Annotated in this window: 152 protein-coding genes, 2 pseudogenes and 1 riboswitch (1 of these 155 running past the window's edge); of the genes and pseudogenes, 98 read left to right on the forward strand and 56 right to left on the reverse strand. The window is 67.1% G+C overall.

Annotation, left to right across the window (positions count from 1 at the left end; all coding sequences use genetic code 11):
* The 3 genes from ACIIOY_RS11560 to ACIIOY_RS11570 form a co-directional block, all read right to left on the reverse strand.
* Positions 1–542: the 5' portion of an ABC transporter permease gene (locus ACIIOY_RS11560; protein WP_411034817.1), read on the reverse strand. It extends 484 nt beyond the left edge of the window; 542 of the gene's 1,026 nt are visible here — the first part of the coding sequence; the start codon lies at positions 540–542; the stop codon falls past the left edge of the window.
* A gap of 116 nt (positions 543–658) precedes the next feature.
* Positions 659–2,245, reverse strand: a complete 1,587-nt coding sequence (locus tag ACIIOY_RS11565; protein ID WP_411034818.1) for an ABC transporter substrate-binding protein — start codon at positions 2,243–2,245, stop codon at positions 659–661.
* A 13-nt stretch (positions 2,246–2,258) separates the two neighbouring features.
* A complete protein-coding gene (locus tag ACIIOY_RS11570; protein ID WP_411034819.1) occupies positions 2,259–2,951 on the reverse strand; it encodes a helix-turn-helix domain-containing protein in 693 nt (230 codons plus the stop codon).
* Positions 2,952–3,229: 278 nt separating this feature from the next.
* Between ACIIOY_RS11570 and ACIIOY_RS11575 the strand changes: the two genes are divergently transcribed.
* The 14 genes from ACIIOY_RS11575 (at position 3,230) to ACIIOY_RS11640 (ending at position 17,385) form a co-directional block, all read left to right on the forward strand.
* Complete coding sequence (locus ACIIOY_RS11575) at positions 3,230–3,817, forward strand: thioredoxin family protein (RefSeq protein ID WP_411034820.1); 588 nt, start codon at positions 3,230–3,232, stop codon at positions 3,815–3,817.
* 61 nt (positions 3,818–3,878) lie between these two features.
* A complete protein-coding gene (locus tag ACIIOY_RS11580; protein WP_411034821.1) occupies positions 3,879–5,507 on the forward strand; it encodes an FAD-dependent oxidoreductase in 1,629 nt (542 codons plus the stop codon).
* 3 nt (positions 5,508–5,510) lie between these two features.
* Positions 5,511–5,840 (forward strand): 4Fe-4S binding protein, encoded by a 330-nt coding sequence (locus tag ACIIOY_RS11585; protein ID WP_411034822.1) that lies wholly within the window; start codon positions 5,511–5,513, stop codon positions 5,838–5,840.
* Positions 5,841–5,853: 13 nt separating this feature from the next.
* On the forward strand, positions 5,854–6,690 hold the full coding sequence (locus ACIIOY_RS11590) for an ABC transporter ATP-binding protein (RefSeq protein WP_411034823.1): 837 nt from the start codon (positions 5,854–5,856) through the stop codon (positions 6,688–6,690).
* An 11-nt stretch (positions 6,691–6,701) separates the two neighbouring features.
* Entirely contained in the window at positions 6,702–7,565 is an 864-nt protein-coding gene (locus ACIIOY_RS11595) for an ABC transporter permease (protein WP_411034824.1), read from the forward strand.
* A 58-nt stretch (positions 7,566–7,623) separates the two neighbouring features.
* On the forward strand, positions 7,624–8,658 hold the full coding sequence (locus ACIIOY_RS11600) for an aliphatic sulfonate ABC transporter substrate-binding protein (RefSeq protein WP_411034825.1): 1,035 nt from the start codon (positions 7,624–7,626) through the stop codon (positions 8,656–8,658).
* A gap of 56 nt (positions 8,659–8,714) precedes the next feature.
* Entirely contained in the window at positions 8,715–10,142 is a 1,428-nt protein-coding gene (locus ACIIOY_RS11605) for an MFS transporter (protein ID WP_411034826.1), read from the forward strand.
* 118 nt (positions 10,143–10,260) lie between these two features.
* Entirely contained in the window at positions 10,261–11,871 is a 1,611-nt protein-coding gene (locus ACIIOY_RS11610) for an ABC transporter substrate-binding protein (RefSeq protein ID WP_411034827.1), read from the forward strand.
* A 43-nt stretch (positions 11,872–11,914) separates the two neighbouring features.
* Positions 11,915–12,904 (forward strand): ABC transporter permease, encoded by a 990-nt coding sequence (locus ACIIOY_RS11615; RefSeq protein WP_411034828.1) that lies wholly within the window; start codon positions 11,915–11,917, stop codon positions 12,902–12,904.
* Complete coding sequence (locus ACIIOY_RS11620) at positions 12,901–13,731, forward strand: ABC transporter permease (protein WP_411034829.1); 831 nt, start codon at positions 12,901–12,903, stop codon at positions 13,729–13,731. Before ACIIOY_RS11615 ends, ACIIOY_RS11620 begins: the two co-directional genes overlap by 4 nt.
* The gene (locus ACIIOY_RS11625) at positions 13,728–14,513 is read left to right on the forward strand and encodes an ABC transporter ATP-binding protein (RefSeq protein WP_411034830.1); all 786 of its coding nucleotides are present in this window, start codon (positions 13,728–13,730) and stop codon (positions 14,511–14,513) included. The genes ACIIOY_RS11620 and ACIIOY_RS11625 overlap by 4 nt, the downstream gene beginning before the upstream one ends.
* A complete protein-coding gene (locus ACIIOY_RS11630; protein ID WP_411034831.1) occupies positions 14,510–15,301 on the forward strand; it encodes an ABC transporter ATP-binding protein in 792 nt (263 codons plus the stop codon). The genes ACIIOY_RS11625 and ACIIOY_RS11630 overlap by 4 nt, the downstream gene beginning before the upstream one ends.
* A complete protein-coding gene (locus tag ACIIOY_RS11635; protein WP_411034832.1) occupies positions 15,291–16,385 on the forward strand; it encodes a pyridoxal-phosphate-dependent aminotransferase family protein in 1,095 nt (364 codons plus the stop codon). Before ACIIOY_RS11630 ends, ACIIOY_RS11635 begins: the two co-directional genes overlap by 11 nt.
* 91 nt (positions 16,386–16,476) lie before the next feature.
* A complete protein-coding gene (locus tag ACIIOY_RS11640) occupies positions 16,477–17,385 on the forward strand; it encodes an SMP-30/gluconolactonase/LRE family protein (protein WP_411034833.1) in 909 nt (302 codons plus the stop codon).
* Between the two features lie 45 nt (positions 17,386–17,430).
* On the opposite strand, the gene ACIIOY_RS11645 is transcribed toward ACIIOY_RS11640, so the two are convergent.
* The 7 genes from ACIIOY_RS11645 to ACIIOY_RS11675 form a co-directional block, all read right to left on the reverse strand.
* Positions 17,431–19,191: a sulfite reductase subunit alpha gene (locus ACIIOY_RS11645; RefSeq protein ID WP_411034834.1), complete on the reverse strand. Its 1,761-nt coding sequence runs from the start codon at positions 19,189–19,191 to the stop codon at positions 17,431–17,433.
* Between the two features lie 10 nt (positions 19,192–19,201).
* A complete protein-coding gene (locus tag ACIIOY_RS11650; RefSeq protein ID WP_411034835.1) occupies positions 19,202–24,697 on the reverse strand; it encodes a glutamate synthase-related protein in 5,496 nt (1,831 codons plus the stop codon).
* A 166-nt stretch (positions 24,698–24,863) separates the two neighbouring features.
* Positions 24,864–25,943, reverse strand: a complete 1,080-nt coding sequence (locus ACIIOY_RS11655) for a DUF2218 domain-containing protein (protein ID WP_411034836.1) — start codon at positions 25,941–25,943, stop codon at positions 24,864–24,866.
* On the reverse strand, positions 25,940–26,803 hold the full coding sequence (locus tag ACIIOY_RS11660) for an ABC transporter ATP-binding protein (protein ID WP_411034837.1): 864 nt from the start codon (positions 26,801–26,803) through the stop codon (positions 25,940–25,942). Before ACIIOY_RS11660 ends, ACIIOY_RS11655 begins: the two co-directional genes overlap by 4 nt.
* Complete coding sequence (locus ACIIOY_RS11665) at positions 26,800–27,834, reverse strand: FecCD family ABC transporter permease (protein WP_411034838.1); 1,035 nt, start codon at positions 27,832–27,834, stop codon at positions 26,800–26,802. Before ACIIOY_RS11665 ends, ACIIOY_RS11660 begins: the two co-directional genes overlap by 4 nt.
* A gap of 2 nt (positions 27,835–27,836) precedes the next feature.
* A complete protein-coding gene (locus ACIIOY_RS11670) occupies positions 27,837–28,880 on the reverse strand; it encodes a FecCD family ABC transporter permease (protein ID WP_411034839.1) in 1,044 nt (347 codons plus the stop codon).
* Positions 28,877–29,875, reverse strand: coding sequence for an iron-siderophore ABC transporter substrate-binding protein (locus ACIIOY_RS11675; RefSeq protein WP_411034840.1), 999 nt, complete (start codon positions 29,873–29,875; stop codon positions 28,877–28,879). The genes ACIIOY_RS11670 and ACIIOY_RS11675 overlap by 4 nt, the downstream gene beginning before the upstream one ends.
* Positions 29,876–30,190: 315 nt before the next feature.
* Here ACIIOY_RS11675 and ACIIOY_RS11680 point away from each other — a divergent pair, with 315 nt between their 5' ends.
* A complete protein-coding gene (locus tag ACIIOY_RS11680; protein WP_411034841.1) occupies positions 30,191–32,323 on the forward strand; it encodes a TonB-dependent siderophore receptor in 2,133 nt (710 codons plus the stop codon).
* Between the two features lie 43 nt (positions 32,324–32,366).
* Here the strand turns inward: ACIIOY_RS11680 and ACIIOY_RS11685 are convergent, their stop codons facing one another.
* The 3 genes from ACIIOY_RS11685 to yghU form a co-directional block, all read right to left on the reverse strand.
* The gene (locus tag ACIIOY_RS11685; RefSeq protein ID WP_411034842.1) at positions 32,367–33,260 is read right to left on the reverse strand and encodes a helix-turn-helix domain-containing protein; all 894 of its coding nucleotides are present in this window, start codon (positions 33,258–33,260) and stop codon (positions 32,367–32,369) included.
* 218 nt (positions 33,261–33,478) lie between these two features.
* The gene (locus ACIIOY_RS11690; protein WP_411034843.1) at positions 33,479–33,856 is read right to left on the reverse strand and encodes a hypothetical protein; all 378 of its coding nucleotides are present in this window, start codon (positions 33,854–33,856) and stop codon (positions 33,479–33,481) included.
* A gap of 9 nt (positions 33,857–33,865) precedes the next feature.
* Positions 33,866–34,780: a glutathione-dependent disulfide-bond oxidoreductase gene (yghU, locus tag ACIIOY_RS11695; RefSeq protein ID WP_411034844.1), complete on the reverse strand. Its 915-nt coding sequence runs from the start codon at positions 34,778–34,780 to the stop codon at positions 33,866–33,868.
* Between the two features lie 329 nt (positions 34,781–35,109).
* Between yghU and ACIIOY_RS11700 the strand changes: the two genes are divergently transcribed.
* Positions 35,110–38,937, forward strand: a complete 3,828-nt coding sequence (locus ACIIOY_RS11700) for an AAA domain-containing protein (RefSeq protein ID WP_411034845.1) — start codon at positions 35,110–35,112, stop codon at positions 38,935–38,937.
* A 69-nt stretch (positions 38,938–39,006) separates the two neighbouring features.
* On the opposite strand, the gene ACIIOY_RS11705 is transcribed toward ACIIOY_RS11700, so the two are convergent.
* Positions 39,007–39,882: a LysR family transcriptional regulator gene (locus ACIIOY_RS11705; protein WP_411034846.1), complete on the reverse strand. Its 876-nt coding sequence runs from the start codon at positions 39,880–39,882 to the stop codon at positions 39,007–39,009.
* A gap of 11 nt (positions 39,883–39,893) precedes the next feature.
* Complete coding sequence (locus ACIIOY_RS11710; RefSeq protein WP_502226619.1) at positions 39,894–41,360, reverse strand: SLC13 family permease; 1,467 nt, start codon at positions 41,358–41,360, stop codon at positions 39,894–39,896.
* 547 nt (positions 41,361–41,907) lie between these two features.
* On the opposite strand from ACIIOY_RS11710, the gene ACIIOY_RS26810 reads away from it, so the two are divergent.
* From ACIIOY_RS26810 to ACIIOY_RS11765, 11 genes are all read left to right on the forward strand, one after another.
* Positions 41,908–43,005, forward strand: a complete 1,098-nt coding sequence (locus tag ACIIOY_RS26810; protein WP_502226620.1) for a metal-dependent hydrolase family protein — start codon at positions 41,908–41,910, stop codon at positions 43,003–43,005.
* Between the two features lie 13 nt (positions 43,006–43,018).
* On the forward strand, positions 43,019–43,837 hold the full coding sequence (locus ACIIOY_RS11720) for a porin family protein (RefSeq protein ID WP_411034849.1): 819 nt from the start codon (positions 43,019–43,021) through the stop codon (positions 43,835–43,837).
* Between the two features lie 154 nt (positions 43,838–43,991).
* Complete coding sequence (locus ACIIOY_RS11725) at positions 43,992–44,894, forward strand: DnaJ C-terminal domain-containing protein (RefSeq protein WP_411034850.1); 903 nt, start codon at positions 43,992–43,994, stop codon at positions 44,892–44,894.
* Positions 44,895–44,896: 2 nt separating this feature from the next.
* Positions 44,897–45,175: a chaperone modulator CbpM gene (locus ACIIOY_RS11730; RefSeq protein ID WP_411034851.1), complete on the forward strand. Its 279-nt coding sequence runs from the start codon at positions 44,897–44,899 to the stop codon at positions 45,173–45,175.
* A gap of 118 nt (positions 45,176–45,293) precedes the next feature.
* Positions 45,294–46,349, forward strand: coding sequence for a Dyp-type peroxidase (locus ACIIOY_RS11735; protein WP_411034852.1), 1,056 nt, complete (start codon positions 45,294–45,296; stop codon positions 46,347–46,349).
* Complete coding sequence (locus ACIIOY_RS11740; protein ID WP_411034853.1) at positions 46,342–47,178, forward strand: family 1 encapsulin nanocompartment shell protein; 837 nt, start codon at positions 46,342–46,344, stop codon at positions 47,176–47,178. Before ACIIOY_RS11735 ends, ACIIOY_RS11740 begins: the two co-directional genes overlap by 8 nt.
* Positions 47,171–48,499 carry an NAD(P)/FAD-dependent oxidoreductase gene (locus ACIIOY_RS11745; RefSeq protein ID WP_411034854.1) on the forward strand — a complete coding sequence of 443 codons (1,329 nt, stop codon included), beginning with the start codon at positions 47,171–47,173 and terminating at the stop codon, positions 48,497–48,499. Before ACIIOY_RS11740 ends, ACIIOY_RS11745 begins: the two co-directional genes overlap by 8 nt.
* Positions 48,500–48,531: 32 nt before the next feature.
* Entirely contained in the window at positions 48,532–48,762 is a 231-nt protein-coding gene (locus ACIIOY_RS11750; protein WP_411034855.1) for a hypervirulence associated TUDOR domain-containing protein, read from the forward strand.
* A 139-nt stretch (positions 48,763–48,901) separates the two neighbouring features.
* Positions 48,902–49,261, forward strand: a complete 360-nt coding sequence (locus ACIIOY_RS11755; protein WP_411034856.1) for a hypothetical protein — start codon at positions 48,902–48,904, stop codon at positions 49,259–49,261.
* A gap of 243 nt (positions 49,262–49,504) precedes the next feature.
* The gene (locus ACIIOY_RS11760; protein ID WP_411034857.1) at positions 49,505–50,035 is read left to right on the forward strand and encodes a YcnI family copper-binding membrane protein; all 531 of its coding nucleotides are present in this window, start codon (positions 49,505–49,507) and stop codon (positions 50,033–50,035) included.
* A gap of 55 nt (positions 50,036–50,090) precedes the next feature.
* Positions 50,091–51,695, forward strand: coding sequence for a copper resistance CopC/CopD family protein (locus tag ACIIOY_RS11765; protein WP_411034858.1), 1,605 nt, complete (start codon positions 50,091–50,093; stop codon positions 51,693–51,695).
* Positions 51,696–51,746: 51 nt separating this feature from the next.
* Here the strand turns inward: ACIIOY_RS11765 and ACIIOY_RS11770 are convergent, their stop codons facing one another.
* A complete protein-coding gene (locus ACIIOY_RS11770; protein WP_411034859.1) occupies positions 51,747–54,491 on the reverse strand; it encodes an HAD-IC family P-type ATPase in 2,745 nt (914 codons plus the stop codon).
* Between the two features lie 188 nt (positions 54,492–54,679).
* On the opposite strand from ACIIOY_RS11770, the gene ACIIOY_RS11775 reads away from it, so the two are divergent.
* Positions 54,680–57,052 (forward strand): phosphoketolase family protein, encoded by a 2,373-nt coding sequence (locus ACIIOY_RS11775; RefSeq protein WP_502226621.1) that lies wholly within the window; start codon positions 54,680–54,682, stop codon positions 57,050–57,052.
* A gap of 19 nt (positions 57,053–57,071) precedes the next feature.
* Here ACIIOY_RS11775 and ACIIOY_RS11780 read toward each other — a convergent pair whose 3' ends face one another.
* The 5 genes from ACIIOY_RS11780 to ACIIOY_RS11800 form a co-directional block, all read right to left on the reverse strand.
* Entirely contained in the window at positions 57,072–58,190 is a 1,119-nt protein-coding gene (locus ACIIOY_RS11780; RefSeq protein ID WP_411034861.1) for an acetate/propionate family kinase, read from the reverse strand.
* Positions 58,187–59,116 carry a bifunctional enoyl-CoA hydratase/phosphate acetyltransferase gene (locus ACIIOY_RS11785; RefSeq protein ID WP_411034862.1) on the reverse strand — a complete coding sequence of 310 codons (930 nt, stop codon included), beginning with the start codon at positions 59,114–59,116 and terminating at the stop codon, positions 58,187–58,189. The genes ACIIOY_RS11780 and ACIIOY_RS11785 overlap by 4 nt, the downstream gene beginning before the upstream one ends.
* Positions 59,117–59,280: 164 nt before the next feature.
* Positions 59,281–59,928, reverse strand: a complete 648-nt coding sequence (gene otnC / locus ACIIOY_RS11790) for a 3-oxo-tetronate 4-phosphate decarboxylase (RefSeq protein WP_411034863.1) — start codon at positions 59,926–59,928, stop codon at positions 59,281–59,283.
* Positions 59,925–61,181 (reverse strand): 3-oxo-tetronate kinase, encoded by a 1,257-nt coding sequence (gene otnK, locus ACIIOY_RS11795; protein WP_411034864.1) that lies wholly within the window; start codon positions 61,179–61,181, stop codon positions 59,925–59,927. The genes otnC and otnK overlap by 4 nt, the downstream gene beginning before the upstream one ends.
* 19 nt (positions 61,182–61,200) lie before the next feature.
* Positions 61,201–62,202, reverse strand: a complete 1,002-nt coding sequence (locus tag ACIIOY_RS11800) for a LacI family DNA-binding transcriptional regulator (protein WP_411034865.1) — start codon at positions 62,200–62,202, stop codon at positions 61,201–61,203.
* Positions 62,203–62,342: 140 nt separating this feature from the next.
* On the opposite strand from ACIIOY_RS11800, the gene ltnD reads away from it, so the two are divergent.
* From ltnD to ACIIOY_RS11860, 12 genes are all read left to right on the forward strand, one after another.
* On the forward strand, positions 62,343–63,266 hold the full coding sequence (gene ltnD, locus ACIIOY_RS11805) for an L-threonate dehydrogenase (protein WP_411034866.1): 924 nt from the start codon (positions 62,343–62,345) through the stop codon (positions 63,264–63,266).
* A gap of 2 nt (positions 63,267–63,268) precedes the next feature.
* Positions 63,269–64,087: a 2-oxo-tetronate isomerase gene (gene otnI, locus ACIIOY_RS11810; protein WP_411034867.1), complete on the forward strand. Its 819-nt coding sequence runs from the start codon at positions 63,269–63,271 to the stop codon at positions 64,085–64,087.
* Between the two features lie 104 nt (positions 64,088–64,191).
* Complete coding sequence (locus tag ACIIOY_RS11815) at positions 64,192–64,950, forward strand: FadR/GntR family transcriptional regulator (RefSeq protein ID WP_411034868.1); 759 nt, start codon at positions 64,192–64,194, stop codon at positions 64,948–64,950.
* Positions 64,951–65,005: 55 nt separating this feature from the next.
* Entirely contained in the window at positions 65,006–65,989 is a 984-nt protein-coding gene (gene denD, locus ACIIOY_RS11820; RefSeq protein ID WP_411034869.1) for a D-erythronate dehydrogenase, read from the forward strand.
* Position 65,990: 1 nt separating this feature from the next.
* Complete coding sequence (locus ACIIOY_RS11825; RefSeq protein WP_411034870.1) at positions 65,991–66,767, forward strand: SDR family oxidoreductase; 777 nt, start codon at positions 65,991–65,993, stop codon at positions 66,765–66,767.
* 94 nt (positions 66,768–66,861) lie between these two features.
* Positions 66,862–67,929, forward strand: coding sequence for an ABC transporter ATP-binding protein (locus ACIIOY_RS11830; protein ID WP_411034871.1), 1,068 nt, complete (start codon positions 66,862–66,864; stop codon positions 67,927–67,929).
* A 146-nt stretch (positions 67,930–68,075) separates the two neighbouring features.
* Complete coding sequence (locus ACIIOY_RS11835; RefSeq protein ID WP_411034872.1) at positions 68,076–69,383, forward strand: ABC transporter substrate-binding protein; 1,308 nt, start codon at positions 68,076–68,078, stop codon at positions 69,381–69,383.
* A gap of 77 nt (positions 69,384–69,460) precedes the next feature.
* Entirely contained in the window at positions 69,461–70,393 is a 933-nt protein-coding gene (locus ACIIOY_RS11840; RefSeq protein ID WP_411034873.1) for a carbohydrate ABC transporter permease, read from the forward strand.
* Positions 70,394–70,409: 16 nt separating this feature from the next.
* On the forward strand, positions 70,410–71,312 hold the full coding sequence (locus ACIIOY_RS11845; protein ID WP_411034874.1) for a carbohydrate ABC transporter permease: 903 nt from the start codon (positions 70,410–70,412) through the stop codon (positions 71,310–71,312).
* A gap of 25 nt (positions 71,313–71,337) precedes the next feature.
* A complete protein-coding gene (locus ACIIOY_RS11850) occupies positions 71,338–72,084 on the forward strand; it encodes an SDR family NAD(P)-dependent oxidoreductase (protein ID WP_411034875.1) in 747 nt (248 codons plus the stop codon).
* Between the two features lie 156 nt (positions 72,085–72,240).
* A complete protein-coding gene (locus tag ACIIOY_RS11855; RefSeq protein ID WP_411034876.1) occupies positions 72,241–73,257 on the forward strand; it encodes a GlxA family transcriptional regulator in 1,017 nt (338 codons plus the stop codon).
* A gap of 76 nt (positions 73,258–73,333) precedes the next feature.
* The gene (locus ACIIOY_RS11860) at positions 73,334–73,657 is read left to right on the forward strand and encodes a hypothetical protein (protein WP_411034877.1); all 324 of its coding nucleotides are present in this window, start codon (positions 73,334–73,336) and stop codon (positions 73,655–73,657) included.
* A gap of 234 nt (positions 73,658–73,891) precedes the next feature.
* Here ACIIOY_RS11860 and ACIIOY_RS11865 read toward each other — a convergent pair whose 3' ends face one another.
* Positions 73,892–74,197 carry a hypothetical protein gene (locus ACIIOY_RS11865; protein ID WP_411034878.1) on the reverse strand — a complete coding sequence of 102 codons (306 nt, stop codon included), beginning with the start codon at positions 74,195–74,197 and terminating at the stop codon, positions 73,892–73,894.
* A 173-nt stretch (positions 74,198–74,370) separates the two neighbouring features.
* Here ACIIOY_RS11865 and ACIIOY_RS11870 point away from each other — a divergent pair, with 173 nt between their 5' ends.
* Genes ACIIOY_RS11870 through ACIIOY_RS11880 form a run of 3 tightly spaced genes read left to right on the forward strand, consistent with a single transcriptional unit; the run spans position 74,371 to position 79,737 of the window.
* Entirely contained in the window at positions 74,371–75,129 is a 759-nt protein-coding gene (locus tag ACIIOY_RS11870; protein ID WP_411034879.1) for an ImuA family protein, read from the forward strand.
* A complete protein-coding gene (locus tag ACIIOY_RS11875; RefSeq protein ID WP_411034880.1) occupies positions 75,044–76,567 on the forward strand; it encodes a DUF6504 family protein in 1,524 nt (507 codons plus the stop codon). Before ACIIOY_RS11870 ends, ACIIOY_RS11875 begins: the two co-directional genes overlap by 86 nt.
* Entirely contained in the window at positions 76,564–79,737 is a 3,174-nt protein-coding gene (locus ACIIOY_RS11880) for an error-prone DNA polymerase (protein ID WP_411034881.1), read from the forward strand. The genes ACIIOY_RS11875 and ACIIOY_RS11880 overlap by 4 nt, the downstream gene beginning before the upstream one ends.
* 10 nt (positions 79,738–79,747) lie before the next feature.
* Here the strand turns inward: ACIIOY_RS11880 and ACIIOY_RS11885 are convergent, their stop codons facing one another.
* Together ACIIOY_RS11885 and ACIIOY_RS11890 are read right to left on the reverse strand one after the other, a co-directional pair.
* A complete protein-coding gene (locus ACIIOY_RS11885; RefSeq protein WP_411034882.1) occupies positions 79,748–81,748 on the reverse strand; it encodes a CocE/NonD family hydrolase in 2,001 nt (666 codons plus the stop codon).
* 87 nt (positions 81,749–81,835) lie between these two features.
* A complete protein-coding gene (locus tag ACIIOY_RS11890; RefSeq protein ID WP_411034883.1) occupies positions 81,836–83,419 on the reverse strand; it encodes an ABC transporter substrate-binding protein in 1,584 nt (527 codons plus the stop codon).
* 142 nt (positions 83,420–83,561) lie between these two features.
* On the opposite strand from ACIIOY_RS11890, the gene ACIIOY_RS11895 reads away from it, so the two are divergent.
* The 3 genes and pseudogenes from ACIIOY_RS11895 (at position 83,562) to ACIIOY_RS11905 (ending at position 86,313) form a co-directional block, all read left to right on the forward strand.
* Positions 83,562–84,356, forward strand: coding sequence for a helix-turn-helix domain-containing protein (locus ACIIOY_RS11895; protein ID WP_411034884.1), 795 nt, complete (start codon positions 83,562–83,564; stop codon positions 84,354–84,356).
* 95 nt (positions 84,357–84,451) lie between these two features.
* A pseudogene (locus ACIIOY_RS11900) lies at positions 84,452–85,652 on the forward strand (NAD(P)-dependent oxidoreductase); the annotation flags it as partial.
* Between the two features lie 283 nt (positions 85,653–85,935).
* Complete coding sequence (locus tag ACIIOY_RS11905) at positions 85,936–86,313, forward strand: hypothetical protein (protein WP_411034885.1); 378 nt, start codon at positions 85,936–85,938, stop codon at positions 86,311–86,313.
* A gap of 23 nt (positions 86,314–86,336) precedes the next feature.
* Here the strand turns inward: ACIIOY_RS11905 and ACIIOY_RS11910 are convergent, their stop codons facing one another.
* Genes ACIIOY_RS11910 through ACIIOY_RS11925 form a run of 4 tightly spaced genes read right to left on the reverse strand, consistent with a single transcriptional unit; the run spans position 86,337 to position 90,286 of the window.
* Positions 86,337–87,455: a DmpA family aminopeptidase gene (locus ACIIOY_RS11910; RefSeq protein ID WP_411034886.1), complete on the reverse strand. Its 1,119-nt coding sequence runs from the start codon at positions 87,453–87,455 to the stop codon at positions 86,337–86,339.
* A 2-nt stretch (positions 87,456–87,457) separates the two neighbouring features.
* The gene (locus tag ACIIOY_RS11915; protein WP_411034887.1) at positions 87,458–88,288 is read right to left on the reverse strand and encodes an ABC transporter permease; all 831 of its coding nucleotides are present in this window, start codon (positions 88,286–88,288) and stop codon (positions 87,458–87,460) included.
* A gap of 11 nt (positions 88,289–88,299) precedes the next feature.
* Positions 88,300–89,202 (reverse strand): ABC transporter permease, encoded by a 903-nt coding sequence (locus tag ACIIOY_RS11920; RefSeq protein WP_411034888.1) that lies wholly within the window; start codon positions 89,200–89,202, stop codon positions 88,300–88,302.
* Between the two features lies 1 nt (position 89,203).
* Complete coding sequence (locus ACIIOY_RS11925; protein WP_411034889.1) at positions 89,204–90,286, reverse strand: ABC transporter ATP-binding protein; 1,083 nt, start codon at positions 90,284–90,286, stop codon at positions 89,204–89,206.
* Positions 90,287–90,449: 163 nt separating this feature from the next.
* On the opposite strand from ACIIOY_RS11925, the gene ACIIOY_RS11930 reads away from it, so the two are divergent.
* The 7 genes and pseudogenes from ACIIOY_RS11930 (at position 90,450) to ACIIOY_RS11960 (ending at position 96,940) form a co-directional block, all read left to right on the forward strand.
* Positions 90,450–91,520 carry a polyamine ABC transporter substrate-binding protein gene (locus ACIIOY_RS11930; RefSeq protein WP_411034890.1) on the forward strand — a complete coding sequence of 357 codons (1,071 nt, stop codon included), beginning with the start codon at positions 90,450–90,452 and terminating at the stop codon, positions 91,518–91,520.
* Positions 91,521–91,573: 53 nt separating this feature from the next.
* Positions 91,574–92,428 (forward strand): MurR/RpiR family transcriptional regulator, encoded by an 855-nt coding sequence (locus tag ACIIOY_RS11935; RefSeq protein ID WP_411034891.1) that lies wholly within the window; start codon positions 91,574–91,576, stop codon positions 92,426–92,428.
* A 34-nt stretch (positions 92,429–92,462) separates the two neighbouring features.
* A riboswitch (cobalamin riboswitch) is annotated at positions 92,463–92,692 on the forward strand.
* Between the two features lie 154 nt (positions 92,693–92,846).
* Positions 92,847–93,890: an ABC transporter substrate-binding protein gene (locus ACIIOY_RS11940; RefSeq protein WP_411034892.1), complete on the forward strand. Its 1,044-nt coding sequence runs from the start codon at positions 92,847–92,849 to the stop codon at positions 93,888–93,890.
* On the forward strand, positions 93,887–94,915 hold the full coding sequence (locus tag ACIIOY_RS11945) for a FecCD family ABC transporter permease (RefSeq protein WP_411034893.1): 1,029 nt from the start codon (positions 93,887–93,889) through the stop codon (positions 94,913–94,915). Before ACIIOY_RS11940 ends, ACIIOY_RS11945 begins: the two co-directional genes overlap by 4 nt.
* Positions 94,912–95,715: an ABC transporter ATP-binding protein gene (locus tag ACIIOY_RS11950; RefSeq protein ID WP_411034894.1), complete on the forward strand. Its 804-nt coding sequence runs from the start codon at positions 94,912–94,914 to the stop codon at positions 95,713–95,715. Before ACIIOY_RS11945 ends, ACIIOY_RS11950 begins: the two co-directional genes overlap by 4 nt.
* Positions 95,712–96,164: a pseudoazurin gene (locus ACIIOY_RS11955; RefSeq protein ID WP_411034895.1), complete on the forward strand. Its 453-nt coding sequence runs from the start codon at positions 95,712–95,714 to the stop codon at positions 96,162–96,164. The genes ACIIOY_RS11950 and ACIIOY_RS11955 overlap by 4 nt, the downstream gene beginning before the upstream one ends.
* Positions 96,164–96,940: pseudogene (locus tag ACIIOY_RS11960) on the forward strand (class I SAM-dependent methyltransferase). Before ACIIOY_RS11955 ends, ACIIOY_RS11960 begins: the two are co-directional and overlap by 1 nt.
* Here the strand turns inward: ACIIOY_RS11960 and phnF are convergent.
* Entirely contained in the window at positions 96,918–97,670 is a 753-nt protein-coding gene (gene phnF, locus ACIIOY_RS11965) for a phosphonate metabolism transcriptional regulator PhnF (protein WP_411034896.1), read from the reverse strand. The pseudogene ACIIOY_RS11960 and the gene phnF sit on opposite strands and share 23 nt — an antisense overlap.
* Before the next feature lie 106 nt (positions 97,671–97,776).
* Here phnF and phnG point away from each other — a divergent pair, with 106 nt between their 5' ends.
* From phnG to phnN, 14 genes are all read left to right on the forward strand, one after another.
* On the forward strand, positions 97,777–98,256 hold the full coding sequence (phnG, locus tag ACIIOY_RS11970) for a phosphonate C-P lyase system protein PhnG (RefSeq protein ID WP_411034897.1): 480 nt from the start codon (positions 97,777–97,779) through the stop codon (positions 98,254–98,256).
* A 2-nt stretch (positions 98,257–98,258) separates the two neighbouring features.
* Entirely contained in the window at positions 98,259–98,864 is a 606-nt protein-coding gene (phnH, locus tag ACIIOY_RS11975) for a phosphonate C-P lyase system protein PhnH (RefSeq protein WP_411034898.1), read from the forward strand.
* A 3-nt stretch (positions 98,865–98,867) separates the two neighbouring features.
* Positions 98,868–99,968 carry a carbon-phosphorus lyase complex subunit gene (locus ACIIOY_RS11980; protein WP_411034899.1) on the forward strand — a complete coding sequence of 367 codons (1,101 nt, stop codon included), beginning with the start codon at positions 98,868–98,870 and terminating at the stop codon, positions 99,966–99,968.
* Positions 99,965–100,849, forward strand: a complete 885-nt coding sequence (locus tag ACIIOY_RS11985) for an alpha-D-ribose 1-methylphosphonate 5-phosphate C-P-lyase PhnJ (RefSeq protein WP_411034900.1) — start codon at positions 99,965–99,967, stop codon at positions 100,847–100,849. The genes ACIIOY_RS11980 and ACIIOY_RS11985 overlap by 4 nt, the downstream gene beginning before the upstream one ends.
* Positions 100,850–100,940: 91 nt before the next feature.
* The gene (phnK, locus tag ACIIOY_RS11990; protein ID WP_411034901.1) at positions 100,941–101,717 is read left to right on the forward strand and encodes a phosphonate C-P lyase system protein PhnK; all 777 of its coding nucleotides are present in this window, start codon (positions 100,941–100,943) and stop codon (positions 101,715–101,717) included.
* Between the two features lie 2 nt (positions 101,718–101,719).
* Positions 101,720–102,427: a phosphonate C-P lyase system protein PhnL gene (gene phnL, locus ACIIOY_RS11995; protein ID WP_411034902.1), complete on the forward strand. Its 708-nt coding sequence runs from the start codon at positions 101,720–101,722 to the stop codon at positions 102,425–102,427.
* Complete coding sequence (locus ACIIOY_RS12000; protein WP_411034903.1) at positions 102,424–103,038, forward strand: DapH/DapD/GlmU-related protein; 615 nt, start codon at positions 102,424–102,426, stop codon at positions 103,036–103,038. Before phnL ends, ACIIOY_RS12000 begins: the two co-directional genes overlap by 4 nt.
* A gap of 153 nt (positions 103,039–103,191) precedes the next feature.
* Positions 103,192–104,040: a phosphonate ABC transporter ATP-binding protein gene (phnC, locus tag ACIIOY_RS12005; RefSeq protein WP_411034904.1), complete on the forward strand. Its 849-nt coding sequence runs from the start codon at positions 103,192–103,194 to the stop codon at positions 104,038–104,040.
* A gap of 79 nt (positions 104,041–104,119) precedes the next feature.
* A complete protein-coding gene (phnD, locus tag ACIIOY_RS12010; protein ID WP_411034905.1) occupies positions 104,120–105,025 on the forward strand; it encodes a phosphonate ABC transporter substrate-binding protein in 906 nt (301 codons plus the stop codon).
* A gap of 204 nt (positions 105,026–105,229) precedes the next feature.
* Entirely contained in the window at positions 105,230–106,186 is a 957-nt protein-coding gene (phnE, locus tag ACIIOY_RS12015; protein ID WP_411034906.1) for a phosphonate ABC transporter, permease protein PhnE, read from the forward strand.
* A gap of 9 nt (positions 106,187–106,195) precedes the next feature.
* Complete coding sequence (phnE, locus tag ACIIOY_RS12020) at positions 106,196–107,695, forward strand: phosphonate ABC transporter, permease protein PhnE (RefSeq protein ID WP_411034907.1); 1,500 nt, start codon at positions 106,196–106,198, stop codon at positions 107,693–107,695.
* A gap of 94 nt (positions 107,696–107,789) precedes the next feature.
* Positions 107,790–108,497 carry a DUF1045 domain-containing protein gene (locus ACIIOY_RS12025; RefSeq protein WP_411034908.1) on the forward strand — a complete coding sequence of 236 codons (708 nt, stop codon included), beginning with the start codon at positions 107,790–107,792 and terminating at the stop codon, positions 108,495–108,497.
* A gap of 1 nt (position 108,498) precedes the next feature.
* Positions 108,499–109,638, forward strand: coding sequence for an alpha-D-ribose 1-methylphosphonate 5-triphosphate diphosphatase (locus ACIIOY_RS12030; RefSeq protein WP_411034909.1), 1,140 nt, complete (start codon positions 108,499–108,501; stop codon positions 109,636–109,638).
* A complete protein-coding gene (gene phnN / locus ACIIOY_RS12035; protein WP_411034910.1) occupies positions 109,635–110,240 on the forward strand; it encodes a phosphonate metabolism protein/1,5-bisphosphokinase (PRPP-forming) PhnN in 606 nt (201 codons plus the stop codon). Before ACIIOY_RS12030 ends, phnN begins: the two co-directional genes overlap by 4 nt.
* A 91-nt stretch (positions 110,241–110,331) precedes the next feature.
* Here the strand turns inward: phnN and ACIIOY_RS12040 are convergent, their stop codons facing one another.
* Positions 110,332–110,697: a YbaN family protein gene (locus ACIIOY_RS12040; protein ID WP_411034911.1), complete on the reverse strand. Its 366-nt coding sequence runs from the start codon at positions 110,695–110,697 to the stop codon at positions 110,332–110,334.
* 141 nt (positions 110,698–110,838) lie between these two features.
* On the opposite strand from ACIIOY_RS12040, the gene ACIIOY_RS12045 reads away from it, so the two are divergent.
* Genes ACIIOY_RS12045 through ACIIOY_RS12055 form a run of 3 tightly spaced genes read left to right on the forward strand, consistent with a single transcriptional unit; the run spans position 110,839 to position 114,601 of the window.
* A complete protein-coding gene (locus ACIIOY_RS12045; RefSeq protein ID WP_411034912.1) occupies positions 110,839–111,651 on the forward strand; it encodes an N-formylglutamate amidohydrolase in 813 nt (270 codons plus the stop codon).
* Complete coding sequence (locus ACIIOY_RS12050; protein ID WP_411034913.1) at positions 111,648–113,543, forward strand: flavohemoglobin expression-modulating QEGLA motif protein; 1,896 nt, start codon at positions 111,648–111,650, stop codon at positions 113,541–113,543. The genes ACIIOY_RS12045 and ACIIOY_RS12050 overlap by 4 nt, the downstream gene beginning before the upstream one ends.
* 11 nt (positions 113,544–113,554) lie before the next feature.
* Positions 113,555–114,601 (forward strand): glutathione synthetase, encoded by a 1,047-nt coding sequence (locus ACIIOY_RS12055; RefSeq protein ID WP_411034914.1) that lies wholly within the window; start codon positions 113,555–113,557, stop codon positions 114,599–114,601.
* 6 nt (positions 114,602–114,607) lie between these two features.
* Here the strand turns inward: ACIIOY_RS12055 and ACIIOY_RS12060 are convergent, their stop codons facing one another.
* Positions 114,608–114,922 (reverse strand): DUF2934 domain-containing protein, encoded by a 315-nt coding sequence (locus tag ACIIOY_RS12060; RefSeq protein ID WP_411034915.1) that lies wholly within the window; start codon positions 114,920–114,922, stop codon positions 114,608–114,610.
* 587 nt (positions 114,923–115,509) lie between these two features.
* Between ACIIOY_RS12060 and ACIIOY_RS12065 the strand changes: the two genes are divergently transcribed.
* The 11 genes from ACIIOY_RS12065 to ACIIOY_RS12115 all read left to right on the forward strand — a co-directional run bounded on the left by ACIIOY_RS12065 (position 115,510) and on the right by ACIIOY_RS12115 (position 127,289).
* Entirely contained in the window at positions 115,510–115,713 is a 204-nt protein-coding gene (locus ACIIOY_RS12065) for a hypothetical protein (protein ID WP_411034916.1), read from the forward strand.
* A 111-nt stretch (positions 115,714–115,824) separates the two neighbouring features.
* Entirely contained in the window at positions 115,825–118,731 is a 2,907-nt protein-coding gene (locus ACIIOY_RS12070) for a monovalent cation/H+ antiporter subunit A (protein WP_411034917.1), read from the forward strand.
* Positions 118,731–119,069 (forward strand): Na+/H+ antiporter subunit C, encoded by a 339-nt coding sequence (locus ACIIOY_RS12075; RefSeq protein ID WP_411034918.1) that lies wholly within the window; start codon positions 118,731–118,733, stop codon positions 119,067–119,069. Before ACIIOY_RS12070 ends, ACIIOY_RS12075 begins: the two co-directional genes overlap by 1 nt.
* On the forward strand, positions 119,066–120,703 hold the full coding sequence (locus ACIIOY_RS12080; protein WP_411034919.1) for a monovalent cation/H+ antiporter subunit D: 1,638 nt from the start codon (positions 119,066–119,068) through the stop codon (positions 120,701–120,703). Before ACIIOY_RS12075 ends, ACIIOY_RS12080 begins: the two co-directional genes overlap by 4 nt.
* Before the next feature lies 1 nt (position 120,704).
* Entirely contained in the window at positions 120,705–121,181 is a 477-nt protein-coding gene (locus tag ACIIOY_RS12085) for a Na+/H+ antiporter subunit E (RefSeq protein ID WP_411034920.1), read from the forward strand.
* Positions 121,178–121,459, forward strand: a complete 282-nt coding sequence (locus ACIIOY_RS12090; protein WP_411034921.1) for a K+/H+ antiporter subunit F — start codon at positions 121,178–121,180, stop codon at positions 121,457–121,459. Before ACIIOY_RS12085 ends, ACIIOY_RS12090 begins: the two co-directional genes overlap by 4 nt.
* Positions 121,456–121,854 carry a monovalent cation/H(+) antiporter subunit G gene (gene mnhG, locus ACIIOY_RS12095; protein WP_411034922.1) on the forward strand — a complete coding sequence of 133 codons (399 nt, stop codon included), beginning with the start codon at positions 121,456–121,458 and terminating at the stop codon, positions 121,852–121,854. Before ACIIOY_RS12090 ends, mnhG begins: the two co-directional genes overlap by 4 nt.
* Before the next feature lie 129 nt (positions 121,855–121,983).
* The gene (locus ACIIOY_RS12100; RefSeq protein ID WP_411034923.1) at positions 121,984–124,647 is read left to right on the forward strand and encodes a DNA translocase FtsK; all 2,664 of its coding nucleotides are present in this window, start codon (positions 121,984–121,986) and stop codon (positions 124,645–124,647) included.
* Between the two features lie 12 nt (positions 124,648–124,659).
* On the forward strand, positions 124,660–124,848 hold the full coding sequence (locus tag ACIIOY_RS12105; protein WP_411034924.1) for a hypothetical protein: 189 nt from the start codon (positions 124,660–124,662) through the stop codon (positions 124,846–124,848).
* Between the two features lie 46 nt (positions 124,849–124,894).
* The gene (gene fba, locus ACIIOY_RS12110; protein ID WP_411034925.1) at positions 124,895–125,938 is read left to right on the forward strand and encodes a class II fructose-bisphosphate aldolase; all 1,044 of its coding nucleotides are present in this window, start codon (positions 124,895–124,897) and stop codon (positions 125,936–125,938) included.
* A 202-nt stretch (positions 125,939–126,140) separates the two neighbouring features.
* Entirely contained in the window at positions 126,141–127,289 is a 1,149-nt protein-coding gene (locus ACIIOY_RS12115) for an alpha-hydroxy acid oxidase (RefSeq protein ID WP_411034926.1), read from the forward strand.
* 33 nt (positions 127,290–127,322) lie between these two features.
* Here the strand turns inward: ACIIOY_RS12115 and ACIIOY_RS12120 are convergent, their stop codons facing one another.
* The 3 genes from ACIIOY_RS12120 to ACIIOY_RS12130 form a co-directional block, all read right to left on the reverse strand.
* Complete coding sequence (locus tag ACIIOY_RS12120; RefSeq protein WP_411034927.1) at positions 127,323–128,711, reverse strand: glutamine synthetase family protein; 1,389 nt, start codon at positions 128,709–128,711, stop codon at positions 127,323–127,325.
* Positions 128,708–130,081, reverse strand: coding sequence for a transaminase (locus tag ACIIOY_RS12125; RefSeq protein WP_411034928.1), 1,374 nt, complete (start codon positions 130,079–130,081; stop codon positions 128,708–128,710). The genes ACIIOY_RS12120 and ACIIOY_RS12125 overlap by 4 nt, the downstream gene beginning before the upstream one ends.
* A gap of 77 nt (positions 130,082–130,158) precedes the next feature.
* A complete protein-coding gene (locus ACIIOY_RS12130; protein ID WP_411034929.1) occupies positions 130,159–131,208 on the reverse strand; it encodes a helix-turn-helix domain-containing protein in 1,050 nt (349 codons plus the stop codon).
* Positions 131,209–131,478: 270 nt separating this feature from the next.
* Between ACIIOY_RS12130 and ACIIOY_RS12135 the strand changes: the two genes are divergently transcribed.
* On the forward strand, positions 131,479–132,378 hold the full coding sequence (locus tag ACIIOY_RS12135) for a hypothetical protein (RefSeq protein WP_411034930.1): 900 nt from the start codon (positions 131,479–131,481) through the stop codon (positions 132,376–132,378).
* On the opposite strand, the gene ACIIOY_RS12140 is transcribed toward ACIIOY_RS12135, so the two are convergent.
* Positions 132,375–132,782 carry a DUF3307 domain-containing protein gene (locus tag ACIIOY_RS12140; RefSeq protein ID WP_411034931.1) on the reverse strand — a complete coding sequence of 136 codons (408 nt, stop codon included), beginning with the start codon at positions 132,780–132,782 and terminating at the stop codon, positions 132,375–132,377. The genes ACIIOY_RS12135 and ACIIOY_RS12140 overlap by 4 nt on opposite strands.
* A gap of 22 nt (positions 132,783–132,804) precedes the next feature.
* Positions 132,805–134,046, reverse strand: coding sequence for an AGE family epimerase/isomerase (locus ACIIOY_RS12145; protein WP_411034932.1), 1,242 nt, complete (start codon positions 134,044–134,046; stop codon positions 132,805–132,807).
* Positions 134,047–134,436: 390 nt separating this feature from the next.
* Between ACIIOY_RS12145 and ACIIOY_RS12150 the strand changes: the two genes are divergently transcribed.
* Positions 134,437–134,598, forward strand: coding sequence for a hypothetical protein (locus tag ACIIOY_RS12150; protein ID WP_411034933.1), 162 nt, complete (start codon positions 134,437–134,439; stop codon positions 134,596–134,598).
* 55 nt (positions 134,599–134,653) lie between these two features.
* On the opposite strand, the gene chrA is transcribed toward ACIIOY_RS12150, so the two are convergent.
* The 6 genes from chrA to nirK form a co-directional block, all read right to left on the reverse strand.
* Positions 134,654–135,838: a chromate efflux transporter gene (gene chrA / locus ACIIOY_RS12155; protein ID WP_411034934.1), complete on the reverse strand. Its 1,185-nt coding sequence runs from the start codon at positions 135,836–135,838 to the stop codon at positions 134,654–134,656.
* Between the two features lie 222 nt (positions 135,839–136,060).
* Positions 136,061–136,591: a dihydrofolate reductase family protein gene (locus tag ACIIOY_RS12160; protein WP_411034935.1), complete on the reverse strand. Its 531-nt coding sequence runs from the start codon at positions 136,589–136,591 to the stop codon at positions 136,061–136,063.
* A gap of 151 nt (positions 136,592–136,742) precedes the next feature.
* Positions 136,743–136,904, reverse strand: coding sequence for a hypothetical protein (locus ACIIOY_RS12165; RefSeq protein ID WP_411034936.1), 162 nt, complete (start codon positions 136,902–136,904; stop codon positions 136,743–136,745).
* A gap of 18 nt (positions 136,905–136,922) precedes the next feature.
* Positions 136,923–137,618 carry a Crp/Fnr family transcriptional regulator gene (locus ACIIOY_RS12170; protein WP_411034937.1) on the reverse strand — a complete coding sequence of 232 codons (696 nt, stop codon included), beginning with the start codon at positions 137,616–137,618 and terminating at the stop codon, positions 136,923–136,925.
* 62 nt (positions 137,619–137,680) lie between these two features.
* Positions 137,681–138,595 carry an SUMF1/EgtB/PvdO family nonheme iron enzyme gene (locus ACIIOY_RS12175; protein WP_411034938.1) on the reverse strand — a complete coding sequence of 305 codons (915 nt, stop codon included), beginning with the start codon at positions 138,593–138,595 and terminating at the stop codon, positions 137,681–137,683.
* 130 nt (positions 138,596–138,725) lie between these two features.
* Complete coding sequence (gene nirK, locus ACIIOY_RS12180; protein WP_411034939.1) at positions 138,726–139,868, reverse strand: copper-containing nitrite reductase; 1,143 nt, start codon at positions 139,866–139,868, stop codon at positions 138,726–138,728.
* A 214-nt stretch (positions 139,869–140,082) separates the two neighbouring features.
* Here nirK and ACIIOY_RS12185 point away from each other — a divergent pair, with 214 nt between their 5' ends.
* The gene (locus ACIIOY_RS12185; RefSeq protein ID WP_411034940.1) at positions 140,083–141,297 is read left to right on the forward strand and encodes an NnrS family protein; all 1,215 of its coding nucleotides are present in this window, start codon (positions 140,083–140,085) and stop codon (positions 141,295–141,297) included.
* A gap of 38 nt (positions 141,298–141,335) precedes the next feature.
* On the opposite strand, the gene ACIIOY_RS12190 is transcribed toward ACIIOY_RS12185, so the two are convergent.
* From ACIIOY_RS12190 to ACIIOY_RS12205, 4 genes are all read right to left on the reverse strand, one after another.
* Positions 141,336–141,641, reverse strand: coding sequence for a metal-sulfur cluster assembly factor (locus ACIIOY_RS12190; protein WP_411034941.1), 306 nt, complete (start codon positions 141,639–141,641; stop codon positions 141,336–141,338).
* A 4-nt stretch (positions 141,642–141,645) separates the two neighbouring features.
* Positions 141,646–142,179: a DUF2249 domain-containing protein gene (locus ACIIOY_RS12195; RefSeq protein WP_411034942.1), complete on the reverse strand. Its 534-nt coding sequence runs from the start codon at positions 142,177–142,179 to the stop codon at positions 141,646–141,648.
* A gap of 2 nt (positions 142,180–142,181) precedes the next feature.
* Entirely contained in the window at positions 142,182–143,534 is a 1,353-nt protein-coding gene (locus ACIIOY_RS12200; protein ID WP_411034943.1) for a hypothetical protein, read from the reverse strand.
* Between the two features lie 81 nt (positions 143,535–143,615).
* Positions 143,616–143,894, reverse strand: a complete 279-nt coding sequence (locus ACIIOY_RS12205) for a DUF2249 domain-containing protein (protein WP_411034944.1) — start codon at positions 143,892–143,894, stop codon at positions 143,616–143,618.
* 228 nt (positions 143,895–144,122) lie between these two features.
* Between ACIIOY_RS12205 and hemN the strand changes: the two genes are divergently transcribed.
* Positions 144,123–145,475, forward strand: a complete 1,353-nt coding sequence (gene hemN / locus ACIIOY_RS12210; protein ID WP_411034945.1) for an oxygen-independent coproporphyrinogen III oxidase — start codon at positions 144,123–144,125, stop codon at positions 145,473–145,475.
* A gap of 58 nt (positions 145,476–145,533) precedes the next feature.
* Here hemN and ACIIOY_RS12215 read toward each other — a convergent pair whose 3' ends face one another.
* The 6 genes from ACIIOY_RS12215 to ACIIOY_RS12240 form a co-directional block, all read right to left on the reverse strand.
* Complete coding sequence (locus ACIIOY_RS12215) at positions 145,534–147,432, reverse strand: nitric oxide reductase activation protein NorD (protein WP_411034946.1); 1,899 nt, start codon at positions 147,430–147,432, stop codon at positions 145,534–145,536.
* A gap of 9 nt (positions 147,433–147,441) precedes the next feature.
* The gene (locus ACIIOY_RS12220) at positions 147,442–148,245 is read right to left on the reverse strand and encodes a CbbQ/NirQ/NorQ/GpvN family protein (protein WP_411034947.1); all 804 of its coding nucleotides are present in this window, start codon (positions 148,243–148,245) and stop codon (positions 147,442–147,444) included.
* Positions 148,246–148,309: 64 nt separating this feature from the next.
* Positions 148,310–149,656 carry a cbb3-type cytochrome c oxidase subunit I gene (locus ACIIOY_RS12225; protein ID WP_411034948.1) on the reverse strand — a complete coding sequence of 449 codons (1,347 nt, stop codon included), beginning with the start codon at positions 149,654–149,656 and terminating at the stop codon, positions 148,310–148,312.
* A 24-nt stretch (positions 149,657–149,680) separates the two neighbouring features.
* A complete protein-coding gene (locus ACIIOY_RS12230; RefSeq protein ID WP_411034949.1) occupies positions 149,681–150,133 on the reverse strand; it encodes a c-type cytochrome in 453 nt (150 codons plus the stop codon).
* Positions 150,134–150,265: 132 nt separating this feature from the next.
* Entirely contained in the window at positions 150,266–150,541 is a 276-nt protein-coding gene (locus ACIIOY_RS12235; protein ID WP_411034950.1) for a cytochrome C oxidase subunit IV family protein, read from the reverse strand.
* A gap of 7 nt (positions 150,542–150,548) precedes the next feature.
* Positions 150,549–151,103, reverse strand: coding sequence for a cytochrome c oxidase subunit 3 (locus ACIIOY_RS12240; RefSeq protein WP_411034951.1), 555 nt, complete (start codon positions 151,101–151,103; stop codon positions 150,549–150,551).
* A 99-nt stretch (positions 151,104–151,202) separates the two neighbouring features.
* Between ACIIOY_RS12240 and ACIIOY_RS12245 the strand changes: the two genes are divergently transcribed.
* From ACIIOY_RS12245 to ACIIOY_RS12255, 3 genes are all read left to right on the forward strand, one after another.
* Complete coding sequence (locus ACIIOY_RS12245) at positions 151,203–151,358, forward strand: hypothetical protein (RefSeq protein WP_411034952.1); 156 nt, start codon at positions 151,203–151,205, stop codon at positions 151,356–151,358.
* A gap of 143 nt (positions 151,359–151,501) precedes the next feature.
* Positions 151,502–152,806, forward strand: a complete 1,305-nt coding sequence (gene pncB, locus ACIIOY_RS12250; RefSeq protein WP_411034953.1) for a nicotinate phosphoribosyltransferase — start codon at positions 151,502–151,504, stop codon at positions 152,804–152,806.
* Between the two features lie 55 nt (positions 152,807–152,861).
* Positions 152,862–153,569, forward strand: coding sequence for a glutathione S-transferase (locus ACIIOY_RS12255; protein ID WP_411034954.1), 708 nt, complete (start codon positions 152,862–152,864; stop codon positions 153,567–153,569).
* A gap of 4 nt (positions 153,570–153,573) precedes the next feature.
* On the opposite strand, the gene ACIIOY_RS12260 is transcribed toward ACIIOY_RS12255, so the two are convergent.
* Positions 153,574–154,038, reverse strand: a complete 465-nt coding sequence (locus tag ACIIOY_RS12260) for an RrF2 family transcriptional regulator (protein ID WP_411034955.1) — start codon at positions 154,036–154,038, stop codon at positions 153,574–153,576.
* Between the two features lie 467 nt (positions 154,039–154,505).
* On the opposite strand from ACIIOY_RS12260, the gene tauA reads away from it, so the two are divergent.
* From tauA to ACIIOY_RS12275, 3 genes are all read left to right on the forward strand, one after another.
* On the forward strand, positions 154,506–155,510 hold the full coding sequence (gene tauA / locus ACIIOY_RS12265) for a taurine ABC transporter substrate-binding protein (RefSeq protein ID WP_411034956.1): 1,005 nt from the start codon (positions 154,506–154,508) through the stop codon (positions 155,508–155,510).
* Positions 155,511–155,599: 89 nt separating this feature from the next.
* Positions 155,600–156,406, forward strand: a complete 807-nt coding sequence (locus ACIIOY_RS12270) for a taurine ABC transporter ATP-binding protein (protein WP_411034957.1) — start codon at positions 155,600–155,602, stop codon at positions 156,404–156,406.
* On the forward strand, positions 156,403–157,239 hold the full coding sequence (locus ACIIOY_RS12275) for an ABC transporter permease subunit (protein ID WP_411034958.1): 837 nt from the start codon (positions 156,403–156,405) through the stop codon (positions 157,237–157,239). The genes ACIIOY_RS12270 and ACIIOY_RS12275 overlap by 4 nt, the downstream gene beginning before the upstream one ends.
* 27 nt (positions 157,240–157,266) lie before the next feature.
* Here the strand turns inward: ACIIOY_RS12275 and ACIIOY_RS12280 are convergent, their stop codons facing one another.
* Complete coding sequence (locus ACIIOY_RS12280; RefSeq protein WP_411034959.1) at positions 157,267–158,130, reverse strand: MurR/RpiR family transcriptional regulator; 864 nt, start codon at positions 158,128–158,130, stop codon at positions 157,267–157,269.
* Positions 158,131–158,776: 646 nt separating this feature from the next.
* Here ACIIOY_RS12280 and ACIIOY_RS12285 point away from each other — a divergent pair.
* The 7 genes from ACIIOY_RS12285 to ACIIOY_RS12315 all read left to right on the forward strand — a co-directional run bounded on the left by ACIIOY_RS12285 (position 158,777) and on the right by ACIIOY_RS12315 (position 166,941).
* Positions 158,777–160,258, forward strand: a complete 1,482-nt coding sequence (locus ACIIOY_RS12285) for a M81 family metallopeptidase (protein ID WP_411034960.1) — start codon at positions 158,777–158,779, stop codon at positions 160,256–160,258.
* A gap of 54 nt (positions 160,259–160,312) precedes the next feature.
* A complete protein-coding gene (locus ACIIOY_RS12290) occupies positions 160,313–161,830 on the forward strand; it encodes an ABC transporter substrate-binding protein (RefSeq protein ID WP_411034961.1) in 1,518 nt (505 codons plus the stop codon).
* Positions 161,831–161,841: 11 nt separating this feature from the next.
* Positions 161,842–162,792, forward strand: a complete 951-nt coding sequence (locus tag ACIIOY_RS12295) for an ABC transporter permease (RefSeq protein WP_411034962.1) — start codon at positions 161,842–161,844, stop codon at positions 162,790–162,792.
* A complete protein-coding gene (locus ACIIOY_RS12300; protein WP_411034969.1) occupies positions 162,792–163,649 on the forward strand; it encodes an ABC transporter permease in 858 nt (285 codons plus the stop codon). The genes ACIIOY_RS12295 and ACIIOY_RS12300 overlap by 1 nt, the downstream gene beginning before the upstream one ends.
* A 2-nt stretch (positions 163,650–163,651) precedes the next feature.
* A complete protein-coding gene (locus ACIIOY_RS12305; RefSeq protein WP_411034963.1) occupies positions 163,652–165,469 on the forward strand; it encodes an ABC transporter ATP-binding protein in 1,818 nt (605 codons plus the stop codon).
* A gap of 177 nt (positions 165,470–165,646) precedes the next feature.
* Complete coding sequence (locus tag ACIIOY_RS12310) at positions 165,647–166,093, forward strand: VOC family protein (protein ID WP_411034964.1); 447 nt, start codon at positions 165,647–165,649, stop codon at positions 166,091–166,093.
* A gap of 131 nt (positions 166,094–166,224) precedes the next feature.
* Entirely contained in the window at positions 166,225–166,941 is a 717-nt protein-coding gene (locus ACIIOY_RS12315; protein WP_411034965.1) for a DUF6065 family protein, read from the forward strand.
* A 148-nt stretch (positions 166,942–167,089) separates the two neighbouring features.
* Here ACIIOY_RS12315 and ACIIOY_RS12320 read toward each other — a convergent pair whose 3' ends face one another.
* Complete coding sequence (locus ACIIOY_RS12320; RefSeq protein ID WP_411034966.1) at positions 167,090–167,419, reverse strand: hypothetical protein; 330 nt, start codon at positions 167,417–167,419, stop codon at positions 167,090–167,092.
* A 123-nt stretch (positions 167,420–167,542) separates the two neighbouring features.
* Positions 167,543–167,902 (reverse strand): VanZ family protein, encoded by a 360-nt coding sequence (locus tag ACIIOY_RS12325; protein WP_411034967.1) that lies wholly within the window; start codon positions 167,900–167,902, stop codon positions 167,543–167,545.
* Positions 167,903–168,025: the final 123 nt, after the last annotated feature.

Genomic DNA, 168,025 nt, shown 5'->3' on the forward strand with positions numbered 1-168,025 from the left:
GTGACGTTCGGCACCGTGATGCTGTCGGAGAGCCGGCCGGCGATGGGGAAGAGCTTTATGAAATAGGCGAAGATCAGCATCAGCACGACGGCCCAGACGAAGGCGGGGGCCGAGACGCCGAGCATCGTCACCAGCCGGATCGCATGATCCACCCAGCTGCCGCGATGGCGGGCCGAGAGGATGCCGAGCGGCAGGCCGATGGCGATCATCATCAGGCCGGACACAACGACGAGTTCCAGCGTCGCGGGCAGGAACTGCGCGATGTCGGCCATGACCGGGCGGTTCGTGTAGAGCGAGATGCCGAGGTCGCCGCGGGCAAGGTCGGCGAGGAAGTAGCCGTATTGCGCGAAAAAGGAGGCGTCGAGATGCAGCTTGTCGCGCAGCGCCGCGACGGCTTCGGGCGTCGCATTCGGCCCGAGCGCGATGCGCGCCGGATCGCCGGGGATGACCCGGGCGATGGCGAAGATCAGGAGCGATACCCCGATCAGCACGATCAAAGAGGTACCGAGCCGCTTCGCGAAGAGGCGGATGAACGGTGGCATGGCTGGCGTTCCTGTTGCGGAGCCGGGCCGCCACGGCGGTCCGGCACGGTTGCTGCCGAAGGCCCTTCATCCGGCTGTCGGCAGGCCGAAGGGACGGGCGAAGGGCCTCCGGACGGTTACTCCTTCATTTCCATCAGGCGGAAGGTGAAGCCGAAGCCGGCGAGCGCGAAGGCCTTGGACGGATCGGAGAGCGCAGGCACGGAGACCCGGTCGGTGGCGGCGAAGACGGCGGTCTGGTCCTGCGCGAAGATCGAGGGCGCGATGGCGAGGAGCCGCTTGTTGGCCTCCTCGTAGACCTTGGCGCGCTCGGCCTCGTCGAGCGTCGTGCGGCCCTTCTCGAGCAGCGCGTCGATCTCGGCGTCCTTCAGATGCTCGGGCGACATCCAGGTTCCCGCCGCGCTCGAATGATACATCGAGTAGAGCAGCGTATCCGGGTCGCCGGACATGGTGTTGACGAAGACCTGGCTGATGTTCGGCGTGTTCTCCGGCCTGGAGACTTGCTCGGAGAAGAGCGCCCACGGCAGCTTCTTCACCTCGGCCTGGATGCCGATCTCGGCGAAGTTCGCCTGCATCAGCAGGGCGAAGCGCTCTTCGAGCGGCACCTCGCCGATCCAGGTGAGCTCCACCTTCATCTCTTCCGGCTTGTACCTGCATTTGGCGAGATGTTCCTTCGCCTTCTCGACGTCGCGCTTCAGCGGATCGCCGGAGAGCGCGCCGAGCATGCCGACCGGCAGCGCGCCTGTCGCGGGGCTGCCCTGCGAGACCTGGTCGCTGACGGCGACCATGCGCACGCCGGATTCGTAGTCGAAGGCGTAGGAGACGGCGAGGCGGCATTCCACGTCGTCGAACGGCGGCTTCGTCGTGTTCATCTTGACGTAGAAGCCGGTCGTGCCCCTTTCGGTCAGCAGTTGCGCCCCCTCGGCCGCGAGCGACTTCAGCACCTCCGGCGGCAGCCATTGCGAGGAGATCTCGTGCTCGCCCTGGGCAATCAGCGTGCGCACGGTCGCCGCCTCGAGGCCGTAACGCAGGCGCACGGTGTCGGGCGCGGCCGCGGGAACGCCAAGGAAGAAGTCCGCGTTCTTCGCCATCACGGTCTCTTCCTGCGGATTGTGCGAGACGACCTTGTAGGCGCCCGAGCCGGCCGCGTGGGTGGAAAGATACGCCTGGCCCCAGTCCTTCATCTCGCCGTCCCCCTCGCTAAGGTTCTGCAGGACGAGCGCCTTGTCGACGATCGGCAGGCGGGTGAGGGCGGAGACGAAGGGCGCATAGACCTCCTTCAGGGTGAACGTCACCGTCGCGGGGTCGGTCGCCTCGGCCTTCTCGACATTCTCGAACAGGTAGGACAGGCCCTGGCCGAGCGCCTTCATGCGGTCGAAGGAGAAGACGACGTCGTCCGCCGTCAGCGGGTTGCCGCTCTGGAACTTCACGTCGGTGCGCAGCTTGAAGGTGTAGGTCTTGCCGTCCGCGGTCTCGAAAGAGGACGCCAGGAACGGATCGTAGCCCGGCTGGCCCTGCTTGGGGATTACCAGCGTGTCGTAGAGGTTGAACATCAGGATGCTGTCGGCATAGTCCGACGCCTTGGCCGGGTCGAGCTCGCCGACGGGCGATTCATCGAGGCGCAGCACGGTTTCGGCATTCGCATGGGCGCAGAAAGCCGTTGCGGCGAGCAGGGCTGCCGCGATTGTCTTCAGAACGGAGGTCATTGCTGTTCCCTTGTTATCCGGTTGTCTTGGGTTTGGCGGTCTTCAGCTGTTTCGGCGCGCTGCGGCGGGCCGCAGAGCGCTTGACGACCAGGCTCGGCCGAGCCTGGGCGGACGGTTCGCCGTCGCCGAAGACGTCCATCGTGCAGGTGTGGAAGATCGTCGTCGGTTCGGTCGTGTGGTTCCAGGTGACGTGCGTCAGCGTCGAGGGGAAGTGGGCCGAGTCGCCCGCCTCCAGGATCGTGCGCTCGCCGTCGATCTCGATCGTCAGCGAGCCTTCCACGATGAAGAAGATTTCCTCGCCCTCGTGCGACATCGGCTCGCTGCGAAAGCCCGGCGGCTCGTGGATCAGCGTCGAGCGCAGGACGTTGCCGGGAAAGGAGGCGGAAAGGCGCTCGTAGGTGACGGTGCTGCCGGGTGTGCCGCCGACCGCGTAGACCGGGCGCCCTTCGCGCCGGGTGATCGGCGCGTCGACGCGCGGGGTCTGGAAAAACGATCCGACATCGGCCTTCAGCGCGCGGCAGACGGCGACCAGGGAGGTCAGCGACGGCACGGTGATGCCGCGCTCGATCTGCGAGATGAAGCCCACCGAGAACCCGGCGGCATCCGCGACGTCCTGCAATGTCATCTTCAACTCCCGGCGCCGCTCGCGCAGGCGCTCGCCCACGGCAGGACCAGTCCCCGCCTCAGGCTCTTCGACACTTGCCACTCTGTTCACCCGATTTTTTAGTATTACTTCAATAGTGCGCGGATAGGCGGGATTGTCAAATCTTTTTTAGCCAGCCTAAAAAAATTGCGCCGTCACGCGCCTCTTCAAAGGGCGCGCGGCCTTTTCACGACATTGCCAGCGTGAGGACGGATTTTCCCCCGGCCATGCGGATCGGCGTGAATTTATCTCCGCCGTGCGATTCCGGCGAAAACCAATATCTATAAAATCTATGGATTATATTCTCTAATTGCCTCCCATCGGCCTGCCAGGAGGATACCATGCCCAAGACCGAATCCAACCCCATCACGCTCGGAACCCGCGCGCCGGATTTCATCCTGCCCGACGCGGACGGCAACCTGGTCACGCTTGCCGATTTCAAGGACAGCCCGGCGCTGCTCGTCGCCTTCATCTCGAACCGCTGCCCCTTCGTGGTGCTGATCCGCGAGGCGCTGGCCGAGTTCGCGCGCGACTACGCCGACAAGGGGCTCGCCGTCGTCGCGATCAACAGCAACGATGCCGAGGCGCATCCGGAAGAGACGCTGGAGCGGATCGGCGCGGAAGTGAAGACCTACGGCTATGGCTTCCCCTACCTCAAGGACGCCGCGCAGGGCGTCGCCAAGGCCTATGGCGCGGCCTGTACCCCCGACTTCTTCCTCTATGACCGCGAGCGCAGGCTCGCCTATCACGGCCAGTTCGACGATGCCCGACCCGGCAACGGCAAGGAGGTGACGGGCGCGGACCTGCGCGCCGCCGTCGACGCCGTGCTGAAGGGCGAGGCCGTCGGCGACCGGCAGGTCCCCTCGATCGGCTGCAACATCAAGTGGACGGCCGGCAACGAACCCTCCTGGTTCTCCACCGCCGCCTGACCGCGTTCCGGCGTCCGGCCCGTGCGGGCCGGCGCCTCCTCATCTCGCAAACCGGAACCTCATGGCATCGCGTCGCAAGGAACCGCCCGTGGAAGACGGGCGCCTCATCGAAACGGACGTGCTCGTCGTCGGCGGCGGGCCGGCGGCCGCCTGGGCGGCGCTGTCGGCCGCCGAGGCTGGCGCGCGCGTCGTGCTGGCCGACAAGGGCTATCACGGCACGAGCGGCGCGACGGCGCCCTCCAACACCGGCACCTGGTGCGTGCCGCCGGGCGAAGGCCGCGCGGCCTCCGTCGAGCAGCGCTTCAAGCGCACGGCCGGCCTTGCCGACCGCCGCTGGATGCTGCGCGCGGCGGACCGGGCCTACGAAAACCTCCTGAAGCTCGTCGAATGGGGCTATCCCTTCCCGAGCGAGGAGGACGGCAGCCTCTACATCGCCAACCTGCGCGGGCCGGACTACATGCGCTTCATGCGCCAGCGCGTGCAGAAGGCCGGCGTCACCATTCTCGACCATCATCCGATCCTCGAACTGCTGGGTGACGAGAACCATGTCGGCGGCGCGGCGGGGCTCGTGCGCCGCAACGGGGCGAGCTTCCGCGTTGCAGCCGGCGCGGTCGTGCTGGCGACGGGCGGCTGCGCCTTCTTCGAGCGCATCCTCGGCGGCACGGGGCTGACGGGCGACGGCTACCTCTTCGCCGCGGAGGCGGGCGCCGCGCTTTCCGGCATGGAGTTCACCGGCAAGTACACGCTGACACCCTACGGCTCGTCGCTGAACAAGGGCCTGCCCTTCCGCTGGGCGACCTTCTACCGCGAGGACGGCGAGGTGCTGCGCAATGCCTGCGGCGAGCCGGTGACGAACGGCATCGGCGGCGGCGAGCGGCAGGTGGCGGAAGCCCTGCTGTCCGGCCCGGTCTATGCCCGGCTCGACCTTGCCGAACCGGCCATGCGGGACTGGCTGCGCCGCGGCCAGCCGAACTGTTTCCAGCCCTATGACCGCATGGGCATCGATCCCTTCGAGGAGCGGTTCCGGGTCGAGCTGAAATACGAGGGCACGGTGCGCGGCACCGGCGGCATCCGCATCGTCTCGGCCGATTGCGGCACGGGCATTGCCGGCCTCTATGCCGCCGGCGACGCGGCGAGCCGCGAGAACGTGACCGGCGGCATTTCCGGCGGCGGCGCGATCAATGCCTCCTGGGCGATCGCCAGCGGCTGGTGGGCCGGCCACGGCGCGGCCCAGCACGCCCGCCGGCGGCAGGACCGCAACGCCGGCCGCTTGCAGCCGCTCGGCACGGCGGGCCTGCGCGGCACGGGCGAAGGCGGGGATGTCGACCTTGCCGCCGCTGCCCGCACGGTGCACGGCGAGATCGCCCCGCTCGACAGGAGCTACTGGCGCACGGCCGAGACGCTGGAGGCAAGCCGCCGGACGCTCGAAGACCTCTGGACGGCGCTCAACCGGGCGAAGCCCGCGGCCGGCATCGGGCGTCTTCGTTCGCGCGAGGTGGCGTCCGTCACCGCCAGCGCCCGCTGGACGGTCGCCGCGGCGCTCCTGCGCACCGAAAGCCGCGGCGTGCACCGCCGGCGCGATTTCCCGACGGAGAACGAGGGACAGGCGGGCCGCATCATCGTCTCCGGCCTCGACCGGGTGACGGCGGTGCGCGAGGACCTTTCGCTCGAAACGGCGCAGGAGGGCTGAGCGATGATCGAAGTCGTCTCCGCCGACCGCTGCATCCGCTGCGACATCTGCGAGCGCATCTGCCCGGCCTTCGTCTTCGACCGCGACGAGACGGGCCTGCCCGTCATCGCCCGGCAGGACGACTGCCAGACCTGCTTCCTCTGCGAGATCTACTGTCCGACGGATGCGCTCTACGTCGCCGAGGAGGCGCACGGACCGATCGGCATTTCCGAGGCCGAGGTTCTCGAGCGCGGCCTCTTCGGCACCTATGCCCGCGCACTCGGCTGGAACCGGGGGCGCGCCGGAGGAGCCCAGAACGACCCGACCCGCCACATCCGCGTGGCGCAGGTCTGAAAAGGAAACGACCATGGAACGCATAGAAGTCAACGCGCTGCGCAAGACCTTCACGCTGAAGCAGGGCCAGACGGTGACCGTCGACGGCGTCGCCTCCAACCGGATCCCGGTGCTGGACGGCGTCGACCTGACCATCAACCGCGGCGAGTTCATCACGCTGGTCGGCCCCTCGGGCAGCGGCAAGTCGGTGCTGCTCGACGTGATCGCGGGCCTCACCGAGGCCACCTCCGGCGTCGCCCGCATCGACGGCGTCGAGGTGTCGAAGCCGCACGCCCGTACGGCCTACGTCTTCCAGCAATATGCGCTCTTTCCCTGGCGCACCGCCCTGCAGAACGTCGAATATGCGCTGGAGGTGCGCGGCGTGCCCGCCGCCGAGCGCCGCGAGCGGGCGCGCCATTTCCTGCATCTCTTCGGCCTCAAGGGCTTCGAGGACCGTTTCCCCTCGCAGCTTTCCGGCGGCATGCAGCAGCGCGTGGCGATCGCCCGCGCCCTCTCCACCGATCCGCAGGTGCTGCTGATGGACGAGCCCTTCGCCGCGCTCGACGCCCAGACGCGCGACATCCTGCAAAGCGAGCTCCTGCGCATCTGGGAGCAGATCAAGACGACCGTCGTCTTCGTCACCCACTCGATCGACGAGGCGATCTACCTTGCCGACCGCGTCGTGGTGATGACCGCGCGCCCGGCGAGCGTCAAGGAGATCGTCGAGATCGACCTGCCGCGCCCGCGCGACCTCGACATCCGCAACAGCGAGGCGTTCAACGCCTATCGCGGCCGCGTGTGGGAAAGCCTGCGCGACGAAGTGGTGAAGGCCCAGCGCGACTGGGCCCTTGCTTCCAGCTACGCCAACTGAGGGAGGATCGGATGAGCCTGATCGCCGACCGCAACCCGCCGCTTCGCAACACCTTCTCGCTTCGCCGCAAGCGCGTGCCGGAAAAGGCGCCGACGGCGCTCGGCGAAACCTTTTCCACCATCACGCTCGGCCTGCCGGCGATGATCGCCTTCGCGCTTCTCTGGGAGGTCGCCCCGCGCCTCGGCTGGATCAATGCGCTCTTCTTCCCGCCGCTCAGCCAGGTTCTCTCGGTCCTGTGGGAGATGATCGTCTCCGGCCAGCTTGCCGAGCATATCGGCATCAGCCTGCAGCGCGCGGCGATCGGCTTCTCGCTCGCCGTCGTCACCGCCGTGCCGCTCGGCTTCCTGATGGGGCGCTACCCGCTGTTCGAGAAGACCTCCGACTTCCTCGTCCAGACGCTGCGCAACACCTCGCAGTTCGCGCTGCTGCCGGTCTTCATCCTGGTGCTCGGCATCGGCGAGGCCTCGAAGATCGCCATCACCTTCTACGCCGCCGTCTTCTTCCTGCTGATCAACACGATCGTCGGCGTGAAGTCGGTCGATCCCTTGCTCGTGAAGGCGGCGCGCTCCATGGGCACGTCGGACTGGGACCTCTTCAAGAAGGTCATCTTCCCCTCCGCCATCCCCTCGATCGTCGCGGGCGCTCGGCTCGGCGTGAAGACCTCGCTCTTCTCGGTCATCGCCGCGGAGATGCTCGCGGCCCAGTCCGGCATCGGTTACCTCATCCAGAACTCCTCGCTGATGCTGGAGACCGACCGCATGTACGCCGGCATCCTGACGCTGACGATCGTCGGGCTCCTGCTCAACTACCTGCTCGTCGCCGGCGAGCGGCGTGCCACGCACTGGCGCGGCAGCGGCGAAAGCGGCCCGAACTGAGCTTCGCATCGAACCATCCGCTTCATCCACGAACGACCGATCTCGAAAGGATCCGCCCATGACATCCCTCCCGATCCGTCCGCTGCGCCGGACGCTCCTGAAACTGGCGCTCGCGCTTTCCATCCTCCCGGCCGCCGGTGCCGCCCCGGCCTTCGCCGACGAGGCCAAGCCCGAGGTCATCCGCATCGGCTCCACGGCGCCGGGCCACCTGAAGTTCATCCTCTACCGCAACAAGAAGCTGCTGGAGGACGAGTTCGCCAAGGACGGCATCAAGATCGAGCTGACGACCTTCGACGGCGGTTCGGCCGCCACCGTGGCGCTCGGCTCCGGCGCGCTCGACTTCACCTATATCGGCAACAACCCCTCGCTTCGCCTGGCGGCGACCGGCGCGGACGTGAAGCTGATCGGCCTTTCGAGCTGGAACCGCTCGAACGAGACGCAGATCGTCGTCAAGCCGGATTCGCCGATCCAGAAGATCGAGGACCTGAAGGGCAAGAAGGTCGCCTATCTCTCCGGCACCGTGCGCCATTCGACCTTCGCCAAGGCGCTGAAGGCGGCCGGCCTTTCCCTCAACGACGTGGAGAGCCTCAACCTCGGCATCGAAAGCTCCGGCCCGGCGCTCGCCCGCGGCGACATCGACGCGATCGTCGAAAGCACCGGCCCGGTGCAGAAGCTGGTCGAGAAGGGCGGCGCCCGCGTGATCTTCGATGCGGGCGTCTCCGGCAGCCCGGAATGGGCCGTGCCGCACCTCGTCAGCGTCAACGGCGATTTCGCCCGCAAGTATCCCGACATCGTGACGCGCCTGCTCGCCGTCGACATCGCGGCCGCGCGCTGGGCCGACGCCAACCCGGAGGAGACGATCGCGATCTTCGTCAAGGAGACCGGCAACAGCGAAAACGCCGTGCGCGCGACCTATCCGGACGGCAAGTTCTTCCAGGATCCCGAGATCACCGAAGAGGCGGTGCGCGCGCTCCAGGGCGAGGAAGCCTTCATGGCCGATGCCGGCCTGCTGAAGGGCAAGGTCGACTACGAGGCCTGGATCGACCGGTCCTTCTACGAGGCGGCCCTCAAAAAGGTTGCCGCCAGCAACTGAAGCTGTAGGCTCGGGCATCGGCGGCTGTTCGCCGGTGCCCTTTTCATTGTCGCGTGATGTCTTCCATTCCCTCTCCATCGCTTCCGCTCCACCGCACCCGCATCGTCCCGGCCGTCGTCGCCGTGGCGTTCTTCATGCAGATGCTGGACAGCACGATCATCGCGACGTCCCTGCCGGCCATGGCGCGGGACTTCTCGACGGACGTGGTGACGCTCAACATCGGCTTTACCGCCTACCTCCTGGCGATGGCCGTGTTCATTCCGCCGGCCGGCTGGCTTGCCGATCGCCTCGGCGCGCGGGAGGTCTTTCTCGCCGCCATCGTGCTCTTCACGCTGTCTTCCGTGGCCTGCGGCTTTTCCGGCTCGCTGACGCAGTTCACCGCCGCGCGGCTTCTCCAGGGAGCGTCGGCGGCGCTGATGACGCCCGTCGGGCGCCAGCTCGTGCTGCGCGGGGCGCCGAAGGCCGAGCTGGTGCGCGCGATCGCCACCATCACCTGGCCGGCGCTGATCGCGCCGGTGGTCGGCCCGCTGATCGGCGCCTGGATCACCACCCATGCCGGTTGGCAGTGGAATTTCTTCATCAACCTGCCGCTCGGCCTTCTCGGCGTCGTGCTCGTCGCGTTCTTCGTGCCGCAGGCGCCGGCGGAGGAGGGCGCGCGCCCCTTCGACTTCAAGGGCTTCCTGCTGACCGGCGCCGCGCTCGCGCTGACGCTGGCCGGGCTGGAGCTCTCCAGCGCCTCGACGGGGGGATGGGGAGCGCTCGGCGTTCTGGCCGGCGGCGTCCTGATCGGATGGTTCGCGATCCGCCATCTCAGGCGTGCGCCGCACGCCCTTCTCGACATGGCGGTGCTGAAGGTGCCGACCTTCGCCTTCGCCACGCTTGCCGCCGGAACGGCCGGGCGGCTCGCGGTCAATGCCACGCCGTTCCTGCTGCCGCTCCTGTTCCAGGTCGGGCTCGGCCTCGACGCGGTGGAGACGGGCTCACTCGTCCTCGTCTACTTCCTCGGCAACCTCCTGATGAAGAGCGTGACGACGCCGGCGCTGCGGCTCTTCGGCTTCCGCTCGCTCCTCGTCGCCAACGGCGTGGTCGCCGCGCTGACGATCGGCGCCTTCGCCTTCATCGACGGGCAGACCCCGCGCCTCGTCCTCTTTGCGCTGCTGATCGCCTGCGGCCTCTCCCGCTCGATGCAGTTCACCTCGCTGACGACGATCGCCTTTGCCGATGTCACGCCGGCGCAGAGGAGTGCGGCGACCACCATCTCCGCCATGCTGCAGCAGCTCTCGCAGCTCCTCGGCGTCGCCGTCGCGGCGGCCGTCATCCGCCTGTCGTCCTATCTTCGCCCGGAGGCCATGGACGGCGGCATGCTGTCGGACATCCGCGCCGCCTTCCTCTGCATCGCCGCCATCGGCCTCGTGTCCGCCCTGCGCTTCCTCGCGCTTCCCGGCGACGCCGGTGCGGAGGTCTCGGGGCACCGCCGCCGCTGATCCGGACGGGAGTTGCAAGAATTTGTTGTTGCAAGGTGCAGCGTGAGAATTTCCTGTCTGTGCTGGCAGGCGATTCGCCGCCAATATCCGGACCGACACCTCAACGCAGGAGAGACCGATGCTGACCGCGACCCCAACCCGGCGAACCTTCTTGCAGGCGGGTGCAGCGCTGCTCGCCTCGACCGCCCTGCCGACCCTCGTCTTCGCGCAGGAGGCGCCTTCCGGCCGCCGGCTGATCGTTGCGGCCGACTCCGAGCCGAAGAACCTCAATCCGGCGATCGTCGCCTCGAACGGCGTGTTCTTCGTCGCAAGCAAGGTGGTGGAGCCGCTGGCCGAGGCCTCCTTCGACGGGAAGGACGGGCTGGCGCCGCGTCTTGCCACGGCCTGGGAGGGATCGCAGGACGGTCTTTCGGTGACGTTCCGCCTGCGCGAGGGCGTGACCTGGCATGACGGGAAACCCTTCACGTCCGCCGACGTCGCCTTTTCCGCGCTCAACGTCTGGAAGCCGCTGCAGAACCTCGGGCGCGTCGTCTTCGCCAACCTGGAGACGGTCGAGACGCCGGACGACGCCACCGCCGTCTTCCGCTTCTCCAGGCCGACGCCGCTCCAGCTCATCCGCAATGCGCTGCCCGTCGTCAGCAGCGTCATTCCCAAGCATCTCTACGAGGGCACGGACATCGCCGCGAACCCGGCGAACATCCGGCTCGTCGGCACCGGACCGTTCCGCTTTGCCGAATACAAGCCCGGCGAATATTACCGCCTGACGCGCAACGAGGCCTATTGGGACAAATCGCAGCCGAAGCTCGACGAGATCGTCTTCCGCGTGCTGCCGGACCGCGCCGCCGCGGGCTCCGCGCTCGAGGCGGAGGAAATCCACCTTGCGGCCTTCTCCGCCGTGCCGCTCACCGATCTCGATCGCATTTCCAAGGTGCCGGGCATCAAGGTGATCACCAAGGGCTACGAGGCGCTCACCTACCAGCTGGTCGTGGAGATCAACCACCGCCGCAAGGAGCTCGCCGACCTCAAGGTGCGCCAGGCGATCGCCCATGCCATCGACAGGAAATTCGTGGTCGACACGATCTTCCTCGGCTATGCAAGCGCCTCCACCGGCCCCGTGCCGAAGAACGCGCCGGAATTCTACGACGCCGACGTGCCGGCCTACGAGTTCGACGTCGACAAGGCCAATGCGCTGCTCGACGAGGCGGGCCATGCCAGGGGGCCGGACGGCAAGCGCTTCTCGCTGAAGCTGCGCCCGGCGCCCTATTTCAACGAGACGCGCCAGTTCGGCGATTACCTGCGCCAGGCGCTCGCGGCCATCGGCATCGACGCGGAACTGGTCAACGCCGATTCCGCGGCCCACCAGAAAGCAGTCTATACCGACCACGACTTCGACCTCGCCGTCGCCCCGCCGGTCTTCCGCGGCGACCCGGCGATCTCCACCACCATCCTCGTCCAGTCCGGCATCCCCGCCGGCGTCGGCTTCTCGAACCAGGGTGGCTACGCCAACGCGGAACTCGACGCGGTGATCGCCAAGGCGGCCGAGACGGTCGATACGGCGGCGCGCACGGACCTCTACCGGCAGTTCCAGAAGCTGGTCGTATCCGACCTGCCGCTGATCAACGTCGCCGAATGGGGGTTCATCACCGTCGCCCGCGACACGGTGCTGAACGTCGCCAGCAATCCGCGCTGGGCCGTCTCCAACTGGGCAGATACCGCGCTGCAGTCGTGATAGGCTCGGCCGCCCGAAAGAACATGGCGAGGCCTTCCGCAGCGTGAACCGTGCCCTTCGATTGCTGAGAAGCCGCGCGTCCAGCAGCATTCCCGTGCTGCTGATCGTCGTCGTCCTGACGTTCCTGCTGCTGGAAGCGGCCGCGGGCGATGCCGTCGACGCCTATCTCCTCTCGATCGGCGGGGGCGACGCGGCCATAGCGCGATCGCTGCGCGCGGCCTACGGCCTCGACCAGTCCATGCCGGCGCGGCTCTGGCTCTACCTCACCTCGCTCGCCCGCCTCGATCTCGGCTGGTCGGTCGCCTTCGACCGGCCGGTGCGCGACCTCATCCTCGAACGCCTTCCCAATACGCTCCTGCTCATGGGCAGCGCCACCGCGCTTTCCTTCGCGATCGGCTCGGCGCTCGGCATTCTCGCGGGGGCGAAGCCGGGAAGCGGCCGCGACCGGCTCCTTTCCACGCTCTCGCTCGTCCTCTACGCCATACCGGGCTTCTGGCTCGGCCTCGTCCTCAGCATCGTCTTTGCCGTGCAGTTGCGCTGGCTTCCGACATCCGGCATCGAGACGATCGCCTCCGGGCGCACGGGATTGTCCCGCGCCGCCGACATCGCGGCCCATCTGGTGCTGCCGGTCGGCACGCTGACGCTGGTCTACATGGCGCTCTTCCTGCGCGTGATGCGCGCCGGAATGGCCGAGGTCTGGGGGATGGACTTCGTGCTTTTCGCCCGGTCCAAGGGGCTTTCGCGGGCGCGGATCGTGCTGCGGCATGTGGCGCGCAACGCGCTGCTGCCGCTCGTCACCATGCTCGGCCTGCAATCGGCCGCCATGCTCGGCGGCAGCGTCGTCATCGAGAGCATCTTCGCCATACCCGGCTTCGGGCGCCTCGCGCAGGAGGCGGTGAGCGGCCGCGACACGGCGCTTCTTTCCGGCATCATCGTCGTGAGCGCGGTGCTGGTGATCCTCGTCAACCTCGCGGTCGACATCGTCTACGCCGCGCTCGATCCGCGCGTCGGCGCTGCGGAGCGCGGCGCATGAGCGTGCTGCGGAACGTGCTGCGCACGCCCGAGGGTGCGACGGGGCTCGCCCTTCTTGCCATCCTTGCGCTCGTCGCGCTCCTTGCGCCCGTGCTTTTCCCGGGCGATCCGCTGCGGATCGCCGGCCGCGCGCTGACGGCGCCGTTCACCGACCCGGCCTTTCCCCTCGGCACCGACAGGCTGGGGCGCGACGTGCTGGCGGGCATCGTGCACGGCGCCCGGACCTCGCTGCTCGTCGGGCTCGCGGCGGCTCTCGCGGCCCTTGCCGTCGGCCTTTGCGTGGGGCTTGCGGCCGGCTTTGCCGGCGGGATCGTCGACGAGGCGCTGATGCGCGTGGTCGATGCCTTCCAGATCGTGCCGAGCTTCCTTCTGGCGCTCGCCTTCGTCAGCGTCGTCGGCGCTTCCGTGCCGGTCGTGGTCATCGCCATCGCGCTCGGCGCCTGGGCCGACCCGGCGCGGCTCACGCGGGCGCAGGTGCTTTCCGTGCGCGAGCGCGACTATGTCGCGTCGGCGCGCGTTATCGGCATGCATCCGGCGGAGATCGCCTTCAGGGAAATCCTGCCGCACGTGCTGCCGCCGGTGCTGGCGCTCTCCGCCATCATCGTCGCGGCCGCGATCCTGACGGAGGCGGCGCTCTCCTTCCTCGGCCTCGGCGATCCGAACATCGTCACCTGGGGATCGATGATCGCCGAGGGGCGCAACGTCCTGCGCTCCTCGCCCTTCCTTTCGATCTTCCCCGGCATCGCGCTGGTCGTGGCGGTCATCGGCGTCTACCTCCTGAGCGAGGGACTGGGCAAGGCCCTCTCCGGCCGGGGAGGGGCGGCATGACGACGGTGCTTTGCGCGGTGAGGCGGCTCTCCGTCACCTATCGCGGGCAGCAGGCGCCCGCATTGACGGGCCTCGACCTCGATATCCGCGCCGGCGAACGGCTCGCGATCATCGGCGAGAGCGGATCGGGCAAGAGCACCTTCGCGCGCACGCTCGCCGGCCTCCTGCCGGCAGGGGCGACGGTCGCGGGGGACCTGCGCTGGGCCGGCGGGCATGCCCCCCGCGCGGGGCGTAACGTCGGTTTCGTCTTCCAGGATCCGTCCGCCAGCCTCAACCCGGTGCTGACGGTCGGCGAACAGGTGGCGGAAGGCGCCCGCCGCCATCTCGGCCTTTCCCGGAGGGAGGCGCTTTTCCGGGCGGTCGAGATGCTGGGGCGGGTCCATCTGCCGGATCCGGAAAGGACCGTGAAGGCGTTCCCGCACCAGCTCTCCGGCGGCCAGCGCCAGCGGGTGGCCATCGCCGCCGCGCTTGCCGCAAGACCGGGCCTCCTGATCGCCGACGAACCCACCAGCGCGTTGGACATGGTCGTGCAGGCGGAGATCGTTGCGCTGCTCGGCGAGCTCGTCCGCGGTGCCGGCATGACGCTCGTCTTCGTCACCCACGACATCGCGCTCGCCTCCGGCTTTGCCGACCGGGTGGCGATCTTCCGGGATGGCGCGCTCGTCGAAGCGGGGCCGACCCGCGCGGTCCTGGCCGCGCCGCAGGCCGCCTATACGGCCATGCTGATCGCCAGCCACCGCGGTCTCGCCACGCCGCCGCTGGTCCGCGGAGCGGACCGATGACGTTGCTCGACGTGGAGAACCTCAGCAAGCGCTATACCTCCGGCGGCCGCGCCGTGACGGCCCTCGACGGCGTCTCGCTGACCCTTTCCGCCGGCGAGACGCTCGGCCTTGCCGGTGCGTCGGGCAGCGGCAAGTCGACCCTCGCGCGCGTTCTCACCCGCCTCGTTCCGGCGGACGGCGGCGCCGTGCGCTTCGGCGGCGAGGACTGGCTTGCCCTTTCCGGCGGAAGGTTGCGCAGGCGGCGGGCGAAGATGCAGATGGTCTTCCAGGACGTGCTCGGCGCCTTCAACCCGCGTGCCACGGTGGCCTCCGTCATCGCGGACCCGCTGCGCATCCACGCCGTCGTGCCCAGGGCGGAGCGGGAAAGGGAGGTCGCGGCGCTGCTCGATCGCGTCGGCCTGCCGGCCTCCTACGGCGCGCGATCGATCCGCGACGTCTCCGGCGGCCAGCGCCAGCGCATCGCCATCGCGCGGGCGATCGCCTCGCGGCCGGCTCTGATCGTGCTCGACGAGGCGGTGTCCGCCCTCGACGTCTCGCTGCGTGAAAAAATCCTCGAACTGCTCGTCGCGTTGCAGGAGGAACGCGGTATCGCCTATCTCTTCGTGTCGCATGACCTTGCGGTGCTCGCCGCCGTCTCGCACCGTATCGCCGTCATGGAGGCGGGCCGGATCGTGGAGACCGGGCCGGCCGCACGCGTGATCGGCGACCCGCAATCGTCTGCTGCCCGCGCGCTGGTGCGGGCCGTGCCGCGCCTCCTCATCGAACAGGAAAACCGCAATGGCGTTTGACCGCTGGAATCCCCTCAACGACGCTCCCGCCTTCCCGCCCGAGCGCTTCGGCCGCCTCGCCGACCGGCTCGGCAGGATCCTGAAGACCCGGAACGACATCCTGCTCTTCCAGACGGAGGCGGTCGTCGCGCTGGAGGCCGTGGCGGCGAGCCTCGCCCGGCCGGGGCTGAAGGCGATCAACATCGTGACCAGCCCGTTCGGGGCATGGTTCGGCGGCTGGCTGCGCCGCGGCGGCGCGGCGGTCGTGACGCTCGAGGCGGAACCGGCCCGGCCGATCGAAGCCGACGCCGTGACCGCGGCCTTCGACGCCCATCCGGAGGCCAAGGTCGTCGTCTTTTGCCATGCGGAATCGGCGAACGGCGTGCTCAACCCGCTGGAGGACATCGTCGCGGCCGCCCATGCGCGCGGCATCGTGACGGTGGTGGACGCCGTGGCGTCGGTCGGCGGCCACGCGCTGGACGTCGATGCCCTCGGCGTCGACGTGGCGGTGATCGGCCCGCAGAAAGCGCTGGCCGGCCCGGCCGGCGTCTCGGCGCTTTCGGTGAGCCCCACCGCCTGGCGCCTGATAGGCGCGGAAGGCGGCCCGCGGGATTCGACGCTTTCCCTCATCGACCGCAGGGCCTGGCTCGAGGCCGGCCGCGGCGCGCTTCCCGGCACGTCGGCCCCGCTGGAATTCTTCGCGCTCGAGGCGGCACTCGACCGCTTCGAGGCGGAAGGGGCCGACGCCGTCCTCGCCCGCCACGCCCGGGCGGCAGAGGCGACGCGCGATGGTCTCGTCGCCCTCGGTGCCGATCCGTGGGCCCAGCCCGGCCGCGCCTCCCATCTCGTCACGACGGCGAAATTGCCTGATGGCGTGGACATGGACACGCTCCTCGCCGCCGCCGCGCATCTCGAAACGGACATGTCGGCGGGCATCGGCCCGGGTGCGGAAACCCTCGTGCGCTTCAACCATACCGGCCAGCGCGCCCGCTTCGAGGCCGTGCTCGGCAATGTCGTCGCCTATGGCATCGCCCTCCGCAGGCTCGGCGCCGGGGCGGATGTCGCCGCGGCAGCGGCGGCCGTCGCCGCGCGCTATACGGATTGAGGGCGGGATAGCGGTTCCTTGAAAGCTGAAACGCCCTGGTCGTGGGCCGTCGCAGCCGCTAAATGTGCTTTCATCGCAAGGGAGGTGCGGGATGTCGTTTTTTATAGCCGAGGAGCCTGAATTCTCCACGTTCGTCCTGGGCAATGCGCCGCTCAAGAAGCTTGCCGGCGGGTTCGACTGGGCCGAGGGACCGGTGTGGTTCGGCGATCACGACTGCCTGCTGTTCTCAGACATTCCGAGCAACCGCATGCTGCGCTGGAGCCCGGCGCTCGGCATCACGACCTTCCGCGAGCCGTCGAATTTTTCCAACGGCAACACGCGCGACCGGGAGGGCCGGCTGGTGACCTGCGAGCACGGCACGCGCCGCGTGACGCGCACCGAGCATGACGGCACGATCACCGTGATCGCCGACCGCTTCGAGGGCAAGCCGCTGAATTCGCCGAACGACGTGGTCGTCGCCTCGGACGGGGCGATCTGGTTCACCGATCCGCATTACGGGATCGCGTCCGACTATGAGGGCACGCGCTCGCCGCAGGAGCTGCCCTGCAACGTCTATCGGGTCGACCCGCATTCCGGCCGCCTGCATGCCGTGCTCACCGATTTCCGCTGCCCGAACGGACTTGCCTTCAGCCCGGACGAGACACGGCTTTACGTCGCCGATACGGGGCGCATCCACACCGACGATCCGCGCCATATCCGCGCCTTCGACGTCGGCGCGGACTGGACGCTTGGCGGCGGGGAGGTCTTCCATACGATCGCGCCCGGTTGCGCGGACGGCATGCGCGTGGACGAGAGGGGCAACCTCTGGTCTTCCGCCGGTGACGGGGTGCATTGCATTGCGCCGGACGGCCGCCTGCTCGGCAGGATCCTCGTGCCGGAGACCGTCTCCAATGTCTGCTTCGGCGGCAGGAACGGCCACCGCCTCTTCATCACGGCGACGACCTCCCTCTATGCCGTCTCGCTCGCCGTTCGCGGCGCCAAGACGCCGCCGCGCGCCTGAAGGACGAGGCTCGATCTGCCCGGGCCGTTGCCGCAAGGCGGCATGTCAATAAACGTCGCGCAGGTAACGCTTCTCGCGCTTCAGGCCGGCCACGTAGTCGGCGGCCCTGTCTTCCGTCATGCCGCCATGGACGGCGACGATCTCCGCCAGCGCGTCGTCCACGTCGCGCGCCATGCGGCTGGCATCGCCGCACACGTAGAAGGACGCGCCTTCCTCCAGCCAGGCATGGAGCGCCTTGCCGTTCTCGCGCATGCGGGTCTGCACGTAGATCTTCTCCTGCTGGTCGCGGGAGAAGGCGAGGTCGAGGCGCGTGAGCAGCCCGTCGCGGCTCATCCCGGCCAGTTCGTCCTCGTAGATGAAGTCGCTCTCGCGGTGCTGGTCGCCGAAGAACAGCCAGTTGCGGCCCCTGGCGCCGCGGGCGCGGCGCTCCTGCAGGAAGGCGCGGAAGGGGGCGATGCCGGTGCCCGGCCCGACCATGATCACCGGCACGTCGTTGTCGGCGGGCAGGCGGAAGGCCTTGTTCTGCGAAACGAAGATGCCCGCCGTTTGCCCTTCCGCCACCCGGTCGGCCAGGAAGGTCGAGCACACGCCGCCCCGGTCGCGGCCGTCGGCGTGATAGCGCACGCTCGCGACGGTCAGGTGGACCCTTCCGGCCGCAGCGTGCGGGCTCGACGAGATGGAGTAGGCGCGGTGCTGCAACGGCTTCAGCCATCCCAGCAGTTCCTCGGGGGAAAAGGCGGCCGGCGGCGCCAGTGCCAGCAGGTCGCAGATGTCCTTGCCCCAGAGGAAGGCGTCGAGCGCTTCCTTGTCGCCGTTGCGCAGGACATGCGTCAGCTCCTCGTTGCCGGCGCGGCGTTCCACTTCGGCGATGAGGTCGCGCGACGGGGTCGAGATCTCGTATTTCGAGGTCAGCACGGTTTCGAGCGTCACGTCCCCGGCCGGTGCCTGCGGATCGGCGCCGAGGCGGGAAAGGATGAGGCGCACAAGCGCCGGATCGTTGACCGGCATGACGCCGAGCGCGTCGCCGGCTTCGTATTCCAGCCCGCTGTCGCCGAGGTCGAATTCGTAATGGCGGATCTCCTTGCCCGAGGCGCTGCCGGAAAGCCGGCGATTGACGGCAAGGCGGGCGGGATAGGGGTTCTTGCGGCTCCAGCTGGATGCCTTCGCGGCGGCGGGGGACGGGAGCGGCCCTCCGGCCGCGATGCCCTCGGTGCCGGCCGCCGGGGCGGCAAGCGGCAGGGCCTCGCCGATCCAGGCGGCGGCCGGGTCCTCGTAGTCGATGTCGCAGTCGCGCCGGGCAAGGATGCGCGTCGCGCCGAGCTGTTCAAGGCGCATGTCGATGAGCTTGCCGGCTTGGCAGAACCCGTCGTAGCCGGTGTCGCCAAGCGCCAGCACGCCGAAGCGCAACCCCTCCAGCCTGGGGGCGGTGGAAGCGGACAGGGCTTCCCAGAAGAGCTGGGCATTGTCCGGCATCTCACCTTCGCCGTAGGTGGAGGTGACGACGATCAGCCGCTGCATGGCCGCAAGCTGATCCATCGTGACGTCGTCGAGGCCGGCGACCTGCGGTGCAAGCCCGAGGCCGCGCGCGGCGGCCGCCGCGTCCATCGCCACCCGCTCGGCATTGCCGGTCTGGGTGCCGTAGAGGATGTGCAGGCTTGCCGCCCTGTCCGGCGCCGCCGCGGCGGCGACCGCCGGCGTCCCGCCGCTGATGGCGAGGCGGGAATGGAGGCCGGCGAGGAAGCCCGCGAGCCAGGCGCGCTGGTCGGCGTTGAACGGCGCGTCCTCGGGGATGTAGGGGATCTTCATCGTCTCGGCCTCACTGTCCTGCCGGCGCGAGGCCGGACACCGCCTGCCGCGCGAACAATTCCTCGAAACTCGGGATGCGGCCGATCCGCTCGACGTTGCGGGCCGCCTGGTGGAGGATCCAGCCATAGGTGCCGGGGCTGTCGATGGAGCGCGTGTTGCGGCCCTTGAGCGCCTGCCGGTAGTCGTCGAGGCGCTTGGCCGCCACCATTACCGCGAGCGCTTCGTCGTCGTAGTCGGCAACCGCCTCGCGGGCGTAGCGGGCGAGCCTCTGCATGAGGGCGAAGTCCTCCGTCAGCAGGAGGTTGCGCACCGCCTTCTCGACGGCGGGATCGGACGGGCCGCGGGCACCCGGCACGCGGGCGAGCGCGATCGACTGGGCCATGTTGAGGACCGTGTAGTTGTTGAGCAGGGCGAACATGCCCTCCGTGTCGGTTTCGCCGTAGCCCGGCACGCTGCCGTTGAGGATCGCCCTGCGGTCGCGGTAGGCGAGCTTGAACTTGCGCACCTGGTGGGCGGCGAGCGCCGTCGCCAGTTCCTCGACGAGATCCTTGCGGCCCTTCGCCTTCAGGATGGCGTCCGAGTCCTGGTAGAGCAGCAGGGCGCGCGGCAGGCCGTAGACGAAGTTGTGCCGCTCGCTTTCCCAGTTGTCGAGCAGCCAGCGGGCCTTCGGCGAACCGGTGGCCGCCACGTGCCATTCCAGCATCAGGCGGATGGCGTCCGCATGCACGGCCGCCATCGCATCCGCCTCGTCGCCGACCGTGCCGAGAAGGATGGAATCGTGGCTCATCTTCTTCGGCAGGTCGCCATAGGGATCGTACTGGTAGACGAAGCCGCCGCTCATGCCGTTGCCGAAGCCCTTGCCGAACGACCCGAGGTTCAGCACCGCGCCGTTCGTCATGTATTCGCAGCAGAAGTCGCCGACCCCCTCGACCACGGCGGTCGCGCCGGAATTGCGCACGGCAAAGCGGTCGCCGGCCTGGCCCTCGACGAAGAGGCGCCCGCCCGTCGCGCCGAACAGGGCGAAATTGCCGACGAGCACGTTGCCGCCGGCCTCGTGCGAGCCGCCGCCCGGAGACCGCACGGCGATGACCCCGCCGCAGGCGCTCTTGCCGACCCCGTCGTTGCAGGTTCCCGTATGGGTCAAGGCCATGCCGTCGTTGCAGAAGGCGCCGAAGGACTGGCCGGCCGAGCCGGAGGTCGATATCCGCACGCTGCCGGCGTCGAGGAAGCGGCGGCCGCGGTCGTCCTGCCGCACGGCGGGAAGCCCGCGCGACTGCGCCTCTCCGAGCTCGTGGTTGAGCATGCGCTCGATGTCGATGGCGAGCTGCCCGCCGACGCTCTTGTTGCAATTGCCGAGGTGGCGGTTGCCGCCGAGCTCGACCGTCGCGCGCCTCCCCTCGATGAGGGCGGAGCGGACCAATTCGATGAAGCCGTCGTCGACGGCGTAGTCCTTCTCCATGTAGACGGGATCGGGGACCTTCACCTCCTCGACGACGGCAAGCATCGCGCGGAGGTCGAGTTGCCCGACGCTTGCGGGATGGTCGAGGAGGTGAAGGAGGTCGCTGCGGCCTCGCGCGTCACGCAGCGACTTCAGGCCGAGAGCGGCAAGGATTTCCCGCGTCTCGTGAGCGATGTTGAGGAGGTATTGCGCCAGCGCCCGCGGATCGCCGTCGAAGACCTCCGGATTGGTGGTGAGGCCCGCCGGGCACTTGACGTTGCAGTTCTTCGCCATCACGCATTTCAGCATCATCAGCGCGGTCGTGCCGAACTCGAAGCTGTCGCCGCCCAGCAGCGCCGACTTGACGAGGTCGCTCGCCGTCTGGTGCGCGCCCGAGCAGCGCAGCTGCACCTTCTGGCGCAGGCCGTTGGCGCAGAGCGCCTGGTGCACCTCGGCAATGCCGATCTCGGCGGCACGGCCGGTATATTTGAGGCTGGTGACGGCCGCCGCCCCGGTACCGCCGGTATTGCCCGCGACGTTGATGACGTCCGCGCCCGCCTTGGCGACGCCGACGGCGATCGTGCCGATGCCTTCGGAGGAGACGAGCTTGACGACGACGCGCACGCGCGCGGCCTTGCAGTCGTGGATGAGCTGGGCAAGGTCCTCGATGGAATAGGTGTCGTGGTGCGGGGGCGGGGAGACGAGCTCCACGCCCGGCGTGCCGCCGCGGGCGGCCGCGATCTCCACCGTCACCTTCTGGGCCGGCAGCTGGCCGCCTTCGCCGGGCTTGGCGCCCTGGCCGATCTTGATCTCCAGCTCCTCCAGCATCGGGTCGGCGAGATAGCCCGCCCAGATGCCGAAGCGGCCGGAGGCGAACTGCTTGATGCGCGAGGCGCGGATGGTGCCGTAGCGCGAGAGATGCTCGCCGCCTTCCCCTGAATTGGACATGCCGCCGACCATGTTGGTGCCGTGTGCGACGGCCTCGTGGGCGCTGGCGACCAGCGCGCCGTGGCTCATGGCGCCGGAGGCGAGCAGCGGCGTGATCTCGCTCGCCTTCTGCACCTGTTCCAGCGGAATGCTGTCGGGCGCCGTGCGCAGGAGCGAGAGATAGTCGCGCGCCTCCCCGCCGGCCTGCACCATCAGCGCGCCGCCTTCCAGCCAGTGGCCGAGGATGTCGCCGCCAAAGCGCATGACGAGCGACTGGCCGAGCGCGGAAAGCCGCGCCAGCTCGCCGCCCATCGGGCCGGTGAGGGCGAGGCGGAAGGTGTCGTCGGCAAGGCTTTCGCAGGACAGGCCGCGCACCATGAAGCTGTTGTTGCCCTTGCGCGAGAAACGGCCCATCTCCCTGCGGAAATCCTCCGCCGAGACGAGGTAGGTGACATCGGCCGGCAGCGCCAGCACGTCGCGCAGGGCCGCGGGCCGGCGCGTGCGCTCCTCCGTCATCTGCCGGATGAAGTTGCGGTAGCCGGGCGTGACGGCGAAGGCGTTGATCGCCTCCGGCGTCAGCTTCTCGAAGCCGTTGTTTCGGTAGGCGGCGTCATCGAGGCCGAAGGCGTCGTCCAGCCGGTTGAGCGTCAGCAGGCGCAGGAACGGGTCGTCCTCCGCCGGCGTGCCGCCGAGGGCGATCTTCTCCTCCGTCATGTCGACGAAGCCGCGCACGGCGGCCGTGCCGAAGGAATGGCCGGCGCCTTCGGCCCGCTCCTTGAAGAGGCCGAGCAGCGGGATGTCGTCCTCGCCACTCACCGTCAGCGCCCTGGCGTGCCAGTCGGCGACCGCCGCGGCGATCACCTTGAAGTTCACGCCGCCGACCGGCGTCTTCACGTTGGGGAAGTAGCGTTTCAGAACCGGGTCGTTGGTGTCGAGGAAGTTCGGCTCGAAGAATTCGCCGCCGATATAGCTCTCGGCGGTGCACAGGCCGACCTTGCCCATCGTCTTCATCAGCGCCTTTTCCGCCGCCTTGGCGAAGCGCTTGAAGGCCTTGTCGGCGTCGGCGCCGAACTTCTCCTCGGCGCGGAACTGCACGCCGAGCGGATAGACCGCCGAGGCGCCGAAGCCGAGCACGGCGGCGATATGATGCGAGGAGGCGATCTGGCCGCTTTCGACCACCAGCGACAGGCGCAGGCGCAAGCCCTCCTCGATGAGCTTCTGGTTGACCGCGGAGACGACGAGGATCATCGGCAGGGCGGCGCGCGTCCTCGCAACGTGCCTATCGGTGACGACGGCGATGCCGCCTTCCTCCCGCGCGAAGGCGGCGATGGCATCGCAGAGGCCGTCGATCGCCTGCTCCAGCGCGCGCTCGTTTCCCGCCGGGTCATCGAGGTCGGGCACATAAAGCATCTCGAAACGCCGGACCGGCGTTTCCCTCTGCTCGCGGATGCGCAGCATGTCGAGATGGGTGAGGATCGGCGAGGGCACGACGATCTGGCGGGCCGCCTTCGCGCCGATGTTCGGCTTGGCGCCGAGCGCCACGCGCAGCGTCATGCCGTCCGCCTCGCGGATCGAATCGAGCGGCGGGTTCGTCACCTGGGCGAAGCGCTGCGAGAAGTATTTCGCCACGCCTCCCTCCTGGTCGGAGAGCGCGTTGATGGCGTTGCCGTAGCCCATGGCGGAGATTTTCTCCGCCCCGGTCTGGAGCATCGGGTCCATCAGGAACTTGAAGCTCTCCTGGTTCAGCGAATAGGCGACGTAGCGCTGGTGGCGTTCGAGGTCGCCGTTGTAGCGCAGCGGCGAGCCCTGCGCGTCGGCGGGGATTTCCGGCAGTTCGGCAAGGGTCACGCGCGCCTCGCGCAGCAGCGTGCGGTAGGGGCGGCGGGCGGCCAGCATCTCCAGCGCCTCGCCGGTGCCGAAGGCGCGCCTGGCGGCGTGGTCGTAGCACAGCATGCCGCCGGCCTCGATGCGCCCGCGCCTGATGACGCTTTCCGGCGCGAACGCGATCTGCCCCGCCTCCGACATGACGCAGAGATAGTCCGCCGTCTCGACGGTGCGCAGCGGCCTCAGGCCCAGCCGGTCGAGCCGCGCGCCGATGATGTCGCCGTCGCCGAAGATCAGCGCGGCCGGCCCGTCGTTCTTCTCCTCGTAGAGCGAGAAATATTCGAGCATGGCGACCACGTCGGGCGAGAGCGTGTCGTCGTTCTCCCAGGCCGGCGGCATCATGGAGACGACGGCGGTGACGAGGTCGAGCCCGTCTTCGAGGACGCGCGTCTGCAGCGTCTGGTCGAGCCGGCAACTGTCCGACTGGCCCTTCGGCCGGATGATCGAGGCGTTCTTCGCCAGCGCGACCGCCGCTTCCGAGAGGCGGTTCTTGCGGTCGGTGTTGAGCTCGCCGTTGTGCGCCATCAGCCGGAAGGGCTGGGCCATGGAGGGATGCGGGTCGGTGTTGGTCGAGAAGCGCGTGTGGAAGTACATGGTGTGGACCGTGTGGTCCGGGTCGACGAGGTCGCGGAAGTAGGGCATGACCTCGTTCGAGTTCAGCCGGCCCTTGAGGACCTGCGTCCTGGCGCTCATCGAAAGCGGATAGAGCCCGGCAAGGCGCGGCTCGGTATAGGCGCGCGCCTCGATCGACAGCAGAGCCTTGTGGATGCGGAAATCGAATTCCGCCTGGCTGGCCGCCTCGTCGTGGCAGGAAAAGACCCATTGGCGGATCGGCAGCTGATGGCGCACCGCCGCCGGCCGGATCGCGCTTTCGTCGACCGGGACGTCGCGCTTCAGAAGCAGGGCAAATCCCTGCCCTGCGAGCGCGTCCTCGATGACGTCCTCCGCCTCCCGCTGGAAGGCCGGGTCGTTCGGCAGGAAGAAGTTCCCCACGCCGAAGCGGCGGGACTGAAGGTCGTGCCGCCCGGTCAGCTTGCGGAAGAAGCCGAGCGAAAGGTCGACCGACACGCCGGCGCCGTCCCCGACGCCTTCCGCCGACATGCCGCCGCGATGCGGCACGGCGCAGAGCGCTTCGTGGCCCTTGCGCAGCACGTCATGGGTCTGGATGCCGTCTTTTCGCGTGATGAAACCGACGCCGCAACTGCTCTTCTCTTGCGAGGGATCGTAAAGGCCGAAGGTTTCTCCGCGCAGGTCCAACGTGCTTCCTCCCGTCCATGATGTGTCAGCCTTGCTGACCTATATTAACAGGAGTAAGGGAGTCAAGTTTTTGTTCTAAAAATTCGCAGGAAGGAAGCCCGGCGCAAGAAACTGGCGCGGAGCGGGGCGCCGGGCTTCATTTCATAACAAAGTCCTGATCGCCTGGTCAGGCGGGCTCCTCCTGGACCCGGTCCCTTTCCCAGTACCAGGCGACATACATCCGCTTCCTGTCGTGCCGGCGATTCTTCAGGAAAGCGCGGACGATCCGCACGTCCTCCCTCTCGCAGGCCACCCAGACGAAGGTTTCGCCGTCGATGGAGGCAAGCGCGCTCGTCGCTGCCTCGGCAAGGACATTCGCCGCGCCGGGCGGATAGGCCTTGCGGTGCAGCCAGCGCAGGTCGAGGGCGCCTGCCGTGGGAAGCGGCTGCTCTTCTGCCGCCTCCTCCACCTCGATGATGGCCTGCATCCGCGTGCCCGCCGGCACTTCGGAGGCGATGCGGGCAATGGCGGGAAGGGCGCTTTCGTCCCCGGCGAGGAAGATCGAGCTCGCCTGGGGAAGGCCGCCGCCGCCGGGCCCGAGCAGCGCCAGCCGGTCTCCCGGCCGCGCATCCCGCGCGAAGTCGGCGCCGGGGGTCGCGATGCCGGGCGCGGGATGCTGGAGGAAGTCGATCCACAGCTCGCCGCGCTCCACGTCGACGGCGCGGATCGTATAGACGCGCACCAGAAGCCCGTCCTCGCCTTCCGGCCAGGCGATGCGCCCGTCCTCGCGCAATCCCGGCCAGACCGGTGGTCGGCCCTTGGGCGGAACGAGGATGCGGACATGCATGCCGCCGCTGAGGAAAGGCGTGACATCGGCGCAGGCCAACTTCACGCGCCGCATGTGCGGCGTCACATTCTCCGCCGAGACGACCGCGACCTCGTGGATGTTGGGCAGCCGCGCGCGCGGCGCGGGTTCGGACCAGGTCAGTTCGAGCGGTTCGCCGCCGGCAAAGTAGAACAGGTGCTCGGCGATGACCGTGCGGCTCATCTGCAGCGCCTCCTGCGTCGGGCAGGCGAGGTCGATCAGGAGCCGCCCGTCCTCCAGGCGCATGTGCGCGGTGCCGATCTCGCTCTTCAGCAGCGTGGCATTGTCCGAGCGCTGGACCTCCGCATGCTCGACGAAGTGCTCGCAGACCTCGTCGAGCATGCTTTCGGCGTCCTTCGGCAGCGCCACGCCAGAAAGCTTGAATTGCGCGGCTGCGTTCATGACGGGTCTCCTTTCTCCAAAGCCTCGATGCGGCCCGCATCGTCCTTTTCGGCGGCCTGCCCCGCGACCATCCGGTGCCGGCCGATCGGCAGCATGATCGGCCGGCCCGAGGTCGGGTCGGCGATGATACGGCTTTCGAGCCCGAAGACCTGCCGCACGTTCTCTTCCGTCAGCACGTCCTCCGGCCTGCCGGAGACATGCAGCCGCCCGTCCGCCATGACGACGAGGTGATCGGCATAGCGCCCCGCGAGGTTGAGGTCGTGCAGCACCATGACGATCGTGGTTCCGCGCATCTGGTTGAGATCGGTCAAAAGGTCCAGCACCTCGATCTGGTGGCTGATGTCGAGGAACGTCGTCGGCTCGTCGAGCAGCAGCAGCTCCGTCTGCTGCGCCAGGGCCATCGCGATCCAGACCCGCTGGCGCTGTCCGCCCGAAAGCTCGTCGACCGGCCTTTCCGCCAGCTCGACCGTCCGGGTCGCCGCGAGCGCGGCCGCGACGGCCTCGTCGTCCTGGCGCGTCCAGCGGGAGAACATGCCCTGGTGGGGATGCCTGCCGCGGCTGACGAGATCGGCGACCGTGATCCCCTCCGGGGCGATCGGCGACTGGGGAAGAAGGCCCAGCGTGCGCGCCAGCTCGCGCGAGGGAATGCGGTGGATCGACTTGCCGTCGAGCAGCACATGCCCCTGCTGCGGCGACAGGAGCCGGGACATCGTGCGCAGCAGCGTGGACTTGCCGCAGGCATTGGCGCCGACGATGACGGTGATCTTGCCGGGCGGGACCGCAAGGTCCAGGCCGTTCAGGATCATGGTGTCGCCGTAGCCGGCCGTCAGCCGGCTCGCGACGAGGGCATGGGACTTCATAGCGAACCTCCCGACCGGTTGACGCGCACAATCAGGAAAATCAGGTAGGGGGCACCCAATGCGCCGGTGACCACGCCCACGGGGTAGCGGCTCGCCAGCAGGAACTGGCCGCAATAATCGCCGATCAGCACGAGGGTCGCACCCACCAGCGCCGACGGGATCAGCAGCGATCCGCTGCTTCCGACAATGCGGGCGGCGATCGGGCCGGAGAGGAAGGCGACGAAGGCGATCGGCCCGGATATGGCCGTCGCGCTGGCGATCATGCCGACGGCGGCGACGATGATCAGCACCCGCGTTCCGGCGACCCGGACGCCGAGGGCGGCGGCGGTATCGTCTCCGAGCCTCAAGGCTTCGAGGTCGCGCGCGCGGCTCATCAGCAGGCCGCCGAAGACGACCAGGGCCACCAGGAGCGGCAGCGTCTGGCCGAGCTGCGCGCCGTTGACGCTGCCGGTCAGCCAGCGAAGGGCTTCCTGGAGGGTCCAGGCCGGGGCGTTCGACAGGATATAGGCGATGAAGCTTTCCAGCATGGCCGAAACGCCGATGCCGACGAGGATGAGGCGTGTGCCGGCAACGCCGTTGCGGAAGGACAGCGCATAGACGAGCAGCGCCACGCCGAGCCCGGCCGTCACGGCAAGGACCGAAACCATCGGTCCCTTCAGCGACAGCACGACGATCGCGAAGACCGCCGCGGCGCTCGCGCCCCAACTGATGCCGATGATGTCGGGGCTGGCGAGGGGATTGCGCAGCATGACCTGGAAGGCGACGCCGCCGAGGCCGAAGCTGAGGCCGGCGAGAACCGACAGGACCGCGCGCGGCAGCCGGAGCTGGCCGACCGTGAAAGCCACGCCCGGCACATCCTCGCCCATCAGCGCGCGCACGATGTCGCCGGGCGGCGTGAAGGATTGGCCGAGCAGCAATGTCAGCAGGAAGGACGCCGCCAGAAGGGTGAGGAGAACGGCTATGACCAGCGCGTGCCGGCGGGCGTGCCGACGGCGATTGTCAACGATGGAATCAATGATGGGCGCGAGCATCGTCACAGGTCCCGCACCCGCTGGCGGCGGACGATCCAGATGAAGAATGGCGCGCCGACGAAGGCCGTCACGATGCCGACGTCGAGTTCGGCCGGGCGGGCCACGATGCGCCCGACGATGTCGGCGGCAAGAAGCAGGCAGGCGCCGCCGAGGGCGGAGAAGGGCAGCAGCCAGCGATGGTCGCCGCCGACCAGCAGGCGGCACAGATGCGGCACGACGAGGCCCAGGAAGGCGATCGGCCCGCAGACCGCGGTCGTCGCCCCGCAGAGGAGGATCGCGCCGAACGCCGCGACGGCGCGCGTGACGGCGACGTGCTCGCCGAGGCCCGCGGCCATCTCGTCGCCAAGGGCAAGGGCGTTCAATTTGCGTGCGGAAAGCAGGCTGACGACGAAGCCCGCGGCGAGGAAGGGCAGCACGGGGTAGATGCGCTCCAGCGTCGCCCCGCCGATGCCGCCGATCTGCCAGGCCCGGATGCCGCCGGCAATGTCGTTCCGCGGCAGCACGACCGCGATGACCAGCGAGGAAAAGGCGACCGACGTGGCGGCTCCGGCAAGGGCGAGCTTCAGCGGCGTTGCCCCGCCGCGTCCGAGGGAGCCGATGACATAGACGCAGACCGCCGCCGCGCCGGCGCCGAGGATGGCGGTGAAGATATAGGCATAGGCGGAGGCGATGTCGAACCAGGCGACGCCAATCACCACCGCGAGCGACGCGCCCATGTTGACGCCGAGGATGCCGGGATCGGCAAGCGGATTGCGCGTCACGCCCTGCATGATCGCCCCGGCGAGACCGAGCGCCGCGCCCGCCAGCAGGCCGAGCAGCGTGCGCGGCATGCGCATGGCGACGGCGGCCTGGCCGATCGTCTCGACCTGCCCGCCAAGCGCGGCGGCGATGTCCGCGAAGCCGACGTCCCGCGTGCCGATCGCCACCGAGAGCGCCGAGAACAGGAGGAGCGCCGCTGCGGTCAGCAGCAGCCAGAGCGCGCGCAGGCGGCGGGAGCGCCCGGCGGGCGCCGGCAGGCCGCGCGCCGTGGCGGTCTGCGTCGTCATTGCGACTTCCCGGCGGCCCGGGCGAGAAGCGCGACATAGTCCTTCAGCACCCACGAGATCGAAAGCGGCGTCGGATTGGCGGCGGTGCCGACCGGGTTGCGCTCGAGCATGACGAGGGCGTCCTTGCCGACGGCGGGCATGCGAGACAGGAGCAGGTCGCCTTTCACGGCGTCGAGAAGCGGCATGCTGCCGTAGGTCACGACGATGTCGACATCGTCGAAGGCATCGACCCGTTCGGCGCTGACGCTCGCGGCGAACTGCCCCGGCTTCGTCGCCTCCAGCACGCTTTTCGGAGAGACGAGTCCGAGGTCGGCGAAGAATTTCACCCGGGTGTCGTTGGCGGTGTAGAAGTTGACGGTGCTGAGGTCGGTCACGTCGAGATGGGTGACGAAGATCGCCGACTTGCCCTTGAGGACGGGATAACCCGCGACCGTTTCGGCGATCTCCTTCTCGATGCGCTCGATCAGCGCGTCGCCCTCGGCCGCCATGCCCAGTCCCGCGCTGTTGAGGCGGATCATCTCGCGCCAGTCGGTCGCCCAGGCCGATTCCGGATAGGCGACGACCGGTGCGATCTGGCTCAAGGTATCGTAGTCGGATTGGCTCAGCCCGGAATAGGCGGCCAGGATGACGTCCGGCCGGGTGGCGGCGACCGCTTCGAAGTCGATGCCGTCGCCCTCGTCGAAGAGCACCGGCTTTTCGGCCCCGAGCGCCTTCAGCTTCTCGGCCACCCAGGGAAGCAGGCCGTCGCCGTCGTCGTCGCCGAAATTGGCCGCGGCGAACCCGACCGGCACGATGCCGAGCGCCAGCGGGACCTCGTGGTTGGCCCAAGCGACGGTTGCCACGCGTTCGGGCTTGCGGGCGATCGTCGTCGTGCCGAAGGCGTGCTTGATGACGATGGGATAGGAGGCATTGTCCGTGGCCCATGCGCCGCCCGATGCGATCATCCAGAGGCATGCGGCGACCAGTGTCAGAGCAAGGCGAAAAAGCCGCGGCATCGGCGAAACCCTCCATTGCGATTAAAGTGGAGTTTCCGTTTCAGGTTCATTGGGCGGCGTCAAGGCGCATGCCGGCATGCGTGCCGGGGAGCTGCGAAGTTTCCGCAGTTTCCTACAAAACAGCGGAAATCTACAATACTGGATAATTCATCTCAAGTTAATGAGGCGACGAGGGGACATCGTGCATCGCGACCGGCGGCCGGGCTGAGAGGGGCCTGGCGGCCCGGAGAGGCTTGATGTCCGGCCGGACTTTTCTGCGGGCGGGTCCTCCCGCCGGCAGCCGGCAGCAGCAACATCGGCTTCGGGAACGTGATTATGCACATGGAAAAGACAGGCAGCGACAACGGGCAATCCTTCATCCGCTACAGGAGCTTGCTCCTTCTGGGGTGCACGGCGCTCGTCGCCCTCACGCCGGCTGCCGCGCGCGCCCAGGAGGCGGGCGGGAACTCGACCACCGTTCTGGAGACGATCACCATCGACGGTGGAGACGCCGACGACGACGCGAGGACGATCGTGGCGAAGAAGACCACCGGCGTCGGCAAGATGCCGGCGGAGATTCTGGAAACGCCCGCCTCGGTCTCCGTCATCACGTCCAGGGAAATCCAGGAGCGCGGCGCGGCCAGCGTCGAGCAGGTGGTGCAATATACGGCGGGCGTGGTGACGGACTACTACGGCTCGGACGACCGCTACGACTATTTCAAGATCCGTGGCTTCACCCCCTTTACCTACCGCGATGGACTGGCCATCGGCCGAACCTGGAGCGGCATTCTCGAAGAGCCCTATGCCTTCGAGCGCGTCGAGGTGCTGAAGGGCGCCAACTCCACCGGCTTCGGGGTTTCCGATCCCGGCGGCTCGGTGAACTATGTGAGCAAGACTCCCAAAAGCGCGCGCTTTGGCGAGGTCTATGCCACCGGGGGATCGTTCGCGCACAAGGAGGCGGGGTTCGATTTCGGTGACAACATCACGGCGGACGACACGCTCTCGTATCGCTTGACCGGCAAGTTCCAGCGGTCCGACGCCGAATACGACTATTCCCGGGATGACGAAAACTTCATCATGGGCGGCCTGACCTGGCGCCCCACCGACGCGACCAGCCTGACGTTCGTCTTCGACCATCTGAACCGGGACGGCACGCCCAGCGGCGGCGGTCATCCGATCGGCACGGATCTGGACAGGGACCGCTTCTTCGGCGAGCCGGACTTCAACTACGATACGACGAACAGGAACACCTACAGCATCCTGTTCGACCACGATTTCGGCAACGGCCTGACCTTCAATACCAATGCCCGCTACAGCAAGTCCGACACCGGATTCGGCTATGTCTATCTGTGGGATGCGTTGGGTGCCTTCGACACGACGGACACCAGGGCTGGCCGCTATTTCTTCGCCAACGACAAGTCCACCGAACAGTTCATCGTCGATGCGCACCTGCTCTACGAGGCGAGCTTCGACAAGGTGGAGAGCCGCACGCTCCTCGGGGCCGAGTACAACAAGTTCGAGTCGGAAAGCGAAATGTACTACAGTGCCGCCCCCGACATAGACTGGGTGAATCCGGTCTATTCAGGCAGGCCCGCCTCGCTTTTCCTGTATAACAGCACGCAAAACGACCAGAAGACGAAGGCGATCTATCTCCAGCAGGACCTGACCTTCTTCGACAGGCTGACCGCGAGCGTCGGGCTGCGCAACGACTGGCTCGATCTTTCGGAAACGAACCTGCTCGCGAACACCACCGCCACGGGCGACTACAAGGAGTTCACCAAGCGCCTGGGCCTGAGCTACAAGCTCACGAGCGAACTGGCCGCCTATGTCAGCTATGCCGAATCCGTCGCGCCGCCGAGCACGGGGAACGAGCCGACGACCGGCACGCAGTACGAAGCCGGGATCAAGTACAGTCCGGACGCTTTCCCGGCCCTGTTCACCGCCTCCGTCTATGACCTGGCGATGGAGAACATCACGACATACGAGGCTCCGGTCTACCTGCCGGCGACGATCGAAAAGATCAGGCATCGCGGCCTCGACCTCGAGGCCAAGGTGGAGTTGCCCCACAACATCAATCTGATCGCCGCATACAGCTACATCAAGTCCAGGATCGAAGAGCCGGGCAACGTTAACGGTTTCAACGGCAACGCCTTCGCACAGGTCCCCAAGCACCTGGCTTCCCTGTGGGGAACCTACACGCTGGAAGGCGACGGAAGGCGCGGCGACATGACCTTCGGCCTCGGTGCCCGCTACACGGGTTCCTATTACTTCGACAACGCGAACACCCGGAAGTCGGACAGCGCCATCGTCTTCGACGCCGCGTTCACCTACAAGCTCCAGGAGAACACGACGTTCCAGCTGAACGTCAGCAATCTCTTCGACGAGAAGCATATCGCCAACGACGACGGCGGGGCATACTACTACAATCCCGGCCGCGCGATCTACGCGACGCTGCGCCAGACCTGGTGAAGCCCTCCATCCCGTCCGGAGCCGTTCCGGGCGGGATATTCCATCAGCGCGGCTGGCGCATCCGCCGCCAGGCGGCGGGCGTTTCCCCGGCGACCTGCCGGAAGGCCTTCGTCAGGTGGGCCTGATCGGAAAACCCGATCTGCGCAGCGATGTCCGCGATGGTCAGGTCGCTTTCCATCAGCAGCTTCTGCGCAAGGCCGATGCGTTTCGCGAGCTGCCACTGGAGGGGCGTCTCGCCCGTGGTCTGCTTGAAGACATGGGCAAACCAGCTCTCGGAAAGGCCGACCGTCTCGGCCATCTCGGCGACGGTCAGCCGGCAATCGCTGCGCGCGTTGACGCGCGAGATCAGCTTGTTCATCTGCGCCTGGGTGAGCCGGCCGTTGGGGGTCTCGCCGCCGTGGTCGGGAATATCGAGCAGGCCGCTGACGATGCTGCCGACGAGGCTTTCCGCGTAGACCGCATGTTTCGTCGGCTTCGACACCTCGTCGACCAGGAGGCCGGCCAGCGTTTCGGTCGCCCCCACGTCCTGTATTTCCACCGGGCGGCGCAGGGCGGCCAGCGCGGCCGACGTCCCGACCGACGGCGACAGGAACCGCAGCAGCCGATCCTTGTGCAGGTGCAGGTCGAGGTGCGAGAAGCGGTGCGCGGACGTGAAGCTGGTCCACAAAGGCACGCCGGCAGGCACATAGATGGCTCGCGTCATGGGACGGGAATGCGCGCCTATCCCGCCTTCGCGGTTCGTCATCTGGATATGCGGCGATACGTCGTTGAAGAAGATCACGATGCGCGGATCGGGCGAAAGATAGTAACCCTTGGCCCCCGGCTGGCCTTCCGCATCCCAGTAGACGCCCACCAGGCCATCGAGGCTGCGCCATTTGACCGGCGCAAGCGCCTTGATGCCTTCCGTATAGCAGGTCATGGAATGCAGAAAGCTCACGGTGTAACGCCCATGTTTGATCGTGGTGCCAGCATGCCCTTTTGACCGGCACCGCGATGGATGCCTGTCATCGCCATGGAGTGTTTCCGATAGCGATCATTTCCAGCCGGGCAAAGCCCTTTCGGCAAATTTAAGATGACAAAAATTATCATCTTTTTTCGTCGAGGCAAGGTCCAATGCGAATCCTGCTTTCCACACCGTCAGGCCGGTGCCCGCCGCTATACCTCGAACACGTCCTCGAAGGATTCCGGGAAGCTCTGGCGGGCGACCCTTTCGTCGATGACGAGCAGGGCCTCGTAGGATGCCGGGTCGAAGTCCTTTTCCGCCGGCACGACCTCGCGGCCGAAGAGCAGGCTGAGGCGGGCGGCATCGAGGTTGCCGCGCTCGAAGGGCTCGGCCCCGAAATGGTGCCAGAGCGCGTGCAGGAAGGCGGCGTCGATGCGGTGCTCCGCGGTGCCGGGACGCGCCCGGCGGGGCAGCGCCTTTATCGGCGTCACCCCGCGCGGATTGGCGCGGCGGATGGTGAACTGGACGCCGGTGCCCGGCATGCCGGACGGGAAGCCCCGGTGCTTGGTCATGTCGGGCAGGTTGGCCATCGAATGCTCCTATGCCGCCGTGGTCGGGCCGATCTTGTCCTGCGTCTTCGTCTCGAAGTCGGAGGCGTCGTGGCGCTCGTGCAGCTGCTCGGACGGTTCGCCGCTCAGCCGGTTGACCATGCGGCCGCGCCTGACCGCGGGCCGGCCGGCGATCTCGGCCGTCCAGCGCTGGACGTTCCGGTAGCTCTCGACCTCGAGGAAGGTGCCGGCATCGCCATACTGCTTGTTCTGGGCAAGGCTGCCGTACCAGGGCCAGATCGCCATATCGGCGATCGTATATTCGGAGCCGGCCATGAAGCGGTTGTCCGCCAGGTGGCGGTCCAACACGTCGAGCTGGCGCTTCACCTCCATGGCATAGCGATCGATGGCGTATTTGATGTGCACCGGCGCATAGGCATAGAAATGGCCGAAGCCGCCGCCGAGGAAGGGCGCGGAGCCCATCTGCCAGAACAGCCAGTTGAAGGTCTCGGTGCGGGCGCGCAGCTCGCCCGGCAGGAACGCACCGAACTTTTCCGCAAGATAGAGCAGGATGGACGCGGATTCGAAGACGCGGACCGGCGCGCCGCCGCCCTTGGGCGCATGGTCCATGAGCGCCGGGATCTTCGAGTTCGGATTCACCTCGACGAAGCCGGAACCGAACTGGTCCCCGTCGCCGATGCGGATCGGCCAGGCATCGTACTCGGCGCCGGAATGGCCGGCGGCCAGAAGCTCCTCCAGCATGATCGTCACCTTCACGCCGTTGGGCGTTGCAAGCGAGTAGAGCTGCAGCGGATGCTTGCCGACCGGCAGTTCCTTGTCGTGGGTCGGGCCGGCGATAGGGCGATTGATATTGGCGAACGCGCCGCCGTTGCCTTTGTCCCAGGTCCAGACCTTCGGGACTTCGTAGCCGGCGGGAAAATTGTCGGCAGGGGATTTCTCGGTCATGAAACAAGTCCTTGTCGTCGAAAGAGCATATGCGATTTCCAGGCGCGCCGTCACCGGAGGAAGGGCGGAGGCCGTCTGCTTCGCGCAGTTCTATACCGTCCTCGTGCCGCCTGCCAGAACCCGCCGGCCTTCGCCGGGCAGCCGCAAGGCCGATGGCGGCTTGCCCGGTTGATTCATCCGCATCGCATGCATAAAGTCCCGGACACGTCACGGGCGCGCTCCTGCGGTCTTGCTAACTGCGAGGTTGCAGCGCGCCCGCGATACCGGCGGCGGCATCCCTGGTGCCTACGCGGATGCTGCCCCGAGGGTACCGGGGCCAGAGGTAGGCAATGAACGAGGTCATTTCGACGGAAGCGTGCTTGCGTTACTGGCGCAATATGCTGGCCGACGAGGACATGGTGGGACTGCCCAGTGCCGAAAGCCCCGTGCGCACCAGTGCCGCAGCCATCGCGCAGGGCAAGCTCGATCCGCAATCCACGAGAAGCCTGCAGGCCGCCTGGTCCTCCCACCTGAAGCAGGTTTCCAGCGACAGGATGGCGACGGACGAAAGCGAGTTCGAGGCGACCTCGGTGCCGGTCCTGATCTTCGACAAGGGGCTGTCCAGGCGCCACGAGCACGGCGTCGCGTCCGGCGCGAGGCCTTCTTCCCAGAAGGCCTACTACACGTTCCACATCCCCGCCCACCTGAGCCCTGACGGCTCCCTTTCCTTCATGCCCGCAAGCCTGCCTTGGATCGGCAGGGATTTCCTGCTGCCCAACGAGGACGGGGATGACGACGTGCCCATCGTCGGGGACATCGCCGTCCTCGACGGCTGGCTCGACCGGCACCCGCTCGAAGCCGCTCCATGGCCGGAAGTGATGCGCTGGTGCGCGGAACTGTGGACGCATGTGACCGGGAACCAGACACCGAGCGGTTTCGTCGCGCTGGAGGACGTGCGGATCGACATCGCCAGGAAGACCAAGAATGCCGGGCGCAACCTGATCCGCCTCTACGATGCGCTGCTGGCCGAGAGCCGGATGCCCGACCTGCTGCAGCGGATGTGCACCGGCTGGCGCGACGCCGTGGTCGCCGGCGACGCGTTGCGGCGCGCGCAGCTTGCGGCGCCTCGCGGAACCATGAGCCCGGCCTATGGCCTTGCGGACAGCCAGGCCGACGCCATCGCCGCCTTCTCGAAGCTTGCCCGCGGCGAGGTGCTCGCCGTCAACGGGCCGCCCGGCACGGGCAAGACCACGCTCCTGCAGAGCATCATCGCGACGGAGGTGGTCGGCCGTGCCCTGGAGGGCGGCGATCCGGCCGTGATCGTCGGAACGTCGACGAACAATCTGGCCGTCTTGAACATCAACCGCAGCCTCAACGAGATATTGCAGGAAAACGCCGCCGGAACACCTCATTCCTGGGCCAGACGATGGGTTCCGGAGGCTGAGACCTACGGCCTTTACCTTCCGTCGAGCGAGGATCAGGCGAAGGAGGCCGCCGAGAAGGGATTCGCGTCCGCCCTGTTCAGGAACCGGGCCTATTCCGGCTTCACGGAACGGGAGAAGGATCCGGATTATGTCGACCGCGCCCGCGCGCGCTGGCTGGCGTCGTACGAGGCGACCTTCGGCGAAGCGCCGGAGACCTTGCAGGCGGGGCTGGAGAGGCTGCGCGCCGATCTCGCCGGCATTTCCCGCCACCTTGAGACGATACAGGCTTCCTTCATCCGCGCTGCCGAAATCGAGGCGTGGTGGAGCGGCAATGCCGGCGGCAGCGATGCGCAGGCCGTGGGCACGGCCATCGCGGCGGGGGAGCATGCCCGCACGATGGCCGATGCCGAGGCCTTGGAGGCGCAGGCCGCTCATGACGGGGTGCTTGAAACCGTCCGGGAAGAGCAGCGTCGAAACGAGGAGACCGTTTCGGCATGCCAGTCCTTGCTGAGGACGCTTGCCGCCACGAAGGCAGGGATGGCGGCGGCGACCGCTCCGCATGGGGTGATCGAATTTCTCGCCGGCTTCATCCCGCCCCTCGCGGATTTCGCGGCTCGCCGGCGGTTCGCCCGGCTTTGCGCGATCGTGGCGCGGCATCCGGACCTTGCCGACCTGTTCGCGCGGGAAATCCGCAGCAACGCCCCGACCGGCTGGCTGGAGCGGGCCGACAGCCTGTTGCGCGACGCCGACGACGAACTGGCGCGGTTGACCGGAGAGAAGGCCGGCGCCGAAGCGCAACGGGCGGCGCAGGTGCAGCGGACCGAAGCCGAATTGCGGAAGGCGCTGGCGCGCCAGCAGGATGCCTCGCGGTATCTCGAGGCGATGAGATCGAAAGCGGAAGAGCTTTCGGCATCGCGGGCGCAGCTTCGGTCGATCCTGGACGCCTTGAAGGGCGATGCCGTCGCGGCTTTCCGCCTCAAGCCCTCGTCGCTTCCCGACCTGCCTGCCGAATCCCTGCCCGTCTTGAGCCTCGATCAGGTTCTGGACATGACCTGGCGTCATAAGGCTTTCGAGCTGGCGATGCGCTACTGGGAGGGTCGATGGATCCTGGAAGCCGAAGGCATCCGCGACGGGGAGGTCAACACGAAGAGGGGGCGCAACGGCGTGGAGGCACAGTTCAGGCGCTGGTGCATGCTCACCCCCTGCCTGGTCATGACGCTGCATTCCCTGCCCAAGCATTTCCGCTATACGGTGAAGGCGAAGAACGATTGGCTTTCGAACTTCATGTTCGAATTCATCGACCTTCTCATCATGGACGAGTCGGGGCAGGTCGGCCCGCATATCGGCGCGGCCAGCTTTTCGCTGGCCAAGCGCGCGGTGGTGGTCGGCGATATCTACCAGATCGAGCCGATCGCCACCGTTTCGCGAAGCGCCGACTTCGCCAATGCGAAACGCTACGGTCTGGAGAGCTTCTGGCGCGATGGGGAGCCGGCGGCGCCGCACATCGTCAGCAAGCCGCGGGCGGGCGGGCCGCAAGGCAGCGTCATGCGCCTTGCCCAGCACGCCACGAGCGCGTGCTCCCAGGATACGGAAGACGAACGGGGCATTTTCCTCAGCGAGCACCGCCGGTGCCGTGCGCAGGTGATCGCGTATTGCAACCGCCTCGTCTACAAGGGGCGCTTGCAGGCCCTGAGCCCGCCGCGGCCCAAGGAGCCGCCGCTTCCGCCGCTGGCCTGGGCGCATGTGCGCGGCCTTGCCAGGAAGCACGGCGGCAGCAACAGCAACGAGCGGGAAGCCGCGGCCATCGTCGACTGGCTCGCTTCCAACGCACAGGGATGGCGCGACCATTATGGAAAGAGCCTCAAGGACATCGTCGCCGTCATCACGCCCTTTCGCCCGCAGGCCAACCTGATCAGGAAAGGCCTTGCGAAAGCCGGAAGCGATTTCGGCGCCCTTACCGTCGGAACGGTCCACAGCCTGCAAGGTGCCGAGAAGCCCATCGTCGTGTTCTCGCCGACCTATGACGCCGACACGTTGACGGGCAGCATGTTCTTCGACCTCAACCCCAACATGATGAACGTCGCCGTCTCCCGCGCCAAGGATTCCTTCGTGGTCATCGGCGACATGCGCCTTTTCCGGCGGAAGGACCGGACGCCCTCGTCCCTGCTGGGAACGATGCTGTTTGCCGACGAGGCCAACGAGCTTCCGGACGTGGAGGGCAACTACCGCTTCACCAACGAACTGCTCGCGCGGGCCGAACGCATATCGAGCCTCGACCGCCACCGGGAAGTCCTGCGGCAATCGCTGACGAATGCCGCAACGGGGCAGACCATCCTGATCGCCTCGCCATGGATCTCGCTGAAGGCGGTGGAGACCGACAGGCTGCCCGACCTTGTGCAGCGCGCCGTGCAGCAGGGAGGCCGGGTCATGGTGGTGGTCGACGGCGAGCTTGCGTTCAAGACGCCCGCGCACCGGGCAGGTGAAGCGCTGGAACGCGTGGCTGCCGCCGGCGCCAGCGTCTTTCTCGCCTCCAGCATGCACAACAAGACGCTGATCGTCGGCCGGTCGGAAATCGTGGAAGGTTCGTTCAACTGGCTGTCGGCGAACCGGCAGCCGAACGACGCCTATATCCGCCATGAGACGTCCTGGCGGATCCGAGGAGACGGGATCGGGCCTGTTATCGAAGCGGCGCTCAAGGAGTTCGCCGCGCTCGGCGTCCGTGGCGACGCGCAGGCCCCCCGGCCGCTGCCGTGACGGAACCGGTCTTCCTCGCAACGCGGCCCGATCCTGTGTCCCGGGCGGGCGCCGGTCCATCGGGCGCCCTCACGTCGCGGCCAGAATAGACTTCGCGACCGTTATCAGCGGGTCGCTTTCACGCGCGGCCAGGTTGGCGAACAGCACGCGCACGCCGTCGTGCGCCTTGTAGATGAGGTCCACCTCGCGGTTTTCTCGCGCGGTCGCGGCGGTGTCGGCGTGCAGCAGTCCCAGGCCGACACCGCCGGCGATGAGCGTCCGGGTGACGCTTTCGCGGTCTATGCCGATCGTGCGTTTGGGCCGGAACTGATAGCGCAGGAAAAGGCTTTCGGCGGCGGTCCGGCAGCACGACGGACCGCAGGTCGGATAAATCCAGGGCATCTCGCCGAGCGCCTGCCAATCGACCGGCTGTGAAATATCGACCGTTCCTGCGGGAGCGGCCAGGAAAATGGCAAAGCGCGCCACCTCCAGCGTGGCGAGATCGGGGCCGGGCTCGCCGGGCTCGTTGTAGAAGCCGACATCCAGGTCGCCGCTGCGTATGCCGTTCAGGACATCGAGAGAGCTGCCGTGCTTGAGCGCGATCTCGACCTCCGGGCACCGCTCGGAAAGCCCCGTCATGAGCCGGCCAAGCGGTTCGGAGTTGGAGTTGCTTCCGCCGCCGATCCTGAGCCTCCCCGTCAGGCTGCCCCTGATGCGGGCGGCTTCGCTGAGGAGGGCATGGTGGGCGCCCAGCGTCTCTTCCGCCTTGGCAAGCAGCCGTTGCCCGTCCCGCGTCAGGACCATGCCGCGGGCGGTCCGTTCGAAGAGGGTGATGCCGAAGGTCTCCTCGATCGCCTTGATATGCGCGCTCACCGCGGGCTGGCTGAGGTAGAGACGCTCCGAGGCGCGGGTGATGCTTCCCTCCCGGGCGACCGCCACGAATGTTCTGAGTTGGTGGATCTCCATTTTCTCTCCGTCTAGACGAGGCCCAGCACGGACCACCAGAGCAGATCCAGCGGCGTCAGCACGACCGCCGTTATCACGAACAGGCGGATGCAGAGCCCGGTGACGGCCTTCGCCGGCAGGGCGGCGAGCTGGATCGCCGTGACCAGCGGCGGCGCCTGATACGGCAACACTATGTTGGAAAAGGCAAGGACCTGTGTCATCAGGACCGTCGCAAGGGGAAGGCCCGTGCTGGCGGCAAGCGCGTCGGCGCCCGGCGTCATCACGGTCGGAACGCCGGGCAGGTTGGTCGCAACGCCCACCAAACCGGACATCGCCGTCAAGGCGAGGATGCTGCGGATCGGGCGATCCGCGGAGAGGCTGACCGTTTCGCCGATGATCCCGACGAGCGCCGCGCCAAGCCCCGTCGCCGCGATTACGCTTCCCAATCCAAGGATGCCGGCGACGAAGAACAGGGGCGCGTGATTGACGTCCTTGTTGAGGCAATCGGCCGATGTCAGGGCAAAGCCCGGCCAGAGGCAGTAGAGGGCGAAGGCCAGTCCGACCCAGCCGGGCGAGACATGGTGCAGGCCGTCCGTCAGCCAGAATGCGAGGCATGCCGCAAGAACGGCGAGCAGGTGCCATTCCCGGCCCGTCATCGGCCCGTCCCGCGGTGCGATCGGGCCGGCCGCGGGATCGTGGTCCGGAAACATGCGCAGGATGAGCAGCGTCAGGACCGCCGCCTTGGCTGCCCCGAGCACCGGGAAGTGCAGGACGAGATAGTCCCAGTAGCTTATGTGCAGGCCGTACAGGCTTTCCGCGCTGCCGGCGAGGATCATGTTGGGGGTGTTCGCCGGCAATATGGCATAGGCCGGAAGGCATGTCGCGAAGGCGGCTGCCATGAGGAACGCCGTCCGGCCGTTCGACCCCTTGCCGTAGCCCATGTGGTCGGCGAGCGACGTCACGATCGGGACGAGCAGGGCGATACGTCCCATGGAAGAGGGCATGACGAAGGCGAGCGCCACGCTGAAGGCGACGATGCCGGCGAGCACGGTGCCGTAGCGGCGCCCCAGGAACCCGGCAAGCACGGCCGCGCATCTCCGGCCGAGGCCCGTATGGCGGATCGCGCTTCCCATGACCATCCCCGACAGCAGCAGCCACAGGGTCGACGAGTGGAAGCCTGAAAGCACGACCTCGGCAGGCGCGACCTGCAGGATGATCGCGACGGCGAAAAAGGCCATCGCCGGCCAATATTCAGGCACGGCGCCGGTCGACCACAGGCTGATGCACATGGCCGCGAGCGTCGCCGCCGCTGCCATCTGCGCCGGCAGGAAACAGGCTGCAAGGGTTCCGGCAACCGCCGTCAGCGCAAGGCACAGGAAAACATCCTTCGTCCGCAGAGGGGGCCGCTCCGCTTGCGCCGCTTTCGATGGGGCGTTCTTTTCCGGCCGGTCTTGCGCCTTGGAGGGGGACAGGGGGGCTGTGCGGTTTCTGTCGGTCATGAAGCCGACATTGGCGTGCCGCCGCCCAGCATTCCAATCGTTTCTTCGGAGGGCTTTCCTCCGCCGTGCCGAGGGGCGGCACGGCCTGGCGCCGGCTGAGAATCCGGCCACGTCTTCCGTTCAATTCGCGGATTGCTTTTTGTGCATCCTGCATGAGACAATCTACGGGCGAGGAAGGGGGTGTGCCTTGTTGTTTCGTCTTGGCCGGAAGTATCGGCATCTGACCCACGGTGGGACCTGCGCTTGCCACAGCCCGCAAGCCCAGCAGCTGTTCTCCCGGATCGACAAGGGGCTGTCCCGTCGGTCGGTGTTGAAGGGGATCGCGGCGAGCCTTGCCGTTTCCGGCCTCGGCGGCGTCAGCCCTGCATTCGCGCAGGCCCCTGCGAAGCCGATCCTGCTCAGGAACGTCAATATCTTCGATGGAGCGAACGGCAGGCTTGTCGAAGGGCAGGGCGTGCTGGTCGAAGGTAGGCTTATCAAGGCTCTGGTCGCTTCCGCAGATACGGTCGCCGACGCGGACGTCATCGATTGCGGCGGGCGGACGCTCATGCCCGGCATGATCGACGCGCATTGGCATTCGATCCTCGCCGGTATCTCGCAGATGGCGGCCATGACCGCCGATATCCCCTATGTCCATCTGGTCGCGGCCCAGGAGGCCGAGCGCACGGTGCTGCGCGGCTTCACCACCGTGCGCGACGTCGGCGGCCCGGCCTTCGCATTGAAGCGCGCCATCGACGAGGGGCGCATTGCAGGCCCGCGCATCTATCCGTCCGGCGCGATGATCTCGCAAACCTCGGGGCATGGCGATTTCCGCATGCGCACGTCCCTGCCGCGCACGTCCCAGACGGGTCTCGACATAACCGAGACGGCGGGCATTGCCGCGATCGCCGACGGCGAGGCCGAGGTGCTGCGCCGGGTGCGCGAGCAGCTCATGCTCGGCGCGAGCCAGATCAAGATCATGGGCGGCGGCGGCGTTTCGTCCGCTTATGATCCGATAGATGTGCTGCAATATTCGGAAACCGAGATGAAGGCGGCGGTCTCCGCGGCATCGGACTGGGGAACTTATGTCTGCATCCATGCCTATACCTCGGCAGCCGTTCAGCGCGCGCTGAAGTGCGGTGTCAAATCGATCGAGCATGGCCAGCTTGTCGACGAGGAAACCGCTAAACGCATCGCGGATTCAGGTGCCTGGTGGAGCCTCCAGCCGTTTCTAAACGACGAGGACGCCAATGAGAAGCCTACGCCGGAGGGGCGCGCAAAACAGCAGCAGGTTGCCCAAGGTACCGTCAATGCCGTGGAATGGAGCCGCAAGTACAACGTCAAGGTGGCGCTCGGGACCGACATATTGTTCAGCCCGGCGGGCACCACGACGCAGGGCAAGCAGCTTGCCAAGTTCGCGCGGTGGTACGACAATGCCGACGTGCTGCGGCTTCTGACCAGCGGCAATGCGGAGCTTGCCGGCCTTTCCGGCGCCCGCAACCCCTATCCGGGAAAGCTCGGGCGTATCGAGGCCGGCGCTTATGCGGACATTCTCGTGATCGACGGCAATCCGCTGGAAGACATATCGCTGATCGCCGATCCGGAGCGGACGATGAAGCTCATCATGAAGGATGGGCGCATTCACAAGAACACGCTTTCAGCTTGAAGGGGACGGTCTCTTGAACAGATACGCTGTTATCCTTGCGCTCGCTGCCGCATGCGGCGCCCAGGCCGTTCGCGCCGCCGACCTTGCGGCCGGGCAGGCGGAGGAGCCGGTTCCGGTCGTGGACGAAAGCCCGGCCTGGGCATTGCAGATCACGCCCTATATGTGGGCCGCCGGCCTGAAGGGGGACATCTCGCCGTTCAGGCGCGGCCCGACGATCGGTATCGAGAAGCCGTTTTCCGACGTCATGGACGATCTCAATTTCGGCGGGTTCGTGAATGTCTGGGCGCGCCATGACCGGTTCGTCTTTTCGGGCGACATGATGTATGTGGACACGACGGACAGCCGTGCGTTCGGCCCCTTGCCCGCCCTGATCCCCCTGCCGCCGGGCACCGTCGTCGAGGGAAGCGTCGATACCAAGCAGTTCATGGCGACCCTGCAGGGCGGCTACCGCGTGATCGACACACAGGATTTCACGCTGGATGCCCTGGCGGGCGCGCGCTTCTGGCACATTTCCAACGATGTGACGGTCAGCGCCCTCGGGATATCGCGCAGCTATGGCGAAAGCTTCGGCTGGGTGGACCCGGTGGTCGGCGTGCGGGCATTCCTCCCCATCACGGACAAATTGTCCGTGCAGGCCCAGGCCGACATCGGCGGCTTCGGTGCCGGCTCCGACCTCACCTGGTCGGCGCTCGCGACGGTCAACTACACCATCACCGACCGCTTTTCCGTTTCGGCAGGCTACAAGGTGCTCGATGTCGACTACGACCGTGGCGGCCATGTCTACGACACGCGCCTGAGCGGTCCGGTTCTGGGCGTGACGCTGCGCTTCTGACGGCCTTAAGTCGTATCGGCCTATCATCTGCATAATGTCGGTGCATGGCCACGGGCGGTCCGGAAAAACCGGCTGCGGGGTGACGCCACCTCGTTGCGGGATGGAGGTCGCGTCCTCATATATGAACCAAGTTCAATGATTTACGGAGCCCGTCGTGAAAAATCCCTATGAGGTTCTCGGCGTATCGTCCACGGCATCGCCGGGCGAGATACAGAGCGCCTATCGCAAGCTTGCCAAGAAACTGCACCCGGACCTCAACCCCGGCGACAAGTCGGCCGAAAGCAAGTTCAAGGAGGTCGCCGCCGCCTATGATCTTCTCGGCGACGCGGACAAGCGCAAGCGGTTCGACGCCGGCGAGATCGACGCGTCCGGCGCCGAACGGCCGCCGCGCCAGCAATTCTATCGGGACTATGCCGGGGCGGAAGCGGACCATCCCTATGCCGATGCCTCGGGCTTTGCCGACTTCATGGACAGCGACGACATCTTCGCCGATCTTTTGCGGCGAAGCCAGAAAGCGCGGGCGAACCGGCGCGGCCAGGACATGCACTACAGGCTGGCGATCACCTTTGCGGAATCGATCGCAGGCGCGAGCAAGCGCATCACCCTGCCGGACGGCGGCACGCTCGACGTGAAGATCCCGCCGGGGCTCGTCAGCGGCCAGACGCTTCGGCTCAAGGGCAAGGGGGCGCCCGGCGCAGGCACCGGCGGGGCGGGCGATGCACTCATCGAGGTCGAGGTTCTGCCCGATGCGCGCTTCACCCGCGATGGCGACGACATAACGATCGAGGTGCCCGTTTCGCTGAGCGAGGCCGTCCTCGGCGGGCGCATCCGCGTTCCGACGGCGACCGGCGCCGTGACCATGGTGGTGCCGAAAGGCGCCAACACGGGCACGACCCTGCGGCTGAAGGGCAAGGGCGCGCCGCGCCGCGGCGGCGGATTCGGCGACCAGTTCGTCAAGCTCAAGGTCGTGCTGCCGGGCGCGCCGGATCCCGAACTCGAGGCCTTCGTCTCCGGCTGGGACAAGGGCAAGGCATTCAACCCGCGCGAGGAGGCCTGACCATGACGATGAGCAAAGAGCAGTTCCTCGAATCCTCCGGCCTCAAGGTGCAGGTCCTGGAACTGTGGATCGAGCAGGAATGGCTGATACCGGAACGGACTCCGTCCGGTATCCGCTTCAAGGAGATCGACATAGCGCGCGCCCGGCTGATCCGTGAACTGCAGTCCGAAATCGGCGCGAACGACGCCGGTATCGATGTTATCCTCCACCTGATGGACCAGTTGCACGGCATGCGCCAGGCCTTCGCGCAGCTGCGCCGGGAAATGCGCGGATCGCCCTGACGGTGGCCCAACGGGTTTTCGATGGCGCGGCGGAGAAAGACTCGCTACCTTCCGGCATCGTGAAGGCGGCCGGGGACGGCGCTGCCTTCCGCGGAATGGATTGAGCGGTACGGATCGCATGGATGCAGTTTCGCCCCCCGTGGTTTCCCAGCCGGTCGCGACGCGGCTGACGCGCGCGGCCATCTTTCTGGTCCTGACGCTCAATCCCGGCCGCGAGTGCGAAAGGGCCGTGCGCGCGCTTTGCGCCGATCTTTCCGGCCTGTTGCGCGCGGTCGGCTTCCGTGATCTGGAAGGCGGGCTCTCCTGCGTCCTCGGCATCGGCTCGGATGCCTGGGACCGGCTCTTCGGCGCGCCGCGCCCGAAGGACCTGCACCCCTTCCGCGAGATCCGCGGCGTCCATCATGCGGTCTCGACGCCCGGCGACCTCCTGTTCCACATCCGCGCCACGCGCATGGACCTCTGCTTCGAGCTGGCGACGCACATCATGGCACGGCTGGAGGGCGCGGTCTCGACGGCCGATGAGGTGCACGGCTTCGGCTATTTCGACGACCGGGACCTCATCGGCTTCGTCGACGGGACGGAAAACCCGGCCGGCGACGAGGCCGTCGCCGCGACGATCATCGGCGAGGAGGACCCGGGCTTTGCCGGCGGCAGCTACGTGGTCGTGCAGAAATACCTGCACGACCTTGCAGCCTGGAACCGGCTGCCGGTTGGCGAGCAGGAGAAGATCATCGGCCGCCGGAAGCTGTCCGACATCGAGCTCGACGACGCGGAAAAGCCGAGCTATGCCCACAACGCGCTCACGAGCATCACCGAGAACGGCGAGGAACTGCAAATCCTGCGCGACAACATGCCCTTCGGCGACGTCGGCAAGGGGGAATTCGGCACCTATTTCATCGGCTATGCGCGCTCGCCGCGCCGTATCGAATTGATGCTGGACAACATGTTCATCGGCCAGCCGCCCGGCAACTACGACCGACTGCTGGACTTCAGCCGTGCCGTCACCGGTTCCCTGTTCTTCGTTCCCTCCGCCTCCTTCCTCGATGCGGTGTCGCCCGATGCCGGGCCGTCACCTGATACTCGGCTACCGGAGGAGGAGCAGGCGCCGCGTCAGCCGCGCCGCGACGGATCGCTCGGCATAGGCTCTCTCAGGAAAGGGGTTACCCATGAATAACCTGCACCGCGAACTCGCCCCCATTTCCGAGGCCGCCTGGGCGGAAATCGAGGCGGAGGCGACGCGCACGCTGAAGCGGCATCTCGCCGCCCGCCGCGTCGTTGACATGGTCGGCCCGTCGGGGCCCGGCCTTTCGGCCGTCGGCACCGGCCATGTCGCGCCGATTGAACCGCCCGCCGAGGGTGTGCAGTCGGTGAAGCGCGAGGTCAAGGCGCTGGTCGAGCTGCGCGTTCCCTTCCGGCTTTCGCGCAGCGCGATCGACGACGTGGAGCGCGGCGCGCTCGATTCCGACTGGTCGCCGGTCAAGGAAGCGATGCAGAAGATCGCCTTCGCCGAGGACCGCGCCGTGTTCGACGGCTATGCCGCCGCCGGCATCGAGGGCATCCGTGCGGCGGCGAGCAACCCCGCCGTGCCGCTGCCGGCCGGCGTGAAGCGGTATTCCGATGCCGTGGCGCGGGCGGTGGGCGAGCTCCGGCTTGCCGGCGTCGAGGGCCCCTATGCGCTGGTTCTCGGGGCGGACGCCTATATGGCGGCGAGCGGCGGCAGCGACGACGGTTATCCGGTCTTCCATCATCTCGAACGGGTGGTGGACGGCGGCATCGTCTGGGCGCCGGCCATCGAGGGTGGCCTGGTGCTGTCGCTGCGCGGCGGGGATTTCGAGCTGACCGTCGGGCAGGATTTCTCCATCGGCTACCTTTCCCATTCTGCCTCCGCGGTCGAACTTTACGTGCAGGAGAGCTTTACCTTCCGCACGCTGACGAGCGAAGCGGCCGTGGCGCTCTCGCCCGAACAGCCGGCTTCGAACGACAAGAGGAGAGAACATGGCTGAGAGCGGCGACCATCACATCGTCATCGTCGGTGCGGGCTTCGGCGGCCTCGAGGCTGCGCGCCATCTGGCGAAGGGACCGTACCGCATCACGGTGCTCGACCGGCGCAACCACCACCTGTTCCAGCCGTTGCTCTACCAGGCCGCGACGGCCTCGCTGGCCCTGTCGGAGATCGCCTGGCCGATCCGCTCCCTGCTGCGGCGCCACGAGAACGTCACGACCCTGCTCGGAACCGTCACCGGCGTGGATGCCGCCGGAAAGGCGGTTCTGCTGGAGGACGGGCGGACGGTCTCCTACGATACGCTGATCCTCGCCACCGGCGCGCGCCATGCCTATTTCGGCCATGACGAATGGGAGCCCCATGCGCCCGGCCTGAAGACGCTGGACGACGCGACGACGATCCGCCGCCGCATCCTCTCCGCCTTCGAGCGGGCGGAGTGGCAGACGGACCCGGACGAGCGCCGACGCCTCCTGACCTTCGCCATCATCGGTGCCGGCCCGACCGGCGTGGAGCTCGCCGGCACCATCGCCGAGCTCGCCCACGAGACGCTGCGGCGCGATTTCCGCAACATCGATACGCGCGAGGCCCGCGTGGTGCTCGTCGAGGCCGGCCCGCGCATCCTGGCGGGCTTCACCGAGGATCTGTCCGCCTATGCCGAGCGGGCGCTCGTCCGCCTCGGCGTCGAGGTGAGGACGGGCCATGCCGTGTCGCAATGCAGCGCGGCGGGGATCGAGCTCGGCGGCGAGCTTCTGCCGGCCGCGACGATCCTCTGGGCGGCGGGCGTCGCCGCCTCGCCGGCCGCCGAATGGCTGCGCGTGCCCGCCGACCGGGCCGGCCGGGTGCTCGTCGCGCCGGACCTCACCGTTCCCGGCTTCGCGGACATCTTCGCGATCGGCGATACCGCCCATGTGCCGGCCGGGGAGGGCAGGACGGTGCCCGGCATCGCACCGGCCGCAAAGCAGGAGGGGCGCTACGTGGCCGGCGTGATCGAGGCCCGCCACGGCGCACGGCCCGCCCCCGGCCCCTTCGTCTACCGCAACGACGGCAACCTCGCGACCATCGGCAAGCGCGCGGCCATCGTCGACCTCGGCTGGATCCGGCTGAAGGGGCGGCTTGCCTGGTGGACCTGGGGCATCGCCCATGTCTACTTCCTGATCGGCCTCCGCAACCGCCTCGCCGTCGCGCTCAGCTGGCTGTGGATCTACTCGACCGGCCAGCGCAGCGCCCGCCTGATCACGCAGGCCGAGGCAGCGGCATCCCGCGGGCACGTGGACGTCGAAGCAGAAACGGAAGGCAGCGGGGTCGCCGGGCGATCCCGCTGACCGTCCATGCCGGAACGGCAGGAGGAGAAAGGATGCCCAAGAGGTTCAAGATCGGCGATCACGTGACCTGGAACTCCGAGGCCGGCCGGGTGTCGGGCACCATCATCGCCGTGCACACCAGCGATTTCGACTACAAGGGCCATAGGCGTCGCGCCTCGCAGGACGATCCCCAATACGAGATCAAGAGCGACAAGACCGATCACGTGGCGGCCCACAAGGGCTCCGCCCTCGATTATGCGCGAGGGCGCAAACCGGCAGGATGATCCCGCAAGGCCCTGGCCGTCACCCGGTGCGATGCGACAATTAGGCAGGACGCAAGGACTGTTCACTTCGCAGCATGATTGATAAGTCTTGCTGCGAGAGGGTTCGATGAAGAAGCGATTGCAACACGGCAGAATCGGCATGGCGGCGTTCGCCCTCGCCATCCTCTTGGCGTTGCAAAGCCTTCTCGGCTCCTTCGCCATGGCGGCCGGCACAGGCACGCCGATGGTCGATGCGTTCGGCAATCCGCTCTGCATCGGCGGCATGGAGGGGCACGAGCCCGCCTCCGCGCCGGACAAGGATCATTCGCGGCACCAGGAATGCTGCACGCTCGCTTGCGGCATGGCGCACGGCTTCGCGCCGACGGACAGGGCTGTCGCGATCCTCTTCAATCCGCTTGCCCAGCCGTCGCAGCGGATCCTCGAAGCCCGCTTCGACCAGGTCAGGCCCGCGCTGGACAACCTGCCGGGCAATCCGCGCGCACCGCCCTTCGCCGCCTGATCGCCGGGCCTGCGCCCGTTTCGGTTTCGCATGACATGGTGGGCCCCGCTGCGATGCGTTCGCAGGGGCGGGCAAGGGGAGTGCGCCGAGCGCCCTTCCGGCGGAACGCGCGACCCCGCGCCGCCGCCTTGCCTTCCCGCCGTCAGGCATGCCTTCGACCGCCTGGTCCGCGATCCCCCCTTGGAAATCCACTGCATCACCCAATCCGTGCCGGCGGATGACCGGCTTCATCGGAGAACGACAATGTTGAAAAGAACCCTCACCGCGCTCGCCGCTCTGGCGCTCGGCGCCGGGACCGCCTTCGCCCATGTTTCCCTTCAGGTGAAGGAGACGCCGGTCGGCGCGTCGTACCGGGCGGTCTTCCAGGTGCCGCACGGCTGCGAAGGAAAGCCCACGAACGTGGTGCGCGTGCAGATCCCCGAAGGCGTCATCGCGGTAAAGCCGCAGCCGAAGGCCGGCTGGACACTCGAGAAGGTCAAGGGCGCCTATGCGAAATCCTACGACTATTACGGCACGCCGACGAGCGAAGGCGTCAAGCAAATCATCTGGAGCGGCGGCAGCCTCGGCGACGACGAATACGATGAATTCGTTCTGCGGGTCTATCTGACGAAAGACCTGGAGGCGGGCGGCACGCTCTATTTCCCGGTCGTCCAGGAGTGCCCGGACGGACTTGCCGAGCGCTGGATCGAGCTTCCCGCGGAAGGACAGTCGGCGGACGACCTCGAAATGCCGGCGCCAGGCGTCAAGCTGCTCGAAGCTGCCGGCGGGCACTGATCCCGCAAAGGCCGGCGCCTTTCGGCGCCGGCCCAGTCGAACTCGGAGGTTGCTCGTGCGAAACCGCAGTCTTGGCCGGTCCGGTGTCCTGGCTCTCCTGGCAGGCGTCCTGTGGTGCTGTCTTGCCGTGGCGGCGATGGCGCATGCCTCGCTGACGGCGGCCGATCCGCCGGACGGCGCGGTGAGCGAAACGGCCCCGAAGACCCTGTCGCTGTCCTTCAGCGAACCGGTCTCGCCGCTCGTGCTGAAGCTCGTCCTGCCGGACGGGCGGGCGATACCGCTTGAAGAATTCGTCCTTCGCGACCGGACGTTGGACATCACGCCTCCCGGTGGCCTCGGTGACGGCACCTATGTGCTGACCTGGCGCGTCGTATCCGAAGACGGCCACCCCGTCGCGGGGTCGACCGTCTTCTCGATCGGCGCGCCCGGTGCATCGCCTCCGGTTGCCGGCGAAGCTGTCGACTGGCCGGTGAGGACCGCGATCTGGCTGTCCAAGGTCGCTCTCTATGCCGGCCTGTTCTTCGGCATCGGCGGCGTGTTCGCCATGCATTGGCTGATTCCGGGCGGAGACGGCGGGCGGCGGGCGATTTCCGCCGCACTCGTGACCGGCCTCCTCGCGACGACCGTTTCGGCGGGCCTGCAAGGCCTCGATGCGCTTGGCCTGCCGCTTGCGCGGCTGCTCGATCCGCCTGTCTGGGCGGCCGGGTTGAAGACGAGCTTCGGCGCGACCGTGGTGGTGCTGGCGGGGGCCTTTCTCCTGGCCATGGCCGCCGTCAGGCCGAATGCCCGCCCGACGGGACGCGCCGCTGCCGCGGCGGCGTTGGTCACGGGCAGTCTCGCATTGGCCCTGAGCGGTCACGCAAGCGCGGCCGCTCCGCAATGGCTGACGCGCCCGGCCGTCTTTCTCCATGCGCTGACCATTGCCATCTGGATCGGCGCCCTGCTTCCGCTCGCCTTTGCGCTGCGCAGCGAGGCGGAATCCGGCCGCGAAGCGCTCGGCCGCTTTTCCCGGATCATTCCCCTCGGCGTCGCTGTCCTCGTCGCGGCGGGAACGGTGCTTGCCGTCGTTCAGGTGCGCGAGCCGTCCGCCCTGTTTTCCACCGACTACGGCAACGTGCTCCTGGCGAAGCTCGCGCTCCTGCTCGTCCTGTTCGGCCTCGTGGCCGTCAACCGGTGGCTCCTGACCAGGCCCGCCGAGAACGGCGAGGCGGGGGCGGCAAAGCGCCTTGTCCGCGCGATCGCGGTGGAAACCCTGATCGTGCTTGCCGTATTCGCCGTCGCCGCCGTTTGGCGCTTCACCCCGCCGCCGCGGGCGCTCGCGACCGTTGCCGTTCAGCCCGCCTCGATGCACATCCATTCCGACAAGGCGATGGCCGAGGTCACGATCAGCCCCGGACGGGCTGGTCCCGTCGAGGTGTCCGCCGTCATCCTTTCCCCTGATTTCGCGCCCTTGGCACCCCAGGAAGTCGTGTTCGTCTTCTCCAATCCGAAGGCGGGCATCGAGCCGATGCGCCGGAAAGCGGCACGGCACGACGACGGCACCTGGCGCGCTGGCGGGCTCGTCCTTCCCCTGGCCGGGCAATGGACGTTGCGCATCGACGTCCTGATCAGCGATTTCGAGCTGGTGCGCCTGCAGGATACCGTGGAGGTAAGGCCATGACGGGGATTACGGCATCACCAGGCCGCCGGGAAGGAGCCTCGCCATCGGGATTCACCGGGCGGCATATCCCGCATCGCGGGCGAATGCCGGGAACCACCCGGGAGACAGCTTCCGCATCAGGGCCTTCTCCAGTTCGAGGACCGTCATGGCCGCGACGCCGATCAGGATGATCAGCAGTCCGTCCGCGAAGGCCACCGGTGCGCTGCCGAAGAGGTCGTGCATGGGCGGCGCGAAGGTGAAGAGGAGCTGCGCGGCGGCGACGATGGCGATCGCCGCGAGGACGGCCGGCGTGCCCATCGCCCCGACCAGGCTGAACGACGTGCGGTGCAGGTAGCGCACGTTGAAAAGGTAGAAGATCTCCATCACCACCAGCGTGTTGACGACCATCGTGCGGGCTCCCTCCTGCGAGTAGCCGCGGTAGAGCGCATATTCGAAGATGCCGAAGACGCCGAGCATGAAGAGGAAGGAGACGAAGACGATCCGCCAGACGAGGAAGCGTGAGAGGATCGGTGCATCGCGCCGGCGCGGCGGGCGGCGCATGACGTCCGGTTCGGACGGCTCGAACGCGAGCACAAGGCCGAGCGTGACGGTGAGGATCAGGTTGATCCAGAGGATCTGCACCGGCGTCATCGGCAGCGCCAGCCCGAGCAGGATCGCGAGGATCACGCAAAGCACCTCGCCGCCATTGGTGGGCAGCGTCCAGCCGATCACCTTGCGGATATTGTCGTAGACCGTGCGGCCCTCGTGCACGGCGGCGACGATCGAGGCGAAATTGTCGTCGAGCAGCACCATCTGCGCGGCCTCCTTGGCCGCCTCCGTGCCCTTGCGCCCCATTGCGACACCGACATCCGCCTGCTTGACCGCCGGCGCGTCGTTGACGCCGTCGCCGGTCATGGCGACGATGTGCCCGTTCGCCTGAAGGGCGCGTACGATGCGCAGCTTGTGCTCCGGCGTGGCGCGGGCGAAGACGCTGACCTCCTCGACGATGCTGCGCAACTCGTCTTCCGCCATGCTGTCGAGCGCGCTGCCTTCGAGCGCCTTGGGGTCTTCGGCGATGGCGAGCTTGCGGGCGATCGCCACGGCCGTGCCGTTGTGGTCGCCGGTGATCATCTTGACCGCGATGCCGGCCGAGCGGCACTCGGCTACGGCCGCAATCGCCTCCTCGCGCGGCGGGTCGATGAAGCCGGTGATGCCGAGGAAGGTAAGGCCCGTCTCGACCAGATCGAAGGTCAGCCTTTGGACATCCGTTCCGACGGTCCTCACCGCGAAGCCGAGCACGCGCTCGCCCTCGGCCGCCGCCGCGTCGATGCGCTCGCGCCAGTAGGACTGGTCGATGGGGCCCGGCGCGCTTTCGCCCGCCTGGTTCGTGCACATGGCGAGAACCCGCTCGGGTGCGCCCTTGACGAAGATGCGGCGCGTGCCGTCCGGGTCGTCGTGCAGCGTCGCCATGAAACGGTGCTGGGCGTCGAACGGAATCTCGTCCAGCCGGCCCCAGATCTCGCGCTCGGTCTCCGGATGAAGCCCGGCCTTCGCCGCCAGCGTGACGAGCGCGCCTTCCATGGGATCGCCCAGCACCGCCCATTGCCCGTCGCGCTCGACGAGCCGGGCGTCGTTGCAAAGGAGGGCGGCCTTGACGAGCGTGTCGCGAACCCGGTCCGGCACAGCCGCGCCGCCGTCAGCGTCCGCGAGCCTGCCTTCCGGCGCGTATCCGGAGCCGGCAAGCTCGCTCACGCCACCGGCCGTGACCACATGGCGCACGGTCATCTCGTTCTTCGTCAGCGTGCCCGTCTTGTCGGAGCAGATCACCGAGGTCGCGCCGAGCGTCTCGACGGCCGGCAGCCGGCGCACGACGGCATTGCGCGCCGCCATGCGGCGCACGCCGATCGCCAGCGTGATCGTGATGACGGCCGGCAGGCCTTCCGGCACGACGCCCACGGCGAGCGCGACGACCACCATCAGGGCGTCGAGCCAGTCGTAGCCCCGCGCCAGGATGGCGAAGACGAAAAGGACCGCGGCCGTGCCGATGGCAAACCAGGTGAAGAGCCGGCCGAATTCGTTGATCTGGCGCAGGAGCGGCGTGGTGAGCGTCTGGACGTTGCCGATGAGGTTCGCGATCCGGCCGATCTCGGTGCGGCTGCCTGTCGCCACCACGACGCCGTGCCCCTGGCCGGTGGTGATCAGCGTGCCGGAATGGAGGATCGGCAACCGGTCGCCGAGCGCCGTGCCGGCGGGAACGGCCTCCTCGCGCTTTTCGGCGGGCACGGATTCGCCGGTCAGGATCGCCTCGTCCGCGGTGAGCCCGCGCGCCCGCAGCAGCCGGATGTCGGCCGGCACCTTGTCGCCCGCTTCCAGAACGACGATGTCGCCCGGGACGATTTCCCGCGCATCGACGGTATGCCGCTCGCCCTCGCGCACGACGACGGTGTGAGGCGCGATCATGTCGCGGATCGCGTCGAGCGCGCGCTCCGCCTTGCCCTCCTGGATGAAGCCGACGACGGCATTGACCACGACGACGATGACGATGACGACGCCGTCGACGATATGGCCGAGCACCATCGCGGCGAGGGCTGCCGACAGCAGGAAATAGATGAGCGCGTTGTTGAACTGCGCGAGGAACCGCAGAACCGGATGCGTGCGGGCCGCGGCCGGCAACCGGTTCGGCCCATGGCGGTCGAGCCGGCGGGCGACCTCCTCGTGGGCGAGCCCGTCGAGGCTCGTTCCCAGCGCCGCGCAGGTTTCCTCCTTCGTTTGCGCGTGCCAGGGATAAGGGCCGGATGTGCTCTCGACTGCACTCATGCTGTTCTCCTTCGCCGCGGCAGGCCGTCTGTTCCACCAACTGGCCCGCACCCTACATTGCACTCCGTGCCCGGCCTTGATGCAGGTCAATTTTTCGACCGGGTAACCGCTTACACTGGAGGCAAGGCGCCCAGCGGAGCAGGCGGATACGACAGTACGTTAAAGCCTCCGATGACGGGAAGGAGAGGATAATGACGAACGACCGGGCAATCACCGACGAGGAACTTGTGCTGATCGACCGCTACTGGCGGGCGGCCAACTATCTTTCCGTCGGGCAGATCTACCTGATGGACAACCCGCTGCTCCGGCAGCCTCTGAAGGCCGAGCACGTCAAGCCGCGCCTTCTCGGCCACTGGGGCACGACGCCTGGCCTCAACTTCATCTATGTCCATCTCAACCGCATCATCAGGGCGCGCGACGCCAATGTCCTCTATATCTGCGGGCCTGGCCATGGCGGACCCGGCATGGTCGCCAATACCTACCTGGAGGGCACCTATACGGAAATCTACCCGGAGATCGGCATGGACGAGGCCGGGATGAAGAAGCTCTTCCGGCAGTTCTCCTTTCCCGGCGGCATCCCGAGCCATGCGGCGCCGGAAACGCCCGGCTCGATCCACGAGGGCGGCGAGCTCGGCTATGCCCTGGTGCATGCCTATGGCGCGGCCTTCGACAATCCGGACCTCGTGGTGGCCTGCGTCGTGGGCGACGGCGAGGCGGAGACCGGCCCGCTCGCCGCCGCCTGGCATTCCAACAAGTTCCTGAGTCCCGTGCGCGACGGCACGGTGCTGCCGATCCTGCACCTCAACGGCTACAAGATCGCCAATCCGACCGTGCTCGCACGCCTGCCGGACGAGGAGCTTTCCCATCTCTTCGCCGGCTACGGCTACGATCCGATCTTCGTGGAGGGAAAGGAACCGCGGGCGATGCACCGGGACATGGCAGCCGCGTTCGACGCCGCCTTCGACCGCATCGCGGCCATCCGCGCCGCGGCGAAGGACGATCCGGCCCGCCGGCCGCGCTGGCCGATGATCGTGCTGCGCAGCCCCAAGGGCTGGACGGGGCCGAAGGAGGTGGACGGAAAGGTGGTGGAGAACCACTGGCGCTCGCATCAGGTGCCCGTCTCCGAATGCCGCTCGAACGCCGCCCACCGCGACATCCTGGAAGCGTGGATGCGCAGCTACGAGCCGGACGACCTCTTCGATGCGGGCGGCCGCCTCAAGGCGGAACTGGCGGCATTGGCGCCGGAGGGCGCCCGCCGGATGGGGGCCAATCCGCATGCCAATGGCGGGCTCCTGCGCAAGGAACTGCGCATGCCGGACATCGGCGCGTATATGGTTGCCGTGGAAGCGCCGGGCGCCGCCGAGGCACAGGCGACGAAGGTGCTGGGCGATTACCTGCGCGACGTGATCCGCCTGAATGCGGCGGAGGGCAACTTCCGCGTCTTCGGGCCGGACGAGACGGCCTCGAACCGGCTCGGCAGCGTCTTTGAGGCGACGGACCGGGTCTGGATGGCCGAAACGCTGCCGACGGACGACCACCTCGCCCCGGAAGGCCGCGTCATGGAGGTCTTGAGCGAGCATCTCTGCCAGGGCTGGCTGGAGGGCTACCTTCTCACAGGCCGCCACGGCTTCTTCTCCTGCTACGAGGCCTTCATCCACATCGTCGATTCGATGTTCAACCAGCATGCCAAGTGGCTGAAGGTCGCGCGCGAGCTTGCCTGGCGAAAGCCGATCTCCTCGCTCAACTACCTGCTGACCTCCCACGTGTGGCGGCAGGACCACAACGGCTTTTCGCATCAGGATCCGGGCTTCATCGACCTCGTCGCCAACAAGGGCGCGGACATCGTGCGCGTCTATCTTCCGCCGGACGCAAATACGCTGCTTTGGGTTGGGGACCATTGCCTGAAGACGTGGAACCGCATCAACGTCATCGTGGCCGGCAAGCAGCCGGCGCCGCAATGGCTGGCGCCGGAGGAGGCGGTGCGCCATTGCGAGGCCGGCCTCGGCATCTGGGACTGGGCGGGCACGGAGGAGGGATTCGACCCCGATGTGGTGATGGCCTGCGCCGGCGACGTGCCGACCATGGAAGCGCTCGCCGCTGTCGACCTTCTGCGCGAGGCGCTACCGCACCTGCGCATCCGCGTCGTCAACGTGGTGGACCTGATGACGCTGCAATCGCCGCAACACCATCCGCATGGCATCTCGGACGAGGCCTTCGACCGGATATTCACCCGCGACCGCCCGGTGATCTTCGCCTTCCACGGCTATCCCGCCATCATCCACCGCCTGGTCTACAAGCGGACCAATCATCCGAATTTCCACGTTCACGGCTTCATGGAGGAGGGAACGACGACCACGCCGTTCGATATGGCGGTGATGAACGGACTCGACCGCTATCACCTCGCCATCGCGGCGATCGAGAGGCTGCCGGCGCTCGGGGAAAGGGCCGCGGCCCTCGTCTCGGCGCTGAACCGGAAGCTCGACGCGCATCATGCATTCGTCCGCGAGCACGGCGAGGACATGCCCGAGATCCGCGAATGGAAGTGGCGCGCATCACGCTAGGGCGCGCGCCGTTCGGCGGTCAGGTTTCCCGCGCGCGCCTCTCGACGAGCGCCTTGCCGTGGATCGCCATCATGCGCTCCTCGTTGGTGGGGATGACGAGGGTGCGGAACGGCTGCAGGAAGGAAAGCCGCGCCAGGATGGCGTCGCGCACCGGCGGGGCGTTCTCGCCGATGCCGGCGGTGAAGACGAACCCGTCGAGGCCGCCCATGGAGACCGCCATCATCGCGGCGTGTTGCGCGACCTTGAGCGCGAAGTAGTCGAGGGCGAACGCGGCGCGCGGATCGCTGCTCTCGATGAGGGTCTTCACGTCATTGCTGAGGCCGGAGAGCCCCTTGAGGCCGGATTGCTCGTAGAGCGTCCGTTCGACCTCGCCGACGCTGAGGCCGAGGTCGCGCAGCATGTAGGTGACGACGCCGGGATCGATCGCGCCGGTGCGGCTGCCCATGGGCAGGCCGTCGAGCGCCGTCATGCCCATCGTCGTGTCGACGCTCCTGCCGTTCGACATCGCGCAGAGGCTTGCGCCGTTGCCGAGATGGCCGACGACCACCCTGCCTTCCGCGAGGTCCGGATGCTCCTGCGCAAGCACGCGGGAGATCCACTCGTAGGAAATGCCGTGGAAACCGTACCGCCGGATGCCCTTGTCGCGCAGCGCCTTCTCCACGGGGATGGCCTGGAAGAGCGGATCGTGCCCGGCATGGAACGCGGTGTCGAAACACGCGATGTCCGGCGCGTCGGCCAGCCTGTCCGAGGCGGCGATGCCTGCAAGGTTGTAGGGCTGGTGAAGCGGAGCCAGCGGTATCAGCGCCTGGAGCTTGATGAGGATTGCCGGCGTGACGAAGACGGGTTCGACGAAGTCGACCCCGCCGTGCACGATGCGGTGCACCGTCGCGACCGTGCGCCAGCCGTCGTCGAAACGGTCGATCAGGTCGATGACGGCGCCCATGGCCGTATCATGGTCATGGGCGGAGAGCGGGCGGTCGATGGTGGCGCCGGTCTCCTCGATCGTCGCGCTGAGGCGGGCCTCCGTGCCGATGCCGGTGACCTTGCCCTTGGCGAGCTTGTCGAGCCGGTCGTAGCCGAACACCTCGAATTTCAGGCTGGACGAGCCGGTGTTGAGGACGAGCAGAACGTCGATCATTTGAGGCGGCCCTTTGCGCGCGCGTCGGCCAGGAGGACGGCGAGCGCCGCGGAGAGCAGGCGTGCGCGCTCGTTGTCGGCGCGGCTCGTCAGGATGACGGGCACGCGGGCGCCGAGCACGATGCCGGCGGCTTCCGCGCCGCCAAGGAAGGTCAGCTGCTTGGCCAGCATGTTGCCGGCCTCGATGTCGGGGACGACGAGGATGTCGGCATCGCCCGCGACCTGCGAGACGATGCCTTTCTCGCGCGCCGCTTCCACGTTGATGGCGTTGTCGAAGGCGAGCGGCCCGTCGATCAGGCAATCGGTGATCTGCCTGCGGTCGGCCATCTTGCAGAGCGCCGCCGCGTCGAGGGTTGCCTGCATCTTGGGATTGACGGTCTCGACGGCGGCGAGAACGGCGACCTTGGCAGGCCGTTCGTCACCGAAGACGACCCGCCAGAGATCGACCGCGTTCTGCACGATGTCCGCCTTGACGAGCAGTTCCGGCAGGATATTGACGGCCGCGTCGGTAATGATGAAAGGTTTCGGGTAGCTGCCGATGCTCATCAGGTAGCAGTGCGAGATCCTCCGCTCCGTCCGCAGGCCCGAATCGGCCCTCACGATCGCGCCGAGCAGTTCGTCCGTGTGCAGCGATCCCTTCATGATGGCGCCCACATGGTGGCTCGCCGCCAGTTCCGCCGCCTTGGCCGCCGCGGCGTGGCTGTGCTCCGTATCGACGATCTCCCAGCCGGCAATGTCGACCGACGCTTCCTTCGCCGCCGCCGTTATCCGCGCCGCCGGCCCGACGAGCACCGGCACGATCAGCCTTTCCCGCGCCGCCTCCTCGGCGGCCTCGATGACGTTCGGCTTGACCGGGTGCACGATCGCGGTGCGCGTCGGCGGGAGGGTGCGGCAGAGATCGAGGATCACATCTGTCTGTCGGCTCATACTTTCAGCTCCAGGCGTTGTGCAAATCGTGCCGCGGCGAACAATGACTTAACGCAGCGGCACACGGCAATCCAGCCTCGTCCGCACCTTGTTTCGGTAAGAGGTCCGCACCGCCAACGTGCGATGAAGGCCACAAGCGTTTGAAGACGGCTTGGCCGACGCCGTCAGGCGTGCTTGCTTTCGATGGCCGTCCTCTGTTCCGCGGTCAGCGGCCGGAGGGCGGAGCCGCGCAGCAGGAGGAAGAGCTTGGCCGTCTCCTCCAGTTCCTCGATCGCGTATTGCGCGTCCGCCAGCGTCCTGCCGGCGACGACCGGGCCGTGGTTGGCGAGAAGCACGGCGTGGCTCTTCTCGGCCCTTGCCGCAACGGCCTGCGCCAGCGCCGTGTCGCCGGGCGGGAAATAGGGCACCAGCGGCAGCCTGCCGACCCGCATGACGTAATAGGCGGTGAGCGGCGGCAGGACATCCTCCGGATCGACGTCGGCAAGGATGCTGACGGCGACGCAATGGGTGGAATGCAGGTGCACGACCGCGGCGCTCTGCGGCCGCCTGCAATACATGCATTGGTGCAGGAAGGCCTCCTTGGTCGGCTTGTCGCCGCCCGTATGCACGCCTTCCGCCGAAAAGCGCGAGAGCCGCGCCGGATCGAGCGCGCCGAGCGAGGCGTTGGTCGGCGTCATCAACGTCTCGCCGGTCGAAAGCCGCACGCTGATATTGCCGGTCGAGCCGAAGGTGAGGCCGCGCTCGAAGAGCGACTTGCCGACCGCCGCGATCGCGTCGCGCGTCCTGGTTTCCTCGGAGAGAATGGCGGTCATTGCAGCAGCTCCCATGCCTTGAGGAAGAAATCGTCCGTGCCGAAATTGCCGGATTTCAAGGCCAGCGCCAGCGGCGGCTCGCTGCCGAGGCTGACGGTCCAGGGCACGCCGGGATCGATTTCCGGTCCGATCGCGAGCGCTGCCGGGCCGAGCGCATTCACCACCGCGCCGGAGGTCTCGCCGCCGGCGACGACGAAGCGGCGGAAGCCGGCGGCCCTGAGTCTCACCGCGACGCCCGCCAGAAGATGCTCGACCAGTTCGCCCGCCCGCTTACGGCCGAGGGCGGACTGGGCCCTGGCGACCTCCGCCGGATCGTTGCTCGAATAGACGAGGGGCGTCGCGTGGCCGCTCTCGACGGCCCAGCGCGCCGCCGCTTCCGCCGTCATCCGACCGTCGGCGATGTCTTGCGGGTCGATCTTCAGGGCGGGAACGCCGGCGCCCCGCGCCGCCGCGATCTGGCGGCGGGTGGCGGCGGAGCAGGAGCCGGCGATGATCGCCGCGCGGCCTGCCGGTGCGGGAAAGGGGAGCGCGTTTGCCTTTCCTTCCTCGAAGCCGAAATTGGCGGGCAGGCCGATCGCGACGCCCGAGCCGCCGGTGACGAGCTTCAGGCCCGCCGCAGCCTTTCCGATGGTCCTGAGCTGGTCGTCCGTGACGGCGTCGACGACCAGCATGCGCAGGCCTTCGCCCGCGGCCTTGTCGAAGGCGGCCCGGATTGCTTCGGCGCCCTTCTCCACCGTCCCGTAGCCGACGAGTCCGACCGGCAGCGCCGTCTGCTTCTGCAAGACGCGCACCAGGTTGGCGTCGCGCATCGGCGTCAGCGGATGGTCCTTCATCGAGCTGTCGGAGAGCAGCTGGTCGCCGACGAAGAGGTGGCCGCGATAGACCGTGCGGCCGTTGGCCGGGAAGGCGGGGCAGGCGATCGTCAGCGCGGCGCCGGCAAGGCCGAGCAGCGCCTCGGCGACAGGGCCTATATTGCCGTCGTCGGTCGAATCGAAGGTCGAGCAATATTTGAAGAAGAGCTGCCGTGCCCCCGCGTCGATGAGCCGGCGGGCTGCCGCGAGCGACAGGTCGACGGCTTCCGCCCTGGGAATCGTGCGCGACTTGAGCGCGACGACGAGCGCATCCGCCGCGGCGAAATCGAAGGCGGCATCCGGCACGCCGATCACCTGCACCACGCGCATGCCGCCGCGCGCCAGCATGAGGCAGAGGTCGGTCGCCCCCGTCAGGTCGTCGGCAATGGCGCCTATGAACATTTCGTCCTCCTCGCGTCGTTCAGGCGGTCGCGCCCTCGATGATTTCGTATCCCGTATCCACGACCTCGGGTTCGGCCGGCCGCTTCGGCTCGGCGATGATGCGCTCGGCGGCGATGCGGCCGATCTCGAAGCGGTTGGAACGGACGGTCGACAGCGGCATGGGGATCGCCTGGCCGATGTCGAGCCCGTTGAAGCCGAAGAGCGCGAGCTCTTCCTTCACGGCGATGCCGGCCGCAAGGCAATGGAAATAGCCGCCCACCGCCATGTCGTCGTTGACGAAGACGGCGACGTCGATATCGGCGGCCTGCGCGAGCAGCTTCGCCAGCATCTCCGTTCCGGCCCTCGCCGAGCTCGGGCCGTCCACGTGCACCTCGGCGGCAAGCGACAGGCCCGCATCGGCAAGCGCCGCGACGAGTCCCTCATAGCGGAACCGGGCGCGCCGGTCCGCGACCCAGTCGTGGCCGACATAGCCGAAACGGCGATAGCCGCGGGAGACCAGATATTTCCCGCTGTCATAGCCTGCCTGCCGGTGGGAAAATCCGACGACGAGGTCGACGGGATCGCCGTCCGTGTCCATCAGCTCGGCGACGCGCACGCCGCTTTCCATGAGCAGCCGGCGCGTGACGTCCGTATGGTCCGAACCGGCGGTGATGAGCGCCATCGGCTGCCAGGCGAGCAGGGAGGAGAGGATCTCCTGCTCCTTCTCCCGGTTGTATTCGCTGACGCCGAGGAGCGGCTGGTAGGCGCTGCCGGCCAGCCCTTCGTAAATGCCGCGCAGCACCTCCGGAAAGACGATGTTGTGCATGGAGGGCAGGATGACGCCGATGAAAAGCGAGGCGGAGGAGGCGAGCGTGCCGGCCGCCCGGTTCGGCACGTAGCCGAGCGTCTCGATCGCGCGGCGCACCCGTATGCGCGTCTCTTCGGCGATCGGCCCCTTGCCCCGGACGACCCGGGAGACGGTGATCTCGCTCACGCCGGCAAGGCGGGCGACATCGGTCAGCGTGGGTTTGATCGGTGGCATGCGCGGTCTTTCAGGGCGGCTGGAACGGGACACAGGCCGGATGACAGCGCTAACATATTTCGCTTGCGCCATTTCCGTCAATGTGTTTGACTTCCTCCATGTTAGCGCTGTCATAAGAACGGCGGAGGGGGAGGACGGGGATGGCCAGAGCGAAATCGGTCGCCGTGATCGGCCTTGGCGCAATGGGCCTCGGCATGGCCCGCTCCCTCCTGCGCGGCGGCTTTTCCGTCTCCGGCTACGATATCGACGCCGATGCGCTCGCCGCGCTGGCGAAGGCCGGCGGCAGGAGCGCGGCAAGCGTTGCCGATGCGGCGCGGGAGGCCGAAATCCTCGTTCTCGTCGTCGTCAATGCGGCGCAGGTGGAAAGCGTGCTGTTCGGCGCGGACGGTGCCGCGGCGGTGCTGAAGCCGAATGCCGTCATCATCGCTTCCCCGACAATGGCGCCGCAGGAGGCGCAGGATTTCGCAAGACGCGCGGGCGAGGCGGGCCTTCTCTATCTCGATGCGCCGATCAGCGGGGGCGCGGCGAAGGCGGAGGCCGGCCGGCTGACGGTCATGGGCTCCGGCCCGCCCGAGGCCTTCGCGGCGGCGGAGCCGGCGCTGGATGCCATGGCCGAGACCGTCTATCGGCTCGGCGACGCCGCCGGCATCGGCTCCTCCTTCAAGATCGTCAACCAGCTTCTGGCGGGCGTGCATATTGCGGTCGCCTGCGAGGCGATCACCTTCGCCAGGAGCCTCGGCCTCGACATTTCCCGCGTTTTCGATGTCATCACCAGGTCGGCCGGCAACAGCTGGATGTTCGAGAACCGCATCCCGCATGTGCTGGCCGGCGACTATAGCCCGATGAGCGCGGTCTCGATCTTCACCAAGGACCTCGGCATCGTCTCGGATCTTGGGCGCCGGCAGAAATTTCCGTTGCCGGTGACGAGCGCCGCCCTGCAGCTTTTCATCATGACGGAGGCGGCGGGCATGGGGCGCGACGACGATTCCTCCGTCGCCCGGCTGCTGGCCGGCATTTCCGGCCTCACGCTGCCGGGCATGGACGGCGGGGCGGAGGAGGGCTGAAGATGCCGCGCTTTGCCGCCAACCTTTCCATGATGTTCGGCGAAGTGCCGTTTCTCGATCGCTTCCAGGCGGCGGCGGATGCCGGCTTCGAGGCCGTCGAATTCCTGTTTCCCTACGACTACCCGCCCGAGGCGGTTGCCGAAGCCCTGCGCGGCGCGGGGCTGCGCCAGGTGCTCTTCAATCTGCCGCCCGGCGACTGGGCGAGGGGCGAGCGGGGGCTTGCGGCCCTGCCGGAACGCGCCTCCGAGTTCCGGCAGTCGGTCGGGATGGCGCTCGACTACGCGCGGGTGCTCGACGCGCCGAACCTGCATATGATGGCGGGCCTTGCCTCGCCTTCCGATCCGGCGGCCGTCTCGGCCTATCTCGATGCCTTGCGCTTTGCCGCCGACGCGGCGGGCAAGGCAGGCCGAACGCTCCTGATAGAGCCTATCAACCGGCGCGACATGCCGGGCTATTTCCTCGACGATTTCGGCCGCGCGGCCGAGTTTGTCGACAGACTCGGCCATCCGTACCTGAAGTTTCAGTTCGACATCTACCATCGGCAGATCCTGCACGGCGACGTGCTCAAGGGCCTTGCGGCGGCGATGCCGGTCATCGGTCATGTCCAGATCGCTTCCGTGCCGGAGCGGCACGAGCCCGGCACCGGCGAGCTCGACGACTTCCGCATCTTCGCCGCGCTCGACGCGCTCGGCTACGAGGGCTGGGTCGGCTGCGAATACCGTCCCGCGGGCGGCACGCCCGACGGTCTCGGCTGGCTGCGGCGCGCTCGCGCCGCCGCTGGAGAGGACGTTGCGCCGCACAATCCCGGGGAGGCGTTTTGATGCGGCGCGGCGACGAAGTTGCCTTGACGCGGCCCGGCTTTGCGGCTTTGCTCGCAACTGATCTGGTGGACCAACCAGTAGATCAGTGGGGGGCGGATGTGGCGATGGACGAACGTCCGGTGCTGACCGAGATGCCGAAGGTGGGCAAGTCGCTCGACCGGCGCACCGCGCGCGACCTCATCGCCGAAAAGATCATGGTGCTGATCGCCACGAACATGCTGAGACCCGGGGACGAGCTGCCGGGCGAGCGCGAGCTTGCGAACGTCATGCATGTGAGCCGCGAGACGGTCCGCGGGGCGGTCCAGCAGCTTGCCGCCCGCGGCATCCTCGAAGTGGCGCAGGGCAGCCGGACGCGGGTGAACGACGTCGATCTCAGCCACCTGACGGTGACCATCGCCTCTTCGAGCGCCATCGACAGCTACGATCTCGAATCCGTCCATGCGGCGCGGCTCCTGATCGAGCTCAGCGTGGTGGGCGACGCGGCCGAGCGGATCGACGAGGATACCCTTGCAAAGCTGGACGATCTCCTGGAAGCGCACCGGATCGGCGGTGAAGACGCCATGCGCTTCCTGATCTGCGACCGCGAGTTCCACGTTGCGATCTACAGGGCTTGCGGCAACCCGCTGCTCGCCGATTTCGTGACCGACCTCTACACCTACATGATGGATTTCCGCCGTTCGGCGATGTCGCGGCCGGGCGCGATCGCGGCGAGCTATCGCGATCACGTCCGCATCGTCGAGGCGCTTCGCCGCCGCGACCGGGCAGGGGTGGTGGAGGCCTTCCGCGCCCATCTGCTGCGCATCTACGAGACGACGAAGGCGCTTTTGTCCGAAGGCCGCGAAAGGGCGGCCGGGACGGCGTGACGCGAGGAGGAGCCCGGCCCGGCCGGGATGGCAGGACGGAGGAGGTTCGCTGCCCATGCATGTGATGGTGATCGGGGCGGCCGGCATGATCGGCCGCAAGCTGGTGGAGAAGATCGCTGCGAGTCCCGGCGCGCTCGGCTACGATGTCGAGGCGTTGACGCTGGTCGACGTGGTCGCCCCGCCGGTTCCGGACGCGCTTTCACCGATTGCCGCGGCGCTGTCCCTCGACCTCTCCGCGCAAGGGGTGGCCGAGGAACTCGTGGCGAAGCGTCCGGACGTCATCTTCCATCTCGCCGCCATCGTCTCCGGCGAGGCGGAGGCGGATTTCGACCTCGGATACAGGGTCAATCTCGACGGCACGCGCAACCTGTTCGAGGCGATCCGCCACGAGGGCGCGCGCGCGCCCTATGCGCCGCGCGTCATCTTCGCCTCGTCGATCGCCGTTTTCGGCGAGCCGTTCCCGGAAAGGATCGGCGACGATTTCTTCACGACGCCGCTGACGAGCTACGGCACGCAGAAGGCCATCTGCGAGCTGCTCCTCGCCGACTACACGCGCAAGGGGTTCTTCGACGGCATCGGCATACGGCTTCCGACCATCTGCATCCGCCCCGGCAAGCCCAACAAGGCGGCGTCCGGCTTCTTCTCCAACATCCTGCGCGAGCCGCTTGCCGGGCAGGAGGCCGTGCTGCCGGTGGACGAGAGCGTGCGCCACTGGTTCGCAAGCCCGAGGTCGGCCGTGGGCTTCTTCGTGCATGCCGCGCGCATGGATACGTCCCGCATCGGCCCGCGGCGCAACCTCACCATGCCGGGGCTTTCGGCGCTCGTCGGCGAGGAGATCGAGGCGCTCGGACGCATTGCCGGGCCGAAGGCGGTGGCGCTTATCCGGCGTGAGCCCGATCCGGTGATCCGCAGGATCGTCTCCGGCTGGGCCACCGATTTCGATGCGCGGCGGGCGAGCGAGCTCGGGTTCAGGGCGGAGACGAACTTCGACGAGATCATTCGCATCCATATCGAGGACGAACTCGGAGGAAGGATCTGAGATGACGGACTGGGGAAAAACCGGCAAGGGCAGGATCGCGCTGGTGACGGGCGGCGGCACGGGCGTCGGCCTCGGCATCGCCCGGGCGCTGAGCGCCGAGGGCTATGCGGTCGTGATCACCGGCCGCCGCGCCGAGGTGCTGGAGACGGCGGCGGCGGCCATTGCCGGCGAAACCGGCAATGCCGTCAAGGCGGTTTCCTGCGATATCGGCGATCCGGCGCAGGTCGAAGCCCTGTTCGATAAGGTGAGGCGCGACTTCGGCCGCCTCGACGTGCTGGTCAACAATGCCGGGTCGAACGTGCCGCCGATCCCGTTGGAGGATGTCAGCTTCGAGCAATGGAGCGGCATCCTCGCCGCGAACCTGACGGGCGCGTTCCTCTGCACGCAGCAGGCCTTCAGGCTGATGAAGGACCAGACGCCGCGCGGCGGGCGCATCATCAACAACGGCTCGATCTCGGCCTCGACCCCGCGGCCGAACTCGGCGCCCTACACGGCGACGAAGCACGCGATCACCGGGCTTACCAAGTCCACCGCGCTCGACGGGCGCAAGTATGACATCGCCTGCGGCCAGATCGACATCGGCAACGCGGCGACCGACATGACCGCGAAGATGAGCGCGGGCGTGCTGCAGGCGAACGGCGAGGTGGCGAGCGAACCGACGATCCCGGTCAAGCATGTCGCCGACGCGGTGGTCTACATGGCGAGCCTGCCGCTGGAGGCGAATGTGCTCACCATGACGGTGATGGCGACGAAGATGCCGCTTGTCGGGCGGGGGTAGCACAGGCAGGCGAACACGGCACGGGCAGGTTTCAGGCTTCGAGGAGGGCCTGCCCGCACCGGCCGAAAGAAGAGAAGCTTTGGGAGGAGCGTATATGGCAGGCGTTGACTTTGTCGATGTGAGGAAATCCTTCGGCGCCTTTCCGGTCATCAAGGGCGTCGACATCGAGATCGAGGACGGCGAGTTCGTCATCCTGGTCGGCCCTTCCGGCTGCGGCAAGTCCACGCTGCTTCGCATGCTGGCGGGACTGGAAAACATCACCGCCGGCGAGATCCGCATCGGCGAGCGGGTGGTCAACGCGCTGCCGCCGAAGCAGCGCGACATCGCCATGGTCTTCCAGAACTACGCGCTCTATCCGCACATGACGGTCGCCGACAACATGGCCTTCTCGCTGATGCTGGCGAAGAGCCCGAAATCCGAGATCGACAGCCGCGTGTCGAAGGCGGCCGGCATCCTCGGCCTTACGACACTGCTCGACCGCTATCCGCGCCAGCTTTCGGGCGGCCAGCGCCAGCGCGTCGCCATGGGCCGCGCCATCGTGCGCGACCCGCAGGTCTTCCTGTTCGACGAGCCGCTCTCCAACCTCGATGCGAAACTGCGCGTGGCCATGCGCGCCGAGATCAAGGAACTGCACCAGCGCCTGCAGACGACGACCGTCTATGTGACGCACGACCAGATCGAGGCCATGACCATGGCCGACAAGATCGTCGTCATGCATGACGGCATCGTCGAGCAGATCGGCGCGCCGCTCGACCTCTACGACAATCCGGCGAACCTCTTCGTCGCCGGCTTCATCGGCTCGCCGGCGATGAACATGATCAAGGGGCGGCTCGCCCAGGACGATCCCCACGCCTTCGTCGCGCCCGACGGCACGCACCTGCCGGTTGCGCGTCCTGCCGCCGCCGCGAAGGGCAGGGAACTCGTCTACGGACTGCGGCCCGAACACATCGCGCTCGACGCGGCCGGCATCCCGGCGGAGGTCGTCGTGATCGAGCCCACCGGCTACGAGACGCAGCTGATCGTCAAGCTCGGCGGCGCGGACGTCACCTGCGTCTTCCGCGAACGGGTGCATGTCGCGCCGGGCGAGACGATCCGCATCTCGATAGATGCGGAGCACATACACCTCTTCGACGCGGAGACCGGCATGCGGCTCTTCGGCTGAATACCGCGGACGCCATCGGGAGGAGGGGCCGAAGGCGTCGGCGGCAAATGGTTCCCGGCTCGGGCCGGGCACCGACGCGTGGCATCCACCGCAGCGGGACCGGCGGATGCGGAACGACCAGGACCCGCACCCAAGGAGGAGTGGAAATGACGTTGAGAAGACGCGATTTTCTTGCAGCATCCGCCGCTGCGGCCGGTCTGGCCGGGCTAGGGATCCGTCCGGCTTTCGCGCAGGCCGCCGAGCCGACCTATACGCCGGAGGAGGGCGCGAGCCTGCGCCTGCTGCGCTGGACGCCCTTCGTGCAGGGTGACGAGGACGCCTGGCTTGCCAACACCAAGAAGTTCACCGAGGCGACCGGCGTGGAGGTGCGCATCGACAAGGAGAGCTGGGAAGACATCCGCCCGAAGGCCGCCGTCGCCGCGAATGTCGGCTCCGGCCCGGACATGGTCATGTGCTGGTTCGACGACGCCCACCAGTATCCGGACAAGCTCGTCGACCTGACCGAGCTTGCCAACTACCTCGGCGGCAAGTACGGCGGCTGGTATGACGGCATGAAGGGCTACGCGATGCGCGACGACAAGTTCATCGCCATGCCGCTGACGGCCATCGGCAATGCCGTCGTCTATCGCCAGAGCCACATGGAGGCGGCGGGTTTCAAGGAGTTCCCGAAGGACACCGACGGCTTCCTGGAGCTCTGCAAGGCGCTGAAGGCCAAGGGAACGCCCGCCGGCTTCCCGCACGGCAAGGCTGTCGGCGACGGCAACAACTACGCCCACTGGCTGCTGTGGAGCCATGGCGGGAAGATGGTCGACGAGCAAGGGGTCGTCGCCATCAACAGCCCGGAGACGATCAAGGCGATCAACTATGCCAAGGCGCTCTACGAGACCTTCATTCCGGGCACCGAGAGCTGGCAGGACATCAACAACAACCGCGCCTTCCTCGCCGGCCAGGTATCGCTGATCGCCAACGGCGTTTCGGCCTACTATGCCGCGAAGAAGGACCCGGCCCTCGCCGAGATCGCGGCCGACATGCGCACGACGAACTTCCCGATCGGGCCGGTCGGCGAGAGCGTCGAGCTGCACCAGACGAGCTCGCTCCTGCTGTTCAGCCACACGAAGTATCCCGAAGCGGCCAAGGCCTATATCAAGTTCATGATGGAAGCCGACCAGATGAACGCCTGGATCACCGGCGCCAGCGCCTATTGCTGCCAGCCGCTCAAGGCATTCGCCGACAACCCGGTCTGGGCGGCCGATCCGATCCACGCGCCCTATGCGCGCGCCTCGGAGACGCTGCGGCCGAACGGCTATGCCGGCCCGCTGGGCTACGCCTCGGCCGGCGTCATGGCAGACTACGTGCTCGTCGACATGTTCGCCGCCGCCGTGACGGGGCAGATGTCGCCGGAGGACGCCGCGGCCGAGGCCGAGCGTCGCGCCAATCGCTACTATCGGGTCTGAGCGGGGCGCCTCGCCTCGAAACCCCGGCGGCCATATGCCGCCGGGGCCTCCAGAACAGGGTCCAGCGGGAGAAGTCCATGTCCGTCGCGCCGTCCGCCAAGCCGCCATCCGCCATGGCGTCGATCATGCAGAACCCCAACCTGCTCGGCTTCCTCTTCATGTTGCCGGCCGCGGTCTTCCTCGTCTGCTTCCTCACCTATCCGCTGGGCCTCGGCGTCTGGCTCGGCTTCACCGATACGCGGATCGGCCGCGACGGCATCTTCATCGGCATCGAGAACTACGAGTTCCTGGCGCGCGACAAGGTGTTCTGGCTCTCGGTCTTCAACACGCTGCTCTATACCTTCGTGGCATCGGTGCTGAAGTTCGCGCTCGGCCTCTGGCTGGCCCTGCTGCTCAACGAGAACCTGCCGTGCAAGTCCTTCTTCCGTGCCATCGTGCTCCTGCCATGGGTGGTGCCGACGGTGCTTTCGGCGCTCGCCTTCTGGTGGATATACGACAGCCAGTTCTCGATCCTTTCCTGGTCGCTGATGAAGCTCGGCCTCATCGACGGGCCGATCAACTTCCTGGGCGACCCGCAGAACGCCCGCGTCTCCGTCATCGCCGCCAATGTCTGGCGCGGCATCCCCTTCGTCGCGATCTCGCTGCTCGCCGGTCTCCAGACCATTCCCGCCTCGCTGCAGGAGGCCGCGTCCCTCGACGGCGCCACGAGCTGGCAGCGCTTCCGCTATGTGACGCTGCCCATGCTGACGCCGATCATCGCCGTCGTCATGACCTTTTCCGTGCTCTTCACCTTCACAGACTTCCAGCTCATCTACGTGCTGACGAAGGGCGGCCCGGTCAACGCGACCCACCTCATGGCGACGCTTTCCTTCCAGCGCGGCATCCCGGGCGGGCAGCTCGGCGAAGGCGCGGCGATCGCCGTCGCCATGGTGCCCTTCCTGCTCGCGGCCATCATGTTCAGCTTCTTCGGCCTGCAACGCCGCAAATGGCAGCAGGGCGGGCAGGATTGACCTTCGGAGACAGACCATGACCACGACCAGCAAAGTCCCGGCCGCCGACGTCCTCACCGACAACCAGGAGGGCATGAGCTATCTCAACCGCCTGCCGCGGCGCATCGTCGTCCTCTACCTGCCGATGGCCGTCTTCGTCTTCGTGCTGCTCTTCCCGTTCTACTGGATGGCGATCACGGCGGTGAAGCCGAACGCGCAGCTCACCGACTACAACAACTACAGCCCGTTCTGGGTGGTGGGGCCGACGCTCGACCACATCAAGTACCTGCTCTTCGAGACCTCCTATCCGGGCTGGCTGTGGAACACGATGCTGGTCGCCGTGTGCTCGACCGTCCTGTCGCTCGCAGCCTCCGTCTTCGGCGCCTATGCGATAGAGCGCATCCGCTTCACCGGCTCGCGGTCGGTCGGGCTCCTGATCTTCCTTGCCTATCTCGTGCCGCCGTCGATCCTCTTCATCCCGCTCGCCTTCATCGTCTTCAAGCTGGGGATGTACGATTCCCGCCTGGCGCTGATCTTCACCTATCCGACCTTTCTCATCCCCTTCTGCACCTGGCTGCTGATGGGCTATTTCCGCTCGATCCCCTTCGAGCTCGAAGAAAGCGCGCTGGTGGACGGCGCTTCGCGATGGCAGATCCTCGTCAAGATCATCCTGCCCCTTGCGGTGCCCGGCCTCATCTCGGCCGGCATCTTCGCCTTCACGCTGTCGTGGAACGAGTTCATCTACGCGCTCACCTTCATCCAGTCGTCGGAGAACAAGACGGTGCCGGTCGGCGTGCTGACGGAGCTCGTACGCGGCGACGTCTTCGAATGGGGGTCGCTGATGGCCGGCGCGCTCTTCGGCTCGCTGCCGGTCGTCATCCTCTATTCCTTCTTCGTCGACTATTACGTCTCGTCCATGACGGGCGCCGTGAAGGAATAGGCTCTTCATTTAAAGGACGCGTCGCATGAACCGGATCGATCTTTCAGGACAGCATGCCGTGGTGACCGGCGGGGGCCAGGGGCTCGGCTATGCCATGGCGAAACGCATGGTCGCCTCGGGCGCGGCCGTCACGCTCTGGGACATGGACGGGCCGCTCGTGCGCGAGGCCGCGGCGGCCCTTGGCGGCAACAGCAGCAGCGTCGTGGTCGACGTGACCGACCATGCCGCCGTCGAGGCCGCGCTGAAGGCGGCGGAGGGGGAGCGCGGGGCCGTCTCAATCGTCGTCAATTCCGCCGGCATTGCCGGGCCAGCCGCCCCGCTCGACGCCTACGACGTGGCCATGTGGAAGAAGATCGTCGACGTGAACCTTCACGGCACCTTCCACGTCTGCCGCGCGGTCGTGCCGGGCATGAAGGCGCGCGGCTACGGCCGTATCGTCAACATCGCCTCCATCGCGGGCAAGGAGGGCAATCCCAACGCGGCCGCCTATTCGGCTTCCAAGGCCGGCGTGATCGGGCTCACCAAGTCGCTCGGCAAGGAGCTGGCCGGCTACGACATCGCCGTCAACTGCATCACGCCCGCGACGGCCGAGACGCGCATTCTCGAGCAACTCACGCCGGAATTCATCGAGTACATGCGCTCGCGCATCCCGCGCGGCCGTTTCCTGGAGGTCGAGGAGGCTGCGGCCATGGTTGCCTGGCTCGTCTCGAAGGAAAACAGCTTCACCACCGCGGCCGTCTTCGACCTGTCGGGCGGGCGGGCGACGTATTGATATGTCGGCCTCCTATGCCCTCGCGCCCCGGCCCGGCCTTAATGAATACATAAACGTCGGGCAGGGAATGGAGGGGACCGGCGAAATCTGATATGGGTCTTGCCAATGGTCCTTGCCTGCGACGATACTGCGCGGCGGAACGGCTCGGGAGGCCTGATGGCGGTGGATGTTCGGACATCGAAGGTGATGAGCGCCGCGGCGCCGAAGGCGCTGCGTGTCGGCTTCATCCTCTCGAAGGGTTTTACCCTTTCCGCCTTCGCCCTGTTCGTGGATACATTGCGGCTTGCCAGCGACAGCGAGGACCGGTCCCGGCGCGTCAACTGCGACTGGGACGTCCTGAGCAGCACGCGCAATTTCATCTCGTCGTCGAGCGGCATCCAGGTCGCGCCGACCGCGCCCTTCGCCGATCCCTCCTGTTTCGACTACATCGCCGTCGTCGGCGGGCTGCTGACCGTCGAAGAGCCGATCGACAGCTATGCGATGGCGTATCTGCGCAAGGCGGCCAATGCCGGCGTCGGGCTGATCGGCCTTTGCACCGGCAGCTTCATTCTCGCCGAAGCCGGCCTGCTGTCCGGCCATATGGCCTGCGTGAGCTGGCTGCACCACCGGGAGTTCCGCGCGCGCTTCCCCGATATAGAGGCGACGTCCGAACAGATCTTCCGCTTCGACGGCAAGGTCGCCACCTGCGCCGGCGGCAGCAGCGTCGCGGACCTGGCGGCGACGCTCGTGCGCCACCATGTCGGCGAGGCGGCCGAACGCAATGCCCTGGAGATCCTCCAGATCCGCCACCGGCGCGACGCGACCGACCTCCAGCCGCGCAATCCGCTCGGCCTGGAGGCGCGTGACCGCCGCGTGCACCTCGCCATCATGATGATGGAGCAGCACACCGAAGACCTGCTCTCCATCGACAGCATCGCCACGATGACCGGCGTCTCCCGCCGCCAGCTGGAACGCCTGTTCGAGAGCGACATGGGGGCTTCGCCGAGCGCGATCTACATGAAGATCCGCATGGCCGCGGCGCTCAACATGGTGATGCGCACCAACAAGCCGCTGATCGAGATCGCGCTCGAGACCGGTTTCGAGAGCCTGTCGCACTTCACCCGCCGTTTCCGCGCCGCCTTCGGCGACACCCCCTCCCAGATCCGGCGCGACGGCCGCCGCCAGGCGGGCTGACGGGCAATTCTGCCGCCGGCTTGGAACCAAGCTGCGCGCCAATCGTTCGGTGTTGATTGCTGACAAGGAGACCGCAATGGCAAGCACTGACGTTCAATCCCAGATTTCCGCTCTCCGCGCAGAGATCGCCCAGCTCCAGAAGGACATCGGCGACAAGGGGGCGGAAGCCTACGAGACGATCCGCGACCGCGCCGGCAATGCGGTGGAGGCTGCCCGTCCCGCCGTCCGCTCGGCAACGAGATATGTGCGGAACGAAGGCGCAGCCGTGGCCCAGGCCGCGCGGGAACATCCGGCGGCCCTTTCGACCGTGGTGCTGACGGCCGGTCTTGCCGGTGTCGTCATCGGCTACCTGCTCGGCTCTCTCGCAAACGAGCCGCCGCGCCGCCAGGGCTGGTTCTGAGCGTAAAGACAAAGCCCGGCGATGCCGGGCTTTAGTTTGATGGCGAACGCCGCTCCAATCACTCTGTCATCCTCGGGCTTGACCCGAGGATCCACGCTTTTCAAAGGCTTATGGACGGACGGGTAAGGCCCGACCATGACGGAGAGGAAGTTGGGCGGGCTTTGTCAGCGGTCTGAGCCCGGCAACGCCGGGCCTTTTTCCTCTTTTCGATCGGCTTTCCCTTCAGGACGAGCGTCAGCGATGGCGCAGGCCGAAGAGGTAGCCGATGAAGGCGGCGCCGGCGAGGGTGGCGAGCGGATTGGCCTGGACGGTCTGGCGCAGTTCCTCGCGCAGCGATTCCGCCTTGGCGACCGCCAGCTGCCCCGTGCCTTCGGCGATGAGGCCCGCGGATTCCTTCAGCCGGCTGATTTCCGCCTTCAGCACTTCGATCTGTTCGTTGACCGTCGCTTCCGCGGCGGCGGCGCGGGCTTCCTCCGAAGTGCTGTCGCGACCTTCAACGACGCCGAGCGTGCGTTTGCCGGTGCTCTTTTCGTCAGCCATGGATGTTTCTCCTGAAATTGGTGGGATGGCAGGAGGAAGAACTTCCGCCGCGCCAGTTGGTTCCCGCCGGTGATTCAAACTGTGATCTTTCCGGCGCGGCCGGGTGATTGACTCTTGTGGCGATTGAGAACAAATAAAGAACAAACGCTGTTCAACCAGGAGCCGCCAAACCGATGTCCGCCTCCGTCCATGCCGTCGTCGCCGATCTGCGCGACCGCATCCGGCAGTTCGACGGCCGCGCCTTGCGCGACCGGGCGGTGCTGCCTTTCGGCGTGCCGGAGATCGACGAGCGGCTGCCCGGCGGCGGGCTGGCGCTCGCCAGCCTGCACGAGGTCTGCGGCGGCGGCAACGACGCCGTGGAGGGCGCGGCCGCCATGCTCTTTGCCGCGGGCATTGCGGCGCGCACCAAGGGACAGGTGCTCTGGTGCCTGACGCGGCCCGACCTCTTCGCACCCGCGCTCGCGCAGGCGGGGCTTTCCCCCGGCCGCGTCATCTATGTGGAGGCGGGCGACGAGAAGAGCCTGCTCCTCTGTTTCGAGGAGGGGCTGCGCCACGGCGGGCTCGGCGCGGTGGTGGCGGAGGTCGCGCGGCTGCCGATGGCCGCCTCGCGCCGCCTGCAGCTGGCGGCAGAGGCCGGCGGCACGCTCGGCCTTGCCGTGCGCCGTTTCCGGCTGAGGGCGGAGGCGGAGGCCTTCGCGCTGCCCTCCGCCGCCGTGACGCGCTGGCGGGTCTCCGTCCGTCCGTCGGCTGCCCTTCCCGTGCCCGGCATCGGCCGGGCGCGATGGCTGCTGGAACTCACCCGCTGCCGGGCCGGCGAGGCGGCGCAATTCGAAGTGGAGGCATCCGATGGCGAGGGTCGTATCGCTTTTTCTTCCCGGCTGGCCGATCGACCGCCTGAGGCGGGCGCTTGGCGCTTCGGCGCCTCCGCCTGACCGGCGGCTCGTGCTCGTCGGACGGGAGGGCCCGCGCCGCATTCTGACGGCGGTGAGCCGGGCGGCCGAGGAGGCAGGCCTGCGGGTCGGCATGCCGCTCACCAAGGCCCACGCGCTCGTGCCGGACGTCATGACCATGCCCGCCGATCCCGCTGCCGACGCGGCGGCGCTCGAACGCCTCGCGCTCTGGACCCTCCAGCACTATGCTCCGATCGTCGCACCCGATCCGCCGGACGGCCTCGTCATCGACGCCACCGGCACGGACCACCTGCACGGCGGCGAGGCGCGCATGCTGACCGGTCTCGTCAACCGTCTCGCGGCCTCCGGCATCAGCGCCCGCGCCGCCGTCGCCGACACCTGGGGCGCGGCCTATGCCGCCGCCCGCTTCCTTGCCGATCCCGTGCGCGTCATCGCATCCGGCGCCGCCGGGAAAGCCGTGGCGCCGCTCCCCATCCAGGGCCTGCGCCTCCCGCCGGAAACCGTGGCGGGCCTGCATGTTCTCGGCTTTGCCAGTATCGGCGATGTGCTCGCCGTGCCGCGCGCGCCGCTCGTGCTGCGCTTCGGCCCGCTCCTCGGCCGCAGGATCGGCCAGCTTGAGGGCACGGTCCGCGAGCCTGTCGATCCGCTGCGCGATCTGGAACTCGTGACGGTCCGCAAGGTTTTCGGCGAACCGATCGGTGCGCCGGAGACCATCGCCCGCTACACGGCGGCCCTTGTCCGCGACCTTTGCCTGGCGCTGGAAAAACGCGGCCTCGGTGCCCGCCGTCTCGACCTCCTCTTCCACCGCGTCGACAATTCCCTGCAGGCGATCCGCGTCGGCACGGCGCGCGCCGCGCGTGAGGAGAAGCGGCTCACCCGGCTTCTCTGCGACCGGATCGAGACGATCGATCCCGGTTTCGGTATCGAGATCATGGACCTGACCGCGACGCTCGCCGAACCGCTCGTCCTGCAACAGGCCGCCTCCTCGCTGATCGAGGAGGAGCAGGCGGACATTGCCGCCCTCCTCGACGTGATCGCCAACCGCATCGGTGCGGACCGGCTCTACCGTCTCGCTCCGGTGGAAAGCGACGTGCCCGAACGCTCCGTCCGTCGCCTGCCGCCCTTGGCGCCGGACGACGGTGCGGCCTGGCAGGAGCGCTGGCCGCGTCCGGCGCGCCTGCTGGCGCGGCCGGAGCCGGTCGAGGTCGTGGCGCTCCTGCCCGACCATCCGCCCGCCTTCTTCACCTGGCGCGGAGTGCGGCGGCGGGTGAAGCGGGCGGACGGGCCCGAGCGCATTTTCGGCGAATGGTGGAAGCGTGACGCGGAGCGCGCCGCCGTGCGCGACTATTTTCGGGTCGAGGATACGGAAGGCGAGCGTTTCTGGCTCTTCCGCTCGGGCGACGAGGCTCAGGCCGCCAGCGGCGGCGGCCGCTGGTTCCTGCACGGGGTCTTCGCATGAAACCGCGCTATGCCGAGCTTCAGGTCACCTCCCACTTCTCGTTCCTGCGCGGCGCGAGCAGCAGCGACGAGCTCTTCCTGACGGCGCAGGCGCTCGGTATCGATGCCCTGGCCGTCGTCGACCGCAACAGCCTTGCCGGCATCGTGCAGGCGCACCGGGCGGCGAAGGAGACGGGCGTGCGCCTCGTCGTCGGCTGCCGGCTGGATCTCGCCGACGGCATGTCGCTGCTCGTCTATCCGACCGACCGCGCCGCCTATTCCCGCCTCTGCCGCCTGCTTTCCATCGGCAAGAAGAGGGCCGGCAAGGGCAAGTGCCATCTCGAATGGCAGGATGTGGTGGAATGGAACGAGGGCCTCATTGCCGTGCTGGTGCCCGGCGAGGCGGACGAGACCGCCGCCTTCCAGCTGCGCCGCCTCTCCGAAGCCTTCCGCGGCCGCTGCTATCTCGCCCTCACGCTCCGCCGCCGGCCGAACGACCAGCTGCGCCTCTTCGAGCTCTCCAGTCTCGCCGCGCACCATCGCGTGCCCACCGTCGTCACGAACGACGTGCTCTATCACGAGCCGGGCCGGCGCATGCTGCAGGACATCGTCACCTGCATTCGCCACAACGTCGTCATCGACAATGCCGGCTTCCTGCGCGAGCGCCATGCCGACCGCTATCTGAAGCCGCCGGAAGAGATGCACCGCCTCTTTGCGCGCTATCCGCAAGCCCTTGCACGCACGCGGGAGATCGTGGAGCGCTGCCGGTTCTCGCTGGACGAGCTGCAATATCAATATCCCGACGAGAAGGAGCATGCGGACCTCACGCCACAGGAGGCGCTGGAGAAGTACACGTGGGAGGGAGCGGCCGTCCGGTATCCGCACGGCGTGCCGGACATGGTGCGCGAGAAGCTGAAGCATGAGCTCCGCCTGATCGAGAAGATGAAATATGCGCCCTATTTCCTGACGGTCAATTCGATCGTCCGGAAGGCCCGTTCGATGGGCATCCTCTGCCAGGGCCGGGGATCGGCGGCCAACAGCGCCGTCTGCTTCGTTCTCGGCATAACCTCCATCGATGCGAGAAAGAACGGCCTGCTCTTCGAGCGCTTCGTCTCCGAGCAGCGCGGCGAGCCGCCCGACATCGACGTGGATTTCGAGCACGAGCGCCGCGAGGAGGTGATCCAATGGATCTACGAGACCTACGGAAAGGACCGTTCCGCACTCTGCGCCACCGTCATACGCTACCGCTCCCGCGCGGCCATGCGGGATGTCGGGCGTGCGCTCGGCATGCCGGAAGACGTGCTGAAGGCGCTCTCCTCGCAGGTCTGGGGCTGGTCCAACGATATTCCCCAAAGCCATGCCGGAGCGGCCGGCCTCAACGTGGACGACCGGCGCGTCCGGCTGCTGTTCGAGCTCGCCCGGCAGTTGATCAACGCGCCGCGCCACCTCTCGCAGCATCCGGGCGGCTTCGTGCTGACGCATGACCGGCTGGACGATCTGGTGCCCATCGAGCCGGCGGCCATGGACGACCGGCAGGTGATCGAATGGGACAAGGACGACATCGAATACCTGCATTTCATGAAGGTCGACGTGCTGGCGCTCGGCATGCTCACCTGCATGCGCCGTGCCTTCGATTTCCTGAAGGAGCACAAGGGCTTAACCTATACGCTCGCCAATATTCCGCCCGACGACCCGGCGACCTTCGCCATGATCTCGAAGGCCGATACGCTCGGCACCTTCCAGATCGAGAGCCGTGCGCAGATGTCCATGCTGCCGCGCCTCAAGCCGAAGGAATTCTATGACATCGTCATCCAGGTGGCGATCGTGCGGCCGGGGCCGATCCAGGGCGACATGGTGCATCCTTACTTGAGGCGGCGGCAGGGGTTGGAGAAGGTCGACTATCCCAAGCCCGCGTTTGAAAAGGTCCTGAAGCGGACGCTCGGCGTGCCCCTGTTTCAGGAACAGGCGATGCAGGTCGCCATCGAATGCGCCGGCTTCGAGCCCGGCCGTGCCGACCAGCTACGCCGGGCGATGGCGACGTTCAAGCAGACAGGCGGCGTGGACAAGTTCCGGGATGAACTGCGGGACGGCATGGTCGGCAAGGGATATACGCGCGAATTCGCCGAGCGCATGTGCCGCCAGCTCGAAGGCTTCGGCTCCTACGGCTTTCCCGAAAGCCACGCCTACAGCTTCGCGATCATCGCCTATGCCTCGGCTTACGTGAAGTGCCACCATCCGGACGTCTTCTGCGCCGCCCTGCTCAATTCCCAGCCGATGGGCTTCTACGCGCCGGCGCAGATCGTGCGCGATGCGCGCGACCATGGGGTGGAGGTGCGGCCCGTCTGCATCAACCAAAGCCGGTGGGACTGCACGCTGGAGCCGACCGAGATCAAGGGGCGCCTTGCCGTGCGCCTCGGTTTAAGGATGGTCAAGGGATTGAAGAACCGGCAGGGCAGCGACCTCGTCTTGGCGCGGGCGGATGAGCCCTTCGCCTCCGTCGACGACTTCTGGCGCCGCTCGGGCCTTCCGGCCGAGACGCTGGTCAGGCTTGCCGAAGCCGATGCCTTCCGCCCGTCGCTCGGCCTGTCGCGCCGGCAGGCGCTCTGGGCGATCCGGGGCCTGAGGGACGAGCCGCTGCCGCTCTTCGCCGCCGCAGCAGAGCGGGCGGCGGCGACCGTTCCGGAGATGGTCGAGCCGGCCGTGGCGCTGCGTCCCATGGCGACGGGCGGCGAGGTGGTGGAGGATTACGGCCATGTCGGACTGACGCTGCGGGCGCATCCGGTCAGCTTCCTGCGGCAGGGCCTCGCGCACCGCCGCATCCTCACCTGCGCCGAGGCGATGCGGCTCACGGACCGCCAGAAGGTCGAGACGGCCGGGATCGTGCTCGTCCGCCAGCAGCCGGGCTCGGCCAAGGGCGTGATCTTCGTGACGATCGAGGACGAGACGGGCATCGCCAACCTCGTCGTCTGGCGCAAGGTCTTCCTTGCCTATCGTCCCATCGTCATGGGCGCGCCGATGATCGGCGTCAGGGGCCATGTCCAGCGGGAAGGGGAGGTGGTGCATATCGTCGTGCGGCACCTTACCGACCTTTCCGCGGATTTCGCCACGATCGGCCGGCGCGGCGGCGCTTTGGAGCCGGAAGGCGCAGGCGAGGTGCAGGCGATCCGCGTCAGATCCCGCGACTTCCACTGACCCGCCGGCCTCACATGAAGTCGCGCGGGACGGCCTTCTCGAAGATCTTCTCGAAGATCTGCGCCTCGCCCTCGAAGGCGCGCACGGAAGCCGAGATCAGCCAGTCCGTCGCGCTGCAGGCGATGGTCGCCGTCGAGACCGTGCGCACGACCCAGCCGGAGCGCTGCATGTCGCAGGTCCAGACCGCCGTGCCGGTCATCGACAGCGGATCGTCCCCGGCGATCGACCAGAGCTCCTCGCGCACCTGCCGGGTCGCAAGGCCTGTGGCGGGGTGCGCGTGAAGGCCGGTGTCCTCGTAGATCGAATATTCGGTGAGCCCGTTCGTCAGGTCCCGCTCCACGTTCCGCGCCGTCTCACCGGGGGCAAGCTCGGTATATTTCGGCAGCGGATCGGGATCGGCCGGCTCCGGGATGGAGACCGCCCGGTGCGCGCCGAGCTTCGGCAAGGCAAGGCCGAGCGAGGCAAGGTCGATCGTCACGCCCGCATCCACAGGCGGCGGCAGCACCATCGGCCAGTAGGCGGTCGAAATCGACAGGCGGATGCGGTGGCCGGCGCGGAAGCGATAGCCCATGGCATCGAGCACGAGGCGGATGCGGGTCTTCTCGCCTTTCGGCATCGCCTTCGGCTCGGCATTGCCCTCGCGGTGGGCGAGGTTCAGCACGCCGAAGGTGACGCGCGTGGCCGTGCCGTCCGGATGCACGTCGACGAGGCGGGCGCACAGGTTGGCGATGTCGTCCTCCGTCGACAGGTCGAGCTCGAGCACCGGCTGGCCGAGGAAATCCTGCGCCTCGGCGAGCGGCGTCGTCTCGACGACGAGCGAACCGGCGTCGTCGAGACGCTGGTCGAGCGCCATTTCCGCATCCGGCTTCAGCGTGAACCATTCGCCGGCCATGGTGCCGGTGTCGAGCGGCGACCTGAGATAGCGGTCGTTGCCCGCCGCGCCCGCAATCGGCATGCCCGGCGCGAGCGCGCCGTACTGCTCCACGTAGAACGTCGCCATTTCCGGCGCCTCCCAGCGGTCCTTGGCGATCCAGAAGCCCGGATCGGCCTCGCGGCGCAGCGCGGGCCGGGCCGCGTCCTGGATATAGGCGCGCACCTGCGGCGTTCGTTCCGCGCCGTTCTCCTCGCCGCGCAGCCAGCGGTTCCACCAGGCGATGGCCTCGGCGTGGAAATCCATGCGCGGCTTCGGCCAGGCGAAATGCGGATATTTGTGGATCCAGGGCCCGATCAGGGCCTTGGCCTTGTCGCCGAGCCCTTCGACGGCCTTCAGCGGCGTGCTGCGGTAGCCGTCCGCCCAACCGGCGATGACGAGGGCGGGCACCGGAAAGCCGTCGAAATCCTCGCATATCGAGCCATGCTTCCAGAAGGCGTCCCGACGCTGGTGCTGCAGCCACTCCTCCATGAAGAAGGGCTCGTTCTCCAGCCGCTCCAGCCACATGGCCCTCCAGCGTTCGCCGACGATCGCCGGATCGGGCGAGCGGGACTGGTAGGCGAGCATGGTCGCGGCCCAGGAGAGCTGGGCGGAAAGATGCGTGCCGTTCTTGTAGTGGATGTCGTCGTTGTAGCGGTCGACGGTGGAGGCGATGGAGATGACGGCCTTCAATGCCGGCGGCTTCAGCGCCGCGACCTGAAGGCAGTTGAAGCCGCCCCAGGAGATGCCCATCATGCCGACGCTGCCGTTCGACCAGGGCTGGGCGGCGATCCAGGCGATGAGCTCGCAGGCGTTCGCCAGCTCCAGCGGCGTGTACTCGCCGTCGATGACGCCATCGGATTCGCCCGAGCCGCGGATGTCGACCCGCACGCCGGCAATGCCGGCGGCGGCGAAGACGGGGTAGGTCGATTCGTCGCGCGGGCTTGTCCCGTCGCGCTTGCGGTAGGGCAGGAACTCCAGGACGGCGGGCACGGGGTCCTCGTGCGCGCCGTCCGGCATCCAGATGCGCGCGGCGAGCCGCGTGCCGTCGGCAAGCGTGATCCATTCGTTTTCGATGACGGTGAAGGCGCGGGACGTCATGGGCGGTCCGTTCGGTAAGTGCGTTCTGGGCGGCCTGAAGGAGGGGCACGGCGGTGCCGCCTCCCGTCGAAAGATAGGGGGCGGCGGTCAGGCGTCCAGCCAGACCCGGCTCGCGACATAGCCGTTGGAGACGTCGTTGCCGATATCGTGCACATACCCTTTCACCTGCCTGGAGCAGGCGTTGAGATAATCGTTGAAGACGGGAAGGATCAGCCCGCCTTCCTCGCGCACCATGAGCGCCATCGTCCTATAGAGCTCGCGGCGCTTGGTTTCGTCGAGCTCAGCCCGCGCCTGGAGAACCAGCTTGTCGAAATCCGGCCGCTTGAAGCGCGTGTCGTTCCATTCGGCATTGGAGACGTAGGAGGTGGAATAGCGCGAGTCCTGCGTCGGGCGTCCGCCCCAGTAGGAGGCGCAGAACGGCTGGACGTTCCACACGTTCGTCCAGTAGCCGTCGTCCGGCTCGCGCTTGACGTCAATGGCGATGCCGGCCTTCTTCGCACTCTCCTGGAAGAGCACGGCGGCATCGACGGCGCCGGGGAAGGCCGCCTCCGCGGTGCGCAGGACGACCGGTCCTGAATGGCCGGACTTCTTGTAATGGAAGGCCGCCTTGTCTGGATCGTAGGCTCGCTGCTCGATTCCCTCGGGTGCCAGCGCATAGGCCGCGTTGACCGGATAGTCGTTGCCGAGCGTGCCGTAGCCGCCGAGCACGCGGTCGAGGATCTCCTGGCGGTCGACGGCGTGTTTCAGGGCGAGCCGCAGGTCGTTGTTGTCGAACGGCGCGGTGTCGCAATGCATCAGGAAGCTGTAGAAGCCCTTGCCGGCCGTCTGGAGGATCTCGACGATCGGCGCACGCTTCAGGAGCTCGACGGTCTTGGGCTCGACCGAGCTGATGAAATGGACCTGGCCGGACGACAACGCCGCGATCCGCGCGGTGGTGTCGTTCATGACGATGATCTCGACGCTGTCGACGAAGCCGCGGTCGGAGCGCCAGTCGTTCGGGTTCTTCTCGAACGTGGCCCGCACGCCGGCCTCGAACGAGGACAGCTTGTAGGGGCCGGTGCCGATCGCGGCATTGGGGTTCTCCGTGCCGCCGGCGGGCTGGATGATCAGGTGGTAGTCGGACAGGATCAGCGGCAGGTCCGCATTGCCTTCGTGGAGGGTGATCACCAGGTCGCCGGCCTTGTCCTCGATGCCCTTGATCGATCCGAGCAGGCCGAGCGCGCCCGACTTGGACCCGGCATCCGAATGCCGCTTCAGCGTCGCGATCACGTCGGCGATCGTCATCGGCCGGCCGTCGTGGAACTGCACGCCCTTGCGGATGTGGAACGTCCAGGTGACGGCATCGGAGGACGCTTCCCAGGATTCCGCGAGCGCGGGAACCGCAGCGCCCGTTTCCGGGTGGGATTCCACGAGCGTGTCGCCCCAGCAGCGGCCTGTCACGAAGGCGACGCCCGCGCTGTAGCCGGCCGGATCGAGCGTGTCCGTCGCCGCGCCGCCCTTCAGGCCGAGCTTCAGGTGCCCGCCGCGCTTCGGCTCCTGCGCGCGGGCGCGGCCGGAAGCAAGCGACAGGGTGGTTGCGGCCAGCATGCCGAAGGCGGCGGTTCCGCCGAGAAAATCGCGGCGGCTGATGCCGCCGGCGCATGTCCCGTCAGGCTTCCAGATGCGAGTCATGGCGTTGTTCCCCTTCTTTTGACCGGCTCCGCAAACCGGCGGAGCACCGAGCCGAGTCGTAGCAAACATCCGCTCGGCAAAGAATTTCACGACTTGACGTGGTTTTACGCTGCTTTACGCTCTCCTTGTCGAGGAGCGAACCATGCGTGCATCCCCTTTTTCCACCAATCTCCGGCAGGCCTGCAGCACGCGCAAGTCCGTGTCGGAGATCTGCCGCCAGCTCGGCATCAACCGGCAGCAGTTCAACCGCTATGTGAACGGGGAGGCCGTGCCGTCTCCTCACAATCTGGCGCGCATCGCCGCCTTCTTCGGGGTGCGCCCGGCCGATTTCACGCTCGATCCGCCGCTGTTCGAGCAGCGCCTTTCCAGCGCGTCGGGCAGCGCCTTCGAAACGGACGCGCTGCGGGCCTGCTTTCCGGGCAACCTGCCGTCCCTGCGCCGGCATCTCGGCTACTACCAGACATATCATGTCTCGCTGTCGTGGCCCGGCATGATCGTCTCATCCTGCGCGAGGCTGGATGAGCACGACGGCATGGTGCGCGTGAAATCCATCGAACGCATCCAGGACCGGCCGCACGAGATCCGCCAGTTCTCGAAATATGTCGGCCTCGCCTCCTTCCTGCGCAACCGGATCTTCGTCGTCGAGCGCAGCACCGGCCCCGAGCCGATGATCGCCGAGACGATCCTGACGCCGTTCGAAACGCACCAGCGCATCTACCTCAAAGGAATGACGGTCGGCGTCTCCTGGCGGAAGCAGAACCTTCCCTATGCGTCGCGCGTCATCTGGCGCCATCTCGGCACGGACACCGACCGGCGGCAGCTCCTGTCCCGCTGCGGCGTGCTGCATCCGGGTTCGCGCCAGCTTCCCCCGACGGTGCGGGAATTCCTGGAAATGGACGGCAGCCCGGCCATCTCCGTCCCATTCAGCGGAGCATAGGCGCAACGCTTGCCCGGTCCGGAAAACTCGCATACGAAAATGGGGAGCGAGCGGGGAGGGGCATCATGCAGGATCAACAAGCGGCTTTGCAGGATGCGGCGCGGCTGGACGATCCCAAGCGCGCCTACAGGGTCCTCGTCGCCGACCTCGTCGGCCTGCGCTTCGACGCGGACGGCCGGCCCGATCCGGGCGAGGTCCGCGCGCATGTCGAGGCGCGGGGCTGCACGTTCCATGACGGCCCCTACGAGCGCGAGGCGCTTCCGCCCGGCATCCATTTCTTCTACCAGCCCGATCTCAGCGCCGAGGTCGAGATCATCGCACAGACGGCGGACGGCCGGTACGATGCGCTGGTCGCCGCGGCGACCTTCATTCCCAAGCAGGCCATCTTCCCGCTCGGCGGCGTGCGCATCGGCTCCGGCACCGGCAACATGGGCTCGGCCTCCTGGGGCGGCGGCAATGGCGAGGGCGGCGCCGCGCCGCTGATGAACACGCCCGGCATCAACAGCCGCGCGACGGCGCAGATGGTCATGAAGGCGGTGCTGAAGGTGACGCCCGATCTGCCGGTCGACCTCCTGCACCAGCGCGTCGTGGCCGGCGATTTCGATACCGGCCGGGACCTCAAGTCCTATCCGACCACCAAGCTCGAAAGCCGCCGCATGGCGGTGCTCGGCTACGGCAATATCGGCCGCGAGGTGGCAAAGCTCGCGCGCGCTTTCGGCATGCAGGTCACGGTCTATGCCCGCCCGAAGCATCGGCAATGGATCGAGGCGGAGGGATTCGCCCATGCCGCGACGCCGGCGGAGGCCGCCAGCGGCGCCGACGTGCTCTCCGTCCATGTCGGCCTCGGCCGGCTGGACGAGGCGACGCGTGTCTACGCCAATGCGGGCCTTGTCGGCGAGGCGGTGCTGTCGGCGATGAACCGGGGCGCGGTCGTCGTGAACTACGACCGCGGCGAGGTGGTGGATACGGCCGCGCTCGACCGGGCGCTCGCCTCCGGGCAGGTCCGCCATGCCGCGATCGATGCCGATCTCTTCAAGAGCGCGGCGAGCGGCGTGCTCAGCGGGCCGATGCTGCCCTACCTGAAACTTGCCGAGCGCCATCCGGGCAGGCTCGAACTTTTGCCCCATGCCGCGGCCGATACGGACCACCCCTCCCGCGTCGCGGGCGCCTGCCAGGCCGTCGACCAGATCATCGACGCGATCCGCTATCGCCGGGTCACCAACCTCAAGGGAGACCTGCCGGAGGGCTATGCCGATGCCGGCGCGAAGGTGCCGCCCGGCATCGGCCGCGTCACGACGGCGGCGCTGGCGGCGGCCGCGGCCGATCCGCGCTTTGCCGAGCTGCACGACATCTCCCGCGAGATCGCCGACACGCTCGAAGCCATCGTGGAGGCGGTGGAAGAGGGTATGAGGCACCAGCCGGCGGACGGCGACGTTGCCGCGCTCACCCATCTTCTGCTGCGCCAGCGCCGGCTTATCGAAGCCCTGGGACTGGACGGGCCGGCGGACGCCTGAGGACGCGGGAACTTTCGTCGGCACCGCAAGTTCCCTTCCTGACACGATATTCAGGGAGTGCAGCCATGACCCACCAGCAGGACGAACGCGGCGACCCGCTCACGCGCACTCACGATCCCGTCCGAAAGGAATATGCGGCGCGGGAAAGCAGGCAGGGTGGCCTCGGCCGGCCGGTGCTGAAGGTGCTCGGCATCAGCCTCGCCCTTGCCTTTCTCGTCTGGGGCGCGGTGGAAATATGGGGCGAGCGGGTCGATCCCTCCGCGCCGGACGATACGTCGCAGACCTCCTCGACCTCGAATGATGCCGGAACGCCGGCACAGGACACGATCGACGACACCGCTCCCGACGGCGGGCAAACGGTACCGACGGATCGCGATCCCACCCAGCAGTCCGGCACCGGGGGCGACAGCCAGCGCGTGACGCCGGACGGCACGGCGAACTGACGGATGCGGACTGCCGGCGCTGATCAGCCGTGCCGTCCGTACCGCCGCATGACGGCCATCAGTTCATCATGCCGGATGGCCTCGACGCGGAGACGGTCATGGGGCGTTCCGCCCGAATCCTCCGCCGCCAGCATGGCATTGACGACCGCCTCCTCCACGCTTTCCACCGCAGCCAGATAGACCGGGTCGAGATGCTCGTCGTTGACGATCTCGAGGCTTAGCCTTATCGGTGCGCGGTGCGCCATGGGCTGCGGGTTGGCGGTCGAGAAGGCGAGGAAGATGTCGCCGGAATTGTTGCCGCCGGGCGTGCCGTTGCGGCCGATGCCGATCGCCGCGCGGCGGGCGAGGCGCGTGAGCTGGTGCGGCGCCATCGGCAGGTCCGTGGCGATGACGACGATGACCGAGCCGCGTTCCTTGAGCTGGCTTTGCGGCGTGTTGTCCGTAAGGTGCCTGCCGACGGGAACGCCGCAGATCGTCAGCCAGTCGCGCTGGCCGTGATTGGCCTGGACGAGCGTGCCGATCGTGTAGTCCTCTTCGCCGAGGGTAACGAGCCGGGAGGACGTGCCGGTGCCGCCCTTGAAGCCGTAGGCGATCATGCCGGTGCCGCCTCCGCAATTGCCTTCCGCGACCGGGCCGCGCGAGAGGCTGTCGAGCGCCGCGCGCACGTCCGTTTCCGTCACCGGCAGGCCGTTGATGTCGTTGAGCACGCCGTCATAGGTCTCGGCGATCACCGGCATCAGCCAGAGAAAATCGCCGGCCTCGTAGGTCGAGGCGTAGCGCTCCAGCATCCAGCGGATCGTCGTATGGTGGGTGATGCCGACGCCGTGCGTGTTGGTGATCATCACCGGGCCGAGAAAGGTGCCGCCGTCCTCGATCCAGTGTGTGCCGGTCATCTCGCCGTTGCCGTTGAAGCGGTGCACGCCGGCGTAGACCGGCACGGGGGACTCGCTGCCCGAATGCGGCAGGATGGCGGTGACGCCGGTGCGTACCGGCAGCTTCCGGCCCGGCCGGGGCGTCTCCTCGCGGATGGTGCGCAAGCCGACGGCGATGCCCTCCACATCGGTGATGGCGTTGAAGGGGCCGGTGCGGCCGGTGAACGGCAGGCCGAGGTCGCGGGCGCGAGGCTTGATCGTCTGGTTCATGGTCATTTCTGCCGGGAGCGAAGGTAGAGGCCGAGCGAGGCGACGACGAAGGAGAAGGTCAGCATCATCACGGCGATGGCGTTGATCTCCGGCTTGATGCCGCGGCGGAGCATGGCGAAGATGAACATCGGCAGGGTCGTCACGTCGACGCCGGCGATGAAGTAGGTGATCACCAGATCGTCCATCGAGATGATGAAGGCGAGCAGCGCGCCGCCGACGATGCCGGGCAGGAGCTGGGGGAAGACCACCTTGCGGAAGGTCGTCCACTCGTTCGCGCCGAGATCGGCCGAGGCGTGCTCCAGCGTGCGGTCCATGCCGGCGAGCCGGGCGGAGACGACGATGAAGACGTAGGAGATGAGGAAGGTGCACTGGCCGATAATGATCGTCTTCAGGCCGAGGTTGACGCCTGCGTTGACGAAGAAGATCAGCAGCGCGATGCCGAGCACGATGTCCGGCATCAGCATCGGCATGAACATGACGACGCGGTAGAATCGTCTTCCGAAGAAGTCGAAGCGGTAGAGCGCGATGGCGATCGCCGTGCCGAGCACGGTGGCGATGGTCGTCGTCGAGGCGGCGATCATCAGGCTGTTCCAGACGGCCCGCACGAGCTGGTCGGTCGATTCGATATAGAGCGCGTTTTCGGAAACCGCCGTCTTGAAGCCGAGGACCTGGGCGTACCATTCGGTAGTGAAGCCCGTCCAGGTCATCATGTTGATCGGGTTGGAATTGAACGAATACACCGCAATCAGCGCCAGCGGGATGTAGATGAAGGCGAAGAAGAGGGCGGTGTAGGCGACGAGGCTGCCGCGGGCGAGGGAGGCAAGGATCTTCACGACGCCCTCCCTCAGCGCCCGGTCGCGGCGTCGATGCCGCGCCGGCCGGAAACGATCACATAGACGAAGAGCATCACGAGCATCACGCCCATCACCATCATGGCGAGCGCCGAGCCGAAGGGCCAGTTACGCGCGGCGAGGAACTGCTGCTCGATGAGGTTGCCGAGCATCATCACCTTGGCGCCGCCGAGGATCGCCGGCACGACGAAGTTGCCGAGCGCCGGGATGAAGACGATGAGCGCGCCGCCGGCGATGCCGGGCGCCGTCAGCGGCAGGATAATGCGCAGGAACGTGCGGACCGGCCCGGCGCCGAGATCGAGCGAGGCGCGCACCAGCGTCCAGTCGAGCTTTTCGACGCTCGCATAGACCGGCATGAACATGAAAGGAATGAAGACGTAGACCATGCCGACGATGATCGCGCCGTCCGTATAGATGAGTTCGAGCGGCCGGGCGACGACGCCGGTGTTCAGCAGCACCGCATTGACGAGGCCGGTCTGGCGCAGGATCAGCACCCAGATGAAGAGGCGCACGATAAGGCTGGTGAAGAAGGGCAGCGTGATGAGGAAAAGGCAGAAATTCTTCCAGCGCTCGGAGAGCCGGCTGATGCAGAAGGCGGCCGGATAGCAGACGAGGAGCGTGGCGGCCACCGTCAGCGCGGCGATCTTCAGCGAGCGCAGGAAAATCGCGATGTAGACCGGGTCGAAATCCTCGAACATCGGATCGGCGAAGCCGAGGATGCGGCCGTAATTGTGCGGGTACCAGGTCCATTCCACGCCGCCGTAGAGGCCTGGCGCGAGAAAACTCGTCACGATCATGATGGCGAGCGGGCCGAGGAAGAAGACGGCGAGGAACAGCGTGACCGGCCCGAGCAGGACGGCAAGCTGGATGCGGCGGAGGGACGCGATGGACGACATGTCAGGCGGCCTCCGCGGGGATGAGGTGGACCGCCGCCGGATCGTAGGCGAGGCGCGCGCGGCGCGACCGCTCTATCTCGCCGACGAGGCTGCGCCGCGCGGCCGGGATTTCCGCGATGACGCGCCGGCCCGCCGCGGTGCGGCCGAAGATCTCGAAGGTGGAGCCGACGAAGACGATCTGTTCGAGCTCGACGTCGAGGCCCGGCGCATCGTCGCCAGGCCCGGCGAGGAAGAACTGCTCCGGGCGGATGAGTGCGGTCGCCGTGCCGTTCGCGCCGGCCTTCCCGTGGGCGATGGCGAGGCCGTCGCCCGTCAGGAGCCGTGTGCCGTCCGCCTGGCCCTCGAAGAGGTTGCTCGCGCCGACGAAGGTGGCGACGAAGCTGTTCTTCGGCTCGTCGTAGATGGCGCGCGGCGTATCGAGCTGCTGGATGCGCCCGCCCGAGAGAACGGCGACGCGGTCCGACATGGTGAGCGCCTCCTGCTGGTCGTGCGTGACGAAGATGAAGGAGATGCCGAGTTCGTGCTGGAGCGTCTTCAGCTCGATCTGCATGGCCTGGCGCAGGTTCTTGTCGAGGGCGGAGAGCGGCTCGTCGAGCAGCAGCAGCTTCGGGCGCGCGATGATGGCGCGGGCGAGCGCCACGCGCTGCTGCTGGCCGCCGGACAGCTGGCGCGGCTTGCGGCCCTCCATACCTTCGAGACCGACCATGCGCAAGGCGTCGGCGACCCGCCTTGCCCGCTCGGGCTTGGCGACGCCCGCCACCTCCAGCGCATAGCCGGCATTCTCGCCGACCGTCATGTGCGGGAAGAGCGCGTAGTTCTGGAAGACCGTGTTGACCGGGCGGCGGTAGGGCGGCCGGTCCGTCATGTCCTCCCCGTCGATCAGGATGCGGCCGGAATCGAGCGCGACGAAGCCGCTGATCGCCTGCAGCAGGGTGGTCTTTCCGCAGCCTGAAGGCCCCAGCAGCGTCAGGAATTCGTTGCGCCTCACCTCGAGGTCGATCGCGTCCAGCGCCGTGACCGTCTGGCCTTCGGGCGTGGCGAAGGCCTTCGCCGCCTTGTCCAGGCGGACTATGGAATCTCGCATCGTCGTTCCCCAAAATGTTATAAAAATAACGCTTGTGCGATTTAGATATATGGATACCATTTATCCATCCAAGTCAACGGCCGGCAGAAGCCGTGACGGGAAAGCCGGCGCAAAGGAAAGCGCCGGGGGCCACGACGGGCCGAACCTTCAGAGGAGACTATCGATGACGAAAACTGATCGCGCCGGCGCATCCGGCCTTCGCGCATGGGCGCGCCGCACCGCCGTTTCGCTCGCCGCCCTTCTGGCAACGGCGGGCCTGGCCGGCGCTGCCGAGCTCAACGTCTACAACTGGGGCGAATACATCAATCCGGAGGTCCTGAAGAAGTTCGAGGAGGAGACCGCGATCAAGGTCAACCTCTCGACCTATTCGTCCAACGAGGAAATGCTGGCCAAGATCCAGGGCGGCGCCACGGGCTACGACATCGTCTTCCCGTCGGTGCACATGCACGACATCATGGCCAAGCTCGACCTTCTGGAAAAGACCGACATCAACACCTACGAGGGATTCAAGAACATCGACCCGGCGTTCCTGCGCGCCAAGAGCGACCCGAAGGGCGAATATTGCCTGCCCTATGCCTGGGGCTCGGTCGGCATCTTCTACAACCGCACTGTCCTCGGCAAGGACGTCACCGGTTGGAAGGACCTCATCGAGACGGTCAAGGCGAAGGGGCTGAAGTTCACCCTGCTCGACGACATGCGCGAGGTTCTCGCCGTCGGCCTCATCCTCAACGGCCACAAGATCAACTCCACCGATCCGGCCGAACTCCAGCAGGCCGCCGACACGATCATCGCCATGAAGCCCCATGTCGCGGCCTTCACCTACGATACGCGGCCGATGGTGCAGTCGGGCGACGTCGCCGCCGGCCACTTCTTCGTCGGCGCCATGGTGGACGTCTTCGCCGACGAGAAGAACCTCGGCTACGTGATCCCCGAGGAGGGGGCGACGATGTACCAGGAGGACATCTGCGTGCTGAAGACGGCGCCGAACAAGGAAAACGCCATGAAATTCATGCAGTTCTATACGCGCCCCGAGATCGTGGCGCTCAACGTCTCGCAGCAGACCAACGGCACTGCGAACGTTCCGGCGCGGGAATTGACCCCGGAAAAGATCAAGAATAGCAAGGAGATCAACCCGCCGGCCGAGACGATGGCGCGTCTCCAGATCTTCGAGGACCTGGGGCCGGCGCTCCGCCAGCTCGACCGTGCCTGGACACGGGTCAAGACGGCGCAGTGAACGCGTGACCCCGCCCGTTTCCGGACGGGCGGGACCTTGATGGGAGAGGCGACGTGTCGAGACGCATTCTGAAGCTCGTTCAGTCCGACGACCTCCGGCGGTCCAAGTCCGACAAGCTGATCGCGCATTACATCGAGCGCAACATCGCCGAGCTTCCCTTCGAGACGGCGCGCTCCATCGCCCAACGCCTCCAGATCTCGCCCATGACCGTCGGCCGCTACCTGCGCCGCATGGGCTTCGACGGCCTCGACGAACTGAAGGGCGAGCTTAGGCGCGGCAGCTCCAACCCGGCCTGGCAGGTGAAAGGCCAGGTCGACCGGCTGGAGCAGGACCGCAAGGAGGGCAAGCTGCTCGCCGGCCTCATCCAGCAGCAGATCGACAATCTCGGCGAGATCTACGCCATCACCATCGCGCGGGAATGGCAGCAGACGATCGATGCCCTGATCGGCGCCACGGAAGTCTTTGTCGCCGCCTACCAGAACGTGCGCGGCATCGCGCAATATTTCGCCAGCCAGCTTTCCTACACGCGCCCGCGCGTCCAGTTCGTCGACGGCCTCAACGGCACCTATGCGGAACTGCTCGACGGCTCCGTCGAGGGCCGCCTGCTCTTTCTGCACGACGTGCGCCGCTTTGCCGCGAAAGCCCGGCCGCTGGCGCTGGAGGCCCGGCGTGCCGGCGTCAAGGTCGTGCTGCTCACCGACGAGTTCTGCCCCTGGGGGGTGGAAGTCTCCGACATCTGCCTCGTCGTGCCCGGCTCGCACGGTCCGCTCTGGGACGGCGCCGCGACGATGACCGCCGTCATGGACCTGCTGCTCGCCAACATCATCGTCGTCAAGGGCGAGGAGGTGAGCGAACGCGTCGATGCGCTCACCCGCCTGCAGGATGTCTTCGGGGATTTCGAGAGCTGAGCGCGCTCGCGCCTTGACGCTGCCGAGCGCGGCGGACTAAGGATGGGGCGACGGTTCCCTGAAGGATGACTCCCAGGGGATTAATAGGGAACACGGTGCGGACGACCCAACAGGGACCCATTCCGTGGCTGCCCCCGCAACTGTAGGCGGATTGCCGCCTGTCCTTGGGACGCGAAAGCGTCATGCCACTGCGGTCTCCGCGGGAAGGCAGACAGGCCGCAGACATCCGTGAGCCAGGAGACCTGCCGTCAGCGCAACCATCCAAGTCACGGGCGGGGATGCCCGGAACAGGAGACGCCATGACGATTCCGGCTGCCCATCGCGGCAGATATCCGTTCGCTTTCTCCCGACCGCACCCGATCCGCCCCTGTCGGCGCGCCGGCCAGGCCGTCCGCTTTCACATCTCCGGGAGAAACCCATGACCATTTCCGTTGCGGCCCCGCGTGCCGCATCCTTCCTGTCGCTCGTTGCCGGCGCCGCCGCCTTCGTCCTTTCTTCCGGCACCGCCGGGGCCGCCGAGACGCAATATCCGCTGACGCTGGAAAACTGCGGCCGCCAGGTCACCTTCGAGAAGGCGCCCGAGCGCGCCGTCTCGCTCGGCCAGAGCTCGACCGAAATCCTCTACCTGCTCGGCCTCGCCGACCGCATGGTCGGCACGGCCGTCTGGATCGGCCCGGTCCTCGCCGGCTACGAGGACGTGAACGCCAAGGTCGAGCGCCTTGCCGACAACGACCCGAGCTTCGAGAGCGTCGTCGCCAAGAAACCGGACCTCGTGACCGCGCAGTTCCAGTGGCATGTCGGCCCTGAGGGCATCGTCGCGACGCCGGAACAGTTCGAGGAGCTCAATATCCCGGTCTATACCTCGCCGGCCGACTGCATCGGCAAGGACAATTCCGGCGGCGGCGACGGCGTGCGCAAGACCGTCTTCACCATGGACCTGATCTACAAGGAAATCAGCGAGCTGGCGCAGATCTTCAATGTCGGGGAGCAGGGCGAGAAGGTCATCGCCGACCTCAAGGCCCGCGAGGAGGCCGCGCGCAAGAAGATCGCCTCGGCCGAGGGCAAGCTTTCGGCCGTCTTCTGGTTCTCCAGCGCCGAGCTCGACATCGATCCCTATGTCGCCGGCAAGAACGGCGCGCCGGGCTACATCATGTCGGCGCTCGGCATCAGGAACGTCATCGAGAGCGAAGAGGAATGGCCGACGGTCGGCTGGGAGACCATCGCCAAGGCCGACCCGACGATCATCGTCGCCGGCAAGATGGAGCGCCGCCGCTTCCCCGCCGACGACGTCGCCGTCAAGCACAAGTTCCTGAAGGAAGACCCGGTCGCCAGCCTCATGCCGGCCGTCAAGAACGGTCATGTCTTCGACATGGATGCCCAGGCGATGAACCCGACGATCCGCACCATCGAGGGCATCGAAGTGCTCGCCGACGCCGTCGAGAAGGCTGGCCTGGCGAAGTGACGGCCGATCATCCCATATTGCTCCGGTCGGGCGCCGCTTTCGCGGCGCTCGTGCTGCTCGTCGCCGCGCTCGGCGTCGGTGCTGCGGTGGGCGAGACGGCCATTCCGCTCGACACCGTGGCGAAGACGGTGGCGAACCGCCTCTGGCAGGCGGGGCACGCGATCGAACCGATCGACGAGGGCATCATCTGGAACTACCGGCTGAGCCGGGCGGTGGTCGCCGCCTGCTGCGGCTCGGCGCTGGCGCTCTCCGGCGTCATCCTGCAGTCGCTGCTGCGCAACGCGCTCGCCGACCCCTATATCCTCGGCATTTCCGCCGGCGCCTCGACGGGCGCGGTGGGCGTCGCGATCCTCGGCCTCGGCGCCGGCATGCTGACCTTGCCGGTCGGCGCCTTCCTCGGCGCGCTCGTCGCCTTCGGCCTCGTCAGCGCGCTCGCCGTGCGCGCGGGCCGCGGGACGGGCGCGATCATCCTTGCCGGCGTCGCCGGCTCGCAGCTCTTCAACGCGCTCACCTCCTTCATCGTCACCAAGGCGGCCAATGCCGAGCAGGCGCGGGGCATCATGTTCTGGCTGCTCGGCAACCTTTCCGGCGTGCGCTGGCCGGATGTCTGGCTGGCGCTGCCGGTCGCCTTCCTCGGCCTCCTCGTCTGCCTCTGGCATGCCCGTGCGCTCGACGCCTTCACTTTCGGCACGGAATCGGCCGCCGCGCTCGGCATCCCGGTGCGCCGCGTCTATGCCGTGCTGATCGCCGTTTCCGCGCTGATGACCGCCGTCATGGTCTCCATCGTCGGCTCGATCGGCTTCGTCGGCCTCGTCATCCCCCATGCCGCGCGCATGGTCGTCGGCGTGCGCCACGGCCTCCTGCTGCCGGCCTCGGCGCTGATCGGCGCCGTCTTTATGATCGCCGCGGACGTGCTGTCGCGCGTCATCATCCCCGGCCAGGTGCTGCCCATCGGGGTCATCACCGCGCTGTTCGGCGCGCCGGCCTTCGCGCTCATCCTCAGCCAGAGGAGATCGGCCGTATGACGCTCTCGGCAAAAGGCCTCTTCTGGTCGGCCGGCGGCACGACCATCCTCACGGACGTCTCGCTCGACGTGCGGCCGGGCGAATTTTTGGGCATCATCGGCCCGAACGGTTCCGGCAAGACGAGCCTGATGGCGCTTCTCGCCGGCATCCGCAAGCCGCAGCGCGGCGAGGTGACGCTCGACGGCAAGCCGCTTTCCGCCCACGGCCGGCAGGGGATCGCCCGGCGCATCGCCTTCGTCGAGCAGCAGGCCGAAACCACCGAGCGCATTACGGCGCGGCAGGCCGTCGAACTCGGCCGCACGCCGCATCTCGGCGCGCTGACGCCCTGGTCGCGGGCGGACGACGCCATCGTCGACCGGGCGCTGGAGGAGGTCGACATGGCGCATTTCGCCGCCCGGCTCTGGCACACCCTTTCCGGCGGCGAGCGCCAGCGGCTGCACATCGCCCGCGCGCTCGCCCAGCAGGCGCCGATCCTGCTGCTCGACGAGCCGACCAACCATCTCGACATCGGCCACCAGATCGGCCTGCTCCAGCTGGTGCGCGAGCAGGAACTGACCGTCGTCGCAGCGCTGCACGACCTCAACCACGCCGCCATGTTCTGCGACCGCATCGCCGTCATGCAGGGCGGGCGCATCGTCGCGCTCGGCACGCCGGCCAAGGTACTGGAGCCGCAGCGCCTCGCCGACGTCTTCGGCGTCACCGTGGACGTCGAGCGCGACAGCGCCGGCGGCTGCTTCGTCCGCTACCGCCGGCCCGATCCGCGCCCGGCCAGACTCAAGCTCGTCGCAGAGGCAAGATGAAAACGCGTTTCCTTCTCACAGCGGCCCTCTTCGCCGCGCTCCACCACGCCGTGCCGGCCGCCGCCGAGACCTTCCGCGTCGAGATGCGCAACCGCGGCGAAAAGGGCTCGATGGTCTTCGAGCCGGATTTCCTGGCGATCAAGCCGGGCGACAGCGTGAAATTCATCGCCACCCACAAGAGCCACAACGCCGCGAGCATCGACGGCATGGTCCCGGAGGGCTACGCCGGCTTCAAGGGCAAGATCAACGAGGAGATCGAGGTCACGTTCGATCAGCCCGGCTATTACGGCATCAAGTGCTCGCCGCATTTCGGCATGGGCATGGTGATGCTGGTGAAGGTCGGCGAGGCGGAACTGACGGACGCCATCCGCAAGGTCGAGGTCCCGGCGCGCGCCCGGCCGCGCTTCGACGACATCTTCGCGCGCATCGACGCGGGCGAGGGGAAGTGATGCAGGGCACGCTCACGAACGGCGACCTCAAGGAGGACATCCGCGACTACTGGTCGCGCCGTTCCGAGACCTTCGACCTCGCCTTCGGCCACCGCATTCCGGAAGGGCCGGAATTCGACGCCTGGGCCGCGGCGATCCGCGAGCGCTTGGGCCCCGAGCCGCGCCGCGTGCTGGAACTCGCCTGCGGCACAGGGGAGGTGACTCGCCTCCTGCTTTCCCTCGGCCATGAGGTGACGGCGCTCGACTTCTGCGAGGCGATGCTGGCGGTCGCACGCAGGAAGCATGCCGGGGCGAAGGGCCTCCGCTTCCTGCTCGCCGACGCGGAGAACCCGATGGAGCCTGACGAGAGCTATGACGCCATCGTCTGCCGCCATCTCGTCTGGACGCTGACGGCGCCGGAGCGGGCTTTCTGCGAATAGCATCGCATGCTGAAGCCCGGCGGCATTCTTCTTTTCTTCGACGGCGACTGGGCCGCGCCGACCCGGCTCGGCCGGCTGGCGAGCCGGGCCATTGCCGTCATCGACAAGCTCGTCGGCACCGACCCGCACTATGACGGCGCGATGAGCGACCGCCATGCCGGCATCATGGAACGGCTGCCCTTCGGCGAAGGGCTCACCGTCGAGCGCGTTCTCCCGCTGCTCGAAGCGGCCGGTTTCCGGGATATGACGATCGGCTCGCATGCGCCGATCGCGGCGGCGCAGCGCCGAACGGCGGACCTGCGCAACAAGCTCCGCACGTTGCTTTACCGCCGCTTTATCCTCTGCAGCCGGAAATAGCGTCGGCCTCCGGCTCCACCGTCAGCCTGACGCGGTCGGCGGCAAAGCGCGTGCGGGAGAACTGGATGGGCGTGCCGTCGAGATCGGTGTTCACCGCCGTCGCCACGAGGATGATTGCGCCGGGCGAGAGCTTGAGGTTCCGCATGTCGTCGCCCTCGGCGTGGATCGCCGAGATTTCCGTCGAGCGGCGCACGTAGTCGGGCACGCCGAGCTCGCGGAAGGAGGCGGTGATCGATCGCGTCCGGTCGAACGCCGCGGCGATGCCGCCGAAACGATCCGCCGGAAAATAGTGCGTCCCGCAGGAGATCGGGCGCTTGTCGGCGCTGTTCACCGTCTCGAGGCGCACGCAGAGGGAACCCGTCGCCAGCCCGAGCGCATCCGCGACCGCGGAGGGGGCGACCTCCGTCGCGGACCCCAGCAGCCTGCCTTCGAGGTCGCGCGCCTGGTCGCCGAGCCCCTGCGAGAAGCGGGTGCGGCGGGAGATGGGAAAGCGCAGGCGGTCGCGCCGCTCGATACGCGTGCCGATGCCCTGGATCGGCCGAACGATGCCTTCCTCCGCCAGCGCCGCCATGGCGCTGCGCACCGTGTGCCGGTTCACGCCGAATCGCCCGGCGAGCACCGTCTCCGGCGGCATCATGCCGGTCTCGTCGAAATCGCCGTTGTTGATTGCAAGGCGCAGGCGGTCCGCGATCTGCCGCCAGAGCGCCACGCCCGTTTGCCGTTCCACCATTTCCGCCCCCGCGAACACCCCTTGTCACACCCTTGTCATTCCCGCCGTTTAAGAGGAGACTTAGATGTTTAGTTGTCTAGATTAATAGACATTTGGAGACATGGCAATGACATCAGTTCGGAAATCTGCCGAAGCCGCCGCGAAAGACGCGGCCGGCGAGCGGCAGAGGGCAATGGGCCTCTTGGCGAAGGCGAGCCGGGCCGAGTTGCAGGCGGCCTTCGACGCGCTCGCCGACAAGCCGGCCGTCCAGCCCGTGCGCGGCCCGGAGACGGGCCTCGTCATGGTGCGCGGGCGCATCGGCGGCGGCGGGGCGCCGTTCAATCTCGGCGAGGCGACGGTGAGCCGCGCGAGCGTCCGCCTGGAAGACGGCACGGTCGGCCACGGCCAGGCGCTCGGCACCGATGGAGCCAAGGCGAGGCTCGCGGCGATCTTCGACGCGCTCTTCCAGCAGCCGGCCCGCAAGGGGGAGGTCGAGGCGCTGCTCGGCGCCATCGCGACGCGCGTCGCGGCGGAGGATGCGGCGAAGGCCCGCCAGACAGCCGCCACCCGCGTCGATTTCTTCACCATGGTTCGCGGAGAGGACTGACGATGCACGACACGCTCGCTTTTGCCGGCGGCTTCCTGGAGCCGGTCTTCGAAGCCCAAGCCGTCTTCCGCACGCTGATGGACTGCATGGCCCGTCCGGGGACGATCGGCCGCCTCTCCGCCGCCGTCATGCCGCCCGCTCCACTCTCGGCCGCGGCCGGCGCCGTCGCGCTGACGCTCTGCGGCCACGACACGCCCGTCTGGCTGACGCCGACGCTCGCCACATCGCCGCTGCCCGGCTGGCTCGCCTTCCATGCCGGCGCACCCGTCACCGGCGAGCGCCAGAACGCCCGCTTCGCCTTCGTGGAGAAGGGGGCGATGCTGCCCGATCCCTCTCTCTTCGCGCAGGGCACGCAGGAATATCCGGACCGTTCCACGACGCTCGTCGTGGAGATCGACGCCTTCGAGGGCGGCCGGCCGCTCATGCTGAAGGGGCCGGGCATCCGCACCGAGGAAGAGGTCGCGCCCCTTGGCCTGCCGGACATGTTCCCGCATTTCTGGGCGGAGAACCGGCAGAATTTCCCGCGCGGCGTCGACCTGATCCTCGTTGCCGGCAACGCCGTCCTCTGCCTGCCGCGCACCACCGTTCTTCGCGTGAAGGAGGCCTGAGCCATGTACGTTGCCGTCAAGGGCGGCGAAGCCGCCATCGCCAACGCCCACCGCCTTCTCGCCGACCGCCGCCGCGGCGACCGTTCGCTGCCGGCGATCCGCATCGAGCAGATCGTCGCCCAGCTCGGCCTTGCTGTCGACCGCGTGATGGCGGAGGCCTCGCTCTACGACCGGGCGCTCGCCGCCCTCGCCATAAGGCAGGCGCGGGGCGACATGATCGAGGCGATCTTCATCCTGCGCGCCTACCGCACGACGCTGCCGCGCTTCGGCTATTCGAAGCCCGTCGAGACGAGCGACATGCTGATCGAGCGCCGCGTCTCGGCGACCTACAAGGACCTGCCGGGCGGCCAGCTCCTCGGCCCCACCTTCGACTATACCCACCGCCTGCTCGACCCTTCGCTCCTGACGGACGAGGCGGTGGAGGCGCCGCCGGAGCGCGAGGCGGCCGGCGAACCGGTGATGCGCGTCTCCGACATCCTCGCCGGCGAGGGGCTCGTCGAGGACGACGGCAGCCTTCCGGACGGGCACGTGCCGGGCGATATCACTCGCGAGCCGCTGGAATTCCCCATGGCCCGGGACCTGCGCCTCCAGGCGCTCGCCCGCGGCGACGAGGGTTTTCTCCTGGCGCTCGGCTATTCCACCCAGCGCGGCTATGCCCGCACCCATCCCTTCGTCGGCGAGGTGCGCATCGGCGAGGTCGAGGTGGAACTGGACATGCCGGAGCTCGGCTTCGCCGTCCCGCTCGGCCGCATCCAGGTCACCGAGTGCCAGATGGTCAACCAGTTCAAGGGCTCGGCGAAGAACCCGCCGCAGTTCACCCGCGGCTACGGCCTCGTCTTCGGCCAGAGCGAACGCAAGGCCATGGCCATGTCGCTGGTCGACCGGGCGCTTCGTGCGGAGGAATTCGGCGAGGACATCGTCGCCTCGGCGCAGGACGAGGAATTCGTCATCTCCCATTCCGACAACGTGCAGGCGACGGGCTTCGTCGAGCACCTGAAGCTGCCGCACTACGTGGACTTCCAAGCCGAGCTCGACCTCGTACGCCGCATGCGGCGCGAATACGAGGCCGCGCAGAACAACGATCTTCCGGAGGCCGCAGAATGACGACCGCAGAGCTGGCAACGTACAACTTCGCCTATCTCGACGAACAGACGAAGCGCATGATCCGCCGCGCGATCCTGAAGGCGATCGCCATCCCCGGCTACCAGGTGCCCTTCGCCTCGCGCGAAATGCCGATGCCCTACGGTTGGGGCACCGGCGGCGTGCAGGTGACGGCGGCGATCCTCGGGCCGAAGGACGTGCTGAAAGTCATCGACCAGGGGGCGGACGACACGACCAACGCCGTCTCCATCCGCGCCTTCTTCCAGAAGGTCGCCAATGTGGCGGTGACGACGAGGACCCGCGAGGCGACGATCATCCAGACGCGCCACCGCATCCCCGAGGAGACGCTGACGGCCGGCCAGACCCTCGTCTACCAGGTGCCTATCCCCGAACCGCTCCGCTTCCTCGAACCGCGCGAGACAGAGACGCGCAAGATGCATGCGCTGGAGGAATACGGCCTCATGCACGTCAAGCTCTACGAGGACATCGCCAGGAACGGCCATATCGCCACGACCTATGCCTATCCGGTGAAGGTGGAGGGCCGCTACGTCATGGACCCCTCGCCGACGCCGAAGTTCGACAATCCGAAGATGCACATGTCCGAAGCGCTCCAGCTCTTCGGCGCCGGCCGCGAGAAGCGCATCTATGCGGTGCCGCCATACACCGAGGTGGTCAGCCTCGATTTCGAGGACCATCCCTTCACGGTCCAGACCTTCGACAAGCCCTGCGCCCTCTGCGGCGCCGAGGACGTCTACCTCGACGAGGTGGTGCTCGACGACAGGGGCGGGCGGATGTTCGTCTGCTCGGACACCGACCATTGCGAACAACGCTGCGCGAGCGGCCATCGCGGCCATCTCGCCTATGACAAGGAGGCTGCGGAATGAACCTTCGTTACGCCATGACCCGGCGCCACCCCCCTCTGTCCTGCTGGACAGAGGGGGAAGATACCGCCTCCCGCATCAAGGAGACCGTCCGATGACCGACGCCCCGCTCCTCAAGGTCCGCGACATCTCGAAATTCTACGGCGCGCGCATCGGCTGCCGGAACGTCTCCTTCGACCTCTGGCCCGGCGAGGTGCTGGCGGTCGTCGGCGAGTCCGGCTCGGGCAAGACGACGCTGCTCAACTGCCTCGCCACCCGGCTGATGCCGAGCTCGGGCTCGGTGGAATACCGGATGCGCGACGGCACCATGCGCGACCTCTCGCGCATGAGCGAGGCGGAGCGCCGCTTCCTGATGCGCACCGACTGGGGCTTCGTGCACCAGAACCCGGCGGACGGCCTGCGCATGGCGGTCTCGGCCGGCGCCAATGTCGGCGAGCGGCTGATGGCCGTCGGCGAGCGGCACTACGGCAATATCCGCGAGACGGCCGGCAACTGGCTCGGCCGCGTCGAGATCAGCGCCGACCGCATCGACGACCAGCCGCGCGCCTTTTCCGGCGGCATGCGCCAGCGCCTGCAGATCGCCCGCAACCTCGTCACCTCGCCGCGCCTCGTCTTCATGGACGAGCCGACGGGCGGCCTCGACGTCTCGGTGCAGGCGCGCCTGCTCGACCTCCTGCGCGGCCTCGTGCAGGACCTCGGCCTCTCGGCGATCGTCGTCACGCACGACCTTGCCGTCGCGCGCCTCCTGTCGCACCGCATGATGGTGATGAAGGACGGCCTCGTCATCGAGCAGGGCCTGACCGACCGCGTGCTCGACGATCCGCGCGAGGCCTATACCCAGCTCCTCGTCTCCTCGATCCTCCAGGTGTGATTATGCCGACTCCTCTCGTTGTTTCCGAAGTGGCGAAGAGCTTCACCATGCATCTTCGCGACGGCATCCGCCTGCCGGTGGTGTCGAACGTCGCCTTCTCGGTGAAGGCCGGCGAATGCGTCGTGCTGGGCGGCCCGTCCGGCATCGGCAAGAGCTCGCTCCTGAAGATGGTCTACGGCAACTATGCCGTCGACAGCGGCCAGATCCTCGTCGAGCATGACGGCCGGCTCGTCGATCTTGCGAGCGCCGATCCGCGCACCGTCCTCGCCGTCCGGCGCGGCACGCTCGGCTATGTCAGCCAGTTCCTGCGCACCGTGCCGCGCGTCGCGGCCGTCGATGTCGTCGCCGAACCGCTTATCGCCCGCGGCGCCGGTGCGGCGGAGGCGAGGCAAGCGGCGGAGGCGATGCTGGCGCGGCTCAACCTGCCGCGCGAGCTCTGGCAGCTGCCGCCCGCCACCTTCTCCGGCGGCGAGCAGCAGCGCGTCAACATCGCCCGCGGCTTCATCACCGATCACCGCATCCTGCTGCTGGACGAGCCGACCGCCTCGCTCGACGCGACGAACCGCGCGGTCGTCGTCGGCATGATCGCGGAGAAGAAGGCGGCGGGCGTCGCCCTTCTCGGCATTTTCCACGACGATGACGTGCGCGAGAAGGTCGCCGACCGCATCGTCGACGTCTCCGCCTTCTCGCCGCGCAGGGCCGCCGCATGACGAAGCTGTCCGAAACGCCGCTGATCCACCCCACGGCCAATGTCGCGGATTGCCGGCTCGGCCGCTACACGGAAATCTCCGAGCGCTGCCGGGTCAGCGAGACCGAGCTCGGCGACTATTCCTACATCATGGAGGACGGCTCGGTCTGGTGCGCGACGATCGGCAAGTTCGCCAACATCGCCTCATCGGTGCGCATCAACGCGACGAACCATCCGATGTGGCGCGCGACGCTGCACCATTTCACCTACCGCGCCAACGATTACTGGCCCGACGCCGACCAGGAGGGCGATTTCTTTGCCTGGCGGCGGGCGCACCGCGTCACCATCGGCCACGACGTCTGGATCGGCCACGGCGCGACGATCCTGCCGGGTGTCACGATCGGCAACGGCGCTGTCATAGGATCGGGCGCGGTTGTCACAAAGGACGTCGAATCCTACACGGTCGTCGGGGGCGTGGCGGCGAAAGTCATCCGCGAACGCTTTCCCCGAACCATCGCCGAGCGCATGGAAAAACTCGCCTGGTGGGACTGGGATCATGCCCGGCTCCGCACCGCCCTGGACGACTTTCGCAAACTTGACGCAGAAGCCTTTCTCAGCCGTCACGGCGGCTGAGACAACCCTTTCGGATGCCGGAATTTCAGGCCTGTGGACTGTAATTTTTCCGACACGAAAGTGACATCGCCCCTTCATCAACAGCGTTTAGAGCCAGTTCCGAAAACGACAGGACCCAACCCCGGGCCGAGAGTTAAGGAAGAGGGATCCGCCATGTTCCGACTGAAGAATGTCACCCGCCGGTTCGGGACGCGTGTCGCGGTCGACGACGTGACCTTCGACATTCCCGAAGGCCAGATGGTCGGCGTCATCGGCCGCTCCGGCGCGGGCAAGTCCACCATGCTGCGCATGATCAACCGTCTTGCCGATCCGAGCGAGGGCACGATCCATTTCGGCGATGTCGAGGTCTCCGCGCTGCGCGGCGCGGCCCTGCGCAACTGGCAGCGCGACTGCGCGATGATCTTCCAGCAGTTCAACCTCGTGCCGCGCCTCGACGTGCTGACCAACGTGCTGCTCGGCCGCCTCAACCATCGCTCCACGGTGCTCAGCATCCTCAACCTCTTCACCCGCGAGGAGCGCATCATGGCGATCGCCGCGCTCGAACGCCTCGGCATCGAGCAGACGGCGCTCCAGCCGGCCGGCACGCTCTCGGGCGGCCAGCAGCAGCGCGTGGCGATCGCCCGCGCGCTGATGCAGAACCCGAAGATGCTGCTCGCCGACGAGCCGATCGCCTCGCTCGACCCGCTGAACGCCAAGATCGTGATGGACGCGCTGCGCGACATCAACGAGCGCGAGGGCATCACGGTCATCACCAACCTGCACACGCTCGACACGGCGCGCGCCTATTGCGAGCGCATCATCGGCATGGCGCATGGCCGCGTCGTCTTCGACGGCCCGGCGCGCGACCTCGATGCGCAGGCCGTGCGCACGATCTACGGTACGGGGGCCGATGGCGCGGAGATCGACGAAAGCGTCACCTCCACCGCCATCCGCGATCCTGCCCGGCAGGACAACATCAAGGAATCCGCCAGCCCGACACCGCTGGCACTGGCCGGGCTGTGAGCCGGCCGGGATCGAAAGGCCCGCGTGAAGGGTCAATAAACTTCCAGTCCGGCGAAGCCGGCCAAACAGGAGAAAGATCATGCTGAAGAAAGCTCTTCTCGGCGCCGTTGCGCTCATCGCGCTCGCCGGCCACGTGCAGGCTGAAGACCTCAAGGAATTCCGCGTCGGCATCATCGGCGGCGAGAACGAAGCCGACCGCCTGCGCAACTACCAGTGCCTCGGCGACCACCTGAAGGCCGACCTCGGCTTCGAGAAGGTCTCCTTCTTCCCGGCCGCCGATTACGACGGCGTGATCCAGGGTCTGCTCGGCGGCACGCTCGACTATGCCGAGCTCGGCGCTTCGGGCTTTGCCAAGATCTATCTCGCCAATGCCGATGCCGTCGAGCCGATCCTGACGACCGTGCAGACGGACGGGTCGACCGGTTACCACTCGATCATGGTCGCCCGCAAGGATTCCGGCATCACCAAGCTGGAAGACCTGAAGGGTAAGAAGCTCGGCTTCGCCGATCCGGATTCCACCTCCGGCTACCTGATCCCGCTCGTCACGCTGCCGGAATCGATCGGCGCGCCGGTCAAGGAATATTTCGGCGAGACCGGCTTCGGCGGCGGCCACGAGAACCTCGTCCTCGAAGTCATGAAGGGCACGTTCGATGCCGGCACGACCTTCGGTTCGGGCGTCGGCGAGTGGAAGGACGGCTACACCTCCGGCAACCTCCACAAGATGGTCGAGAAGGGCATTCTCGACATGAACGAGCTCGTCGAGGTCTGGAAGTCGCCGCTGATCCCGAACGGGCCGATCGTCGTGCGCTCCTCGATGGCCGACGACACGAAGGCGAAGTTCAAGCAGTTCATGCTGGACCTGCCGAAGAAGGACGCCGCCTGCTTCTCCGCCGTCATGGGCGGTGACTTCACGGCGTTCACGGAAGTCAACGTCGACTTCTACAAGCCGATCATCGACGCCCGCAAGGCGACGATCGGCGGCTGATACGTGCGACGAGACGGGCACCGGTCGTCTCCGGCCGGTGCCTTTTCTTGCCGATACCGTCGCCTCACGCTCCACGTCATCCTCGGGCTTGACCCGAGGATCCATGCTGCGCCCGCGGCCTGGATGGTCGGGTCAAGCCCGACCATGACGAAGGGAGGCGGTCCTCGTCGGCAATCCGAACATGCAGGCGGACAGACCATGGCCATGAACACGCTTCACGACGGCTTCAGCGCGAAGGGCGCTCTCATCGAGCAGCACTGGCAGGCGCTGACGGCCCGCCGCCGCCTCTATACCTGGCTCGGCCTTGCGATGCTCGCGGTCGCGCTCACCGGCTCCCTGTGGTTCGCCAACGAGACGAACGCCGGCAAGTTCCTCGACCGGCTGCCCTATTTCTTCGACTTCATCGGCGAGATGATCCCGCGCGACGGCCTGGAAGTGTTCCGCGCGCTGTTCGACCTGCCGTCGCCCTATGACGACGGCAGCTTCAAGTACAATTATCCCGAAGGCCGGCTCTACATCACCGACAGCCTCTACGTGCCGGAATATTTCCACAAGATGCTGGAGACGCTGAACATCGCGCTCTTCTCCACCATCGTCGGTATGGTCTTCGGCTTCCTGCTCTGTTTCCTGGCCGCCAAGAACCTCGTCGCAAACCGTCTGCTGCGTGGTTTCGTGCGCCGCTTCATGGAGATCCTGCGCGCCTTTCCGGAAGTGGTGCTCGCCGGCTTCTTTCTCGCCATCCTCTCGCTCGGGCCGCTGCCGGCGGTCATCGCCGTCTCGATCCACACGGTCGGCGCGCTCGGAAAGCTCTTCTTCGAGGTTGTGGAGAATGCCGACATGAGGGCGGAGGAGGGGCTGCGCGCGGTCGGCGCGAGCTGGGTGGAGCGGGTCTGGTTCGGCATCGTGCCGCAGGTCCTGCCGAACTTCATGAGCTACTTCCTCCTGCGCCTGGAGATAAACGTGCGTGCCTCGACCATCATCGGCGCCGTCGGCGGCGGCGGCATCGGCGAATTGCTGCGCCTGTCGATCGGCCAGGGTCATCAGGCCAAGACGCTCGCCATCGTGCTTCTCCTGCTCGTCACCATCATCGCCGTCGACCAGTTTTCCGCCTGGCTGCGCCGCAAGCTCGTCGGCGACCATGCCTTCCGGCTGGCCCAATAGGAGTGCGCCATGACGACCCTCAATCCCGCCCGGATGGATGAGATCGCGGCACGCCACCCGGCGGTCTTCCACCGCTCGTTCTGGCAGCGGTTCCGCGTCGCGATCATCGCCGGCGGTTTCGTGCTCTATGCGCTTTATTGCTGGTGGTTCTTCGCCATCGGCCACGTGCTTGGCACCGCGAACTGGAGCATCGCCGGCACCTATCTCGCCGACTGGGTGTCCTACGAGGTGCGCCCGGAAGTGGTGATCGACGCCGACGGCGCGATGAAGCTCACCTATCCGCGCTTTTCGCCGCTCGGGCCGGATGCCGAGCCCGACTGGGTGGAGATCGAGCGCGGCACGATGATCCGCACGACGCCGGCCGCGGGCGCGGCGGCCACGGCGAAGAAGCCCGCCTCGATGGGCTTCATGGGGGCAGGGGGCACGGTCGGCGGCGCGGCCGCCGCGGCCGAAGGGATGGCAGAAGCGACGACGCGCGAGGAAGAGGTGGTCAAGCGCGCCAAGATCACCCTCAACGCCGCGACGAGCGTCGAGGTGGTGCCGGACCGCGTGACGGTGCGCCATGCCGGCGAGACGCTCGTGGTCGACCTCGACGGTTCCGACATGACGATCGAGGGGCCGCTTCCCGCCTGGGCGAGCCAGAAGACGCCGGGCGGCAAGATCACGCTCTCCTTCGGCCTTGCCGGCTGGGGCGAAATCGAGGCGGACGACATCAGCATCCGCAAGCGCTTCCTCGGCTGGGCGAATTTCCTGTTCGACACGAATTCGCCCTTCCACGGCAAGCCGCTGCCGGAGGTCTTCTCGCTGGTCATGTCCGGCGAGCGGATCGATCCGAAGCAGTCGAACCTCTCGCTCGCCTGGAGCAACATCCTCTACAATGCGGAATGGCAGCATCTCGACGTCTGGACCAAACTGCTGCAGACGATCGTCATGGCCTTCGTCGGTACGCTCTTTGCGATGCTGCTCGCCTTCCCGCTCTCCTTCCTGGCGGCGCGCAACATCACCCGCAGCTGGATTTCCAACCAGGTCACCAAGCGCCTCTTCGATTTCCTGCGTTCGGTCGACATGCTCATCTGGGCGCTGTTCTTCACCCGCGCCTTCGGTCCGGGGCCGCTCGCCGGCATGTCGGCGATCTTCTTCACGGACACGGGAACGCTCGGCAAGCTCTATTCCGAGGCGCTGGAGAACATCGACGACAAGCAACGCGAGGGCGTGAAGTCGGTGGGCGCGGCGCCGGTCGCCGTGCAGCGCTACGGCGTGCTGCCGCAGGTCATGCCGCTCTTCGCCTCCCAGGCACTTTACTTCTGGGAATCGAACACCCGTTCTGCCACGATCATCGGCGCGGTCGGGGCGGGCGGCATCGGCCTGAAACTGTGGGAGGCGATGCGCACAAACTCGGACTGGGAGAACGTCGCCTACATGGTGCTGCTGATCCTTGTCGTCGTCTTCGTCTTCGACGGCATATCGAACGCGCTGCGCTCGCGCCTGATGGGCAGGCCGGCGCATTGATCGGCGTGGCGGCATGATGCTGCCACACGAATCCTGTCAAGATCCGGTGCCGCTTCAAGGGCGGCGTCAAGATGAATGTCATAGGAATGAGCCATTGCGTTACGCCCTTTATTTCACCCCGTCCGCAAGCGACCCGCTGACCCTTGCCGCCCAGCGCTGGCTGGGGCGCAATGCGTTCACCGGCGCCCTTCTGGAGCAGCCGGCTGCGGACGGTTTCGACGCGGCGGCGCTTTCGGGCCTGACGGCGGATCCGCGCCGCTACGGTTTCCACGCCACGCTGAAGGCGCCCTTCGCGCTCGCCGAGGGCCGCAGCGAGGCCGAGCTGGTGGCCGAGGTCGGCCGCTTCGTCTCCGAGATCGAGCCTTTCGTCATTCCCGAGGTCGTCGTCGGCCGTCTCGGCTCCTTCTTCGCGCTGGTGCCGGGCGATCACTGCGAGGAGCTGCAGGGCTTCGCCGGCGAGGTGGTGCGCCGCTTCGAGCGCTTCCGCGCGCCGCTCACCTCCGCCGACATCGCCCGCCGCAAGCCGGACGAGCTGACCGCGGCCGAGCGCCAGAACCTCGTGCAATGGGGCTATCCTTACGTCTTCGACGAGTTCCGCTTCCACATGACGCTGACGGGACGCGTTCCGGCCGAGCGGCGCGATGCCGTCGAAGGCGTGCTTCTCGATTACTTCGCCGAGTTCCACGGCCGCCCGCTGCCGGTCACCGGCCTCGCGCTCTTCCGCGAGCCGTCGCGCGGCGCCGACTTCACCGTCCATTCGCTCTTCCCGCTCGGGGGAGCGGCCAACAGAAAGACCGCATGACATGACCCGCGAAACCGTTCTTTCCAATGCCCGCATCGTGCTGGAGGACAGAATCCTCGACGGCACGCTGGTGCTGCGCGACGGCCTCATCGCCGACATCTCCGAAGGGCCCTCCGCTCAAGGCGAGGACATGGAGGGCGACTACCTCCTTCCCGGCCTTGTCGAGCTGCACACCGACCACCTCGAAGCCCACTATTCGCCGCGCCCCGGCGTGCGCTGGGGCAAGACGGCGGCGATCCAGGCGCATGACGCCCAGGTCGTCACCTCCGGCATCACCACCGTCTTCGACTGCCTGCGCATGGGCTCGGACGCGGACGGCGGCTTCGAGAAGGGCGAGATGCGCGCCATGGCCGATGCGATCGCCGAGGCGCAGGAGGAGGACCGCCTGCGCGCCGAACATCTCATCCACCTGCGCTGCGAGGTCTCGACCGACAACGTGCTGGAGCACTACGAGGAGTTCGAGGACGACCCGCTGGTGCGCCTCGTCTCGCTGATGGACCATGCGCCCGGCCAGCGGCAGTTCCAGACGATGGACCAGTACGTTCTCTACTACCAGAAGAAGCGCGGCCTTTCGGACGCCGAGTTCGCGGAATTCTGCCGCCGCCAGCAGGAGCTGTCCGCCCGCTACGCCAAGCCGCACCGCGATGCGATCGCCGCTTCCTGCGCTGCCCGCAACATCTCGGTCGCAAGCCATGACGACGCGACGCTGGAGCATGTCGAGGAGGCGATCGGCTACGGCATCCGCCTTGCCGAGTTCCCCACCAGCGTGGAGGCGGCAAGGGCCTCGCACGGCGCCGGCATGAGCGTGCTGATGGGCGCGCCGAACATCGTGCGCGGCAAGTCCCATTCCGGCAACATCGCCGCGCGCGACCTCGCCCGGATGGGCGTGCTCGACGTGCTCTCCTCCGACTACGTGCCCTTCAGCCTGATGCACGCGCCCTTCATCCTCGCAGACGAGGTCGAGGGCATCGACCTGCCGAAGGCGATCGCCATGGTCTCGACCACGCCGGCCCGCACCGTCGGGCTCGACGACCGCGGCGCCATCGCGAAGGGCCTGCGCGCCGACGTCGTGCGCGTGCGCCGTCCCTCCGGCGTTCCGGTCGTGCGTTCGGTCTGGCGCCAGGGCAGGCGGGTGGCATGAGCATGACGGCCGAAGCCCTCGCCGCCCGCCCGGCCCCGGGCGCGGCGGGCACGATGGTCGTCGTCGTCGGCCCGAGCGGCGCGGGCAAGGACAGTGTGATGGCCTATGCCGCGCGGCACTTTGCCGGCGAAGCGCGCCTGCGCTTCGTGCGCCGGGTCATCACCCGGCCGGCAGATGCCGGCGGGGAGGCGCACGAGGCGATCGACGCGGCCGGTTTCCGCAGGCGCGCGGCCGAAGGCGCCTTCGCGGTCTCCTGGCAGGCGCACGGCCTGTCCTACGGCATCCCGCGCGAGACGCTGGACCATCTGGCGGAGGGCGCGACGCTGGTCGCCAACGGGAGCCGTTCCGCGCTGCCGGCCTTCGCCGAAGCCTATCCGCGCCTCAAGGTCGTGCTGGTCACCGCCCGGCCCGACATCCTCGCCGCGCGCCTTGCCGCCCGCGGCCGGGAGGGCGCCGAGGCGATCGCCGGGCGCCTCGACCGCGCCGCGCCGGAAATCGTGGTCGCCGCCGATACCGTCGTCATCGACAACAGCGGTCCTCTCGAAGAGGCGGGGGAAGCCTTCGTCTGCCTGCTTGCCTCGACCCTTGCAGGATCGGGTTGAAGATGCGGAAGAAGGGCGAGGCGTTGTCGTCGACGCGCAGGTCCTTGCGGAACCAGACGATGACCGGCGCTTCGCTTGCGGCCGCCACGCCTCAGCCCCTTTTCGGCAGGGGGCGGGTGAGAATGAAGGTGGCGCTCGCCGATAGGATGAGCCCGACCACGCCGGCGAGAAGCAGGGAAGGCTGCGTGCGATACCAGAAGAAGCCGTAGCTCGCGACGATCAGACAAATGGCGATCACTTTCGTGCGGGCGGAGATCGCGCCTTCGCGCCGCCAGTTCGTCAATGGCGGCCCGAGCGTCTGGTGGTTGAGGAGCCATTGTTCGAGACGCGGCGACGAGCGCGAAAAGCACCACACGGCGACGAGGAGGAACGGCGTCGTCGGCAGCAGCGGCAGGAAGGCGCCGGCAATGCCGAGCGCCGTCATCAGCAGGCCGGCCAGCATATAGATCGAGCGCACGGGGTCCTCGTCGAAAAACGTCTCGACCGTTCAGATAGAGTGCTTTGCCCGCGCCTCCAAGAGGCCAAGGTGCCGCGGCCGGTGGAACGAACATCTTCGTCGGGCATTCCTTGCGGACTGGAACCGGGCAGGGCGGAGCGAATGTTGGACAATGCCGAACGCAGAGAAAATCATGCCTGGTGGACGGCGCAGCGCGGCGCCTCGCCCGTGGTCGGCACGGCCATCCACGACGGCCATGCCGTCCGGCCGAACCTCCTCCTGAAGATGGCGCTCGACGAGGATGAACGGTTGCAGGAGGAGGACCCGTTCACGGCGGAAACCGTCCGGGACCTTGCCAACCACATCGTCGTCCACCGCTCCCGCTTCGAGGTCGATCTCAACCGGGCCCGCGACGGTGCCGTCTATCTCCGTCCGGAACAGGCCTGGGGGCTGCAGGTCTGGCAGGAGCAGCCCTCGGAGGCCGAGGTCGCCGAGGTCCTCTCCCTGCATGACGCCTATTACGAGATGCTGGAAGGCTATCTTCGCGGCGTGGAGGCGCAGTACGGCCGTTTCGTCGTTCTGGATGTCCACAGCTACAATCATCGTCGCGCCGGCCCCGCCGCCCCGCCGACCGCGGCGAACGAGGCGCCCGAAGTCAACATCGGCACCTTCTCCATGGACCGCTCCCGCTGGATGCCGGTCGTCGAGGCCTTCATGGCGTTCGCCGCCGACTTCGACTTTTTCGGCCGGCGGCTGGACGTGCGCGAGAACGTCGCCTTCCAGGGGCGCGGCGAGCAGACCCGCTTCATCCACGAGCGCTTCCCTAAGAACGGTTGCGCCATCGCCGTCGAATTCAAGAAGATATTCATGGACGAATGGACCGGCGTGCCGGACCGGCAGGCGCTCGCGGCGCTTCGCTCCCTCATGGCCGCCTCGGTGCCGGTGCTTGAAAGGGCGCTAAGGGAGGTCGCATGAGTTCAGCCGGAACGGCGCGCAAGCCGCGTCAGAAGAAGGAGAAGCCGCTCGTCGACGACGTGATCGAAGCGCTGGAGGCCGGCAGGCCGGTGCGCCGCGATCTGGAGGGCGGGCGCCTGCATATCGACAGGCCGCTGCCGTTCCTGTGCCTGTATGTGGGCGAGCCGGACACGCATGTCGTGGCGCGCGAAATCGCGGCCGCGAACGCCTCCTATCTGCTGACGAGCCGCATCGAGGAAGCCGTCGAGCTGATTGCGCCGATTGCCGAAACCCTGCGCAGGAGGTTCGGCACCTTCGTCCTGTTCGACGTGGACGAGCTGGAGCGCGACCGCCTGCTTTCCGACGATGCTCCCTTCCTCCAGCCCTTCGAGGTGATGGTGTCGGCGACGCGCGGCAAGGCGGCGAAACGGGCGATGGAAGCCTTCGAGGTGGCCGTGAAGGCCTTCGAGGCGCGCTTCCGCACGCCGCATGTCGAGCTTTGCGCGGCGGAGGACGATCCCTGCGCGCGGCCGGAGCTCCTGAAGCTGCGGCTGCCGCTGCTGACGCTGCGCTTCGCGCCGATCTACCGCGTCACCGGATCGGACGACACCTATCCGGACCTGCGCGAACGCCTCGTAGACAACTTCCTCGATGCGGGCCTTCGCGCCTTCGCGGCCTTCCTCGAGGCGGACGGCTTTCCCAAGCCCGCTACCTATCGCGCCTTCGGCCGCAAGGCCTTCATCGATGCGGTCGAGCGGGCGGACCGCGGCATGGACGACGTCGCCTCGAGCTTCGACTTCCTGCTTGCCGTGACGCCGATCAACGCCAACGCCGCCTGGCAGGAATTCAGGGCGAACCGCCGCGAGAAGCCGCCACGGTTCCTCTACCGGCCGCTGAGCCTTCTCGTGGAGCGGGAGAAACGCCGCCTCTATTCCATCGCGCTCGACCGCCTCGAAGATCCCGTCCTGCACCAGATCTACCGGGAGAAGCAACGGGAGCTCGACCTGCAACTGACGCTCATCGCGGAGCGGGAAAAGGCCCGCTTCGTCGAGTTCGGCCGCGCGCTCTACGGTCCCGTCGAGCCGTCCCTGCTCAAAGCGGCCTTCGAGGTCCTGGAGGGGACGGCGGATGCACGGCGCATGCCCCCGCTCGCGCCGGACGACGACGAGGTCGTTGACTGCTTCTACGTCGAGCGCCGCGCACGCGCCATGATGATGGACTATCACCAGCGCTACGACGGTTTCGACGCGGCGATCGAGCTGCGCGACGACGTGCCGGCGGGGCTGCTCGTCTCCGGCCGCCGCCTGCTCATCTCGCGCCGCACCCGCATGATGCGCCACCGCGTCGACGCCCTGTTGAGCCACGAGGTGGGTGTGCACCTGCTCACCTATTTCAACGGCTCGGCGCAGGGCCTGCGCGTCTTCCGCACCGGCCTTTCGGGCTACGAGGGCATGCAGGAGGGGCTTGCGGTCTTCGCCGAGTTCCTTGCCGGCGGCTTCACCCCCGAACGCCTTCGCCTGCTTGCGGCGCGTGTCGTCGGGTGCGACCTCATGCTGGACGGCGCCTCCTTCGTGGAAAGCTTCCGGCTCCTGACGCGCGAGCACGATCTCGATGCCGAAACCGCCTTCGGCCTTCTCCTGCGCGTCTTCCGCGGGGGAGGGCTCGCCAAGGATGCGATCTACCTTCGCGGCCTCCTGTCGCTCCTCAGCCACCTGAAGGGGGGCGGGGCGCTCGATCCGTTCTGGATGGGCAAGATCTCGGCGGCGCATTTCAGCGTGATGGAGGAGCTCGGCGCCCGCGGCCTCTTGAAGCCGCCGATCCTCCGCCCGCTGTGCCTGGAAACCGAACGCGGGCGCGCAAGGCTGGAACGCGCCCGCGCGGGCCTCACCCCCCTTGCCATGCTCGAAGCTTGAGGAGAGCAACCATGCGTATCGCCTTTTTCGTCAACTCGATCGAGGGGGAAACCCCGACCTACACGACCACGGCGCTCGCCATGGCGGCGCTCGCGCGCGGGCACGACATCTGCTACGTGACGCCGGGCGACTTCGTCCTGCGCGCGGATGACAGCCTGTCTGTGCGCGGCCGCGTGCCGCCCGGCAAGCGCTACAAGAAGGCGGAGAGCTTTCACGCCGCGCTCCAGGGCGACGACGCGACGATCGAGACGACGAACGTGCGCGACGTCGACCTGCTCTTCCTGCGCAACGACCCGTCGCTCGATGCCGACGGCCGGCCCTGGGCGGCCCATGTCGGCGCGATGTTCGGCCGGCTCGCCGCCGCGCGCGGCACGATTGTCGTCAACGATCCGGACGGCCTGTCGCTGGCGCAGAACAAGCTGTATTTCCAGGGATTTCCGCAGGCCGTGCGGCCGGAAACGCTGATCTCGAAGAGCATCGACGAGATTCGCGCCTTCATCGACGCCCACAAGGAGGGCGTCATCATGAAGCCGCTGCAAGGGTCCGGCGGCAAGAACGTCTTCAAGATCGGCTCGCCCGACGAGGCGAACCTCAACCAGATTTTCGAGGCGGTGAGCGGCGAAGGCTACCTGATCGCCCAGAACTACCTGCCGGCGGCCACCGAGGGCGACATCCGTCTCTTCCTGATGAACGGCCGTCCGCTGGAGCGGGACGGCAAGTATGCCGCGATCCGCCGCGTGCCGGCGAAGGGCGAGGTGCGCTCGAACATCCACGCAAGCGGCACCGCCGCGCCCGTCGAGATCACGCCCGACATTCTGGCGATCGCCGAGATGGTGCGCCCGAAGCTCGTCGAGGACGGCATGTTCCTCGTCGGCCTCGATATCGTCGGCGACAAGATCCTGGAGATCAACGTCTTCACGCCCGGCGGGCTGAGCAACATGTTCGATCTCTACGAGGTCGACTTCGCCGACAGTGTCGTCGTCGCGCTGGAAGCCAAGGTGGCCCAGCGCGATGCCTATGCGGGCGCGATCGCCAACAGGACGCTCGCCACCCTGTGAGGACGGTCAGGCCGGCTTGCTGCTTGCCGCGGCCCTGGCCGGTTTCGCCTTGGCGACCACCGGCTTTTCAGCGGCAATGCCCGCCTTCTTTTTCGGCTTGGCCGTTTCGGGCTTCTTTGCCTGCCCCTTCCCGGAGATTTCGATCAGCGGCTTCTTCGCATCCGCCGGTTTGGTGTCCGGCGCAAGCGCCACCCGCTCGAATTCGTCGCGCTCGCGCACGGCCTGCTCCCAATGCTCGGCGTCACGGCCATGGGGCCGGCCGGCCTCCTCCCAGATCGAATAAGCTCGCTTGCTGATCCATTCCTTTCGCACATCCGTCATCGTTGGTCCCCGTTTGAAGAGTGAAGTGACGCCGTGCCGGAAACCGCTGGCTTGCGCGCAGGAACCCCGGACACGGAACTCGCTGGACGGCCGGAAAGCGTTACCCGGCGGGTCCAGATATTCGACGCACCATGCGCCCCCGGCAAAGCCCTGGCGTGGGGCAGGTCTGCTTCATGCGATTCGCCGGGCTAGGATGCGCCCAAAGGCCGGGGGCATCAAGCCGAGCGACGTGCGACAGGATGACCGGTCCCCGTGGACGGAAGAAAATCTGTCCCGCGGCTGCGTCAAATCGGCGTAATTCTGGAAAAGTTTCGTGCTTGCGGGTGGACAGTGCCGATCCTGCCAACGTATTGTCCGGATGAAGGAATCTTCCAGGCGGACGACGATATCGAGAGGCAAGGCGTTTGGCAGCATCAAGGCAACAGGATCGACCGGCTCGTCGGGCTTTCCGCCTTCTCTGCACTGCGCTGACCTGTCTTTTGCTGTTGATATCGACGCTCTCGGCCCCTTCGGCCGTCAGTGCCACATCGAAAGTGCTTCGATACGGCATACAGAAGAGCGCGGGATACCCATCTGCAATCGCCGATATGGAATGCCGCAAGCGCACCTTCGCCGGCAAGGCGGCGACGCTCGGCGGTGCCGTGATCGACCCTGCCGGCCTGCCGGTGGCCGCGGCCGAGGTTCGTCTTGACGGCGCCGCTGTCGCCACGGCCGTGGTCCCGTCCTTCCGGTCGGGCGGCGGACGCCTGGAAACGCGCGGAGCCCGTGCCCCTCCGCCGGATTTCGCCTGACGGCCGCCTCGATCGTCCTATCGATCGCGCGGTCTTCCCGATGTCGCCGGCCTGCCGGCGTGAGAGAAGCTCTGACGTTCGAAAGCGATCGATCAAACGATGACAGGTGAAATGATTCTGGTCCTGCTGGTTTGCCTTCCCTTCGCGGGAAGCCTTGCCGCGACCATCCTGCTGCGGACGGATTCCCGCGTCCTGGCGGCGCGCATGTCCGGCATCGTGGCCCTTGCCAGCCTCGTGCTGACCGCGGTGCTCTACCCTGCGGTGCGCAACGGCGGCAAGGTCCGCCTCGACATCGAATGGCTGCCGCAGCTCGGGTTGAACTTCACCTTGCGCATGGACGGCTTCGCCTGGCTCTTCGCCATGCTGATCACCGGCATCGGCTGCCTCGTCGTGCTCTACGCCCGGTACTACATGTCGGAAGAGGACCCGGTCCCCCGCTTCTTCTCCTTCCTGCTCGCCTTCATGGGGTCGATGCTCGGCATCGTGCTGTCGGGCAACATCATCCTGCTCTCGGTGTTCTGGGAGCTCACCAGCATCTTCTCCTTCCTCCTGATCAGCTATTGGCACCACAACGCCGCCGCGCGCGACGGCGCGCGCATGGCGCTGACGATCACCGGCATCGGCGGGTTCTGCCTGCTTGCCGGCCTTCTCGTGCTCGGCCATATCGTCGGCAGCTACGATCTCGACGCGGTGCTGTCCGCCGGCGACAAGATCAAGGCGCATCCGCTTTACCTGACCGCGCTCGTGCTGATCCTCATCGGCGCGCTGACGAAGAGCGCCCAGGTGCCGTTCCATTTCTGGCTGCCGAACGCCATGGCGGCACCGACGCCGGTCTCGGCCTACCTGCATTCCGCGACCATGGTGAAGGCCGGCGTCTTCCTGCTCGTGCGCCTCTGGCCGGCGCTTTCCGGCACCTACGAATGGTTCATGCTGGTCGGCATCGCCGGCATCAGCACGTTGATCCTCGGGGCCTATTTCGCCATGTTCCAGCAGGACCTGAAGGGCCTGCTCGCCTATTCGACGATCAGCCACCTGGGGCTCATCACCACGCTGCTCAGCCTCGGCAGCCCGGTCGCCGCCGTCGCGGCGATCTTCCACATGATGAACCATGCGACCTTCAAGGCCTCGCTCTTCATGGCCGCCGGCATCATCGACCACGAGACCGGCACGCGCGATATGCGGCGTCTCAGCGGCCTCTTCAAATACCTGCCGATAACGGGAACCCTCGCCATGGTCGCGAGCGCGGCCATGGCCGGGGTGCCGCTGCTCAACGGCTTCATCTCGAAGGAAATGTTCTTCGCCGAGGCGGTGGAAACGCACGCCGATTCCGTGCTCGACCGCATGCTGCCCTATGTGGCGACGCTGGCCGGCGCCTTCTCCGTGGCCTATTCGATCCGCTTCATCCACATGGTCTTCTTCGGCCCCGAGCCGACCGACCTGCCGAAGCCCAAGCCGCACGAGCCGCCGCACTGGATGCGCTTCCCGATCGAGTTCCTGGTGCTCGCCTGCCTCGTCGTCGGCATCATTCCCAGCCTGTCGATCGGGCCGTTCCTGCATTCGGCCGTCGTCTCGGTGCTCGGGGCGCGCACGCCGGACTACAGCCTCGCCGTCTGGCACGGCATCAATACCCCGCTCGTCATGAGCGTGATCGCCTTGATCGGCGGGGCGGCGCTCTATGCGGTGCTGAAGGATTATCTCGCCAAATGCGACGACGGCCCGCCGGTTTTCCGGCACCTTGCCGGCCAGCGCATCTTCGAGCGCGTGCTGGTCACGGTCTCGTGGAAATGGGCGCGCTGGCTGGAAAGCCGTTTCGGCAGCCGCAACCTCCAGCCGCAACTGCGCCTCGTTGCCGCCGCCGGCCTGCTCGCCGGCGTCCTTCCCCTCTACATTGCCGGCTTCTCGCCGAAGCCGCCGGTCTTCGGCGATGTCGATCCGATCTTCGCCGCCGTCTGGTGCATCGGGGCCTTCTGCGCGCTCGGCGCGGCCTACCAGGCGAAGTATCACCGCCTTGCCGCGCTTGTCCTGCTGGGCGGCGCAGGCATTACGACCTGCATCACCTTCGTCTGGCTGTCCGCGCCGGACCTTGCCATCACGCAACTCGTCGTGGAGATCGTCACGACGGTGCTGCTGCTGCTGGGCCTGCGCTGGCTGCCGAAGCGCTTCGAGAAGGTCGACAATGCCGTGTCGCTTGCCGCGCGGGGCCGCCGTTTCCGCGATTTCCTGCTCGCTGTCTCCTGCGGCTTCGGCATGTTCCTCTTCTCCTATGCGATCATGAAGCAGCCGGTGCCGGATGCAATCGCCAGCTATTTCCTCGAAAAGGCCTATACGGAGGGCGGCGGCCGCAACGTGGTCAACGTCATCCTCGTCGACTTCCGCGGCTTCGACACGATGGGCGAGATCGCCGTGCTGGCGATCGTGGCGCTGACCGTCTTTGCGCTGCTCCGCCGCTTCCGACCGGCGCCGGACAGCATCGAGAAACCGGAACAGCAGCGCATCCAGGCGGCTTACGACGCCGAACGCCCCGAGCGCTCGGCCGGCGACACGGTGCGCGACTACCTGCTGGTGCCCTCGGTCATCATGCAGTGGATGTTCCCGGTCATCATCACCTTCGCGATCTATCTCTTCCTGCGCGGGCACGACCTGCCGGGCGGCGGATTTGCCGGCGGCGTCACCATGGCGATCGCCTTCCTGCTGCAATACCTTGCCGGCGGCGTGCGCTGGGCGGAGGACCGGCTGCGCATCCTGCCGCTGCGCTGGATGGGCTTCGGCCTTCTCATGGCGGCCGTCACCGGTCTCGGCGCATGGCTCTTCGGCTATCCGTTCCTGACCTCCCATTCGCAGTACATAGAGATTCCGCTCATCGGCAAGGTGCCGGCGGCGACCGCGCTCCTGTTCGATCTCGGCGTCTTCTCGCTCGTCGTCGGCGCGACGGTGCTGATCCTTATCGCGCTTGCCCACCAGTCCATTCGCATGCATCGGGTCCGCGGTCTCGAAGCCCCCAAGGCGGAGGAAACCTGATGGAACTCGTTCTTTCGATCGGCATCGGCATCATGACGGGGTCGGGCGTCTGGCTGATCCTGCGCCCGCGCACCTACCAGGTCATCATCGGTCTTTCGCTGCTGTCCTATGCCGTCAACCTCTTCATCTTCGGCGTCGGCGGGGTGAAGTCCAATGCCGCGCCGCTGCTCGAGGAAGGCATCGACATCTCGACGATGACCGATCCCGTGCCGCATGCCCTGGTGCTGACGGCCATCGTCATCGGCTTCGCCACGACGGCGCTCTTCCTCGTCGTCCTGCTCGCCGCGCGCGGCCTGACCGGCACGGACCACGTCGATGGCAGGGAGCAGCCGAAATGAGCGGCTGGCAGCAACACCTCATCATCGCGCCGATCGTCATCCCGCTCGTCGCGGGCGCGCTCCTGCTCTTCTTCGACGAGCGCGAGCGTGTCCTGAAGGCGATGATCAGCGTCGTGTCGTGCCTCGCGCTCGCCGCCGTCGCCATCAGCCTCTTCCGGCTGGCGAACAACGGCAGCGACAGCTTCGAGGGCGTCTATCTGCTCGGCAACTGGCCGGCGCCTTTCGGCATCGTGCTCGTCGTGGACCGCCTTTCGGCGCTGATGCTCGTCCTTGCCTCCATCCTCGCCATCCCCACGCTCGTCTACGCGCTCGCCCGCTGGCACGCGGCGGGCGCGCATTTCCACTCGCTGTTCCAGTTCCTGCTGATGGGGCTGAACGGGGCGTTCCTGACGGGCGACCTCTTCAATCTCTTCGTCTTCTTCGAAGTGATGCTGGCCGCATCCTACGGCCTGCTGATGCACGGCTCCGGTTCCCTGCGCGTGAAGGCCGGCATGCATTATATCGCGGTGAACCTCGCCGCCGCGCTCTGCTTCCTCATCGGCGTCAGCGCGATCTACGGTTCGGCCGGCACGCTCAACATGGCGGACCTTGCCGTGCGCATCGGCGAGATCGAGGGCGAACGGCGCATGCTGCTGGAGGCCGGCGCCGGCATTCTCGGCGTCGTCTTCCTCATCAAGGCCGGCATGTGGCCGTTGAACTTCTGGCTGCCGGCGGCCTACAGCGCCGCGACGGCACCGGTCGCCGGCATCTTCGCCATCATGAGCAAGGTTGGCATCTACGTGATCCTGCGCCTCTCGCTGCTCGTCTTCGGGCAGGGGGCATCCGCCGGGCTCGGGCTCAACGTGCTGCTCTACGGCGGCATGGCGACCATCGCCTTCGGCACGATCGGCGTGCTGGCCTCGCAGGCGCTCGGCCGTCTTGCAAGCTATAGCGTGCTCGTTTCCTCCGGCACGCTGCTGGCGGTCCTCGGCCTCAGCAACGGCGCGGTCACGGCAGGCGCGCTCTTCTACATGGTCAGCTCCACACTGACCATTGCCGCCTTCTTCATGCTCATCGAGCTCGTGGAGCGCGGGCAGGACGCGGGTGCCTCGGTTCTTGCCGTGACCATGGAGGCCTATGGCGATGCGGACGAAGAGGAGGAGGAGGTCGAGGTGGGCGTCACCATGCCCGGAACGATCGCCGTGCTCGGCATCTGCTTTGCGGCCTGCGGCATCCTGCTTTCCGGCCTGCCGCCGCTTTCCGGCTTCGTGGCGAAATTCGCCATGCTGTCGGGCATGATCGGCACGGACGTTCGGCCGGACGCGCCGATCCCTGCCTCCGCCTGGTGGATCGTCGGCCTCCTCATCCTCTCGGGCCTTGCCGCGCTCATCTCGATGACCCGCGCCGGCATCCGCACCTTCTGGGCCTCCATGGAGGGCACGGTGCCGCGCGTGCTCGTCATGGAGATGGCGCCCGTCATGCTGCTGATCGCGCTCACCCTGGCGCTCACGATAAAGGCCGGCCCGGCGATGAGCTACATGGAGGAAACCGTCCGCAGCCTGCAGCAGCCGGCCTCCTATATCGACGCCGTGATCAATGCGCGTCGTGCCGGCGTCGAGGAGCCGAGCGGGCCGGACGGCGGGGGAGGGCTCTGACATGCTGCCCTATCCGCTGCTCAGCGCCTCGCTCGTCATCATGTGGCTCGCCCTCAACGGCTTCACGCTCGGCCACCTCATCCTCGGCTGCATCGTCTCGGTCTTCGCCTCCTGGGGCATGGCGGCGCTGAGGCCGGTAAAGCCGCGCCTGCCGAAATGGTATCTGCTGCCGAAGCTCGTCGGCATCGTGCTCTACGACATCGTGCGCTCGAACCTCGCCGTCGCCTCGATCCTGATCACGGGCCAGAGGAAGCGGTTCAAATCCGGCTTCATGACCGTGCCGCTCGACCTCGAGAGCCCGACGGCGCTCGCCGTGCTTGCCGTGATCGTGACGAGCACGCCGGGCACGGCCTGGCTCGAATACAATTCGTTGAACAGGACGGTGCTCATCCACGTGCTCGACCTCGTCGACGAGGAGGCATGGCGGATGCTGATCAAGACCCGCTACGAGGCGTTGCTGATGGAGATCTTCGAATGAGCCACACCATCCTCGTCTGGTCCGTCACTTTCGCACAGGTCTGCCTGGCCCTCGCCATGGCGCTTGCGGCGCTGCGCATGTCGCGCGGCCCGCGCGCGCAGGATCGCGTGCTGGCGCTCGATACGCTCTACGTGAATTCGATGCTGCTTCTGATGGTCTTCGGCATCCGCACCGGCAAGGTCATCTATTTCGAGGCTTCGCTGGTGATCGGCATGCTCGGCTTCGTCGCGACGGTCGCGCTCGCCAAGTTCCTGATGCGCGGGGAGGTGATCGAATGAGCACGATCGAACATGCGGGCGACCTGCCGGCCTGGGCCGCGCTCCTCGTTTCTTTCTTCCTCGTCGTCGGCGCCGGGCTCACGCTTGTCGGCACGATCGGCTTCACGCGCCTGCCGACGTTCTACGAGCGCATCCATGCGCCGACCCTCGGCACGAGCTGGGGCACGGGCGGCATCGTCATGGCATCGATGATCTTCTTCACCGTGCTCGCCACGCGGCCCGTCGTCCACGAAATCCTCATCGGCATCTTCGTGACGGTGACGACACCGGTCACGCTGATGCTGCTGGCCCGTGCCGCCCTGCACAGGGACCGGTCGGAAGGCAATCCGGACGTGCCGGCCGAAGCGCCGGCGGAACCCGAGGCGGTCGACGGTCGGCCCGCCGCGGGCGAGTGATCTTTCGAACGGAATGGTTCGAAACAGGATTTGGACGAGGATTCTGCCTTCGTCCAAAGACATTGTTAACCTTCATTTCCTAACCATCTACGCATCCCTATCGGCAATGATCGTCGAGTTTTCAGGTTCATGCGTATTTCCAGAACAAACTTCTATCCCATCCTCGAAACCGAAGGGGAGAACGACGAGCAGTCGTCGTATTACTCTTATGAAAACAATGCCTTGCCGGAGGTTGCGCCGCAGGATGATGATTGGCAGGCGGCCAACGAGCCGGTCGCCAACGATGAGAACTATCGTCCGCGGTTCCGCTCGCCGGCCCTGAGAGGCTACGACCCCGGCCAATATGCCGACGGCAGCTGGGAAAGCCATTTCTACATGGCGCCGAATGTCCGCTTCACGCGCACCCCCGACAAGGTCGCAGCGAAGATCGAGGAGGCGGCCGCGGAAGAGGCTGTGCAGGTCGAACCGGTTGCCGAGCGGCCTGTCGAGGCCCAGCCGTCCCATCCCGCGCAGCAATCCCAAGCGGAATTGCTGCAGCGCCTGCGCGCGGCGCTTGAGGATCGTCGCCGTCGCTTCGAGGAGCAGCAGGCCGCCGCCTCGCCGGTGCCGGCCGATCCGGTGCCGCAATTCGTCCAGGCCGCCGTTGCCGCCGCAACGAACACGGCCCCCGCCGATGCCGCCGTGGTACTCAAGCCGGCCGCATCGACTCCGGTGCCTGCCGCCGCGCCGAAACCCGAACCCGCGGCTGCGGTTACGGCAAAGGCGGATGTCCGTGAGGCAATCAGCCGCTTCGCCCATCTTTCCGACCATGCCTTCTGGGAAACGATGGTTCCGGACGAAGACGCTTGCATCACGCCGGCAAGGCCGGCGGCCACTGTCGTGCGCATGCCCGCACCCGTTGCCGTTGCCGCGCCCGTTCCGGCGGAAGAGAAACGGGACGAGCCGGCCTCCATCGCCTCGCTCTTCCGCGTGGTCGAATGCCGTCCGGCCGTTGCCCGCGAGGCGATTGCCGAGGCCGCCGTCGCTGTTCCCGGCGCGAAGGTAGAGCCGGTTGCCGCCGTTGCGGCGCCTGTGGCCGAGAGCGTCGCGGAAGCGGCTCCGGCCGCCGGCGAAATCAGGCCCGGGCCGGTTTCCGCCGTTCCCGCCGCGGTTGCCGAGCCTGTCCGCGAGGCCGCGTCGTCCGTGCTTTCGCGCGCCCGGCCGTTCCAGGTCACCATGGCGACGCCTTCGGGCGATGCGTACGAGTATCCTCCGCGCGACCTCCTGCAGGAGCCGCCGCGCACCGTCGGCTTCGTGCTGACGCAGGAGCAGCTCGAGCAGAATGCCGGCCTTCTCGAAAGCGTGCTGGAGGACTTCGGCGTTCGCGGCGAGATCATCCATGTCCGCCCGGGCCCGGTGGTCACGCTCTACGAATTCGAGCCGGCGCCGGGCGTCAAGTCCTCCCGCGTCATCGGCCTTGCCGACGACATCGCCCGCTCCATGTCGGCGCTGTCGGCCCGCGTTGCCGTCGTGCCCGGCCGCAACGTCATCGGCATCGAGCTGCCGAACGCCACCCGCGAGACTGTCTATTTCCGCGAGATGATCGAGAGCCAGGACTTTGCGAGGACCGGCTTCAAGCTGCCGATCTGCCTTGGCAAGACCATCGGCGGCGAGCCGGTCATCGCCGAGCTTGCGAAGATGCCGCACCTGCTGGTCGCCGGCACCACCGGTTCCGGCAAGTCCGTCGCCATCAACACGATGATCCTGTCGCTGCTCTACCGTTTCCGTCCGGAAGAGTGCCGCCTGATCATGGTCGACCCGAAGATGCTGGAACTGTCGATCTACGACGGTATCCCGCATCTCCTCACCCCCGTCGTCACCGACCCCAAGAAGGCCGTCATGGCGCTGAAATGGGCGGTGCGCGAGATGGAGGACCGCTACAGGAAGATGTCCCGCCTCGGCGTGCGCAACATCGACGGCTACAACAACCGCGTGGCCGCCGCGCGCGACAAGGGCGAGACCATCTCGATCAGCGTCCAGACCGGCTTCGACAAGGGGACCGGCGAGGCGATCAACGAGGAACAGGAGCTCTCCCTCGAGCCGATGCCCTATATCGTCGTCATCGTCGACGAGATGGCCGACCTGATGATGGTCGCCGGCAAGGAGATCGAGGGCGCGATCCAGCGGCTCGCCCAGATGGCGCGCGCGGCCGGCATCCATCTCATCATGGCGACGCAGCGTCCCTCCGTCGATGTCATCACCGGCACGATCAAGGCGAACTTCCCGACGCGTATCTCCTTCCAAGTGACGTCGAAGATCGACAGCCGCACCATCCTCGGCGAGCAGGGCGCAGAACAGCTCCTCGGCCAGGGCGACATGCTGCACATGGCCGGCGGCGGACGCATCATGCGCGTGCACGGCCCCTTCGTCTCCGACGAGGAGGTGGAGAAGGTCGTGCTGCACCTGAAAGCCCAGGGCCGCCCGGAATATCTGGAGACGGTCACCGCCGACGAGGAGGAAGAGGAGGAGGAAAAGCCGGCGGCCGGCGGTGCGGTGTTCGACAAGGGCGACATCGCGGCCGAGGACGGCGACGACCTCTACGAAAAGGCGGTCAAGGTCGTCATGCGCGACCGCAAGTGCTCGACCTCCTATATCCAACGGCGCCTCGCCATCGGCTACAACCGGGCCGCGTCCCTCGTGGAGCGCATGGAGAAGGAGGGGCTCGTCGGCCCCGCCAACCATGTCGGCAAGCGCGAGATCATCAACGGCGAGCGCGGCAGCTTCTCGCCGCCGGAAGCCGGCGACGACGACTGACATTTCTGCCCGGTGGCGATTGCCCAGTCGCCGGGCAATTGTCCTATTTATCTGAATTGGATGGATTTTCCGGTTCCGGCCTGCATCTGCGGGCCGGATTTTTACCGTGTCCGCGAGAAATTTATTTCCGCCGCTCCATTTAATCGATTTGGCATGCGGCGCGGTCTTTCCGGCCTGTTGCATATGGCGGACGATGTGTGAATAGTGCCGCCGACCCGCGACAATCCGCATCAAAAGGAGGATAGGAATGGCATTGATCACCATGCGGCAACTGCTCGATCACGCAGCGGAGAACGACTATGCACTGCCCGCATTCAACGTCAACAACCTGGAGTACGTCCAGGCGGTCATGCGCGCGGCGGATGCCACGGACTCCCCGGTGATCCTGCAGGCGAGCCGCGGTGCGCGCTCCTATGCCGGCGATGCCTTCCTGCGCCATCTCATCCTCGGCGCGGCTGAAGAATATCCGCATATCCCGGTCTGCCTCCATCTCGACCACGGCGACCAGCCGTCCACCTGCATCTCGGCCATCACCAACGGCTTCACCTCCGTGATGATGGACGGCTCGCTGCTCGCCGACGGCAAGACCGTCGCCAGCTACGAGTACAATGTCGAGGTCACCGCGGAGGTCGTGAAGATCGCGCACGCGGCCGGCGTTTCGGTGGAAGGCGAGCTCGGATGTCTCGGAAACCTCGAAACGGGCGCCGGCGACAAGGAGGACGGCCACGGCTTCGAGGGCAAGCTTTCCCGCGAGGACCTTCTGACCGACCCGGACCAGGCGCTCGACTTCGTCACCAAGACCGGCGTCGACGCGCTCGCCGTCGCGATCGGCACCAGCCACGGCGCCTACAAGTTCACCCGCGCGCCGGACGGCGACATCCTGTCGATCGAGACGATCGCCAAGATCCACGAGAAGCTGCCGAACACGCATCTCGTCATGCACGGCTCGTCGTCGGTCCCGCAGGACCTCCAGGAGCTTTTCACCACCTATGGCGGCGAGATGAAGCAGACCTGGGGCGTGCCGGTGGCCGAAATCCAGAAGGCGATCCCGCTCGGCGTGCGCAAGGTCAACATCGATACGGACCTGCGCCTCGCCATGACCGGGACGATCCGCAAGAATTTCAAGGAGAAGCCGGACAATTTCGATCCGCGCAACTACCTGAAGCCGGCGACCGCCCGGATGACGGAAGTCTGCAAGGAGCGCTTCGAAGCCTTCCGCACCGCCGGCAAGGCCTCCGGCATCCGCGTCAAGCGCCTGCCCGACATGGCGAAGTTCTACGCCGCGAAATAAGCTCTTCCGGCAAAAAAGCGCGCGCCCTCCCGGCCATCCGGGAGGGTTCATTTTATTGACGGCTTCCTCATCCTCTTCCGTCATGGTCGGGTCACGTTTGGCCATGACGGAAGAGTGGTCTGATCGTGCCAAGAATCCGTTGCGGGCCGCCATGCCTCCCCTTAAAAGATTGCGACCGCAAGCGCGCCCGAGCGAGGACGAGATGAGTGTAAGCCAGGCCCTGACGATTGCCGACCTCAAGGAACAGGCCCGCCGCCGCGTGCCGAAGATGTTCTTCGACTATGCGGATTCCGGCGCCTGGAGCGAAGGAACCTACCGGGCGAACGAGGACGATTTCCATAAGATCAAGCTGCGCCAGCGTGTGCTCGTCGATATGACGAACCGGTCGCTTGCCGGCGAGATGATCGGCGAGAAGGTGTCCATGCCCGTGGCGCTTTCCCCGACGGGGCTCACCGGCATGCAGCACGCCGACGGCGAAATGCTCACCGCCCAGGCGGCGGAAGAATTCGGCGTGCCCTTCACGCTTTCGACCATGAGCATCTGCTCGATCGAGGATGTGCGCTCCGTCACCACGAAACCTTTCTGGTTCCAGCTCTACGTGATGCAGGACAAGGATTTCGTCTACAACCTCATCGACCGCGCCAAGGCCGCCGGATGCTCCGCCCTGGTCCTGACGCTCGACCTGCAGATACTCGGCCAGCGCCACAAGGACCTGCGCAACGGCCTGTCCGCCCCGCCGAGGTTCACGCCCAAGCACATCTGGCAGATGGCGACGCGGCCTTTCTGGTGCCGCGACATGCTGGGCACCAAGCGCCGCACCTTCGGCAACATCGTCGGCCATGCCAAGGGCGTGACGGACCTTTCCTCGCTCTCCGCCTGGACGGCCGAGCAGTTCGACCCGCGGCTTTCCTGGAAGGACATCCAGTGGATCCGCGACCGCTGGGGCGGGAAGCTCATCCTCAAGGGCATCCTCGACGAGGAGGATGCCCGCATGTCGCTCGATACCGGTGCGGACGCGATCATCGTCTCCAACCACGGCGGCCGCCAGCTCGACGGCGCCCCGTCCTCCATCAGCATGCTGCCGCGCATCGTCGACGCCGTCGGCGACAGGATCGAGGTCCATCTCGACGGCGGCATCCGCTCGGGACAGGACGTGCTGAAGGCGCTCTGCTACGGCGCCAAGGGCACCTATATCGGCCGCCCCTTCCTCTACGGCCTCGGCGCCGGCGGCAGAGCCGGCGTGCGCAGGGCGCTGGAGATCATCCGCAGGGAGCTCGACATCACCCTGGCGCTCTGCGGCGAACGCGATGTGAGGAACCTTTCGCGCGACAACCTGCACAGGGATGGGTGAGGAGCGCAGGCCGTCCCTCATCGGGCCGTCTGCTTACACGACTTCGCCGTACAGCCTGCGTTCCAGCGCCGTCACCTCGGCCGCGAAGCGGCGGTATTCGGCGCGCTTGAGGGCGAGGAAGACGTGGTGCAGGCGCTCGCCGAGCGCGTCCTTCAGGAAGGCGGAGCGGGATGCCGTCTCGATGGCGCTCCTCCAGTCCGGCGGCAGCGCGTCGCCCGCCGTTTCGGCATAGGCCGTCGTCTCGGGGCCTGGATCGGCCTTTTCGAGGATACCCTTCCGCATGCCGGCAAGCACGGCCGCGCCGACGAGATAGGGATTGGAGTCGATGCCGGCGGCGCGCTGCTCGAGGTGGCGGCCGGAAGGGGCGCCGGCGGGAATGCGCACGGCGACGCTGCGGTTGTTGGTGCCCCAGGTCGGCGTGGTGGGCGCATAGCTCTGGGCGGAGAAGCGCCGCCAGGAATTGAGGTGCGGTGCGAAGACCAGCATGGATTCGTGCATCGTTGCGAGCAGGCCGGCGACGGCCTGTTTCAGGAGGGGCGACAGGGCCTCGCCCCGATCGGCGAAGAGGTTGTTGCCGGCCGCATCGGCAAGGCTCGCATGCACGTGCATTCCCGAGCCGGCGCGGCCGGCGAAAGGCTTGGCCATGAAGCAGGCCATCATGCCGTGCCGCACGGCAAGGCCGCGGATGAGGCGCTTGAGCATGGCAAGGTCGTCGGCGGCGCGCAGCGCGCCCGCATGACGCAGCGTCAGCTCGAACTGGCCCTGGGCATATTCCGAGATCATGGTTTCGACCGGCAGGCCCTGCGCCTCCGCGCCTCGATAGACGGCGTCGATGAAGGGCTCCAGCCGGTCGAGCTCGGTGACGCCGTAGACCTGGATGCCCTCCGGCCGCTCGCCGGAGAGCGGCAGGCGCAGCGGCTGGAAATCGCCGTCGGCGGTGCGCTCCCTGTCGAGCAGGTAGAATTCCAGCTCATAGGCGAGCACGGGGTGGAAGCCGTCGGCTTCGAGCAGCCTGGCCTGTCGCGCCAGCGCATGGCGCGGATCGGCCTGCATCGGCGCCCCGTCGAGCTCGAAGAGCGCAAGGCGCACCTCGCCGCGCGGCGGCGAGGTCCACGGCAGCGGCACCAGCGAACCGGCGATCGGCCAGGCGCGCCTGTCCGCATCGCCGTCCGACCAGACGAGGCCGGTTTCCTCGACATCCTCGCCCGTCACGTCGAGGCCGAGGATGGAGCCGGGCAGGTGCCTGCCGGCACGGAAGATCGGCAGCAGCTCGTGCCGCCGGACGATCTTGCCGCGGGCGATGCCGTTGAGGTCGATCAGCACGAGATCGAAGGCGGCGATGTCCGGATGGGCGGCGAGGAAGGCTTCGGCTTCGGCAACGGCGGCGGCTTCGGGCGGGCGGCTTGGATGGTCGCGGCTCACGCGGCTGCCCTCCGCTCCGCCAGGCGGCCGACGACGGTCGCGAAGGCGTCCACGAGGCCATCGGCTTCTTTTTCCGAAAGGGCGGGGCTGACCAGCACCATGTTGTGGAAGGGCGTCAGCAGGTAGCCGAGGTTCAGCATGGACAGGTGCAGCGCGGCCTCGATCGTGTCGGAGGCGGCAGCGCGCGCCTCCGCCGCGTTGCGCACCGGCACGGGTGAGAAGACGACCTCCAGCCGAGCGCCGACGCGCGAGACTGCCCAGTCGAGGCCGGCCGACGCGATCGCCGCCCTGAAGCCCGTCTCGATGCCGTCGGCACGGACCTGCATGGTGCGGTAGGCCTCCTCGGTCATGACCTGCTCCAGGCAGGCGCGCAGGCAGGCAAGCTGCAGGGCGCTGCCGGAGAGCGTCGTGCCGATGCCGGAATGGCCGTGGCCGCTCTGCTCGCGGCGGATGACGTGCAGCTTGTCCGAGATGGCCTCAGTCATGCCCCAGACGCTGACCGGAACGCCGCCGCCGATCGGCTTGCCCATGACCATGAGATCGGGTTCAAGTCCGTGCACTTTCGTATAGCCGCCAAGCCCCGTGGAGATCGTGTGGGTCTCGTCGATGAGCAAGAGCGTGCCGGCCTCGCGCGTCAGGCGGCGCAAGGCATCGTGGAAACCGGGCGCAGGCGGGATCATGCCGCAATTCGTCATCACCGGCTCGGCGAGCACGCAGGCGATGTCCCGCGCGGCGAGCGCCTTTTCCAGCGCGGCCTCGTCGTTGAAGGGAATGCAGACGGTCAGCTCGCCGAGGTCGCGGACCTGGCCGAGAAGATTGCGGCGCGAGACGGTCCTGCCGTCGACGAGGTCGACCAAAGTGTCGTCCACCGCGCCGTGGTAGCAGCCGTCGAAGACGAGCAGCTTGGCGCGTCCGGTGACGGCGCGGGCGACGCGGATCGCGAACCGATTGGCGTCGCTCGCCGTGGCGCCGAGCTGCCAGCGGGGCAGCCCGAAGCGCTCGACCAGCAGCCGGCCGACGGCTTCGGCATCGGCGGAGGGCAGCATGGTGGTGAGGCCGCACGTGCCGGCGTTTCTCAGGGCTTCCAGAACCGGGGCAGGCCCGTGGCCGAACATGGCGCCGGTATCGCCGAGGCAGACGTCGACGATGCGGTTGCCGTCGACGTCGACCAGCTCGACACCGCTCGCCCGGTCGATGATGAGAGGGAAGGGGGTGGGCCAGTCGAGCATCCAGTGCTGCGGCACGCCGTCGAAGAAGCCCGACGCCTCCGCATCATGCGCCGCCACGCAGCGCGGCCGCCGCAGGCGGAAAACCTCCGCCTCCGCCTCGATGAGCGCGCGGGCGCGCGCCTCCAGGTTCGCCCTGTCCATCCCGTTCTCCAGCAGGCCCCTCAGAAATGTGATCACATATTGGTTGATGTGATTTCACGTGTCAAACGCCAAGACGGCTACAGCGAGCCGACGATGCGCAGCCAGTCGTGCACGGAGGCGGCGGCCTGTTTTTCGAGCGAGCCGCGGGCGAGGGGGCTCCGGCCGTCCATGTCGCGCACCTCGCTCGGGCTCATGCCGAACTGATGGCGGAAGGCGCGGGAGAAGGCGGAAATATCGGCAAAGCCGCAGGCATAGGCGACCTCGCCGACGGTGCGCTTGCCGTCGTTGGCCAGCATGTCGAAGGCCGCCCGCAGGCGCCGGGTGCGGATATAGTCGGTGACGCCGCCGATCGGCTCGAAGAGCCGGTAGAGCGAGGCGCGCGACAGGCCGAACATTCTGCACAGATGATCCGGGCCGAGATCGGGCATGGCGATGTGCTGCTCGATGTAGCGGCGGATCTCCATGATGACGGCGCCGCGCACGGTGGGCGAAGGCTGGGCCCGCGTCGCGATCTGCGGGCCGACGAGATTGGTGACGAGGTTGGCGGTGGCGGTGACGATCGCCGGGGCTTCCGCCTGGCTGATGTCCGGCAGGTCCTCGAACAAGGTGCGCAAGTGGCTGCCGATCAGCCGTGCCGTGCTCGTCGATCGCTTGAGGACAAGGCCGTGGAGCGCATCGTTTTGCACCTCCTTGCTGAAGAGCAGGTGGCGGGGCAGGACGAGGGTGAGGTTGCGACAGTGCCGCGTCTCGGCATGCATCGGCCGCGAGAGGTCGAAGAAGGAGACGTCGCCGGCTTCCACCACGATCGTCTCTCCGTTGACCGTCCGCGTGTCGCTGCCTTCCAGCGTCAACTGCACGAAGATGAGGTCGAGGCCGCTGCGGGCGATGCGGCCGGGGTCGCGGGAAAAGACGTAGGTGGTGCCGAGCATGTCGGCGACGAGGAACAGCGCCGGCCCCATGAAATAAGCCGAAAGGCCGGCGCGGAAATCCGCAAGCCGTTCCGGCGTTTCCATCGTCGTGCGGAAAACGGGATCGAGCGTCTCGGCGAAGAGCCGGCTCTTGCGGCGACAGTCCGTGCCGGCCTCGGCGAGGACGGAATGGGAGGGCAGCTTGTCGGCAGGGCTCATGGCGGCTCACGGCGATCGGATACGGGCGACATACCCATTCAAGAGGCGGACCCGTGCGAAGGTTCCCGGAAAACCGCAGCCGCGACGGATGCGGGCCCTTGGCAAGGCGTCTCATTCTTTTGGCGAGCCGTCTCATAATGGCTACCTCTGCTGGTATCGCAATTGACAGGTCCATCCGGCTGCAACCCCATGGAAAATATTGGGTCCATTCGGTCGCCGTCGTCGCGGCAAGCGGCAAAGGCGTCCGATGCGGATTGGGAAACGGCAGGCATGGATCAGGTTTCGTTCGATGACAGCTCGGTGGCATTCCACGTGCCGCCCTTTGAATTCTTGCGCGCTCCCGTATTCGCTGCGGCGCGCGACGGGGTGATCGCCGGCAAGCTTGCGCTCTACGAGGGCAACCATCTCTTCAACCGGCTCATCCTGGAGGAGGGGCGGTTCCTCTGTTACCTCGCCACCTTGTCGCTGCATGCCGCCCAGGACACGGCGCGGTCCTCGACCTGGCTGACGCTCGGCCGCCTTCAGCGCGAGGTGACGGAACTGGGCGTGGCGAGCCGCAACCGGGTCGAGGCCCAGGTCTCGTGCCTGCGCAAATACGGTTTCCTCACCCAGCAGCCCCATGCCTCGGATCGCCGTGTCCGCCTGCTCGTTCCGAACGATGCGCTCCTGGCGCGCGATGCGGGTATTCTCGGCGTGCTGCTCGCCGGGCTATCCGAATTCGGCCTGTCGCCGACGGAGGGGCGCAAGGGGCCGCCAGGTGCAGACCTGCACCGTGCGATGCGGCGGGCGACGCTGCCGCGCCTGCCGGGCCTCAGCCGGCTCATCTGTCGGCATGCGCCGCTTGCGCCCTTCTTCACCCATGACTGTGGCTATATGATCCTGCTGCTTCTCCTGCGCGGCGCGCGGGAGAACGGCGATGACGCCGTTTCCACGGGATATCAGCGGCTGGCAACGCAGACGGGCGTTTCGCGCACCCATGTGCGCCGTATCGTCGAGGCGGCGCGCGAGGCCGGCCTGCTGGCGACGGAGGCGCGCGGCGGCCACGACATAAGGCTGATGCCGGCCATGTGGCATGCGGCGGACCGCTGGTTCGCCGACCAGTTCGCCCTGACCGACCTGCTTCTGCGCGAGGCCCTGGCGGACCTCCGGCCGCAAACCGCGGCGGCCTAACCCGCCGAGCCTGCGGCGGCGAAGAGGATCGCCAGCCCGACATGCGTCAGGTGGTGCAGGGCCTGGTCCGCGCCGAACAGCCGCCAGAAGCCCGCTTGGCGGGGCGTGACCTGCATGCGGCGCGCAGCGAGGCTTTTCATCCGGTCTATGACCCCGTGCACGGCGGCGTCGGCAAGTCCGAGCCAGGCGAGGGGCGGGGACACCGCGAGGAAGAGGGCGGCGGTCATCGCGCCGTGCACGCCGGAATGGGCCGCCAGCGGCGCAAGCCAACCCTCCGGCCGATCCTTGCCCGCCGCCATCCAGTCCGTCTGGAACAGGAAATCCGCCAGGAAATGCTTTGCGAGGAACGCCGCCGAGGCGGCGGCGATCCATGCGGTCGAGATCTGGTCCGGTATGTCGATCATTCCGCTCCTGCTAAGGCAGGGCTCAGCGGCCGCCCGCCTCGATGATGCCCCTGGTCAGGCTGCCCGTCGCCGGATAGAGCGGGATCAGGCAGGCCTGGAGCGCATGATAGATGTCGCCCTTGCCGGCGAACAGGGTGTAGCTCGGCACGAGGTCTTCCGTCAGTTCCTCATGCCAGCCGCCACGGTCCTGATCGAGGAAGTGGCGGGCGATCGTGTTCCAGATCCGGCGATACCAGATTTCGTGGAAGTCGTCCGGCAGATGCTCGCAAAGGAAGGCCGCCGCGCCTACGCCCTCGGCCATCGGCCACCAGAGCTTGTTGCGCTTGGCCGGCTCGTCGTTCCAGTCGAGCGTGTAGAAGAAGCCGCCCTTCTCCTTGTCCCAGCCGAGCGCGATGGCCTGGGCGAAGAGCGCCTTCGCGGCCTCCGGCATCCAGGCATGCTTCCTGCCGCCGAGCGCATGGAGCTGCAGGACGAGGCGGGCCCATTCCAGCCAGTGGCCGGGCGTGGTGCCGGAAGGGCGGAACATCTCGTTGCCGCGGTAGTCCTTGTCGAGCGCCCAATCCTCGTCGAAATGCTCGGGCACGCGGAAACCGTTCTCGCCGGCACGGCGGCGGATTACGAGGTCGGCGATGCTTTCGGCCTTGTCGAGGTAGCCTCTTTCGCCCGTCGCCTCGTAGGCGGCCATCAGCGCTTCGGTCAGGTGCATGTTGGAGTTCTGGCCGCGATAGCCGGGCACGGGCGTCCAGTCCGCCTCGAATTCCTCCGCGATCGCGCCGTGTCTGGCTTCCCAGAAGCGCGTTTCCAGGACTTCGGTGACGTCGGCGATCATGCGGTCGGCATCCGGATGGCCGGCGACCTTGGCGCTGGACGCGGCGAGCAGCACGAAGGCGTGGCCGTAACCCTGCTTGGTGGCGTCGAGCAGCCCCGCATTGTCGAGCGACCAATGATAGCCGCCGCGGTCGTGGTCGCGGTGCTTTTCCCAGAGATATTTCATGCCGTGGTCGACGATGTCGTCGGATCCCGGGCGGCCGAGCAGGCTGCCGATGGCAAAGCAATGCACCATGCGCGCGGTGGAATGGATACCGCGCACGGGATTGCCGGGATTGAGCGGCCGGCCCTCGGCGTCGAGCTCGTGGAACCCGCCGAGCGGATTGAAGGCCCGGTTCTGGAAGAAATCGAACAGGCGGTTTGCTTCCCGCCAGAGCCATTGGCGGTGATAGTCGCGCTTGCGCCAAGCCGTGCCAAGGTGTCCCGTTGCGCCCATGATGCGTTCTCCTTTTTGATCGGTCCGCATTGTCTTGCCCGGTGCCGGGCTGACCGGAGCGCGGGGGCAGTTGCCGTGGCGTGGGGGATCACGCACGGCCCGCAACGCTCGCAATGACGGCTGGCCTCGACAGGTGGGGAGGGATTTATGGCCCAGAAAGAAAGGCGCCGCAACCCGCCACGGGCACCGCCCCTAAGGAGCGGCTTCATCGGAATGCGCAGCCATGCCGGACGCGAGAAACGCGAATTCATCATTGCGGCGAAAATGAGAAAAAATAATCTACCAATCTTATAGGGATAATATATAAATCTGCCCCGGAGATCGGCGGAATGACTGTCCGCCCGAAGGAAGGCCGCGAAAATGCGGTCTCCAAGGCAAGGGATGATGGCGATGAGCAATGCGAAACTCGACGGCCGTTCCACCTACGGGCCCTTTGGCCCGGCCGGCAGCCGCCGGGCACGCCGCGCAGAAAAGCAGTTCCTCGTCAACAACATCGCCGTCGCCGTCGCCTTCCTTTTCGTCAGTGCCATCGTCTTCGGCCTTGTCGGCTGACGCGTTTTGGTTCCATAATTCAGCTTATGCGATTTGACGGTTCGGCCCGGTGGGTTCAGAGCAGTGCGGAACTGCCTGCCAGCAGCACGACGACCGTCCATGGCTGTGCCTTCCAGACCGTGAGGAGCAGGAAGCCCGCAAGGGCCAGCGCGAAATCCTTCGCTGAGAGCACGGTGCTTGTCCAAATGGGATCGTAGAGCGCCGCTCCCAGAATGCCCACGACAGCCGCGTTGGCGCCACGCATGGCGGCCTGCGCCGTCAGCTGTGCCTGCACTGCCCTCCAGAACGGGAGCATGCCGTAGACGAGCAGCATCCCCGGCAGAAACACGGCCACAAGCGCAATGGCCGCGCCGGAAAGCCCGTTGGGTTCGGGGCCGGCCACCGCCCCGAGATATGCTGCAAAGGTGAAAAGCGGCCCCGGCACCGCCTGCGCGATGCCATATCCTGCAAGAAAGGCTTCGTTGCTCACCCATCCGGGTGCCACCACCTCGACCTGCAAGAGCGGCAGCACGACATGCCCGCCTCCGAACACCAGCGCGCCGGAGCGGTAGAACGCATCGAACAGCGCGATTGACTGGTTCGCCCCGGAGCTCGTCAGGATCGATGGAAGCAGGAAGAGGACGACACCCAGACCGAGCGCAAGCAGGCCGTTGCGGCGCGACACGGGAAATCGGATCCGGTCCGGCTGCATCGAGGCCGTCTCACGGCAAAGAAGAAAGCCCATAAGGGCACCCATCACGATCGCACCGATCTGCCCGGGCCAGCCGCCGAGGAAAACGGTCAGGCAAATTGCCACGAATGCGATCGCGACCCGCCGGCGGTCCGGAGTGAGTGTCCTTGCCATCCCCCAGACGGCTTGTCCCACCACTGCGACGGCAACCAGCTTCAAGCCGTGAAGCATCCCTTCGGCGACCGGTCCCGTGAATGCTGCCGCGCCGAGCGCGAAGGCGACGAGGATCAGGGCGGACGGCATCGTGAACGCGAACCAGGCTGCCAGTCCCGCGATCAACCCGCCCCCGCGCAGCAGCCCGAGCGAGAACCCGACCTGGCTCGATGCAGGCCCCGGCAGGAACTGGCACAATGCGACAAGGTCGGCATATCCAGCCTCGTCAACCCAGCGGCGGCGAACCACCAGTTCATCCCGGAAATAGCCAAGATGCGCGATCGGGCCGCCGAAGGAGGTAAGGCCAAGCTTGAGGAAGACGAAGAAAACCTCGGCTATCGAACCGTTCGTGGCCATGTTTCCGGGAGGCGTAGGACGGTCGGCGTTCACTGCGGATGATCCCCTATCAGGCCTGTTCAAATTCTTCCGATAGCATCGACATGCAATTGTCGGATGAAACTAGCCTCGCAGGAGGATGGTTTTGTACAGCCAGCCCTCCCCTCGCCGTTCCCATGGCATCGGCCGGGGCGTCGGCGCCAAGGGATCATGGAAGACAGGATGCAAAGGCGCATTGCGAGATCAAGTGGGAACGTAGCTCAGCCTGATCACGTCCTCGCCGATCCGATCGTGAGCCGAAAGGCGCAGCGGCGGCCGGGGACCGGCGAAATATGGCTTGCCGCGACCGAGCACGACGGGATGCAGATAGATCCGGTACTCGTCGATCAGGCCGAGCTCGGTGAGGCTTTGCGCCAGGTCCGGGCCCGCGACTTCGATCTCCCCGTCCCGCTCGGCCTTCAATGCGCGGATCGCGCTCTCAAGATCACCCTCGACCAGCCCGGCGTTGGGGCCGACGGACGTCAACGAGCGCGAGACGACCCATTTCGGCTGGTTCCGCCACGCCGCCGCAAAGGCCTGCTCATCTGCGTTCCATTCAGGATGGTCGTCGTCCCAGTAGCGCATGATCTCATATATCCGGCGGCCGTACAGGCTTCCCACCTGCCCCCGGGCCTCCTCGATGAAGTGGCGGAAGAGCGTGGGGCTTGGCCCAAACGCCATATGGTCGACATAGCCGTCCAGCGACTGGTTCATTCCGAACACCAGCTTGGCCATAGCCCGCCTCCTCCCTGAATCCGGTGCGGATCTGATTGCGCTCTGCAATTGGTTGCAGCCTAGATGAACTGCTTTCATATTGCAATCGGTTTTATGCATGACGCAGAGGCTCGGAGCTCGCCAGGATGCGATGCCGGTCTCTGCGTTCCGCTCACAATGTCTGCGGCGCGATAAACTGGTAGTAGGCCCAGGCGAGCGCGATCACGACGGCAACCACGATCCAGACCAGCCCCTTCTTCGGCCCCGGAGAGACAGGCTTTTTCTCCTGCCTCGGTTTCCGGCGTTCGAATCTCAGAACATTTTTGTCGTTCAAGGCGCGCCCCCTCGCGTTCTAGTCGCGCGGGCCGTCGGCAAGGGCCGCAAGGCCGGCCATGTCGCGGATGAGAAGCTTCTGCCGGCCGCCCTCGACGAGGCCCTGCGATTCCCAGGCGCTGAGAATGCGGGACACGGTATGCAGCGTCGTGCCGGTCATTTCGGCGATGTCCTGGCGCGAGATCGGGAAGTCGATGCGGATGCCCTCCCCTTCCTTGCGGCCTGCCTGCTTGGAGAGGCGGAGGACGGCGTGCGCGACCCGGCGCTCCACCTCCTGGGTGGACATTTCGCGGATGCGGGTATGGGCCTCCTCCAGCCGCTGGCCGATGGTGTGCATGGCGCTGACGGCAAGGCGCGGGTTCTGCTCGACGAAGTGCGGCCAGAGGTCGGTCGGCCAGCCGAGGATCACGCTTTCGGTCGCGGCGCGGGCGGTGCCGGGATAATCCGAACGCTGCAGGGCCTTGGCGAAGCCGAAGAGGTCGCCGGGATGCACGACGCGCACGATGATCTGCTGGCCGTCCTCCGTCACCTGCGTGACCTTCAGCCGGCCGTGCAGCAGAAGGAAGAAGCTCGTCGCCTGCTGGCCCTGCTCGAAGACCGCGTCGCCCTGCGCCACGCGGCGGGCGGTCGCGTGGCTCAGCAGCCTGTCGAGGTCCTCGTCGCTCATCTTGTCGAACAAGGCGAGCGACCGGACGACGGTGCGGTCAATCTTCACGATCGCTTCCCTCTCGCGTGAAAGTTACCGGCTTCTATCACGCCTCTTCCTCTGCCGGAAGTTCAGAGTGGAAACCCGCGCTCCCTGAGCGCGGCAAGGAGCGGCGCATACCAGCGCGTATCCTTGACGAGCCGGAAGCCGACATTGTCCGGCGGCACGCCGACCGCGCAGCCGCCGCCTTTCGGATTGCGCACGAACGAACTCAGCGCCGCCCGGTGCTTGCCGCTTGCGACATAGATGCCGCAGGACGAGACATCGTTCACCACGCGCCCGGCCTTGTCGAGGTTGACGCGGCGGTTGCAGGTCGATGTCCATTCCCAGACGTTGCCGGCAAAATCGGCAAAGCCGTACTCGTTCTCGCCGAAACGGCCGATCGGCTGGGGAACGGGATCGCGCGAGGCCTTGCGCGCCGCCTCGCGGCGATAGTCCGCCAGCCAGCGCTCCGCCGGATTGGTGCTGTTGATGTCGACGCCCAGCGCATCGTCGGGAAAACGCGAGCCGGCGGCGAAGGCGAGGTCCCGGTCGCTCGGCAGCGTCCAGGTCTTGCCGGTGCGGGCGCTCAGCCAGCCGGCATAGGCCATCGCGTCGTCATAGCTGACGCCGGTCGCCGGCGTGTTTGCGGGGTCGGCCGGGACAAAGCCCGGCTCGGCGGGCGCGCACGCGCCGTCGGTCACGCAGCGCGCATAGTCGGAGGCGGTGACCTGATACTTCATGATGGTGAGCGGACGCCGGACGGTGACGGTCTTGATCGGCCCGTCGACGGCAAAGCCGTTGCGGAAGAATTCGCCGCTGTCGCGATAGGTGAAGCTGCGCGGTGCGATCTCCACCGTCTGTGGCTCGTCGAGGACGTGCGCGGCCGGTGCGGTCCCGATGAGATCGGTCTTGACCGCGAGCGCGCCGGCAAGGGCGGCAAGCAGAAGGGCGGGAAGTGCGAGCGATGTCCACGAAATGCCGGGTCTCGATGTCAGCACAGCCATGACGGCCTCCTTGCGCCTCGCCCGGACGATCATTCGGCATCCGGGACGGCGCCGATTGGGAACCGGGCCGCCCTGCCGGCGGCCCGAAGGGCGCGCCCCTCGGAAAGCGGGCGCGCCGGATTGCGGGTCGTCAGACACCGCTCGGAGGCGTGACCGACGTCATCAGGTCGTCGTTCCACTCGCCTGTGACCGTGAAGTGAGCGGCCGCGCCCAGCTCGAAGGCCTCGATCAGGTTGTGGTTGACATAGGCGTAGATGCCGGGCTGCTCGAAGGTGTAGAACGCCGCGCCTGCCGTGCCGCCCGGAATGAACCAGGTCTCCTGGTCGACATCCGGCACGTTGCGGAACTTGCCGGTCGCCCAGACATAATCGCCGTGGCCGCCGATGAGGTGCGGGCGGGTGTCGCGGTTGGCCTGCGAGTGCACGATCAGCACCTTCTCGCCCACCTTGGCCTGCAAGGCGTTGTCGCCGGTGAGGGCGCCGACGGCGCCGTTGAAGACGATGTGGCTCGGCGTCAGCGTGCGCATGACCTCCAGCGTATCGGCATACGATTCGCCGACGCTCTCGTATTTCTTGTAGTTCCCTTCCGCGTCGCGCGGCACGTAGAAATCCTGTTCGCCGACATAGTAGACGCGGTCATAGGCCAGTTCCTTGCCATGGCCGTCCGTCAGGCCTTCGCGCGGCAGCACCATGATCGCGCCGTTCATGCCCGAGGTGACGTGCCAGGGCACCATTCCGGGAGGTGCGCAATGGTAGACGAAGACGCCGGCCTTGGTGGCCTTGAAGCGCAGCACCGTCCGCTCGCCGGGGTTGACCACGGTCAGCGCCCCGCCGCCCAGCGCACCCGTCGCCGAATGGAAGTCGATATTGTGCTGCAGCTCGTTGGTTTCGGGGTTGATGAGGGTCAGCTCGACATAGTCGTCCTGGTGCACCACCATCAGCGGGCCCGGAACCGAGCCGTTGAAGGTCATGGCGTGCACCTCGGTGCCCTTGTCGTCGAGGATCATCTTCTTCTCCTCGATCGTCATGGTGAATTCGTAGATCTTCGGTCCGCCCTCGGCCTTCTGGGTGTGGGCGTGAACGAAAGGCGGCTTCACGAGCTCGACCTTCACGCGTTCCAGCTTTGCGATGTCGGCCGCCGTTGCGGCTGCATTGGTCTGGATGGCCCCGCCTTCGGCCCGGGCCATCGTCGCCGCAATGATCGGCGTCAGGACGCCGGCAAAGGCGGCACCGCCGAGAATGGTGCGGCGTGTCATCTGAAACTGCTCAGTCATTGCACTTCTCCTTTTCGAAAGGACGGAGCGGTGTATCGCCCGGTCCTCTCTGTTCTAGGAGCATTCGCGCCGGCCTCTTTGTGATGGGACAAACAGGCCTTTGCCGCCGGTGCGGCATTTTGGCAGGCGCCGCCCCACTCTTTGCCATCCCGCAAAGAAGCCGTTCGGCGCCTAGCCTAGAAAGAGCTGACGATTGCAAAGGAACGAGACGATCATGAGTGCAAGCCAACCCGCAGCGCGCGTCAGCCGCGCCGTCCCGCGCGGCCTTTCCCGCACAGGCCCGGTACTGTTTTCCTATGGCTTCCGGCCGTTCTTCCTCGGCGGCGGTCTCTGGGCCATCGCCGCCATGGTCTTGTGGATCGCGGCGATCGCCGGCCATGTCGACCTTGCCGGCGACTACGGCGCGCCCAACTGGCACGCACATGAAATGCTCTTCGGCTTTGCCTCCGCCGTCCTCGCCGGCTTCCTGCTGACGGCGGTGCCGAACTGGACGGGCCGACTGCCCGTTTCCGGCTGGCCGCTCGGCGGGCTCTTCGGCCTGTGGTGCGCAGGCCGTGCCGCCCTTCTCGCCACGGATGCGATCGGCGTCGTGGCGGCGGCGGTGATCGACGGCCTTTTCCTACCCGCGCTCCTCGCCATCTGCACGCGCGAGGTCGTGGCGGGCCGCAAGTGGAAGGACCTGAAGGTGCTCGGCGGCCTCCTGGCGCTGTCGATCGCGAACGGCGTCTTCCATATGGCGGCGATCGACGGCGGGCACGACCACGTGACGATCCGCCTCGCCGCCGCCGCCTATGTCGTGCTGGTGATGATCGTCGGCGGCCGCATCGTGCCGAGCTTCACGCGCAACTGGCTGAACAAGTCCGGGCGCACCGACTTTCCGGTACCCTACAACCGCTACGACACAGCGGCCATCCTCGGCGGCGTCGCCGCGCTCGCCGCCTGGACGGCGGCGCCGGAGCACCCGGCGACCGCGGGCCTCGGCCTTGCCGCTGCCGTCCTGCACGGCGTCCGCCTCCACCGCTGGCGCGGCTGGACGACGGCGCCGGAGAAGCTGCTCGTCATTCTGCACATCGCCTATGCTTTCGTGCCGCTCGGCCTTCTCGCCATAGGCTTCAGTGCTCTCGGTGGTCTCGAAGAGCGTTCCGTGCTGCACCTGCTCTCGGTCGGCGCGATCGCCTGCATGATGCTGGCCGTGATGACGCGGGCGAGCCTCGGCCATACCGGCCGCGCGCTGACGGCCTCTCGCCTGACCGTCGCGGCCTATGCGGCGTTGGTCCTCTGCGCGCTGGTGCGCCCGCTCGGTGAGGCCTTTCCCGATGCGAGCGCCGAGATATACGCCGCTTCCGGCGTCCTGTGGATCGCCGCTTTCGGCCTCTTCTGCCTGGAATATGCGCCGATCCTCGCCCGCAAGCGGCGCGCGCCCTTGTGAGTGCGATCGGCCCGGACCATCTCCGGGCCGATCGCCTGTCAGCCTTCCACCCCTTCCAGCATCCTGTCCGGCGTCCAGGGCGGCTCGTAGGTCAGGTGGACCTCGGCATGTTCGACGCCCGGCACGCCCCGGAGGCAATTGCGGGCGGCCTCCTTGAGGTAATCGCCTGCCGGGCAGCCGCGCGTCGTCGTGGTCATGGTGACGCGGGCGATGCCGCCGTCCTCCACGGCGATGTCGTAGATCAGGCCGAGGTCGACGATGTTGCGGCCGATCTCCGGATCGATGATCATGCGCAGGGCGTTGCGGATATCCTGCGCGAGGATGGCTTTCCGGTGCTCGTCCATCGCCTCACCCCTTCGCCTGCCCAGCGCGCACGAGGATGCGGTAGGCCGAGCCCGTCTCGTCGAAGTTGCCTGCCCATTGATGGCCGCGCTTCGTCAGTTCGGGGAACAGGAAGAGCGGTTCGCGCGAGAGCAGCGCGAAGAGCACCTCGCCCGGCTCCAGCGCCTCGGCGGCGGCGAGGATGCGCACCATCGGCTCCGGCGGGTCGAGGTCCGAGAGGTCGAGATGCAAGGACGGATCCGGCCAGGTTTCGGGACGATCGGCATCGGCCGAGGTTTCGACCGGCGCGGCGTCCTTCTGCGGGGTGAAGAGCACTTCCCAGTCGCCGCCCTCGATCTCGCGGGCCTCGTGCTCGAAGCCGCGGCTTGCCATGACGCGGAACAGGGGCTGCGGCCGGAAGGTGGCGAGGAGCTTCAGCCCCTGCCCCGGCAGGAGCGCCTGCACGGCCTGCATGATCGCCTGGAACGGCTCGCCGCCGCTCCTCAGGATCGGCCGCACGTCGAGCACCTTCGGTGCGATATCGGTTGAAACGTCGGGCATCGTCATCTCCTGGAAGCAGAAAGGGGTAGAAACAGGTGCGGCCGCACCACGCCGTCCGGCGTGCGCAGTGCTGCCGGCACGGCGGACAGCCGGCGCGCGCGGACGAACTCGCGCAGCAGCGCCAGCGTCGCGATGAGCTGCAGGCAGACGGCGCCGCGGAAAATGTCGGGCGTGCCTGCGAAAAGCGCCAGCGTGGCCGCTGCCGCCGCGGCATAATAGATCCAGAACAGGATACGCGCGTGGCTCTCCTCGACAAGGTCCTGCACGCGCGGCACCGGCGCCCGGCCGAGCACCGGCCCGTAGGCCTCCAGCCAGGTCAGGAAGGCGACGATCTTGTAGAGCTGGGCGAGCCCGAGCCCGGTCAGCCAGCCGAAGGCGAAGAGATAGGCGAATGCCGCCACGCCCTCGCCCGCCCGGACGGCGGGCACATTGACGAGGATGACGGAAAGGACGAGCGCGACGAAGGCGGGCCCGGCGGCGCGGATGTTCAGCTCCGCCTGCTTGCGTTTGCGCGCCCGGTAGATGCCGAGCACATCGCCGCCGTAGAGCAGCACGGCGGCCAGCGTCAGCAGCAGCGCCGAGGCGAAGAGCACGGGCACGCCGGAAAGGGCGAAGGCCACGAAGGGAATCGAGGCTGCGACGAGCCCCACCGCAACGGCCGCCGCCCACCAGAGGGCGCGGCTCGTGCGGCGTTCGGCTTCGGGTGCGAGCAGGAACATGGCGAGCAGGCGGTAGCTGACGCCGACAGCGGTCACGCTCAGCCATCCGCCGAGGCCGAGCGCCGCGTGCAGCTCCACGCCGCCGGCGACCAGCCGGGCGAGCGCCGCGCCCTCGGCGAGGCCGGACAGGGCGGTGGTGAAGGCCGCGCCGACAAGGGCCGCGCCGACGAGCGAAACGAGCCCCACAGCCACGAAGCGGGCGGGCAGCGGCAACGGACGGGCGGCGAAAAGCGTTGCGGCGATAATGCCGGCGACCAGGCCGAAGCCCAGGAGCAGCATGACGCCGCCGACCGGCAGGATGAAGAGCGGCAGGTCGGCGGCGCCGGAGAGCGCGACGAAGCCGGCGACGAGGAAGCCGAGCCCGCCGACGAGCAGCAGCAGGGCCGGCGCCGCGAACCGGCCGCCGACGAGCGGGCGGGCGACGAGCACCGGCACGAACTGGAGAAGGGCGCCCGCCATCAGCAGGCTCAGCCAGCCGATGGCGACGACATGGACGAGCACCAGCGTTTCCGGCGCGCCGATGTCGGCGGCCGGATAGCCGTAGCCTGCGACCATCAGGCCCTGCCCGGCGAGCAGCATCAGGCAGGCGACGGCGAAGTAGCACATGGTCCAGCGGGAAAGTGTGGCACCCGGCATCTTGTTTCCTCTTCGCCGCGCCCATCCCTGGAAATTCCGGCGGCAGTGCGCAGCGGTTTGCGTCCGGAATTGTCAGAACGATTAGTGGTCGGAACCGCAGCAGCAATCGCAGCCGCCGTCCTCCAGCCGGTCGATCTCGACGCGCCAGATCTCCGGGCCCTGCTCGAGATAGTCCCAGCCGAACCGGCCGGGGAAATTCGTTTCGAGCTGGTAGTGCAGCGGGCGGGGATCGTGGTCGCTGGTGATCAGCATGGATTTGCCGGGAAGCAGCGCACCGAGCATGCCGAAGATGCGCGGGTGGCGTTCGCGCGGCGGAATGGTGCGCACGTCGATGGAGGGCTTTTCCTGGTGTTCAGACATGTTCTGGTGTTTCCGTCCCGGCCGCTCCGATCCCGTTCCGAAGGGGCGCGGCCCGACCCGACCGGAACCAGCCGACGCTAACCCCAGCCCCTCCCCTCCACTTTGACCATGCGCAAACAATTCGGAAAATCCGCGCGCGATGCCGTCTTGCTTGGCATTCCGCAAAGAAGGGCGGCTCTCCCGCCCCTAGGCTTGCGTCAATCGACCATCGCGGACAGAGGAAGCGCCATGCAACAGGCCCTGATCGAAAAATACGGCGAGGCGCGGCTGCCGCGCTATACGAGCTACCCGACGGCGCCCGGCTTTTCGCCCACCGTCGGTGCCGGCACCTATGGCGACTGGCTCTCCGCCATCCGGCCGGAAACGGAGGCCTCGCTCTACCTGCATATCCCGTTCTGCCGCTCCATGTGCTGGTACTGCGGCTGCCACACGACCATTACCCAGCGCGACGAGCCGATCCTCGATTATATCGACATGCTCCGGAAGGAGATCGGCCTCGTCTGCGATGCGACTGGCGGCCGGCCGAAGATACGCCATGTGCATTTCGGCGGCGGCACGCCGACGATCATGCAGCCGGAGGAGTTCCGTGACCTCATCGGCCTCTTGCGCGCCCGCTTCGCCTTCACGGCGGGCATGGAGATCGCCGTCGAGATCGACCCGCGGACCCTCACGCCGGAAATGGCCAGCGCGCTGGGCGAGGCGGGCGTCACCCGCGCCAGCCTCGGCGTCCAGAGCTTCGATCCCGTCGTGCAGAGGGCGATCAACCGCATCCAGAACGAGGCGCAGACGGCGGATGCGGTGGCGCGGCTGCGCGCGGCCGGCGTGCAGGGCATCAATTTCGACCTGATCTACGGCCTGCCGCACCAGACCGTCGCGTCCTGCGTCGAGACGGCGAAGGCGGCGGCCTCAATGCTGCCCGAGCGGTTCGCCGTCTTCGGCTATGCCCATATTCCGTCGTTCAAGAAGCACCAGCGGCTGATCGACGAACGTGCCTTGCCGGATGCGGCGTTGCGGGCCGAGCAGGCGGAAGCCATCGCCGACGCGCTTGAGGCCGCCGGCTATGTCCGCATCGGCCTCGACCACTATGCCCTGCCGGGCGACAGCCTTGCGCTTGCCGCCAGGCGGGGGCGGCTGCATCGCAACTTCCAGGGCTACACGACAGATGCGTGCACGACGCTCATCGGCTTCGGCGCCTCGGCCATCGGCCGCACGCCGGAGGGATATATCCAGAACGAGGTGCCGCCGGGACTCTATGCCCAGCGCATCGCGTCCGGCCGGCTGGCGACGGCCAAGGGATACCGCCTTACGGCGGAAGACCGGCTGCGCGCCGAGATCATCGAACGGCTGATGTGCGATTTCCGTGCCGACGTCACCGCCATCGCCGCCCGTCACGGTTTCGACGCCGCCGCGCTGGTCGAGGGCAATGCGCGGCTCGCCGCACTGAACGAGGATGGCGCGATCGACCTCCGCGGCGGCACGGTGACCGTGCGGCAGGATCACCGCTTCATCATCCGCGCCGTCGCCGCCGCCTTCGACGCCTATATCGACCGTGCGGCCCGCACGCACAGCAAGGCCGCCTGAACCGGAAAGGCCCGGCATCGTGCAGCATGCCGGGCCTCTCCCTGCGATCTTGCCCTTCCTATCCGACAAGACCGCGATAGATCGCCGGCAGCGCCGCGGGCAGCCTGGCGATATTGCCGACGATGGCATAGCCGTTGCGCCCGAAGATCGCCGGCACATAGGCCTGCGCTTCCCGGTCGACCGTCACGCCGAACACGCTGACGCCCGTGCGGCGCGCTTCCGCGACGGCACGGCGGCTGTCCTCCAGCGCGAACCGGCCCTCGTAATGATCGACGTCGTTCGGCTTTCCGTCCGTGAGGACGAGGAGAAGCTTTCGGCGGTTCGGCTGTTCGCCGAGCTTTGCCGCCGCATGGCGGATCGCCGGGCCGATGCGGGTATAGAAACCCGGTTTCAGGGCGGCGATGCGCGCTTCCACGCCGTGTCCCATCGGCTCGCCGAAATCCTTGACCGTCTCTATGCGCACCCAGGAACGCCGCCGCGAGGTGAAGGTGAGGATGGAATGGCTGTCGCCGCAGGCGGCAAGCCCGTGCGCCAGCACCAGCAGCGCCTCCTTCTCCACGTCGAGCACCCGGCGGTTGTCGAACCAGGCGTCGGTGGAAAGCGAGACGTCGACGAGGATGGTGACGGCGAGGTCGTGCGCCTGCGGCCGGCTCATCAGGTGGATGCGGTCGCTGCCCTGTCCGCCGGCGGCAAGGTCGCTACGCGCCCGCACGACCGCGTCGAGGTCGAGCTCAGCGCCGTCGAGCTGCGCGCGCAGCATCTCGTGGCGCGGCCGCAGCACCTCGAACTGCCGGCGCACGCGGCGGATGAGGCTCTTCGTGTCGGGGCCGGCTTCGGGCACCGCCGCCGTGTCCGGCGCCGGCGAGGCGAGCACGCGGCAATGGTCCGGCAGGTAGGTCGCCGTGCGGTAGTCCCATTCCGGATAGGTGAATTCGCCGGTCAGCCGCGAGCGGTCGAGCGCTTCGGGCGGCAGGTCCAGATCGAAGCGGAAACGGGCGGCGGGACGGCCTTTCCGCTCGCCGAGCGTCATGTCGTCCAGCTCGTCGGCGGCGCTGGAATCATGGTCGTCGCTGTCGTCGCCGGGGCGGTCGACATTGACCATCTCCGCCATGGCGAGGATCTTCTCGAAACGGTTGAGGATGAAGGGACTGCGCTCGTTCTTGCGGTTCTGCGCCTTCTCGCGCAACGCGACGTGCCGGCCGGTCTCGGCGACCTGCGGACTGCCGCCGGCCGCCGGCTGATCCTCTTCCCCGCGCTCGTCGCCCTCCTTACGCAGCAGCGCGTCCGGCCAGAGCGGCACGGGCAGCATCGGCAGGTAGCCCGGCGGTGCGCGGTGCGGGAAGATGACCGGCAGCGTATCGTCGGCCAGTCCCGCCCCCTTCTTCAACAGGCTGAGGATACGGTTCTCGACGTGGCGCTCGACGGAGGGCAGCGGCCGGCTGCGGCGCGCGTCCAGCGTGGCGGCGCACAGCCGTTCGTAGCGCCGGGCGAGCCCAGGAAAAGCAGCGAGGACGGCCTTCGCCGTCGCTTCCGCCCGTATAAGGACCGCGAGGTCGCGCTGCAGCGGGTCGCCGTGCGCCACCTGGTCGAGCGGCATCACGGCCATGGCGGCGGCTAGCCAGACATAGAGGTCGCGATTGAGGCCGCGATCGGCGAAGAGCGCGATCTCGCCCGGCAGCATCAGCGTCGCGTGGTCGCGGCCCGGCTGCACCAGCTTCTCCTCGCCGAGCCCCATGCGCTGGCGCAGCCTGAGGCGGTGCGTCGAGGTGCGCCCGCGCGCCGGCGCGATCTGCACGGCCCCCTCCCCGCCGAAGCCGCGGAAGCAGACGGCGAGCACCGGGCGGACGTCTTCCAGCCGCACGGCATGGTCCGGATGGCGCGGCCAGGTGGCCGTGTTGCCGACGAGCCTGTGCCAGGCCCGCCCGACGGTTTCCTCCAGTTCCAGGAAATCCAGCATGGCGGCGCCTCAGCGGATCATCGCATCGGCGATTTCGAGGAGCGCGGCCCGGACGTCCGGTTCGTCGGTGAGCGGCTCGATCATCGCCGCGCGCACGGCCTCGCGCGTCGTCATGCCGCTGTCGATGAGGCAGGCGCAATAGACGAGGAGGCGGGTCGAGACGCCCTCTTCCAGATCCTGGCCCTTCAGGGCGCGCAGCCGGTGGGCAAGCGCGACGAGCGGCGCGACGCGCGCCTCGTCCAGCCCGCTTTCCGCGGCGATCACGGCAGTTTCGGCGGCTTTCGGCAGGAAATCGAATTCGATCGCCACGAAACGCTGGCGCGTGGAGGGCTTCAGCGCCTTCAAGAGGTTCTGGTAGCCCGGATTGTAGGAGACGACGAGCATGAAGCCGGGGGGTGCCTCCAGCACCTCGCCGGTACGCTCCAGCGGCAGGATGCGCCGGTCGTCGGTCAGCGGATGCAGCACGACGGCGACGTCCTTGCGCGCCTCGACGATCTCGTCGAGATAGCACACGCCGCCCTCGCGCACCGCGCGCGTCAGCGGGCCGTCGACCCAGACCGTATCGCCGCCCTTGAGCAGGTAGCGGCCGGTGAGGTCGGCGGCGGAGAGATCGTCGTGGCAGGAGACGGTGGCGAGCGGCAGGCCGAGCCTTGCGGCCATGTGGCTGACGAAGCGGGTCTTGCCGCAGCCCGTCGGGCCTTTCAGCAGCAGGGGAAGCTGGCGCGTCCAGGCTTTCTCGAACAGCGCGCATTCGTTGCCGGAGGGGCTGTAGGCGGGAATGCCGGCGCGTGCGGCCTTGAGCATGACGTTCATTTCGGTCTCCATGGATTTCTGGAAGGAAGCGCCGGCCCCGCGGGATGACGGGGCCGGCCAGCGCTCACTCGGCCGGCTGGACCATTCGGGTGAGGCTGTCGCGGCGCTCGCGGCCGGGCACGAGCACGGCCCAGACGAACATCAATGCCGAGACGAGGACGGCGACGCCCGAGCCGAGACGGACCCAGTAGAACAGCGCGAGCTGGTCCTGCACGTCCATGAAGCTCTCGCCGAGCACGCGCTGCAGGTGGACCTGCACGACGCCCGCGAAGGTGAGCGCAAAAGTCATCACGGACATCGCCGTGCACATGATCCAGAAGCTGGCGATCGAGAGCCACTGGTTGAACGGCGCGCGGCCGCGGATTTCCGGGATCGCGTAGGCCATCATGGCGAGGTTCAGCATCACGTAGGCGCCGAAGAAGGCGAGGTGCCCGTGCGCGGCGGTGACCTGCGTTCCGTGGGTGTAGTAGTTCACCGAGGACAGCGTGTGGAGGAAGCCCCAGACGCCCGCGCCGAAGAAGGCCATGACCGAGCAGCCGATCGACCACAGCAGCGCCGCCTTGTTCGGGTGGTTGTGGCCGGCCTTCCAGGTCATCACGAAGGTGAAGATGACCATGGTAAAGAAGGGCGCGACCTCCAGCGTCGAGAACAGCGAGCCGATCCACTGCCAGTAGCCCGGCGCGCCGATCCAGTAGTAGTGGTGGCCCGTGCCGAGGATGCCCGAGAAGAGCGCAAGGCCGACGATGACGTAGAGCCACTTTTCCACGACTTCGCGGTCGATGCCGTTGAGCTTGATCATCAGGAAGGCGAGCACCGAGGCCATGATCAGCTCCCAGACGCCCTCGACCCACAGGTGGATGACGTACCACCAGTACATCTTGTCGAGCGCCAGGTTGACCGGGTTGTAGAAGGCGAAGAGGAAGAAGATCGCCAGGCCCCACAGGCCGAAGAGCAGGATGTTGATGACCGTGGTCTTGCGGCCCTTCAGCGCCGTCATGGTGATGTTGAAGAGGAACATCAGGACGACGACGACGATGCCGACCTTGGCGATGAAGGTCTGCTCCAGGAACTCGCGGCCCTCATGGATGCGGAACATATAGCCGACGACCGTCAGGCCCGCCGCCACGAAGAACATCCAGAACTGGAGGACGGCGAGCTTCGGGCTGTAGAGCTCCGTCTCTGTCTCCTCCGGGATCATGTAGTAGGTCGCGCCCATGAAGCCCATGAGCAGCCAGACGACGAGCGCGTTGGTGTGGATCATGCGCACGATGTTGAATGGCAGGAGCTCGGAAAGCGTGTTCGGCAGCACATAGATCGTGCCGGCCACGACGCCGAAGAGGACCTGGGCAAGGAAGAGGCCGAGCGCGCCGTAGAAATACAGCATCGCGACCTTCTGCGTTTGATACTTCATGTCTTGTCTCCTGAACCCTGTCCGTCAGCCGGCATCGTTCGGCGGCCAGTTCTGCGTCATGATCCGGCTCGTCCATTCGAGGAAGTCGGCCAGATCGTTGAGTTCCTGCTCGGTGAGGTTGAACTGCGGCATCTGCCGCCGGCCCTCCGCCCCGCTCGGCTGGGCGGCCATCCAGGCCTTCAGCGCCTCGCGCGCGCCTTCCGGGTCGTCCACGCCGCCGTAGCGCTTCCACACGTTGCCGAGCTCGGGCGCGAAATAGGCGCCCTCGCCGAGCAGCGTGTGGCAGTTGATACAGGCGTTCTTCTCCCAGACGTGCTTGCCGCGCGCGACGCTGTCGGAGAGCGTCGTCTCGTCGGTGGAGGAGGTCCTGATGTAATAGTGGCTATGGGCCGTGAGCCCCACGAATATCGCGAAGAAGAAGATGGACCCGCCATAGAAGACGTTGCGGGCCCCGGTCTTGGTTAGGCGCTCTGCCATCCCCTGGTCCTTTCCCTTGCCGGAAGCCCCCCGGGCCCGGCGCCAAAACCCCGCCGACAGTGCGGGACGCCCTTGGTTCTAGCGCCGGGAGAAAAGCCTTCTTTGCGCATTGGCAAAGAGCGGGGCGGTTGGTCAGCCGAGCCAGGTGACGGCGACGGTGCGCGCGAGCGCGAGCGACAGCAGCGCCGCCGGCCAGGCAAGCAGCGCGGGCTTCATGATGCCGCGGCTGGTGCGCAGCTCCATGAAGTCGAGGATGACGATGCGCCCTTTCGCATAAGCCATGACGAGCACGGCGGCGATCGGCACGAGGAGGCCGCCGCTGTGGCCCCCGACGAAGGCTCCGCCCATGGCGAGCGTCAGCAGGATGGCGAGCGTGGCGATGAACTGTTCGCGGGCCTGTCGGGTCATGGAAGCCTCAGGTGAGATAGAGGATCGGGAACATCACGAGCCAGACGAGGTCGATGGCGTGCCAGAGCGTCGCGATCGTCACGACGTTCGCGCGCGACGGCCGCCAGGCGACGAGGAGGAGGATTCCGGCGCCGAAGACCACGTGCAGCAGGTGGAAGCCGGTGACGAGGAAATAAAGCTCCGCGAGCGTACCGGCCTCGACGATGCCGGACCGCACCTCGATGGAATATTCGAGCGCCTTGACGGCCGCGAAGGCGAAGCCGAACAGTGCCGCCAGCATGAGGGGACGACGGACGGCGCCGTCGCCGCGGCGCACCGCAAGCGCTGCCTGCCAGCCGCTCAGGACGAGAAGCACGGTGTTGAGGGCGGCAAGCCCCGGATGAAGATGCGCGCGCAGAAGCAAGGCGCCCTCGACGTCCATCACCGTCGTCACCATGAAGGCGACGAGCAGCGCGCCGAAGGCGGCAAGCTCGCTCCACACCAGGATCCACAGGAGCAGCGAATCCGCTTCCCCGCTCTCCGCTTTTCCGATCGCCGTGTCCATGTCGTCTATCGTCGCCATGGCCCTTCCTAGCGCGCAAACCCGCGGCCTTCTTTGCGCCTGCTCAAAGAGGCGTGCAGCCCGGCGCGGCATGATGGCGGCAAAGGAAAGGATTTCTCCATGACGGACGCACAGTTCGGCCTTATCGTCGCCGCGCCGGTCATCGTCGGCTTCGCGCTGTTGCTCCATCGCATGGGTGTGCTGCAGGGAGCGGGAACGCTCTCGGCCGTCGGCGCATCGGTCGTGATCGCCGCCGTGCTCTTCTTCGGTCAATAGGGCGGCCGCCGGCTTGCGGTCGGCTCGCTTAGGCGATGCTCCTTCGCCCTTGCAATAAGCGGTCCGATAAACGAGGCTGGCGCGATCCTGCCGGCAAGCCTGCTGCCGGCGAACGCATCACCCGCCTTCGACCAGGAGCCGGCATGGCCGTCACCGATATCGCGACCCGCACCTACGACCACAATTTCCGGCTCGACCCGATCGTGCGGAGCCTGCTTGATACCGATTTCTACAAGCTGCTGATGCTCCAGATGATCCGGCAGCTCCATCCGGATATCCGGGCGACCTTCTCGCTGATCAACCGCACGACGAGCGTGCGGCTCGCCGATGTCATCGACGAGGGAGAATTGCGCGCCCAGCTCGATCACGCCCGCAGCGTGCGCTTTACCAAGAAGGAGCTGATCTGGCTCGCCGGCAACAGCTTCTACGGCAGGTCACGCATGTTCGGCCCGGATTTCATTGCCTGGCTTGCCGCCTTCCAGCTGCCCGAATACGAACTGCGCAAGGCGGGCGGGCAGTACGAGCTGCATTTCGACGGGCCGTGGACGCACACGACCATGTGGGAGATCCCGGCGCTTGCGATCATCAACGAGCTCAAGTCGCGGGCGGCGATGCGCGACCGGGGCCGCTTCGCGCTCGATGTGCTCTATGCCCGCGCCAAGGCGCGGCTTTGGGAAAAGGTGGAGCGGCTGCGGCAATTGCCGGACCTCGTCATATCCGACTTCGGCACGAGGCGGCGGCACGGCTTCCTTTGGCAGCGCTGGTGCGTGGAGGCGCTCAAGGAGGGGCTCGGGGACCGCTTTATCGGCACGTCCAACGTCCTGCTCGCCATGGACGCCGATCTGGAGGCGATCGGCACGAACGCGCACGAGCTGCCGATGGTCGCCGCCGCGCTTGCCGAGGACGATGCCGCACTCGCCCGCGCGCCTTACCAGGTGCTGGAGGAATGGCGGCAGCACTACAACGGCAATCTCCTGATCGCGCTTCCCGACGCTTTCGGCACCACCGCCTTCCTCGCGAATGCGCCGGACTGGCTGGCGGACTGGACAGGTTTCCGCCCGGACAGCGCCCCGCCGATTGCCGGCGGCGAGCAGATCATCGACTGGTGGCGCAAGAAAGGGCGCGACCCGCGTGAAAAGCTGCTGATCTTCTCCGATGGCATGGATGTCGACACGATCGAGGAGACCTACCGGCATTTCCACGGCCATGTGCGCATGAGCTTCGGCTGGGGCACCAACCTGACCAACGATTTCCGCGGTTGCGACCCGGACGGCGGAGACAGCCTCGACCCGATTTCGCTCGTCTGCAAGGTGACGAGCGCCAACGGCCGGCCCGCCGTCAAGCTCTCCGACAACCCTCTCAAGGCGACCGGCGATCCGGCGGAGATCGAACGGTATCGGCGTGTCTTCGGGATGGACGGCCAGACGGCGCGGCCGGTCGAGGTCTAGAAGCCGGCTGCCTCCGGAAACGGAACCCCGGCGGTGTCGAGGGCATTTCTGCGCCATGATCTACGAACTTTATTACTGGACAGGCATTCAGGGCCGCGGGGAATATATCCGGCTGGCGCTGGAGGCGGCCGGCGCTCCCTACCGCGACGTCGCGCGGGAAGAAGGCGATCATGTCATCGCGGACGTCGCGAACCGGCTGGCGACCCCGTCCTTCGCGCCGCCGTTTCTGAAAGACGGTTCCCTCGTCGTCGGCCAGGTCTCGGCGATCCTGCTCTATCTCGGCGACAAGCTCGACCTGGCGCCGAAGGACGAGCGGCTACGGCTCTGGACGCATCAGATCCAGCTCACCATCGCCGATTTCGTGCTGGAAGGGCACGACGTACACCATCCTGTCGGGGCGGGGCGGTATTACGAGGAACAGAAACCGGAAGCGCTTCGCCGGGCGGAGGAATTCCGCGAGGAGCGCGTGCCGAAGTTCCTCGACTGGTTCGAGACAATCCTGGAGAGGAACCCCGAAGGGCCGGCGCACCTCGTGGGCGACCGGCTGAGCTATGCCGACCTGTCGCTTTTCCAGGCGATGAGCGGCTTGACCTATGCGTTCCCGAAGCTGATGGGTAAGCTGTGGCCACAATGCGAGAAGGTCAACGCGGTCTGCACGACGGTCCGCGAACTGCCGGCCATCGCCGCCTATCTTGCGAGCGACAGGCGCCTTGCTCCGAACGAGAACGACCTGTTCCGCCACTATCCGGAACTGGATCCGTAGCCGCTCAGCCGACCCGCTTTTCCAGTTCCTCTTCCTCGATCATCGCGGCGGCGCCGGGGACGGCGACGAACTGTTCGAGCGTCATCGTGTCGAGGATCGAGGCGATGGCGTCGCGCACTTCCGTCATGGCGCGGCGCACCTGACAGGCTTCCGGATCGGCACAGTCCTCGCAGGCCTCGTAGGCCGTGCGGCTCGCACAGCGAATCGGCGCCAGGGGACCGTCGAGGACGCGGATGGCGTGGCCGATGCGGATTTCCGAGGCCGGATGCGACAGGGAGTAGCCGCCGCCCGGCCCCTTCTTCGAGCGCAGCATGCCGGCATTGCGCAGTTCCAGGAGGATGGTGTCGAGGAACTTCTTGGGAATGTTGTTGCGCAGCGCGATCTCGCTGACGAAAGCCGTTTCCCCCGGCCCAAGGCGCGCCAGGTCCACGAGGGCCTTCAATCCGTATTTTCCCTTTTTCGTCAGCATCTCGGCCTGCTTTCCATCGGCATATGCGGCGGCGTGGACGCATGCGCGTCCGGCGGTATGATCCGTCTTCTTCGGGAAGATCGATCGGTCCACCCTTTGACGGGTGATTCCGGCTCATTCTAGGCACCGAAGTGCGAAAAACATATAAAAACGGTATAATTTATTTGGGCATTGTGTCGCAAGGAAATTGGCGTCCAATGTCAAGCTCTTATGTGGTTTTAGCGGCAAGACGTGCCCAATTGGCATCAATCCGTGCCCCGGCCCGCCGAAATGAGTCCCCTTTCAGCTTCCCTCCCCTCCCGATAGCGGTGCGCGCGTTTCGACTCTCTTGAGAAAAGACGCAAAACCAATCGCCGGAACATCGTCAAATTGAGGCGAAAATTTCTCTACTAAATTTATTGATTATATAGCCTTGAGAAACCGGCCCGCAGCAGACCCCGCGCGACGGCAACTTGAGGAGAGGACCCATGACCATCACCCGCAGAATCCTGCTGGCCGCGGCCGCCACGCTCGCCATGGCGGCATCGTTCAGCGCCGCCTCGGCCGAGGAGGTGACGATCAACATCGGATACCAGCCGATCGTCGAGCCTTCGCGCGTGCCCCAGGCCGACGGCACCTACGAGAAGGTGACCGGCGCCAAGATCAACTGGCAGAAGTTCGACGGCGGCGCGGACGTGATTGCGGCCATCGCCTCCGGGTCGCTCGATATCGGTTATGTCGGTTCCTCGCCGCTTGCCGCCGCCGCCAGCCGCGAGCTGCCGATCGAGACGATCTTCGTCGTCGGTCTTATCAGCGAGGCGGAAGCGCTCGCCGTCAAATCCATCGACAAGCCGGAGGACCTTTCCGGCAAGAAGATCGCCACGCCCTTCGTTTCCACCGCCCACTACAGCCTGCTGACCGCGCTGAAGCACTGGAATGTCGATGCCAAGTCCGTCGAAATCCTCAACCTGCGCCCGCCGGAAATCGCGGCTGCGTGGGAACGCGGCGACATCGACGGCGCCTATGTCTGGGATCCGGTGCTCGCCGAACTCAAGAAGAGCGGCAAGGTCCTCGCGACCTCGGCGGATGTCGCGGAGTGGGGCGGCCCGACCTTCGACGCCTGGATCGTCAGCAAGAAATTCGCCGAAGAGCATCCCGACGTCGTGACGGCCTTCGTGAAGGTGACGGGCGATGCGACCGCCGCCTACCGCGCCGATCCCGATGCCTGGAACGCCTCCTCGCCGGAAGCCGAGAAGATCGCCCGCCTCACCGGCGCCAAGCAGGAGGAGGTGCCGGCCCTTCTCAAGGGTTACAACTTCCCGACCCTGGAAGAGCAGGCCGGCGAGGCGCTGCTCGGCGGCGGCACGGTGAAGGCGGTGGCCGATACGTCCGCCTTCCTGCTGGAGCAGGGCAAGATCCCGGCCGCGCTTTCCGATTATTCGCCCTACGTCTCCACCCGCTGGGTGACGGACGCGGCGAAGCTCGCCTACTGACGACGATCCTGCGGCGGAGGTGGCCCGGTCGCGCGAAAGCGCCGCCGGGCCATCGCCGGAAACACGGGCACGAACCTTCCGGAGGTCCCATGAGCGTCCTGACATTCCGCAACGTCTCGCTGCGCTACCCGCCGAGGGCGGGGCGGAGCGAAGCGGCTCAAAACCTGGTCCTCGACGGCATCAACCTGCAGATCGCCTCGGACGAGCTGGTCGCCATCATCGGACGCTCGGGGTCCGGCAAGACGAGCCTGCTCAATCTCGCGGCGGGCTTCCTGGAGCCCACGGCCGGCACGATCACCGTCGACGGCGTGCCCATCCGCGGTCCCGGCGCCGACCGTGCGGTCGTCTTCCAGGACGACGCGCTCTATCCCTGGCTGGATGCGCGCGAAAACATCGCCTTCCCGCTCAAGCTGAAGGGGGTTCCCGCCGCCGACCGCCTCGCGCGCGCCCAGCAGCTTCTCGAACGCGTCGGCCTGCCGGAGGCGGGCGACCGCCGCATATGGGAACTGTCCGGCGGCATGCGCCAGCGCGTGGGGATTGCCCGGGCGCTGGCCGCCGAACCGCGCTTCCTGCTGCTCGACGAGCCGCTCGGCGCGCTCGATGCGCTGACGCGGACCCGCATGCAGGAGTTCCTGCTGCGCATCAAGGCCGAAAGCGGGGCCGGCGCGCTGCTTATCACCCATAGCATCGAGGAGGCGCTGTTGCTCGGCACGCGCGTCGTCGTGCTCTCGCCAGGCCCCGGGCGCCTGTCGGCCGAGATCGAGGCGGGCTTCAACGCGGAGGTGCTGAACGGCGCCTCGGTCGCTGCGGTGAAGATGTCGCCCCTCTTCAAACGCATGCATGCCGGGCTTACCGGCCTCATCCATTCCAGCGCCGAAGAGGAGCTTGCCGCATGACGCTCTCCACCGACGCCGAAGCCCTGCCGCAGCCTGTCGGAACGGAAGAGGCCGCCCGCGCCGCGCGGCCCCTGCCCGTCTCCGTGATCTCGGCGATCACGGTTGCCGTCATCATCGGGCTCTGGAGCCTTGCCTCGGTCTACGGACTGGTCTCGCCGGTCTTCCTGCCGTCGCCGTGGCAGGTGGCCGCCGCCGCCTACAATCTCGTCGTGAAGGGTTTCGTCGATGCGACGCTCGCCGAGCACGTCGGCGCCAGCCTCTACCGCATCTTCGGCGCGCTCATCGCCTCCATCCTGATCGGCGTTCCCGCCGGCATCGCCATCGGCACGAGCCGCGTCGGCCGGGGCATCCTCGATCCGATCGTGGAGTTCCTGCGCCCGCTGCCGCCGCTCGCCTATCTGCCGCTCATCATCATCTGGGTCGGCATCGGCGAGGCCTCGAAGATCACCGTCATCGCACTTTCCATGCTGCCCTCCATCATCCTTTCGACCTCCGCCGGCGTGCGCTCGGTCTCGAAGGACCACGTCAATGCGGCGCGTTCGCTCGGGGCGAACAGGCGGCAGGTCCTTTCCGAAGTCGTGCTGCCGAGCGCGGTGCCGTCGATCCTCACGGGTATCCGCATCGCGCTCGGCGCCGGCTGGACGACCCTAGTGGCGGCGGAGCTCGTGGCGGCCACGAGCGGTATCGGCTTCATGATCCAGTCGGCGGCGCAGTTCCTCGTCACCGACATCGTGATCGCCGGCATCGTCGTTATCGCGCTGATCGCCATTCTCCTGGAATATGTCGCGCGGCTGATCGAGCGGCGGCTGGTGCCCTGGGCCTCGCACCGCTGAGGCCGGGCCGGCATTCCCGTCCGGCGGTCAGTCGCCGAGGAGCTGGCGGTCGTCGCCGTCACGGCGGCTCACCAGCTCCTCCTTGATGCTGCGGAGCGTTTTCAGCGACTTGTTCCGGTCGGCATAGGCGACGAGGTTGGCGAGCATGTCGATGACCGCAAGATAGGCATAGCGGGTTGAGGTCGGGCGGAAGATGTTCTTGCCCTCTGGCAGGTCGACGGAAATGACGACATCCGCCGCCGCGGCGACGGGCGAGCCGCTCTGCGTGACGACGACGGTCGGCACGCCGCGCTGGCGCAGCAGCTCCAGGCAATGGACGAGGGCAGGGTCGCGGCCGGTGAAGGACGAGGCGAAGACCACCGTGCCCGGCTGCGCCGCCGCCGAGATCATCGCGTTCATGTTGTGATCGTTCGACGCGTTGATGCGGCATCCGAGCCGGAAAAGCCGGTTGTGCAGTTCGTTGACGATCATCGCGGAATTGCCGCTCGCCCCGAAGGCCTGGATGAAATCGGCGCCGCGCAGCAGCCGGGCGGCCGTCTCCAGCGCGGAGAAGTCGATCTGGCGGTGGAGCTGGAACAGCGCGTTCTGTGCCTTGGCGATGATGTCGTCGGCGACCTCCTCCGGCGTTTCGGTCGGCACCTCCGGCTTGACGTAGCGAAGGCCGACATAGGTCAGCTTGGCGAGCTGCACCTTGAAGTCAGGGAACCCCTTGCAGCCGAGCCTTCGGCAGAAGCGGGTGACCGTCGGGGGGGAAACGTCGACGCGCTCGGCGAGTTCGCCGATCGAAGCGTTCATGACGAAATCCACGTCCTCCAGGGCAAGCTGGGCAAGTCGCCTGTCCAGCCCGGAGAGCTTGCCTTCCTCATCCGACAGTGCGTGGAAAAGGTCCATCGGATTGCCCCTTCTGGCGAAACGGTTGAAAATGAATTTCTCTTCTGCTGACTCATAGCACAGTCTCAGGCCGCATCAATGCCGTATCGGCTCGGGAAACGGTGTGATGAAACGCTCGCTGCAACGCGCTTTTCCAGCCTTTCCACGTCATTCTTCCGGCAGATATTCGACGGAAAATTTTTTCCCGTCTCGCCTGCCGCAGCTTCCCAGCCCTTGAAGTGCCGATGAAATTTTTCGAGGCTTTATACGGGAAAATTTCATGTGCCTTGTTTTCCGGGTTTGGCTTCCACGTGCCGGAATGGCGGGTTTGAAACCTTGAAATGGTTCATCAATCCGACGTGTCGTACATGACGTCTCGTGTTTTCCTTATCCATGACGGTGGTTGTCGGCATGAAAATTCTTCAGCAAAAATGATCAATAAGAAAACAGATTTCATTTCATGTCGTGTATTCGGCTTTTTCATATTGACTTTCCGTTAAAATTCCGCACGATTAAGAAAATAAATTACATCGCTCAAGCGGTGACTGATCGACGGGAACATTGATCCGGGTATGCGGATAGCTTCCAGCCTGGCAAGGCGGCGCAGAGCGCCGGCTGGTGCCGGCGGGGCATCCGTCTGCCCGAACTCCATTCGGAACGGACCGACATGCGCATATTCACGGCCTCGCTCGCCACCGAGACCAACACCTTCTCGCCCGTTCCGACGGACATGAGCGCTTTCAAGGCGGCCTTCTTCGCGGGGCCGGGCGAACATCCCGACACGCCGACGCTCTGCTCCTCCGTGGTGCCGATCCTGCGCCGGCGCGGGCGGGCGGAGGGTTTCTCCGTCATCGAAGGCACGTCCTGCTGGGCGGAGCCGGCGGGCCTCATCCAGCGGCAGACCTACGAGGCCTTGCGCGACCGCATCATCGGCGAGCTCAAGGCGGCCCTGCCGGTCGACGCCGTCGTGCTCGGCCTGCATGGCGCGATGGTGGCGCAAGGTTACGACGATCCCGAGGGCGATTTCCTTGCCCGTATCCGCGGGCTCGTCGGGCCGGACGTGCTGATCGCGGTCGAATTCGACCCGCACAGCCATCTGACGGCCAAGCGCGTCGCCAACCTCGACATCATGGCGGCCTTCCTCGAATTTCCCCATACCGATTTCGAGGAGCGGGGCGAGCACGTCGTCGAACTGGCGCTGCGCACGCTGCGGGGCGAGATCAGGCCCGCCGTTTCCACTTTCGACTGCCGCATGATCACAATCTATCCGACGAGCCGCGAGCCGATGCGCTCCTTCGTCGACCGGCTGAAGGCGATGGAGGGCCGGGACGGCATCCTGTCCGTTTCCGTCATTCACGGCTTCATGGCCGGCGACGTGCCGGAAATGGGAACGCACATCGTCGTCGTCACGGATGGCGAAAAGGAAGAGGGCGACGCCCTGGCCGAAAGGCTCGGCCGCGAGCTCTATGGCCTGCGCAGGGAGACGGCCATGCCGATGCTCGATACGGAAGCAGGCCTCGACCGGGCGCTGGCCGTGCGTGCGGCAAGGCCGGACGTGCCCGTCGTCATCGCCGATGTCTGGGACAATCCCGGCGGCGGGGTCGCGGGCGATGCGACCTTCATCCTGCGCCGGATGATCGAGCGCGGCTTCGAGAACGTCGCGGTGGCGACCATCTGGGACCCGGTTGCCGTTTCCTTCTGCCATGCGGCGGGCGAAGGGGCGGAGCTTGCACTGCGCTTCGGAGGCAAGTCGGGCCCGGAGGGCGGCGAGCCGCTGGACTTCAGGGTGACGGTGCGGAGCGTCTTCGACGCCGGCTGGCAGAGCTTCCGCAACAGCCGGGTGACGCTCGGCGCCGCCGCGGTGGTGCGCCCGCTCGGCACATCGATCGACATCGTGCTGATCACCAGCCGCACCCAGACCTACGAGCCGGACATCTTTTCCAACCACGGCGTGGACTTCACGAAGAAGGCCTTCCTGCTGGTGAAGTCGACCAACCATTTCCATGCGGGCTTCCAGCCGGTCTCCTCCGAGATCGTCTATGTCGCCGCGCCCACCTCCTACCCGACGGATCCCGCCACGACGGCCTACCGCAAGGCGCGCCTCGACCTGTGGCCGCGGGTCGCCGATCCGCTCGGTCTTGAAACCTGAACCGTTCGCCGGACGGGAGCCGGCGCGAAACTTTTCCAGAAAGAGGGGTACAAGATGAAAAGCGCATTCGTTCTCATGACCTTGGCGGCACTTGCCGGCAGCACCAGCAGCCTCGCCATCGCCCAGACCACCGACGGTGTCCTGACGGTTGCGACGATCGGCGAGCCGCCGACGCTCGACGCGATGCAGACGCCGACCGACATCGTGTTGACCATCGACCAGCACATTTTCGAAACGCTCTTTACCTATGACAACGAATGGCGCTCGGTGCCGCTCCTGGCCGCCGCGATGCCCGAGATTTCCGAGGACGGCCTCACCTATCGCATCCCGCTTCGCGAAGGCGTGAAGTTCCACGACGGCAGCGATCTCGACGCCACGGACGTCACCGCCTCGCTGAAGCGCTGGATGGAGATCAACTCCAAGGGCAAGCAGGTCGCCGAGGTTGTCGAAAGCCTTTCGGAAGACGGGGCCCATACCGTCGTCGTCAAGCTGAAGTCGCGCTACGCGCCGCTGCTGGCGACCTTTTCCCAGGCATCCGTCATCATGCCCTCGGAGAAGATCGCCGAAACGCTGACCGAATTCGTCGGCACCGGCCCCTATGCGCTGAAGGAACGCAAGCCGGACCAGTACACCCAGCTCGTCCGCTTCGACGATTACAAGTCGCCCGAGGGCGAGCCGAGCAACTATGCCGGCAGGCGCGTGGCGATCGCCAAGGAAATCCGCTTCGTTCCGGTGCCGGACGCCAATACCCGCGTGGAAGGCCTGATCTCCGGCCAGTTCGACTTCGCCGATTCGCTTCCCGTCAGCGCCTACGAGCGGGTCGAGGCCAGCGGCACGGCCAAGGCGGTCATCTACGAGAACACCGGCTGGGCGTCGCTCAACATGAACATGAAGGAAGGCCTGCTCACCAGGAAGGAACTGCGCCAGGCCGTGCAGGCCGCGCTCAACCCGAACGACATGATGCTTGCCGCCTTCTCTGACGAACGCTTCTTCAGCGTGGACGGCTCGATCTTCCCGAAGGGTTCGCTCTGGCACACCGAGGCCGGGGTCGTCCGCTACGGCGAGGGCGATCCTGAAGCCGCCGCCAAGCTGCTTGCCGATGCCGGCTACGACGGCACGCCGCTGCGCCTGATGACGAGCCGCCAGTACGAGTTCCACTACAAGATCGGCGAGGTCGCCAAGGCCTATCTCGAAGCCGCCGGCTTCAAGGTGGACCTGCAGGTCGTGGACTGGGCGACGCTAACGACCCGGCGCGCCGACCCGAAGGAATGGGACATCTTCATCACCCATTCCAACTTCCCCGGCGATCCGACGACGATCAACACGATCACCGACACCTATCCGGGCTGGTATGTCTCCGACCAGAAGGCGACGGCGGTCGCCGCCTACATGGACGCGGTTTCCGACGCGGACAAGCAGAAGGCCTGGGAAGGCATCCAGACGGTGATCTACGACGACGCGCCGCTCTTCAAGGTCGGCAACTTCAACGCGGTCACGGGCGTCGCCGCCGGTATCTCGGACTACACCCCGACCTACTGGCCGCATTTCTGGGACGTCACGCCGAAGAAGTAAGGGGCCAGGCAATGGCAAGGATCGTCCGGGCACTCTTGAAGCGGCTGGGGGGCATGGCCATCGTGCTTGCCCTGGTCGTGACGGTGGTCTTCGTCATCGTCCGCGTGACGCCGGGCGATCCCGCCGCCGTGATGCTGGGGTCCGATGCGACCCCGGAGGACATCGCGCAACTGCGCACGCGGATGGGCCTCGATGCGCCGCTGATCGCCCAGTACGGCCAGTTCGTGCTGGGCATCCTCAAGGGCGACCTCGGTCAGTCCATCTTCCTCGACCAGCCGGTGACGACCGCGCTTGCGGCGCGTGCCGAGCCGACGTTCTTCCTCACGCTGTTCTCGATCCTCATAGCGGTGGCAATCGCACTGCCGGTCGGCATCCTTTCCGCCGTCAAGCGGGGAACGCTGTTCGACCAGGCCGTCGTGACGCTCACCATGGTGGCGGCAAGCGTGCCGAGCTTCTGGCTGGGCCTCATGCTCATCCAGGTCTTCGCCGTCGGCCAGGGATGGTTCCCGGCCTCCGGTTACGGCGGGCCGGACACGTCCTTCCTCGAAAGGCTGCACCATCTCGTGCTGCCGGCAGCCGCCCTCGGCATCGTCAATTCGGCGCTGATCACCCGCTTCACCCGCGCGGCCATGCTGGACGTGCTCGGCGACGACTATGTGCGCACCGCCCGTGCCAAGGGCGCGAGCGAGCGGCGCGTGATCCTGAAGCATGCGTTGAAGAACGCGCTGATCCCGATCATCACCGTCATCGGCCTTTCCATCGCCATGCTGGTGGCGGGCGCCGTGGTGACGGAGACGGTCTTCGGCCTGCCGGGCGTCGGCAATCTGGTGGTCTCGGCCGTGCTGCGGCGCGATTATCCCGTCATCCAGGGCACGCTTCTCGTCGTCGCGGCGATCTACGTGCTCATCAACTTCGTCGTCGACATGCTCTACATCCTCGTCGATCCGCGGGTGCGCCTATGATGGCCGGTTCCCTCTCCCAGCCTTTCGCCGCGAGCCTGCGCCGGCTCTTCGGCAACCGCGCCATCCTGTTCGGCGCGATCGTCCTCCTTCTCGTTGTGGCCGCGGCGTTGCTTGCCCCGTGGGTCGCCCCCTATGCGCCGAACAAGCTGTCGATCGTCAACAAGCTGAAGGCGCCGTCGCCGTCGCATGTCTTCGGCACCGACGAATTCGGCCGCGACATCTTCTCGCGCGCCATCTTCGCCGGCCGCATCTCGCTGCTCGTCAGCCTCGGCGTCGTCTGCATCTCGACCGTGCTCGGCGTGATCCTGGGTGTCGCCGCCGGCTTCTTCCGTAGGCTCGACGCGCCGATCTCGCGGCTGCTCGATGCCATGATGTCCTTTCCGGACATCCTGCTCGCCATCGCGCTGGTGGCCGCGCTCGGCCCCTCGCTCTCGACGGTCATCCTGGCGCTCGGCATCACCTATGCGCCGCGTCTCGCCCGCATCGTGCGCGGTTCGACGCTCGTGCTGCGGGAACTGCCCTATATCGAGGCGGCGGTCGCCATGGGCCTGCCCACTTGGCAGATCCTCACGCGCCACGTGCTGCTCAACCTCGCTTCGCCGATCCTCGTTCAGGCCACCTTCGTCTTCGCCTCGGCGATGCTGGCGGAAGCAAGCCTCTCCTTCCTCGGCGTGGGGGTTTCCACGGACATGCCGACCTGGGGCACGACGCTCGCCTCCGGCCGCGAATACATGAACAACGCCCCCTGGCTCATGGTGTTTCCGGGCCTTGCCATCGTCTTCTCGGTTCTTGCCCTGCAACTGCTCGGCGACGGGCTGCGCGATCTGGTCGATCCGCGCCTTGCGAAGGAAAGCTGACCATGACTGCAACGGATAGTGCGAGCCGGCCGGTGCTCTCGGTCGAAGACCTCACGACCTCCTTCAAGACCGCCGAGGGATGGCGCGCCGTCATCCGCAACATCAACCTAACGGTGAATGCGGGAGAGACCGTTGCCATCGTCGGGGAATCCGGCTCGGGCAAGAGTGTCACGGCGCTCTCCGCGATGCGTCTTCTGCCGCCGGGCCGGGCGCGCTGCGAGGGCCGCATCCTGCTCGAGGGCCGCGACCTCCTCAAGGCGAGCGATGCCGAGATGCGCATGGTGCGCGGCGGCGTCATCGGCATGATCTTCCAGGAGCCGATGACGTCGCTCAATCCGGTCTTCACCATCGGCAACCAGATCGCCGAGGCCCTCGTGCTGCACCGCGACCTTTCCTGGAAGGCGGCCGAGGCGGAGGCCCTGCGGCTGATGGAGCGCGTGCGCATACCCGCCGCCAGATCCCGTCTCCACGAATACCCGCACAAGTTCTCCGGCGGCATGCGCCAGCGCGTGATGATCGCCATGGCGCTTGCCTGCCGGCCGAAGCTTCTGATCGCCGACGAGCCGACGACGGCGCTGGACGTGACCGTGCAGGCGGAAATCCTGCATCTCCTGCGCGACTTGCAGCGCGAGGAGAATATGGGCGTGCTCTTCATCACCCACGACATGGGCGTGGTGGCGGAGGTGGCGGACCGTACCGTCGTCATGTTCCGTGGCGACGTGGTCGAGACGGGCACGACGCCGGAAATCTTCGCCGCGCCGAAGGCGGCCTATACGAAGGCCCTGCTTGCTTCCATTCCCCGGCTCGGCACGATGGGCGACACGCCCGTCCCGCGCCGCTTTCCGGATGTCGATGCGGCTACCGGCGAAGCGGCGGAGGGGCGGATCATGGAGCCCGTCGCCGAAGGCGTAAAGCCGATCCTGAGCGTGGACGGGCTTTCCGTCCGCTTCGCGCTGCCGCACGGGCAGATCCATGCGGTGGAGGACGTTTCCTTCGATCTCAGGCCGGGCGAGACGCTCTCGCTCGTCGGGGAATCGGGTTGCGGCAAGTCGACAACGGGCCGCGCCATCATGCGCCTCGTCGATCCGAGCGCCGGCTCGGTCGTCATCGACGGGCAGGATGTGACGAGGGCGGGTTCGGGCGCATTGCGCGCCATGCGCCGCACCTCGCAGATGATCTTCCAGGATCCTTTCGCCTCGCTCAATCCGCGCATCACCATCGGTTCGGCCATCGCCGAACCGATGGTGGCGCACGGCCTGATGGGGCGCCGGCAGGCGAAGGAGCGCGTGGCCGAGCTGCTGGAGCAGGTCGGCCTGCCGGCCGAGATGGCGGCGCGCTATCCGCACGAGTTCTCCGGCGGCCAGCGCCAGCGCATATCGATCGCCCGGGCGCTCGCGCTCAAGCCGCAGTTCATCGTGGCGGACGAGGCCGTGTCGGCGCTCGACGTGTCGGTGAAGGCGCAGGTCTCCAACCTGCTGCTTGACCTCCAGGAGAAGCACCGCCTCGCCTACCTCTTCATCTCGCATGACATGGCGGTCGTCGAACGCGTGAGCCATCGCGTCGCGGTGATGTTCCTCGGCGAGATCGTCGAAATCGGCCCGCGTGCCGCGATCTTCGGCAATCCGCAGCATCCCTACACGCGCCGGCTCATCTCGGCCGTGCCGATCCCCGATCCGGCCCGCCGCGGCCACCTGCGGCCGCCGCTCGACGAGGAGATAAAGAGCCCCTTGCGCCCGCACGGTTATGTGCCGCCAAGGCGCAGCTACCGCGAGGTGTCGCCGGGGCATCTCGTCCAGGAGACGGGCTCCGCGGCTGCCTGAGACGTTCGCCCTGCGTATAGGCGGCGTCCGGCAGCATCGAGGCCATCGTGCCTTGTCGCGCGAGAGAGTTCCATCGGCCGGGTTGACTTGGCCGGGTATTTACGTTGATATCAAATCATCGGCAGGCCATCTCCCGCATGAACCCGGCGGGGCGACGAGGACAAGGAGGAGCCGACCATGAAGATCGTGACCAGCCTGAGTTTTCAGGGACAGTGCCGAGAGGCGTTCGAGTTCTACGCCAAGGTTCTCGGCGGCAAGATCACAGCCGCTTTTCCCTATGGCGAGGGCCCTCCCGGCATGCCGATCAGCGATCCCAAATACAAGGACTGGCTGATGCATTGCTGGCTGGAGGTCGGCGATCAGGCGCTGATGGGCGCAGACATGGATTCCGCCTGGGCTCCGGGCATCGACAAGCCCAAGAACGGCTTCGACGTCACTTTGCACACCGCCGACATCGCCGAAGCCAGGCGCTGGTTCGACGCGTTGTCGGAAGGCGGCAGGCAGGTCATGCCGTTCGGCGAAACCTTCTGGTCGCCCGGCTTCGGCTCGCTGATCGACAAGTTCGGCGTGCCATGGATGATCAACAGCATTCCCCTCGCCGACTGGAAGCCCGCGCAGGGCTGACCTCCGGCCGGGACCGGCCGTCCTGCGGACTTCGCGCCGCACGGGCCTATCCCCCGCAGAAATTTTCACAGGCCGGGAATAGGTTCCTTCCATCGCCGTTCTTCTCGTATCGACTGACGAGGAGAACCGCGATGGCACTCGCCCTTCTGAAGAAACCGCAGCCCCGGGTGACCTTCCTCTGCCGCAAGGAAGACGAGGGTGTGATCCCGCCGCCCGTCCGCGCCAAGACGGCGCTGCCCGACTGGTTCCGCAAATTGCCGGCCGTCGACGAAGCGCATGTCTCGCCCACAAACAGCGGCCTCACCGTAAAGCGCTGCATGCCCTTTCTCGACGCCATGGCGGCCGGCTGGGTGATCGGGCTTGCGGCGACCGTGCGCATGGAAATCTCGGATGCGGGCGAGAGGGTGGATTGCGGCTGGGATTTCGACCGCACCATGGTGAGCAACCATGCGAGCCACCAGGTCGCCGGCAACCCGCGCGAGCCCTTGCCGCCCTGCAAGTTCCACAACTACTGGACCATCCGCACGCCGCCCGGCTGGAGCTGTCTCTTCGTGCCGCCGCTCAACCGGCCGAACGGCGTCTTCGAGGTGGTCGCGGGCATCGTCGATACCGATACCTATCAGTCGGAAATCCACTTCCCCTTCTTCGCGACCGGCGAGGACGGGCTGCACGTGCTCGAACGCGGCACGCCGATCGTGCAGGTCATTCCCTTCCGCCGGCAAACCTCGGATCTCGAAGGAGACATCCGGGCCGAGACGGAGACGGAGGGCGCAGTGCGCAAGACGATCTTCCGCAAGACGCTCGCCTCGGACGGCTGGTATCGCAGGTTCGCCCGAGCCCAGCGCTAATCCGGGAAGGTGGGGACTGCCGCTTTGCCGCCGCTCGCCGCGGCGCTGCGGGCGCATGCCTTACAATAACTATTTGAAAATATTTTATCTTTTATGGAATAAGAACCTTTCCCCGCCGTTCCTCCTTCGCAGCCAACGAGGCTGTCGATCAAAGGAGACATGCCATGAAGAAGGTTATCGCCATCCTGAGCGCCTTGCTGGTGGCCGGCGCGGCAGCGCCTGCGCCGGCCGTCGCCGACGACCCGGTTTTCCGCTTCCTCCAGAAGCTGTCGCGCAGCAACAAGGCAACGCATGCGCGGTCCCACCGGGACGATGACCGCGGCTGGAACTCGAACCGCAGTTCCAACAGCTCGTCGAATTCGTCGCGGAACTCCAGCTCGAATTCGAACTCCAACAGCAGTTCCAATTCGTCGAGCAATTCCAGCTCGAACAGCTCTTCTAACTCGTCGAGCAACTCGAGCTCGAATTCGTCGTCCAATTCCTCGTCGAATTCGTCTTCCGACGACGATTGAGACCCGATGTGAAGGAACGGAAGGGCCGGCCGCGGCCCTTCCGGACCCCTCGTCGAAACGGTGCAGGGTCCGTTCGCGTGGGAAAGCCGTCATTGCCGATTGTCGATACGCAGCCTTGCCGCCCCCGAATGAAGCAGGGTTCCCGCACACAGGCCGACACCGCCGCCCGCGGCTTTCACCGCGGCGTCCATCAGGTGCGGATGCCGCATCGGCGAGAGGAACTGGAACAATTCGGCCGCACCGGCAGTCGCGACCATCAGCGCGGCGACGGTCCAGCGGTGGCGCGGATAGGCGAAGACGAAGAGGGCCGACAGGATCGCGTAGGCCGCCGCACGGTCGAAATTGGTCGACACCAGGTCCCTCGGCCTGTAGCCGATGGGGGAGACCGTGACGAAGATGATGGCGGCAAGGGCGAACCATGCGCCAATTCGGAAAAGGCGGGTTGTCATCGTCCCTCTACCTAGGCAAGGCCCGCCGTTCTTGCAATGCGGAGCGCCCCCGATTTTGATTGTCTTCATCCTCTTCCGAATTCGTCTTCGATGCGGATGATGTCGTCTTCTCCGAGGTAGGAG

Source organism: Shinella agrisoli, from assembly GCF_046557955.1.
GTDB lineage: Bacteria > Pseudomonadota > Alphaproteobacteria > Rhizobiales > Rhizobiaceae > Shinella.

What these genes read in the sequence shown, in the direction of transcription:
- phnL (WP_411034902.1), top strand. Translation starts at nt 101,720, where the DNA reads ATGCCGACTCCTCTCGTTGTTTCCGAAGTGGCGAAGAGCTTCACCATG.
- ACIIOY_RS12255 (WP_411034954.1), top strand. Translation starts at nt 152,862, where the DNA reads ATGATCTACGAACTTTATTACTGGACAGGCATTCAGGGCCGCGGGGAA.
- ACIIOY_RS12070 (WP_411034917.1), top strand. Translation starts at nt 115,825, where the DNA reads ATGATTCTGGTCCTGCTGGTTTGCCTTCCCTTCGCGGGAAGCCTTGCC.
- denD (WP_411034869.1), top strand. Translation starts at nt 65,006, where the DNA reads ATGCATGTGATGGTGATCGGGGCGGCCGGCATGATCGGCCGCAAGCTG.
- tauA (WP_411034956.1), top strand. Translation starts at nt 154,506, where the DNA reads ATGACCATCACCCGCAGAATCCTGCTGGCCGCGGCCGCCACGCTCGCC.
- ACIIOY_RS11825 (WP_411034870.1), top strand. Translation starts at nt 65,991, where the DNA reads ATGACGGACTGGGGAAAAACCGGCAAGGGCAGGATCGCGCTGGTGACG.
- ACIIOY_RS11845 (WP_411034874.1), top strand. Translation starts at nt 70,410, where the DNA reads ATGACCACGACCAGCAAAGTCCCGGCCGCCGACGTCCTCACCGACAAC.
- ACIIOY_RS12130 (WP_411034929.1), bottom strand. Translation starts at nt 131,208, where the DNA reads ATGAGCCCTGCCGACAAGCTGCCCTCCCATTCCGTCCTCGCCGAGGCC.
- ACIIOY_RS11630 (WP_411034831.1), top strand. Translation starts at nt 14,510, where the DNA reads ATGACGTTGCTCGACGTGGAGAACCTCAGCAAGCGCTATACCTCCGGC.
- ACIIOY_RS11735 (WP_411034852.1), top strand. Translation starts at nt 45,294, where the DNA reads ATGGATGCAGTTTCGCCCCCCGTGGTTTCCCAGCCGGTCGCGACGCGG.
- ACIIOY_RS11750 (WP_411034855.1), top strand. Translation starts at nt 48,532, where the DNA reads ATGCCCAAGAGGTTCAAGATCGGCGATCACGTGACCTGGAACTCCGAG.
- ACIIOY_RS11655 (WP_411034836.1), bottom strand. Translation starts at nt 25,943, where the DNA reads ATGAACGCAGCCGCGCAATTCAAGCTTTCTGGCGTGGCGCTGCCGAAG.
- ACIIOY_RS12185 (WP_411034940.1), top strand. Translation starts at nt 140,083, where the DNA reads ATGAGTGCAAGCCAACCCGCAGCGCGCGTCAGCCGCGCCGTCCCGCGC.
- ACIIOY_RS11860 (WP_411034877.1), top strand. Translation starts at nt 73,334, where the DNA reads ATGGCAAGCACTGACGTTCAATCCCAGATTTCCGCTCTCCGCGCAGAG.
- ACIIOY_RS12140 (WP_411034931.1), bottom strand. Translation starts at nt 132,782, where the DNA reads ATGATCGACATACCGGACCAGATCTCGACCGCATGGATCGCCGCCGCC.
- ACIIOY_RS12055 (WP_411034914.1), top strand. Translation starts at nt 113,555, where the DNA reads ATGCGTATCGCCTTTTTCGTCAACTCGATCGAGGGGGAAACCCCGACC.
- ACIIOY_RS11910 (WP_411034886.1), bottom strand. Translation starts at nt 87,455, where the DNA reads ATGAACCAGACGATCAAGCCTCGCGCCCGCGACCTCGGCCTGCCGTTC.
- ACIIOY_RS11700 (WP_411034845.1), top strand. Translation starts at nt 35,110, where the DNA reads ATGAACGAGGTCATTTCGACGGAAGCGTGCTTGCGTTACTGGCGCAAT.
- ACIIOY_RS11930 (WP_411034890.1), top strand. Translation starts at nt 90,450, where the DNA reads ATGACGAAAACTGATCGCGCCGGCGCATCCGGCCTTCGCGCATGGGCG.
- ACIIOY_RS12275 (WP_411034958.1), top strand. Translation starts at nt 156,403, where the DNA reads ATGACGCTCTCCACCGACGCCGAAGCCCTGCCGCAGCCTGTCGGAACG.
- ACIIOY_RS12135 (WP_411034930.1), top strand. Translation starts at nt 131,479, where the DNA reads ATGGATCAGGTTTCGTTCGATGACAGCTCGGTGGCATTCCACGTGCCG.
- ACIIOY_RS11880 (WP_411034881.1), top strand. Translation starts at nt 76,564, where the DNA reads ATGAAACCGCGCTATGCCGAGCTTCAGGTCACCTCCCACTTCTCGTTC.
- phnE (WP_411034907.1), top strand. Translation starts at nt 106,196, where the DNA reads ATGACGACCCTCAATCCCGCCCGGATGGATGAGATCGCGGCACGCCAC.
- ACIIOY_RS11640 (WP_411034833.1), top strand. Translation starts at nt 16,477, where the DNA reads ATGTCGTTTTTTATAGCCGAGGAGCCTGAATTCTCCACGTTCGTCCTG.
- ACIIOY_RS12295 (WP_411034962.1), top strand. Translation starts at nt 161,842, where the DNA reads ATGGCAAGGATCGTCCGGGCACTCTTGAAGCGGCTGGGGGGCATGGCC.
- ACIIOY_RS12060 (WP_411034915.1), bottom strand. Translation starts at nt 114,922, where the DNA reads ATGACGGATGTGCGAAAGGAATGGATCAGCAAGCGAGCTTATTCGATC.
- ACIIOY_RS12030 (WP_411034909.1), top strand. Translation starts at nt 108,499, where the DNA reads ATGACCCGCGAAACCGTTCTTTCCAATGCCCGCATCGTGCTGGAGGAC.
- otnC (WP_411034863.1), bottom strand. Translation starts at nt 59,928, where the DNA reads ATGACCGCCATTCTCTCCGAGGAAACCAGGACGCGCGACGCGATCGCG.
- ACIIOY_RS12160 (WP_411034935.1), bottom strand. Translation starts at nt 136,591, where the DNA reads ATGGCCAAGCTGGTGTTCGGAATGAACCAGTCGCTGGACGGCTATGTC.
- ACIIOY_RS11635 (WP_411034832.1), top strand. Translation starts at nt 15,291, where the DNA reads ATGGCGTTTGACCGCTGGAATCCCCTCAACGACGCTCCCGCCTTCCCG.
- ACIIOY_RS11625 (WP_411034830.1), top strand. Translation starts at nt 13,728, where the DNA reads ATGACGACGGTGCTTTGCGCGGTGAGGCGGCTCTCCGTCACCTATCGC.
- ACIIOY_RS11785 (WP_411034862.1), bottom strand. Translation starts at nt 59,116, where the DNA reads ATGAGCCGACAGACAGATGTGATCCTCGATCTCTGCCGCACCCTCCCG.
- ACIIOY_RS11745 (WP_411034854.1), top strand. Translation starts at nt 47,171, where the DNA reads ATGGCTGAGAGCGGCGACCATCACATCGTCATCGTCGGTGCGGGCTTC.
- ACIIOY_RS12220 (WP_411034947.1), bottom strand. Translation starts at nt 148,245, where the DNA reads ATGAACGTCATGCTCAAGGCCGCACGCGCCGGCATTCCCGCCTACAGC.
- ACIIOY_RS11815 (WP_411034868.1), top strand. Translation starts at nt 64,192, where the DNA reads ATGGACGAACGTCCGGTGCTGACCGAGATGCCGAAGGTGGGCAAGTCG.
- ACIIOY_RS12325 (WP_411034967.1), bottom strand. Translation starts at nt 167,902, where the DNA reads ATGACAACCCGCCTTTTCCGAATTGGCGCATGGTTCGCCCTTGCCGCC.
- ACIIOY_RS26810 (WP_502226620.1), top strand. Translation starts at nt 41,908, where the DNA reads ATGCCCGGCATGATCGACGCGCATTGGCATTCGATCCTCGCCGGTATC.
- phnN (WP_411034910.1), top strand. Translation starts at nt 109,635, where the DNA reads ATGAGCATGACGGCCGAAGCCCTCGCCGCCCGCCCGGCCCCGGGCGCG.
- ACIIOY_RS11985 (WP_411034900.1), top strand. Translation starts at nt 99,965, where the DNA reads ATGACGACCGCAGAGCTGGCAACGTACAACTTCGCCTATCTCGACGAA.
- ACIIOY_RS12200 (WP_411034943.1), bottom strand. Translation starts at nt 143,534, where the DNA reads ATGCCGGGTGCCACACTTTCCCGCTGGACCATGTGCTACTTCGCCGTC.
- ACIIOY_RS12065 (WP_411034916.1), top strand. Translation starts at nt 115,510, where the DNA reads ATGGAATGCCGCAAGCGCACCTTCGCCGGCAAGGCGGCGACGCTCGGC.
- ACIIOY_RS11590 (WP_411034823.1), top strand. Translation starts at nt 5,854, where the DNA reads ATGGAACGCATAGAAGTCAACGCGCTGCGCAAGACCTTCACGCTGAAG.
- ACIIOY_RS11830 (WP_411034871.1), top strand. Translation starts at nt 66,862, where the DNA reads ATGGCAGGCGTTGACTTTGTCGATGTGAGGAAATCCTTCGGCGCCTTT.
- ACIIOY_RS11855 (WP_411034876.1), top strand. Translation starts at nt 72,241, where the DNA reads ATGGCGGTGGATGTTCGGACATCGAAGGTGATGAGCGCCGCGGCGCCG.
- ACIIOY_RS11730 (WP_411034851.1), top strand. Translation starts at nt 44,897, where the DNA reads ATGACGATGAGCAAAGAGCAGTTCCTCGAATCCTCCGGCCTCAAGGTG.
- ACIIOY_RS11865 (WP_411034878.1), bottom strand. Translation starts at nt 74,197, where the DNA reads ATGGCTGACGAAAAGAGCACCGGCAAACGCACGCTCGGCGTCGTTGAA.
- ACIIOY_RS12310 (WP_411034964.1), top strand. Translation starts at nt 165,647, where the DNA reads ATGAAGATCGTGACCAGCCTGAGTTTTCAGGGACAGTGCCGAGAGGCG.
- yghU (WP_411034844.1), bottom strand. Translation starts at nt 34,780, where the DNA reads ATGACCGAGAAATCCCCTGCCGACAATTTTCCCGCCGGCTACGAAGTC.
- ACIIOY_RS11580 (WP_411034821.1), top strand. Translation starts at nt 3,879, where the DNA reads ATGGCATCGCGTCGCAAGGAACCGCCCGTGGAAGACGGGCGCCTCATC.
- ACIIOY_RS11575 (WP_411034820.1), top strand. Translation starts at nt 3,230, where the DNA reads ATGCCCAAGACCGAATCCAACCCCATCACGCTCGGAACCCGCGCGCCG.
- ACIIOY_RS11920 (WP_411034888.1), bottom strand. Translation starts at nt 89,202, where the DNA reads ATGTCGTCCATCGCGTCCCTCCGCCGCATCCAGCTTGCCGTCCTGCTC.
- ACIIOY_RS12195 (WP_411034942.1), bottom strand. Translation starts at nt 142,179, where the DNA reads ATGCCCGACGTTTCAACCGATATCGCACCGAAGGTGCTCGACGTGCGG.
- chrA (WP_411034934.1), bottom strand. Translation starts at nt 135,838, where the DNA reads ATGGCCACGAACGGTTCGATAGCCGAGGTTTTCTTCGTCTTCCTCAAG.
- phnC (WP_411034904.1), top strand. Translation starts at nt 103,192, where the DNA reads ATGTTCCGACTGAAGAATGTCACCCGCCGGTTCGGGACGCGTGTCGCG.
- ACIIOY_RS12115 (WP_411034926.1), top strand. Translation starts at nt 126,141, where the DNA reads ATGAGTGTAAGCCAGGCCCTGACGATTGCCGACCTCAAGGAACAGGCC.
- otnK (WP_411034864.1), bottom strand. Translation starts at nt 61,181, where the DNA reads ATGTTCATAGGCGCCATTGCCGACGACCTGACGGGGGCGACCGACCTC.
- ACIIOY_RS12145 (WP_411034932.1), bottom strand. Translation starts at nt 134,046, where the DNA reads ATGGGCGCAACGGGACACCTTGGCACGGCTTGGCGCAAGCGCGACTAT.
- ACIIOY_RS12235 (WP_411034950.1), bottom strand. Translation starts at nt 150,541, where the DNA reads ATGACCCGACAGGCCCGCGAACAGTTCATCGCCACGCTCGCCATCCTG.
- ACIIOY_RS11895 (WP_411034884.1), top strand. Translation starts at nt 83,562, where the DNA reads ATGCGTGCATCCCCTTTTTCCACCAATCTCCGGCAGGCCTGCAGCACG.
- ltnD (WP_411034866.1), top strand. Translation starts at nt 62,343, where the DNA reads ATGGCCAGAGCGAAATCGGTCGCCGTGATCGGCCTTGGCGCAATGGGC.
- ACIIOY_RS11705 (WP_411034846.1), bottom strand. Translation starts at nt 39,882, where the DNA reads ATGGAGATCCACCAACTCAGAACATTCGTGGCGGTCGCCCGGGAGGGA.
- phnE (WP_411034906.1), top strand. Translation starts at nt 105,230, where the DNA reads ATGAACACGCTTCACGACGGCTTCAGCGCGAAGGGCGCTCTCATCGAG.
- ACIIOY_RS11980 (WP_411034899.1), top strand. Translation starts at nt 98,868, where the DNA reads ATGTACGTTGCCGTCAAGGGCGGCGAAGCCGCCATCGCCAACGCCCAC.
- ACIIOY_RS11905 (WP_411034885.1), top strand. Translation starts at nt 85,936, where the DNA reads ATGACCCACCAGCAGGACGAACGCGGCGACCCGCTCACGCGCACTCAC.
- ACIIOY_RS11595 (WP_411034824.1), top strand. Translation starts at nt 6,702, where the DNA reads ATGAGCCTGATCGCCGACCGCAACCCGCCGCTTCGCAACACCTTCTCG.
- ACIIOY_RS12300 (WP_411034969.1), top strand. Translation starts at nt 162,792, where the DNA reads ATGGCCGGTTCCCTCTCCCAGCCTTTCGCCGCGAGCCTGCGCCGGCTC.
- mnhG (WP_411034922.1), top strand. Translation starts at nt 121,456, where the DNA reads ATGAGCACGATCGAACATGCGGGCGACCTGCCGGCCTGGGCCGCGCTC.
- ACIIOY_RS11955 (WP_411034895.1), top strand. Translation starts at nt 95,712, where the DNA reads ATGAAAACGCGTTTCCTTCTCACAGCGGCCCTCTTCGCCGCGCTCCAC.
- ACIIOY_RS12225 (WP_411034948.1), bottom strand. Translation starts at nt 149,656, where the DNA reads ATGAAGTATCAAACGCAGAAGGTCGCGATGCTGTATTTCTACGGCGCG.
- ACIIOY_RS11585 (WP_411034822.1), top strand. Translation starts at nt 5,511, where the DNA reads ATGATCGAAGTCGTCTCCGCCGACCGCTGCATCCGCTGCGACATCTGC.
- phnG (WP_411034897.1), top strand. Translation starts at nt 97,777, where the DNA reads ATGACATCAGTTCGGAAATCTGCCGAAGCCGCCGCGAAAGACGCGGCC.
- ACIIOY_RS11770 (WP_411034859.1), bottom strand. Translation starts at nt 54,491, where the DNA reads ATGAGTGCAGTCGAGAGCACATCCGGCCCTTATCCCTGGCACGCGCAA.
- ACIIOY_RS12280 (WP_411034959.1), bottom strand. Translation starts at nt 158,130, where the DNA reads ATGGACCTTTTCCACGCACTGTCGGATGAGGAAGGCAAGCTCTCCGGG.
- ACIIOY_RS11835 (WP_411034872.1), top strand. Translation starts at nt 68,076, where the DNA reads ATGACGTTGAGAAGACGCGATTTTCTTGCAGCATCCGCCGCTGCGGCC.
- ACIIOY_RS12080 (WP_411034919.1), top strand. Translation starts at nt 119,066, where the DNA reads ATGAGCGGCTGGCAGCAACACCTCATCATCGCGCCGATCGTCATCCCG.
- otnI (WP_411034867.1), top strand. Translation starts at nt 63,269, where the DNA reads ATGCCGCGCTTTGCCGCCAACCTTTCCATGATGTTCGGCGAAGTGCCG.
- ACIIOY_RS11645 (WP_411034834.1), bottom strand. Translation starts at nt 19,191, where the DNA reads ATGAAGATCCCCTACATCCCCGAGGACGCGCCGTTCAACGCCGACCAG.
- ACIIOY_RS11840 (WP_411034873.1), top strand. Translation starts at nt 69,461, where the DNA reads ATGTCCGTCGCGCCGTCCGCCAAGCCGCCATCCGCCATGGCGTCGATC.
- ACIIOY_RS11680 (WP_411034841.1), top strand. Translation starts at nt 30,191, where the DNA reads ATGCACATGGAAAAGACAGGCAGCGACAACGGGCAATCCTTCATCCGC.
- ACIIOY_RS12085 (WP_411034920.1), top strand. Translation starts at nt 120,705, where the DNA reads ATGCTGCCCTATCCGCTGCTCAGCGCCTCGCTCGTCATCATGTGGCTC.
- ACIIOY_RS12305 (WP_411034963.1), top strand. Translation starts at nt 163,652, where the DNA reads ATGACTGCAACGGATAGTGCGAGCCGGCCGGTGCTCTCGGTCGAAGAC.
- ACIIOY_RS12285 (WP_411034960.1), top strand. Translation starts at nt 158,777, where the DNA reads ATGCGCATATTCACGGCCTCGCTCGCCACCGAGACCAACACCTTCTCG.
- ACIIOY_RS12205 (WP_411034944.1), bottom strand. Translation starts at nt 143,894, where the DNA reads ATGTCTGAACACCAGGAAAAGCCCTCCATCGACGTGCGCACCATTCCG.
- phnH (WP_411034898.1), top strand. Translation starts at nt 98,259, where the DNA reads ATGCACGACACGCTCGCTTTTGCCGGCGGCTTCCTGGAGCCGGTCTTC.
- ACIIOY_RS12075 (WP_411034918.1), top strand. Translation starts at nt 118,731, where the DNA reads ATGGAACTCGTTCTTTCGATCGGCATCGGCATCATGACGGGGTCGGGC.
- ACIIOY_RS11600 (WP_411034825.1), top strand. Translation starts at nt 7,624, where the DNA reads ATGACATCCCTCCCGATCCGTCCGCTGCGCCGGACGCTCCTGAAACTG.
- phnD (WP_411034905.1), top strand. Translation starts at nt 104,120, where the DNA reads ATGCTGAAGAAAGCTCTTCTCGGCGCCGTTGCGCTCATCGCGCTCGCC.
- ACIIOY_RS11620 (WP_411034829.1), top strand. Translation starts at nt 12,901, where the DNA reads ATGAGCGTGCTGCGGAACGTGCTGCGCACGCCCGAGGGTGCGACGGGG.
- ACIIOY_RS12190 (WP_411034941.1), bottom strand. Translation starts at nt 141,641, where the DNA reads ATGGACGAGCACCGGAAAGCCATCCTCGCGCAGGATATCCGCAACGCC.
- ACIIOY_RS12270 (WP_411034957.1), top strand. Translation starts at nt 155,600, where the DNA reads ATGAGCGTCCTGACATTCCGCAACGTCTCGCTGCGCTACCCGCCGAGG.
- ACIIOY_RS12090 (WP_411034921.1), top strand. Translation starts at nt 121,178, where the DNA reads ATGAGCCACACCATCCTCGTCTGGTCCGTCACTTTCGCACAGGTCTGC.
- ACIIOY_RS11610 (WP_411034827.1), top strand. Translation starts at nt 10,261, where the DNA reads ATGCTGACCGCGACCCCAACCCGGCGAACCTTCTTGCAGGCGGGTGCA.
- ACIIOY_RS12230 (WP_411034949.1), bottom strand. Translation starts at nt 150,133, where the DNA reads ATGGCAGAGCGCCTAACCAAGACCGGGGCCCGCAACGTCTTCTATGGC.
- ACIIOY_RS11710 (WP_502226619.1), bottom strand. Translation starts at nt 41,360, where the DNA reads ATGACCGACAGAAACCGCACAGCCCCCCTGTCCCCCTCCAAGGCGCAA.
- ACIIOY_RS11885 (WP_411034882.1), bottom strand. Translation starts at nt 81,748, where the DNA reads ATGACGTCCCGCGCCTTCACCGTCATCGAAAACGAATGGATCACGCTT.
- fba (WP_411034925.1), top strand. Translation starts at nt 124,895, where the DNA reads ATGGCATTGATCACCATGCGGCAACTGCTCGATCACGCAGCGGAGAAC.
- ACIIOY_RS12000 (WP_411034903.1), top strand. Translation starts at nt 102,424, where the DNA reads ATGACGAAGCTGTCCGAAACGCCGCTGATCCACCCCACGGCCAATGTC.
- pncB (WP_411034953.1), top strand. Translation starts at nt 151,502, where the DNA reads ATGGCCGTCACCGATATCGCGACCCGCACCTACGACCACAATTTCCGG.
- ACIIOY_RS12245 (WP_411034952.1), top strand. Translation starts at nt 151,203, where the DNA reads ATGACGGACGCACAGTTCGGCCTTATCGTCGCCGCGCCGGTCATCGTC.
- nirK (WP_411034939.1), bottom strand. Translation starts at nt 139,868, where the DNA reads ATGACTGAGCAGTTTCAGATGACACGCCGCACCATTCTCGGCGGTGCC.
- ACIIOY_RS12215 (WP_411034946.1), bottom strand. Translation starts at nt 147,432, where the DNA reads ATGCTGGATTTCCTGGAACTGGAGGAAACCGTCGGGCGGGCCTGGCAC.
- ACIIOY_RS11800 (WP_411034865.1), bottom strand. Translation starts at nt 62,202, where the DNA reads ATGCCACCGATCAAACCCACGCTGACCGATGTCGCCCGCCTTGCCGGC.
- ACIIOY_RS11940 (WP_411034892.1), top strand. Translation starts at nt 92,847, where the DNA reads ATGACCATTTCCGTTGCGGCCCCGCGTGCCGCATCCTTCCTGTCGCTC.
- ACIIOY_RS11740 (WP_411034853.1), top strand. Translation starts at nt 46,342, where the DNA reads ATGAATAACCTGCACCGCGAACTCGCCCCCATTTCCGAGGCCGCCTGG.
- ACIIOY_RS11875 (WP_411034880.1), top strand. Translation starts at nt 75,044, where the DNA reads ATGGCGAGGGTCGTATCGCTTTTTCTTCCCGGCTGGCCGATCGACCGC.
- ACIIOY_RS11850 (WP_411034875.1), top strand. Translation starts at nt 71,338, where the DNA reads ATGAACCGGATCGATCTTTCAGGACAGCATGCCGTGGTGACCGGCGGG.
- ACIIOY_RS11675 (WP_411034840.1), bottom strand. Translation starts at nt 29,875, where the DNA reads ATGCCGCGGCTTTTTCGCCTTGCTCTGACACTGGTCGCCGCATGCCTC.
- ACIIOY_RS11760 (WP_411034857.1), top strand. Translation starts at nt 49,505, where the DNA reads ATGTTGAAAAGAACCCTCACCGCGCTCGCCGCTCTGGCGCTCGGCGCC.
- ACIIOY_RS11660 (WP_411034837.1), bottom strand. Translation starts at nt 26,803, where the DNA reads ATGAAGTCCCATGCCCTCGTCGCGAGCCGGCTGACGGCCGGCTACGGC.
- ACIIOY_RS12045 (WP_411034912.1), top strand. Translation starts at nt 110,839, where the DNA reads ATGTTGGACAATGCCGAACGCAGAGAAAATCATGCCTGGTGGACGGCG.
- ACIIOY_RS11670 (WP_411034839.1), bottom strand. Translation starts at nt 28,880, where the DNA reads ATGACGACGCAGACCGCCACGGCGCGCGGCCTGCCGGCGCCCGCCGGG.
- ACIIOY_RS11780 (WP_411034861.1), bottom strand. Translation starts at nt 58,190, where the DNA reads ATGATCGACGTTCTGCTCGTCCTCAACACCGGCTCGTCCAGCCTGAAA.
- ACIIOY_RS11870 (WP_411034879.1), top strand. Translation starts at nt 74,371, where the DNA reads ATGTCCGCCTCCGTCCATGCCGTCGTCGCCGATCTGCGCGACCGCATC.
- ACIIOY_RS12150 (WP_411034933.1), top strand. Translation starts at nt 134,437, where the DNA reads ATGAGCAATGCGAAACTCGACGGCCGTTCCACCTACGGGCCCTTTGGC.
- ACIIOY_RS11565 (WP_411034818.1), bottom strand. Translation starts at nt 2,245, where the DNA reads ATGACCTCCGTTCTGAAGACAATCGCGGCAGCCCTGCTCGCCGCAACG.
- ACIIOY_RS11755 (WP_411034856.1), top strand. Translation starts at nt 48,902, where the DNA reads ATGGCGGCGTTCGCCCTCGCCATCCTCTTGGCGTTGCAAAGCCTTCTC.
- ACIIOY_RS12175 (WP_411034938.1), bottom strand. Translation starts at nt 138,595, where the DNA reads ATGGCTGTGCTGACATCGAGACCCGGCATTTCGTGGACATCGCTCGCA.
- ACIIOY_RS11890 (WP_411034883.1), bottom strand. Translation starts at nt 83,419, where the DNA reads ATGACTCGCATCTGGAAGCCTGACGGGACATGCGCCGGCGGCATCAGC.
- ACIIOY_RS12240 (WP_411034951.1), bottom strand. Translation starts at nt 151,103, where the DNA reads ATGGCGACGATAGACGACATGGACACGGCGATCGGAAAAGCGGAGAGC.
- hemN (WP_411034945.1), top strand. Translation starts at nt 144,123, where the DNA reads ATGCAACAGGCCCTGATCGAAAAATACGGCGAGGCGCGGCTGCCGCGC.
- ACIIOY_RS12315 (WP_411034965.1), top strand. Translation starts at nt 166,225, where the DNA reads ATGGCACTCGCCCTTCTGAAGAAACCGCAGCCCCGGGTGACCTTCCTC.
- phnK (WP_411034901.1), top strand. Translation starts at nt 100,941, where the DNA reads ATGACCGACGCCCCGCTCCTCAAGGTCCGCGACATCTCGAAATTCTAC.
- ACIIOY_RS11665 (WP_411034838.1), bottom strand. Translation starts at nt 27,834, where the DNA reads ATGCTCGCGCCCATCATTGATTCCATCGTTGACAATCGCCGTCGGCAC.
- ACIIOY_RS12125 (WP_411034928.1), bottom strand. Translation starts at nt 130,081, where the DNA reads ATGGACAGGGCGAACCTGGAGGCGCGCGCCCGCGCGCTCATCGAGGCG.
- phnF (WP_411034896.1), bottom strand. Translation starts at nt 97,670, where the DNA reads ATGGTGGAACGGCAAACGGGCGTGGCGCTCTGGCGGCAGATCGCGGAC.
- ACIIOY_RS12260 (WP_411034955.1), bottom strand. Translation starts at nt 154,038, where the DNA reads ATGCTGACGAAAAAGGGAAAATACGGATTGAAGGCCCTCGTGGACCTG.
- ACIIOY_RS11690 (WP_411034843.1), bottom strand. Translation starts at nt 33,856, where the DNA reads ATGGCCAACCTGCCCGACATGACCAAGCACCGGGGCTTCCCGTCCGGC.
- ACIIOY_RS12050 (WP_411034913.1), top strand. Translation starts at nt 111,648, where the DNA reads ATGAGTTCAGCCGGAACGGCGCGCAAGCCGCGTCAGAAGAAGGAGAAG.
- ACIIOY_RS12290 (WP_411034961.1), top strand. Translation starts at nt 160,313, where the DNA reads ATGAAAAGCGCATTCGTTCTCATGACCTTGGCGGCACTTGCCGGCAGC.
- ACIIOY_RS11925 (WP_411034889.1), bottom strand. Translation starts at nt 90,286, where the DNA reads ATGCGAGATTCCATAGTCCGCCTGGACAAGGCGGCGAAGGCCTTCGCC.
- ACIIOY_RS12100 (WP_411034923.1), top strand. Translation starts at nt 121,984, where the DNA reads ATGCGTATTTCCAGAACAAACTTCTATCCCATCCTCGAAACCGAAGGG.
- ACIIOY_RS11605 (WP_411034826.1), top strand. Translation starts at nt 8,715, where the DNA reads ATGTCTTCCATTCCCTCTCCATCGCTTCCGCTCCACCGCACCCGCATC.
- ACIIOY_RS11950 (WP_411034894.1), top strand. Translation starts at nt 94,912, where the DNA reads ATGACGCTCTCGGCAAAAGGCCTCTTCTGGTCGGCCGGCGGCACGACC.